We start from the raw sequence: 224,161 nt of genomic DNA, 5'->3' as shown, positions 1-224,161 counted from the left end.
TCGGTGCACCGGACGGATCCGCGCGCGCCGATTGGTCGCTATGGCGGTCGCATCGAATGTCGGATCCTCGATGTCGTGGCACATGGCCGTCACGTACTCGTCGCCCATCGGCTCCACGTCGAGAAGCGCGCCGCAGTGATCGAGCACGAACGAGCCGTGGTACCGATCGACGATCCGGTAGCGGAAGTCCATGAACTGCGGCGGCGCACCGATATCGAGCTGCAGGCATTTGAACATGTCCTCGACCCCGTCGCCCTCGATCCCGAGCGCGGTCCGCATCCGCCCCGTGTACACCGGGCTGGCCGCCATCCACTCCTCGATGGCGACCTGGGTCATGCCCTCGCGGCCGAACGCCGCGATCAGGTGTGCCATCCCGGACCGATCGATCAGCTGGCCCGACAGCAGCGACTCCGGGACCAGAGCCACCAACTGCGCGCGGGTCAGTCCGGCCAGGCTCACGGCAGGTCCCACAGGCCGACGGGCGACTGCCCGAGCGGATACCAACCGGGCAGGTTCCCCGGCGCGGACTTCTCGATGCGCTTGAGCATGCCGTCACTGCAGGCTTGATCGGTCAGCATCTCCAGGAACAGTGCCGAGACGTTCCCGAAGTCGAAGAAGTCGCGCTGCCAGCCGAACTGGAAGTTCCCCGCGTAACGGAACCAGCTCCCGCCGATGCCGTGCACCGCGTAGTGGGAACCGTCGGCTCGAGTGCTGACGTCAATCGGCCCGCTCACTGGGTTCCCGGCGCCGGAGTACACCTGGCGCCACAGCCCGATCATGTCGCCGGTCCGCTCGTCGATCACCCACGCCTGGTACGGATACTCCCAGCCCTCCAGGCCCTCCATCTCCTGGCCGAGCGCGATCTCTCGGATCTCGTCGCGGCCCACGGCCATGAAGTCCTTCTCCGGACCGTAGTTCCAGCCGTAGGTGGCGTCCTCGGTGTAGAAATCCGCGAGCGGGCGCCAGTCGCCCGCCTTCTCGGCTTCGACGTTGGCATCCAGCCAACGCTGCTTCATCTCGTCCAGTTCGGCACGGGGAAAAGCCATGTCATTCCTCCACGATCTTCAGTGCTTGGGTCGGGCAGAACCGAACAGCGGCCTCCACTTCGGCGCGCTGCGATTCGTCAGGGTTCTCGTTCAGGATCGTCACCGCGTCACGGCCCGCCTCGAAGATGTCGGGGGCTTCCAACTCGCACATCCCGTGTCCCTGACACAGATCCAGATCGACGACGACGCGCATCACCGCTCCCGCCGCCGGTAGGCCACCCGGCACGGCTGCTGCAACTGCACGACCATCTTGGAATGGTCGTTGCGGTAGCTGTCCGGCTCCTGAACCAGGGAGAACTCATAGTTGCGCAGCAGCACCGAGAAGATCGCCTTCAACTGCATCATCGCGAACTGCGCGCCGACGCAGCGATGCCGTCCGGCACCGAACGGGATCCACGTCCAGCGATTGACCAGATCCTCCTGCCGCGGCTGCTCGTACCGAGCGGGATCGAAGGAGTCCGGGTCCGGAAAGTCCTCCGGCAGCCGGTTCGAGACCGCAGGCGAGACCGCGATCGACTGTCCGGCGCGAACCGTGACCCCGCCGACCTCGAAGTCCTCCTGAACCAGGCGCATCAGGATGATCAGCGGCGGATGCAGTCGCAGCGCCTCCTTGATCGCGCCTTCCAGCTTCGGGATCTGACGCATCGCAGCGAAGCTGTACTCGACGCCGTCCGAGTAGATCCCGTCGAGTTCGCCGACGACCTCGGCGAGATGGTCCGGATGTTTGAGCAGTTCGATCAGCGTCCACGCCGCCGTCCCCGAAGTGGTGTGGTGGCCCGCGAACATCATCGAGATGAAGATGCCGGTCACGGTGTCCGGACTGAACATCTGCGAACCGTCGTCGTTCTTCAGCGACACCAGCACGTCGAGCAGATCCCGGTCGGCGGAGTCGGCCGGCGGGTTCGCGATACGGCGGTCCATCACGCCGCCGATGAACTCCACCAACTCGGCGCGCGCGGCGTCGCGTCGGCGGAAACTCTCGATGTCGGCGTGCATGTCGACGTAGGCGATCGGGTCGGTGCCCTTCTCCAGCTCGTGATAGAGGTGCGCGATGTGGCCCGACAGCTCTTCGCGGAACTTGCGTCCGATCAGGCACGACGACGAGGTGTACAGCGTCAGTTCGGCGAAGAAGTCGAGCAGATCGATTTCGCCGGCGTCGCCCCAGCCGGCGATCATCCGTTCCACCTCGTCGGGGATGGTGACCGCGTGCTGCTTCATGTGCGCCCCCTTGAGCGCCTGATTGTGCAGCATCTCGCTGCGCCGCTCGGGACTGGTGTCGAAGACGACGCCCTCACCGAAGATCGGAGTCATGAAGGGGTACGCGGCGCCCTGATCGAGCACCTCGTCGGGCGCGCGGAAGAACTCTTCGTTCGCGGCCGCACCGCTCACCAGGACCACCTCCCGGTCGGCGAGCTGGAACATCCCGACGTCGCCGTGCTCGGCCCGGACACGCCGGAACAGGCCGATCGGATCGGTGGCGAGCTCGTCGAGGTGTCCGTGCTCGCCCTCTCCGCCGGATACGCGGATCGATGCTGCAGGGTCGGAGGATGCTGCGTGGTCAGAGGGTTCAGTGTGAGATGCGCTCGTGGTCATGCCGGTGCTCCTTCCGAATGCGCGACCGGTTCGGGCTGGGCGGGGGTGGACGATTCCGGCGGTACGAGCTCGCCCTCGGCTTCGACGTCGACCGATCGCATGTGCGCGCCGGGCGGCATCGAGATCATCGCCATGACAGCCGAAGCCAGATTCTCGGGTGTGAGGAAGTTGCCGTGCCGGGCCAGGCCGAACGCGATCCAGTCGTTGAGCATCGCCTCGGTCTGCTTCTGATCGAGATTCATGCCCATGCCCGTGATCGTCTGGCCGGGCCGCACCAGACCGGCGCGCACCCCGGTGCCCTCCAACTCCATGTCGATGGTGGCGACCATGCCCTCGACACCGCATTTGGCGGCGACGTACGCCGACGACCACGGACGCGGGTGGGCGACGACGTCGGAACTGATGAACACGATGTCGCCACGGCGGCGCGCGATCATCGCGGGCGCCACCGCGCGGTAGAGCCGGTACGCGCCGACCAGGTGCACATCGATCTGCGCCGCCCACTCGTCCACCGGCATCTCGTGGGCTCGGCCGATCTGGAGATCGCCGGCACCGGCGACCACCACTTCGAGGGGACCCAGCGCCTCCTGCGCCGCGTCGACCGCGGTCCGGACGGCGTCGTCGTCGGTCACGTCGAGCGCGACGGCGACCGCTTCGCCTCCGTCGGCGACGATCCGTGCGGCAGTCGCGGCACACTTCTCCACACGGCGTGCGCCGAGGGCGACCGGATGGCCGACCGCGGCGAGGGCCAGGGCGGTGGCCTCGCCGATGCCGGACGAGGCACCGGCGACCAGCACGGGCCGACGTCCGGGATGGGGCTGAAATCTCATCGGGGGACCACTTTCATCGGGAGGGACGCGAAACCGCGGACGTTCACCGAGTGCACGCGTTCGGCGGCGTCGACGTCGACGTCGAAACTCTTGACGGTTCGGGCGATCTCGGCGAGGCCGAGGTCGGCCTCGAGTCGGGCCAGGTGCGCTCCCAGGCAGAAGTGCGTGCCGAGTCCGAACGAGAGGATGGTGCGGCTGCTGTCACGGCCGATGCGGTACTGGTCCGCGTCCGGCCCGAAGACCTCTTCGTCTCGATTCGCCGAACCGATCAGCAGCAGCACCCGATCGCCCGCGGGAATGGTGTAGCCGCCGTATTCGACGTCGTCGACCACGCGCCGCAGCAGCATCTGCGTGGAGGTGTCGAACCGGAGCGTCTCCTGGACCCAGTCCCCGACGACGGCCGCCGGATCGGCGCCCGCGCCGACCTCATCGAGGATCCCCGCCACCTGCCCCCCGCTGCGATGACCCCAGTAGACGGAATTCGCCAGCAGCTTGGTGGTGGTCTCGTTGCCCGCGACCACCATGAGCATCATGAAGCCGATGATCTCCTGGTCGGTCATCGTGGTGCGCTCGCCCTTCGCCGCGGCCACCCCGTCTCCGACGAGTTCGGCGCCGATCAGCGCGGAGACGAGGTCGTCGCCCGGGCGTCTGCGACGGTCGGCGAGCAACTCCGCGTAATAGCCGTGCAACTCCAGGTAGGCGCGCACAGCGGCTTCGGGGACATCGGTGACGCCCTCCTCCCGGTGGATCAGCAGATCCGACTGCCGTCGCAGGTATGCGCGGTCGGACGGCCCGACCCCGAGCAGCTCCGAGACCACGTCCATCGGCAACAGTCCGGCGAAGTCGTGGACGAAGTCGAACTCCCCCATCTCCACGCAGCGCGCCCAGTGCCGATTCGTCAGCTCGTGGATCCGAGGTGCGAGCTCGCTGACCCGGCGCGGCGTGAATCCCTTCGAGACGAGCTTGCGCAGGCGCAGGTGGCGCGGGTCGTCCATCGCCAGGAAGCTCATCGCGTACTCGGCGTTCTCGTTGTACGACGTCGGATCCATCGAGACGCCCCAGCTGTTCGACAGCCGCACGTTGTCGCGGAAGGCCTCGGAGACGTCGTCGTGCCGGGCCAGCGCCCAGAAGTCGCCGTCGGTGTTGCGGTACACCGGCGCGTCGCGGCGCAGCCGCGCGTAGGTCGGATACGGGTCCTCGTGAAAGTCGTAGTCGTACGGGTCGAACGGAATCGACTCCTGCATTCCGGTGTCGGTGACGGTCAACGTCTCATTCCCATCAATCGTTGAAGAGCAGTGCGGCGGCCGCGACCAGCCGCTCGGATGTCGCTTCGTAGGTCAGGTGTCCCATGCCGGCGGTGACGAGTCCGCCTGCGTAGAGCATCTGCAGGGCGTCCACCACCCGAGGGGCATCGGGGTGGTCGTCACCGACCGCGGCGGCGAGGCGGTCGTGAATGAACCCGCCGATCCGCCACCGCAGGTGCTCGGAGTCCGGGTCGCTGCCCAGCAGCGCGACGGTGACGGCTCCGCCGAGCTGTCCCTCTCCGGCGACCACGGTCGAGACTCCGCGCAGCACCTGCGCCACGCGCTCGGCCCGGGGCAGGGAGGCGTCCACCTCGGGCACTCCGGCGGCCAGACGCCGCCAGAACACCTCCGCCACCAGGTGACTCTTCGAGCTGAAATACGTGTAGGCGGTGGCCGGCGCCACCCCCGCGCGCTTCGCGACGTCACGCACCGAGAGCGCATCGAAGCCGTCCGCGGCGAGGATCTCGACGGCCGCCTCGGTCATCTTGGTGATCTTCTCGGCCTGCTGCGGACTCAGGCGCCGCCGGGTGGACTCGGCCGCGACACCGGCGGACTCGACTGGGGTGGACATGTGACGCACGCTACTCTACGGTTGAACCGAAGTCCAGACACCTGTCCAGATGGAGTTCTGACAATGACCCGAGCGAGCCTCCCACTCAGGCCCGACACCGCCACCGACCTGCTCGTCGACGGCGCCCTGATCCCCGGTTCCGGCGGCGTCTTCGACGTCGTCAACCCCGCTACGGAGGAGGTGATCGGCCAGGCGGCCGAAGCCACCGCGTCCGACATGGATCGGGCGATCGAGGCCGCCCGCCGAGCCTTCGATCGGACCGACTGGTCGCGCGACCACGCCTTCCGCGCCCACTGCCTGCGGCAACTGCGCGACGCACTGCTCGCGCACGCGGACGAACTGCGGGAGCTGACGGTCGCCGAAGTGGGCTGTCCCACGTTCCTGACGCACGGCCCGCAGCTGGTGGGGCCGATCACCGATCTCGGGTACTTCGCCGACCTCGCCGAGAGCTATTCGTGGATCACCGATCTCGGCGAGGCGAGCCCGATGGGCATCAAGAACCGGCGAGAGCTGCGCGCCGAGGCGATCGGTGTGGTCGGCGCGATCACACCGTGGAACTTTCCGCACCAGATCAACTTCGCCAAGATCGGTCCGGCGCTCGCCGCCGGCTGCACCGTGGTCCTGAAGCCGGCCCCGGACACCCCGTGGTGTGCCGCGCTGGTCGGGAAGGTGATCGCCGAGGAGACCGACTGCCCTCCGGGCGTGGTCAACATCGTCACCTCCACCGACCACGCACTCGGTGAGCAACTGTGCACCGACCCCCGCGTCGATCTCGTCTCGTTCACCGGTTCCACCGACACCGGCCGCAGGGTGATGGCCGCCGCCGCGCCCACGCTCAAGAAGGTCTTTCTGGAACTCGGCGGCAAGTCGGCCTTCATCGTGCTCGACGACGCCGACCTTGCAGCCGCCTGTTCGATGGCGGCGTTCTCCGTCGTGACTCACGCCGGGCAGGGCTGCGCCATCACCACCCGTCTGCTGGTGCCGCGCGAGAAGCTCGCGGCCGCCGTCGAACTCACCAAGAACGCGATGGCGGGCCTGTCCGCGGCGGACCCGACGGACCCGGGAACGGTCTGCGGACCGCTCATCTCCGCCCGGCAGCGGGAGCGCGTCGAGAACTACCTGCGTCTGGCACGCGAGGAGGGCGGCGTGATCGAGATCGGCGGTGGCCGGCCCGCCGGACTGGACCGCGGTTTCTTCGTCGAACCGACGCTCATCTCCGGCGTCGGCAACTCCGCTCGCGTCGCACAGGAGGAGATCTTCGGCCCGGTGCTGGTGATCATCCCGCACGATGGCGACGACGACGCGATCGATCTCGCCAACGACTCCCCCTACGGACTGTCGGGCGCCGTGTGGGGCACATCGCCGGAACGGGTGAACGCCGTGGTCGACGGCGTCCGCACCGGGACGATGAGCGTCAACGGCGGCATCTGGTACTCCGCCGACGTCCCGTTCGGCGGCTACAAGCAGAGCGGAATCGGGCGAGAGATGGGCCGCGCCGGTTTCGAGGAGTACCTCGAGATCAAGGCGGTCGCCACACCCGTATAGGGAGGTCGGCCCCTCCCGCTCCCACCTCTCCCGCCGGCCTGCCCCGCCCGCTGGTTGAGCGAGCGAAGCGAGTCGAAACCTCCACCCCCGCCCACACCCCACAACACCCCGAAGGAACACCAATGACCAGATTCGCCGACAAGACCGCCATCGTCACCGGCGCCGCCGGAGGCATCGGAGAGGCCTACGCCCGGGCACTCGCCGACGAGGGCGCGTACGTGGTGATCGCCGATGTCAACGACGACGCCGGACGGTCGGTGGCCGACGCGATCGGAGGCATGTACGTGCACACCGACGTCTCCGACCCCGACTCCGCGGCATCGCTCGCGACGGCCGTCGTTGACGAACGCGGGAAGATCGACGCGCTCGTCAACAACGCCGCGATCTACGGCGGCATGAAGCTCGACTTCCTGACCACCGTGCCGTGGGACTACTACAAGAAGTTCATGAGCGTGAACCTCGACGGTGCGCTCAACGTGACCCGCGCCTGCTACCCGCATATGCGGCACGGCGGGGCGATCGTGAACCAGTCGTCGACGGCGGCCTGGCTGTACAGCGGCTTCTACGGTCTGGCCAAGGTGGGCGTCAACGGCCTCACCCAGCAGCTCGCCGTCGAACTCGGCGGTCAGCGCATCCGCATCAACGCGATCGCCCCCGGCCCCATCGACACCGAGGCCACCCGCTCCACCACTCCCGCCGCGATGGTCGACGACATGGTCGCCAAGCTCCCGCTGGGGCGGATGGGCACGCCGCAGGATCTGGTCGGCATGTGTCTGTTCCTGCTGTCCGACGAGGCGTCCTGGATCACCGGACAGATCTTCAACGTCGACGGCGGACAGGTCATCCGCTCATGAGCGAGGCACTGCGGCTGGGCTGTGTCGGGCTCGGCAACATCGGCGGTCCGATGGCTGCGCGCCTGGCCGGATCCGCTCCGACCACCGTCTTCGACCTCTCTCCGGATGCCGTCGCCACCCTGGTCGATGCGGGCGCGGTCGCCGTGGACGGTCTGCCCGAACTCGCGTCCGCCAGCGATCTGGTCAGCATCTGCGTTCGCGACGACGCCCAGGTCCGCGAGGTGATCGGGGAACTGCGCCCGCACCTGGCGCCGGGCTCGCTCATCGCGATCCACTCCACCATCGCCCCCGAGACGGCGGCCGAGCAGGCCGCCGCGTGCGCGGCGGACGGGATCGTCGTGCTCGACGCTCCGATCTCCGGCGGCGCCCCCGGGGCTGCGGAGGGCCGGCTGGCGATCATGATCGGCGGCGATCGCGCCGGCTACGAGCGGGCCAGAGCCGCACTCGCGCCGGCGGGCGATCTCATCGTCCATGCCGGCCCGGCGGCCGGCGACGGAACGCGGATGAAGCTGGCCCGCAACCTGCTGCACTTCGTCTCCTTCGCCGCCACGGCCGAGGCGTCCCGACTCGCCGAGGCCGCCGGAATCGACATCGCACAACTCGGGCGAGTGGTCCGGCACACCGATGCGATCACCGGCGGTGCGGGCGCGATCATGCTTCGTGACACCACCGGGCCGATCGCTCCCGACGACTTCTGGTTCGGTGTCTTCACGCACGTCCGCGATCTCGGCGAGAAGGACCTGACCCTGGCACTGACACTGGCCGACCGGCTCGGCGTCGACCTCCCGCTGGGCCGCCGCGCCCTCACCGATCTGGCCGCCGGACTCGGTGTGCCCCATTCCGCCCACGACACACGCCGCGACGGCTGATCCGGCGCGCAGCGAAATGAACCGAACCGAAGGAGCATTGTGAACCCGACCCCGCAAGACGATCTGCCCCCGATGACCGAGCAACGCCGCAAGGGCCTGGCGACGATGTCGGAGGTGTACGGCTGGGAGATGTCCGACGGTCCGGGCGACTTCTTCGCGCACACCGCCGATCAGGTCTTCGGCGAGGTGTGGAGCCGCGAGGGCCTCACCCACCGCGACCGCAGGCTGGTACTCCTCGGCGCGCTGGCCGCCAACGGTCAGGTGGACGTCGCCGAGATCCAGGCGGCGGCGGCGCTCGGCAACGGCGAACTCACGCCGGAGGAGCTGAACGAGATCGGACTGTTCCTCTGCTACTACGTCGGCTGGCCGCTGGGCACCAAGATGACGATGATGTTCGGCGAGGTCGCCGGCAAGCACCGGAAGTCCGAGCACTGAGCCCGAACCCGCGCCCGTCGAGACCGCGCACGACCATAGGCTGACCGGCATGGACTTTCGATTGGTAGACCTCAGCGCCGACGAGATCGCTGCGCAGCTCGCCGTGGTGGAACCGCTGACCGAGTCGGTCCGCGCGCTGATCGACGCGGTGATCCGCACCGAGGTGCCCGACGACGATCTGGACGACGCGCGCCGGCGGATCGACGCGGTCACCGCCTCACTGCGCGCAGCGCAGAAGCCGGGCAGCTACGGAGTGCCGTTCACCCGCGACTTCACCGGCATGCCGTGGGGCAACGCGGCCGTGGGTGTGCGCAACGCCATCGCTCCCCCGCTGCGGGTCGACCACCACGACGACGGGACGGCCACCGCTCGGGTACGGCTCGGCGCCGCGTACGAGGGCCCGGCCGGCCTGGTCCACGGCGGGATCTCGGCCATGCTGCTCGATCAGATGCTCGGCGAAGCGGCCAGCGTCGGCAACGGAACCCCCTGCTTCACCGGCACGCTCACCGTGAAGTACCTGCGCCCGACACCTCTCGGCGACGTCGATCTGCGCGCCCGCACCACCGGATCGGAGGGACGGAAGGTCTTCGTGCGGGCCGAACTCTGCGACGCGGACGGTCCGACGGTGACGGCGGAGGGAATCATGGTCTCACCGAGGAATCTCCCGTCCCGGGATCAGATCGCGAAGTTGCGTGCAGCGACCGCCGCAGATCACGACGCCTGACGACGAGGTCAGGACGTACCTGCGTCCGGACCGTTCCCGTCGGTCTCCACGAGCCAGCGCTGGGCATCGGCGTAGGCGGTGTCGAGACCACCGAAGACATGCCGGGACGCGGGCACGACATTCTCCTCGCCCAGCGCTCGGACCAGGCCCGCTCGCGTCACCGCGTCGATCATCGCGGGACTGACGCCCGCGAGCATGAGACGCCCGCCCGACTTCCGCAATGCCTCGGCCTTCGCGCGCAGCAGCTTCTGCAGTGTCGCCGACGGCACGTCGGGCAGGACGCGTACGTTCAGAATCACCACGAACCGGCCCGGTGCGGAGGGCGGCGCCGGCCACGTCTCGGAGATGCGGGGCACTTCTGCGAACAGCGCGACGCCGGCGTAGTACAGCACGGTGATCCCGTTGGCGGGCAGCGTCTTCGGCGGTTCTTCCAGACGCCAGCCCTCGTCGTCTCGGACCAGCGCCAGCAGCCGGGCGCTGCGCGCCGCCTGAACGCAGTACAGCACCAGCGAGATTCCGGCACCGACGAGGATCGCGTACTGCAGGGGGATCTGGGTCGTCGCGAGGAAGGTCGCCACCATCGCGACGGCGCTCAGCGGCGCCGTGCGCAGAACCAGAGTGACGTCGGCCCATCGACCCTGAATCAACTCGAACCCGATGACGAACAGCAGTCCCCCGATGACAGGCATCGGGATGATCTGCGCGGCGGCGCCGGCGATCAGCACGAGAACCACCAGCCACGCACCGGCGAAGACGCCCGCCCAGCGGCTCGTCGCGCCCGCGGAGACCGCGACACCTGTGCGGGACAGGGATCCGCCTGTCGGCAACGATCCGAAGAAGCCGCCGACGATGTTGGCCGCACCCTGCGCCGAGAAGTCCCCGGACGCACTCGCCTTCGATCCGTCCGGGTTCGGCACCGCCGCCGAGATGCCCGCTGCCTGAGCGAGACCGACCAGGGCGATGGCGAACGCTCCGAGAACGAGGTTCGGGAATGCACTCAGATCCGGAAACGTGAACGGCGGCAGACTGTTCGGCACCTTCGCGATATCACCGACGGTCTCCGTGTCGGCACCGGTCACCGCGGCCACCGCGGTGACCGCGACGAGTGCGATCAGCGTGGCGTACGACTTGACCGGTCTGACGAACTGCAGAACTCCCCACACCGCGACGGTGCCGAGCGCCACCGCCACCGACGCCCCCGACCATTGGGGCACGTGTCCGAGCACCTCGACGAACTTCACGACGGTGTTGTGCCGTTCCGGGTCGTAGCCGGTGACGTCGCCGAGCACCCCCGCCACGATCTGTACGGCGATGCCGACCGTGAATCCGGTCATCACGGCGCTCGAGACGAAGTCCATGATCGCGCCGACGCGCAGCAGACCCATCACCAGCATCACGGCACCGACCGCCACCGTCAGCATCGCGATGTTCCCGACGTCGTGCGGGTCGAGGCCGGCCGAGGACAGCACACTCTGCGACGACAGTGCGATAGCGCTGGTCAGGGTGGTGACCATCAACGCGGTCCGGGCGAACATCGACCCCACGAGTGTCGAGAGCATCCCCGAATACAGACCGCTGACCGGATTGAATCCACCGATCGACGCGTACGCCATCCCCTCCGGGATGGAGAACAACGCGGTCACCAGACCGGATACGGCATCCGCTGGTCTCGGCCGCGAGATGTTTCGGATCCGGCGCATGATCGCTGACACGGCCACCTCAGACGTTCCTCTCCGCATTCTGCGAACCTCGTCGGATCTCGACCGGCCGAGCACTCAATTCCGGTGCGTTAGCCACCACCAGCCACGCCGCGAGCGTGGAGAAGAGCAGTGGAACCATGAGATCCATCTGCGGCACGATCGCCAACCCGAGGAACAGACTCAGCCAGCCGTTGCGCGCAGCGGCCACCGAGATCCCGACTACCGACGCGCTCACGCACAGGGTCAGCGGTATCGAGGTCCAGAGTGTGTGAACGCCGAATCCGAAGGCCGCTCCGATGAACACCGCGGGGAAGATCCGGCCGCCCCGGAAACCTGACGCCCCGGCGACCAGCAGCGCGCACAGCTTCACCGCCGCGAACACGAAGAATCCCATGGCGGTGGTGGTCGCCACCTCGCCCGGCAGCTCGTTCATCTGCTCGAGGCCTTTGAACAGGGTGATGGTGCCGCCGAGCGCACCGAGGCCGCCGAGGACCGCCCCGGCCACGGTCAGCCGCACCACGGGACCGGGCAACCGGGTGTTCAGCAGTCGGTGCAGGGGGTCGAAGAGCGCGGCACCGACCACGCCGACGGTTGCCGCGGCCGCCGCGACACCGATGGCGAGGAGCACGTGGACCACACCGCCGATCGTCTCGTCCGGCAGACCCATCGACAGCCCGAGATCGGTGAAGTGCAGCATCACGAACGAACCGGTCGCCGCGGCGACGAGCGGCACGTACAGCCGGTGCCACAGCGGGACGCGGGGATCGCCGCTGTTGAGTTCGGACAGCATCAGCGCCGCGGCGACCGGTGTCCCGAACATCGCGCCGATCGTGGCCGAGGTCGACAGCCCCATCCACTCCTTCTGCCCCAGCTTCGGCACGATCCGGACACCCAGCCCGACGATGATCGCGGCGTTGATCGCCATGATCGGGTTCTCCGGCCCCAGGCTCACCCCGCCGGACAGGGTCAGAACGGTGGCGAGCACGAGGCCGGGGAGCACGCGTATTTCGAGAGGAGTGGAGACGAGTCCCTCCGTCGCCGGATCGGGGCCGGCATGGCCCGGCAGGTACCGGATCACGAGTCCGGCGAGCAGACCGACAGCGGTGAGCGTCCCGAAGATGAACCAGCCGTTGTCGCCGGACACGCCGAGCGCGGCACTGAGATCGTCCCAGACCAGTTTCTGAACCAGTTCCGCTAGCGCCGAGACGCCCCACAGCCCGAGCGCGCACAGCGCGCCGACCGCGATCCCGACAGGGGTCAGCGCGATCATCTGCGCGACCGGCGACCGGACCGTCGGCGTTGCAGCGGCGCAGGACCCGGTTTCGTCCATCGCAGTCCTTTCGTCGCCCGTCGCGCGACCCACGCGTCCGGCATGGTCGGTAACCCAATGGTCGGTCACTGCAATGGTCGGTCACTGTGGGCCGGCGGATCCGGAGGCGTCACCCGCGGCGAATGACCCACCCGGCTCGATCGTTCCCACCGGTCCGCCGGCCACCGATCGGCCGTTCGGTAGCGTCGAGGCCATGTGTGACGATCATCGCATGGAGCCCTTCTCCGCCGAGGAGTCCGAAGCCGTTCAGCGCATCTGGCGAGAGCTGGGCATTCCGGGGCTCATCGACGTGCACACCCACTTCATGCCGCGCCGGGTGATGGACAAGGTCTGGGCGTACTTCGACTCCGCCGGCCCGATGCTCGGCAGGCAGTGGCCGATCGCCTACCGGGCCGACGAGGACCGCCGCGTCGAGACGCTGCGCGCGTTCGGTGTGCGCGCGTACTCGTCGATGATCTATCCCCACAAACCCGATATGGCCCGATGGCTCAACAGTTGGGCGGCGGAGTTCGCGTCGGCGCACCCGGACTGCCTTCAGACGGCGACCTTCTACCCGGAGGAGGGGGCCGCGGCGTACGTCTCCGAGGCGATCGACGCCGGAGCGAGGATCTTCAAGTCGCACATCCAGGTCGGCGCGTACTCGCCGATCGATCCGCTGCTCGACGGCGTGTGGGGACGGATCGACGACGCCCAGATCCCCGTGGTGATCCACTGCGGTTCGGGTCCGGCACCGGGCGAGTTCACCGGCCCGGAACCGATCGACGAACTGCTGCGGCGGTTCCCGAGCCTGCCGCTCATCGTCGCGCACATGGGCACCCCCGAGTACGAGCCCTTCCTCGCACTCGCCGAACGGTACGAGAACGTCCGGCTCGACACGACGATGTCGTTCACCGCGTTCTCGGAGGAGTCGGCGCCGTACCCCCGCGAGCTCTTCGGCCGGCTTCGGGACGTCGGCGAGAAGATCCTCTTCGGCAGCGATTTCCCCAACATTCCGTACAGCTACACCGAGGCGCTCGCCGCCTGCGCCCGGCTCGACCTCGGCGACCGCTGGCTGCGCGGCGTGTTCCACGACAACGCCGCCGCGCTCTTCGGAATCGGCTGACACCGTGTACGTCGACACGACGATCGTCTGTCGATTGGAGCAGATGGGCGCGGCATCGGCCGCCGCCGAATCGGCCGGATACGACGGAGTGTGGACCTTCGAAGGCGCCCACGATCCGTTCCTGCCGCTGCTGCTCGCCGCGGAACGCACCGAGCGGGTACGGCTCGGGACCTCGGTGGCGATCGCGTTCGCCCGAAACCCGATGCTGCTGGCGACCACCGCATGGGACCTGCAGGCCTATTCACGCGGGCGGTTCGTGCTCGGCCTCGGCACTCAGATCAAGCCGCACATCACCCGCCGATACGGGATGCCGTGGAGCCGCCCCGCCGACCGGATCCGCGACATGGTCACTGCGATCCGCGCGATCTGGGACAGCTGGGAGACGGGCGGCCGCCTCGACCACCGCGGCGAGTTCTACCAGCACACGCTGATGCCGCCGCTGTTCCGGCCCGACGCGCGAGAGGTGGAGGGCTTCGGTCCGCCGCCGATCTGGCTTGCGGGCGTGGGGCCGAGGATGACGGCGGTCGCGGGCGAGACGGCCGACGGATTCCTCTCGCATCCGCTGTGCCCGCCCGCGTTCCTGCGTGAGACCACCCTGCCCGCGTTGGCCGCAGGCGCGGCGTCGGCGCGGCGCCGGGTCCCGGAGGTCCACCACTCGGCGATGGTGATCACCGGGCGCGACGCAGCCGACCGCGCGGCGGCGCGCGAAGCCGTGCGGACGCAGGTCGCGTTCTACGGCTCCACGCCCGCCTACCATCCGGTCCTCGAAGCCGTCGGCCACGCCGAGCTCGGCCCCAGGCTGCACGAGCTCTCACGCGCAGGCGACTGGACGGCGATGGCTCAGATGGTCGACGACGCGCTGGTCGACGCCGTCGCGGTCACCGTCGACGACATCGGCACGGGCGCTGCCGAGTTGGTGGATCGGTACGGACCGTGGGTGGACCGGCTGGGCTTCAACACGCCCTACCGCGCCGATCCGGCCCTGCTCGCGGACCTCGCCGCCGCGGTCCGGGAGGCCTCGGTCACGAGATCCGCACCACCGCCTTGCCCCGCACGCGACCCTCGGCCAGATCGGTGAGCGCCCGCGGCAGTTCGGCGAGTTCGTAGACGTGGTTCACCGGCGGTCGCATCCCCTCCCCGACCCACCGGACGATGTCCTCGTGCAGCAGCCCGGGCACCTCGGGGTGCGTCCGGATGTATTCGCCCCATGCCGCGCCGACGACGGAGATGTTCCGGAAGAGCACGCGGTTGAGCTTCACCGTCGGGATGCCGCCGGCGGCGAAGCCGATCACCACGAAACGGCCGTCGGGCGCGACGGTGCGGAGCGCCTCGTCGAAGACCTCACCGCCGACGGGATCGATCAGCACGTCCACGCCTCCCCCGGTGCGCTCGAGGACCCGGTCCTTCCACCCCTCGGTCAGTGCGATGACCTCGTCGGCGCCCAGCGCCCGGAGCATCTCCTCGTTGCCGGTCCGGTGCACCACCGCGACGACCCGGGCGCCGAGTGCCTTGGCGACGATGATCGAGGCCACACCGATGCCGCCCGCGGAACCGAGCACCCCGACGGTCTCACCGGTCCGCAGATTCGCCCGCATCTTCAAGGCGAACAGCGCGGTCTGGAAGTTGATGCCGAGCGCGGCGCCCTCGTCGAAGCTCAGTTCGTCGGGCAAGGGGAACAACTGCTGTTCGGCCACGGCGATCTGCTCACCGAATCCGCCGAGCATCGATGCGACGACCACGCGGTCGCCGACCGCGAACCGACCGCCCTCCGGAGCCGCGGCGACGACGCCGGCAACCTCGGTGCCGGGAACGAAGGGCAGCGGCGGCCGCAGCTGATACTCGCCGCGGCTCATCAGCAGGTCGGGGAAGCACACTCCGCACGACCGCACATCCACCAGGTACTGACCCGCTTGCGGCTCGGGAGCCGGAATCTCTTGCAGTTCCAGGCCTTCCGGGCCCACTTCATTGACGATCACCTGTGCTTTCATGACTTCCACGGTAACCGTCGGACACCTGTCTATACGATTGAACGATGGCATTGACCTCCCCCACCAACGGACTGTCCGACGAGCGTCTGCGCGTAGCCGACGAAGCGCCCGGCTTCATGCCGCTCGATGAGGCCCTCGCACTGCACGAGGCTGCGACGTCGTATCTCTCGCAGCCCGACTCGGTCGGCATCGGCGTCGAGATCGGCACCTACTGCGGAAAATCGACGGTGTTCCTCGGCGCCGCCGCCGAAGCACACGGCGCCCTGGTGGTCACCGTCGACCACCACCGCGGTTCGGAGGAGCATCAGCCGGGCTGGGAGTACCACGACACCGAACTCGTCGACAGTCACAGCGGACTGCTCGACACGGCCGCCCGCTTCCGGCGGACGATGTACGACGCCGGGCTGGAATCGACTGTGCTCGGGTTGCTCGCGCCCTCGACCGCCGCCGCGCGGGTCTGGGGACGCGAGGTGGATTTCGTGTTCATCGACGGCGGCCATTCGATGGAAGCCGCGCAGAACGACTACGACGGGTGGTCCGGGTGGGTCCGCGCCGGCGGCGCACTCCTCATCCACGACGTCTTCCCCGACCCGAACGACGGCGGGCGGCCGCCGTACGAGATCTACCGTCAGGCCCTCGACTCCGGCCGGTTCACCGAGCAGTCCGCGCACGGTTCACTGCGCGTCCTGCGGCGGATCCGCTGAGCCTACGCGGCGACTCCGAGTCCGAGCTTGCCCGCCAGCTTCTCCAGATACGAGCGCGCGGTGTCGGCGTTCTCGTCCGGCAGCCCGTAGAGGACGCGGGTGACTCCGATCCGGTCCCACCGCGCCAGACGCTCGGCGTCCGGCCGCATGTCGAGCGCGACGATCTGCGGTGCGCCGTCGCGTCCCGCGTCGGCCCAGATCGTCTTGAGCAGGGCCACCGACTCGTCGATGTCGGTCTCGCCCGGTGTCGTGATCCAACCGTCCGCATTGCGCGCGATCCACGTGAAGTTCTTCTCGGTGCCCGCCGCGCCCACCGACACCCCGATGGTCCGGGACGGTTTCGGCCACGCCCAACTGGGACCGAAATCGACGAACTCGCCGTGGTACTCGGCCTCGTCCTGCGTCCACAGGGCGCGCATCGCCTCGAGGTATTCGCGCAGCATCGTGCGCCGGCGGCCCGCCGGGACGTGGTGGTCCGACAACTCGTCCAGGTTCCAGCCGAAGCCCACGCCGAGGCGCACGCGTCCGCCCGACAGGTGATCGAGGGTCGCGATCGTCTTCGCGAGGGTCAGCGGGTCCGACTGCACGGGCAGCGCCACCGCCGTCGACAGTTCGATGCGCGAGGTGACCGCCGCCGCGGCCGCCAACGACGTCCATGGGTCCAGCGTCCGGGTGTACCTCTCGTCGGGGAGACTCGCGTCGCCGGTCCGCGGGTGGGCCGCCTCGCGCCTGGTCGGGATGTGACTGTGCTCGGGCACGTAGTACGCGGCGAAGCCCGCCTGCTCGATCAGCGGCGCCAACTCGTGCGGTCGCAGACCGCGGTCGCTGGTGAACTGCACGATTCCGTAATCCACTTGGCCCTCCGAACTCAGACGCCCTCACTGGACGCTAGACTGGACACTAGTCCAATCATCGCCCTTGCGCTACCGGTTCATCGGCTGCGAGACGGTCGTCGTCGAGTTCGGCGAAGATGCCGCCGGCGGGTGTCGCACGGCTGATCGCGTCCGCCGCGAGGATCACCGCGGCCGACGTCCAGCAACTGCGCTCCACCGGCCAGCGCTTACCGTCCGCGAAGACCAGCCCGGTCCAGTACGAACCGTCGGGATCACGCAGGTGCTGAATCGACTCCACCATCGCCGCCGCGCGATCCACGTCGCCGAGCGCCTCCAGCGCCAGCGCGAGCTCGCTGGTCTCGGCGCCGGTGACCCACGGGCGATGGTCCACGCACCGCGCTCCCAGTCCGGGAACCACGAACCTCTCCCACTCCGCATCGATCTGCGCGCGGCCGGCATCGCCGCGCAGGGGCCCGCCGAGAACCGGGTAATACCAGTCCATCGAATGCTCGCCGGCCGGGACGAAGACCTCGTCGGGCCGGGTGAACGCCACCGCGAGGTCACCGCGCGCACGCTCCCACGTGCCGGCGTCGGCTCCCACCTCGCCCGCGATGCGGATACCGCAGCACAGCGCCGAGTAGATGCTCGAATTGCCGGTCCGGAGGGCGTCGTCGAACATGGCTCCGGTCCGGTAGTCGGCCGCCCATCGGAACGCCCCGTCGCCGCGCTGGAACATCAACACCCGGTCCAGAGCGGCACGCACCGTGGGCCACATGCTCCACAGGAAGGCCTCGTCACCGGTGATCAGATAATGATGCCACACTCCGACCGCGATGTAGGCGCAGAAGTTGCTGTCGACGCCGGGGTCGACGACCCGCCCGGCCCGCAGCTCCATCGGCCAGGAACCGTCGTCGCGCTGGGTGTGCGCCGACCATTCGTACGCCGCACGAGCAGCGTCGAGGTAGCCGCTCGCCGACAAGGCCATCGCCGACTCGACGTGATCCCACGGGTCGGTCTTGCCGCCCGGGAACCACGGAAGCGCACCGTCGGGCTCCTGCATTCCGACGATCGCGGCTCCGGTCGCGCGCACTTGCGCGGGCGTCAGGACGCCGGACACGGAGGGGACGGCCATCGTTACGCGGATTCGGCGAGTCCGGCCGGCTTGCGCAAGTAGATCGCCACCGACTTCCCGACGAGCGGATTCAAGAGTTGCTCGCCCGCACGGGTGACCCACGGCTTACTCATCATGTCCCACACCAGCATCTTGTGATAGCCGCGGACCAGCGGGTTGCGGTCGTTGTCGACGCCGACCGCGCACTTGAGCCACCAATACGGCGCGTGCAGGGCATGCGCGTGTCCCGATCCGGTGATCTCCAGGCCCGCGGCCGCGAGCTTGTCGGCCAGCTCCGACTCGCGGTAGATACGGACGTGGCCGCCCTCCACCTCGTGGTACTCGTCCGAGAGCGCCCAGCACACCTTCTCCGGCCAGTAGCGGGGAACGGTGACCGCGGCCGACCCGCCGGGTTTGAGGATGCGGACCATTTCGGCGATGGCCGCCTCGTCGTCGGGGATGTGCTCCAGGATCTCCGACATCAGCACGACGTCGAAGGACTCGTCGTCGTAGGGCAGCGCGAGCGCGTCGCCGACCTCGGTGCGCGCGACACCCGATTCGGGAACCTCCCCCGCCGCGGCCAGCGCGCCGAACATCTCCGCGACGTCGGCCATGTCCTTCTCGTTCTGGTCGAAGGCGATGACCTCCGCACCGCGGCGCAGCATCTCATACGAGTGACGGCCCTGACCGGCGCCGATGTCGATGGCCTTGACTCCCGGTCCGACGGCGAGACGGTCGAAATCCACAGTGAGCACGCGTCAGTTCCCTTCGCCCGCGGCGGCGTCGACGGCCGCCCGATATCGATCCGCTGTCGCTTTGGCGACTGCCGACCAGCTGTACCTCGAGGTGGCACGGGCGCGACCGCCCGCGCCCGTGCGCGCCGCCAGTTCCGGATCCTCGAGCAGCCGGAGCAGCGCCTGCGCGAGAGCGCCGGCATCGCCGGGAGGAACCAGAAGGGCGGCCGACTCGTCCTCGCCGACCACCTCCGGGATCGCGCCCGCACGAGTCGCCACCAGCGGTGTGCCACAACTCATGGCCTCCACCGCGGGCAACGAGAAGCCCTCGTACAGCGAGGGCACACAGGCGATCTCCGCGCTCGCCAACAGGTCGGCCAGCTCGGCGTCGTCGAGTCCGGAGACCACCGACACCCGCTCGCCGATGGACAGTTCGTCGATCAGCCGCGCCGAGGGGCCATCCGGATCCAGCTTCGACACCAGCGTGAGGTGCACGTCCCGTTCGACGGCCACCTTGGCGACCGCCTCCAGCAGGTACGAGACCCCCTTGAGCGGTGCGTCGGCGCTCGCGACGCACACGATCCGCCCGGGGACCCGCTCGCCGCGGGGCGCGTACAGATCGACGTCGACGCCCAGCGGGATGGTCGCCAGTGCGCCCGGCTCCACGTGAAACGCATCGCGGATGTCCTGTTCGCTGCTGTTCGAGACGGTCAGCAGCGACGGAATCCGCCGCGCCACGCGGCCCTGCATCGCCAGGAACGAATGCCACCGCCACGCGCTGATCTTCTTCAGTCCCACGGCGGCCTTCACCGCCAGCGAACGGTCGCGGGTGATCGGGTGATGGATCGTCGCCACCAGCGGGAAACCCTGACGCTTGATGTCGAGCAGCCCGTAGCCCAGGCATTGGTTGTCGTGCACCACGTCGAAGTCGTCTCGCCGGCCGCGCAGCAGCCGGGCCATCCGCAGACTGAACGTCAGCGGTTCACCGAACGCCGCGGTCCACATGGCCGCCACCTCGAGCACGTCGATCCAGTCGCGATACTCGCCGAGCCGCGGAGTCCGGAACGGTTCGGGTTCGCCGTACAGGTCCAGGCTCGGCACCTTGGTGAGCCGGACTCCGGCGTCGAGCTCGGGATACGGCTGTCCGGAGAAGACCTCCACGTCGTGGCCGAGTGCGACCAGTTCCCGCGAGAGGTGGCGGACGTACACGCCTTGGCCCCCGCAGTGCGGTTTGCTGCGGTACGACAGCAGCGCGATCCGCACTAGAGGGCCTGTCCGACGGGATCGGCCTGACCGGCCACGCCGGTCATCTCCTCCACGGAGACGAACTTGACCCGTCGGCGGCCGGACTCCGACCCGGCCTCGCGTTCGGCCGCGTCGATGCGTTTCCAGCCGGCCAGATCCACGCGATGTGCGCCGCGAGAGGCCACCAGGTCGGCGACGTCGGAGTTGTCGACCGCGGGATCCGTCAGCGCGCCGGCGGCGAAGTCGGCCAGGATCGCCGCCGCGGCCTCCTCGCCGCACAGCCGGTTCCGGCCGATGCCCCCGGTGGGTCCGCGCTTGACCCAGCCGGCGACGAAGACGCCCGGAATCGGATCCCCGGCCGACCCGTCGAGGACGCGGCTGTCGGCGTTCGGGACCACCGACCGGCCCTCGTCGAAGGGCAGGCCCTTGATCGGCCGGCTCCGGTATCCGATCGACCGGACGATCAGCCCGGCGTCGAGCTCGGAGATCTCGTCGGTGCGCTCGATCCCGCCGTCGCCGATGTAGCGGTTGCGCACCAGCTTCACCGAGGCGGCCGCACCGTCACCGGTGATCTCCACCGGAGAGGTCAGGAAGCGGAATACGATCCGTCGATTCCCCTCGGTCCGCGGCATCGCGGCGAACTCCCGGGCCAGGCGGATCTTGGTCGCGATCACCGAGTCCAGCGAGTCGTCGGCCAGCGCGGCCGCCGTCTCTTCGGACAGCGTCAACTCCGATTCGTCGATCACCACGTCGACGCCTTCGAGGTCGGCCAGCGACACGAACTCCCCGTTGGTGAAGGCGCCGTGCTCGATACCGCGCCGTCCCACGACCACCACTTCGCGCACCTTGGACGCGCGGAGGACGTCGAGTGCGTGGTCGGCGATGTCCGTCCGTGCGAGCTCGTCGGGATCGGTGACCAGGATGCGCGCCACGTCGAGCGCCACGTTTCCGTTGCCGATCACCACCGCGCGCTCGGCACTGAGGTCGAACTCCCGCTGTGCGTGGTCGGGGTGGCCGTTGTACCAGGCCACGAAGTCGGTCGCGGCGATCGAGCCCGCCAGATCCTCACCGGGGATGTCGAGGCGGCGGTCGTGTGCGGCGCCGACGGCGTAGAGGACGGCACCGTAGCGTTCGCGCAGTTCGTCGTGGGTGATGTGCTCGCCCACCTCCACGCCCAGGTGGTAGGTGAAGTTCCGCTTCCGCTCCACCGCGGCGAAGGTCTCCTCGACCCCCTTCGTCTGCGCGTGGTCGGGGGCGACTCCGGCCCGGACCAGCCCGTACGGGGTGGGCAGACGGTCGAACATGTCGACGCGCACCTGGGCCTTCTTGACCAGCTCCTGGGCAGCGTAGAAGGCGGCGGGCCCGGCTCCGACGATGGCGACACGGAGTTCGGTGTCGGGCAGCTGCGGCGGCTTGGGATGCCGCACGAGTCCGCCTTCGACGTCGTGGTCCTTGTAGTAGTCGGCGTTGATCTGGAGGAAGGGCTCTTCCCTCTCGGGCAGCTGATCGTCCGGATAGATCGCGCTCACCGGACACTCGTCGATGCAGGCGCCGCAGTCGATGCACGTCTCCGGGTCGATGTAGAGCATCTCGGCGGTGAGGAAGTCCGGTTCGTCCGGTGTCGGATGAATGCAATTGACCGGGCAGACGGCAACGCAAGATCCGTCGTTACAGCAGGATCGCGTGATTACGTGCGTCATCTGGGACATCCCTTCGAGCTCAAGGGTGAACGTGTTCTAGTTTCTCCGAGAGTACCGTATTCGAGGTCACACCCCCGCCATGCCCGAAGCGTATCCCCGTCTCCGGACGAAGCAGAGGAGTCCCCACCCGAATGACCGCACCGCAGGCCTACCGGCCCCTGGAGGACCGCAAGCCGGGAGCCGACTTCTACTCGGCCGGATACCGCGTCCGGACCGGCGACATCGACCAGGACATGAGAGTTCGGCTCGACGGGATCGCTCGATATCTGCAGGACGTCGCGAACGACAACATCGCCGTCCTTCCGTTCGCCGACACCGATCCCTTCTGGATCATCCGCCGGACCGTGATCGACGTCCTCGAACCGATCACCTGGCCGTCGGAGCTGAGGATGGAACGGTGGTGCGGCGCACTGTCGACGCGGTGGACCAACATGCGCGTCCGGATCACCGCCGAGGGCGGAACCAACCGGTTCAATCCCGAGCCGCGGCCCGACGGCCTCGTGGAGACCGAGGCCTTCTGGATCAACATGACCGAGTCGGGAACGCCCGCACGCATCAGCGATCTCGCGATGGAGACGCTCACCGCGATGACGGACGAGCACCGGTTGCGCTGGAAGGCGATGAATCCCGCCACCCCGCCGGCGGCCGAAGCACTGGAACTGCCCGACCGGGAACACGTCCTGCGGATCACCGACTTCGACCCGTTCAAACACCTCAACAACGCCGCCTATTTCGAAGCGGTCGAGGACGAGCTGGTCCATCACGCCGACCTGATCGACGGACCGCACCGGGCGATCATCGAGTACCTGCGTCCGATCACCCCCGGCACGCGCGTCACCATCCGCAGGCAGCGGCTCGACGGCACCCTGCTGATCTGGTTCGTCATCCCGGACGACGCCGGCGAACCGCAGGTGGCGGCGTCGGTCTCGGTGGCGTCGATTCCCGCGCCGTGAATCAATCCGCGCCGTGAATCCCGCGCGGACTAGTTGGCGCCGGTCAGGATCAACTCCATCAGTTTGACCGGCGCGGCACAGGCGTCACCGGCCTGCTGCCCCTCTGGTTCCACCCACCACGTGAAGATCCCGCCTGCGGGCGACTTCGCGGTCACTCCGCAGACAGCCGGCCTCGCGGGGTCGCGCTGGGTGAAGGCCGCTTGACTCTGCACCGAGATGTTCTCGGTGGTGAAGCCGAGATGCTGCGCGGTCTCCTTCTCCAGGTTGTAATCGCCCCACTCGAACCAGTTGAAGGTCACGTCGATCTGCTGCGGCAGCACCGACCAACGGCAGTTCGCTCCGAAGAAGTTCGATTCGGCGGTGGTTCCGCCCACCGCCTTCGCGATCGTCGCCGCGGGCAGTACCTCGCACTCGGCGAGCAGTTTGTCGAAACGGCTGGTGTCGACGTGGCCGGTGTCGGAACCGACCGCTCCTCCCTCGCGGACGGGTTGTCCGTCCACCGTGCACGCTGCCGACGCCGCGACCGCTGCCAGGCCCAGCACCGCCGCGGTCGCCCGCCTCCGGATCGACGTCATGCCGCCCCCTTCACGACCTTCTCGGTGATGCTCTTCGCGGCGCCGCACAGCTGGTCCTCGGCGATGGTGGGACCGGCGCCCGGACTGATCGGCGACGCCAGCGAGATCTCGATGAAGTCGGCGTCCCACGCGACGCCGATCTCGCAGATGCCCGCGGTATGGGCGAGGAAGCCGGGATTGCCGTCGATCTCGTAGTCCTGCGTCGTGTCGCGGCTGAGCTGTTCGGTCCCTCGCTCGCGTCCGATCGGCGAGCCGCGGTACCAGTTGAACGAGACCGAACCGTTGCGCTGCGCGTCGGCGCGCCATTCACACGTCGAGGGATTGTCGATCGCCAGCCGCAGACCCGCCATGCCCGACATCCGGACCACGTCGTCGGTCGTGAGCCCACCGCATCGCGCGAACTGCGGACCCGTTCCCGCCTTCGGCGTCTCGGAGACATCTGCCGAGTCGGAACCGCCGCCCGAGCACCCGGCGAGCAGCAGTGCCGCGAGCGCGGCGAGCGTCACCAGCATGATCTCCGAGCGGAAACGGTCGAGTTGCCTGCGTTCGCGCTTCGTCGGCCGTCCCGAACCCCGATCGCGCCGCGGGAGGCTGGCAAGAACCTCCCGCGGCGGCGGAGGCGGACTGTGGTCGATGTAGCACTCGGCCGCGGCCGGTGCGGAGACCCGTTTGCTGATCAGCCGCGTCACCTCGACGATCCGCTCGCGACCGTTCAGCCGCACGGTGACCCGGTCGCCGATCGAGACCGGCGCCGCGGGTTTGGCGGTCGCACCGTTGAGCTGGACGTGTCCGGCGCGGCACGCGGCACCCGCGGCCGACCGCGTCTTGGTGAGCCGGATCGCCCAGATCCAGCTGTCGATGCGCGTCGCCATCACGCCCCTTCCCGTGGCAGTCCGATCGTCCCCCACAGTAATCGGACCCGCGGACTCCGCCCGGAAGACGCAGTGCCCGAGAGACGCGGGCAGTGCCCCGAGAGACGCAGATGCCCGGAACCTGACGAGCAGGTCCCGGGCATCGGGTCGAATGCGATCAGCTCAGGACGCGAGGGCCTTGGCCTTGAGGGCCTCGTACTCGGCCTCGGTGATGGTGCCCGCATCGAGCAGCGACTTCGCGGTCGCGATGTCGGCGGCCGGCGAGCTCTTGCCCGCCGCGTGCCGGATGTACTCCTGGTTCGCCTTCTCCGCGGCCAGCGCCGCTGCCTGACTGCGTTCGGTCATGCCGCGCCCGCGCGCGATCAGGTAGACGAACGCTGTGAGATACGGAAGAACGATGAGGAAGATGATCCAGACGACCTTCCATCCGGCGGCCAGCTTGTGGTCGCGGAACAGGTCGGTCAGGACCATGAAGAGCACCATCAGGTATGCGATGAAGGCGAAGACCAGCACCGTGTACCAGATCACGTTCCAGAACGAACTCCAGTCCATGGGGACCTACTTTCTTAGACGGGCGTCAATCGTATCCACGCTCGGCACCTCATGGGCAACAGCATCACCCGTAAAGGACTATGGTCCCGGCAGCCACTCGAGCCTCATCGCAGCGTCGATCACGGGCCCCTCGGTCGTCACGACAGTGGGGCAAAGGGTCCGCCCCGGCCTCATGAGGGAACAAAGTCCCTGGTAGGGGATTCGACTGAGCGATTAGGTTACGCTACCGTAATCGTCGTCGCAGACCGCAATACCCAGGAGTAAGCAACTATGTCAGCTGTCATCCTCTACGGCACCGAGACCGGCACCGGCGAGCTCGTGGCCGACGCCATCGCAGACGTATTGGCAGCAGACCACGATCCGTCGGTGTACGACATGGCGGAGTTCGCGGTCGAGGATCTCGACGCGAACGACTTCCTGGTGGTCGTCTGTTCCACCTACGGCGAGGGCGAACTGCCCTCCAGCGCGCTCCCGTTCGCGGACGAACTGGACGAGGAGAAGCCGGACCTCGCCGGGCTGCGTTTCGCGGTGTTCGGCATGGGCGACACCGTCTACGGCGACACCTACAACAAGGGCGGCGAGATCATGGCTGCCAAGCTCACCGAGCTGGGCGCGGTCCAGGTCGGCGAGCATTTCCGCCACGACGCGTCCTCGGCGGTGAAGCCGGCCAAGGCCGCCGAGGAATGGGCGCAGTCGCTCCCGGCGCTCATCGAGTAGGACTGAGCCGGCACACACCCCGACTCAGTGCGTGGACGTCACGGTCCGACGTTCACCCGCTCTTCACGCGTCTCACTCCGCTGTCCGCCTCGGACCGCCGCGTCCTGGGCGAGCTTGACCACCGCCGTCGCCGCGACCAGCGCCACGACGCAGAGGAACACGGCCGTCGGCGCGCTGACGTAGATGTTCTCGCCGAGCAGTGCGACGCCGAGGATCATGGCGACGGTCGGTTCCATCACGTTCATCGCGGGGAACGAGGTCTGCAGATCGCCGGCACCGAAACCCCGCTGCTGCGCGACGATCGCCAGCACGATGACCGCGATGAGCAGGTACAGCTCGGCATGCGGGAGCACGGACAGCGGGTCGTCCACGATGCGCAGGGCGACAGCCTTGATGAGCAGTGCGGACACGCCGAACAACGCTCCGGACGCCAGACCGTAGCTCAGCGCTCGGAAATGCGCGCTCCGGCACCGTTCGGCATTGACCACGATTCCGATGATCCCCAGCACCAATGCCCCGACCGTGATGCCCATGACCACCACGTTCGGTCGCCGATCGGTCGATACCGGGCGCGCGAGCACCAGGAACAGGACCACGCACACCACGAGCGTCAGACCCCACAGCCATTCGGCGCGCTCGAACCGGCGTCTGTCTATCCAGGCCTCCATGGGCAGCGCGAACAGGACCGCCAGCACCACGAGCGGCTGGACCACGAGTATCGATCCGAGGCCGAGCGCGGCGGCCTGGAGACCGAAGCCGGCCAGTGCGATCACGGCTCCGAGCCACCAGCCGGCGGTGATGGCGCCACTGGCGGCCGACGCCCGCTGCCGAAGCACGGTTCCGCCGGCGATCAGCACTGCTGCGGTGATCGCGAGCAGTATCGGTGCCCAGGTATGCATCACTGACAGATTAGTGCCCGCGACACCGCCCGAGTCGGCTACCGGCCGGTGGGACTCAGCGTGCGATGCGGAGTTCGGTGGTGACCGGCGTGGCGTTCACCGTCAGGTCCTGCACCGGGCAGTGGCGTTCGACGGTCTCCTGGAGCCGCTGGTAGTCCCCGTCCGACGCAGGTCCGGAGATGTCGGCGATCACGCGCACCGCGGTGAATCCCGGTCGCACGTCGGCGTCGAGTCCGAAGAACCCGCGGACGTCCAGATCACCTTCGGCAGACAGAGTGAGATCGTCGAACTCCACCCCGAGCCGTTCGGCCCAGAAGCGGTAGGTCACCACCTGGCACGACAGCAGTGCGGCCAGGTAGTACTCGACCGGGTTGGGCGCGCTGTCGGTTCCGCCGAGGGTCGGCGGCTCGTCGACCCGGACGCTGAACGAGCGCAGGGAGACCTCGCTCGACACTCCGGCCGTCGCCACCGCGGATGCGCCGAAGACCACCTGGGCATTGCTCGCCCTGGCGGCGACGGCATCGGCCGTGGCGGCGGCGATGGAGTTGAGCGGGGTCCGCGAATCCGGGATGTCGATGAGCTGTGTTGTCGTCATGGATGGAACCGTACGAAGATCCCGAGGCGCCGCACAGGGTTGCGGCCACAGCGGGTTTAAGCCTCGTCCGGCCCCGCCGCGGCCGCGCCTGCCCGGTTCTGTCACCCCCTGGATCTACCGTGTGGGCATGAGCTATCGCAGAGAACTCGAGCGGATGACGACACTGTCGTCGCAGGACATCGACGATGCCTGCGGGGGCTCGCGCATCCCGGCGTTGATCAACCACTGCGTCGACGAACTGCTGGAACTGACCGAGCTCGCCGACGAGGCGCTCACCGAGGAACGCATCGAGGAGCACGTCCTCTACGTGCAGGAGGTCTCGGCGTGGCGAGAGACCGCTCAACTGCTTCGGCTCATGGCGGCCGACCGCACCGTGCGCAGTACCGGTGCCGCATGACCGACCGCACCCTCATTCTGATGCGGCACGGCAAGTCCGCCTATCCGGACGGCGTCTACGATCACGATCGCCCGCTGAATGAGCGCGGGATGCGGCAGGCGCAGCTCGCCGGACGATGGATGACCGAGGACCGCCTCGCCGTCGATCAGGTGCTCTGTTCCACCTCGCTCAGGACGAGGATGACCCTCGAACAGACCGGCGTCGCCGCGCCGGTGGAGTTCATCGACGATCTGTACGGCGGGACGCCGTCGGAGGTGTTCGAGGCGGTTCGGATCCACACCCCGCCCGAAGCGTCCACCGTGCTAGTGGTGGGGCACTTCCCCGGCATGCCGGAGACCGCTCTGAGCCTCGATCCGGCCGGCGAGATCGACCGGTTTCCGACGTCCGCCTACGCGGTGCTGCGCATCGGTGTGCCCTGGGATCGCCTCGGGCTCGACGTGGACGCCGACGCCCGGCTCCTCGCGTTCCGGGTACCCCGCTGACCGCGGGGTTCTCCACGGTAACGTCGGCCGCATGACCCACACGATCACCGCACCGACCGACGTGGACCTGGTGCACCTGCGTCGATGCATCACTCTCGCCCGCGAAGCGCTCGACTCGGGCGACGAACCGTTCGGCTCGCTGATCGTCGATGCCGAGGGCATGGTCCGGTTCGCCGACCGCAACCGGGTCGGTGCCGGCGACCACACGCGGCATCCGGAGTTCGCGATCGCCCGGTGGGCGGCGAAGAATCTGACCGAGGAACAACGAGCCGCGGCCACCGTCTATACCTCCGGCGAACACTGTCCGATGTGTTCGGCGGGGCACGCGTGGGTCGGGCTGGGGCGGATCGTCTACGCGGTCGGCGCCCGCCGGCTCAGCACCTGGCGCACCGAGTGGGGCCTGCCCGAGGGCCCGGTCGCGCCCCTGCCGATCAACGAGGTCGCACCGGACGTCCCCGTCTCCGGTCCGGCCCCCGAACTGGCCGATGAGATCCGCGAGTTGCACGCTCGTTCGGCCGGAGTGAACCTCACCTGACCCGCGCCGGAATCCGGCGGCCGCACTGCCGCCGGATTCACTCCGGGTCGAGCAGTTCCAGCCGCACCGCGAGCAGTCTGATCGGCCGGTCGATCTCGAAGGCGTCGAGCAGATCGTCCGCGACAGCCGCGATCGCCTCGAGAGACGTCGTCGGAGCCGGCAGCTTACGCATCTTGGTTCTGGTGAAGAATGTGGCCGTCCGTACGGTGAGGCCGACACGGAACGGGGTGCGCCCCTCCGCGACCACCTGTTCGAGCACCTCCTCGGTGAGGGCCCGCACCGCCTCGTGCAGTCGGCCGGGATCGGTGAGGTCGGTGTCGTAGGTCCGCGCCTTCGAATGCGACTTGGCGATCCGCGGCTCGTCGGAGATCGCGTCATCGCCTCCGCCCCGGCACAGCACGTACAGCCAGTCGCCCTGGTGCGGGCCGAACATCGCCGTCAAGTCGTCTCGATCGGCGGCGGCGAGCTGCGCCACCGTGTCGATTCCTGCGGCCGACAGCTTGGCCGCGGTCCGCGATCCCACACTCCACAGTTCGCGGCAGGGACGGTGGTTCATCAGCGAGGCCCAGTTGCCGTCGTCGAGCACGAAGACCCGCTGTTCCTCGCCGGCCTCCGGACTCCGGACGGCCTGCTTCGCGAATCCGGTCGCCGCCTTGGCACGCTGTTTGTTGTCGGAGACGCCCACGCAGCAGTCCAACCCGGTCGCCGCCACCACCGCTCGCCTGATGCTCCGCGCCGTCTCGATGACGTCAGCGGCACTCAGCAGACGCGGGCCCGCGCGGTCTTCGATTCCCAGATAGGCCTCATCCCAGCCCCACACCTCGAGTGCATCGCCGAATCCCCGGAGGACGTCCATCACGCGCTCGGATGCGGCTTCGTACTCCCCCATGTCGAGCGGGAGGAATACCGCGTCGGGCGCCTTCTTGCTCGCGGCGCGCATCGGCATACCTGCCCGTACTCCGTCCGCGCGCGCCTCGTACGAGGCGCAGGTCACCACCTGCCGGGCACGCGTCGGATCGCCGTCCCCGCCGACGATCACCGCCTGTCCGACCAACTCCGGTCGCCGCTGCCGCTCCACGGAGACCTGGAACTGGTCGAGGTCGACGTGGAGCAGCCATCGGTAGCGGGTCGGGACACCCATGCGTCAACTGTATGGGAACACCGGCGGGCGGATCAGCCCGCGAGGGCGGGCTCGGGCTCGGTGGCGGAAGTCTCCGGCGCGGGCTGGTCGCTCGCAGGGGTCTCGCTCGCAGGCGTCTCGGTGTCGGGCTCCTCAGACGGCGAATCCTGGGTCGGCGTCTCCTGGGACGGCGCGGGCTCGACGATCTCGATCGGAGCCGGCTCCGGAGCCGGGTTGACGATCATCGGCGGCAGATTCGTCGACGGGTCGCCGACGACCGCGTCGTCGAGCGCACGCTCGGGAGCGGAGGCGGTGACCGCGGCGAGGGTCGCCGTGTCGTCATCCTGCGTCGGCTCGACAGGACTCCCCGGCTCTGTCGGCCCTGTCGGCTTCGCAGTGAGCCCGTCGATCAGGTTCTTGGCGAACTTCACGTCGTCGCCGATCGTGACAGTGTTCAGGTAGTTGCGCAGTGTCCCGATGGGATCGAAGGGGTTGTCGAAGCTCAGGGTGCCGAGTCCGAACGGATTGTTCACCTGCACCAGGCTGATCTTCGGCAGCAGGCCGGCGTGCGCACCCTGAGTGATCCTCGTGATCTGCGGCAGTCCGATCAGGTTCGGGCGAGTGCTGCCGTTCACCTCCACCGGCGGGAAGAACACGATCTGGTGTCCGAGCCATTCCACGGTGATCGGGTTGCGCAGTCCATAATCACTGGTCAGCCAGTGCGCGGTGACGGTCCGCTCCACCACCGGATCGAGGATCGGCGCACCGGACTCATCGGTGGCCTGCTCCATCAGCTGCTTGCCGTCGGGACCGAGCTTGGGCTTCTTCACCGACCTGGTCTTGGTCTCGGTCTTCTGCTCGCCGGTCTCCTCGTCGATGACGGGAGCGCCGTTCTCGTCGACGACCGGCGCCTGGTACTCCTCATTGACCCACTCGTACACGCCGACCATCCGCGGGGCGGTCTTGACCCGCATCACCTGCTTGCCGTCGGCATCGAGCTTCGGGGTCACCCCGTCGGCCTCGAACACCGGTTCCTTGGCGTACACCGTCTGCACGTCCTTGGTGAACCGCACGAAGTCCTTGGCGAACTTGATCCGGTCCTCGCCGGACATCAGCGCCTTGAGCACGTCGGCCACGAACGGAGTGTCCATCATCGAGCCGAGGTCGCCGTCGCCCGACAGCAGCGGTGCCATCTGCTTCAGCAGCGCATCGTTGCCGAAGAGCAACGACGTGACGTCGGTCAGTCCCCACTGCTCCTGGCGGTGACCGCCGTCGGTGACCGGACGCAGATCCTTGTAGTAGTCGAACGTGCCGAGGGCGTTGGTACACGAACCGAGGCCCTCCGCCGTCGCCCGCGTCTGGAAGCCGAAGCAGGCCACCTCCTTCAGACCCGGCAGGTTGCCGTTGATGCCGTCGACCAGATCGAGCATTCCGGCGGCGTCGGCCCCGGCCTCACCCGCGAGGCTGGAGTCGAGAAGACCCGCATTGCGCAGCTGGGTGAAGTCGAGTTCCTGTCCGAACCAGGTGAACTTGATGTCGCTGGTGTCCATGTTCACCGCGGACGCGAGACCCAGCTGCGACTGCGCGGTCGACGTCCGCCCGTGATCGGCGCCCGCGAGCGCTACCGCCAGCGCGTTGGCGGTCTGCGCAAGCGCGGTTCCCCCGCGCATCGACAGCGCGACGTTGATGCCGTCGCCGACGATGGTGGAACTGCCGATCGGCTTCACCGGAGCAGGCAGATCCTGCGGCTGGGTGTAGTCGTACTTGTGGTTGGTCAGGTATTCGGCGAGCTTGAGCGCCTCGGTGCGCTTCTCGAGATTGAGATCCTCGCCCTTGGTGACCTTCGTACCGCCGACGAAGAAGCAGCCGCCCAGCACCGTGTTCTTGATCGATCCGTCGTTCTGGAGGCATCCGTCCTTCGCCGCCCTGTTCACCGGCAGGGCCGCGTCGCGCTGGATCTCGGCGTAGGTCTTGTACTTGTCGAACGCGCCCGGATCGACCCTCGGCATGCCCAGCGCGGATGCAGCGCCCTTCACCAGGTCGCTGCCGAGGGTGACGCCGCCGAGGATCTCGAGCAGGTTCCGCTCCCCCATCCGGTACTTGACGACGAGCAGGTTGATGTCGTCACCGAGGTCGAGCACCATGTTCTCGGCCGCCTGGCCGACCTCGAGAGTCTCGGGCAGCACCAACGCGACGCCCGTTCCGTTGGAACCCTTGCAGTCCGCGATCGCCTGCGGCGGGGCCGCCGGATCGAACTCCGTGCTCTTCGACGAGTCCGGACCGGTCGCGAGCGCACCCGTCCGGCACATCTCGACGAACTGGGAGACCATCGGATCGTCGAGCATCCCGAGGATCGCGTTCGGGTCCAGATCGCCCAGCCCGGCGATCGCGCTGGTCGAGGTCTCCGCGAAGGCGTGACCCGCGGGAGCCATGGCCGCACCTGCACCCAGAGCCGCGACGGCTCCCACCGCAGCGATCCCCTTCTTCAGCCGGCGGCGGCGCGCGCCTTCGGCGCGATCGAGTGCGCGGCGCTGCGCACGGTTCATGGGCTCAGTCACAGTTCTTCTCCAGAAGGGGGCGGATCTCTTCGCAAATCGGTCGAATCATAATTCGTGCCAGATTCCGGGTTCGTTTCGGCCGAACGGACGACGTGGCACAAATCTGACTTCACCCAGGTGGAGGTGGCACAAATCCATTCCTCGCGAACGCACGCCGGCGACGGGGGCCGAGTCTCGCGACGCTATCGATTCAGAAACGACCGGCTTTGCCGGTTTCCCATCCGTCACACCCGTCTCGTACGGTGACCTGTATGGCAGGAACTCGCACCACTCGACGCATGCCCTGGATCGCACGCCTCGCGATCATCGCCCTCGCCGGCACGATGGCGCTCCTGGTGCCGCCCGCCGCTCCGGCCGATGCGGCGCCCCGCGTGACCGCGGAACAGCGGATCAGTGCCACCGTCAGCCTGATCTCGGTGTACTCGCCGTCGATGCACCGCACGATCCGCGCGCACGTGTTGCATCCCGCCGGACGGCCGAGCGGACTTCCGACTTTCTACATGCTCCCGGGCGCCGGCGGCGCCGAGGACGGGATCTCCTGGTACAACAACACACCGGTTCGCCGGTTCTTCGCCGATAAGCGCACCAATGTGGTCCTGCCGATCGGCGGACGGTTCTCGATGATGACCGACTGGATCTCCGACGACCCGATCCTCGGCCGCAACAAGTGGCAGACCTTCGTCAACCGGGAGCTCCCCGCAGCGGTGAACCGAGCCTTCCGCACCAACGGAGTCAGCGCACTCTCGGGTGTCTCCATGTCCGCCGGTCCGGCACTCGACCTCGCGACGCAGGCACCCGGAAAGTACCGCGCCGTGGCCGCGTACAGCGGCTGTCCCGGTGCCGCCGATCCGCTCGGCACCATCGCGGCCACGGCGATCGTCGCCCGCGGCGGCGGCAACGTGCTCAATATGTGGGGACCTCCCGGCGGCCCGGCCTGGCGTGCCCACGATCCAGTGCTCAATGCCGCCAAGCTGCGCGGCACCGCCGTCTACCTGTCGGCGGGTTCGGGCCTGCCCGGTCCCGTCGACGGTGATCCGCTGCGCACCGGCGGCGGGCTCGTCGGTGGCAACATCATGGAGGCCATCGCACTGCGGTGCACCACGAATATGGCCGACCGGCTGAGCGCCCTGGGTATCCCGCACACCTTCGTGCACCGGCCCGACGGCGTCCACACCTGGGGCCTGTTCTACGCCGACCTTCGCAATTCATGGCCGATGATCGCGCGCGCGATCGGCGCCTGAGCGCACGCCGCGCTCATTCCCGGGCGAGTTCCTCCGCACGTGGCGCCAGAGCCCGCGTCACGGCAGCGAACTTCGCGACGAGCTCCTTGCCGAACAGCAGCTTGACGATGCCCGACGCCGGGCCGGTGATCTCGAAGTGCGACTCGTAACGGCTGCGTCCGTCGCCGAGGTCCACCACGGTGTGCCTGCGCAGGCTGCGCACCGCGCCGAACGGCGCGGGCTTCATCCGATAGGAGAACGACCGGCCCTCGTCGACGGCGTCGATGTACTCACGCGTCCGTTTCAGCCCGCCCGGACCGAGCCGGAAGCGCATGTCGATCGGATCGCCCGGCCGCAGGGTGGATCGGCACTCCACCTGGAAGGGATTCCATTCGCCGTACGCATCGAAGTCGGTCAGCACCTGCCACACCACGACGGCGGGAGCGTCGATGTCGATCGAACTGTCGGTGATCAGAGCCATGCGGCCATCGTAGAACACGTTCTAAATCGGCGGCGTTCGCCGGGTCGAGGCACGAAACGACGAGGGTCCCGCCTCCGGATGGAGACGGGACCCTGCGTTCGGTCGGATCAGCGGAAGTCGCTGCCGAAGCCGTAGTCGTCCAGCGGAACGGCGGCACCGCTCGGGGCACCGAAGGTGCCGTCCGGGCTGTAGTAGGTGTCGTCGTAGGTCGGCAGGGCGTACGCCGCTGCGCGGGCCTCCTCGGTCGGCTGGACCTCGATGTTGCGGTAGCGGTTGATACCGGTACCGGCCGGGATCAGCTTACCGATGATCACGTTCTCCTTGAGGCCGACGAGCTTGTCGCTGCGGTTGTTGATCGCCGCATCGGTCAGCACGCGGGTGGTCTCCTGGAACGACGCCGCCGACAGCCACGAATCGGTGGCCAGCGAGGCCTTCGTGATGCCCATGAGGACCGGTCGGCCGGCAGCCGGCTCCCCGCCCTCGGCGACGACGGCCCGGTTGGCCGCCTCGAACTCGGCGCGCTCGGTGAGCGAACCGGGCAGGAACTCGGTGGCGCCGGAGTCGATGATCGTCACACGGCGCAGCATCTGGCGGACGATCGTCTCCACGTGCTTGTCGTGGATCGACACACCCTGGCTCCGGTACACCTCCTGGACCTCGTTGACCAGGTGGATCTGCACCTGACGCGGGCCCATCACGCGGAGCACCTCGTGCGGATCGGCAGCGCCCTCGAGGAGCTGCTGACCGACCTCGACGTGATCGCCGTCGGCCAGCAGACGCTCGCTGCCGTCCTCGTGGCGGAACACGCGCAGACGCTGACGCTTCGACAGCTTGTCGTACACGACCTCGTCGCTCCCGTCGTCCGGGATGATCGTGATCTTGTAGAACCGGTCGTCGTCCTCCATGCGGACCCGGCCCGAGACCTCGGCGATCGGGGCCTTGCCCTTGGGGACACGGGCTTCGAACAGCTCGGTGACTCGCGGCAGACCACCGGTGATGTCGTCACCGACGCCACCCTGGTGGAAGGTACGCATCGTCAGCTGCGTGCCGGGCTCACCGATCGACTGCGCCGCGATGATGCCGACGGCCTCGCCGATGTCGACGAGCTTGCCGGTGGCCATCGAACGGCCGTAGCAGTGCGCGCACACGCCGGTGCCGGTGGCACAGGTCAGGACCGAACGGACCTTGACCTCGGAGATGCCTGCCGCGAGGAGAGCCTCGATGGCCGGATCGCCCAGGTCGTGCCCGCGCTCCACCACGACGTTTCCGTCCGCGTCGACCGCATCGGCCGCGAGCGTACGGGCGTACGCCGAGGTCTCGACGTGGGCGTCGCGGATGATGCTGCCGTCCGGCTGCTTCTCGCCGAGCGGCACCACGATGCCGCGCTCGGTGCCGCAGTCGGTCTCGCGGACGATGACGTCCTGCGACACGTCCACCAGACGACGGGTCAGGTAGCCCGAGTCGGCCGTACGCAGTGCCGTGTCCGCCAGACCCTTACGAGCGCCGTGCGTGTTGATGAAGTACTCGGCAACGGTCAGGCCCTCGCGGAACGAGGACTTGATCGGGCGCGGGATGAACTCACCCTTCGGGTTCGTCACCAGGCCCTTCATACCCGACAGGTTGCGGACCTGGGTCATGTTGCCCGTGGCACCCGACTTCGGGATCATCGTGATCGGGTTGTCGTCGGGGTAGTAGTCCTCGAGCGCCTTACCGACCTCTTCGGTGGCCTGCTTCCAGATCTCGACCAGGGCGTCGCGACGCTCGTCGGGGGTAAGACCACCGCGCTGGAACTTGCGCTCCAGACCGTCGGCCCGCTCCTCGTAGCGCTCCAGGATCTCTGCCTTGGCCGGCGGCACCAGAACGTCCGACATCGAGACGGTGACGCCCGAGCGGGTGGCCCAGTAGAAGCCCACGTCCTTCAGCTTGTCGACGGTCTGCGCGACGACGATCATCGGGTAGCGCTCGGCGAGATCGTTGATGATCACGGCCTGACGCTTCTTCGGCATCTGCTCGTCGATGAACGGGTAGTCGCGCGGCAGCAGCTCGTTGAACAGCACACGTCCCAGGGTGGTGACGGTCTCCCACGGCTGACCACGGGTCCAGCCCTCCGGGAACAGCTCCGCCTCCACGTCGGCGGGCGGACGCTGGTCGGTCAGCCGCACCTTGATGCGCGACTGGATGGTCAGCGCACCGCGGTCGACGGCCATGATGGCCTCGGCCGGGCTCGAGTAGACGCCGCGCTCCACGTCGCCGTCCGTGGCACCGGTGTACTCGCCGGTCAGACCGTCCTTCTGGGTGGTCAGGTAGTACAGGCCGGTCACCATGTCCAGACGCGGCATGGCCAGCGGGCGGCCCGATGCCGGCGACAGGATGTTGTTCGAGGACAGCATCAGGATGCGGGCCTCGGCCTGCGCCTCCGCGGACAGCGGCAGGTGCACGGCCATCTGGTCACCGTCGAAGTCGGCGTTGAACGCCTCACAGACCAGCGGGTGCAGCTGGATGGCCTTGCCCTCCACCAGCTGCGGCTCGAAGGCCTGGATGCCGAGTCGGTGCAGCGTCGGCGCACGGTTCAGCAGAACCGGGTGCTCGGCGATGACCTCTTCGAGGACATCCCAGACGGCGGGGCGCTGACGCTCCACCATGCGCTTGGCCGACTTGATGTTCTGGGCCTGGTTGAGATCCACCAGACGCTTCATCACGAAGGGCTTGAACAGTTCCAGAGCCATCAGCTTCGGCAGGCCGCACTGATGCAGCTTGAGCTGCGGGCCGACGACGATGACGCTTCGGCCCGAGTAGTCGACGCGCTTGCCGAGCAGGTTCTGACGGAATCGGCCCTGCTTGCCCTTGAGCAGGTCGCTCAGGGACTTCAGCGGGCGGTTGCCCGGCCCGGTGACCGGACGGCCGCGACGGCCGTTGTCGAACAGCGCGTCCACCGACTCCTGCAGCATCCGCTTCTCGTTGTTGACGATGATCTCGGGAGCACCGAGGTCGATCAGTCGCTTGAGACGGTTGTTGCGGTTGATGACACGGCGGTACAGATCGTTCAGATCGGAGGTCGCGAAGCGGCCACCGTCGAGCTGAACCATCGGGCGCAGTTCCGGCGGGATCACCGGCACGGCGTCGAGCACCATCGCCTGGGGCGAGTTGCCGGACTGCTGGAACGCCGCCACGACCTTCAGCCGCTTCAACGCGCGCAGCTTCTTCTGGCCCTTGCCGCTGCGGATCGTCTCGCGCAGCGACTCGGCCTCGGCCTCGATGTCGAAGTTCTCGAGCAGCTTCTTGATGGCCTCGGCGCCCATCGAGCCGGTGAAGTACTCGCCGAAACGGTCCTCGAGCTCGCGGTACAGACGCTCGTCGACGATCAGGTCGCCCGGGGTGAGCTTGGTGAACTTGTCCCAGATCTCGTCGAGAGCCTCGACCTCGCGGTTCGCGTGGTCGCGCATGCGCTTGAGCTCACGCTCGGCGGCGTCGCGGACCTTGCGCTTGGCGTCGGCCTTGGCGCCCTCGGCCTCGAGCTCGGCCAGATCGGCCTCGAGCTTCTGCTGACGCTCGGCGAGAGCGGCCTCGAGATCGTCGAGGATCGCCTTGCGCTCCACACCGATCTCGGCCTCGCGGGTCGAGAGCTCGGCGTGACGCAGTTCGTCGTCGACGGCGGTGATCACGTAGGCGGCGAAGTAGATGATCTTCTCGAGATCCTTCGGCGCCAGGTCGAGCAGGTAGCCCAGCCGGCTCGGCACACCCTTGAAGTACCAGATGTGCGTGACCGGGGCGGCCAGCTCGATGTGGCCCATGCGCTCACGGCGCACCTTGGCCTTGGTCACCTCGACGCCGCAGCGCTCACAGATGATGCCCTTGAAGCGCACGCGCTTGTACTTGCCGCAGTAGCACTCCCAGTCGCGAGTCGGTCCGAAGATCTTCTCGCAGAACAGGCCGTCCTTCTCGGGCTTGAGCGTGCGGTAGTTGATGGTCTCCGGCTTCTTGACCTCACCGTACGACCAGTTGTGGATGTCGTCGGCCGTCGCAAGGCCGATCTTCAGTTCGTCGAAAAAGTTGACGTCGAGCACTAGTTGCCTTTCAGTGTCTCTTCTAGTCAGGTGAGGATCAGTTGGCGAGATCGTCGACCGTGGCGGACTCGTTGCGCGACAGGTTGATGCCAAGGTTGGCAGCAGCGCGCTCGAGGTCCTCGTCGTCGGTGTCGCTCATCTCGATGGCGGTGCCCTCGCTGGAGAGGACCTCCACGTTGAGGCACAGCGACTGGAGCTCCTTCAGGAGCACCTTGAACGACTCCGGGATGCCCGGCTCGGGGATGTTCTCGCCCTTGACGATGGCCTCGTACACCTTCACGCGGCCGACGACGTCGTCCGACTTGATGGTCAGCAGCTCCTGCAGGGTGTAGGCGGCGCCGTAGGCCTGCATCGCCCAGCACTCCATCTCACCGAAGCGCTGGCCGCCGAACTGGGCCTTACCGCCGAGCGGCTGCTGGGTGATCATCGAGTACGGACCGGTGGAACGCGCGTGGATCTTGTCGTCCACCAGGTGGTGCAGCTTGATGATGTACATGTAGCCGACCGAGACCGGGTACGGGAAGGGCTCGCCGGAACGACCGTCGAACAGCGTCGCCTTGCCGTCCGGACCCACCATGACCTCACCGTCGCGGTTCGGCAGGGTGGAACCGAGCAGACCCGCGAGCTCGTCGTCCTTCGCACCGTCGAACACCGGGGTCGCGGTGTTCGTGTTCGGCGGAGCCGAGTGCATCGCCTCGGGCAGGCGCTTGGCCCACTCCTCCTCGAGCTTCTCCGTGTCGATGTTCCAGCCGGCCTTCGACACCCAGCCGAGGTGGGTCTCGAGGATCTGGCCGATGTTCATACGACGCGGAACACCGTGGGTGTTCAGGATGATGTCGACCGGGGTGCCGTCGGGCAGGAACGGCATGTCCTCCTGCGGGAGGATCTTACCGATGACGCCCTTGTTGCCGTGGCGGCCGGCCAGCTTGTCGCCGTCCTGGATCTTGCGCTTCTGCGCCACGTAGACGCGGACCAACTCGTTGACGCCGGGCGCCAGGTCGTCGTCCTCGTCGCGGCTGAACGTGCGGACACCGATGACCTTGCCGGTCTCGCCGTGCGGCACCTTCAGCGAGGTGTCGCGGACCTCGCGAGCCTTCTCACCGAAGATCGCGCGCAGCAGGCGCTCCTCCGGGGTGAGCTCGGTCTCGCCCTTCGGCGTGACCTTGCCGACCAGGATGTCGCCGTCGCGGACCTCGGCACCGATGCGGACGATGCCGCGCTCGTCGAGATCGGCCAGCACCTCGTCGGAGACGTTCGGGATGTCCCGGGTGATCTCCTCGGCACCGAGCTTGGTGTCGCGGGCGTCGATCTCGTGCTCCTCGATGTGAATCGAGGTGAGCACGTCCTCTTCCACGAGGCGCTGCGACAGAATGATCGCGTCCTCGTAGTTGTGACCCTCCCACGGCATGATCGCCACGAGCAGGTTCTTGCCCAGCGCCATCTCGCCCTGGTCGGTGCAGGGGCCGTCGGCCAGGACCTGACCGGCCTCCACCCGCTGCCCCTCGTCGACGATCGGCACCTGGTTGGCGCATGTGCCGTGGTTGCTGCGCTCGAACTTGCGCAGCCGGTAGCTGTCGCGCGTTCCGTCGTCGGCCATCACCGTGATGAAGTCGGCAGAGACCTCCTCCACGACACCGGTCTTGCCGGTGACGATCACGTCGCCGGCGTCGACCGCCGCACGCAGCTCCATGCCGGTGCCGACCAGCGGCGCCTCGCTGCGGACCAGCGGCACCGCCTGGCGCTGCATGTTGGCGCCCATCAGCGCACGGTTGGCGTCGTCGTGCTCGAGGAACGGGATCATCGCGGTGGCGACCGACACCATCTGGCGCGGCGACACGTCGAGGTACTCGACCGACTTGGCCGGAACGAACTCCACCTCGGCGCCCTTGATGCGGACCAGGACGCGCTCGTCGGTGATGGTGCCGTCGGCGTCGTAGTTGGTGTTGGCCTGACCGATCAGGTAGCGATCCTCCTCATCGGCGGTCATGTACTCGATCTCGTCGGTCAGCACACCGTCGACCACCTTGCGGTACGGGGTCTCGATGAAGCCGAACGGATTCACCCGCGCGTACACCGAGAGCGAACCGATCAGACCGATGTTCGGACCCTCGGGGGTCTCGATCGGGCACATGCGGCCGTAGTGCGAGGGGTGCACGTCGCGGACCTCGAGGCCGGCGCGCTCACGCGACAGACCGCCCGGACCCAGCGCCGAGAGACGACGCTTGTGCGTCAGCCCCGACAGCGGGTTGTTCTGGTCCATGAACTGCGACAGCTGGCTGGTTCCGAAGAACTCCTTGATGGCCGCGACCACGGGGCGGATGTTGATCAGCGTCTGCGGGGTGATCGCCTCGGCGTCCTGGGTGGTCATGCGCTCACGCACCACCCGCTCCATACGCGACAGGCCCACGCGGATCTGGTTCTGGATCAGCTCACCCACGGTGCGGAGCCGGCGGTTGCCGAAGTGGTCGATGTCGTCGACCTCGACCGGCACCTCGACGCCGCCCGGGACGGTCATCATGGTGGTGATGTTGGGGTCGGCCTCGTGCAGGCGCACCAGGTACTCGACCGTGGCGATGATGTCCTCGGTGGTCAGCGTGGACTCGCCGACCATCGGGTTCGCCGTGAGGCCGAGCTTCTTGTTGATCTTGTAGCGGCCGACGCGAGCGAGGTCGTAGCGCTTCTCCTTGAAGAACAGGTTTTCCAGCAGGCTCTCCGCGGACTCCTTGGTCGGGGGCTCACCCGGACGCAGCTTGCGGTAGACCTCGAGCAGGGCCTCGTCCTGATTGGTGGTCGCGTCCTTCTCCAGGGTCGACATCATGATCTCGGAGAAGCCGAAGCGTTCGGCGATGTCCTCGTTGGTCATGCCGAGTGCCTTGAGCAGGATGGTGACCGGCTGACGACGCTTGCGGTCGATGCGGACACCCACGGTGTCGCGCTTGTCGACGTCGAACTCCAACCAGGCGCCGCGGCCCGGGATCACCTTCACCGAGTGCAGCGTCTTCTCGGTGGTCTTGTCGATCGTGGAGTCGAAGTAGACGCCGGGGCTGCGGACCAGCTGGCTCACCACGACACGCTCGGTGCCGTTGATGATGAAGCTGCCCTTGTCGGTCATGATCGGGAAGTCGCCCATGAAGACGGTCTGCGACTTGATCTCACCGGTGTTGTTGTTGATGAACTCCGCGGTGACGAACAACGGCGCCGCGTAGGTCATGTCCTTGTCCTTGCACTCATCGATCGAGGCCTTGACCTCGTCGAAGTGCGGATCAGAGAACGACAGCGACATCGAGGACGAGAAGTCTTCGATCGGCGAGAGTTCGCGGAGGACTTCCTCGAGTCCGCCGACCGGGTTCTCCTCACCCCGTGCAATCGCCTTTGCGCGCCACTCGGGCGTACCCACAAGCCATTCGAACGAGTCGAGCTGCAGATCCAGCAGACCCGGAACCTCGAGCGGCTCGTCGATCTTGGCGAAGGAAGCGCGGTGCGGCGCGCCCGGGATGATTCCCGCTGTGGTTGAGGTGGACTGGCGGTCGAGTGCCAAGATGCGTCCTTCCAACACGAAGTTTCTCGGTGCGTGGCCATGGTGGCCTGCGGTGGTCGTGCGACCTGCACAAACATCACACCCGAGAACCGTCCCCGGAGGGAGGGCTGGAAGGATGATCGATCAGCGGACAGGAGGCAGCCAGCGCAACGTCCAACTGTATCAGATATCTATGGCAATGGGTATACCCCTGCCGGAGAATGATTGTCGACGGCTGCCTACCTGGAGACAATCAACTTGTGACAGCGTGACGTGCCGAGGCTGTCACGTCAAGCGAAACGCGCCGAATCGGTCAGAAAAGCCTGTTCAGCGCCCTCGATCAGAACTGTCCGACTTCGCTGATCTTCCAATTCCCGCCATCGTCCTTGGTCAAGGTGTACTGGACATGCGGCACCTGGGAGTCGGCGATCACGCCGTCCCGCGAGGTGCTCACGATCAGTGTGCCGACCACCACCGCGCGATCATCGGTGAGGTCCGACAGGCCGAGAGCGTCGATCTGGCACTCCGACGCCGTCTTGGACTGTTCGATGACACTGCGGTTCGTCTTCAAGAAGGTCTCGAACTGGTCGAGCGCTCCACCGGTGAAGGTGTCGCGGGTGGACGCGGCCCACTGGTCGAGCTTCTTGTAGTCGAATTGGAAGGGCGCGCACGCGCCGGCCCGCGCCTGGCTGAGCACCTTGTCGGTCTCGCGCTGGTCGACGAACGCACGGTTGTCGCTCACGGTGACACCGGGATGGAATGCGAGGACGGTGGCGATGACGCCGAGTACGACGGCGACGGCCCCGGTGATCGCCGCGAGCCGGAGTGTCGACGAGGTGTCGCGCGGGGGGCGCCCCTGGTTCAGGGCAGCGGCGGCCTCTTCCCGGGCCGCCTTCTGCGCGGCCACCTGGCGCTTGCGCTCCACACCGGACACGGTGGGTCCGGCGGTATCGACGGGCTCGGTAGGGACCGTCGAGTGCTGCATCTGCTCGTCTGTGTCGGCCTGAACCGGCCTCGATACCGTGACGCGCGGCGCCGCTCGGCCCGCGACCTTCGGTGTCCGCTTTCCGGAACCGGGCTTGTTCGGACGTCCGCCGGCCATCAGTTTCCACCCTCCTGCGGCTGCGAGTCCTGCGACTGGTCCGCGGTGCCCTGGCCGGGCGCGGTCGACACCCCGGAGCCGGTGTCGGTGTAGTCGATCGGGTTCAGCGCGACCACCTTGGTCGCCTTACGCACACCGTCGACGTCGACCATCGTCAGGAGAAAGCCCATCTGTTGCTGCGCGACGGGCTGATTGGGGATCGTCGATGCGACGTTCGCGAACACCAGAACGGTGGCGGTGTCGTCGTCGGTGCTCAGCTCCGTGGTGGCGCTGCGCGTGATACGCGACTCGAGTTTGCCGACCTGTCCCCCGGAGGCCGCGACACGCTGCTCGACGTCGGCCACGACGCCGGTGTTCACCTGCTTGAGGGCATCTCCGGTGAGCGACGACTCCAGACGCTTCTTCCAGCCCGCGGTGTCCTTGGGGTCCACCGCGGTGATGTTGAGGACGGCCTGCTCGGCCGCATCGACCGACTCGTTGCGGAGCTGATCGGCCTCCGAGTCGACCGTGTATGCGCGGATCCCCGTGTAGCCGAAGTATCCGAGACACACCACCGCAGCGATGAGAGCCGCGACGGCGGCAGCCAGTGCCAAGGAGGCGAAAGGCGACCGCGCGGACGCGTCGTCGGTGTCGGCCTCCTCGGTGCCGCTGGACCACCGGGACCAGAACCGCAGGGAACGCTTCGGCGCGGCTGCGTCGTCCTCGGCAGCGTCGTCCTCTACGTCTGCCTCAGCGGTCTCCACCTCAGCGGTCTCTGCCTCAGCGGACTTCACCTCGACGGTGTCCGCCTCAGCGGATTCGGACGCGACGGGAGGCTCGGCGGACGTCGCGGCGTCCACCGGTTCGTCCTGCGGCTGGCTGGTGTCTTCGTGTGTCATCGAGCGCAACTGTAGTCATCGCGAGGCACGCCGTGCCAATCCGTCGCCGCCGCGGAGACGGCGACGGATCGGCCGGGCGTCACTTCGGATGCACACCCATCAGAGCGGCCAGCTGGGTCGCGAGCGGATTCAGGTTCAACTTGTCCGGATCCTTCTTCGGCGTGTTGTCCCACGGCTGTGCGATGTACGGATTCGCCAGCGCGGCGCGGTTGGCACCGCGGACCGACGTGGGGTTCCCCTCGGGCACGTTGCAGTTGGCCTTCGTGTTGAACGGGAAATCGTCGTAATTGACGTCGAAGTTCGGGTTGCGCTTCTTCATCTCGGCGATCATCGCCCACGTGCTCTCGTAGCCCTTGGTGCAGCTCACCGGGTTGCCGGTCTCCAGAACGATGCCGAAGTGGATCTGGCCGTCGCCGGGAGCGGCGCTGTGGCTGCCCGCCGACAATGCCGACAGCATCGCGAAGGTGGCACCGGTGGCGAACGACGCCGGCGCCGCCGCGTGAACGGTTCCGCCGAGCTGATGGATCAGCTTGGTGGTATCCGCACCGTTGTCCTGCAGGAAGGTCGAGAGCGCGGTGCCCGCCGGCGGGCCGTTCGTCAGAATGCGGCGGATCGCCGGATCCGAACTCACCAGCTGGGCGGAGACCCGGTCGAGATTCTTCGACCATGCGAGGATCTCGTCGGACTGGTCGGCCTGCGTCGACAGCACCACATTGGAGTTCTGCAGCAGCTGCGTGATCGGTTCGATGTTCCGGACGCCGTCCTTCGACAGCTTGTCCAGGGACGAGATCAAGTGCGTGAGGTCCTCGCCCTTGCCGTTGAACGCCGTGCCGAGTTCACGGATCACACTGCTCAGCTGATCGACCGGAATGGTCTTGGTGAGGCTGATCGTGTCGGCGATGACGTCCTGCAGCTTCGGGGGCGTCTCGGCGCCCTGGATGCGCGATCCGTTCTCCAGGTAGGGCCCCGCGCTCGTCTTGGGCTGCAGGTCGATGAACTGCTCACCGATCGCCGATCGGTTCGCCAGCACCGCCTGAGCCGAGGCGGGGACCTTGGGTGCGCCGGAGTTCATGTCCAGCGTCACGTCCACGCCGTTCGGCACCATCTTCATGTCACCGACCAGACCCACCGGCACTCCCCGATAGGTCACCTCCGCGTTGGTGAAGATGCCGCTCGCGTCGGGCATGTGCAGGGTCACCTTGTAGGTGGAGACGCCGACCAGCTTGTCGAGCCGGGCGTACTTGGCACCGACGTAGACGATCGCCAGCACACCGATCACCACGAAGACGATCAGCTGAATCTTGACGAGACGACTGGTCACTGGTCACCACCTCCGAGCATCCGCAGCGGCCCGTCCAGGAAGTTCTCGTCTCCCGACGGCATCGGCGAGTACTGAGCCTTCTTGTCCGACGACTTCTTCTGCACCGAGTTCTTCTGGCCCGACTTGCTCTGGGCGGTCCCCGACGACGGATTCATCGGGTACGTGCCACCCGACGGAGGAGTGTTCGGACCCTTCCGCGAGTTGGCCGCCGGCGGAAGCAGCGAGATCGTCGGCCAGCCCCAGCGGGGTCCGTTGCCGTTGATGTACGGGTTGTTCGGGTCGATCTTCGGCGGGCTGACGGTCGGCGCCTGGTACACCGGCTTGCCCTGTCCCACGCCGAGCGCTTCGAGCTGATTCAGCAGCCGGAGGTCGAGGGTCGCGAACAGGTTGGTCGAGTCGCCGTGCACACCGGGCAGCAGATCGTCCGGGAAGGGATGCGTCAGCATCAGCGGCAACGCGGTGACCGCGTCCTGTGCCGACTTCGCGAGCTCCGACAGGATCGGGCGCAGCGCCTTCAGGTCGGTGATGATCTGATCGTGCGCCTTGCCGAGGATGTCGGTGCCGACCTGGCCCAGATCGTCGAGCTTGGTGAGCAGGTCAACGAACTGCGGGCGCTGCTCCTCGAGCACCTTCACACCCGCAGGCAGTTGGTTCAGGATCCGCTCGATCTGAGCCGTCTGTTGATTGGCACGCGCCGACAGCTTGCTGACGCCGTCGATCGCGCTGATGATGTCGTCGCGCTGCTTGTTGAGGCTGTCGATCAACTTCTCCGACTGCTTCAGCAGCGAGCGCACCGTGTTCGGCCGGTCGCCGAGCGCCTCGTTCAGTGAGGTGATGATCGGCTCGAGCTGGTTGATGCCGCCGCCGTTGAGCAGCATCGACAGTGCGCCGAGCAACTGCTCGATATCGGTGACGGTGCGGGTGCGGTCCGATTGGATGGGTTCCGACTCGGGCTGACGCGGCGTCTGCGCCGTCACGCCCTGCGGCTCGGACAGCGCCACGAACTTCTCGCCGAGCAGGTTGGTCTGCTGAACCGAGGCCGAGGCCTCGTCGGAGAGATCGACGCTGTTCTTGACCTTGATCGTCACCAGCGCATCCCAGGCACCGGTGGGCACCTCCACCTTGGTGACCTGGCCGACCGGAATGCCGTCCATCTTCACGACCGACTGCGGGACCAGGTCCAGGATGTTGTTGAACACCACCTTGTAGGTCCGCGGGTTCGACCCCACGTCCACACCGCCCGGCAGAGGTACCGACTGGATACCGGAGCAACCGGTGGTCACCGCGAGAACGGTCGCGAGTGCGGCACCCATACCGGCGACGCGGGCTCGCGTCGACAGTTTCACCTTCATCGCTGTCCTCCAGGAAGACTCGGGTCCGGATTGCCCGGGACGGTACCCGGTGCCGGGTTCTTCTGCTCCTTGTCACCGCTCATGATTCCGAAGGGCAGCACCGGCAGCACCGGTTCCAGAACGCCCTTCGTGATCTGCGTGGCGACGTTCTTGCAGTTGTTGACCAGCGGCGCGAGCTTGCGGCTGAAGTCGACGGCCATCGGATTGCCGGGCAGCAGCTTGCCCAAGTCGAGCAACCGGCAGCCGGCGGCCAGCGGGTCCTGCAACTCCGGGATGTTGACGCGCATCGCGACGGTGCCCGACTCCGCGTCGTAGGCGTTGATCAGGTTACTGATCGTGACCGGCAGGACGGTGAGGATCTCGAGCAGGTGATCCTTGTTGTCCAGCAGCGCCTGACCCGTCGGCTGCAGGTCGCGGACGGCCTGACCGATCTTGTCGTTGTTGTCGGAGATGAACGTCGCGACATCGCCCAGCGCGTACGACAGGCTGTCGAGCGCCTTGCCCAGCTGGTCGCGCTCGCCGGCCAGGAAGGTGTTGAACGAGGCCATCTGGCTGTTGAACTGCCGGACCTGCGCGTCGTTCTCCTTCAGCGCACCCACGAAGACGTTCAGGTTGCGGATCGTGCTCATCAGGTCGGTGCTGCCGTCGGACAGCGTTCCCGCGGCCTTGGACAGGTTCGTGATCGCCTCGCCCAGCTTCGCGCCGTTGCCGTCCAGATTCTTCGAGAAGACGTCCACGAAGTCCGTGACGGCACCGTTCTGATTCGCGCCCTCGGGTCCGAGCGACTTCGACAGCTTCTGAAGGTTGGCGTAGATCGCGTCGATCTCCACCGGCACCTTGGTCTGCTTGGTCGACAGCGTCACGTCGCTTCCCGCCTGCGCCCCGCCGGAGTAGGCGGGGGTGAGCTGCACGTAGCGGTCGGCGACGATCGACGGGATGATCTGCACGGCCTTGACATCGGCCGGGAGCTTCACACCGCGGTTCACCCGCATGTCGACCTCGACCACGTCGCCGCGCGGGGTCACGTCGGTGACCTTGCCGACGTCGACGCCGAGCACCCGGACGTCGCTGCCCTTGTAGATGCCCACCGCGCTGGTGAACGTGGCGTGCACCTTGGTGGTGCCGATCAGGGTCGACGCCCACCAGCCGCCTGCGGCGATGATGAGGACGAGCACCAGACCGAGTGCGCCGTAGACGATGTTGCGCTTGTTGAACAGACCGGAGGTCTGACCTGACTCCGTCATCCGCCGGCCCCCGTTCCACCGTTGTTCAGATTCTTAGTCATGTTCGGCAGCCTGGTCGTGTTCTGCTGCGGCAGTGCGGGCGGCAGCAGGTTGGTGACCGTCGCCTCGAACCAGCGACCGTTGCCGAGCACGTTCGCGTAGACGCGGTAGAACGGCGCCATGTACGTGATCGTGTCGCGCAGATTCTTGTTCTGCCTGGTCAGCATGTCGGTCACGCCCTTGAGGGAATCGAGTGCGGGACCGATCTGCGCCTCGTTGTCCTTCACGATGCCGCTGAGCGACTTGCTCAGCGTGGTGGTGCTCGCGAGCAGAGCCGAGATGCTCTTCTGCCGGTTGTTCAGTTCCTTGAGCAGGACGCCGGCGCCGGCGATCAGCCGGGTGAACTCCTCGTTCCGGTCCGCGAGGATCTTGGAGGCGTCCTTGGTCGCCTTCAGCAGCCGCTGCACCTCCTGGTCGCGGCTCGCGATCGTGTTCGACAGCCGCGAGATGCCGGTCAACGACGAGTTGATGTCGTCGGCGTTGGTGCCGGAGAAGGCGGCCGACAGCGTTCGCAGCGACTTCGCGACCTCGTCGGTGTCGACGTTCTCGATCTGATCGGCCGCGTCACCGAAGGCCTCGATGACGTCGTACGGCGCGACCGTGTCGGTGAGCTTGACCCGGGGGTCGGCCAGTTCGCTGCCGCGCGGGTTCAGCGCCAGGTACTTCTGGCCGAGCACCGTCTTGATCTGGATAGACGCCTGCGTCTGGTTGCCGATCCAGGTGTTGTTCGCGGTGAAGGTGACGTCGACCTTGTCGTTGTCGAGCGCGACCTCGGTCACCTCGCCCACCTTGACGCCGGCGACACGGACCTCGTTGCCCGCCTTGAGCCCGGCGGCCTCGGAGAACTGCGCGGTGTAGCGCGCTCCCGCGCCCAGCAGCGGCAGGTCCTTCAGATAGAAGGACGACACCGCGGCCATGATCAGGATCAGCAGACCGAGTGCGCCGATGCTCGTCGCACTCCGTCGGCCGGCGAACCGTCGGCTCTTCTTAGGCGTCGTCGGAACTTCCGGCTGCCCGTCGGGTGTGTTCTGTCGGTCGGTCATGCTCACCCCCCGGGCTTCATGTCGCGCCAGCATCGCGTGGCGGCGCTGGTGTAGAGGACGTGGTTGATGTTCGGCAGCGGCACCACCGGCTGCGTCAGCAGGGTGGACTTACCGTTGCCCGCGACGACGTCGATGCCGCACAGATAGAACTGGAACCAGGAGCCGAAGGTCGCGGCCCGGCCGATCTTCTGCAGCTTGACCGGAAGGTTGGTCAGCGCCTTCTCGATGTCGTCATCGCGCGAGTTCAGCTGGTCCGACAGCGACTTGATCCCCGCGATGTCGCCCTGGATGGCCGGTCGCGTCTTGCTCAGGATCGAACCGGTCACCGTGGTCAGGTTCGACACCGACGTGATCGCCGATCCCACCGACCCGCGCTGAGCCGCGAGCCCGGTGATGAGCTTCTCGGTGTTCACCAGGAGGCTGGTGAACTGGTCGTCGTTCCGGTTCACCGTGTTGAGCACCTTGGTCAGGTTGGTGATCATCTCTCCGATCACCTTGTCCTTGTCGGCCAGGGCGTTGGTGAGTCCAGCGGTGTCGCTGATCAGGTCGCCGATGGTGGTGTCCATGTCGCCCTGGAAGACCTTGATCATGGTCTCGGCGAGCTTGTTGATGTCCTCCGGGGTGATCTGCTTGAACAGCGGACGGAAGCCGTTGAACAGCTCGGTCAGGTTCACCGCGTCGTGCGTGCTCTGATGCGTGGGCGAGTTGGTGAAGGTGTATCCGGCGCCGACGGTGTCGTTCGCCGACCCGGGCCCCTTCTCCAGCGCCATGTAACGCAGTCCCGTCAGGTTGCGGTACCGGATGAACAGCTGGGTGCCCTTGGGCAGCCGATCACGGTCGGCGCTGAATCCGACGAGCGCCTTGTTGCGGTCGGTGATCTCCACGCTCTCGACCTGGCCGACGCGGACGCCCGCGATGCGCACATCGTCGCCGGGGTTCAGCATGGCCGCGTCGTCGAACACGGCTTTGAAGCTCGCCTTGCCGCCGGAGCCGGCGTTGGCGATGGTCAGACCGAGCATCGCGGTGGCGAAGATCGTGATGAGGGCGAAGATGATCAGCTTCACCAGGGGTGCGACGACGCCTCTCATTTGACGGTCACCTGCGCTCCCTGCAGCGATCCGGCACCGATGGAGGTGACCCACAGCGGCACCTGCTCCGGGCTCACACCCGACGACGCCCCGTAGAGCACCTGCATCTGGCGCTGGTAGTCGGTCTCCGACACGGTGCCGCTCGGCGTGCCGCTGAACTGCGGCTGAGGCAGATCCGGCCAGGTCTTGGGACCCGGGTTACGCGACGGCGGCTGGTACGAGCCGTCGGGAACACCGCCGCCGGGGTACTGCGGGAACGGGCGGCCGTTGGTTGCGGGCTCGTAGCAGCGGGCGGGCGGATCCACCCACAGCAGCCGGGGCTCGTCCTGGTTGGGCAGGTACCGGCCGCGCGGGTTCACGAACTGCAGGTTCACGTGGACGCCGGGGTTGGCGGTGCCCTTGCCGACGATCGGGCCCACCTTCGGGACGATCGTGGCGAAGTTGTGGAACATGCAGCCGAAGGTCGGCGACTGGCGCGCCGCAGCCTTCAGGAAGGGCTCGGAGTCGATGAACAGGTTCAGCATGTCCTTCTTGTTGGCCTTGAGGAACTTGGTCGTGTCCACCGCGGCCACGCTCAGCGTCTGGATGGTCGACCGAAGATCGCCCTGCCGCTCCACCACGGTGTTACCGGTGATGCGCAGGTTGTCGAGCGCGTCGATGATGTCCGGCACCGCTTCGGAGTAGGTCTGCGAGAACGACGCCAGTCCGCGGATGGTGCCCTGCAGATCGGTCATGTTCGCGTTGACCCGCGTGAAGATCGTGTTGAGCCGATCGACGATCTCGCCGATCTGGTGGCCCTTGCCGCCGATCGCCTGCGAGATCGCGCTCAGCGTCACGTTGAGGTCCTCCGGCGGGATCGCCTTGATGACCGGGAGCAGCGCGTCGAAGAGATCCTCGACCTCCTGCGAGTTGCCCTTCGGGTCGGTCAGGATCACCGATCCGTCCTTCAGCGTGCCGCCGTCCGAGCTCTCCGGGATTTGCAGAGCGATGTACCGCTCACCGAACAGTGTCTTCGGGAGCACCCGGGCCGTGGTGCCGTCGGGGAGATTGTGCATCTGGTCGGGATTGATGCCGAGTTCGACGTTGACCTTGCCGCCGGGCTCCACGTCCACATTGCGCACCGAGCCGACGACCACCCCGTTGGCCTTCACGTCGGCGTTCTTGACCAGCGAGTTGCCCGCGTTGTCCGTACGCAGCGTCACCGTCGAATAGTCGTCGAACGTCCCCCGGAACTTGAGCACCGAGACCGCCAGCAGACCGATGACGACGACGAAGAACAACAGGCCCAGGAGCCTGCGTTTGAGCGTCCCCACGTTTCCTAACCTCCCACTCGGATCGACGTGGTCGTACCCCAGATCGCCAGGCCCAGGAAGAAGTCCATCACCGCGATCAGCACCAGCGCCGTTCGCACGGCGTGACCGACGGCCACACCCACGCCGGCGGGCCCGCCGCTGGCGAAGTAGCCGTAGTAGCAGTGGATCATGATGATGACGAACGCGAATATCAGCACCTTGCCGAACGACCACAGGACGTCGACGGGTGGCAGGAACAGATTGAAGTAGTGGTCGTACGAACCGGTCGACTGACCGTTGAAGACCGTGTTCACCACGCGCGAGGCGAGGTAGGCGGCCATCAGGCCGAGCACGTACAGCGGGATCACGGCGATGAAGCCGGCGATGACCCGGGAGCTGACGAGGAATGGAATCGACGGCACCGCCATCACCTCGAGCGCGTCGATCTCCTCGGAGATCCGCATGGCGCCGAGCTGAGCGGTGAAGCCGCAGCCGACCGTCGCCGACAATGCGAGACCGGCCACCAGGGGTGCCACCTCACGGGTGTTCACGTACGCCGACAAGAAGCCGGTCAGTGCCTGCGAACCGATCTGGTCGAGGGCCGCGTAGCCCTGCATACCGACCACGACGCCGGTGAATCCCGACATCAGGACCATCACGCCGACCGTGCCGCCGATGACGGCCAGACCTCCCGAACCGAAGGCGACCTCGGCCAGCAGGCGCATCACCTCTCGGGTGTAGTGCACCAGGGTCCGCGGGATCCAAGCGAGCGTGCGCGCATAGAACGACATCTGCTCGCCGGCGCCGTCGAGGAGCTTGAGCGGACGCCCGAGCTGCTTGCGGGTCTCGTAGAGCAGGTACTCCGGCCGGCTCTTGGCGATCGTCACACCACGAGTCATCACTAACCTACCTTCGGCGGAACGATCTGCAGGAAGACCGCAGTAATGATCAGGTTGGCGAAGAACAGCAGCAGGAAGGTCACGACGACGGACTGGTTCACCGCGTCACCGACGCCCTTCGGGCCGCCCTTCGGATTGAGGCCCTTGTAGGCCGCGACCACACCCGCGATCACACCGAAGATCACTGCCTTCAGCGTCGAGATGTAGAGGTCGGGCAACTGAGCGAGCGCGCCGAACGAGGCGAGGTACGCACCCGGCGTACCGCCCTGCACGACCACGTTGAAGAAGTAGCCACCGCCGATGCCGACCACGGCGACGAGGCCGTTGAGCAGGACTGCGACGAGCACCATCGCCAGCACGCGCGGCACCACCAGCCGCTGGACCGGGTTGATGCCGAGCACCTCCATGGCGTCGATCTCCTCACGGATGGTCCGTGAGCCGAGATCGGCCGCGACCGCCGAGCCAGCGGCTCCCGCGACGAGCAGCGAGGTCACCAGCGGCGATCCCTGCTGCACGACGACGAGCACCGACGCCGCACCCGTGTACGACTCGGCGCCGAGCTGCTTGATCAGCGAGCCGGTCTGCAGCGAGACGATGGCGCCGAACGGAATCGCGATGAGCGCGGTCGGCAGAATCGTGACGCTGGCGATGAACCAGGCCTGCTGAATGAATTCGCGCAACTGGAAAGGCCGCACGAAAAGCTGGCGGGCGACGTCGACGAACAACTGGACGATATTGCCGGTTTGGGCAAGCGCGCCCTCACCGGCCTTCGCCAGTTTGTCGACGCCACGCGAGGTGGCACTCGTCATGCCTGGGTACTCCCCTGTCCATCAGACTGGTTGACGGCGGTCTCGATCGCAGCGGTATCGATCGGTTGCGTCTGAGCATCGTCAGCCGCGGTGGCGAGAACGTCGGTCGGACGTTCGATCACCTGGGTGTCAGCCTGGTCCTGCGCGGCCTGTACTGCCGCGGGGTCGCTGAAGTCGGTGTTGGCGAGGGCCACGAGCGTGGCAACGGACTCGGGGGACTGCGCGGCGCGCTCGTCCTCCTCGGCGATCGACGCGCGGATCGCGGCCTGAGCGTTCTCCGGCAGCGAGGGCAGCATGGCCAGCACGTTCGCGCGGTGGCGGATGGCCGCCTTGCGCACCGGCATGCCGGGGTTCGGCTGCACCTGCGCGATGATCTCAGAGAAGTCGTCCTTGGTGCCGCCGCCGGAGATACCCGCGGCCTGCATTGCCGCCTCCGCCGCCGCGACCGCCTCGTCCTTCTCCTCGGACATGCCGATGGGACCGAACCGGTCGCCGGAGAGGAACTGCTTGACCACCGGCTGCTCCGAGGTGAGCAGCTGCTCGCGCGGGCCGAACATGACGAGTTCCTTGCGGAACAGCATGCCGATGTTGTCCGGAATGGTGCGGGCGATGTTGATGTTGTGCGTGACGATGAGGATCGTGGCGTCGATCTCGGCGTTGATGTCGATCAGCAGCTGCGAGATGTATGCGGTTCGCACCGGGTCGAGACCCGAGTCCGGCTCGTCGCAGAGGATGATCTCCGGGTCCAGGACCAGTGCGCGGGCCAGGCCGGCGCGCTTGCGCATACCGCCCGAGATCTCACCGGGAAGCTTGCCCTCGGCGCCCGCGAGACCGACCAGCTCCACCTTCTCCATGACGATGCGGCGGATCTCGTCTTCCTTCTTCTTCGTGTGTTCACGAAGCGGGAAGGCGATGTTGTCGTAGAGCGTCATCGAGCCGAACAGGGCGCCGTCCTGGAACAGGACACCGAACAGCTTGCGGATCTCGTAGAGTTCCTTGGCGGAGCACTCGGTGATGTCGGTGCCGTCGATGATGACCGAGCCCTGCTCGGGATGCAGCAGGCCGATCAGCGTCTTGAGGAAGACCGATTTACCGGTACCGGACGGACCGAGCAGGGCGTTGACCTCTCCGGCGGGCAGCGTCAGCGAGACATCTCGCCAGATGTTCTGTGAGCCGAACGACTTCGTCAGTCCCTCGACCTTGACCTCAACACCCACAGTGTTCCTCCAGACCTTTCTAGGTACCACGTAGGTGAGGCGAGGCGCCTCGCTCCCCCTACAGAGTCTTCGCAGCCACCGACCTGGGACGGCTGTGGCTGCGGTCACTCTAACGCACCAGAGGTTCAAGTCACACTTCGGAGTCGGGAGCCGAACTCTGCTCCGAAGTTGCTGTACCCGCTAGTAACATCTTGGTGGCCTGAGAATACCCAAAGAAGCGGCGTGGTCCAAAGCGAACGCCGATCTGAAGCGAGATACCCGTCACACCAGCGGAAAGTGTGCCCAGCGGCCCCTCAGTGGCCCGCGATGCCGGCCCGGCCCCCGGCCCGCCTCGGGCGAAGACCGCCCGCCCTGGGGTCGTTCAGCGGCCGCTCCGGCGGCCACTTCGGCCGTCTCGACAACCGCCTGAGAGAACGACGAAAGCGGGGCCCGCAGGTATCCCTGCGAGCCCCGCCTCGGCGATCGCCTATGCGGCGATCTCGTGATCGTCGATCAGATCACTTGAGCGAGATCGAAGCGCCGGCCTCTTCGAGCTTGGCCTTGGCAGCCTCGGCGTCTTCCTTGCTGACCTTCTCCAGGAGAGCCTTCGGGGCACCCTCGACGAGATCCTTGGCCTCCTTCAGGCCCAGGCCCGAGACGACCTCGCGGACGACCTTGATGACCTGGATCTTCTTGTCGCCGGCCGACTCGAGAACGACGTCGAACTCGTCCTGCTCGGCAGCGGCCTCGGCAGCGGCGGCCGGAGCACCGGCGGCGGCGACGGCGACCGGAGCGGCAGCGGTGACCTCGAAGACCTCTTCGAACTTCTTCACGAAATCGCTGAGCTCCAGCAGGGTCAGTTCCTTGAACTGCTCGATGAGCTCGTCAGCGGTGAGCTTCGCCATGATGGCGTCCTTCCGTTAGATCCCCGCCGGAACGGGGGCGCCTGCGTCGCAGGCTGGTTCATGGGTGATCGGCCGGAGCCGAAGTGGAGAGGGCAGTGAGCTACGCGGCTTCGCCGCCGGCTTCCTGCTTCTCCTGCAGGGCCGCGGCGAGCCGCGCGACCTGCGATGCGGGCTGGGTGAACAGCCCTGCGGCCTTTGCCAAGTTGCCCTTCATGGCGCCCGCCAGCTTTGCCAGCAGGACCTCACGGGTCTCCAGGTCGGCGATCTGCTCGATCTCCGCCACGGACAGCGCACGGCCGTCCATGAAGCCGCCCTTGATGACCAGGTTCTTGTTGTCCTTGGCGAACGTCTTGATCGCCTTGGCGGCCACAACCGGCTCACCTTCGATGAAGGCGATCGCGGTCGGACCGGAGAACAGGTCGTCGAGACCCTCGAGGCCCGCCTCAGCAGCGGCGCGCTTGACGAGGGTGTTCTTGGCGACGGAGTAGGTAGCGCCTTCGCCGAGCGAGCGACGCAGCTCCTGGAGCTGCGGCACCGTCAGTCCGCGGTACTCCGTGATCACAGCAGCGGTGGAACCGTTGAACTGCTCGGTGATCTCTGCAACTGCAGAGACCTTGTCAGCCTTAGCCATACTTCGCCTCCTCTCGTGTCACATTCGTCGTGCCCCGGCGTACCGGGGCACCTCTGTCCAGAGAATGCGGTGGGAGGCGGGGGCGCTCGACGAGGGGTCCGCGAGAAATGAAAAACGCCCCGGGCAGGAGGCACGGGGCGCGCACAGCACGGCACGAAGGCCGTGAGATGGTCTCACCACGTTCATCCTGCGTGGGCCGCCGACTCGCATCGGGCCTTCGATCGGAAACACTTCCGACAACCAACGGTCTCTGGTTGAACTGACGCAAAGTGTCCGACCTCGTCGGACTCATTGCACCGGCTAATAGGCTAACCGGCATGAGCCCCGATTCCAAATCGGCCGAGGTGCAGGCACAGGACCGAGCCGCCGCCGCACAATCCGCGATCGCCGCTCGCCACCTGCGCCGGGTCGGCGGCTGGCTGCCGTTCACCCGCATCGGCCGGGTCGCCTGGCCGATGCCCGGACGACCGCTCTCGCGCGAGCGCCTGACAGCGTCATGGAACTACTGGTGGCAGGCCCATCTGGTGGACCTGCTCGTCGACGGCGCCGTCCACCGGGAGGACCGGCGCTGCGCCGACGACGCCGCGGCGCTGCTGCGCGGGATCTGGGTGCGGAACGTCGCGCACTGGACCAATGCCTACTACGACGACATGGCGTGGCTGGGCCTGGCTCTCGAACGCGCCGGTCGCCATCTGCACGACACCGCGGGCACATCGCACCGCCGGGCGCTGCACACGCTGCGGGACCGGATGCACGACGCGTGGTCACCCGAACTCGGCGGCGGAATCCCCTGGCGGACCACCGACTCGTTCTTCAACACCCCCGCCAACGGTCCGGCCGCGATTCTGCTGGCCCGCACCGGCCGACCCGACCGTGCCGTGGAGATGGCCGATTGGATCGAACGCGAACTGCGCCTGCCGTCGGGATTGATCGCCGACGGCGTGTGGTCCCGACCGGACGGCACGCGTGAGCTCGACTCAACGGTCTTCACCTACTGCCAGGGCGTCGCCCTCGGTGCCGAGACCGAGGCCTTTCGCCTCACCGGTTCACCCGTGCACCTGGACCGCATCGACCGGATCCTGCGAGCAGTCGGCGACCGCATGACCGTCGACGGTGTGATTCGCGGCGCCGGCGGCGGGGACGGCGGCCTCTTCGCCGGCATCCTCGCCCGCTATCTCGCACTGGTCGCGACAGACCTTCCCCGTGAGGCGGCGGGCGCCGGCGAACTGCGTTCAGCGGCGGCGGGACTGGTCCTCACCGCGGCACAGGCCGCGTGGGACAACCGCGCCACCGACCCGCAGGGACTGCCGGTCTTCGGACCGGACTGGCACAGGCCGGCGCGTCTGCCGGACGCGACCGGCGCCGCGGCGCAGAGGATCGGCGGCGCAGTCAAGTCGTCGAGCGTCCCCGAACGGGATCTCTCCGTTCAGATCTCGGCCGGAATCCTGCTCGAGGCGGCTGTCTCGGTCACGATCGGGTCAAGCGAGCACACCGGTTCGGCAACCCCGGATTAACGATCTGGCTGTGCATCGTTTTAGATTAGGGAGGACGCCCGCGTGACTCACGCCACACCGATGCGCTCGGGCCGACTCCAGCCCGCACTGTGACGAATGCAAAGGGGGACGTGAGAATGACGCTTCAGTACGACCTGGGCGGCCTGGCCGACGGGCAGAGCGGATTCGCAGTCCCGCAGGAACGTCCGGCTCTGATCCCGGCACCCGACTACCGCGATGCCGCCGGCGGAGTCGCCGGCCTCGAATGGCGTCGAGCCGTCGACGGGCCGAAGCCCTATCCGCGCGTTCACATCGACCGCAGCATTCGTCTCACCATGAGCGACGGGGTCACCCTGCGCGCCACGCTCGTCCGGCCGGCGAATCGGTTCGGTCAGCCGATCCGCACTCCCCTGCCGGCGATCCTCAACATGAATCCCTATAACCGGGCAGTGCTGGACGGGCTCGACCACGCACTGCACGCTCCCGTGATCGGCAAGACCGTCCAGACCGCCAGCGCGATGATGGTCGCCGACGAGGGGCCGCTCGCCGGCGCCACGCGCATCACGCGCACCTTCTCCAAAGGGCTGTGGGACGTCTTCGGCATCAACCGGAATCTGGTGCGCGCCGGGTACGTACAGGTCCTGGTGGACGTCCGGGGCACCGGAACCTCGCACGGCAAATGGCAGATCCTCGGCTCCCGCGAACAGCAGGACAGCCTCGAGGTGATCGACTGGATCAGCGCTCAGGACTGGTACGCCGACGGCGTCGGGATGACCGGATGGTCGTATTCGGCCATCAACTCCCTGCAGACGGCGGGACACCGCCCCGAGGAACTCAAAGCCGTCTTCGCCGTCGAGGGCAGCGAGGACGTGGTCCGCGACATCTACATCACCGGCGGTATGCCGTCGGCCTTCATCCCGCTGTGGCTGGCACTGGTCAACGGGCTCAAGTGGCTGCCGAACCCGGCCACCGCCGTCGCCGACGTGCTGCGCGGCGACGCGTACCGGTGGCTGTCGGCGCGCGTGAAGTCTCCGGCCACGGAGATGCCGTCGCTGATGTGGGGCTTCCTGACCGCTCGAGACGACCGGATCTTCGACGATCCGTACTTCGCCGAGCGCGATCCCGCGATCGAGAACATCGTGTGTCCCACGTTCACGGTCGGCGGCTGGCACGATCTCTTCGGCCGCAGTGCCACGCGCGTCTACTCCAAGCTGCAGATGGAGCCCGGACGCAAGCAGGCGCTCATCGCCGACGGCTACCACCTCGACCCGGGGTTCGGTCACGAGCGCCCGTTCGCACCGCCCCGCCTCGACGTCCTCCAGCGGGCGTGGTTCGACCGCTGGCTCAAGGGCGTCGAGAACGGAGTCGACGCCTACGGACCGGTGACCCTGGAACAGCAGGGCGGCGCGTGGTCGTGCGGACCGTCGTTCCCCCGGCAGGAGGTGGCACCGCGGCGCCTGTTCCTGACCGAGGGGCCCACCGGAACCGCACTGCACGCGCAACACGACGGCACGCTGCGCAGTTCACCGGCCTCCCGGCGCCGCTCCCTGCGGATCCGGCCGAGCCTGCGCGGATTCGTCTCCCGCGATCTCGCGCAGGTGACCGCGGGCGCCGCCATCGTGCTCGGCGACAGCTTCGCGACCGATGCCCGCTTCCAGGAGGAGGCGGCCCTGTCGTTCACCAGCGAGCCGGTCGACCGGCCGACGCAGGTCTCCGGCGAGATGAATCTGCGTCTGAACGTCTCCACGACGGCGCACGAGGGGATCTGGGCCGTGACGGTCAACGACGTCGCACCCGACGGGACGTCGACCGTGCTGACCAACGGCGCACTCACGGCCTCCAACCGCGCGCTCGACCCGTCGCGGTCCACCTACACCGACGACGGCGTGCTGCTCGACGCGTACCACTACCTGACGCGGTCACGCCGGCTGCCCGTTCCCGCGGACGAGCCGGTCCGCATCGACGTCGACCTCGTGCCCACGGACGCGGTCCTGGCCCCGGGCCACCGGCTGCGGGTGGACGTGTACGCGGCGAGCCTGCCGCGCTATCTGACGATCGTCCCCGACCTGATCAAGGCCCGCGGGCGCCGTCAGCAGCTGGTCCTGGACCCGGCGAAGCCCAGCTACCTGACCTTCCAGACCGACGGCGAGCTCGGTGCCGCCCCGGTGCCGATCGTCGCCGCGACCGCGCAGCGGGGTTAGCGCGCCGACAGTCCGCTGTCGCCGAAGACGACGCGGTAGACCAACGCTGCCTCGGGCCCGAGGACCCGCTCGACGAGCCCGATCAGAGCTCCGACGAACGCCGGACCATGGGCCGGAGCGCCCACCTCGTCCAAGTGATGCGCCAACTCGTGCAGGACGACGAGTTCCCGCAGTGCCCAGCGACCGCCGGCCGAGTCCGGGACGGCGATGGTCGCGGTCGCCCGCTCGTAGTGCGCGGCACGTTCGCCTCGTCTCGTCCGAACCCGGACCGGGACGATCGCCCGAGTGAACTCCGCCCGAACCGACGGCAGGGCCAGAACGCGCCGGGCGTACGCGGAGACGTCGTCCACCGAACCGAACCTCGCCTCCGCGGGCAACGTCAGTTCGGTGCCGGCGAGCTGCACCGTATGCGCGCCGCCCGCCCGCTCGAACATCCGCAACACCAGGCGCTCAGCGTCGTACAGCCGTCGGCGCGTCTGGTCGCGGCTCACGATTCGAGCGCGCCGCGCGGCGCACCGAACTCCCGGTCGGCGCCGATGCGCGCGCGCCGGCCGGCACGGTCGCCGGCCTGGCGCGCGGCCGAAGAGTACCCGGCCGTGGCACTGCTCGCACGCCACGTTCCGCGGGCCTTCGATTCGGAGCGGTAGAAGTCCTTGATCTCCAATTGTTTGTCCCGCAGCGCGACCGCCGAGGAGACCGAGCGCGCCGGGCCGCTCTCGGTCTCGATGCGCACCGTCTCCCGCTGCTGTTCGTCGCGCGCCGCGCGGAGCCGGGTGCCGATCCGTGCCGCGAACGCCGATTGGAAGTTGAGCCGGGCGGTGATCGGCGAGAGCGCCTTCTCCTCGACCACACGTCGACGGCGGTAGCCCGCGGTCTTGGTGACCATCTGCCTGGCAGTCTCCCCCTTGTACGCCCCCGACTTCAGGTACGCATCGCTCGCGGCCACCATCTGAATCACCAGCGACGTGTACAGCGCCTCGCAGGCGTCGATGTCGGTCTCGAAGCCGTAAGCGATCACGAAGGTGGAATTGGACGCCACGTCGCATGTCACATCATTGGCCTGTGCGATCTGCACGAACAACTGCACGTATGTCCGCAGTCCCCGCTTGCCCGCCTTGCCGATCTCGATCTGCCGGGTGATCGGCGCGGCGGCCTTCCTGGCTGCGGGATCGTGCGCCCGGGCCATCGCGAGATCGATCGAGGCCGCCGTCGCGAGCCGCTGAGCGGCCGCCATGAACGCCTCCGCCTCGTGCTCGTTGTCCGTGCCCTCCGCCTGCCGCAGGAGACCGCCGATCCGGGTGAGCAGTTTGTCGTCGCGCATGAGTCACAGGCTATCGGGGCACCGTGACGTCTCCCAGGCCGCTGTCCACAGGCCCACGCGTTAGACGCCGGCGCTGTACGGGCCCTGCGCACAATGCGCGAAAGGCGACTAACGCACACAACCTCGACTGTGATTCACGTTACGACCAGAGTGCTCAAGTGGCGGGTCACACGACCTTCCGGAACTTCACGGCACGAAGGAGCACGCAATGTTGGTAGCGCTCGGGTTGGCGATGGTCGCCACCTTCATGTTCCTGATCATCACCAAACGCGCGACACCGGTGGTCGCGCTCATTCTCGTCCCGGTCGCGTTCGCCCTGTTCGCCGGTGCCGGACTCGGGGTCAGCGACATGATCAAGGACGGCATCGCCGACCTCGCCCCCACCGCCGCGATGCTGTTCTTCGCGATCATCTTCTTCGGACTCATGATCGACGTCGGGCTCTTCGACCCCATCGTGCGCTTCATCGTCCGACTGGTACGCAACGATCCCGCTCGCCTGGTGGTCGGCACGGCGGCTCTCGCAGCCGTCGTCTCCCTCGACGGTGACGGATCGACGACGTTCATCATCACCACCGCCGCGCTGCTCCCGCTGTACTTGAAGCTCGGCGTCTCCCCGGTCGTGCTCACCGTGGTCGCCGGTCTCGCGAACGGCACGATGAACATCCTGCCTTGGGGCGGCCCCACCGCCCGCGCCGCGACCGCCCTCAAGATCGATACGAACGCGGTGTTCCTGCCGATGCTTCCGGCGCTGGCGGCGGGCATGCTGGTGGTCTTCGCGTTCGCATTCCACCTCGGTGTGCTGGAGCGCCGCCGCATCGGGCGGATCGAGATCCGGGAATCGGTGCTCGCCTCATCGCGCGGGGCCGGACGCGACGACATGCCTACCGGCGGCTCTGCCTCGATCACCGCCGCCGAAGCTGTCGGAACGCCGGCAGCCGATTCCTCGTGGGGTTCGGACGACGCGAACGACGGAGACTCGGCGCTCACCGGCGTCCTCGATCCCACCCGGACCACTCTTCGTCCCAAGCTGTTCTGGGTCAACGCGGCGCTGACGGTGGCGCTGCTGGCCGTGCTCGGCGCCGACATCATCGCGATCCCGGTTCTCTTCATGATCGCGGCCGCGATCGCCCTCGCAGTGAACTTCCCGCATCTGAAGGATCAGCAGGAGGCGATCACCCGGCACAGTTCGAGCATCGTCTCGGTAGTCGCCATGGTGCTGACGGCCGCCGTGCTCACCGGCGTGTTCAGCGGCACCGGAATGGTCGACGCGATCGCTCGGTGGCTCGCGGACGGCATCCCCTCCTGGATGGGACCGCATATGGCCGTGGTGATCGGCGTCCTGTCGATCCCGCTCACCTTCCTGATGAGCAACGATGCGTTCTACTTCGGCGTGCTGCCGGTTCTGTCGAAGACCGCGGCCGAATACGGCATCGATCCGACCGAGATGGCTCGGGCGTCGATCACCGGCCAGCCCTTCCACATGCAGAGCCCGCTGGTCCCGGCGATCCTGCTGCTGGTCGCTCTCGCCGGAGTGAGCCTCGCCGACCATCACAAGCAGGTCCTCTGGCGCGCCGCACTGGTCTCGCTCGCGATGCTCGTCGTCGGCGGATTGATCGGCGCGATCCCGCTGTGACCCGGTGGCACGCGGTATCGCGACACTAGGCTGTCGCCATGCGGTTGCGAACTCAGGTGCTGCTGCTGCAGTTGGTCGTCATCGCGGTCAGCCTCGGCGTCGGCTTCGGCGCGGTGATCTCCGGGGCCGACGACCGGGTTCGCGAAGAGTACGGGCAGCGGGCGCTCGCGATCGCCGAGACCGTCGCCGTCGACCCCGACGTGGTCGCCGGCGTCGGCAGCCACCAGGGCACGTCGCTGCCGGCGACAGACTTGGTCGACGGACCGGTCCAGCGCCAGGCAGAAGCGGTCCGTCGCGCGACCTCCGCACTGTTCATCGTGATCGCGAACGCCGACGGCGTGCGATTGGCCCATCCTGACCCTGTGGAGCTGGGCAAGCACGTCTCCACCGACGCCGACCGCGTTCTGAGCGGCAAGACTGACCTGACGACCGACCGCGGCACGCTCGGCGAATCCGTCCGCGGCAAGGTGCCCATCCGTGGCGCCGGCGGACAGGTGATCGGATTGGTGAGCGTGGGCGTCTCCACCGGTCAACTCGCCGGCGAGTCCCGCCGCGACATCCTGACCACCGTCTGGATCGCGCTCGGCGCCATGGCGATCGGCACAATCGGATCGATCCTTCTCGCTCGGCGCTGGCAGCGCCTCACCCTCGGATTGCAGCCCGACCAACTCGCCGAACTCGTCCGGAACCAGGGTGCCGTACTCCACTCCTTGTCGGACGGCGTGCTGGCCGTCGACGCGACCGGCGTGGTGCGTGTGGCCAACGAGACCGCATGCGAACTCCTGTCCCTCCACCACCCGGTGGGGCGCCCGGTCGACGGCATCGGCCTCACGCCGCGGGTTCGCCGAGTCGTGTCCACTCCGACGCCAGATCCCATCGCCGCCACTGTCGGCGACCGGATCGTCCTGGTCTCGTCGCACCGCATCATCACCGAAGGGCAGGACCTCGGCACGGTGGTGTCGGTGATCGACCGCACCGACTTCGAAGCACTGGCGCGCGAGAACGACTCCATCCAGGTGATGAGCACTGCTCTCCGCGCCCAGCGACACGAGACCGCGAATCGGATGCACGTGCTCGCCGGACTCCTGCGGCACGGGCATGTCGACGACGCCCTCGACTATCTCGACGAACTGACCGGAACCGGCGCGAGCGGCGGACTCGACGGCATCGAGAACGTCACCGAACCCCACCTCCACGCGTTCCTCGAGGCGAAGGCGGCGCACGCCCGCGAACACGGCGTCTCCCTCCGTCTCGGCGACCAGACCTGGGTCACCGGAAGCCTGACCGATCCGGTCACCGTCACCGCCGTGGTCGGAAACCTGCTCGACAACGCCATCGAGGCGGCCGCGGGCTCAACCGACGCTGAGGTGGAGGTCGAGATACTCACCGACTCGTACGACGGCCCCGGCGAGGTGCTGTGGGTGACCGTCGCCGACTCCGGCGCGGGCATCCCCTTCTCCGATCCCGAGCAGATCTTCGCCGAAGGGATCACCACCAAGACAGGCGCGGTCCCTGGCGGCCGCGGGATGGGGATGTCGATCGTGCGACAGTTGGCGCGACGGATCGGCGGCGAAGTGCGCGTCGCGGACCCTGGAGGCCGCGAATCAGGTCACGGCGCGGTGCTGGTGGCCGGCCTTCCCGGCGTGATCGCGACCGAGCAGACCACAGAGCAGACAGCGGAGGATGAATCTGATGACTGAGACCGACTACGGGGTGCTCGTGGTCGACGACGACTTCCGGGTCGCCGCCCTGCACTCCGCGATCGTCGCCGCGGTGCAGGGCTTCCGCGTGGTCGCTCGCGCGGGCTCCATCGCGGCGGCGCGTACGGCACTGGCCGACCACCCCGAGATCGAACTGGTGCTGCTCGACGTGTACCTGCCGGACGGCTCGGGGATCGACCTGATCGGCGAACTCGATCGCGACTGCTTCGTCGTCGGCGCGGAGACCGATTCAGCCGCTGTCCGGTCGGCGATGCGCGCCGGCGCGCTGAGCTACCTGATCAAGCCCTTCGCCGACGCCGACCTCGCGCGCCGCCTCGCCGGATACATCCAGTACCGCCGTGTACTGGACTCCGCGGACGTCGATCAGTCTGCCGTCGACTCAGCGCTCGGAGCGCTGCGCTTCGGGAAGCCTGCCACCGCCAAGCGCAACGACAACCCCTCACCGACCGAGCAGCGCATACTCGACCTGTTCGGCCCGGACTCGGTGCTCTTCGCCGACGACGTGTCGGCCCGAGTGGGAGTCTCCGCGGCGACCGCTCGGCGCCATCTCGCAGCCCTGGTCGACTGCGGCGCGCTCCGGATGTCACTGCAATACGGCGGAACCGGCCGTCCGCGTCAGGAGTATCGCCGCGCCCGATGACGAGAAAAGGGGGCACCGCCGATCGGCGGTGCCCCCTTTTCTCAGGCTCTGCTGAGGATCAGGCCTCTTCGGTGAAGTTGCGCGAGACCGCGGGATCGACCTGGATGCCCGGGCCGGTGTTGGTCGAGACGGTGACCTTCTTCAGGTAGCGGCCCTTGGCGGCCGACGGCTTGGCGCGCATGATCTCGTCGTACGCGGCGCCGTAGTTCTCGGCCAGCTTGGCGGCGTCGAACGACGCCTTGCCGATGACGAAGTGCAGGTTCGCGGCCTTGTCGACGCGGAAGCTGATCTTGCCGCCCTTGATGTCGTTGACGGCCTTGGTGACATCGGTGGTCACGGTGCCGGTCTTCGGGTTCGGCATCAGGCCGCGCGGTCCGAGGACTCGCGCGATACGGCCGACCTTGGCCATCTGGTCCGGCGTCGCGATCGCGGCGTCGAAGTCGAGCCACCCGCCCTGGATCTTCTCGATCAGGTCCTCGGCGCCGACCTCGTCCGCACCGGCCGCAGCCGCCTCGGTGGCCTTGTCACCGGCGGCGAAGACGATGACGCGGGCGGTCTTACCGGTGCCGTTCGGCAGGTTGACGGTGCCGCGGACCATCTGGTCGGCCTTGCGGGGGTCGACGCCCAGTCGCATGGCGACCTCGACGGTGGCGTCGGTGTTCTTCGAAGACGTGTCCTTCGCAAGCGTCACAGCCTCCAGCGGGCTGTACAGCTTGTCGCGGTCGATCTTCTCGGCGGCGGCCTGGTAGGCCTTGCTCTTCTTGCTCATGTGCTCTGTTCCTTCTCCCCGCCGTATCGGCGGGAGTTAGTGGTTAGTGGGCCGAGCGCGGCCCTCCCACGGGGTGTTTCAGGTATCGGTCTCTCGGATGAGGGATTCAGCCCTCGACCGTGATGCCCATCGAACGCGCGGTGCCGGCGATGATCTTGGCGGCCGCCTCGATGTCGTTGGCGTTGAGGTCCTCGGTCTTGGTCTTGGCGATCTCGCGGACCTGGTCCATGGTCACCTTGCCGACCTTGTTGACGTGCGGCTCACCCGAACCCTTCTGCAGACCTGCGGCCTTGAGCAGCAGCTTGGCGGCCGGCGGGGTCTTGAGCTTGAAGTCGAACGAGCGGTCTTCGTACACGAAGATCTCGACCGGCACCACGTTGCCGCGCTGCGATTCGGTCGCGGCGTTGTACGCCTTGCAGAACTCCATGATGTTCACGCCGTGCTGACCAAGCGCCGGCCCCACGGGCGGCGCCGGGTTGGCCTGGCCCGCCTGGATCTGGAGCTTGATGATTCCGGCGATCTTCTTCTTCTTGGGAGGCATGTCCTCTTGTCCTTTTTCCTACAGATCCGCGCACGCTGGATACGCGGAAGTCTCAATTCTGGTCACAGCGCTCGACGGCTGCGGCGCGAGGTCAGAGCTTTTCGACCTGGTTGAAGCCGAGCTCGACCGGGGTCTCACGACCGAAGATCGAGACGAGCACCTTCACCTTGCGCTGTTCGGTGTTGACCTCGCTGATGGAGGCCGGCAGGGTCGCGAACGGTCCGTCCATGACGGTGACCGACTCGCCGACCTCGAAGTCGACCTCGACGAGGTTCGACGCGGCGGCGGCAGCGGCCTCGACGCTCTCGCCCGCAGCCGCGGCGGCCTTGGCGGCCTCCGCCTTGCGGACCTCGGCGCGCGGCATCAGGAACTGCACCACTTCCTTGATCGAGAGCGGCGACGGACGCGAGGTCATGCCCACGAATCCGGTCACTCCCGGGGTGTTGCGGACGGCGCTCCACGATTCGTCGTTGAGTTCCATCCGCACCAGGATGTAGCCGGGAAGCACCTTGCGGTTGACCTTCTTCGGCTGGCCGTTCTTGATCTCGGTGACCTCTTCGGTCGGCACCTCGACCTGGAAGATGTAGTCGCCGACGTCCAGGTTCTGGACGCGCGTCTCCAGGTTGGTCTTCACCTTGTTCTCGTAGCCCGCGTACGAGTGGATGACGTACCACTCCCCGGGCAGGCGGCGCAGCTGCGCCTTCAACTCGGCGACCGGATCGACGGCTTCGGTGACCTCGGCGTTCTGGTCCACGTCGTCAGCGGACACATCCACCGGCGTGGCCTCGGCGGTCTCGTCGCCGATCTCCGGCGATTCGATCTCGTTCTCCGGGGTGCTCACTGCCCCACGCTCCTTCGTTGGTCACTCGGGCTGGCCGCCCTGTAATAGTTGCCTGTCAGCCGAACACCAGCAGGGTCAGCTTGGCGAATCCGATGTCCAGGCCGGCGATGAACGCCGTGACCACCACGACGAACGCGAAGACGGCGATCACGTAGTTGACCATCTCGTTGCGAGTCGGCCACACCACCTTCCGCATCTCCGACACGACCTGCTTGAGGAAGGTCCAGATGCGGACGAACGGATTGCGGCTGACGCCGGTATCGGTCGCGGCGGACTCGGCGGTACGCTCTGCGACCGCGGTCGCAGAGCCGGCACCCCGACGGCCGCGCGCGGAGCGCTTGCCGCTGGGACGCAGTTCGGCGGAGTCGGACTGGGCGACGTCGTCGACCACCAGATCGTCGTTGACGTCTGAAGAAGCCTTGCGATCTCGCTTGGCCACCTTCTCACCGATCCCTTCGTCTGCTAGTGCCCCGGTGGGCAGGGGCGACAGGACTTGAACCTGCAACCTGCGGTTTTGGAGACCGCTGCTCTGCCAATTGAGCTACGCCCCTTTGCGCGGGCCCGTCGACCCACACTTTGATCCAAGGCTAACAAAACCAACGCGCCACCCTCAGGCAGCGCGTGATTCTGAAGCATCAGACTCAGATGAGTGTAGAGCAAAGCTGCCGCTCGCCCCAACTCGCCCCGACTGGGCGGCGTCAGTTGAACTGCACCAGCGCCTGCGCGCGGCCGAAGATCTTCCGCCCGGACTGCTTGGCGACCAGCGCGATCACTCCCCGCCGGGTCTGCGGGTCGAGAGACTTGACCTTGCCGCCGAAGTCCACCTGCGCCGCGCCGACCGCCGGCACGTAGACCGGACTGGTGAACCGCACGTTGTACTCGTGGATGGCCGCGGGGTCTCCGACGAACGAGCCGATGACGCTGGCACCGAGGCCCATCGTCTGCATTCCATGCGCCACCACGCTCTCGAGGCCGACCGCCTCCGCGACCTCCGGCGAGAAGTGGATGGGGTTCGGGTCGCCCGAGACGCCCGCGTAGTTCACCAGGTTTCCGAGCGTGAGGGTCTTGGTGACCTGCGGGAGTTCCTGCCCCACTTCGAGGGTGTCGAAGTCGATAGCCCCGTAGGCCTTGGGCTCCACCACCGGGTCGGGCTCGTCGTACCTGCTGAACGGTCCGTGCACGGTCTTCCCGACCGCGGGATCGACGTCCACCTGCATCATCACTTCGTTGAGCTTCGCGACGAGTCCCGGATCCACATCCACCGAGGGTCGGGCGGCCACCGAGGTGAAGGTCGTCATCACCGGCTCCTCGTGCTGATTCCAGATGATGTTCTTGCTGACGAGCAGGTCGGCGCCCATCGACTGCCGGAACGACTCGAGCGAGACGTCGCAGACCAGCCGGTCGCCCAAGCGCATCGGCTGGTGCATGATCAGCCGCTGATCGGTCTGCATGATCTGCCACATGTCGTATCCGGTGATCACGTCGTCGAACAGCCTGCGTTGCGCGATGAGTCCGAGCACCGAGACGAAGGTCGGGTGCGCGAAGAGCGTGTCGTGGCCGAGCTTCGCGGCCTCTGCCTCGTCCCAGAACGCCGGATGGGAGTCCTGGACCGCCCGCGCATGCCTGCGGATGTCCTGACGACCGACTTCGTAGTAGTCGTCGACGGTGTACTTGAAACCGACCATCGACTTGGTGTGTTCAGCGACCTCCGCCGCGGTCGGATCGCCCATCGGCGCAGCCTCCAGTGGGTTGTCGACCCGAATGTCCTCCAGCTGACCGGTCACGGTGTCTCCTCACTCGGCGCGGTCAGGCCGCACGGCCCCGGCGATCGGTGTGGAACAAGGCCTCCGGGGAAACGATTCGCAACTGATTCGTTACGAAGATTGTCCACTCCGATCGGCTCCGGACAAAATCAAACGAGCCGTCTCACCAAGTGAGACGGCTCGTTGAAATGCTCGGGAGGGGTCGCGGAAGCGACGACGCCTCAGCGCGACTCCTTGTGAGTCTCGTGCTTACCGCAGTTCGGGCAGAACTTCTTCAGCTCGAGACGGTCGGGGTCGTTGCGACGATTCTTCTTGGTGATGTAGTTGCGGTGCTTGCACACCTCGCACGCCAAGGTGATCTTCGGCCGCACATCGGTTGAGGAAGCCACTTTGTTGCCTACTTTCGCGTCTTGCAGTTCTTCGGTCCCACGCTTGGGGGCCGAGGTCCCACCGTGCGCAGGCGGTATGTGTAGCGGTGGGGGGACTCGATCCCCCGACCTCACGATTATGAGTCGTGCGCTCTAACCAGCTGAGCTACACCGCCCTGTTCGGCCGCGACCGAGTCGGTCACAACCAAGCGAGCCCCCTGACGGAATCGAACCGTCGACCTTTTCCTTACCATGGAAACGCTCTGCCGACTGAGCTAAGGGGGCGTGCCGTCCGGATCCAGCCTGCGAACAGTCCGTAACCGAAGAGCCTCAACGAGGTTACACACACGCTCTCAGTTTAACCAAAACCGCTGGTCACGCCGATTATGCGCGGTGCAAGTCCTCAGTGGCAGATATAGGATTCGAACCTATGTAGCTTGCGCGACGGATTTACAATCCGCTCCCTTTGGCCGCTCGGGCAATCTGCCGTGCCGCCGTCCACGAAACCGCTCCGCTCGCGCGGAGAAGTCCGGTGAAGGCAACGGGTAGAAGAATACAACGTACCCCGTATGTCCGCGCAAATCTGCTGTTCAGACCGCTGATAGGCTGGTTCTCATGGCTGATTCTTCGTTTGACGTCGTGAGCAAGGTCGACCGCCAGGAGGTCGACAACGCCCTCAACCAGGCGGGCAAGGAACTCTCGCAGCGCTACGACTTCCGCGGCACCAACACCACCATCGACTGGTCCGGTGAAGAGAAGATCGTGATCACCTCCGACGCCGAGGAGCGCGCCCTGGCCGGCCTCGAGGTGTTCAAGGAGAAACTGATCCGTCGGGACATCTCCCTCAAGGCGTTCGACGCCGGCGAGCCCGTCTCCTCTGGCAAGACTTTTAAGATCACCGGAGAGCTGGTCCAGGGCATCGACTCCGAGCACGCCAAGAAGATCTCGAAGAAGATCCGTGACGAAGGCCCCAAGGGAGTCAAGGCTCAGATCCAGGGCGACGAGCTGCGCGTCTCGTCGAAGAAGCGCGACGATCTGCAGGCCGTCATCGCATTGCTCAAAGGCGAGGACTTCGGCATCGCGCTGCAGTTCGTGAACTACCGCTAGCCCTCGCAGCTCCTCAGCGACAGACCCCGAGTCAAGCCGACTTGACACACTGATGACAAGTCGGCTTGACTTCTTGCATGTCCGAAACTCCGTCACCGGTGAAGGCGGCACGCACTCGAGCCGGTCTGCGGCAGGCAGATCTCGCCACGGCGGTGGGTGTCAGCCGGCAGACGGTGGTCTCGCTGGAGCGAGGCGACTACGCACCGTCGGTGTATCTGGCGATTCGGATAGCTCGGACCTTGAACAGTTCGGTCGAAGAGCTTTTTCCGCTACCCGAGGAGCACTGACATGTCACCTCAGACGAAGACCCTTCCCGCGCTCCTGCTGCGCAACACCGACGACTCGTGGGGCGACGAGCGCGAACGGGCCGTGATGCTCGAGGCCTACGCCTACGTGTTCATACTGGCGACGATCCTGCTGTGGACGCTGGCCGCGGTGTCCGCGTGGTTCGTTCCCGCCTGGGTCACCGTGGCCTTCTTCCTCGGACTGCTGATCCCGTCGGTCGAGTGGCAGCGGTACTGCCGGGCTCGCGGCGTCGACGCCCACGCCCTCGCCTACGGCGGCGAGTCGTGGGTGCGCACCGCTCTGATCGGCTGCTACTTCGGGGGCTGCGCGGTCTCGATGGCCACGGCCGTCATCGCCGAAATCGATCCCGGCGACGGCGTCGGCGGGGCCGTCGCCGGAGGAGTCGTCGGGGCCCTCGCCGCGGTGCTCGTCGGGCGCTGGGCGGCGAAGCGGAAGCAGGATCAGAACCGCTGACCGCCGTTGCGCGCCATCGCGTGGAGCCGCGCGATCCGGTCGGCGGTCGGCGGGTGCGTGGAGAACAGGCGCGACAGCTTCTCGCCGGGGCGGAACGGGCTCTCGATCATCAGGTGCGACTGGTTCGCCAGATCCGGCGTCGGAGGCAGCGGTGCGGCGGCGATGCCGCCCGAGATCTTCGAGAGCGCGGATGCGAGCGCCAGCGGATCACCGGTGAGCTCCGCGCCCGACGCGTCGGCCTGGTACTCCCGCGACCGGGACACCGACATCTGGATCACCATCGCGGCCACCGGACCGAGGATCGCGATCAGGATCATCGCCAGCGGGTTGGGCCCGTTGTCGCGGTTGCCGCCGAACGCTCCCATCCACATGGCCATGTTGGCCAGGCCGCTGATCACCGCGGCCATCGCGCCGGCGACGGAACTGATCAGGATGTCGCGGTTGTAGACGTGGGAGAGCTCGTGGCCCAGCACCGCCCGCAGCTCGCGCTCGTCGAGCAACTGCATGATCCCGGACGTGCAGCACACCGCGGCGTTCTTGGGATTGCGCCCCGTCGCGAACGCGTTCGGCGACTCGGTGGGACTGATGTAGAGCGCGGGCATCGGCTGGTGCGCCTGGGTGGCGAGGTCGCGCACGATCCGGTAGAGCTCAGGCGCCTGCACCTCGGTCACCGGCTGCGCGTGCATCGCCCGCAGCGACAGCTTCGCGCTGTTGAAGTAGGCGTAGGCGTTGGTGCCCACGGCGAGCAGAACCGAGAACACCAGGATGTTCGGGTTGTGGAACAACGCACCGATACCGACGATGATCGCGGACATCAAGCCCATCAACGCCGCCGTCTTGAGGCCGTTGAAATGCATGGCACCTCACTGTCAGAAGAACACTGTCCTTAGAACTTCATTCACAGTGGCAAACGTGCAGGACCACCCCGATAGTTCCAGCCGTTACCGCAGTCACTACGCGCGAAGAATACGCGAGTCGCGACGGTCAGCCGACGCGGTCGACCGTATAGCGCACGAGTGAGCTGAAAGCGTCGTTCGCCGGTCCCGCGGGCAGACCGGCGAGGAGCCCGTCGGCCTCGTCGGCCATCGCCTCCAGGCGAGCGCGGGCCTGCTTCATGCCCGCCGAGTCGACGAGCAGGTTCAGGGCCTCGTTCACCTCGCCGTCGTCGACGAGTGGTCGTGCCGCTCCGCTCTGCGGGTCGACGAGGAGCTGCGACAACCGCTCGCTGCCCGGCCCGTCGCCCGCGAGCGCCAGCAGCACCGGCAGCGTGTGGACTCCCTCGCGGAGGTCGGTGCCGGGCGTCTTGCCCGAGTCGCCGCTCACGGAGGCGATGTCGATGATGTCGTCGGAGACCTGGAATGCGGTGCCCACCACGTCGCCGAGCCGGGCGAGCGTGTCGACGGTGGTCGCGTCGGCGCCGGCGGTGTACGCGCCGAAGCGCCCGGCGGTCGCGATCAGCGACCCCGTCTTCTCCCACACCACCTTGAGATAGTGATCGATGGGGTCGCCGCCGGCGCTGACGCCGACGGTCTCACGCATCTGCCCGGTCACCAGTTCGGCGAAGGTGTCGGCGATGATCCGGACCGCCTCCGGACCCAGTGTCGACACCAGGTGCGAGGCCCTCGCGAACAGGAAGTCGCCCGCGAGGATCGCGATCGAGTTGGACCAGCGCGCGTTGGCGCTCGGCGCTCCCCTGCGCAGGGAGGCCTCGTCCATGACGTCATCGTGGTACAGGGTGGCCAGGTGGGTCATCTCGATGACGGTGGCCGAGGTGATGACGTCGTCGCTCCCCGGAGTCGTACCGAAGTGCGAGGCGAGGATCGCGAACATCGGACGGAACCGCTTGCCACCGGCTTTGGCCAGATGGGTGGCGGCTTCGACCAGGATGTCGTCCCCTGACGACAGCTCGCTGATCAACAGATCCTCGACGCGCTGAAGCGACTCCTGCACCTGCCCGGCGAACTCGCCGGTCCCGAGGTCCAGTCCGGCAAAAGTGGACTTCACGTGTTTGGCCCAATCCCATCGGTGATCCGAACGCCGCGGATTCGTCGTTCGGCGACACCAGAAGCGTAACTGCTCACGGCGACAGACATACTGGTCGGGTGACAAGCGCGACGCCCGGCGAAGCCGTTCCCGATTCCGCCGACCTTCTGGTGGTGGGCGCCGGACCCGCCGGTGCGGCGGCCGCAGCCCATGCCGCGGCCCGCGGATCGGATGTGGTGCTGCTCGACGCGGCGGTCTTCCCCAGGGACAAGACGTGCGGCGACGGGCTGACGCCGAGGGCGGTGACCGGCCTGCACCGACTCGGCATGAGCGGTCTGCTCGACGGCCGTCCCCGCATCCGGGGCCTGGAGCTCAACGGCTGGGGCGCACGGCAGCGGGTCGACTGGCCGGCCGCCGACCGTTTCGGCGCGTACGGCAGCGCGATCGCCCGCACCGAACTCGACGACGCGATCCGCCGTTTCGCGCTCTCGCGCGGCGCCCGGATGGTGTCCGGGGCCAAGGCCGTCGGCGCGCAGCTGGTCGGCGGCCGGATCGAGTCGGTGACCGTGGGACGGGACGGTGAACGGCGTCAGATCCGCGTGCGGGACGTGATCGTGGCGGACGGTGTGCGATCGGCGCTCGGAAAGTCGCTCGGGCGCCGGTGGCACCGCGACACCGCGTATGGCGTGGCCGCGCGGTCGTACGTCGACTCGGGGAGGTCCGGCGACGCATGGATGGGCTCGCATCTCGAGCTCCGCGATCCGGACGGTGCGCTTCTGCCCGGTTACGGCTGGGTCTTTCCGCTCGGCGACGGAACGGTGAACGTCGGGGTCGGGGCTCTGGCCACGGCGGGCCGGCCGGCGTCGATGGCTCTGCGCCCGGTGGTGGAGCACTATGCGCGGATGGTGGCAGGTGACTGGCAGCTGACGTCGGCGCCGCAACGGATCGCTTCGGCGCTCCTGCCGATGGGCGGAGCGGTGAGCGGAGTGGCCGGAGCGAATTGGATGCTGATCGGTGACGCCGCCGCGTGCGTCAATCCGCTCAACGGCGAGGGGATCGACTACGCGATCGAGACGGCCGCCCTGGCGGTCGACATGCTGGAGTCGGAGCACGACTACTCGGTCGCGTGGCCGGGGCTGCTGCGGTCGGAGTACGGTGTCGCATTCGCCGCGGCGCGCCGGGCCGCGGGTCTGCTGACCGTCCCGCAGACGGTGCCGCTGCTCGGCCGGCCCGGGATCCGTTCGGCTCGGCTGATGTCGGCGGTGGTGCGCGTGATGGGCAATCTACTGACCCCGGACGACGCCGATCTCATCGCCCGAGCCTGGCGCGGCGCCGGCCGCATCGCTTCGACTCTGGAGGACCGGCCGCCGTTCAGCTGACCGGTCCGGGACTCACGCGGCGGGTTGCGCGCTCTTCACGCCCCGGTGGATCGCTACGATTCCGCCGGTCTGGTTCTGCCAGGTGACCTCGCCGAATCCGGCGTCGCCGATCATCGACGCGAGAGCGGCCTGGTCCGGCCACGCGCGAATCGACTCGGCGAGGTAGACGTACGCGGCGGGATTGCTCGACACCTTCGTGGCGACGGCGGGCAGCGCCTTCATCAGGTACTCCATGTAGACCGTGCGGAAGGGCTTGAGCGTCGGAGTGGAGAACTCGCAGATCACGAGCCGGCCGCCGGGCTTGAGCACCCGATTGAGTTCTGACAGGGCCAGGGGCACGTCGTTGACGTTACGGAGACCGAATGAGATGGTCGCGGCGTCGAAGGAGGCGTCCGCGAAGGGCAGGTGCAGCGCGTCTGCGGCCACCTTCGGCACCTTGCGGTTCGCTCCTGCTCGGAGCATGCCGAGTGAGAAGTCGGCGGCGATGCACGTGGCACCCGAGGCCGCGAGTTCGACGGTGGACACGGCGGTGCCCGCGGCGAGGTCCAGGACCACGTCGCGCGGCTTCAGGTCGAGCGCGCGGCGGGTGTTGCGCCGCCAGAGCCGGTCCTGACCGAATGAGAGCACCGTGTTCGTCAGGTCGTAGCGGCGTGCGACGCCGTCGAACATCTCGGCGACCTCGGACGGCTCCTTCTCGAGGCTCGCGCGCGTTCCGGCGCCGTGGTCGGTGCTGTCTGTCATGGAGTCCAGCCTAATCGCGGCGTGTGCGGCGCCCGGTCTCGGCTACCCCGACCATGAGGACGATCACCACCGCCCAGCCCGCGGCGATCACCGACAGTGCGGGGACGATCGACAACTGGGCATCGCGGCCGACCGGCCGGGCGAGGTTGTCGGGATCGGTGGTGTCGTAGTCGACGAGGATGCGCTGCCCGGTGGACAGATGCGTGGGGTACAGCAGGCCTAGTTTGGGGTTGCGCAGTACCCCGTCCGGGGTCACGAAGTTGACGGCGGCGTGCAGGCGGTCGGCGGAGATCACCTCGGCGACGGCGGTGGCCTTGTTGGCGTCGATCTTCGAGTCGTTGCGGTAGGCGCCGGCGATGATGACCGCGCCGATGAGACTCACCACGACGCCGACGGCCACCAGCGCGATCTGAATGCGCCGCTGCACTGTCCGGGTCATGACTGCTCAGGATAGTCGGGTGCCGCGTCGAGCCCGGCGGCGATCCGGGCGTGGAGTTCGCGCAGACCGTCACGGTTGGTGCGCACCTCGAGAACTTCGATGCCGCCCTCGGGCGCGGGGCCGGTGAGAGCGTCGGACAGCTCGTCGAGTCGCACGCGGCGGTGGCCGATGTTGAATCCCGCGCACATCGCGGCGAGGTCGGTGCGGTGCGGGGTGCCGAAGATCCGGTCGTAGACGCCGAGGTAGGCGTCGCGCGCGAAACGCGGATCGCCCTGTTCCAGGAGGCCGAAGATGCCGCCGCCGTCGTCGTTCGCGACCACGATGCGCAGATCGGCGGGGCGCGGCTCATCCGGGCCGATGACGAGACCGGTGGCGTCGTGGATGAACGTGAGGTCGCCCATCAGCGCGACGGTCCGTCCGCGGGCCAGGGCCGCGCCTATCGCGGTGGCGTTGGTTCCGTCGATGCCGGCGACCCCGCGATTGGACATCACCTTGACTCCGTCGGCGACGGTGCCCGCGAGCGCGATGTCCCGGATCGGGTTCGACGCACCGACCACGAGCGTGTCGCCGGGGGTCATCGCGGCGGCGACGGCCCGTGCCACGTGTAGACCCGTGCTCTGGTGTGAGGCGTCGAGCTCGGTCGTCACCGCCTGCTCCACCAGGTTGTTGACTCGCGCGGCCTCGTCGAGCCATGTCTGCCGGGGATCACCGGTGGCCGCCGCCCGGGTGCCGGTTGCGACCACGTTGCCGGACACGTCGGGCCACCGCGGGCCGGTGGTCAGCGCGAACACCTCCACCGACGGATCGGCGAGCAGCCTCGACACGGAGCGGTGCAGAGTCGGGCGCCCGCAGATGATCGCCTGTTTCGGTCTCAGCTTGCCGAGTGCGAGCGGGTGCAGGGGGTTCGCCGCGCTCGGCGCGGTCGGCTCGGCGACGGTCGGCAGCGCTGCCAGTTCGGGATGAACTCCGGCGCCGTGCCCGGACACCACGACGGTGTCGCGCGAGAGGTCGATCTCCAGGGGGATGTCGAGCCTGCCGACCGGCGCGTGGGTCCACGGAGCGTCGCCGGGGCGCCCGGCGAAACGTCCGTCGTCCAGGACCGAGAGGTCGGTGTCCGGAAGGTCCCCCGCGTCGGGCACCAGCGGCTCGCGCAGCGGGATGTCGAACTGCACCGGCCCGGCGTTGCCGGTGCGCGCGCCGCGCGCAGATGCGAGGACCCGGCCCACCGCCGACCGCCACTGGGAGTTGGTGTCGAGATCTTCCTCCGCGAGCCCGAGGCTGATGGCTGCGCGCACCTGGGTGCCGAACATGCCGAACTGCTCGATGGTCTGATTGGCGCCCGAGCCCAGAAGCTCGTACGGCCGGTTGGCGCTGATCACGACCAACGGCACCCGCGCGTAGTTCGCTTCGAAGACGGCGGGCCCGGTGTTCGCGACGGCGGTGCCGGAAGTCATCACAATCGGCACCGGGCGGCCGGAGGCCACGGCCAATCCGAGCGCGAGGTATCCGGCCGACCGCTCGTCGATGCGGACATGGAGCCGAAGGCGGCCCTGCGTGTCAGCCGCATGCAGCGCGAAGGCCAGCGGCGCGTTCCGCGATCCCGGGCACAGCACGGCCTCGGTGACACCGCCGCGGATCAGTTCGTCGACGATCACACGCGCCTGCAGGGTGGACGGGTTCATGGATATAGACCCTATGCGCCGGGACGAGGCAGCCGATCCGAAGGTCGGCTCCGACTCCGCGCCCTCCGGAAGCGGCCATGAAATATCGTCGGCACATGGGCTTCTACTCCGAGCACGTGCTGCCGCGGATCATCGTCAAGACCTGCGGGATGCCCGCGATGGACGATCTGCGGCGCCGGGCCTGCGAGCCGCTGTCCCGCGATGTGGTGGAGATCGGTTTCGGGTCCGGCTTCAACGTCGGCCGGTATCCGGCGGATGTGAGGCGTGTCGCCGCGGTGGAGCCGAGTGATACCGGTTGGCGGCTCGGGGCCGCGCGGGTCGCGGCGTCGTCCGTGCCGATCGAGCGGGGTGGTCTGGACGGGCAGCGGCTGCCCTTCGACGACGATTCGTTCGACTCGGCGTTGTCGACGTTCACCATGTGCACCATTCCGGAACTCCCCGTGGCGCTCGCGGAGCTGCGACGGGTCGTCAAACCCGGCGGGATTCTCGCCTTCCTCGAGCACGGCAGGGCTCCGGACCCCGGCGTACGCCGATGGCAGCGCCGGCTGGAGCCGATCCAGAAGCGTCTCGGCGGAGGATGCCACCTGACCCGCGACATCCCCGCAATGTTGGCCGAGGCGGGCTGGGAGATCGTGGCGCTCGACTCCTTTTACGCCGACGCGGCGCCGAAGCCCTTCGCGGCGTTCTCGCTCGGCTGGGCCCGGAATCGGTAGCTCGCGGGTCCGCCGGGTTCCGAAGGCCTTTCCGGTGGTGGGCCCGATTCTCGTCGGTACCGTTCTGACGGATGCAGGCACCGCGCTTGTCCGGCGTGGTGGATGGGGTTCAGGCGCCAGGGTTGTTCGGTGGTGGCTGGTCGCCAGGCCATGCGTCCGGCGTCGGGTCCGTCGGTGAGGATGGTGGTCTCCCATTGGCCGCGGTTGGTGCCGACGGCGCGGTTGTGGCGCCCGCACGCGGCGCCGAGAGCATCGATGTCGGTGCGCCCTCCCGGGGTGATCCAGTCCGGTGCGTGATGGGCCTGGGTTTGGGCGAAGGGTCGGTCGCAGCCGGGGGCGGTGCAGCCGCGGTCGCGGGCGAACAACGCCAACCGCTGCGCCTTGCTCGCGAAGCGTGCCCCGCGGCCCTGGTAGAGGACTTCGCTGGTGTGATTGCGGAAGACCGCCAGGTGCGGGACGGCGTCGGCGGCGAGCCGGACGAGTTCGCCGATCGGGATGCGGGTGCCGGTGGCGGTCAGGGAGATGCCGGCGTGGGCGGCGAGTTCTTGGTCGGTGACGGTGATGACGAGTTCGGCTGGTATCCGGTTCGGTGCTCCGAGGCCGCCGTGGGCGAGAACGTAGTCGCACAGGGCCAGCAGCGCGTCGTGCGTGCGTTGGGCGGCACTGCGCAGATCCCGGCCCCGCGCCGCGGCGAGAGCCTCGGCGTCGATGCCGTCGGCGTTGATGGTGCCGGTGGGTGAGTCGGGGTCGGTGGGATTGTTCATGCCGGGCGCGGCCCAGGCGGTGAGGATGACTTCGAACTTGGCGCGTAGTTCCGGGGTCATGGCGCCACGGACTTTGCACATGAGTTGTCGGTCTTGCGGGAGGATGGTGATTCCGCGTTGGCGTTGCCGGTCGACGTGATCGCTCTCCTGCCCGTCCGGATCCAGATGGGCGAGCAGGCGGTCACCGACCTTGCCCAGATCATCGGGGTTCAACCCAGCCGCCGCTTCGGCCAACTCCGCCTCGGCACTGGCTTTGACTTCCGGCGAGATGCAGCCCGGTACTTTCGCCAGCACGGCCGAGATGACGAGAGCGTGTTCGGCGCCGACAGTCCCGGCCGCCACCGACGCGGCGGTGGCGGGCTTGCGGGGAGGCAGGGTTTCACCTTGAAAGTTGGAGAACTCGCCGATCGCCTCAGCCATCCGCAACCGCCGACCCGCCTCCCGGGTTCCCAGCCGCAGCCCTTGCGACAGGTATTGATGCGGATTCAGGTAGCCGGCGGTGCGGTGAGCATTGCGATCGGAGACCTCCACCAGCAGCGCAGCGGAGACGCCGACCCAGCGGCGCCGAATCCGTTCGGCGGTCTGCGTGTGCGCCAACAGGTCCGGTTCGGTCTCCGGCGACAGCGAGGTCTCAGCGAGCTTCACCGCCGCGGCATCGATCAACGCCAACAACTCCGCGGGCCGGTCCGGCAGCGCACCAATGGCGACGACAGTCGCGACCGAATCAGTGAACGGATCGGTCATCGCTGTCACCTCCCCCGAGTGTTTCAGCTGCTCACACCATATTTTCTTGACCTACCAGAACACTACCAATCGGGTATGACACAACGGATCGATGAATCGAACAGGCAAGCGGATGGTTCGTGCCGGCGGTGTAGATACCGTGTCGGCGGTCGGGATGCCAGTAGGGTCGACCCCATGAGTCGCGAATTCGACGTCGTCGTGTTTGGAGCCACCGGTTTCGTCGGTGAGCTCACCGCCCAGTACCTCGCCGACCATGCACCGGCGAGCACTCGCATCGCTCTCGCCGGGAGGTCGGAGACCAAACTCGCCGCGGTGCGACGACGCCTCGGCGAGCGCGCGCGCGACTGGCCGCTGATCGTGGCCGACTCGGACTCGCCGTCGTCGCTAGATGCGATGTGCGCACGTACGCAGGTGGTCTGCACCACGGTGGGTCCGTACCTGCGCTACGGCGAGAATCTCGTGATCGCTGCTGCGACCGCAGGCACCGACTACGTCGACCTCACCGGCGAGGTCCCGTTCGTCCGGCACTCCATCGACAAGGCCGACGAACTGGCCACCGCGTCCGGCGCGCGGATCGTGCATTCCTGCGGATTCGATTCGGTCCCGTCCGACCTCGGCGCGTATCTGCTGCACCGAACGATCGCCGAAGACGGCGCGGGCGAGATGACCGACACCACCATGGTGGTGACGTCGCTGCGCGGCGGCGTCTCCGGCGGAACGGTCGACTCGGTCCGGGTGATCGCAGAGATGGCGAAAGACGCGGAGACCAGAAGCCTGATCATGAACCCGCAGGCACTCTCCGGCGGGTCGGGTGAGACTCCGCGCGCGGGCCTCAACTCCGAGCCCAGCGATATGACGCCGGTCGACGCGAAGAAGGTCGACCCGAGCCTGCGGGGCACGCTCGCACCGTTCTTCATGTCGTCTTACAACACCCGCGTGGTGCGTCGTTCGAACTACCTTCTCGACGGTGCGTACGGTGACGCGTTCCGCTACCAGGAGACGATGTCGGTCGGCGGCGTGCCCGGCCTGTCGGCCGCACTGGCCGGGATCGTCACCGTCGGAACCGGAGCATTCCTCGGCGCGATGAGCTTCGCGCCCACCCGCAAGGTCCTCGACATGGTGCTCCCCAAGCCCGGCAGCGGCCCCGGAGAGAAGTCCCGCGAGACGGGCAACTTCGTCACCCAGACCTTCACCACCACGACCACCGGACGCCGGTATCGCTCACAGATGCGCGCGCACGGCGACCCCGGATACAAGGCGACCGCCGTGATGCTCGGCGAGGCATCGCTGGCTCTCGCTCTGGATCGTGATCGGCTCCCCGACCGCGCCGGCGTCCTGACCCCCGCGGTGGCGATGGGCGATGTGTTGATCGATCGCTTGCAGGCGGCGGGTTTCGTCGTCGAGGCGCACGAACTGAAGGCGTGAGCCCGACCCGTCGCGGCTACGCCTGACCGGGCCTCAGCTCGATGAAGAGTGCGTCCATCTCCGCGCACAGGCGGTCGCCGTCATGCAGCGTGCCGCGGACGAAGTTCTTGCGACCGTCGTGTTCGTGCACCCAGGTGCGCAGCACGAGGGGCGTCTCCAACGGAGTCAGTGACCGGTAGTTCACCGTCAGATAGGCGGTCCGCGCCGGCCGGCCGGCTCGCAGAGCCGCAGCCATGCCACCGAGGTCGTCGAAGGCGACCGCGACGTGCCCTCCGTGCGCCACACCGTTGCCTCCGAGATGGAACCGCCGGAAGATCACCTCCGCGTCCACCCCCTCCGGCCCACCGTTGCGCACCTCGTACGGCGGCAGGGTGATGTTGCCCCGCGACGGCAGGTCGATCCGGGTCCCCGACGGTGACGTCCACTCGTCGACGAGGGTCGTGTCGAGCTTGGCGTTGAGCTTCTTGAGGTCCTCGATCACCTCGTCGGCCAACTCGGGGGTCGGCGACGCGTACCGCACCTTGTCCATGAACGTGCGGACCTGCTCGACCATCTCGCCGTAGCTCGGTCCCCCGCGTTCGGTCGTGACCTCGAAGTCGGCGCGGAACCCGCCCTGGTGCGGTGACGTCTCCGACGCCTCTGTGCTCGACTGCTGTTCGGTTGCGCCCGTCATCGTTTCACCGTATCTTCCGCGCGACCGCCTCCTGTGGTCGGCTCAGACTTCTCCCTGCGACAGCAGCCTGTCGATCTTGGTCTCGATACGAGCGAGCCTCTCGTCGTCGGACGACCGCCGGGCGTCGGCGTGGCCGGCGCCGATCAGCAGATCGACGATCTGCCGTCCCACATCTGCCGTGTGCACCGGACGCCCGGCGTATCGCTGGCCGCGCGCGCTGTGCTCCAGCGTCCCGAAGATCATGTCGCGCGCCAGCGCCGACGGAAGCGAGGCGTCCACTTCTCCGCACCGCTTCATGTCGTCGATGACCGCGGTGTACAGCCTCGTGTAGCGGCGGTTGGAATCGATGACGACCGACGCCAGCTCCGTGCCGGGAAACGCCTGGGCGGTGTGGATGTACACCTGCACCAGGTCCCACTGCGTCGCCATCACCGCACACCAATCGTGGACCAGTCGGCGCAGCAGTTCCGACGGCGTCGCGCCGTCCTGCGCCAGAACCGCCTCGGCCTGGCCCTGCAGCCCCTCGTAGAACTCCCGGGTGACGGCGGTGAGCAGGCCGAGTTTGCTGGAGTAGTGCAGGAAGACGGTGCCCTCCGACACTCCCGCACGCCGGGCGATCTCGGCGGTGGTAGCCGCCTGAAAGCCCGACTCCGCGAAGCACTCCGCGGCGGCCGCACGCACGGCGCTGCGCGTGCGGTCGCTCTTCGATCCGGCCTGCCCCCGCGCCGCCGTCACGACGCCGGTCCCGTCTCGCGCATCAGCGGTGCTTGAATTCCGGTTCCCGCTTCTCCACGAAGGCCGCCATGCCCTCGGTCTGATCGGCGGTGGCGAACAGCGAGTAGAACAGGCTCCGCTCGGCGCGGACGCCTTCGGTGAGGCTCGACTCGAACGCGCGGTTCACCGCTTCCTTGCCGTACGACGCCGCGATGAACGACTTGCTCGCGATGGTCGCCGCGACCTCGCGAGCGGTGCTGACCACCTCGTCGGTCGGAACCACGCGCGACACCAGACCCGCCCGCTCCGCCTCGTCAACCTTCATCTGCCGCCCGGTGAGGACCAGGTCCATCGCCTTGGCCTTGCCGACTGCTCGGGTGAGTCGCTGCGATCCGCCGATCCCGGGGATCACGCCGAGGTTGATCTCGGGCTGACCGAACCTGGCGTTCTCGCCGGCGATGATGATGTCGCAGAGCATGGCCAACTCGCAGCCGCCGCCGAGCGCGTAGCCCGCAACCGCCGCGATGATCGGAGTGCGGGTGCGCGACAGTTCGTCCCACGCGCCGAAGAACTGCTGGCCGACCACCTCGCTGAAGCTCTTCGACTGCATCTCCTTGATGTCGGCGCCTGCGGCGAAGGCCTTCTCCGAGCCGGTGATGACGATGGCGCCGATCTCCGGGTCCGCGTCGAAGCCGCGCACGGCCGCAACCACTTCGCCCATCAGTTCGGTGTTCAGCGCGTTGAGGGCCTTGGGACGGTTCAGGGTGATGACGGCGACGCGGCCGTCGGTCTCGGTGAGGATGGTCTGGTACTCGGTCATCTGCGGTTCTCCAATGGCTGTCGGGTGCGGTCGGGCATGAGGTTCACGGGTTCACAATGGTGAGTTCGAGCCCCTCGGGCAGCGGCGCGAAGAAGGCGTCCACGTCGGCCTCGGTGACGTCGCCGATCTCCGCGGGACTCCACGACGGATTGCGGTCCTTGTCGATCACCTGCGCCCGGATCCCCTCGGCCATGTCGTGGCTGCGGACGCATCGCACCGACACCCGGTATTCGCGGGCGAGCGCCTCGTCGAGAGTCGGCAGCGGGTTGCGGAGCGCCCGCAGCGTCACCGCGAGGGTCGTCGGGCTCTTGGCCCGGAGCGTCGCGGCCGCCTTCTCCGCCGCTTCGGTGCCGACGGCCTCGCAGCGGCGGACGATCTCGGCGACGCTGTCGGCGGCGAAGGCCTCGTTGATCCAGTCGCGCTGGGCGTACAGATCGGACGCGGGCGGCTTCTGGGCGTAGGTGGCCAGCGCCTCGTCGACGGTGGTCGCGGAGACGGCCTTGACGAAGGCGTCGAGATCTGCGGCGGGGACGTAATGGTCCGCGATGCCGAGGGCGATGGCATCGGCGCCGTTGATCGAGGCCGCCGTGAGGCCCAGGTACACGCCGAGTCGGTCCGGAATCTGCGAGAGAAGGTGCGTGCCTCCGACGTCGGGGACGAAGCCGATACCGGTCTCCGGCATCGCGAGCCGGGTACGGTCGGTGACCACGCGGGTGTTGGCGTGTGCGGAGACGCCGACACCGCCGCCCATGACGATCCCGTCCATCAGCGCGACGTACGGCTTGGGGAACTTCGCGATCTCGGAATTGAGCTGGTACTCCTCGCGCCAGAACACCGCCGACGGGCAGGCCGTAGCCTCTGCGTCGCCGGCGCCGGCATCGACGAGTGCCTTGGCGTCGCGGTGAATCGACACGATGTCGCCACCGGCGCACAGTCCGCGCTCGCCGGCGCCGGAGAGCACCACCGCCTTCACCGCCTCGTCCTCGCGCCACTTACGCAGCGCGGCCGACATCAGATCCACCATCTCGTCGTTCAGGGCGTTGATGGCCTTCGGGCGGTTGAGGATCAACCGGCCGACGCCGCCTTCCTGCGACACCACGACGGGCTGGTTCATCGAGCCTCCTGCTTCTTGATCGACACGTCCTCCGCGAGAAATCGGAGTGACACTCAGTTTGGAACCTAGCATCTGAACATCGGTAATAGAAGATGGAGGTCGCACTCCCAACGACGGACTTGAGCGCCACTGCATCGGTGCCGGCAGACCACCCCGTCACCGTCGCCGCCCACGCCGACTCGCGCCGACCGGGCTCCAACTAGGCTCGGAAGACATGACGACCGACTCCAGCCCCTTCGACCCGTCCGCATGGCGCACCGTCCCCGGCTTCGAGGACCTCACCGACATCACCTACCACCGGCACACCGGTGAAGGCCGCGCCAACGGCATCGTCCGCATCGCGTTCGACCGGCCCGAGGTCCGCAACGCCTTCCGACCGCACACGGTCGACGAGCTCTATCGAGCCTTCGACCACGCGCGTCGGACCCCGGACGTGGGCACAGTGCTTCTGACCGGCAACGGCCCGTCGCCCAAGGACGGCGGCTGGGCCTTCTGCAGCGGCGGCGACCAGCGCATCCGCGGCCGCAGCGGTTACCAGTACGCCACCAGCCACGATTCCGATGTCACCGCGGCGACCGTCGACGGAGTGGACGAGGCGCGGGTCAAGGCCGAGGGCGGACGACTGCACATCCTCGAAGTCCAGCGGTTGATCCGCACCATGCCGAAGGTCGTCATCGCGGTCGTCAACGGCTGGGCCGCGGGCGGCGGCCATTCGCTGCACGCGGTCGCCGATCTGACCCTCGCGTCCCGGGAACACGCCCGGTTCAAGCAGACCGACGCCGACGTGGGCAGCTTCGACGCCGGTTACGGCAGCGCCTACCTCGCCAAGCAGGTCGGCCAGAAGTTCGCCCGCGAGATCTTCTTCCTGGGCGAGGCCTACGACGCCGAGACCATGCATCAGATGGGCGCCGTGAACCGCGTCGTCGATCATGCAGAACTCGAGAACACGGCCGTCGAATGGGCACGGAAGATCAACTCCAAGTCGCCCACCGCGCAGCGGATGCTGAAGTTCGCGTTCAACCTGACCGACGACGGGCTGATGGGTCAACAGGTCTTCGCCGGCGAGGCCACGCGTCTGGCCTACATGACCGACGAGGCGGTCGAGGGCCGGGACGCCTTCCTGGAGAAGCGTGATCCGAACTGGGACTCGTTCCCGTACTACTACTAGACCCGCCAGTATTGAGACCGCCCGCGCATCCACCTTCTGATTGATCTTGGCCTAACACCAAGACACGGTCCGCGCAGCCGGTCGATCTGGTGAGATCGACGCATGACAGGTGCTCCCCCCGGTTCCACCCTGCCCGCAAACACCTCAGCGCCCACCCGCCGGGACTGGATCGGCCTCGCCGTCCTGTCGGTCGGGCTGGGCCTGATCGTGCTCGACGGAACGATCGTCGGCGTCGCGCTGCCGGCGATCATCAGCGACCTGAGTCTCGACCTCACCGACGCCCAATGGGTCAACAGTCTGTACGCGGTGGTGTTGGCGGCACTGCTGCTCTCGACGGGCCGACTCGCCGACCGCTGGGGTCGCAAACGGATGTTCCTGTTCGGACTCACCGTCTTCGTCGCCGGCAGTCTGCTCGCCGCCGCCTCCGGGTCGGCGGGCACGCTGATTGCGGCCCGTGCGGTCCAGGCGGTCGGCGCGGCGTTCATCATGCCCTCGACCCTCTCCACGGTGAACGCCGTCTTCCGCGGTCGCTACCGGGCCGCAGCCTTCGGTGTCTGGGGCGCGGTGATCTCCGGCGCGGCGGCGGTGGGACCGCTCGCGGGCGGCGCCCTGACCCAATGGGCGTCGTGGCACTGGATCTTCCTCGTCAATCTGCCGCTCGGTCTCGTCGTGGCGATCGCCGCGATCTTCACGGTGTCCGAATCGAAGGGCGGCGACGATCGGCCCGGCGCCGATGTCGACGGCGCGATGCTCAGCATGATCGGTTTCGGCGCACTGGTGTTCGCCGTGATCGAAGGGCCCGACCTGGGATGGTGGACGCCGAAGGGCGAGCTGAAGGTGTTCGGATGGAGGTGGCCCGAGCAGGCGCCGATCTCGATCGTCCCGGTGGCCTTCGCGGTGGCGGCGTCGGCTCTGGTCCTGTTCGTCGTCTGGGAGCGTCATCGCCGGAACAACGGGCGGTCGGCGATCCTCGACCTCCGGCTGTTCGGCCTGCCCACGTTCTCGTGGGGCAACGTCACCGCCGCCGCGGTGGCGGTCGGAGAGTTCGGCATCATCTTCGCGCTGCCGCTGTACCTCGTGAACGCGCTCGGCCTCGACGTGATGCAGGCCGGCCTGGTCCTGGCCGCCATGGCGATCGGAGCCTTCGTCTCCGGCGCCATGGCACGACACCTCGCGGCCAGGCTCGGTGCCCCCGCCGTGGTGCTGCTCGGCCTCGGTCTCGAAGTCGCGGGGGTCCTGATCCTCGTCGTGGTGATCGGGAGCTCCACCTCCGGCTGGATCATCGCGCTGCCGTTGATCCTCTACGGCCTCGGTCTGGGGCTGGCTTCGGCTCAACTCACCGGGACCGTCCTCCGCGACGTTCCGGTGGACGACTCCGGTCAGGCGTCGGCCACCCAGAGCACGGTCCGGCAGGTCGGATCGGCACTGGGCACGGCCTTCGCCGGCGCGGCGCTGTCGGTGGCACTCGCGACGACCCTGCCGACCGCACTCGACCACGCCGGCTTCAGCGGCCCCGCCGCGGACCAGGTGGCCGCCGCCACCCGCGAGTCAGCGGGCACCACCATCACGATGCTGCGCGCCGAGGGGGTCCACAGCCCGCTCGGCGACCGGACCGACGCCGCGGTCGGCGCACTCTCGGAGGGATTCGCCGACGCCACCCGATGGTCGATGGTGGTCGCCGTCGCATTTCTCGCGCTGGGCTTCCTCGGCGCGGCACGACTGCGCCGCGCCGCCGCCGCACCCGCGCGGACCTGACGGGCCGGGCTCAGCCGATGAGTTCCTTCAACACCCGCATGTCCTCCACCCGGCGGTTGTGGGACGCGGCGGCCGGCGAGGCCAGCAGCACGCCGACACCGCTGGCGCGGAACCGCTCGACCTGCTCGGCGACCTTCGACCGCGGACCGATGAGGCTGATCGCGTCGATCAGACCCTGGGGAATCGCCGCGGCGGCCTCGTCCTTGCGGCCGTCCAGATACAGATCCTGGATCAGCGCGGCCTCGTCGACGTAGCCGTACCGCTGGACCAGCGAGTTGTAGAAGTTCTTGCCGCGGGCTCCCATGCCGCCGATGTACAGCGCCGAGTGGTGCCGCACCGCGTTCTCCGCCGCCGCGATCTCGTCGGCGTCCTCGGTGATCAGCGCACTGGCCTGAATGACGATGCGCAGTTCCGGCAGATCCGGGTCGCGCTTGGCCCTGCCTGCCGCCAGCGATTCACCGAAGGCGGCCTCGACGTAGTCGGGGTGGTACAGGAAGGGCTGCAGTTCTTCGAACATCTCGGCGGCCAGTTCGACGTTCTTGGGCCCGATCGCCGCGAGCAGCATCGGGATGCGGTCACGGACGGGGTGGTTGATGATCTTCAGCGCCTTGCCGAGCCCGCTGCCGCCGTCCTCCTTCGTCAGCGGCAGCTGGTAGTGCTTACCGCGGTACTCGACGCGCTCGCGGCGCCACACCTTCCGGCAGATCTCGGCGTTCTCGCGCGCCCGGCCGAGCGGGAAGTCGTACTTGACGCCGTGGAAGCCCTCGATCACCTGCGGACCGGAGGCACCGATGCCGAGAACCGCACGACCGCCGCTGATGTAGTCGAGGCCGGCCGCCGTCATGGCGAGATTGGTTGGCGTGCGCGAGTACATCGGCAGGATGCCGGTCTGCAGTTCCATCGTCTCGGTGCGCGCGGCGATGTACCCGAGCTGACTGACCGCGTCGAAACTGTAGGCCTCGGGTACGGTGACCCGGCTGACGCCGACCCCCTCGAAGTCCCGGAGATTATCGATGGTCTCGCGGAAGTCGCCCGCGTAATTGATGGGCATGCCCAGCGTCATCGGCGTCATGGGCTGATTCTGGCACACGTTTTTCACCGGCGATCGGCGAGACCGCCCGCGTCCGGCCGCCACCTGATCGGAGGCCGCGTTCACCTGCCGGTCACCTCTGTTCCACCGGGACGTCGGAAACAACCGGCAACTCCCGGTGGCGCGAAGCCCACCGACAGATGAACTTTCCGTTAACGCACCTCCGGAGAACAGAAATTAGCAGGTCAGAGCACAAAAGTCGGACCTTGGGCGAGTTGACTCGACCCACGGTTCCCCGGTCATAGTGGTCGCATGACCGCAGAGATGCTCATCCTCGTGCTGTTGATCGTCACAGCCCTCGGCTTCGACTTCACGAACGGGTTCCACGACACCGGCAACGCGATGGCGACGTCCATCGCGACCGGCGCTCTGAAGCCGAAGGTCGCGGTCGGTCTCTCCGCGATCCTCAACCTGGTCGGCGCGTTCCTCTCGGTCGAGGTCGCCGCCACCATCACCAAGGACGTGCTGAACATTCAGCAGACGTCCGGTGACGCCAAGGGTGAACTCGTCGCCGGTCTCGACGCGAACAAGGCGCTGATCATCATCTTCGCCGGTCTGATCGGCGCGATTCTCTGGAATCTGTTCACGTGGCTCTTCGGTCTGCCGTCCAGTTCGTCGCACGCGCTGTTCGGCGGCCTGATCGGCTCGGGTCTGGCGGCGATCGGAACCTCGGGCATCAACTGGCACGGGATCCTCGCGAAGGTGATCGTCCCCGCGCTCTTCGCTCCGGTGATCGCATGCATCGTGGCCTCGGTCGGCACACTCATCATCTACGCCATCTCCAACGGCATCTCGGAGAGCAAGCGCGAACGCGGTTTCCGCAACGGTCAGATCGCCTCGGCCTCGCTGGTCTCCCTCGCACACGGCACCGGCGACGCGCAGAAGACGATGGGCGTCATCGCCCTCGCCCTGATCGCCACCGGTCATTTGGATTCGGGAAGCGTGGCTCACGGTCTGCCGTTCTGGGTGGTCCTCTCGTGTGCCGGGGCGATCGCACTGGGCACCTGGATCGGCGGTTGGCGCATCATCCGCACGCTCGGCAAGGGACTGGTCGAGATCCAGGCTCCGCAGGGCATGGCCGCGGAGGCCTCGTCGGCCGCGATCATCCTCACCTCCTCCGCTGCCGGCATGGCGCTCTCGACCACTCAGGTGGCCACCGGATCGATCCTGGGCAGCGGACTGGGCAAGAAGGGCGCGGAGGTCCGCTGGGGCGTCGCCGGCCGCATGGCCGTCGCCTGGATCACCACACTTCCGGCCGCCGCCGCGGTCGGCGCCCTCTGCTACTGGCTCGCCAGCCTGATCGGCGGCGCACCGGGCGCGATCGTCATCTTCCTGATCCTCGCCGGGCTCTCCGGCTACATGTACTACCGGGCTCAGCAGCAGAAGGTCGACGCCGACAACGTCAACGCCGACTGGGACGAGACGACGAACTCGCCGGTTCCCGCAGCCACCGAACAGTCCTGAACCCAGCTTCCGCGAAAGGCACCTCCATGGACATCGTCTCCGCCATCACCAAGGTTCTCGCCGTCGGGCTGTTGTTCGGCGCCGGTCTGCCCGCACTGTTCGCCGTCGGTATGCGCCTGGAGGCAGCCGGGCACGGCGATCTCGGCAAGCCCGCGAACCCCGTCCTCCGCATCATCGGATACCTGATGTTCGCCCTCACCGCGGCCGTCATCGTCGTCGGCATCCTCTGGATCTGCCGGCAGACCCTGAACTACTACTTCGATCTCAGGATCTTCCCGGACTTCGCCTACAAGAGCTGACCGCTGCGCGACCGCTAAGACACGAGGAGACACCATGCCCCCATCGCTGTTTGAGAACGTCATCAAGTGGATCCGCGCCGGGTACCCCGAAGGCGTCCCCGCCACCGAGTTTCCGCCGCTGCTCGCACTGCTCCGACCGGTTCTGTCGGAGAGCGAGATCACCGATGTGATCCTGAGCCTCGCGCTGGAGCACGGCACCGAGACTCCCGCGACTCCCGAGCGGATCCGCGACGCGATCCACGCCGTCACCGAGCAGGCGCCGTCCGAGGAGGAGACGCGGCAGGTCGCCGCACGACTCGCGGCCGCCGGCTGGCCGCTCACCGATCGCGTCCCGGTATCGGACTGAACGGAGGAGTATGGATCGCCCCTCCTTCCTGAGCGGCGTGGTCCGCTGGCTGCGCGCCGGCTATCCCGAGGGGGTGCCGAGCCGCGACTATCAGCCGCTCTTGGCGCTGTTGCGCCGACAGCTCACCGAGGACGAGATCAGGCAGGTCGCTCTCGAGCTCGTCGACACGCGTGCTCCGGAGCCGATCAACCGGATCGATGTGGGCGTCGAGATCTCCAAGGTCACTCAGGAACTGCCCCGCCAGGAGGACGTCGACCGGGTACGGCAGACTCTGAAGGCAGCGGAGTGGCCCTTCGACGACGAGCCGCTCGCGCCGCCCGATCGGCCCGAGAACCCGGAGGAACCGTCCTGAGAGTCCTGCAACCGCTCGAACTGCCGGCGGGACCGGCCGTCCTCGAGGCCCGCCGCGACCTGCTGGCACTCCTGGACGGCGACGCCGCCTATCTCCCGCTTCCCGTCGGCGACGACGCCGAGACGCAGAGGCTCTCGCACGCCCTGGCGCTCGGCGAGCCCATCGACGACGACGCCGCGCTCGTCGTGTCCACCTCGGGGACCACCGGCACTCCGAAGGGCGCGGTGCACACGGCCGCCTCCCTGCGCGCCTCCGCAACGGCGACGGCCGACGTGCTCGGCGGCCCGGGCAGCTGGCTGCTCGCGCTTCCGCCGCACCACATCGCGGGACTGCAGGTGATGCTGCGGTCCCTCGCCGCCGGTCACGATCCCGTCGTACTCGATCTCGCGGCCGGATTCGACCCGTCCGCACTGCCCGGACTCGTCGCCGCCATGCCCGGTGACCGCCGATACACCTCGCTGGTCCCGACTCAACTGCGCAAGGCTCTCGACGTGCCTGCCGCGGTCGCGGCGCTGGGCCGGTTGGACGCCGTTCTCGTCGGCGGCGCGGCCACCCCGCCGGCACTCCTGGCCCGCGCACTCGACGCCGGCCTGCCGATCGTCCGCACCTACGGGATGAGCGAGACCGCCGGCGGTTGCGTGTACGACGGCGTGCCCCTGCCGGGCGCGACGGTCCGGATCGACGGATCCGGCGGCGCCGAACCCGGCCGGGTGGTCCTCGGCGGCGCGACGCTGGCCCGCGGCTACCGCAACATGCCCGACCACCCGGCGTTCGCCGAACCCGGATGGTTCCGCACCGACGACCTCGGCGTCCTCGACGACGGTGTTCTGCGCATCGTCGGCCGGGCGGACGAGGCGATCACCACCGGCGGCCTCACCGTGGTCCCGCAGGTGGTCGAGACGGTCCTGGGCGAGATGCCCGGCGTCGCCGACTGCGCGATCCTGGGCGTCCCCGACGAGCGGCTCGGCGAGAAGGTGGTCGCGGTGATCGTCCCCGTCCCCGGAGCCCGGCGCCCCGGACTCGACGACGTCCGCGAGTTCGTCTCCGACCGCCTCGACCGCTACGCGGCCCCCCGCGCAGTGTTCACCGTCGGAGAACTGCCGCTGCGCGGGCCCGGCAAGGTGAATCGTCGGGCGTTGCGCGAACGGTTCGCCTGACGCGTCACGCCGCCGCGGGAACGTCGGTCGGTTCCTCGGCGGGGTCCGCCGCGTTCGCGGAGTCCGCCTCCGCGGCACCGGTTTCGGCCGCGTCGTCGGACTGCGACGACGGGAGGACGACACCGGTCTCGGGCGCAGTCGTCGCGGGCGCACTGCTCTCAGGTGCAATCGCCTCGGGGGCGGTCTCCACCGTGCTCGTCTCGGGTGCGCTGGCCGTCTCGGGAGCCGCATGGCGCGGCCCGTCCGACGTCGCACCGTCCCGCTGCTGCGGCTCGGCCCATTCGCCGTTCGCGTCGAGCAGCCGGTGCGCTCCGCCGGAGGAGAGCGGGACGTCGACCACCGGAGCCTTCGGATCCGCATCGCCGGCGGTGATCTCATGAGTCGGATAGAAGGACTCCGCTGCCCGGTCCCACTTCTCCAGCCGCTCCTGGGACACCTGGATCCCGACCGCCCGATAGACCATCGCGGTCAGCAGCGCGAGCGGGTGGTACGTGTCGTAGATCTCGTAGGTGGTGTTCCCCTCGACACTCTGCAAGGTCTTGACGTGCTCGAGGTTCTCGATGTGCGCATAGGTGTACTCGCCCGGATCGGAGTGGATCGCGAGGAAGCCCGCCGCGTTGACCAGGACCGAAGCCACGGGGCGGTACCAGATCCACTGTGTGTGGGCGACGGGATCGCCCTGCACGATGACCTGAACGACCTTCACCTCGGCGGAGTCGGCGGGGTTGCGGGCACCGTCGTTGTCGACTCCGAACAAGCCCATCAGCGGCGTCGCGAACGGGGTTCGGCTCAGCCGCGATTTCAGTCCCCAGGGCCCGCGCGGATCGGAGACGAGCAGGATGGTGCTGTCGGATCCGAGCAGCCCCTCCTCTGCCGCCTGCTCCACGGCGTTGCCCAGTGCGTCGGAACCCTGCGAGTAACCGGTGTAGACCACCACCCGATCGGCGTCCTGGAACGCCCGCATCACGCTGAGGGTGTTCGCGGTGCCGACGTCGCGCGACTGGTCGTAGGTCGGCGCGAAGAAGGGCAGCAGCCGACCCGACTTCCCGGAGATGATCGGGCCGAACGATTCGGGGTAGGTCACGATCGTCGACTCACGGCCCCCGACGATTCCGTTGATCCGCGGATAGCGGACGTCATCCGTCCCGGGAACGACGACGACGTGCGCGTCGTCGTCCGCCCCCTGGACCCAGTCACCGAGCACATCGGTGTACTCGGTGACCGCCGGACCGGCAGTGGCGACCGACGGCAGGAAGACCGGAGTGGGTGTCGCGGCGACCGCGGCGGGCGCGGCCAGTCCGAGACAGATTCCGCAGATCGCCGTCGACGTGGCAAGTGTGCGCTTCATGATTCTCTCCCCCGACGCAGAACTGTGCGTCCGCGGCACCGAGCCTCGGACGCACCTGACAGCATTCTATGAGAACATGCCGTGACCTGCGCGGACAGTCCCTGGAAGAGTGACGGTCGAGTGACCGACACCAGACCTGGGGACACCGGGATGAGATGATGTGGCCTGTGGCAACAGTGACTCAGTGGATCGAAGGCGCACGACCGCGCACCCTGCCGAACGCGATCGCCCCGGTGGTCGCCGGGACCGGCGCGGCCGTCCACCTCGGTGACGTCACCTGGTGGAAGGCCGGTCTCGCACTGGTCGTCGCACTGGCGCTGATCGTAGGCGTCAACTTCGCCAATGACTACTCCGACGGAATTCGTGGCACAGATGACGACCGCGTCGGTCCGCTGCGCCTGGTGGGTTCCCGCCTGGCGAGCCCGCGAGCGGTCAAGACCGCGGCGCTCATCTCACTCGGCATCGGCGCGGTCTGCGGACTCGTCCTCGCCGTGGCGACGGCCTGGTGGCTGGTGCTCGTCGGAGCGGTCTGCATCGCCGGCGCGTGGTTCTACACCGGAGGCAAGCGACCCTACGGCTACCTCGGCTTCGGTGAGATAGCCGTGTTCGTGTTCTTCGGTCTCGTCGCGGTGCTCGGTACGCAGTTCGTCGCCGCGGGCTCCGTGGACTGGATCGGCGCCGGCTGCGCTGTGGCCGTCGGCAGCCTCTCGAGCGGAGTCCTCGTCGCGAACAACTTGCGCGACATCCCGAGCGACACCGAATCGGGCAAGATCACTCTCGCTGTCCGGCTCGGCGACCGCCGGACCCGGACGTTCTACCTGCTCCTCTGCGTGATCCCGGTGATCGTCAGCGTCGCCGTCGCAGTCGTCGCCCCCGCCGCCGCTGCCGGCCTGCTGGTGATCGTCCCCCTCGTCAAACCGGTGCGACTGGTCCTGGGCGGCGCCCAGGGACGCGACCTGATCCCGGTGCTCGCGCTGACCGGCATCGCGATGCTCGTGTGGTCCGTGGCGACGGCGATCGGGCTCGCCCTGACATAGGACGAGCCCGATGGGCTGGCGTCAGCCGGCGGTGGTGCCCTCGGGCAGCAGCGCCGTCACCGCGGCACGCAGGTCGTCGACGGTCGTGGCCGACTCCACCACGGCGGTCGCCGCCGGGTCGGCGCCGTCGAGGATCGCCAAGAGGACTCGTTCCACGGTGAGTTCCCGCTCGTTCTCGGCCCGGGCCGTCATCGCGGCCCTGCGGAGCGCCTCGCGGGCCGCCTCCGACATTCGGCCGCCGCGACCGCGGCCACGCGGACCCCGGCGTCCACGGCCGCCCTCCCAGGCGCCGAACCAGATTCCGTCCGGACCGAACTGGGCCTGGAAACCGGGGCCGTCGAACGATGCCGGTCCCCCATGCGGACGTCCGTGATGGGGCCGCCCGCCGCGGCCGCGGCCGCGCTCGGGGCGCTGCCCCCAGCCCTCCGACAGGTCCTCTCCGAAGCGGTCGCCGACCGCCTCGCGCACCTTGTCGAGGTCGATGCCGATGCTGCGCAGGGCCTCCCGGTCCTCTTCGTAGCGGTCGCGAACGTCCTCGACGGGACCGTCGTCGTCGTTTCGCACCACCTTCCGTGCCTCCGCCAGAGTCAGACCCTGGTCGGTGAGCACGGTGAACAGCGGACTGCGAGCATTGCACAGCATTCCGAGGATCAGGTGGTCGGTGCCGATCTGCCGGCTTCCGAGGTCTTTGGCCTCCTGCACCGCGAACATGAAGCTCGCGCGTGCGTCTGAGTTGAAACGGTCAAACATCGTTGCCGTCCTTTCCGGCCGCTTCCGCGGCCTCTCGATACGAGTGCTTCTGATGCACCGCTTGACGACTGATCTGCAGGACATCGGCGATCGCCTGCCAACTCCATCCCTGCGACCTCGCCGAAGCCACATGGACGTCTTCGAGCCGGTCGGCGAGAGTCCGCAACGCCCGAACCACACTCAATCCCGTCGCCGGGTCGGCGCTGGCCGCCGACCGAACCATCGGATCGGGGTTGTTCACGCTTTCGTCTGTGTGCATGATGTCAATTTATCTTGACGGAATTGCCCTGTCAAGAAAAATTGACAATTCTTCAGTCGTCCACAAGCGAAGTCGAGATGTTCATCCGCGAGGCCCGCATCGCGGGCACCCCGGCGCCGAGCAGACAGAGCAGCACCGGGATCGCCACGTAACCGAAGGCGCTCCACTGCGGCGCGTACCGGATGTCGATCGACGTGGTCTGTGTGAGGATCACGTCGGCCAGCACATGCAGTCCGCTGCCGAGTATCAGCCCGGTCACCGCGCCGACCAGCGCGATCGACGCGGCCTCGCTGAGCACCATCCGCGACACGAAGCGACGCGAGGCACCCATCGCCCGCAGCACAGCGAGTTCCCGGCGTCGTTCCAGAACCGAGAGCAGCAGCGTGTTCAGGAGCGCGACGGCCGCGGCCCCGGCGACGATCCACTGGATCGCGACGGTGAAGGCACCGGCCTGCTGGGCGCTCCGCTCGGTAGCGACGAGCGCCTCCTGCCCGGTGTACACATGGACCGGCCAGTCTCCGCGGCCCGGATGCCGCGCCGCGATCGCGGTCAGCCGCTCGCGCACCTGCTCGTGATCGGCGCCCGGCGCCACCGTGACCTGCAGGTAGGTATCGCCGTCGCGCCGGAACCACTCGTTCAGGAGCCGGTTCGCCACCGCGCCCACCCCCGAGTCGATGGCCACGTAGTCGACGATGTCGCGTACCACCAGTTCGCGGTAACCGGACGGGGTCGCGAGTCGAACGGTATCGCCCACCCGCACCCCGAGTGATCGTGCGAGGACCTCGGAGAGCAGGATGCCCCGCCCGGCGAGGGTCTCGCGGACCGCATCCTGCGAGGACTTGCGGACGAACGGCGCCGCGGCACCCGGTTCGAGGCCCTGGAGCAGGACGCGCGCGTCGGCGATGTTGACCGTCGCCCACTGTCCGCCCACCACATCGGTGACGCCGGGAACGGCACGGACCTCCTGTGCGATGGCCGGGTCGAGCGCGGGCCCGAGCGGCATCGAGTCCGCGTCGCGCGAGGAGACGTAGAAGTCGGGGTCCGACAGCCCGGTGAGCGAACTGGAGATCGACCCGATCAGGTTGTTCAGCGAACCGGAGATACCCACGCCGACGGCGATCGCCACCGCCACCGTCATCACGGTGGCCCACACGCGGCGCGGTGCGCGTTCGCTGTTGACCGCGGCGAGCCGGCCGGGTCCGCGCAGGCGGTTCGACGCACCGACCACCGCCCGGACCAGCAACGGCATCAGCGCGAAGCACAGAAGGAGCCCGCCGGCCGAGTAGACGGCGCCGGCGACGATCGCGGCACGTCCCGGCACCGTCTCGGCGACGACCCAGGCCACCGCGATCGTCGCCGCCCCCGCGACTCCGCTCGCGATCAGCAGTCCCGCGGCCGGCGGCCGGGCGTCTGCCGCCTCACCCGGAACCATCGCCTCCACCGGTGCCACCGCGAACACCGATCTGGCCGCCAGGACGGTCGCGCCGACGCATGCGACCACACAGGCGGCCACCGCGACCACCGGTGCGTACGCCGGCAGGTGATACCCGACGGCCACCCCGACGGTCTCGGACGTGTCCGGCAACCGCCCGACGATCCACCGTCCCGCGAGCACCCCGACCGGGACCCCCGCCGCACCGCCGACGAGGCCCAGGACCGCCGACTCGGCCAGGAGATCGCCGACGAGGTGCCTGCGCCGCGCCCCGAGCGCCCGCACCATCGCCAGCGACTGCCTGCGAGAGGCGACCGCCATGTTCATCATGTTGAACACCAGGAAGGCCGCGATGATCAGGGAGACCAGCGAGACGAGCAGGGTGGAATCGTGCGTCACCGAGTTGGCCGTCTCGACCTGCGCGACCCGGAAATCCGGATCCACCACGCTCGCGCGGCCGTCGACCACCCGCGCGACCTGCGCGCGCAACCGGGCCTCCGGGACGCCGGGGCCGGGGACGACGAGGATCGAGTCGACCGCACCGTTCAGTCCGGCGAGACGCTCCGCGAGACCGAGATAGGCGAATACGAACCGTCCGCCGTTCAACGCGGTCGCGGCCTGGTCGTCGACCACTCGGACCACGGCCACCGGGATCCCCGACACGGTCAGTCGCTGCCCCTGGCGCAGACCGGTCGCCGCGCCGACGACGATCCCGTCGTCGAGGCGGTCGGCGTCGATTCCGCCGCCGGAGGCGCCGACGGCCGCGCGCAGCCCGCTCGACAGCGATAGCGCGTTCAGATCCGACCCCAGCAGCACCGTCGGGCGCCCGTCGAGCAGCACGGTGTCGCGCACCAGGGGTACCACGGCTCGGGCGTCCGGCACGTCGCGGCGCAGTTCGCCCGCGATCGCGGCGTCCACCCCGCTGTCGGCGATCGCGGCCACCTCCACGGTCGCGTCGCCGGCCACCGCGGCGCTGAACTCCCGCACCGACTCCGACATCGATCCGTACGTGCCGAGGACGGCCACCAACAGCGCCGAGGAGATCAGCACCACGGCCAGGGACGTCGCCACCCGCAGCTTGTGCCCGGCCAGTTCCCGGAGATTGAGGATCCGGACACGCGTCAGTCCCGCGGCGAGCCCGCCCATGTCAGGCGGGCCGCCCGTCTATCCTGCCGTCGCGGACGGTGACGATCCGATCGGAGACCGCGGCGGCGTTCTCGTCGTGGGTCACCATCAACACCAGGCGGTCGGGTTCGTCGTGCGCCACGGACGCGAGCAGATCGAGCACCTCGGCGCCGGTGCGCGAATCGAGGTTGCCGGTCGGTTCGTCGGCCAGCAGGATCTTGGGACCCATCATGAGCGACCGTGCGATCGCCACCCGTTGCATCTGGCCGCCCGAGAGCTCCGACGGACGGTGGTTCACTCGCCCGCCCAGACCCACTCGGCCGAGCAGTTCCTCGGCACGCGGACGCGCCTTCCGCAACGACTTCGAGTCGAGGAGCATCGGGAGTGCCACGTTCTCCCACGCGGTCAGCGTGGGGACGAGGTTGAAGAACTGGAAGATGAACCCGACCCGCCGTCGCCGGAACTCGGAGGCCTCGTCGTCGCCGAGCGCCGCCAGATCGGTACCGTCCACGCGGATGGTGCCGGAGGTCGGGGTGTCGAGCGCGCCGATGATGTGCAGGAGCGTGGACTTGCCCGCTCCCGAGGGGCCGACCACCGAGACGAACTGCCCGCCGTCCAGGGTCAGCGACGCCCCGTCGAGGGCGCGGACCACCTCCGTGCCCATCCGGTACTCGCGAACCAGTCCCGACGCCTCGACGACGGCCACGATCGCCTCCCTCCGCAGGACTCCGCGACGTCAGCCGGCCGACCACACTCCGGTCTCGAAGAACCGCTCGAGAGCCGCCGTCGGCGGGCCGAGGTCGAGCCGCTGCTCGGCCACCCAGTCGTCGTTGAAGTAGGTGTGATCGTAGCGGTCGCCGCTGTCGCACAGCAGCGACACGACGCTGCCGGAGCGGCCCTTTCCGGTCATCTCACCGATGAGCGAGCAGACACCCCAGAAGTTGGTGCCGGTAGATCCGCCGACCCGGCGGCCGAGACGGTCGCTGAGGAAGCGCATCGCCGCGATCGAGGCCGCGTCGGGAACGGCGATCATCCGGTCGATCACCTGCGAGACGAACGACGGCTCGACTCGCGGGCGGCCGATGCCCTCGATCCGCGAGGCCCCCGGTGAGGTGAGGGTTCCGTCGCCGGTCTCGTATGCGGGCAGGAAGACGGAGTTCTCCACGTCCACCACGCACAGCCGCGTGGGGTGCTGCCGGTAGCGCAGGTACCGGCCGAAGGTCGCCGACGTGCCGCCCGTGCCCGCGCCGACGACGATCCACTCCGGAATCCGATGGCGTTCGGCCTCCATCTGTGCGAACACCGATTCGGCGATGTTGTTGTTGCCCCGCCAGTCGGTGGCCCGCTCGGCCATCGTGAACTGGTCGATGAAGTGGCCGCCGAGTTCGCGCTCGAGTCGCTGGGCGACGCTGTAGATCTCCGAGGGCGAGTCGACGAAGTGACAGATCCCGCCCTCGGCCTCGATGAGCCGCGTCTTCGCGGGCGAGGTGCCGCTCACCATCACCGCGATGAACGGGACGCCGATCAGCTTCGCGAAGTACGCCTCCGACACCGCGGTGGAACCCGAGGATGCCTCGATGACGGTGGTGCCCTCGTGAATCCAGCCGTTGCAGAGGGCGTAGAGGAACAGTGACCGCGCCAGCCGGTGCTTGAGCGATCCGGTCGGATGCGTGGACTCGTCCTTCAGATAGAGGTCGATGCCGTCGCCGCGCGCCGCCCAGTCCGGCAGGTCCACCTTCAGCAGATGTGTGTCCGCGCTGCGCCGCGCATCCGCTTCGATGGTCCGTACCGCCCGGCTGGTCCAACTGCGGTCGTACGTCCGCTCCACAACCCGAGTCGCCACGTCGTACCGTCAGTCCTCGCCGCGCAGCCGAGCCTGCAGGTCGGTGCGCTGCGCCGCCCGCTGCTCATCGACTCGAGCGATCTGATCGTTCACCCGGAGGCGAAGCGACTTGAAGACGACCATGCCCAGGGGCAGCGCGATCAGCACCGCGAAGACCGCCGCGACGAGTACCGGCACCTCGACTCCGACGATCTTGGCGCCGAAGATGATCACCAGCGCGATGACGACGACGAGTGCGAGCCGGGCGATCGTGTACAGCGCCACCGCTCCGGCCAACGTCGTCATGGTCGCAGGGGGCTTCGACCCGGCGGTGCCGGAGTCTTCTCGTTCATCTGTCATACAGCCAGGGTACTGGCGTCGCGCGCCTACCTGCGAATACACCGTTCGTACGACACGATCGGGCAGCGTGGGCAAGGCGAAGAATCGAGGCCCATCAGACATTACGGACTCTTTACCAACGCCTGACTGTTCGAGCAACCAGCACAAATGCGTGTACTTGTGGTGTCTAGCGGCGTACGCGCCCGTGTTACCGAAACGCAGTGACCGAAGCCCAGCTAGGACAAGGAGAACCTGATGACTGCACTCGCCGACAACTCCGCCGACACCGGGATGATCACCCCCGCTCTCGCGACGCAGCACAACCTGACGCCCGGTCAGGTCGCCGCGATGTTCAACGTGAACCCGAAGACGGTGGCCCGCTGGGCCTCGTCCGGCGTGCTCAAGTCGATTCGCACCCCGGGCGGTCACCGTCGTTTCCGCGAGGCCGACGTCGTGGAGCTCCTGAACCGCTCCTGACCTCGCGAGGCCGGAACGTCCTTCGGGATGCCCGGTTCGGGCCGATGCCCGGACCGGGCATCGCTCTTTCTCCGGTAGCCTGGCTGACAGCGATTCCACGCGCGTGCGCGCAGTGGTCGTGCGTCAGGAGGTAGTGCGGTCGTGCCGTATTTGTTCGTAGTCCTGGTCGTGATCGTCGCCGCCTACCTGTCGTGGCGGCTGGTCGAGTCCCGGATGCAGGACCAGACCGGTCGTTCCGACCGGTCCAGCGTCCCCCGCGGACCGGACGACGACCCGGACTTCCTGCGCAGGCTCGACGAACGCTGATCCTGACGGGCGCTGTTCCTACAGTCCGGAGTATTCCTACAGTCCGGCGTAGGAGTGCAGTCCGGACACGACCAGGTTGATCGCGAACAAGTTGAACAGCAGGGCCACGAAGCCGGCGACGTTGATCCACGCGGAGGCGTTGCGCCATCCGGCCGTCGCGCGAGCGTGCAGGTAGGCCGCGTAGATCACCCACGCGATGAACGACACCGTCTCCTTCGGGTCCCAGCCCCAGAAGCGGCCCCACGAGGCCTCGGCCCAGATGGCACCGAAGATGATGCCGAGACCGAAGAGCGGGAATCCGATCACGGTGCACTTGTACGCGGTGCGGTCGAGCGCGTCGGCGCTCGGCAGATGATCGAGCAGCCGGCGCAGCGACGCGCCGACACCGGTGGCGAGCTCGTCCGCCTCGCTCCCGACTGCGGGCCATCGGTTCTTCACCAGGTACAGGATGCTGGCCACACCGGCCACCAGCAGCACGCCCGAGGAGATCGAGATGATCGAGACGTGGATCGCCAGCCAGTACGACTTGAGCGCGGGCACCACGGGCGCGGCCTGCGTGTACAGATAGCGGCCCGCGATGAACATCAGCAGGACCACCGGGATGAGGACGAAGCTCAGCAGCGGCCGCGACTCCTTCCGGCGGAGCACCACCAGACCGGCACCGACACAGGCGACGCAGGTCAACGAGATGAACTCGTACATGTTGCCCCAGGGCGCACGATCGGTCGCCATGCCGCGCAGCACGATCGATCCGAGGTGCGCCAGGAACCCGACCCACACCACGGGGTAGGCCATGGCGGCGAGCCGATCGCCGAGCGACCGCCGCGGCGCGGGTCCGGCGACACGTCCGGGCATCCGGTCGTCGGACGAGGATCCCCCGACGCTCGCACCGACGAGTTCCTCACGGCGTTCGTCCAGTTTCGCGTACCGTGCCGCCGCCAGCGCTCCGAGGAACATCAGCATGGCGATCACGTACACGGTGATGCTGGTGGCGTAGAGCCAGTCCGAGTAACGGGCCAGTGTCTCGTTGACGTAGCCGGCGTCGTCGTTCATGAACGCTTCCTCATCTCATCCCACACCGGAGCCATCAGAGCTTGGCCCGGTTCTTCGGCGCATCCGTCTTGAGCAGTCCGCGAGCCTGCTCTTCGAATCCGTCGCCCCAACCCGCCTGGTCGGTCCTGGCCAGGCCGGCCACTTCTACTACAGTACGTCGTTCATCGCCGTCGGCACCAGGCACGATCCGAGCCCAGATACGCCTGCGCCGGATCATGAGCGAGACCACCAGGCCCGCGACCATCACGATCGCGGAGATCAGCACGCCGGTCTGCGCCGGATTGTGCGAGACCTGAACCGACACCCAGCGCTGGTAGCCGTCGAACCGCACCCGAGTGCCGTCGGGGAGAACGGTGTCCGCCCCCTGCGACAGGTTCACCGACGCCTTCTGCTTGAGCCGGCCCTGATCGATCAGGGTCTGGTCCAGCGAGTAAACGTTCTGCGGACGGCCGGTGTCCAGTCCGGTGTCACCCTGGTACACGCGAATGGCGACCGCGGGCTTGTTCGGAACCGGCGAGACCGAGTCGAGCAGGTTCGCGTGCGGGAACACCGCGTCGGGGGCGAACAGCCCCTCGATCGCGACCTGGTGCTTGCGGCGCTCGTCCTCGTCGGGATACAGGCCCGCCGGGGTGTCGAACCGCACCGCGCCCTCCGACAGCATGGTCTGCGTCGACTGCGGGATGAACGGCGTGGTCTCGGTCCTGGTCTGGCCGTTCGGGAAGGTGACGGTGAACGTCGGAGCGAATCCGTTGCCGAGCACGTACACGCGGTCGCCTGCGATCCTCAGCGGCTTGTTGACCTGGACGGACGTCGTCGGCCAAGTGTTCGGCGGAGCCGTCACATCGGTCGTGTACGCCATCGTGGCGTCGTACATGTCGGGCTGCCCGCTGGGCAGGAACTTGGCCTCGAAGTGGTCGATGCGGATGCAGAAGGGCTTGAGCCCGGTCCCGTCGACCATCGATCCGGACCGGAACGAGTCGTATACGGCGGTCGAGGTGTTGCAGAGCACCTGGTCGCCGTCGGCGACCAGCGTTCGGCTGCCCTCGTACCCGAAGAGCTTGCCGACGGCGATCGTGACCAGCAGCGCCAACAGCGCGAAATGGAACACCAGGTTGCCGAACTCGCGCAGGTAGCCCTTCTCCGCGGAGACCTCCACCGCACCCTTCGGGTACCGCGCCGACGGCTCGATGGTGCGGACCTCGGTCCGCCAGCCGCGCAGATTCGAGGTGATCCGATCGGCCACCTCGGCGGGCTCGCCGTCGACGGTCTCGGTGATGTGCCGGGGCATCCGGGCGAGGTTCCGCGGGGCCTTGACCGGCCGGGTCCGCAGCGCCTTGTAGTGCTCCCAGGTGCGCGGCGTGAGGCAGCCGACCAGCGAGATGAACAGCAGCAGGTAGATCGCCGTGAACCAGGCCGAGGAGAACACCTCGAACAGCTGCAGGCGGTCCATCCAGGTGCCGAGCGTGCCGTGATCGGCGATGTACTTGAGCGTCTTCTGCTCGTTGAGGTCGCGCTGCGGGAGCAGCGCCCCCGGGATCGCGGCCAGCGCCAGCAGGAACAGCAGCGCGAGCGCGGTACGCATCGAGGTCAGTCCGCGCCAGGTCTTGCGCAGCGGGGCGACGACGAACCGCGAGAGGACGGACGGTCGGACGGGCTGGGTCATACGGGCAGCTCCACGTCAGTGATCAGGGACATCCGGATCCAGTCCACGAACTCGTTCCACCAGCCGCCCACCAGCATCACGCCGACGACGATCAGCAGTACTCCGCCGATGATCTGGATGGTCCGCGCGTGCCTGCGGACGAAGCCGAGGCTGCGGACCGCCCAGGCCGAGGAGAAGGCCAGAACGATGAACGGGATGCCGAGTCCGAAGCAGTACGCGGCCACCATCAGCGCACCGCGGACCGGGGTGTTGCCGTCGGTGCTCATCGCGACGCCGATCACGGCGCCGAGCGTCGCACTGCTGCACGGGATCCAGCCGACCGCGAACACCGCGCCGAGGATCGGGGCGCCGATGACGCCGGAGTAGCGGCGCGGCGTCATCCGCTTGTCACGCTGCAGGAACGGGATCATGCCGATGAACACCAGGCCCATGACGATGGTGAACACGCCGCCGATGCGCTGCATCAGCTGCAGCCGGTCGGTGTCCAGGAACACCGAGGTGACGCCGAAGAGCGCGGCGGTGGCCAGCACGTACACGATGGTGAAGCCGAGGACGAAGAGCCCGGCCGCCCCCACCACGCGCCAGCGTCCGGCCTTGCGGTCCTCGTCGGCCCTCACCGCCGGTGCCTCGGCGCCGACCAGCCCGGCGAGGTACGAGAGGTATCCGGGGACCAGCGGCACCACGCACGGAGAGGCGAACGAGATCAGGCCGACCAGAATGCACACCCCGAGCGCGAGCAGCAGCGGGCCGCTGGTGACCGTTCCGGCGAAGGAGGCGCCCAGATCGGCCAGGTGAGTCTCGGTCATTGCGGCGCCGGACCTTCCTCGGCCACCTTGACGACCGCATCACGCAGTTCGTCCTCGGTGATCGCACGCAAGTAGACCTTGGCCGGGCGGTGCTGCCGGTCCAGGATCACCGTCGTCGGCACCACTCCCACCGGGACGCCGAGCGCGGCCAGGCTGGCGCCGCCGTAGTCGTAGATCGAGGGGTACGGGACCTTGCGATCGGTCACGAAGTCCTGCGCGCTCGACCGTGAGTCCCGGAAGTTGATGCCGACGAACTGAACACCGCGGTCCTTGGTCTCGTCGTACACCTTCTCCAAGTCGCGGAACTCGGTACGGCACGGCGGGCACCAGGACGCCCAGACGTTGACGACCATCACCTTGTCCTTGAAGTCCGAGAACTTCACGGTGCCGTCGCCCGTCAGATCCTCGCCGCTGACATCGCCGATGTCACGGCGCGAACCCTGGTCGTATTCGATGACGGTCTTACCGCCCGGAGAGACGAACTGATTGCCGTTCTCCGTCGCGACCGCGTCGTCGCCGGTGCTGCATCCCGCGAGAAGGCCCGCCGCGGCGATGACCGCGCACAGTGCGGCGGCGGTCCGCCGGCCCGGCCTCGCCCGACCGCCGGTCATGCTCCCGTGACCCGGGGGTCCGATTCGCCGGCCGGCTCCGAGTAGACGATGTCGACCAGGGCGTCGTCGTCGTAGATGAGCGTGGTCAGCGAGGCCAGGGAGCACTGCCGCACCCGCGGGTCGTGCCAGAGGCGCTGGCCTTCGAGGAAGCGGCGCAGCGTGTACACGGGCAGCTGGTGGCTCACACAGATCGCCTCGTGTCCGCGCGCCGCGTCACGCGCCGTGCTGGCCGCGGCCAGCATGCGGTGTGCGATCTGGATGTACGGCTCACCCCACGACGGGGTGAACGGGTCCCGCAGCTTGAGCCAGTGCCGTGGCTTGCTGAGCGCGCCGTCGCCGACCGAGACCTTCAGACCCTCGAACTGATTGTCTGCCTCGATCAGATCGGTGACCGTCGTGATCTCGAGGCCGTGAGCCTTCGCGATCGGCGTCGCCGTCTCCTGCGCCCGCTGCAGAGGCGACGCGAAGACATGGGTGATGTCATGGTCGGCCAGCGTATCGGCCACCAGCTGAGCCTGGGCCCGGCCCGTGTCCGACAGCCGGTAGCCGGGGAGACGGCCGTAGAGGATGCCCTCGGGATTGTGCACCTCGCCGTGGCGCATCAGGTGGACGATCGTCTTCATCGGACTCCCTCCCCGGGATTGCTCGCGGCGGCCGCGGCAGCCGCGGCGGCCGGCAGTGCGTCGGCGATGATCGAGAAGGCCTCGTCGTCGAGCGCTGCGGATACGAACCACGCTTCGAAGGCACTCGGCGGCGGGTAGACGCCGCGCGCGAGCAATGCGTGGAAGAACGGTGCGAAGCGCCAGGTCTGGGTGGCCTTGACGCCGTCGTAATCGACGATCGGCGTATCGGCCGGGTCGTCGGGATCGGTGAAGAAGACGCTGAACAGGTTCCCGGCCTTCTGGACCCGGTGCGCCACGCCCGCCTCGGTGAGGGCGTCGCCGATCATCGTCGCGAGACGGTCGGCGTTGGCGTCGAGTGCGGCGTACACATCGGCGGTCGCATTGCGCAGGGTGGCGAGACCGGCGGCGACCGCCACCGGGTTGCCGGACAACGTCCCAGCCTGGTACACGGGGCCGATGGGAGCCAGGTGGTCCATCACCTCCGACCGACCGCCGAACGCGGCAGCGGGCAGCCCTCCGCTCATCACCTTGCCGAAGGTGTAGAGGTCGGCGGCCACACCGTCGAGACCGTAGTGACCGGCCGGGCTCACGCGGAAGCCGGTCATCACCTCGTCCATGATGAGCAGCGCGCCGTTGTCGGCGGTCACGCGCCGCAGCCCTTCGTTGAACCCGGCGACCGGCGCGACGGCGCCCATGTTGCCAGCGGCGGCCTCGGTGATGACGGCGGCGATGTCGGGACCGTGCTCGGCGAACGCCCGTTCCACGGCGGCGAGATCGTTGTACGGCAGGACGAGCGTGTCGTGCGCGGCGGCTCCGGTGACGCCCGGCGAGGTCGGCAGGCCGAGCGTGGCGACACCCGAGCCGGCGTCGGCCAGCAGGGCGTCGACATGCCCGTGGTAGCAGCCGGCGAATTTGACGATCTTGGCGCGGCCGGTGAACCCGCGCGCCAGCCGGACCGCGGACATCGTCGCCTCGGTGCCGGAGTTGACCAGCCGGACGCGCGCGACCGGATCGACTCGGTCGATGATCTCCTCCGCCAACTCGATCTCACCGACGGTCGGCGCGCCGAACGACAGACCCGTCCGGGCGGCCTCTCGCACCGCCTCGACGACCGCCGGATGCGCGTGACCCAGGATCATCGGTCCCCACGAGCAGATGAGGTCGACGTAGTCGTTCCCGTCGGCGTCGGTGAGCTTCCAGCCCTGCGCTCGCGTGATGAAACGCGGATCGCCGCCGACCGACGAAAAGGCGCGGACCGGCGAGTTCACTCCTCCGGGAACCGCCTGCGACGCCCGTTTGAACAGTTGTGCGCTGACGGCGGTGTTCTGCACGGGATCGTCGAGAGGTGCGGCCATGGCCTCCAGTGTTCCAAATCAGAGCCGCTCGGCCCAATCGCTGCCTACTCCGTCACACCGCAGTGCCGGTTCTGAGCATATTCCCAGGTTGGTGCGCTAAAGGGGCCTCAGGCACGCCGCGCTAGCGGATGTGCTGCGCGACGGCATCCGCGATCGCGCGCTGACCGGCTTCATTGGGATGCATGACGATCGGCGAATCGGCGCCGATCTGCGGCTCGATCCATCGCATGCCCCGCGGGCTGCACGCCTCGTGACCGATCGAACGGGCGGCCATGTCGATGTACGTCGCACCGGTCTCCCGCGCGGCCGTGGCGATCGCGCCGTTCAGCGCGGCCTCGACCCGGTGGACGTACTCGGCGTCGCCGTCGGCGATACCGACGGCCGGCCGGCAGGTGGTCTTCTCCGGCATCAACCACGGATAGCCGACGATGAAGACCTCCGCCCGGGGCGCCCTGCTGCGGATCTCCCGCAGACCTGCCGCGACGGCCGGTCCGGTCCCGGCCGAGATCTCTCGGAACGGTCGCCTGCCGAGCGCGCTCCGGCACGGTGCTCCGGTGGGATCGTCCTGGGCCAGCCGGGTGCATTCGCCCACCAGCGTGGTGAACAGGGCGGAGTCGTTGCCTCCGATCATCACCGTCACGTATGCGGTGTCCGGTCCCAGTGCGTCGAGTTGCGGAGCCACCCCGTCGTACTGCGAGGCGCTCAGATCGTCGGTGGTCGCGCCCGCGCACGAGACGTCGGTGACCTTCAGGCCGCGCATCCGCCCGACCGTCTCGCCGAAGTTGACCGCCGACCGCTGGCACATCAGCGGGGAATCCTCCACCAGCGGCGACGTGCCCGCACCGGAGGCGTAGCTGTCGCCCAGATGCACGAGTGCGGGGCGCATCGCAGGCGCTGCCGGCTCGGGATGGTCATGGGGCGTCGCATCGATCATCCACACGGCACCGGCGACGATGGCGACGAGCGCCACCACGGCCACCGATGCCGATACCAGCGCTCCCCGCAGCGTCGGTGTCACAGCCAAGAGTTACCGGTTCCCCTTCGGTGGCAGACCCATCTTGACGGCCAGATGAGCCTCGGTCAGTTCGGTTCGCAGACGGTCGACGTCGCGGGCCCAGGCCTGGACCAGCCGGCCGTCTGCCAGCCGCAGGCCGATCCCCTTCCGGCGGCGCGGCACGGCGTGCAGTTCGCCGAGCGCCGGCGCGCTCTCCCAGTCCTGCGGCTCTACGCCGTTGTTCTCCGGGAAGATCTTGACGATGTCGGCGATGTCGATGGTCTCCGTGCCCTCGCGAAGGGTGGTCTCGGTCAGGTGCATCGACACGTGCTGTCGCGCCGCGACCACCTGGAGCAGGGAGAAACCGACGAGGACCACACCGAAGATGGTGAGCACCTCCCAGTGGATGCGTCCCTTGCCCAGGATCTCCATGACGAGGGTCGCGACGATCAGCACCGGCCCGATCGCGACCACCCACCAACTGCCGCCGGGCTCGCGGAGCAGCGTGGCGCCCGGCTCCCGGTGGTCCTCGCTCCGGTCCGGTGCGGCGTCCTCACTCACCGGGACGACCGTCTCCGGGCGAATCGGGCGCGGAGGGAGCGGACTCGGGTGAATCGGGCTCGGGGCAGTCACCGAGTCGACATTTGAACCAACGGTCGGCCTGCGGACGGTACGCGAGCACCGAGCCGAACAGACCCACCACCGCCGATGCCAGCACCAGGGCCAGACCACCGCTCTGGAAGCCGATGGTCAACGGCAGGAGCATCGCGACCACCACGCACGTCAGAGCCGACAGCGACGACCGCCACTGCACCGCTCCCCGATAGGTCTTGGCGCCCAGCAGGAAGTAGGCGAGGCCGAGCAGCATCACCAGCACGTCGATCGCCAGGACCCCGAAATCGAAACCGAGCTTGATCGCGTCGGCGATCACTCCCAGCACGCCCAGCGCGATCAGCAGGGCACCCGAGATCATCCACAGGCGCAGGGCCCACACCACCAGCGCCGGCCGATCCTTGGGATCGGGCCGCTCCGGCCTCCGTCGAGAAGGAATGTCAATCATCGGGCGCCATTCTGCCGGTTGCGGGAACGGTATGCAGCGACCTCACGGCAGAACGCCGCACTGTCGCGGTGCATCAGCGCAGCGAGGGCGCCCACGGCGCAGACACCGCCGAGAATGGTCGGAACCATTCCCCACGCGGGTGCCTCCGGCAGATCCGAACCGCCCTGGGTGTCGACGAACAGACCGATCACCGCGAAGACCAGTTCGACGGTCAGGAACGCGCTCACCCAGCCGAGGAGCAGTCGGGCCCAGGTCCGGCCGGAGTAGGTGAACCACATCAACAGCGCGGCGACGGCGGTCAGCAGTACCACGATGACCACGATCCCGACGAGCACGGTCACGCCCATGTTCTCGGTCAGCGACGGCTCGTTCATCCGGTCGCTGAGTTCTCGGGCCTGCTTCTCGTAGCTTGCCTTGAGGACGTTGAATCGCGACGCGACGGCGACGATCTGGAAGACGATCACAGCCACCCACAGCTGCACCGCCAGCCGGATCGTCTCCGGTCGTCGCGGTGGCGCGGTCGGGTCCGCAGTCGGCAGTCCAGGAGCGGTCATGACTCCAGCCTAATCACCGGCGGGCGAGTCGACGCGCCACCTCGGGCGCGGCGTACGTCAGCACGATCGACGCACCGGCGCGGGCGATCGACAGCACCGATTCGTCGATGGCCGCGTCGAAGTCGATCCAGCCGCGCTCGGCGGCCGCGGCGATCATCGCGTACTCACCGCTGACCTGGTACGCGGCGACGGGCGCGTCGGTCCGGTCGGCGACGTCCCGGACGATGTCGAGGTAGCTCATGGCGGGTTTGACCATCACCATGTCGGCGCCCTCTTCGAGGTCGGCGAGCAGTTCGCGCGCGGACTCCAGCCGGTTCGCCGGATCCTGCTGATATGTGCGGCGGTCGCCGACGAGTGATGAATCGACGGCCTCCCGGAACGGCCCGTAGAACGCCGAAGCGTACTTGGCTGTGTACGCGAGAATGGTCGTGTCGATGAAGCCCTCGGCGTCGAGAGCGTCGCGGATCGCGGCCACCTGGCCGTCCATCATCCCGCTCGGCCCCACCACGTGCGCACCGGCCCGCGCCTGCGCGACGGCGAGCGACTCGTATCGGCGCAGGGTGGCGTCGTTGTCGACGTCACCGCTCTCGGTCAGCACCCCGCAGTGTCCGTGATCGGTGAACTCGTCCAGACAGGTGTCGGCCATCAGGACGGTCTCGTCGCCGAAGTCCGCCCGCAGGGCCTCGAGCCCGCGGTTCAGCACTCCGTCGGGGCGGTCGCCGGCCGAACCGGTCGCATCCTTGTCCTCGGCTCGCGGTACCCCGAACAGCATGAGTCCACCGACTCCCGCGTCGACCGCGTCGTGCGCCGCGGCGCGCAGCGAGTCGACGGTGTGTTGCACCACGCCGGGCATCGAGGAGATGGGCCGGGGCTCGTCGATGCCGTCGGCGACGAACATCGGGAGCACCAGCTGGGACGGATGCAGCCGGGTCTCGGCGACCAGCCGCCGCATGGCGGGGGTCTGCCGCAGCCGGCGCGGGCGGATGAACGGCCCGGTCATCTCGCTAGCTCACCTCACGACCGCGAACGTCGGGACTTCTTGCGCGGCGGAGGCAGCGCCCCCTCGGCACGCAGCTGTGCGGCGTGTGCGGCCAGCGCGTCGACCAGATCGACGATCGACGCCGTCTCGGGCTGCACGTCCACGCGCAGACCGAACTCGACCGCCGTCTCGGCCGTCTTGGGACCGATGCACGCGACGATGGTCCGTGCGTGCGGCTTGCCCGCGATGCCGACCAGGTTCCGGACGGTGGAGCTCGAGGTGAAGCAGACCGCGTCGAAGCCGCCGGTCTTGATCATCTCGCGCGTCTCGGCGGGCGGCGGTGCGGCGCGCACGGTGCGGTACGCGGTCACGTCGTCGATCTCCCAACCGCGATCGCGCAGGCCCTCCGAGAGCGTCTCGGTGGCGATGTCGGCACGCGGAAGCAGGATGCGGTCCACCGGGTCGAAGACCTCGTCGTAAGGCGGGAACACCTCGAGCAGGCCGAGCGAACTCTGCTCGCCGGTCGGCAGCAGTTCCGGCTCCACACCGAACGAGCGGACCTTCGCCGCGGTCCCCTCTCCGACGCAGGCGATCTTCACACCGGAGAAGGCGCGCGCGTCCAGACCGAACTCGGCGAACTTCTCCCAGACGGCGCGAACAGCGTTGGTGGAGGTGAACACGACCCACTGGTACCGGCCGTCCACCAGGCCCTTCACCGCGCGCTCCATCTGCGCCGGGCTGCGCGGCGGCTCCACCGCGATGGTCGGCACCTCCTTGGGGATGGCTCCGTGCGAGACGAGTCGATCGCTCATGTCGACCGCCTGGTCCTTGGTGCGCGGCACCAGGACCGTCCAGCCGTACAGCGCCCGCGACTCCCACCACGAGAACTTGCCCCGCTGGGTCACGATCTTTCCGACGGTGACCACCAGGGGGCCGTTGAGAGCGTTGCCGTTCTCGTTGAGGGTCGCCAGCGTCGCCTCGATGGTCCGCTGCGCGCAGGTGGTGCCGTTCACGGTGATCGCGACCGGTGTCTGCGGCGCGAGACCGTGCTCGGTCAGCGCGCTGGCGAGTTCGGCGAGGTGGCCAGAGGTGGCGTGCAGGATCAGCGGGCCGGGTGCCGCGGCCAGAGCCGCCCAGTCGACGTCGCCGCGCACGTCGGCGACGGTGTGACCCGATCCCAGCGGCATGCCGGCGAAGCTCGGGACGGCGGAGGCCGCCGGAATGCCCGGCAGCACCTCGAAGGGCACGCTGGTCCGGGCCACGGCGGTGACCTCGGCGAGAACGGCGTCGGAGCTCATCGGGTCGCCCGCGACCACGCGAACGACGTTGACTCCGGTCTTGGCCTCGGCGACGAGCGTCTTGGCGACCTGCGCGGGATCACCGAGCGCGGGCTTGGTCACCTCGGGCGCCTCGGACGCCTGCTCGGCGGCGGCCTTGCGGCCGGCCCTGGTCGGCGCGGGCTCGGCCACGGCGTGCGCCGAACCGATCACCGCGAGCACACCGGCGGGCACGTCGGGATCGACGTACGCGGAGGTCGCGTTCACCAGGACGTTTTGCGCTCGCACGGTAAGCAGATCCGGATTTCCGGGACCCGACCCCACGAACAGGATCCGGCCGGGATTAGCATTCTTCGTACGGCTCATGCGTTCGCACTCTCCTGCCCCGCCCCCGGGGCTGCAGTTCGTTCCTACCCCGCCACGGCGGGATAAAGGTTCTCCTACTGCGCGGGTTCGGCGTGGCCGCGGGCTAGTCCCCCTTGGGGACCAGTGCGGCGGCACCGAGCTCGAGCAGTTCGGCGGCGAGGTCCTTGCCGAGTTGTGCGGCCCGATCGACCGGGCCCACCACCGAAGCCCGGATCACTTCGGATCCGTCTTCGGCCGCCACCACCGCACGGAGCGACAGTTCGGCGAAGATGCGCCCATCGTCGTCGATCGATTCGACCACCTCGGCAAGCGCACCGACCGGCGCGGTGCACCCGGCCTCCAGGGCCGCGAGTACCGCACGCTCGGCGTCGACCGCTGCGCGGGTGGACGGATCGTCCAACTCGGCGAGAATTCTCACCAGTTCGGCATCGTCGGAACGACATTCCACAGCCAGGGCGCCCTGTGCCGGTGCCGGCAGCATGACCAAGGGGTCAAGTGCCTCGGTGACGACATCGGCCTTGCCGATCCGCACCAGCCCGGCTCGGGCTACCACAATCGCGTCCAGCTCACCGCTCGCGACTCTGCCCAACCGAGAATCAAGGTTGCCTCTTAGGGGGCGAATTTCCAAACCGAGACCCAGTGCTCTAAGCTGCGCGGCACGTCGGGGCGACGAGGTGCCGATCACCGAGCCGCTCGGCAGCTCACCGAGCACCATGCCACCACGGCTGACCAGCGCGTCTCGGGGATCCACCCGAGTCGGCACCGCACCCATGGCGAGATCGTCCTCGGGCGCGGTGGGCAGATCCTTGTACGAGTGGATCGCGACGTCGCATTCGCCGGCGCGCAACGCCAGCCGGATCGCGGTGGTGAAGACGCCGACGCCGATCTGCGCCACCGGCGCGGTCGACGTATCGCCCGCGGTGCTGATGATCTTCAGCTCCGCGGGGTGCCCGGCCGCCGTGAGCCGGTCGGCGATGTCCTGCGCCTGCGTGGTCGCCAACAGCGACCCGCGGGTCCCGATGCGAATGGTCCGGCTGGCGGAATCCTGCACGATTGACTCGTCCTGTTCTGCTGGATGTGGTGATGCCTGCGCCGACCGGAGCGGTCAGCGCAGTTCGTCGATGCCCGACTCGGAAGCCGCGACGGACTCGGCCGCCCCGGGCTTGAGTTCGAACAGTTCGCGGAGTGCCTCCGCGTAGTGGTCACCGCGACCGGACGACGCGAGTTGCTTGACCCGAACGGTCGGGGCGTGCAGCAGTTTGTCCGCCACGCGGCGCACCGCTTTGGCCACCTCGTCGCGCTGGCCACTGTCGAGGTCCGGCAACCGGCTCTGGAGTCGCAGGATCTCCGCCTCCACCACGTCCGCGGCCCGCTGACGGAGTGCGGCGACGGTGGGGGTGACCTCCGCCTGACGCTGCACCGCGAGGTACTCGGCCAGCTCGCCCGCGACGATGGAGCGGGCCGCGAGCGCATCGGCTTCGGCCGCGCGGGTCTGGTCGTCGCCGCGCAGACCCTCGATGTCGACGATGTGCACGCCGGGCAGCCGGCCCGCGGCTGGATCCACGTCGCGCGGGAGACCGAGGTCGCAGATCATCAGCGGTGCCACGTTGGTCCGTCGAGTCAGCGCGGAGTGCACGTCGCCCACCTGGACCACCGCGGCCACCGAACCGGTACAGGTGACGACGATGTCGGCGTCGGCCATCACCGTCGCGATGTCGTCGAAAGTGGCTCCGCGCGCGGTGATCCCGTACTTCTCCGCCACCGTCGCGGCGACCTCGTCCGCGCGCGCCGCGGTGCGGTTGACGACGGTGATGTCGGTGACGCCGTCGCCGGCCAGCCGGCTCGTCGCCAGCGACCCCATGGCGCCGGCACCGAGAACGACGGCTCGGCGGATCGGCGCCTGATCGCCCCGGATGGCTTTGGCGCGATGGATGGCCACCGAGACCACCGAGGCGCCTGCGCGGTCGATGCCGGTCTCCGTGTGGACGCGTTTGCCGACCCGGAGCGCCTTCTGCGCCAGCTCGTGCAGCGTGCTGCCCGCCGACTGGTTGTCATCGGCGTCGGAGTACGCGGACCGGATCTGCCCGAGGATCTGCTGTTCGCCGACCACCATCGAGTCAAGACCCGCGGCCACGGTGAACAGATGCTCCACCGCCGCCTCCGAGTACCGCACATAGGCGTGGTCGGTGAGTTCGGCGACCGAGAGCCCGCTGTGGTCTCCGATCACCCTGCCGACGGCTTCGAGGGCGGGGTGAAAAGCGTCCACGACGGCGTAGATCTCGACTCGGTTGCAGGTGGAGACCAGCATGGCCTCCGAGACGGTGCGTGAGGACAACAGCGCGTCGACCAGCTTCGGGCGGTCGAAGTCGGAGACGGCGAGTCGTTCGAGGACCGATACCGGAGCACTCCGATGGGACACGCCGAACAACAAGACACTCACAGTGACACGCCTCCCACCCGCCGTCGCCGGAGACACCTCGATGCCCGCCGACCACCCGCCGGTGCTCGCTCCTCTTTCCAGCCCCGGCCCGGTCGGCCGAGTGGACATACAGTTTTCAGGCTAGATCAAGCGCACAGGCAAATGCACGCTCGCACGCACACCGCGGCCGCTACCGCAGGGCCTCCAGGTCGGCACGCAGACGGCCCTCGTCGACTTCCCAGTAACTGTGCTCGACGCCGTTCAGGACGACCACCGGGAGCCGGTCGCCGTACTCGGCGCGCGGCAGCGGGTCGCCCTCCCGTGCACGTCGATCGACGTCGATCACCTGCATCGCCAGCCCGTAGTCGGCCAGGATCCCCCGCAGTTCCTCTTCGGCGCGGGCACACGCCGAACATCCGGTGCGCGACATCAATTCGACGACTGCTTCCACACCGCGAGTGTACGAAAGATCACCGCCGTCCACCCCGCACGGGCCCGGCGCGACCGGCCCCGTCCCGCGATAGGCTGGACTCCGACCGATTCCGCCCAGGAGAAGGAGGGTGGCCCGTGAGCCGCGACTCGATGGACCGTCCCGATTCGGAGGACCTCACCGCCGAGGAGGCGGCCGAGCTCGAGGCGGACCGGCACGAGGCCGCCGAGTTGGAGGCGGAGCAGTACGACGTGGCGCACGACGACGAACCGCGCGAGGACCGGGACGGCGGCCTGCTCGACGGTCCGGACGGGAGCGAAGCCGGCCGTGCGGAGGAGCGTTCGGAGGATGAGGACGCTCGACGGGTCGGCGAATGGATCTCCCAGCGCGCCGGCCGGTTCCGTCAGACGGCCGGCGAACTCCGCCAGGTGCTCGCCGGCGAGGCCGCCGCGAAGGCCGCGATCGAATCACTGCGCGCGCGGACCCCCGACACGGACGGCGGCCAGGTCACCGACCTGACCGGAGCCGCCTTCTTCGACGTCGACAACACGCTGGTGCACGGTGCGTCGATCGTGCTGTTCGCCCGCGGCCTCGCCGCACGGAACTACTTCTCCTACACCGACATCATGGAATTCGCGTGGCAGCAGGCCAAGTTCCGGATCACCGGCAAGGAGAACGCCGGCGACGTCGCCGAGGGCCGAGACAAGGCGCTGTCGTTCATCGCCGGGCGTGAGACCGCCGAACTCGTCCGACTCGGCGAGGAGATCTACGACGAGTACATCGCCGACAAGATCTGGCCGGGCACCGCGGCGCTCGCCCAACGGCATCTGGATGCGGGACAGCAGGTCTGGCTCGTCACCGCCACTCCGGTCGAACTCGCACAGACCATCGCCAAGCGGCTCGGGCTCACCGGCGCGCTCGGAACCGTGGCCGAGAGCGTCGACGGCGTCTTCACCGGCAGGCTCGTCGGCGACATCCTGCACGGTCCGGGCAAGGCTCACGCGGTCCGCACGATCGCCGTCCGCGAGGGCCTCAACCTCAAACGCTGCACCGCGTACTCCGACTCGCACAACGACGTTCCGATGCTCTCGTTGGTCGGCACCGCCGTCGCGATCAACCCGGACCCCGACCTGCGTGAGATCGCCCGCGTGCGGGGCTGGGAGCAGTACGACTTCCGCACCGCACGCAAAGCGGCGAAGTACGGCGTGCAGACCGCCATGGTGGTCGGTGCCGCGGGCGGCGCGGCCGCGGTCGCATCGAAGGTGCTGCGCCGCAGGTGACCCGGCGGTGAATCCGCGTCCCGTCATCGCGGCCGGGCGCCGCCACTCCGTCGGAGTCCGGCGGGACGGCCGCGTGGTCGCCGCAGGCAGGCCGAATGCTCCCGAGTGCGCCGTGAGCCACTGGCGTGAGGTGGTCGCCGTGGCGGCGGGCAACGTCCACGCCGCTGCCAACACCGGCCGCTCGCACACCGTCGGCTTGCGCGCCGACGGGACGGTGACGGCGACCGGGTGGAACGGCGACCGCCAGTGCGAGGTCTCCGACTGGACCGGGGTCGTCGCCATCGCCGCCGGCTGGCGCCGGACCCTCGGGGTCCTGGCCGACGGGACGGTGGCGGCCGCCGGACGCACCGCGGAAGGTGCGTGCGAGGTGGGCTGCTGGAGAGACGTGGTGGCTGTTGCGGCCGGAGACTGGCACTCAGTGGGCCTCCGCCATGACGGCACCGTGGTCGCGACGGGCAACGATCGTCGCGGCCAGTGCGAGGTCGCGGACTGGCGACGGGTCCGCGCTGTCGCCGCAGGCTCTCTGCACACGGTGGCGGTCACCCGCGACGGCCGGGTGCTGACCACCGGCGACGGCCTGGCCGAGACGGGCCGATGGCGAGGGATCGTCGACATCGCCGCGGGCAGCCACCACGTGCTGGGAGTCGACGAGCGCGGACGTGTGCTGGCCGCGGGGGACGACAGTCGCGGACAGTGCGCCGTGTCGTCGTGGCGGGATGTGGTCGCCGTCGCGGCGGGCGCGGAGCACAGCCTGGGCCTGCGAGCCGACGGAACGGTCCTGGCGGCGGGCAGCGACGCCGATCACCAGTGCGCGGTGGCCGGCTGGCGGTGCCGCTAGCCGAGGTAGACCGAGCCCCTGCGGCTCAGCATCCGGAAGAGGGTCTGCTGAATCTCCTCGCGGACGTGATCGGTGAGGTCGAAGACGGTCATCGGGTCGTCGGCGGCCGATTCGTCGTAACCGTCGGTCCGGATGGGCTTGCCGAAGTGGATGTGCCACTTGGACGGGAGGGGGATCACCCCGAGCGGCCCCAGCCACGGGAACAGCGGCGTGATCGGGAAGTACGGCAGACCGAGTGCCCGCGCCAGCGGTTTCAGGTCGGCGATCATCGGGTAGATCTCCTCCGATCCGACGATCGAGACCGGGATGATCGGCGCACCGGTGCGCAATGCGGTGGTCACGAATCCGCCGCGGCCGAAGCGCTGCAGCTTGTAGCGGTCCTTGTAGAGCTTGCCGATGCCCTTGTACCCCTCGGGCCACACCGCCGTGAGCTCCCCGCGACGCAGCAGCGCGTCGGCGTCGTCGTTGCACGCCAGGGTCGCGCCCACCCGCCGGGCCAGGTCTCCGACCACCGGCGTCTCGAACGCCATGTCGGCGGCCAGCAGTCGGAGGTACCTGCCCTCGGGATGGTTGTCGCGCACGGCGAGCGAGGTGATCACCGCGTCGATCGGGATCGATCCCGCATGGTTCGCCACCAGCAGGCCGGCTCCGGCGGTCGGCAGGTTCTCGACTCCGGTCACCTCTACACGGAACCACTTCTCGTACACCTGGCGCACTGCCGGGAAGAAGACCGATTCGGTGAAGTGTGGATCGAAACCGAACTCGTCCACCTCGTAGTCGCCGGTGAGCCGTTCCCTGATGAACCCGCTGGTGGCGATCAGCGAGTCCGCAATCGCCCCGCGCAGCCCACCGAGACTGAACAGCGGCGAATGCCGCACCGGTTCGACCGGGGCGGATGGTTCGTCGTGGAGTTCGATGCCCTCGTGGATCGGCGTCACGCCGGCGGCGGGGCGGCCGAAACCGTCGGTGTTCGGATGCCCGGTTCCCGCTGAACGTCGTTGCGCGTTCGGATCCGTGTAGAGCGCGATGACCTTCGCCGTACGCGAATCACCGGGCCGTTCGGCCGCTGCCATCTTCGATACCCCCGCTCTGGAAAACCCTGCTCATATCGTATGCGCGCGACACCGGTCTACTGAAGCCGCGTCGCCGCCGCGACGGCCTGATGCTCCAACGCCCGCCACGTGTCCGACGAGATCACCGGCTCGCTTCCGCCCCGCTCGATGAAATCGTCGAGCGTCTCCAGCGACGAATACCGCGGAACGAAGCCGAGCTCGGTCCGCATCCGGGTGGTGTCGAGAACCCGCCCGTAGGACAGGTACGAGGTGTTCTCCGACCGTATGCCCGGCAGGCCGCCGCCCTGCAGCACGCCCGTCAGCGGCGAGATCAACCCTGCCGGCACCGGAAGTTTCAGATGTCCTGCGCGGTACACCGACTGCGACAGCGTCACCACACCGTCGCCTGCGATGTTGAAGGTGCCCGGACGCCGGTTCAGGGTGGCGTGCTCGAGGGCGGCGAGCGCGTCCTCCTCGTGAAGGAACTGGAACCGGGGCTGACGCCCGAAGGCCGTCGGCACCACCGGCAGCGACAGATACGCGCTCATGCGGGTCCGGATCCGCGGGCCGAGGATCGACTGGAACCGCAGGATCGAGACGTCGATGTCCTGTCGGCGCCGCGCGAGTCCGCGCGCATAGCCCTCCATGTCGATCAGGTCGCGACCGTAGCCCCGCCGCGGCTCCTTGCGCGCCGGCGTGCCCTCCGAGAAGAAGCCCGGGTCGCTGGGCCCCGCACCGTAGACCATCGCACTCGAACGCAGCACCAGCCGCCGCACCGACGGGCTCCGCTGACACGCCGCGCAGACCTGCATGGTGCCGACCACGTTGAGTTCCTTGATCGCGGCGGTGTGCTCCACGCTGTCGAGGATCGACGGCGCCGCGTGCACCAAGGTGTCCACGTCGTAGCTCGCGATGGCCTTCGCGATCGCCGGACGCCGGATGTCCAGACGCAGGAAGTCGGCGCGTCCCATCCGGCGCATCAGCACCTTGGTCGGCACTCGGGAGTCGACGGCGACGACCCGTTCGATGTCGGGGTTCGCCGCCAATCGGGTGACCAGGTACCCGCCCAGGAAGGTGGACGCCCCGGTCACCAGCACTGAGCGCGGCGGCTGCTCGCCACTCCGGTCCTCGGTCATGGGCCCACTTTATCGCCGACCCCGCAAAGCACAGAACCCGCCACGAGGGCGGGTTCTGAGTGGCTCACTTGCCGAGCTTGCGGCGCTGGACTCGCGTGCGGCGCAGAAGCTTGCGGTGCTTCTTCTTCGACATGCGCTTGCGGCGCTTCTTGATTACGGAACCCATGGGGTCTCCCTCACGATCGGTACTGATGAACTCATGTGGCCTGGCCCGAGGACTCATGCCGGGCCGTCGCCGACAGGGGTTGCAACCAGGCGACAGCGACCTGACGGATAATCTTACCGATCGGACGAACGTGAGGCTAATCAGCCCCACGCCACCGTTCGGGCGGATCCGCCGGAGAGACGCCGAAACCCCCTCGGCGCGGGGCGCGAGGGGGATCGCAGGCGATCTCGACCGGTCAGCCGGCGTCGAAGTACGAGGTCTCCAAGTATTCGTGCACGGCCTTGGCGTGAACGCGGAACGACCGGCCGACGCGCACAGCCGGCAGTTCACCGTTGTGGACGAGTCGGTACACGGTCATCTTCGACACTCGCATCAGCGATGCGACTTCGGCGACGGTGAGGAACTGCGTGGCGGAGGAGTTGCCGACTCCGCGATCAGTGAATTCATTCCGTTCGCCGGGCTTTTCTGCAGCAGCCATGAAAATACCAACCTTCAGTGCACGCATCGCGGCCACCGGCTTCCCCTCCGGCGGACATCAGACACGTACGTGCTGCTAGCAGCCTAGCGTGACCAATGTGAAAAGTGCGACGTGAGTGGCGGAATCCCAGGGGTGCAACTCGCCGCGCCGACGGCAGATCCCGGATAAGCGCAGGCTGAGGCGCTACTGTTGCTCGCTTGCGGTCTCGGCGCCCAGCTGGACGCCTCCGCCCGAACCCTCAACTTCCACTCGACGTGCAGTTTTGGCGCTCGTCTCCGCGCAAGCCAGCGTGGCCTCGTTCACCGCATGCCGCAGGCCCTCGCGCTCGAACGCGCGCAACGCCGCCGCGGTGGTACCGGCGGGCGAGGTGACGGCCGCGCGCAGTTCCACCGGCGACAGTCCCGACTCGCTCAGGAGCAACCCGGCTCCCTTGATCGTCTGCACGGCCAGTTCGCTCGCCTGCGGACGGGTCAGTCCGAGCGCCACACCGGCGTCGATCATCGCCTCCACCATCAGGAAGAAGTACGCCGGACCGGAGCCGGAGATGGCGGTGACGGCGTCCATCAGCTTCTCGGGCACCACCATCACCTTGCCGACCGATTCGAGGAGGCGCACGGTGAGCGCCACCTGGTCGTCTTCGGCGTACCGGCCGGGGCTGACCGCCGACATGGCCTCGTTCACCAGCATCGGCGTATTCGGCATCACGCGGATGACCGGCGAACCGGCAGGCAGCGCCGCCTCGTACCGCGGCGTCGGAATACCTGCGACGAGGGTGACCGTGATCCGCTCCAGTTCGCCGTTGTCCTCGGCGACGGACAGCTTCTGCAGCACCATGTCGACGGCGTCCGGCTTCACCGCGATGAAGACCACGCGCGCCCCCTCGACGGCGTCGGGGATGTCGTCGGAGACCCGGACGCCGTAGTCGGCGACCAACTCGGCCGACCGCTCCGGCGAGCGCTCGGCGACCACCAGGTCCTTGACGGGTTTCCCCGCGCTGATCAGTCCGGCGAGGAGTGCCTCGCCGATCTTGCCGCCACCGATAATCGCGACCCGCTCGGTCATGGGCGATCACTACCTTTCACAGTTTGTCGAAGTCTTGCGTATCAGCGCCGGGGAGAGTCATCGCCCGGCGGGAGTCAGTGCCAGCTGCCGCGAGCGAGCCACCGTCGCACCGGTCGAGTCCACCACGATGTGGTCCTCGGCGAACATCCGCTGCCCCACCTCCTGGCTCTCGGCCGCGAATCGCAGCCATCCGGGAGCGGGGACTCTGGTCAGGTAGGTGGTCAGCTGCACCGTGGGAGCCCAGCCGAACATACCGAGGTTCATCACCACCGGAGGAGACAGGTCGCACACCAGGATCGGGAACCCCGCGCTCACGGCGACGGGCAGGCGGTCGGCGCATTTGGGTCGAGTCCAGCCGCGGACCACCGGGTCGCCGGTCTCGCCGCGAAGCGCCGGGAAACGGTCCATGTCCAGAACCACGTCGAGTGCCGCCCCGAGATGCACCACCTCGCCGACCGGCGTGGAGTAGAGGTCGGCCGAGCCCGCCGGCGGGGCGGCCGGCAGGTCAGCGACGCTCGAGTGGCCCCGGTAGCGCGCGTCTCCGTGATCCGGGCGCCCGAGCGTCACCGTGGACGTCACGCAGACGCGCTCGTCCTGGCGCACATCGACTCGCACCAGCGACACGGTCGCGCCGGTCTTCACCGACGACACCGTCACGTCGACCTCCGCCGGATCCGGAGCCCGGAGGAAATCACTCGAGACCGCCAGGACCGCCGCCTGCGGGTCCGGCCCGCCCAGATCGCGGTAGGCACGCTCGGCGGCGGCCGCGACCACCATCTGAACGCTCCCGCCGTGCACCTTGGGCCCGATCGTGAAGACCGGATCGATCCGGGCTCGATAGGTCGCGCGGCCGTCCGAGCTCACCCCGATCGGTTCCAGGTCGGTCAGGGAGGCCAGATCAGTCGTCATGCCGAGTGTCCTTCGGGTCGCGGTGAAGATGGGTGCGGGCGAAGTCCAGAGACCGCGCGAGCATCGCGGCGCGCTCGTTCCGGGTCCGCGCCGATCCGGTGTGCACTTCGAGGATCACGGCGCCGGAGAAATCGCTGTCGGCGAGCCTTTTGCACACTTCGATGCACGGCTGCGAGCCGTCCCCGGGGATCAGATGCTCGTCGTGGGCGGCGCCGGTGCCGTCGGTGAGGTGCAGATGCTCGAGTCCGTCCCCCATCCGCGTCTGCAGAGCGAGGGCGTCGGCGCCTGCCGTCGCGGCGTGGGAGAGGTCGAGGGTGTAGTGCTCGTATCCGTCCACCGTGGGATCGATGGACTTACCGAAGGCCGACGCGCTCGGTCCCGGAGACCCGCCCCGCTCGGCCATCCGCCTGGCCGCCTTGTGACCGGCGCCGAACAACCTGTCGGCCCGCATCGGGAACATGTTCTCCACGGCCACCGCCACATCGGAGGAGGCCTCCAGTTCTTTGACGAGATCGTCGAAGCCGCGCACGTAGTCGCGCTGCCAGCGGAAGGGCGGGTGGACGACGACCGTCGTCGCCCCCAGGTCTTCGGCCGCCTGCACCGATCGCCGCAGCTTGGCCTTCGGGTCACGTCCCCACACGCGCTGCGAGATCAGCAGGCACGGCGCGTGAACCGAGAGCACCGGCACCTGGTACCGAGCGGACAGATGGGCGACGTGGGCGATGTCTTGGCTCACACCCTCTCCCCACACCATCAACTCGACCCCGTCGTAGCCCAGATCGGCGGCGTAGCCGAACGCTGCTTCGGTGCTCTGCGGGTAGACCGACGCGGTGGACAGCCCGATCGGGATCGGGAAACGCAGTTGCGACACCGGGACCGACTCAGGCCGCCAGAAGGACCAGTGGCCCGATGGTCACCAGCATTCCGACGCCGAGAGCCAACAATGTGGTCGGCAGATCTCGTTTCCGCAGGACGTGGGCGAAGGTGACGATCGCGAAGATCACCACGACGGCCAGGATCAGCGCCAGGTAGATGTAGCGCTTCCACAGTTCGGTGAAGCCCCAGAACAGACCGGCACCGGCAGCCAGACCGATCACCACCTCGGCGATCAGACTCAGCCAGCCCATCAGTGCGGAGGGACTGTGCGACTTCCTGCGCTTCTCCGACTCCTCTTCGGCGAGGTGTTCGGCACGCTGCTGGGCTTCCATCTCGGCCTGGGCCTCTTCGGCCTCCGCGGCCTCCAGATCGGCGGCCGACGCGACACGGCGATGATCGTCGGCGACGTCGTCGCCTGCCACCGGCTCGGCCGCCGAGTCGGTGATCGGGCTCAACTGCGCGGTACCGACCAGATCGGGGTCCGGCTCCGGGCCCGGATCGGTGACGGCCGACCGGTACTCCAGCGGCGGCAGGTCGACGCCGACCAGATCGTCGCCGGGCACCGGCGCCAGCGGCGACTCGTCATCGTCGTCGACGATGGGGATGATTCCGGTCACCACATTCGGATCGGCGTCGTCTACGGGGTCGGGGAGCTTCGGTGCGGCGGGAACGTGCGACGGCATTCCGGATGCCCCGATGACCGGTCGCGTCGGGCGGTCGTCCTCGTCGGACTTGGGAAACGCGGAACCGCTCGACTCGGATCGAGCGATCAGTTCCGAGACCGTGATCGGCTTCGCGCGTGGTTCGGAATCCTTCGCCATACCTGGGGTACCCCCGTAAAAAGTCGATCGACTAGCCGGTGCTCACCATCGCCCCGGCCGGCTCCGCATCCAGACGACGGAGAATGACGCCCTCCCGCAGAGCCCACGGACAGATCTCAAGTGTATCCACACCGGTGGCCCTCATCGCCGCCTCCGCCACCAGTGCGCCGCCCACGATCTGCGCCGCGCGATCGGCGCTGACCCCCTCCAGATCGGCGCGATCGGCGGCCGTCATGCGCGAGATGAACGCGATCAGTTGACGCAGGCCGCTCACGGTGAGCGTCCGTCGCACCCGCGGCCCGGCACCGGAGGGCGCGGCACCGGTCAGACGCGCCAGCGACCGGAAGGTCTTCGACGAACCCACCGACAGATCCGGCTTCCCCGCGGCACGGAGTTCCTTGGCGGGCTGCTTCAGCTCGGCGTCGAGCCAGTCCCGCAGCACCGAGACGTGACGTTTGCTCGGCGGGTCGCCGGGCAGCCATTCGCGCGTCAGCCGCCCGGCGCCGAGCGGCAGCGACAGCGCGACATCCGGCTCCTCGTCGACCCCGTTGGTCATCTCCAGGCTGCCGCCGCCGATGTCGAAGGTGAGGATCCGGCCCGCGCTCCAGCCGTACCAGCGGCGTACCGCGAGGGAGGTCAGCCGCGCCTCGTCGACGCCTTCCAGTACGTCGACGGTGAGCCCGGAGGCCTTCTTGACCTGGTCGAGAACCTCTCCGGTGTTGGTGGCGTCGCGTACCGCGGAGGTCGCGAAGGCCATCACCTGCTCGCAGCCCGAGGCCTTGGCGATCCGGGTGAAGTCCTTGACTGTCGCGGTCAGCGAATCCGCACCGGCCTTGGTCATCTTTCCGGTGCCGTCGATCTCCTCCGCCAGCCGCAGCACCGCCTTCGTCGAACTCATCGGCGTCGGATGACCGCCCCGATGCGCGTCGACCACCAGCAGATGAACGGTGTTGCTGCCCACGTCGAGCACTCCTAATCGCACCTGACCAAAATTACTGCGCGGCGGACGGCGATGCGAGCCGAAGGTCTACCGTGGAGCGTTGTACCGATGGAGGAACCCCGTGTCTGGCTCTAGTAAGAAGCCCGGGAAGAAGCGGCGGAATGACCGCGTCCCCGAAGTGCCCCTCGACTTCCCGCGCGAGTGGTACGAGTTCGTCGACCCCGACGACGACGAGCACCTGATCAGCGCCGACCTGACGTGGCTGCTGTCGCGGTGGAACTGCGTCTTCGGCACCCCGGCGTGTCACGGAATCGTCGCCGGCCGGCAGTCGGACGGCTGCTGCACACACGGCGCCTACCTGACCGACGACGACGATCGAGAGAAGCTCGCCGCAGGAGTGGCGCTCCTGACGCGCGACGACTGGGAGCTCTTCGACCGCGGTTCGGGGCCCGACCCGCTCGGCGACGACGGCTACCTCGAGGAGGCCGAGGATCTGGAGGGCGAACCGTCGCTCAAGACCCGTCTGCACGACGGAGCGTGCATCTTCCTCAACCGCCCGGGATTCCCCGCCGGTCAGGGCTGTGCGCTGCATTCGATGGCGCTGCGCCGCGGCATCGAGCCGCTGACGGTGAAACCCGAGGTCTGCTGGCAGTTGCCGATGCGCCGCGAGCAGGACTGGGTGACCAGGCCGGACGGCAGTGAGATCCTCAAGACCACGCTCACGGAGTTCGACCGCCGGGGCTGGGGCGAGGGCGGGCACGACCTCGACTGGTACTGCTCCGGCTCACCCGAGGCGCACACGGGCGCCAAGCAGGTCTTCGAGTCGTACCGGCCCGAATTGATCGAGCTCATCGGCGAGGCGGCCTACGAGGTTCTCGCGGCGGCCTGCCGCCGGCGCAACGACCTCGGACTCGTCGCGGTGCATCCGGCGACCGCCGCAGCCACCTCCCGCCGCAGCACCGACATCAAGTACGAACAGCTGTGACCGCACCTGCCCGCTGCGCTGTCGGGGCCCGCTGCTCTGTCAGGGCTCGAACTTGTATCCGAGGCCGCGGACGGTGATGAGATGGCGCGGCTGCGACGGATCGGGCTCGACCTTCGAACGCAGACGCTTCACGTGCACGTCGAGCGTCTTGGTGTCGCCGACGTAATCGGCGCCCCACACCCGGTCGATCAGCTGGCTGCGGGTGAGCACCCGGCCGGAGTTCCGTAGCAGATACTCCAGGAGGTCGAACTCCTTGAGCGGCAGCGTGACCTCCTCGCCCGAGACCGTCACCGTGTGCCGCTGGACGTCCATCCGCACCGGTCCCACCTCGACGACGCCGATGGCGGCGTCCTCGTCGTCGGCCACCACTCCCCCGCGCCGCAGGACCGCGCGGATGCGGGCGATGAGCTCGCGTGCCGAGTACGGCTTGGTGACGTAGTCGTCGGCCCCCAGCTCCAGTCCGACGACCTTGTCGATCTCACTGTCACGCGCGGTCACCATGATGACCGGCACCGCCGACTTGGCCCGGATCGACTTGCAGATCTCGGTGCCGGAGACACCCGGCAGCATCAGGTCGAGCAGGACGATGTCGGGATTGACTCGCTCGAAGGTCGAGACCGCCTCCGAACCGTCGTTGACGATGCTGGCCTCGAACCCCTCCTTACGGAGCAGGAAGGCCAGCGGATCGGCCAGCGATTCCTCGTCTTCGACAATCAGTACGTGCGTCAACTCGTGAGTTCCTCTGCGTTCGTCGACCCGTCGTCGCTCGGTGAAGCCGGGTCGATGGGGATGTACAGGCTGAAGGTCGATCCGGTTCCGGGCCGACTCCACAGTCCGATGTGACCGCCATGACTGGCCGCCACGTGCTTGACGATCGCCAGCCCGAGCCCGGTGCCGCCGGTCGCGCGCGACCGCGCCTTGTCGACGCGGAAGAACCTCTCGAAGACCCGCTGCTGGTCGGCGGGTGCGATCCCGATACCGCGGTCGGTGACCGCGATCACGACCATCTCCTCGTCGTCGAGGTTCACCACCTTGCGGCTCACCGAGACCACCTCGCCCGCGGGCGAGTGATTGATGGCGTTCACCAGGAGATTCGACAGTGCGGTCAGCAGCAGGGTGCGGTCGCCCTGGATCTGCAGTCCGCTGGCCGCATCAGCGACGAGTTCGATCTCGGCGACCTCCGCGGAGACGCCAGCGGCGGCCACCGCATCCTCCACCAGCGAGTCGACGTCGACCGCCTGGAACTCGGGGATCCGGCCTTCCTGCAGGCGCGACAGCCCGATCAGCTCGTTGACCAGCGTGCCCATCCGGGTCGCTTCCTTAAGCACCCGGCGGCCGAAGTGCTCCACCGCCTGGGGGTCGTCGCGCGACTCGAGCATCGCCTCGGCCATCAGGCTGATGGCGCCGAGCGGCGTCTTCAACTCGTGTGAGACGTTGGCGGCGAAGTCGCGTCGCGTGGCCTCCACCCGTTGATTGGTGGAGTCGTCGTCGCCGAACACCAGGGCGTACCGCTCGCCGTCTCGGGACGCGAGCCGTGCGATGCAGCGGACGTTCTCCACCTGCCGCGGCATGGTGCGGCCCGTCGACAGGAAGCCCAGCGACGAATGCGGCGGAACGAAATCGAAATGCCGATCGATGCCGGTGACGAAGACCTCGGTGACGGCCTCGGCCACTCCGTCCGCGATCGTGTCGCGAACCATGCCGAGTTCGACGGCGCGCTTGTTGTAGAGGACCACGTTGTGGAACTCGTCGACGGCGACCATCCCGGTGGTGGTGTGCGCGACGATCAGTCCGAGGAGGTCGGGCCTCGACCGGCCGTCGTCGACGATCACCAGATCTTCCAGTGGTGTGTCCTCCGAACCGGATTCGTCAGATCGGGTACTCACCGTGATCGCGTCTTCCGCCGCACGACTCCCTGCTTCGCCTCAACGACATTCGAACAGAATGTGTCCGATCGCCGGACACATCCCGAAGCTTACGTCGGATCGACGGGTGTTCGCAGCCTGGGCGAACAGTTTTCGGCGCTCGTTCACGCCGGGTTCTCCTGGGTTGCGGGGAGATTAACGATCAGGAGACGACGATGTCCGAGTACTCGGGGTGCTTCTCGACGTACTTCTGAACATACGAACAGACGGGCACGACCCGCTGCCCGTTGGCGCGAACGTCCTCGAGAACGTGTTTGACCAACTGGGCCGCGAAGCCGCGCCCGCCGAAGCGCTCGTAGACGACGGTGTGGGTCAGCGCGAGCCGATCACCGTCCTGCGTGTAGTCGATGTACCCGACCTCGACCGGTTCACCGTCTCCGTCGGTCAGATGGGCGCGGTAGCGCTCCTGCACCGAGAGATGGGTGACCTCTAGAGTACCGTCAGTCATACGTACCAATGTAGCGCAGGCCACACCGGCGGCGCCATGCGGATTCGGGCTACTTATTGCCCTGCGCCGCAACGGCTGCCGCACCCGCGGCCGCGGCCTCGGGATCCAGGTACACCCCGCCCGCGGTGGTCGGGCGGAGGTCGTCGCCGAGGTCGTAGCGCAGCGGGTTGCCGGTCGGGATGTTCAGCCCGGCGATGTCGGCGTCCGAGATGCCGTCCAGGTGCTTCACCAGTGCCCGCAGAGAGTTGCCGTGGGCGGCGACCAGAACGTTCTTACCGGCGCGCAGGTCCGCCTCGATGGCCTCGGTGTAGTACGGGATCAGCCGCTCGACCACGTCCTGAAGGCACTCGGTGAGGGGCACCTCGATGCCGGCGTAGCGCGGATCGCCGACCTGGCTGTACTCGCTGTCGGGCGCGATCGCGGGCGGCGGGGTGTCGTAGCTGCGGCGCCACAGCATGAACTGCTCGTCGCCGTACTTCGCCTTCGTCTCCGCTTTGTTGAGCCCCTGCAGCGCACCGTAGTGACGCTCGTTGAGCCGCCAGTCGCGGACCACCGGGATCCAGTGACGGTCGGCGGTGTCGAGCGCGATCTGCGCGGTGGTGATGGCACGGCGCAGCAGCGACGTGTACAGGACGTCGGGCAGCAGATCGTGTTCCACCAGCAGTTCTCCCGCACGGACGGCTTCCGCCCGTCCCTTGTCGGTCAGGGCGACGTCGACCCAGCCGGTGAACTGGTTGGACGCGTTCCATTCGCTCTCGCCGTGTCGCATCAGGATCAGGGTGCCGTTGCTCATGCCGCATAGTTTCCCATACGGCCGCGGCGGTCGAGCGACCGAGTGACGCGCCCCGACCGCCTACTTCCGCAGATCCTTGCGGAGGATCTTGCCGGAGGCCGACTTGGGGACGGCCGAGATGAACTCGACGGCCCGGACCTTCTTGTACGGCGCGACGCGTTCGGCGGTGAACGCCATGACCTCGTCCGCGGTCAGCTCCGCGCCCTCGGCGACCACGACGAAGGCCTTCGGGATCTCCTCGCCGTCGGCGTCGAGCGCGCCGACCACCGCGACGTCGGCGATCTTCGGATGCGTCAGCAGCAGCGCCTCCAGCTCGGCCGGCGGGACCTGATAACCCTTGTACTTGATGAGTTCCTTGAGCCGGTCGACGATCGTGACGCAGCCGGTCGAGTCGACCGTCGCCATGTCGCCGGTGCGCAGCCAGCCGCCCTCGACGATGGTCTCGGCGGTCGCCGCCTCGTTGTTGAGGTAGCCGACCATCACGTTGGGTCCGCGGACCCACAGCTCACCGGGCTCGGACACGCCGTCGGCGGGGATGTCGATGTCCTCCCCGGTGGCCGGATCGACGATCCGGTTCTCCGAGTTCGGTACGGCCCAGCCGACCGACGACAGCGGTGCCTCGACACCGCGCGTGCCCGTACCGCCGTCGAACGGGATCAGGTGGCTCACCGGCGAGAGCTCGCTCATGCCGAAGCCCTGCAGCATGTGCAGGCCGAGACGCTTGGCCACAGCTTGGCCCAGTTCCTCGTCCAGCGGCGCCGCGCCGGAGAGCATGGTGTGCAGCGACGACAGATCGTACTGATCGACGATCGGATGCTTGGCGAGCGCGACGGCCACGGGCGGCGCGATGAAGGCATAGGTGACCTTGTGCTTCTGGATGCCCTCGAGGAACTCGACGAGGTCGAAGCGCGGCATCACGAACAGGCTCGCCCGGGCCTTGAGTGCGGCGTTCAGGAGCACCGTCATGCCGTAGATGTGGAAGAACGGGAGGACGGCGAGGATCACGTCGTCGGACTTCATCCCCTGCAGCGGCTCGATCTGCGCGACGTTGGCGACCAGGTTGCGGTGACTGAGCATCACGCCCTTGGGGTTGCCGGTGGTGCCCGAGCTGTACGGCAGCACCGCGATGTGGGTGGCCGGGTCGAAGCTCACCTCCGGTGCGCGATGCCCTCCCCCCAGGAGTTCGGCGGCGTTCGGATGCCCGGTGGCCGCCTGGCCCTCGCCGTCGAGCACGATCACGGCGTCGTCCGCCAGTCCCACCTCGCGGGCCGCCTCGATCGCGGCCGGTGCGAGCAGCGAGATGGTGATGAGCAGTTTCGCCTCGGAGTCGAGGAGTTGCTTCTTGATCTCGGGTGCGGTGAACAGTGCGTTGAGCGTGGTGGCGGTCGCGCCGGAGCGGAGCACGCCGTGGAACACCGTGGCGAACGCCGGGATGTTGGGCGACAGGATCGCGACCACGTCGCCGACGCCGAGCCCGCGCGCCGCGATCGCACCCGCCGCGGCGTCGATCTGTCCGACCAACTGCCGGTACGTGGTCTGCGCACCCGACTTCGAGTCGATGAGCGCGACCCGGTCGAGGTCGTTCTCCTCGAGTCCACCGAACAGGTAGTCGTAGACGCTGACGTTCGGGATCTCGACGTCGGGATACGGCGATGCGAAGCTCATGGTGACCCTTCTGGAGATGACGGGATATTCGACAATGGGCATTGTCGTGTTGGTCAGGTCCCCACGCTACCCGACATTCGAGACACTACGACGGGGCTGTTCCGGCGTCGCCGACCGACCACACCGGTTCCGCGTCGGGATCGTCGAGGGGCGCGATCTGCGGCAGATCGTCCTCGTCGATCAGATGCTCGAAGGCCGCGAGGTTCCGCATCGACTCGCCCCGGGCCTTGCGCCAGGCCCATTCGCGACGGATCGAGGTGAGGAAACCGATCTCGAGGATCTGATTGAAGTCGCCGTCGGCGGCCTCGAGGACCTGGCCGAGCACCCGGTCCACCTCGGTGCGCGAGAGCGCCTCCGCGGAGATCCGCCCCACCAGGTAGATGTCGCCGACGTTGTCGAGGGTGTACGCCACCCCGTAGAGCCGGCGATTGCGTTTGAGGAGATACCGGTACACGGCCTCGAGGTTCTCGTCCGCGCGGCGGCAGACGAAGGCCTCCACTCGGACCCCGTGCGCGCCGGCGGTGAGCAGCACCGTGGTCTTGAGCTTCCGTTCTCCGGGAAGCTCAAGAACGAAGTGCTCGGACTTCGCACCGCCCGACGACTTCCGGACGTACTCGATGCCGGTCTCGTCCAGAGCGGCGCTCAGGGCCGCGGCCGTCTCGTCTGCGTTCACACCATCACCCTCGATCGGTTCCTCCAGCGTCGGATGCCGAATCGCCCGGCATCGCGTCGAACGTCGCCGCCGAACGCCGCGATCGCTCGGTCGTAACTCTCCAGCAGCGCGTCGGTGGTGTGCTCCCACGAGAACTGCCGCGCATGCAGAGCGGCCGCCCGCCCCATTCCCGCGCGGCGATCCGGGTCGGCGACGAGTTCGGCGAGGCGGTCGGTCCAGACGCCGATGTCGTGACCGTCCACCAGCACACCGGTGCGGCCGTCGTCCACCGCCACGCCGAGTCCGCCCACGCGCGCGGCGATCACCGGCACTCCGCACGCCTGCGCCTCGATCGCGACCAGCCCGAAGCTCTCCGAGTAACTCGGCACCGCCACCAGATCGGACGCCCGGTAGACGTGCACCAGCCGCTCCGGCGGCTGCGGCGGCAGGAAGTCGACGCGGTCGGCGATTCCCAGTTGCCGAGTGAGGTCCATGAGTGCCGACGGCTGGGCCAGTCCGCTGCCCGACGGTCCGCCCACCACCAGCACGCGCAGACGCCCGGAGGAGTCGCCCGCGATCAGCGGCGCCATCGCCGAGACCAGGACGTCCGGCGCCTTCAAGGGCTGGATCCGGCCGACAAAGGTGACGAGCACATCGTTCTGATCCAGCCCGAGCGCGGCGCGGGAGGCCGCTCGGTCGCCCGGGGAGTAGCGGTCCAGATCGGCGCCGGGAACCACCACGTCGATGCGGGAGGGATCGGCGCCGTACATCTGGACCAGTTCGCCGACCTCGGTGGCGGTGTTCGCGACGAGACGGTCCGCTTCGTCGACCACCTGCTGCTCACCGACCACACGCAGCATCGGCTCGGCGGCGTCCCCCGCCGCCAGCGAGGCGTTCTTGACCGCGGCGAGCGTGTGCGCGGTGTGCACGAGCGGCACTCCCCAGCGGTCGCGCGCGAGCCAGCCGACCTGGCCCGAGAGCCAGTAGTGGGAGTGGATCAGGTCGTAGTAGCCGGGCTCCTGGGCGGCCTCCGCCCGCAGTACGTTCGCCGAGAACGCGCACAACTGGCTCGGCAGGTCACGCTTGTCGAGGCCGTCGAAGGGACCCGCGACCACATTGCGCACGGTGACCCCGGGGGCGGCCGCGACCACCGGCGCGTCCGCCGACGACGTGGCACGCGTGAAGATCTCGACCTCCACACCGCGGCGCGCCAGCCTGGTGGCCGTCTGCCAGACGTAGACGTTCATTCCTCCGGCGTCACCGGTGCCCGGCTGCGCCAACGGGGAGGTGTGCACCGAGATCAGAGCGATGCGTCTCGGGGCGGAGCCAGCGGTCATGACCCCAGCCTAATGCGGCCGGCCGCGCTCGACACATGCGCAGGCGGCGACTCATGCGCACTTGAGCATCGCTTCGACATCAACGGCACCCCGGTAATACACTTTCCCGGTAACGATTTTCATTATCTTCCAAAGGAACCTCCCGATGACGAAGACCGGGTCCGCGCGCCGCGCCCTCCTGGCGCCCCTCGCCCTCCTCATCGCCGTCGCCACCGCCGCATGCGGCGGCAACGACGGTCCCGCGCCCACCGACAAACCCGTCGTCGTCGCGTCCACCGACGTGTGGGCCTCCGTCGCGAGCGCGGTGGGCGGCGAACACGCCGACGTCAGCGCCCTGTACACCTCGCCCGACGGCGATCCCCACGAGTTCGAGCCGTCGAGTGCGGATACCGCTCGCGTCCAGGACGCCAACCTCATCGTCATGAACGGCGACCACTACGACCACTTCATGGAGGAGGCGGCCGCCGACGCGAAGGGTGCCGAGGTGGTGGCCGCGGACGTGCGGTCGGACAAGACGCGCGGCAACGAGCACGTCTTCTACGACCTCGCCGCCGTCGCCGACACCGCGAACGCGATCGCGAACGAGCTCGCCGAGATCGCCCCGGCCAACGCCGCCTACTACCGCGACCGCGCCGGCGTCTTCAACAGCCAGATCAACGGACTGCGGGCCGCTCTGGCCGACATCAAGGCGCACCACGACGGCGCCGAGGTGGCGTCCACCGAACCGCTCGCCGCGGCCGTCCTCACCGACGCCGGACTGGTCGACATCGCTCCCCCGGGCTTCGTCGACGCCGTCGAGCAGGGACAGTCGCCGTCGGCCGCCGACCGCGCGAAGTTCGATGATCTGCTGACCCAGCACCGCGCCAAGGTCCTGATCTACAACCGCCAGGCCGTCAACCCGAGCACTCAGGCCGTGCTCGACACCGCCCGCAAGGCGGGAATCCCGGTGGTCGAGTTCACCGAGAGCCTGCCCGAGGGCGTGACCGACTACATCGCGTGGCAGCGCGGCCAGATCGACGCGCTGGCGAAGGCGTTGAACGGATGACCGACGCGGTACTCAGCTTTCGCGACGTCGGACTGCAGTTCGGCGACCGCGTCCTCTGGCGCGGCCTCGATCTCGACATCGCGCCCGGCGAGTTCATCGCCGTCCTCGGCCCCAACGGTTCGGGCAAGACCTCACTGCTGCGCGCGATCCTCGGCCAGACCGTACCCACCACCGGGACCATCTCCGCACACGGCAGTCTCGGATACGTGCCGCAGCAACACGCCGAGGATTCCGACACGATGATGCTGCGCGGCCGCGACCTGGTGGGTTTCGGCGTCGACGGCTCCGCTTGGGGCATCGGGCTGCGCGGTATGTCCCGTCGGCGCACCGCCGTCGACTCGGCGCTCCGACAGGTCGGCGCCACCGGCTTCGCGAACCGGCCGCTGGGGCTGCTGTCGGGCGGCGAGCAGCAACGGCTCCGGATAGCGCAGGCGCTCACCCGCGACCCGGCCATCCTCCTGTGCGACGAGCCGCTCGCCAGTCTCGATCTCGCGAGCCAGCGGGTGGTGGTCGATCTGCTCGACGCCCGGAGGCGGCGTGATGACACCGCGGTCCTGTTCGTCACTCACGAACTCAATCCGGTGCTGCCGTTCGTCGACCGCGTGCTCTACCTGGCCGGCGGATCGTTCCGCATCGGCGCGGTCGAAGAGGTGATGAACACGCGCACCCTGACCGAGCTGTACGGCAGCCCGGTGGAGGTGCTCCGGATCGGCGGGCGGCTCGTGGTGATCGGAGGCGAGGACGATCACCACTGCGTCGCTCATCAGTATCCGGGCGACGTACTCGGGACCGACGCCGGATTCGCGGTCGCCGGGGAGGATCTGTGATCGCGCCGACGACGACCGTGCTCGCCGCCGACATCGGCAACTTCTGGAACTTCTCGCAGACGGCAGACCTGCTCTCCCGCGACTTCGTTCAGCAGTCGGTGCTCGCCATCGCGTTGCTCGCGCTGCTCGGCGGCCTGCTGGGTCCGATGATCGTCGCACGGCAGATGAGTTTCGCCGTCCACGGTGCCGCAGAGCTCTCGTTCACCGGTGCGGCCGCGGCGCTGCTCGCCGGCGTGGGCGTGAACATCGGCGGCGTGATCGGCGCGGTGTTCGCGGCCGCGGTGTCCGGGCTCCTGGGTCGCCGCGCGAGGGAACGGGACTCGGTGATCGGTGCCGTCATGGCCTTCGGCCTCGGTCTCGGCGTGCTGTTCTTGAGCCTCTACGGCCGGGTCGGCACCGGCTTCGCACTGCTGGCCGGGCAGGTGGCGAGTGTCGGACGCACCGGGCTGATCGCCGTCGCGGTGACCGCGGCGGTCGTGGTGGTGGTGTACGCGATCATCTACCGTCCGCTGATGTTCGCCAGCCTGGATCCGCGGGTCGCCGCGGCGTCCGGCGTCCCGGTGCGGCTGCTGTCGGTGGTGTTCGCGATCCTGGTCGGTCTCGCGGCCGCGCAGGGCGTGCAGATCATCGGCGCCCTGCTGGTGATGAGCCTGCTGATCACTCCGGCCGCAGCGGCGGTCCGGCTGTCGGCCAATCCGACGGTCGTGGTGGTGCTGTCGGTCGTCTTCGCCGGAGTCTCCGCCATCGGCGGGCTCATCCTGTCGCTCGCGCCCGAACTCCCCGTGTCGGTGATGGTCACCACCATCTCGTTCGCCATCTACCTCGTCTGCCGCGTGGTGGGGATGCGGTCGCGCGACTGAGGCGGCGGCCGAGCGACGCTCCTCGACTCGCTCGACCGGCCTGGGACCCTCGGTCCCCTACTCCTCCGGACCGCCCGGATTGCAGCGGCTCGAGATCATCTCCTCGGGCGACACCACGGGACGGTTCGGTTCGATGTTCCAGGTCGGCTTGTCCGGCTGGACGATGCGGGCGAACGTCCAGTGACAGTCGAACTGCGCCTTCATCCCCGGGGTGTCCGCGCCCGGATCGAGTCGAAGGACCTCGCGCCACGCCTCGTCGCCCGCCGTCGGCGACTGCACCCTCCGGCCGTTGGGAGTGGGGGCGATCTGCAGGCTCGGTCCCACTTCGGTCTGCACCCAATCGGCCGACGCGATGTACGGCGGCGGAAGCACCGGCGTCGGGGCGCTGCTCGTGACCGAGGACGAGGCCGTGACCCGAGTCGGGATCGAGTCCGAAGGCGACACCGCCGACTCGTTCCCGCCGGAACATCCCGCGAGCGCGATCGCGGCGGTGCACGTCACCGCCGCGATCATCGCGGGACGTCTCACGAAGGCTCCCCCAGATGAATTCGGTCCCACGCCTCGCGGCGGTCCCGGTCGGGATCGATCTCCACGCGCGTCGGATCGTCCAGCACCATCACCCTGCGATCCTCGCGCGTATAGCGCGGCCAGTCCGGTGCGGGCACGCCGGTGCGCGCGAACCAACTCCACATCGACTGCATCGTCGCGGTGATCCGCTTCGTCGACCCCCAACTGCCCGCGGCGGCGAGACCGACGCCGATCGGATCCCGGTACGTGCCGAACACCGCCAGCAGTTCGGTCGCGTGGGTCGCACCGATTCCGGTGGCCTTCAGCAGCAGCGGCGCGTAGTCGAAGCGGTACACGTACGTGGGCGCGTGGTCACTGTGATACCCGGCGAACCGGATCGTCGGGGTCCAGAACGTCGCATCGGCAGCGATCATCACATCGCGGCGCTTGACCGGATAGAGGTTCTGCAGCAGATCGGCGTCGCCGGTGTCGCCGAGCCCCACGAGTGCCTGGTCGCTGTCGGGAAGGATGTTCCAGAACCGGGCGAACAGTTCGCCCTCGTCTTTGTTGTTGCCGATGATGGTCGGGACCGAGATGGTGTTGCCGTCGCGCGCCGCGTCGAGCGGATGCTGCGGGAGATAGTCGCCGTCGACCACCGGGGCGAAGGGAATCGGGTCGGTGAGCCGGGCTCCGCGGGTGAAGCCGATCAGCTTGTTGCCCGCGCGCAGCAGTTCGGTCGCGGTGGCTCCCCCGAGTACGCGTGCCACCAGCGCCGGATCGTGAGGCGGCTCGTCGCGCTCGGGCCCCTTGCGCCGGGTGGGATCGATCAGTATCCGGACGAACTCGTCGGCGAACAGGCGCGCATTGTCCTTGCTGACGATCAGGTCCGGGGCAGGGCTCTGCGAGATGGCTCCGGAGAACAGTCCCTTCGCGGACGGCGTGGACAGCAGCGTGAGCACCGCCGACCCGCCCGCGCTCTCACCGAACACCGTCACCCGCGACGGATCCCCGCCGAACGCGGAGATGTTGCGCTGCACCCACTCCAGACCGGCGACCATGTCGCGCAGCCCCACGTTGGCGTCAAACGGCCGCTCGTCGGTCGAGTACTCGCTGAAGTCGAGGAATCCGAGCGGACCGTAGCGGTAGTTCACCGTCACCACGATCACGTCGCGCGCCCGAGCGAGGTACGCGCCGTCGTAGATCGGCGTCGACGTGCCGCCGAGGATGTAGGCACCGCCGTAGTTGAACACCATCACAGGGCGCGGCGTAGCCGAGACGGTCGACGGCGCGAAGACGTTCAGGGTCAGACAATCCTCACTGCGCGGCTGGAACTTACCGGCCCCGCGCGCCGTGAAGAGCTTGTCCTGGATCGGTGCGGCCCCGTAGTCGTAGCACTCGAGTACCCCCGGCCAGGGTGTCACCGGGCGCGGTGCCCGCCACCGGTGCTGCCGCACGGGCGGCTCCGCGAAGGGGATGCCCCGCCATGAGATGGTGCCGCGACGCGCTCCGCGACCGCGCTTGCCGTCGACCGCACCGTCGAGGGTCTGAACCACAGTGTCCATTACTGCCATGGCGTCGACCCTAACCCGAGCGTCGTCATTACCATTGACACCGTGGGCCTCTCTTCTCGCGTCATCGATCTGAACGCCGACCTCGGCGAGGGGGTCGGCGACGACTCGGCGATGATCACCCTGGTGACGAGCGCGAACGTCGCGTGCGGCTTCCATGCAGGCACTCCGCGCGAACTGTTGGCCACCTGCCGCGAGGCGGCCGCCGCCGGCGTGCGGATCGGCGCGCAGGTCTCCTACCCGGACCTGTCCGGGTTCGGCCGCCGTTTCATGGATCTCGCCCCCGACGACCTGTTCGCCGACATCGTCTATCAGATCGGCGCTCTGCGGGCGCTCACCGAATCCGTCGGCGCCACCGTGGAATACTTGAAGCCGCACGGCGCGCTCTACAACGCGGTGGTGCATCACACGACGCAGGCCGGCGTCGTCGTCGAGGCGGCGGCCGCGTCCGGCCTCCCCCTCATGTGCCTGCCCGGATCGGAGGTGGAACGGATCGCCGGCTCAGCGGACGTGCCGGTCATCCGCGAGGCCTTCGCCGATCGCGGCTACACCCCCGAGGGCACGCTGGTGCCCCGGTCCGAGCCCGGTGCCCTGCTCACCGATCCGGCCGAGGTGGCCGCGCGAGTGCTCGAGCTGGCGGAGACCGGACGGATCACGGCGATCGACGGCACGGTGGTGGAAGTGATCGCCGACTCGGTGTGCCTGCACGGCGACACCCCCGGCGCGGTGGAGCACGCCCGTCGCGTCCGCGCCGCGCTCGCACGCGCCGGCGTTGACGTGCGCGCTCGGTGAGAACCCCCGTACCCGCCGACAGCGCCCGCGGGGTGGCCGCGGGATTCGGCGCCTACGCGCTGTGGGGCCTGTTCCCGATCCTGTTCGACGCGATGCTCCCGGCCGGTCCGTGGGAGATCCTCGCCAACCGCATCCTGTGGACGCTCGTGCTGTGCGCCGCGATTCTCGCCGTGCTGCGCGACTGGTCGTGGATCGCGCCGCTGCGCCGACGACCCCGGCTGATCGCCGGCGTCACCGCCGCCGCCCTGCTCATCGCCACTAACTGGGTCGTGTACGTCGCAGCTGTCACCTCCGGCCACACCAGCGACGCCGCCCTCGGCTACTTCCTGAATCCGATCGTCACCGTGGCCCTGGGCGTGGTGCTGCTGCGGGAACGCCTGCGGCCACTGCAATGGGCGGCGGTGGCGGTCGGCGTGGTCGCGGGCGGCTACCTCACCTTCGCCGCGGGTGTGTTTCCGACCACGGCGCTGGCCCTGGCCGCGTCGTTCGCCCTGTACGGGCTGGTCAAGAAGAAGGTCGGCGACACTCTGCCCGCGCTTCACGGACTCACCTTGGAGACGGCGATACTGGCGCCGGCCGCGGCCGTCATCCTGGTGGTCGTCGCATTCACTCCGGCCGGTCTCACGTTCGGTGACGGCGTCGGGCACACCGGCCTGCTGGCGTTCTCCGGCGTCGCGACCGCGGTGCCGCTGCTGCTGTTCGCCGCTGCCGCCCGTCGCATCCCGCTGGTGACCGTCGGGCTGATCCAGTTCGTCACACCGATCATGCAGCTGCTGTGCGCGGTGCTGATCCTCGACGAACACCTGCCGCCCGAACGCTGGATCGGATTCGCGATCGTGTGGGTGGCGCTGGCACTGCTGGCGACCGACAGCGTCCTCAGAGCTTGGTGGAACCGGCCTTCTTCGCCTCGCGCGTGATCGAGGACCAGGCCTCGCTTCCCCAGGTCCGCGCCGCGGCGGCCCATTCGCGTCCCCTCCGCACCATCGGGCCGGCCTCGGCGGGGATCTCGCCGGCCGGGATCCGATCGCGACCGGGGTGCATCTCCACGGTGAGGAAGGCCGCCGCCACCGCGAGCACGGTGGCGATCAGCGCGAGCCCGCCGAGCACGCCGCTGTCGGACATCTCGACGGCCAGGTACCGCGTGGCCAGAAGCAGCCCGGAGAAGGCCGCAGTGCCGAAGACGACCACCGCGAGCCGGTGACGCGACCAGCCCAGTTCGGGGCGGGTGAGCGCCGCCTCGAGCGTGAGGGTGAAGATCGCTCCGGCGAGGACGTCGATCGCGTAGTGGAAGCCGAAGCCGAGGGTCGCGCCGGTGGTGCAGATCAACCAGAACGTGCCGAACACCTTCGACAGCACCGGACCCCGCCATCCGTGCAGGAAGATGCACATCGCCCATGCGGTGTGCAGGCTCGGCATGCAGTTCCGTGCCACGCTCTGGTTGTAGTAGTGCGCCGCGGGATCGCCGATCACCGGCAACTGCTGCGGCCACACGTCCTGCCAGTCCGCGCCCAGCAGCTCATGACCGAAGGCGTAGGTGGGGCCTACGACGGGGAACAGGAAGTAGATCACCGGACCGATCAGCCCGATCAGCAGGAAGGTCCGCACGATGTGATGCCGCGGGAAGCCGTCGCGGGCGCTGTTGCGGAGTTGGAAGAAGGCGATCACCGCCGCGGCCACCGGTAGGTACACGTAGACCTTGCTGAGGACCTCGGTGAGCCACGGGGTGCCGGAGACCACCGAGCCGATCGCCCACGACGGGCTGCCGAGGGCCCGGTCGGCGAGTTCGACGTATTCGTCGAGCACGTTCGGGTTGGCCCGGCTCGACAGCACCAGCCACACGTCGCCGACGCGGCCCATCACGATCAACAGCAGCCCGAGGCCCACCGCCTTGAGAGTTCCGGCCCGCTCGCGCCCGTGCAGTCGCCATCCCGCGAAGGCGGCCGTGCCGATCAACGCGAACAGGATGCCGTTCCCGACGGTCGGGGCGTTGCCGACGATCAGACGCTGCGTGTTCCAGGCGAGTTCGAGTGCGACGGCCGCGCCCACCACGGGCAGTCGCATCCGCGACGGCATGCACACGAGCGCGAGCAGCATGCCCGCGATCTTGATCTCACCGATCTGCGGCCGTCCCACCAGATCGGTGGCGAGGAGATCCAGCGGTCCGCGCAGGTGGTTCACCCGAGCGACGACCTCGATCAGGATGACGAACCCGACCAGGATTCCGACGATGAGCGCCCAGACACGGCCCGAGAACTCGAGACGGCGCCCCGAACGCAGCTGCGCCCACATCGACCGCAAGGAATCCTCAGCAAACATTCCTTACACGTTAGTAAACGAATACTTAACAGTAGGAATCAGAGTGACGCAATCGTCATTCAACCGAACGAACGACGTGACCCGCAGCACTCAGCCGACGCGGCGTTGCCTGGCGAACTCCGCCAGGACCACACCTGCCGCGACCGAGGCGTTGAGGCTCTCCACCTCGCCCGCGATCGGGATCGACAGGATCGAGTCGCAGTTCTCGCGAACCAGACGCGACAGCCCCTTGCCCTCCGACCCGACGACGATCACCGTGGGGCCCGTGCCGTCGTAGTCGTCGAGCGAGACGTCGCCGCCCGCGTCGAGTCCGACGATCTGGGCGCCCTTCTTGGCCCAGTCGAGCAGGGTGCGGTTCAGATTCGGCGTGGCCGCCACCGGCATCCGGGCCGCAGCGCCCGCGCTGGTTCGCCACGCGACGGCGGTCATCCCCGCGCTGCGCCGCTGCGGGATCACCACACCGTGTCCGCCGAACGCGGCCACACTGCGGATCACCGCACCGAGGTTGCGCGGGTCGGTGATGTTGTCGAGCGCCACCAGCAACGGCGCCTGCGGCGCGGCGAGGGCATCCGCCATGAGATCGTCCGGGTGCGCGTACTGGTACTCCGGCACCTGCAGTGCGAGCCCCTGATGCAGCCCGTTCGGCGACATCCGGTCCAGTTCCGGCTTCGCGACCTCGAGGATCGAGATCCCGCGGTCTCCCGCGGTGTGCACCGCCTCCTTGACGCGCTCGTCGGCGTCCACTGTCGTCATCACATACAGCGCGGTGGCGGGCACCCCGGCACGCAGACATTCGACGACCGGGTTGCGGCCCACGACGTACTCGGGACCGCCGTCCTCGGACTTGCGGTGATTGCGACGCCCCGCGGCCTTGGCCGCGGCCTTCGCCTTCTTGTGAGCGGGGTGGTAGGTGCGGTCGACGGCCTTCGGAGTGGCTCCGCGGCCTTCGAGACCGCGCCGGCGCTGCCCGCCGGACCCGACGACCTGGCCCTTCTTGCTTCCGGCCTTCCTGGTCGCCCCGCGACGCTGTGAGTTTCCGGCCATCAGTGTTCCTTCGATTTGAGCGCCCACTGGGCGCCGTCGGGGGTGTCGGTGACTTCGACGCCGGCTGCGGCGAGCCGGTCGCGGACCTCGTCCGCGGTGGTCCAGTCCTTGGCGGCGCGGGCCTGCGCCCGCCGCTCCAATTCTGCCTTGACGAGCACGTCGAGCGCAGCGTGAGCGTCGTCATCGACGCCCTCGGCGGCCCAGTGCGGGTCGAGCGGATCGGTCCCGAGGACCGCGGTCATGGCCCTCACCTGCGCCGCGATCTGCCTCGCGCGGCCACCGTCGCCCGACTCCAGGGCGGTGTTGCCCTCGCGGACGGCGTTGTGCACGGCCGCGAGCGCGGCCGGAACTCCGAGGTCGTCGTCCAGGGCGGCGGCGAAGTCGTCGTTCACCTCGCCGACCTCGACGTCGCCGACGCGTTCGGCGACGCGACGCACGAACGACTCGATACGCCGATAGCCGGCCGCGGCCTCGGCCAGCGCGCCGTCGGAGTACTCGAGCATTGACCGGTAGTGCGCGCTCCCGAGGTAGTAGCGCAGTTCCACGGCCCGGGCCCGCTCCAGCATCGCCGGGATGGCGACCACGTTGCCGAGCGATTTGCTCATCTTCTCGCCGCTCATCGTGACCCAGCCGTTGTGCAGCCAGTACCGAGCGAAGCCGTCGCCGGCACCGTGGCTCTGAGCGATCTCGTTCTCGTGATGCGGAAAGATCAAATCCATTCCGCCGCAATGAATGTCGAACTCGGCACCGAGCAGCGAGGTCGCCATCGCCGAGCACTCGAGGTGCCAGCCGGGACGCCCGTCGCCCCACGGCGTCGGCCACGACGGCTCCCCGGGCTTGGTGGCCTTCCACAGCGTGAAGTCACGGGGATCGCGCTTGCCTGTGCCCGCGCTCTCACCCTGGTGTACGTCCTCGAGCCGGTGGCCGGAGAGGCTTCCGTAGTCGGGCAGACTGCGCACGTCGAAGTAGACGTTGCCGTCGGCGGCGTACGCGTGACCGCGCTCGACGAGACGCTCCATGTACTGCACCATCTGGGTGATGAAGCCCGTGGCACGCGGCTCCGCCGAGGGCGGCAGCACACCGAGGGCGTCGTAGGCCCGGGTGAACTCCCTCTCGTGCGTGGCCGCCCATTCCCACCACGGACGGCCCGCTTCGGCGGCCTTGTTCAAGATCTTGTCGTCGATGTCGGTGACGTTGCGGACGAAGAGCACATCCAACCCGCGGTAGGCGAGCCACCGCCGCAGCACGTCGAACGCGATGCCGCTCCGGACGTGACCGATGTGGGGAACGCCCTGAACCGTCGCACCGCACAGGTACACCGATGCCGTTCCGGGACGAAGGGGAACGAAGTCGCGAACCTCGCGGGCAGCCGAGTCGTAGAGGCGTAGAGTCACGGCCTGCGATTCTACTTGAGGGCCAGCAGTGCGGTGGCCACCGCCGCGATGCCCTCGCCGCGTCCTGTCAGACCCAGTCCGTCGCTGGTGGTGCCGGAGACCGAGACCGGTGCCCCCAGCAGATCGGACAGCACCCGCTGGGCCTCCGCACGACGCGGCCCGACCTTCGGCCGCTCCCCGATGATCTGCACCGAGGCGTTCACCGGAGCGAAGCCCGCCTCGTCGAGAAGGCCGCGGACGTGGCCGAGCATCGCCGCGCCGGTGACCCCGGACCACTCCGGTCGCCCCACGCCGAAGACCGCGCCGACATCGCCCAGCCCGGCGGCCGAGAGCAGTGCGTCGCAGAGTGCGTGAACGCCGACGTCGCCGTCGGAGTGCCCCGAGCAGCCGTCGGCGTCGTCGAAGAGCAGCGCCAGCATCCAGCAGGGTCGGCCGGCCTCGATCGGGTGGACGTCGGTCCCGACGCCGACGCGCATGTCCATCGCAGACACTCAGTGCTCCTGTGCGGTGATGAGCCTGGCCAGTGCCAGGTCGAACTGGGTGGTCACCTTGAACGCCATCGCGTCGCCCGGGATCACTCGAACCGGGATGCCCAGGGCTTCGACCAGTCCGGCGTCGTCGGTGGCGTCTGCCTGTGCGTCGTGCGCCCGGCGCAGTACCTGTGCGGTGAAACCCTGCGGGGTCTGCACGGCACGCAACTCCGACCGGTCGGGAGTGTCCCGCACCAAGCCGTCGGCGTCGACCCGTTTGAGGGTGTCGGCGACCGCGATTCCCGGGACCACCGCGTCGGCGCCGCCCCGGAGCGCGGTGACCACCGAGGCGAAGAGTGCCGGCGGGGTTAGAGCCCGGGCCGCATCGTGCACCAGGATCAGTTCCGCGTCGGGCACGGCCGCCAGACCGGCCCGGACCGAATCGCTCCGCTCGGCTCCGCCCGGCACCACGACGGCGTCCGGGACGAGCGCCGCGGCGCGGTCGAGCAGTTCCGGAGGTGCGGCCACGACGATGACGTCGACGACGCCGGACCTGCGTGCCGCCGAGGCGCTCAGCTCGAGCAGCGTGACGCCGTCGAGCTCGACGAACGCCTTCGGCACGGTCTCACCGAGACGCGTACCTCTTCCCGCTGCCGGGATCAGTGCGGCTACCGGGCCACTGCCTGCTGTCAGGACGCCGCAGCCAGGATCTCGTCGAGCATGCTGTCGGCCTTGGCGTCGTTGGTGTGCTGTGCGAGCGAGAGCTCGTCGACCAGCACGCGCCGGGCCCGGGTCAGCATGCGCTTCTCGCCTGCCGACAGACCGCGGTCCTGCTCGCGGCGCCACAGATCGCGGACGATCTCGGCCACCTTGATGATGTCGCCGGAGATCAGCTTCTCCTGATTGGCCTTGAATCGGCGGGCCCAGTTGGTGGGCTCCTCCGTGTGCGGTGCGCGCAGCACCTGAAAGACCTGATCCAGACCCTCCTGGCCGACCACGTCGCGCACACCGACGTAATCGAGCTTGCTGGACGGGATCTGAACTGTCATGTCACCGTCGGCAACCTTCAGGACCAGGTACTCGATCTCTTCACCCTTGATGGTCCGAATGACGATGTCTTCGACTCGAGCAGCACCGTGATGGGGGTATACAACGGTGTCGCCAACTTTGAAATTCAATGTCCACTGCCCCTTTCGAATGTAACCAGTCTAACACGCGAGGGCCGACAGCCTTCTCCAACGGTGCAGGTCAACCGAGGTGCAAGCAGGTGAACGACGGTATTTGCGCCCCGCCTGCCACCTTCGGGAAGCACAGTTGCACGCCTGAACCGAACGGCCCGGCGCTAATATCATCGGGACAATCTGGCGACCCGGGCGAACTTTTCCCGGCCTCGCCAACTACGCTGCGTAGTGAGAGTTCGCATCACCGGCGGACAACGCGACGACCACCCCGGAGGAAATGGTGTCAGTGCTCAATCGGTCCACCCGCCGTCTGGCCTCGGCCGCCGCAGTCGGCGCGCTCGGCATCGCGATCGCCCTCGGCACCACGGCCTGCGGTGCGGGAAAGATCTCGCAGACCGCGAATCAGGAGCCGGCCGTCAACGGCGCGAGCGGATCCATCACTCTGACCCCGTCCGAGTACGACGGCCAGGAGATGTCGAACGGATCGATCGCGATCCGCAATGCGCATGTGCTGTACCCGGTCTCGAAGGCCGACCAGATCTTCGGCGACGGCGGACCGTTCGCCCTCGCGTTCAACATCGCCAACGACAGCCCCACTCGCGTGGTCAAGCTGCAGAGCGTCTCGGCGAAGACCGGCAACATCAAGCTGACGCCGCCGACATCGACCTCCGGCGGCGACCCCGCCTCCATCGCCCCCGGAAAGGCCCTGCTGGCCGGACAGCCGTCCGGCTCGGATCCGGATCTGGCCGCCGGAGCGGACAGCCGCTGGACGGTGGAGCTCACCAACGCCGGCGACACCGTCGCCGCCGGTCTGACCGTCCCGATCACCTTCAACTTCGCCGTCTACGACCTGGGCGGCAAGCAGGTCGAGACCGTGTCGACCACCGTCGACACCCCGGTCGACGGCGGCACGCTCAACGAGCGCCAGGACGTCGTCCGCGACGTGCAGGGCGAGAGCGAGCACTGAGCCGCACCGAACTCCTCACAGCGGCGCCCCGGTCACTCGACCCGGGGCGCCGCTCTTGTCGTACCGGTCGCCTACAGTGTCTGCGTGGCCGGACGGACCGGGTGACGAGCGCGTCGGCGGACAGGGGAAGACATGGCTAAGACCCGATCGGTGTTCCGCTGCTCCGCATGCGGTCACCAGGTGGCGAAGTGGTTCGGCAGATGCCCCGAGTGCGGCGAATGGGGAACCATCGCCGAATCGGCGCCGGCGGCCGCCGCCTCACGCACCGGCACCACGTCGGTGGCACCGTCCAGTCCGGCCGTCCGCATCACCGAGGTGGTCTCCGGAGCGGTGGGCTCATGCCCCACCGGCATCGCCGAGTTCGACCGCGTGCTCGGCCGCGGAGTGGTCCCCGGTTCGGTGATCCTGCTCGCGGGCGAGCCCGGGGTCGGCAAATCGACACTCCTGCTCGAAACCGTGAAACACTGGGCGGCGCAAGGCAAGACGGCACTGTACGTCACCGGGGAGGAGTCGGCCGGCCAGGTCCGGCTTCGCGCCGAACGCACCGACGCGGTGCACGAGAACATCTACCTGGCGTCGGAGACCGACCTCGCGACGGTGCTCGGACACGTCGAGGCGGTGGCGCCCACCCTGCTGATCGTCGACTCCGTGCAGACGATGGTCGCGACGGGCACCGACGGCGTCACCGGCGGTGTCACGCAGATCCGGGCGGTCACCACCGCACTGGTCTCGCTCGCCAAGACGAGCGGAATCGCCGTGATCCTGGTCGGTCACGTCACCAAGGACGGCACCGTGGCCGGTCCCCGCTCACTGGAGCATCTGGTGGACGTGGTGCTGGCCTTCGAAGGCGACCGCCACTCGTCGCTGCGGATGATCCGGGGCATCAAGAACCGATTCGGCCCCTCCGACGAAGTCGGCTGCTTCGAGCAGCGGTCCGACGGCATCCATCAGGTCAGCGACCCGTCGGGCATCTTCGTACACCACCACGAGTCCGATGTCGCGGGCAGTGCCGCCCTGGTCGCGATGGACGGCCGCCGCGCCCTCGTCGGCCAGATCCAGGCGCTGCTCAACGACACCCAGATGACCTCGCCCAGGCGCGCGGTCTCCGGTCTGGACTCGGCGCGTGTGGCGATGATGCTCGCCGTCGCCGAGAAGCACGCGGGCATCAAGGCCAGCACCAAGGAGGTCTACGCCTCCACCGTCGGCGGGATGAAAGTCACCGAGCCGGCCGCCGACCTGGCGATCTTCCTGGCGCTCTACTCGTCGCACCACAACGTCGCGGTACCGTCGTCGACCGTCGCGATCGGCGAGGTCGGCCTCGCCGGCGAGGTCCGCCGTGTGTCGTCGGTGGGCCGCCGCGTCGCCGAGGCCAAACGGCTCGGGTTCGGGCACGCGATCATTCCCGCCGGAACGCAGGACGAGGATCTGCCGCGCGGAATCCGCATCAGCCGGGTCAACAACCTCCTGGAGGCACAGTCGGCGGCGACGGCGCGGTCGGACTACGCTCAGGCCCCGTTCTGATGCCCTGAGGGATGCACCGCGCGATCGCGGTATCCGGCGAAGTGCTTCTCGAGATCGATGGCGATGAACAGCCCGTGCGCCGCGGCTACGGGCTCCTGGGGATCGCCGAGATGGGCGACCGCGCGCGTGTAGACCTTTCGGCGCACGCCCCCGAGGATCTCACCGGTGAACTGCACGGTGGAGCCCAGCGGAATCGGCTTGGCGTAGTCGATCTCCAGGTGCCCGGTCACCACCGGCATGCGGAGCAGCAGCGGCGAGGTTCCCATCACCTCGTCGAAGGCGGTGGAGAGGAGTCCGCCGTGGATCACGCCGGGACCGCCCTGCATCCAGTCCTCCACCTTCATCGATGCGGACACCGTGAGCCCCTCGCCCGCGATCACGTCGATTCGCAGGCCCACCGGCGCGTCGGCGCCGCATCCGAAACACATGCTGTGATGCAGGTTGATTCGACGGCCGGGCGACGTCGCCTTCGGGTCGCGGGACAGTGGCTCGATGTCTGCGGGCAGCACGAATGAGGTCTTCACGTACCGCTACCCTAGTTCAGGTGACCGACACCGTTATCCCCGAGTCCAGCCGCGCCGAGCAGATCCGTTCCGCGCTCCGCCGCGTGGCCCCGGGGACCGGGCTTCGCGACGGACTCGAACGCATCCTCCGCGGCGGCACCGGCGCGCTGATCGTCCTCGGATACGACGACGACACCGAGCGGCTCTGCGACGGCGGTTTCCACCTCGACATCGAGTTCGCCCCCACCCGTCTGCGCGAACTGTCGAAGATGGACGGCGCCGTGGTGCTCTCCGACGACGGCAAACGGATCGTGCGCGCCAACGTCCAGCTGATGCCAGATCCCACCATCCCCACTGAAGAGTCGGGCACACGGCACCGCGCCGCCGAGCGGACCGCCATCCAGACCGGGGTCCCGGTGATCTCGGTGAGTGCGTCGATGTCGATCGTGAGCGTGTACGTGGGCGGACAGCGTCGCGTCGTCGAGAACCCGGACGCCATCCTCTCGCGCGCCAACGTCGCGCTCACCACGCTCGAACGATACAAGTCTCGCCTCGACGAGGTCAGCAGCCAGCTCTCGCGCGCGGAGATCGAGGACTACGTGCTGCTGCGCGATGCGATGAGTGCCGCCCAGCGGATGGAGATGGTCCGACGCGTCTCGGTCGAGATCGACGAGTACGTCCTCGAACTCGGAGTCAACGGCAGGCAGGTATCGCTGCAGTTGGAGGAGTTGATCAACGACAACGACACGATGCGCGAACTGCTGGTGCGCGACTACCACGCGAGCCCGGAGCCGGCCAGCACCGAACAGGTGCGCCAGATACTCGAAGCGGTGGAGTCGCTCTCGGACGCCGATCTGCTCGATCTGACGATGGTGGCCGGGGCCTTCGGCTACCCGACCTCGCTCGAGGCCCAGGACACCGCGATGAGCCCCCGCGGCTACCGTCTACTGGCCCGCATCTCCCGCCTGCAGTTCGGCCACATCGACCGGCTCGTCCGTCATTTCGGCACCCTGCAGTCGCTGCTCGCGAGCAGCGCCGCCGATCTTCAGTCGGTCGAGGGCATCGGGAGCATCTGGGCCCGGCACATCCGGGAGGGACTCTCGCGGCTCGCCGAGAGCAGCCTCGAACGGTTCGACTGACGTCGGATCGCTACTGCTGTGCGGGTGCCTGCGCCGGAGCGACGAAGTTGAACGTGATCGGCGCCGACTCACGCTCGGCCAGCTTCGCGGTGGCCTGGTAGCCGCCCGCCGCCACCTGGACGCGCTTCTTGGTGCATCCGGGATTGCTGGTAGTGCCCGACCAGGTGATGGTGTCGGTGACCTGCTGGCCCGGCGCAAGAACCTGGATGTTCACGCCCTTGTCCGGCGCGCAGTCCTGCGCCGACCACAGCGTCCGGCTTCCGTCCAGCGTGCGGACGATGACGTTCTGGGCGGCCTTGCCCACGTCGCGCGAACAGGCGGCGAGTCCGCCGTTGGTGGTGACGATCGTGAAGACCGGCTGGTCGCCGACGGTGTATGTGGGCTTGTCCGTGTAGAGCACCACCGACAGGCTCTGGTCGGAGCATCCGGGAGCACCCGCGTCCGCGGCGGGTGCGTCGGACTGCTGCGCGGGCGCGGGGGCGGGAGCCGAGGGCGTGGCACTCGGATCGCCGCCCTGGCCGTGCTCGCCTCCGCCGCTGGGCGCCTCACTGCTCGGCGGGGCGCTCTGCACTGCGGTCGAAGGCGCCGCGAGCTCGGTCGAGGACTTCGCCGCGGCGTTCTTCGAGTCGGGGGTGCTGTCGGAACCGCCGCTGAGCCAGACGATCAGGAGGATGACCACAACGATCGCGACGACCGCCCCGACGCCGGCGACGAGGCGCCGGCGCCAATACACCTCGGGCGGCAGTGGTCCTTGCGGTTCAATCACGCCCTCAACGGTATCGCCGCTCCCCTGTCAAGAGCAGCGAGGCCGTCCGGCGTGTCGTCGATTCCGCCGACCGAGGGCTCACTCGCCGATGTCGCCGATCACCTCGACCATCTCGACCTGACCGTCTTCGAGACGGTACGTGAGGCCGACGACGGCGAGCGTCCCCTTCTCGACCCGGTCGGCGATGATCTGGCTGCGGTCCATCAGCAGATGCACCGTCTCCTTCACGTGCCTGCCGATGAACCCGTAGTAGTCGTCGATGCCCTCGGCGCGTCCGGCCAGAATGCTCGGCATCACCTTCTCGACGATCGTCCGCACGTAGCCGTTCGGGAGGGTGTTGTTGTCGAGGGACTCGAGCGTCGAGCCGACGGCACCGCAGCTGCTGTGGCCGAGCACCACGATCAGCGGAACATTCAGAACGTCGGGGCCGAACTCGATGGTTCCGAGAACCGCTTCGTCGAGCACATGGCCGGCGGTGCGGACCACGAACATGTCCCCGAGCCCCTGGTCGAAGATGATCTCCGCGGCCAGCCGCGAGTCGCCGCAGCCGAACAGAACCACGTGCGGCTTCTGGCCGGAGACCAGAGCGGCCCGCTGGTCGCTACTCTGGTTCGGATGAATCGACCCCCCACCGACGAAACGCTCGTTGCCTTCTTTGATGACCTGCCATGCTTGCGCGGGGGTTAAGTTCTCCATGAGCGCAAGTATGCCACCGCGCGATGTACTCGATTGGTTCACCCGTGCCCGTCGACCGCTGCCGTGGCGCGAACCGGGCATACCCGGCTGGCACATCCTGATCAGCGAGATCATGCTCCAGCAGACTCCAGTCGCGCGCGTCCTCGAGCCCTGGCAGGAATGGGTGCGGCGGTGGCCGGTTCCGTCCGCGATGGCCGCCGAGACCACCGGAGAAGTGGTCCGCGCGTGGGGCCGGCTGGGGTATCCCCGGCGCGCGATGCGGCTCCACGAATGCGCGGGCGTCCTGGCCGCCGAGCACGGCGACGTGGTCCCCGACGACGTCGACACCCTGCTCGCGCTGCCGGGGATCGGCGACTACACGGCCCGCGCCGTCGCGTGCTTCGCCTACGGCCGATCGGTCCCGGTGGTCGACACCAACGTGCGCAGGGTGATAGCCCGCGCGGTGCACGGCCGGGCGCAGGCCGGAAATCCCGCCAAGCGCGATCTGGCGGAGGCCGCGGCACTGTTGCCCGACGACGGCACCGCGCCGACGTTCTCGGCCGCGGTGATGGAGCTCGGGGCGCTCGTGTGCACTGCGCGCAACCCGCGGTGCGAGGAATGCCCCCTGCTCGGCAGCTGCCGCTGGGTGGCGCGCGGACGACCCGCCCACGACGGTCCCCCGCGTCGCACCCAGAAGTTCGAGGGCACCGACCGCCAGGCCCGCGGACGGCTCCTCGATGTGCTGCGCAGCGGTCGCGGCCCCGTCGAACGAGCCCACCTCGACCTCGCGTGGACCGCCGACCCCGCCCAGCGCGACCGCGCGCTCGACTCACTGCTCGTCGACGGGCTCATCGAGGTCAACGACGACGGATTGTTCTGCCTAGCCGGCGAGGCCTGACAGGAAGGCCTCCACCGCGCCCCGGTACACGCCGGGGCGGTCGTCGTGAACCAGGTGCCCGGCGCCGGGAACTCGCAGATAGGCCGACTGCGGGTACCGCGCCTGACCGCCGCGGACGGCCATGTCTGCCATCTGCCCGGGCGGCGTCACGGAGTGCTCCGCCTCCACCAGCAGCGCGGGCACGTCGACCGCCTCCCACTGCGCCCAGAAGTCTCTGGTGCCCCACTCCTCGGCTATCGCCGCCCAGACGGGGATGCTGCCGTGGAGGCGACCGTCGTCGAAGGCCTCGTAGAAGTACCGGCCGGCGACGTCTCCGAACATCGCGACCGCCTCGTCGAGCCCGGCGAATCGTTCGGGCCAGCTGTCGAACCACGGGGCCCAGTCGCCGGTGGTGCGGCCGCGGAAATCCGGCGCCATGTCCTCGACCACGATCGCGCTCACCAGTTCGGGGAACTCGACTGCCGCGCACCACGCGTGCAGCCCGCCCATCGAGTGACCCACGAGTACCGCGGGTCCGCGGTCGATCCAGGTGATCACCTCTCCGACGTCCGCGACGAACCGCTCGGTGGCGATGTCCTCGGGCGCGGGCGGGCGCGAATCGTCGAACCGGCCCTGATGGTAGGCGGCGTCGAAGGTGAACACTCGTCCGTAGCGGCGCAGCCAGGGAATCTGACGGCTCCAGGTGCGTCCGCGGCCCATCAGTCCGTGCAGCAGAACGATCGCCCCGAGCCCGCCCTCGTCCCTGTCGAGGCCACCGTAGTCAAGGAGTCCATTCACGACTCTCGACCCTAATCCGGCGGGCGGTTCGTCAGTAGGCTGGACGGCATGGCAATAGTGAAGATCAACGCGATCAAGATCCCCGAAGGCGCCGGCCCCGAACTGGAGAAGCGCTTCGCCGCCCGTGCGGGTGTGGTGGACGAGGCCGAGGGATTCCTCGGTTTCCAGCTGCTGCGTCCGGTCAAGGGCGAGGACCGGTACTTCGTCGTCACTCATTGGAAGGACGACGCGAGCTACCAGGCGTGGGCCGGTGGCGATGCCCGCGCCGCGCACAAGAGCGACCGCAAACCCGTCGCCACCGGTGCCGACCTCCTCGAGTTCGAGGTCGTGATCGACGTCGAGCCGAAGTCCTGACGGATCATCACGCACACGGCTTTCGCGCCAAGACGCTGGCAGTGATTTAGAACGTGTTCTAGTATCGAGGAAATAAGGTTTCCCGATACTAGGAGCACGTATGACCGAGCCCATCGAGACCACCCAGCTCTACATCGGCGGGAAGTGGGTCGCACCGCATTCCTCGCAGATTCTCGAGGTGTTCTCGCCCGCCACCGGCGAGAAGGTGGGCTCGGTCCCGCTGGCCGACGAGGTCGACGTTGACAACGCCGTCCGCGCCGCCCGCGAAGCGTTCGACTCCGGCGTGTGGCGCAACACGCCGCCGGCCCAGCGAGCTGCGGTGATCCGTCGGGCAGCGGAGCTGATCAATGAGCGCGGCGGCGAGATCTGCGCCCTCGTCTCGGCCGAGATGGGCGCCACTCCCGGCGACGTCGCGACCCTGCAGCAGCTGGCCGGGACCGGGGTCCTGAACGCCTATGCGGACGCCGCCGACGCATACGAATGGGAGGAGAAGCGGACCGGCCTGTTCGGCGAGAGCCTCGTGGTCCGCGAGCCCGTCGGGGTGGTCGGTGCGATCATCGCGTGGAACGTCCCGCTGTTCCTTTTCTGCAACAAGTTCGGCCCCGCTCTGGCGGCCGGCTGCTCCATCGTGCTCAAGCCCGCCCCCGAGACGCCGCTGAACGCGAATCTCCTGGCTGAGATCTTCACCGAGGCGGGCATTCCGGAGGGCGTGATCTCCGTGGTACCCGGCGGCGTCGAGACCGGCCAGGCGCTCGTCGATCACCCCGACGTCGACAAGATCACGTTCACCGGCTCCACCGCGGCGGGCCGCGCCATCGCCGCACGCTGCGGTGACCAGCTCAAGCGCTGCTCGCTGGAACTTGGAGGCAAGTCCGCGGCCATCGTCCTCGAAGACGCCGACATCGCCGCCAGCGCGCCGATGCTCGTCTTCTCGGGCATCCTGAACTCCGGTCAGGCCTGCGTCGCACAGACGCGCGTGCTGGTCCCCCGCAGCAAGCACGACGAGGTGGTCGACGCGATGGTCGCGGTTGCCTCCACCTTCACCCCGGGACTGCCCGACGACCCGGAGACGAAGGTCGGCCCGATCATCAACGACAAGCAGCACGCCAAGGTCACCGGCTACATCGCCAAGGGCAAGTCGGAGGGGGCCACCGCCGTTCTCGAGGTGCCCGCACCGGAGATCGGCACCGGCAACTTCGTCGGTCCCACCATCTTCACCGGCGTCACCAACGACATGACAATCGCCCGCGAAGAGATCTTCGGTCCGGTGATCAGCGTGATCGCCTACGACGATCTCGACGAGGCCATCGCCATCGCCAACGACTCCGACTACGGTCTCGCGGGCTCGGTCTGGACCACCGACATCGACAAGGGTGTCGAGGTCGCCAAGCAGATCCGCACCGGAACGATGGGCATCAACTGGTACGCGATCGACCCGTCGTCGCCCTTCGGCGGCTACAAGAAGTCCGGCATCGGCCGAGAGAACGGCCGCGAAGGACTCGAGAGCTACCTCGAGCACAAGGCCATCCTCATGCCGATGGGTTACACCTCGTAGCGCTCCCTCCCAAGAGCCGGCGCCCGCCTCCGAATCACCCCGGAGGCGGGCGCCATTTCATTCAGCGCCTGCGGCTCACACCCCAGCGAACGCCCGGACAGTCCGCTCCGCCACAGCCGCGACGTACGCGGCATCGGCGACGTCGTCAGTCATCAGGATCCGGAAGTAGAGCGGACTCGCGGCGGTCTCCAGAAACTCCCGCACATCGGTAGTCGACGGGAGTTCCCCTCGAGCGACAGCGCGCTCGACGATGACACCGCTGCGCAGGAACCGCTCATCCCAGAAGGCGGCGCGAGCGCGGCGTACGTCGTCCTCTGCCACGTCCACCGTCACCGCTGCCTGCACGACCGCGCGAATCGCGCGGTCCCCCAGCGCCTCGACGATGCCCGACAGGAGCAGTTCGAGGTCGCCTCGCAACGAGCCGGTGTCGGGCGTCGCGACGTTCGTGCGAGCGAACCGAGTCAGGATGTCGCCGATGAGTGCCGCTTTCGTCGACCATCGGCGGTAGACGGTCGTCTTGTTGACACCAGCGCGATCCGCGACGTCGGTGAGTTGCAGTCCCGCGTACCCGACTTCCGCGAGGATCTCGAGCGTCGCCTGGTGAACCGCTGCGACCACCCGGGCGGAACGACCGCCCGGACGTCGACGTTCGGATACCGCATCGCCGGTCATCTCCGCTCAGCCCCTTTCATCGCCGCACTCGTCGCACCTCCGGACAAACGCAACTATAGTTGCTTTAAATTCCATTGGCGACCGACGGACGGAGCTTTCGAGTGAACGAGAACGATGTGACGATCACAGCCGTGATCGATGGCCGCAGAGTCGGCCGCGACGAAGTGCTCGCCTGGGAGGCGCGCCGGATCCCGCGAGCCTCAAGGAAACTCGGCATGAAGGCTCCCTCGGGTCCGGTCGAAGATATGCGGCGCGCGTTCTGCGATGGCAAGTTCGAGCTGGGGGTCGATGAGATCCGGCGCCGCCTGGCCCGCGACATCCGACTGTCGGATGCGGTCGCACGCGTCACCGGCGGGCTGTCGGGAGGTCGCAGAGCCACCAGCGTCTGTGATCTGTATGTAGAGGGCGGGGACGCTCAGGGGTTCGTGGACTGGTTCTCGGATGCGGGCCGCGACGATTATGCGTGGAGCATGGTCGTCGCGAGTCCGGACCACTTCATCATCGACAGCACGGCGGACGGCAGGCAGGAGGTGATCGAGACGACCGGTGGCAGTCCCTTCGCAACCCGGTTCTTCGTCGACTACGACGACACCTCCCGGCTGACCACCGCGCGGGATCCGGCGTTCGCACTCGAACTCGCCGGAGTCGCTCGGACCGGCGCGGATACGGCAGTCGGCGGCGTACGTCATCAGCTTCGCGACGACAGGTACGGCTTTCACCTCCGCGCGTGCGTGGAGTTCCCGAAACTCATGGCACCGCAGATGGTTAAAGAACACCGCTGGCATCTCGCGTGCGAGTTCAGCAATTGGATCGAAGGAGCCTTCTCCGCCTGACCGGTTGGACGGGCTCGAGTGAGTGCCGCGGTGGCCGCGGCGCTCGAAGACACTGGCACTGTCCGTACGGACATCGTGTCGAGCGGGCAGGCCGTACGCGGCCCAGCGGGTGTCACGCGGTTTCGACTCGCTGCGCTCGCTCAACCAGCCTGGAAAGGGCCACTGGACCAGCCTGGAAAGGGCCACTGGACCAGCCTGGGAAGAGCCACTGGACCAGCCTGGGATGGACCCGCTCAACCAGCCTGGGACCAGCCTGCCGAGGGCTTCAACCAGACCGGAGCCGCTCGGAGAGCGGCGCGAGGCTCAGCCCGCGGGCGTCGACTGCGGTGCCGGAGAGCTCGGGGCGCTCGGAATGGGCACGGCGTTCGACGGCGGCGTCTCGCCACCGGACTGCACGTTCTTCTGCAGACTGTCGTCGGTGAGGATGTCGATCTCGTTGATCTTCCAGTCGTCGCCCTGCTTCTCCATGCCGAAGATCAGGCGGCTCTTGTCGACCTGAACGTCCTCGGCGTTGTTCCGGGTCGACGACTGGTTGATGAACAGCAGCACCTTCGCGGTGTCGCGGGTGTTCTCCATGACGCCGGAGTCCTGAACCGTCACGACGGTCGAGACCCCCTCCTGCTTGACGCCCTCGGCCACCTTCGACTCGACGATGTGCTTCTGATAGTCCTTCTGTGCCCCGCCCGTGAGCCGGCCCATCGTGGTGTTGATGTGCGCGTCGACGGTCTTGGAGTTCCACGAGAACATGTCCACGACGTACGTCTGCGCAGCCGACAGCGCGGAGTCACGCGCCCGCTCCTGCGCGGCCGCGTTCGCGTAGACGATGCCCAGCGCGATCGTCACGCCGACGACGATCACCACGATCAATCCCAGTACCGGCAGCAGCCAGCGCTGCACTCGACTCATCACGCCACCCAATCGAAGTACGTCATCTTCAGCTCACCGTTGATGCGTGTCATGTCCACGCGGGCGCGGAATGTCGTCGACTCGCTGCTCTTCGGGTCGTTCTTCGGGTGGCCCTCCCAGCCGTACACGATGAGCACCGAGCCCTCGTCCTCGTCGGCCTTCGACACCGCGTCGGCGAGGATCGTCGTCTTGGTGACCAGGTCACCCTTGCGGACCATGTCCGCGACCTGCTTCATGTTCTCCTGGAACATCTGCTTCGCGCGGCCACTGGTCTTGTCGATCGCGTTCTTGTACATCTGGTCGGCGTTCTGCGGGTCGAGCGTGGTCATCGACACCACCATCTGCTGGGCGAAGGTGGAGTATTCGGCCCGCCACTGCCGCTGCTGCTCGATCTGGTGGTACTGGTAGCCGAACACGCCCGACAGCACCGCGCCGATCACCAGGACGAGCGACGTGAGCACCACCGCGACGATCATCAGCTTCGAGCCGTCGCCGGCCTTCTGCCGCGTGGACTTGCGCACCACACCGCGGCTGCGCCGACGCTCACGGTATCCGGCGCTGCGCTCCACCTCTTCGGGGTCGGGCTCCGGTTCCGGTTCGGCGGCCGGGGCCTCGTCGACCGGCTCGGCCGGCTGCTCGGTCTCGGTCTCCACGGCCGGTTCGGCCTCGGACTTCTTCGGCTTCTTGCGTCGTCGGCTCAGCGGACTGGAGCGGCGGACAACGTCGTCTTCGGGCGAGTTCAGGACTCCACCGTCTTCGTGATCAGGTCGTACCATTTCTGCTTCTTGCCCTGCGCCTGCTGATTCTCAGCGGTCACATAGGTCTTTCCGTCGGGTCCGATGAATTGTCCCGTCTGCGGATCGTAGGTGGTGGCGTAGACCGCCGGCGACGGATCGTAGTCGCTCGGGGTTCCCGGCACCACGCGCCCGGCCGGCTGCTTCGGCAGGTCGGTGCCCGGCAGGCCGTTCGGGAAGGCGACGTTGTCGCGCTTGGAGGGAACGAAACCGGTCTTGCACTCCTCGGGTGTCGGAGCACGGCGGCCCGGATACTCGACGCACGGGAAGTTTCGTGCGCCTCGGACCGCGGCCTGAGCGTCTTGCGGAAGCCGGCAGAGCAGGCCCGGCGGCAGGTCGCGGGCATCCTGCTCTGACGGGAAACGCCATTGGTCGGTCGGCATGAACCCGACAGTACAGGTCGGCGGATCCTGGAAGCCGAGCGTGAAGTTCACGTTGGGACCGTGCCGGTTGGAGCCGGAGTTGATCGCGGTGATCAGCGCGGAGAGCACGCGCGGATACAACACGATCGTCTGCCGCAGATTCGGCAGATACACCGCCTGCGTGTGCGCGGCCACCGACAGATTCGAGATCGCCAGCGGGAACGAGTCACTCATGTCCTCGAACAGTTTCTGCGCCTGCGACGCCACACCGGGACCCTTGGCGAGGATGTCGGTGATGTCGGGGCGGCTGGCGCGGAGCTGATCGGTCACCTTCGTCAGATCCTTGGTCCACGAGCGGATCTGGTCGGCGGTGCGGTTCTGGGTCGCCAGTATCGGCCCGGCCTGGTCGACCAGATCGATGGTGGCGTCCACGTTCTTGTTCAACGCGCCGACGAAGAGCACCATCGAGTCCATCAATCGCTGAAGATCCTCACCGGTGCCGTTGAACGCGGTGAAAGCCTCGTCCATCACCGAGCGGAGCTTGGTGTCGCTGACCTGGTTGAGCAGCGCGTCGGCTTGGTCGAGCATCGAGGAGATCTCCACCGGGACATCGCTGCTCGTGACCGTCGCCCCGTTGCCCAGGTTGTCGCTCGACGGGTTCTTGGGCGGCTCGAAGTTGACGAACTGCTCGCCGACCGCGGAGACGCTGCGGACCGAGGCCGCGGAGTTCGCGGGGATGTCGGTGCCGGAGTCGATCGTCAGCGTCGCCGAGACGCCCGTCGGCGTCAGACGGACGCCGGTGACCTTGCCGACGTCCACGCCGCGGTAGCTGACGTTGGCGTTCTCGTAGAGGCCACCGGTCGACGGCAGTTCCAGCGTCATCGTGTAGGTGCCGATCCCGAACATCTGCGGGAGCCGGATGTAGAACACCGCCATCGCGACCATCGAGATGACCGTGACGATGCTGAAGATGATCAGCTGCACACGGACGAAATGCGTGATCTTCATCAGTTGCCGCCCTGGATCTTCGGAAGCAGGTCGAGCGGCGAGGGATTCGCCGGATTCTGCTGCTTACGCTCTGTCGGTCCCTTCTTCAAGGGCGCCGAGTACGGATTCGCACCCTGCTTGGCCCCACCCGCCGGCTTGCCGACGACGGTCTCCGGCCCGGCCGCGGTCACCGAGGCGACCATCGTCTTGCCCAGTCGGTTCCAGGTCAGGTCGAGCACGAGATCGGAGTTGACGTAGTCGCCCTTCACGATCGTCGGAATCAGATCCTCGACGAACGGGAAGGTCAGCAGGATCCGCAGTGAGTTGGTGAGCGCCGGACCCGTCATCGACAGCTGATCGAGCAACTCGCGCATATTCGGCACGATCGTCTTGATGTCGTCGCTGTTCTTGCGGAGCACCTCGTTGGCGGTGGCCGAGAGCTTGCCGACCCCGTCCATCGCGCTGGTCAGATTCTTGCGCTGATCCACGAGCAGTTGCAGAATCCTCGGGCCGCTCTCCAGCGCACGCTGGACGGTCGGCGTCTGGCGGTTGATCGTCTCCGCCAGCCGATCGAGGCCGGACATGGCGTCGATGATGTTGTCCGTCTGCGTGTTCAAGTCGGAGACCAGGGTGTTCAGCCGCGGGATGAGGCTCTTGAGCGTCCCCTCGTTACCTCCGACGATCTGGTCCAATTCGTGGACCACGTCGCCCATCTGCGACAGTCCGCCGCCGTTGAGGACCACCGACAGCGAACTCAACACCTGTTCGGTGGTCGGATACATGCACGGATCGACGGTCTGCGCCGAGGTGATGTCGGGGATCTTCTTGGGATCGGTCTGGGCCAGGTTCTGCTGCTCCGGGCAGTTCGGCAGCGCCAACGAGCCGCCTTCACGGAGATACTGCCCGCTCGGGTGGTCGGGCGGAACGATCGCGATGTGCGACGAGCCGAGCACGCTGGTCATCCCGATCATCGCGTGCGAACCGACCGGCACCTTGACGTCCCCGTTCAGTCGGAGCGTCACCTTCGCGGTCCAGTCGTCGATCGTGATGTCGCCGACGCTGCCGACGGTCGCGTCGTTCATCATCACCGGCGCGTTGCGCACCAGGCCCGCGGCCGACGGGATGCGAGCGGTGATCCGGTAGGCGTCCGAACCCGTTCCCGCGGCACCGACGGCCGACACCGTGGAGATGGTGCCGCTGCTGCAGCCCGCCATGACGGGGACGACGATGAGGCCCGCACACGCCACGGCGGCGACCAATTTCTTCGACCTCATCAGCCCTCACCTCCGAACGGCACCAGCAGCTTCCCCAGCGGATCGGGATTGGCGTTGCGGCTGGCCGCATCGCGCTCACGCACGCCGGCCTGGGCGCGCTGCTTCACGCTCTCGTTCTGGTAGGTGATCTGGTCCGGATTCGCCGTACGTCCGATCACCGGGTTCGCCATGAAGGGCGGGTAGTTGACCACGACGTCCTTCATCACCGGACCGATGATGTCGACGCACTGCTCGATGTCCTTCTCGGTGTCGCCGGGGCGAGCGGTGGACGCCATCGATCCGCACAGCAGCGTGATCAGGTTGTTGCCCATGCCGAGACCGAAGACGCCGTCGAGCGACCCGGTCAGCGGGTTGTAGATGTTGAAGAAGTTGGCGAGCTGGTTGGGTGCGGAGTGCAGCAGGCCGCGCAGTTGCTCGTCCTTGCGCTTGAGCGTGCCGGTCAGCTGCGCCAACTTGCTCATTGTGGAGGTGACGACGCCGCTGTTGGTCCCGAGGAAGCCCTCGAGCTCACCGACCGCCTCGTTCAGATTCGTCATCGCATCGCCGAGATCGTCGCTGCTGCCTTCGAGCACGCTGCTGACGCTGGCCATCCGCCCGTTGAACTGCACCAACTGCTCGTGGCTCGTCGAGAGTGCGTCGGTCAGCTTCTGCAGGCTCTTGATGGTGGCGAAGACATCGTCGCGGTTGTCCGACAGCGTGCCCATGACCGTCGACATCTGCTTGATCGAGTCGGCGATCGCCTGGCCGTTGCCCGACAGGTTCTTATCCATCACGTTGATGGCGTCGGCGGCGGTGCCCGGCTCGGCGCCGTGCGGGCCGACGGCCTTGGTGAGCTCGTCGAGTTGCTTCTTGACGTCGTCCCACTCCATCGGCACGGCCGTCCGCTCCATCGGGATGGAGTCGCCGTCCTGCAGCTTCGCGCCCTTGTCGTACACCGGAGTCAGCTGGATGAACCGGCCGGACACGAGTGACTGCGCGACGATCACGGCACGCGCATCGGCCGGGATCGGGGTGTCGTCGTCGATGCGCATCGTGACCTTGACATCGCCGCGACGGGTCTCGATGGACGAGACCTTGCCGATATTGACGCCGATCACGCGCACCGGGTCGCCGCTGTAGAGGCCGCTCACCGACGGGAAATAGGCGGTGATGGTCCGCGTGGTCGCCTTCTGGACGCCGAGAAACACCCCGACGGCCAGCAGCACCAGTACGACGACTCCGGCGATGATCGCCCACACTCGTTTCGAGATGCCCACGTCAGCCTCCCGTTCCGTGACGCTGGCTGGGGTTCAGGTCATTGTTGTTCTGCGGTTGCTGCGGGATGGGCGTCGGGTACTGACGCTTGGGCGAGGGACGTCCCACGTCCGGGGCGCCCGCATCCGGCCCCTGGTTCCAGTTCTTCGGGAACAGCGGGTTACCCGAGTACTGGTAGAAGTACTTCGCCGCCTCGGGGTACTTGCGCTGCAGGACCTTCAGGAACGTGCCGAAGTAGTCGCCCCACGTCGGCAGTCCGACGAGCGAGGAGAAGTACGGTCCCGAGCTGACCGCCTCACCGAGGATGTTGGCGTACGGACCGAGGTTGTCGATCGCCTTGCCGAAGTTCTCCTCGTTGTCGTTGAGGATGTCGAGCACGCCGTTGAACTTGTCGAGCACCGGCTTCAGCTGAGCGTTGTTGTCTTCGACGAACCCGGTGATCTCGGCGGTGACGTCCTTGGTCCCCTTGATCACCTGACGCAGCGCTTCGCGGCGGATGTTGAGCTCGCCGAGCAGTGCATTGGCGTCGATCAACATGTCGCGGATCTGGTTGCTGCGCTGACCGACGATCTGGGTCACCCCGCGGGCCTGCCGCAGCAGGTCGCTGAGCGCGTTGTCGCGATCGGCGATCGCCTTCGACAGCCGGCTCACCCCCTCGACGGCCCCGCTGACATTGGCCGGTGTCTTCGAGAACGTCTCGGTGAGGGTTTCGAGCGCCTTGTTGAGCTGATCGGTGTCGGTGGTCGCCAGGGTGGAGGTCGCATCCTCCAGAGCGTCCGACAGCGAGTACGGCGACACGGTCGAATCCACCGGGATCGACCCGCCGGGCTTGATCCGGCCGGTGCCGATCGGTGTGATCGTCAGATTGCGCCGTCCCAGGACGGTCTCGGTCTTGATCGCCGCGCGGGTGCGATCGCCCATGACGACCGTGTCGTTGAGCCGGAACCTGATCTTGGCCTTGAGTCCCTGATCGGTCTCGGCCAGGCTGATGCCCTCGACGGTGCCGACGTTGACGCCGGCCACCAGCACCACGTCCCCGGTGACCAGACCACCCGCGTCGTCGAAGTAGACGTCGTAGGTGCTGATCTGCGAGAGGTACGGCAGCCGGTCCATCTGCATGGCCATGATCACGACCATCGCGGTGATGAGTGCGCCGATGATTCCGACCTGATACTTGGGCCGCCCCGCACGGTGGAAGGGCTTGGTCTCGGCCTGAGTGACGTCGACGTCCGGATCCTGCGACTCGGCGGGCTCGGGATTCACGTTCTCACTCAACTCGCGCACCTCCCGCCCGCTCTGGTCTGATCGCCCATCGCGTCGATCGCCGTGAAGTAGTACTGGGTGTTGCCCGGACCGGGCAGCAGCAGCCGGATACGGCAGAAGTAGATCTGCAGCCAGGCCCCGTAACTGCCGAGGTTGGAGAGCATCTTGAAGTCGCCGGGCAGGCGACCGAGCAGATTGCGGATGAAGGGCTCGGCCTTGAGCGCCTGCTCGCTGGTCCGCCCGAGCGCCGACACCGTCTCCTTGAGATCCGGGCGGGTGGCGTTCATCAGGCTCGCCAATCCGGTGGTGGCCTGGCTCGCCTGGCTGATCGCCTCGCCGTACACACCGCGGTCCTGGGCGAGTCCGGAGATCAGCTTCTGCATCCGGTCCACGCTCTGGTCCAGGCCCTTGTGGTCGGCCTCGAGCGTGGAGAGCGTCTTGTTGAGGTTGTCGATGACGCTGCCGATCAGCTGGTCGCGGTCGGCGATCTTGTTCGTGAACTCCGAGGTGCTGGCGAGCAGCGTGTTCAGTCCCGCGCCCTGCCCCTGGAAGATCGCGATCAGCGAGGAGGTCAGCTGATTGACCTCATCGGGGTCCAGCGTCCGGAACAGCGGCTTGAATCCGCCGAGCAGGTTGTCGAGGTCCAGAGCGGGCTCGGTCTGCTTCAGCGGGATCTGATCGCCCGCCGACAGCGTCTGGCTCATGTCGCCGGTGCCCGGCTGCAGCTCCAGATAGCGGTCGCCGGTGAGATTCTGGTACCGGATCCGGGCCTGCACCGACTTCGGCAGCCGGTAGTTGTCGTTGACCGTGAACGTGACCTCGGCCTGGTTGTCGCGATTGAGTTCCACCGAACTCACGGCACCGACGTCGACGCCCGCGATCTTGACGACGCTGCCGGACTTCATGGCGGAGGCGCTGGCGAAGACGGCGCTGTACTTGTCACTGCTTCCGCCCTGGTAACGGCTGAACACCAGCACCAGGCCGACGAGCACCAGGATCATGGCGAGGGCGAAGGCGCCGAGCTTGATGACGGTCGCGCGGAATGCGCGTGCGCGACTATCCACGGGGGGTACCTCCGAACAGCAACTGGAAGAGCTTGCGCGACTCCACCTTCGGGGTGGTGCGCGGCTGATACGGCTGCGGCGCGTTGTCGATGACGTAGAACGGGATGTGTTCCTTGGACTGCACATCGGTCAGTCCGGCCTGGCAGGTCGGCGGGCCGTCGCCGTGGACCTCGGGCAGGTCCTGCGGGTAGCGGTACGGGTCCTGACCGGGGATCAGTCCGGCGTCGAGCAGCAGCATGCCGTTGCGCCCGCCGAGCAGCGGCGTGGCGATGTCGGTGGCGTCCGACGCCGCGGTGATGAAGCACCGCAGTCCCGGCGCCTGCCTGCCGAGCAGCCGGCTGACCGGGTTGAGATCGGTCAGAGTAGAGATGAGGTTCTTCTTCGACGCCGTCAGCACGCCGTTGACGGTGTTGGTCATGCCGGTGACGTTGATGAGCAGCGCGTCGAGATTCGCCGCGTTGTCGACCAGGGTGTTCCCGACGACGGTCGCGTTGTCGAGCACGCGCATCAGATCGGGCATCGCGTCGGCGTAGACGTTGGTGGCGTCTGCACCCTCGCGGAGCAGCCGGTTGAGCTCGGGCAGGTGCGGGTTGGTCTTGCCGAGCACGTCCGTGAGCTGGACCAGCGCGTCGCCGATCTGCTTGCCGCGTCCCGAGAGTGCCTCGTCGACGGCCCCGATGGTGACGTTGAGCTTGTCCGGCTGCAGCTCGGCGAGCACGTTGACCAGCTGCTGGTACACCGTGTTCAACTCCACGACCACGTGGTCGGCGGTGATGACCGAGCCCGCCCGCAGCTGTCCCTCCGGTCCGGACTCCGGCACCACCAGGTTCACGGCCTTGGCCCCGAAGATCGTGTTCGACTTGATGTCGGCCTTGACGTTGGCCGGAACCATGCCGATCTGGTCGGAGGCCATGTAGAGCTTGAGTTCGGCCCGGTCACCGAGGGTGGTCACCGATGCGACGCGCCCGACCTCCACTCCGCGGAGCTTGACCTTCGCGTCGGGATTCATCACCAGTCCCGCGCGCGGCGCGAAGAGGGTGACCGTCTCGGTGCTGGCGAACCATCCGAGGAACTGCCCGGACGCCAGCGCGACGATGCCGGCGAGCACGCCGACCATGATGACGGCTGCGAGCTTCCGGGTGCGGTCGCTGTAGCCTCTGCTGTTCTTCTTCGCCATCCGTTCAGCCCGCCAGATTGAACTTGCCGTCGGCGCCGTAGATCGCGAGCGACGTCAGAAGGGTGATGACCACGACCACGACCAGCGAGGCGCGGACCGCGTTGCCGACCGCCACACCGACGCCGACCGGACCGCCGGACGCGTTGAATCCGTAGTAGGTGTGGATGAGCATGACCGCGACGGCCATGCAGATCGCCTGTACGAACGACCACAGGATGTCCGACGGGATCAGGAACGTGGAGAAGTAGTGGTCGTACACGCCGGAGGACTGACCGTAGAGCACCACGGTCGCGAACCGGCTGGCCAGGAACGACGCCAGCGCCGCGAGGGAGTACAGCGGAATGATCGCGACCAGTCCCGCGACGATGCGCGTGCTCACCAGGTAGGGCACGGACGCGATCGCCATCACTTCCAGGGCGTCGATCTCCTCGGACACTCGCATCGCGCCGAGCTGAGCGGTGGCCCCCGCGCCGATCGTCGCCGCCAGGGCGATGCCGGCGATCACCGGGACGGCGATTCGCACGTTGATGAACGCGGAGAAGAAGCCGGTGAGGGCCTCGACGCCGATGTTCGCGAGCGAGTTGTATCCCTGGACGGCGATCGTGCCGCCGGTGAACAGGGTCAGGAAGCCGACCACGACCACCGTGCCGCCGATCATCGCGAGCGCACCGGTACCCATGGAGATCTCCGCGATGAGGCGGAGCGTCTCCTTCTTGTAGAGCCGGACGGCACGCGGAATCGAGGCGATCGCGTCCCAGTAGAAGAGGGCCTGATCACCGATCTTGTTCCAGTCCTCGCCGGCGCGCTTGAGCGCGACACGGGCAGTGAGCAGACGGGTAGTACCTGGCAGAACCATCAATTATCCCATCGTCGCCTTGAGACCGACCGCGGTGACGACCACGTTCACGACGAACAGCGCCATGAACGAGTAGACGACGGTCTCATTGACGGCGTCACCGACGCCCTTCGCTCCGCCCTTGACGTTGAGGCCGCGGTAGCAGCCCACCAGTCCGGCGAACAGGCCGAAGAGCGCGGCCTTGATCATGGAGATCACCAGTTCCCCGAGACCGGTGAGCAGCGTGAGGTTGGCGATGAAGGCGCCGGGATTCACGTCCTGCAGATATACGGAGAAGATGAAGCCGCCCGCGATGCCGATGGTGCACACCAGGCTGTTGAGCAGCAGCGCCACCCCGGTCGAGGCGATGATGCGCGGCACCACCAGCCGGTGGACGGGGTTGATGCCGAGCACCTCGAGCGCGTCGATCTCCTCACGGATGGTGCGCGCACCGAGGTCGGCGCAGATCGCGGTGGCGCCGGCACCGGCGACGATGAGCACCGTGACGATCGGGCCGATCTGGGTGATCGTTCCGAGCGCGGCACCGGCGCCGGAGAGGTCCTGCGCACCGATCTCCCGGAGCAGGATGTTGAGCGTGAAGCTCACCAGCACCGTGAACGGGATCGCGACCAGCAGGGTGGGCACGAGTGAGACGCGGGCGATGGCCCACGACTGCTCGACGGTCTCACGCCACTGAAAAGGACGTCGAAAAAGCTCACGGGCGGATTCCACACCCAGGGAGACGAACTCTCCCACGCCGTTCATCGGGGCAGCGAGTCTGCTCGTCAAGGCCCCTCCTCCCGCTCCGATGCTGGCAACCTATCACGTACGAAAATTGTGCTCTGCGTTACAAGCCGAGCCGACACACTCTAAAGAGAGGTGTGCTAGTCCATCAAATCCGAGGCCGAGAATGTGCCGACCTTCTCCGGCTCGGCGAAGTACGCCGAGACGACGTCGCCGAGCGCCTCGGGCGACCACTGGTCGCCGTCCGCGGCGAAGACCTCTTGCACTTTGGGAGCGGCCATCAGACTGACCTTGGGGCCGTAGACCACGAAGACCTGTCCGGAGACATTCTGCGCCGAGGGACCGGCGAGGTAGCGGACCAGGGTCACCACATGCTCGGGCGACAGCGGGTCGACGGCGTCCTCGGGGGCTGCACCGAAGACGTCCGCGGTCATCGCCGTGCGCGCACGGGGACAGATCGCATTGGCGGTGGCGCCGTAGCGGGCCAGTGCGCGGCTCGCGGAGACCGTCAGCATCGAGATGCCGGCCTTCGCCGCGGAGTAGTTCGCCTGGCCGGCGCCACCGAGTAGCGCCGCTTCCGACGATGTGTTGATCAGGCGGCCGTACACGGGCGCACCGGAGGCCTTGGACTCGGCGCGCCAGTGTGCGGCGGCGTTCCGGTTGAGCAGGAAGTGACCCCGCAGGTGGACGCGCTGCACCAGATCCCACTGCTCATCGGTCATGTTGAAGAGCATGGCGTCGCGGGTGATGCCCGCGTTGTTCATGACGACGTGCAGACCGCCGAGGTCCTGCGTCGCGACACGCATGATCTCGGCCGCGGTGGCCGAGTCGGCGATGTCGCCTGCCACCGGAACCGCCTTGCCGCCCACACCGGCGATCTCGTCGAAGACGTCGCTGGAGTCGAGCGCCGACTGAAGGTCGTTCACGATGACGGTGGCCCCGTCGCGCGCGAGACCGATCGCCTCCGCACGCCCCAGACCCGCACCCGCACCGGTGACGACTGCTACCCGACCGTCCAACGACTGACTCACTTCTATCCCTTCGACGCGAAAACTAGAACTTGTTCTAACACAGATCCCTTCGAGCATCCACTCGCTCGGGAAATGAGTGTTGTCAGTCGTCGACGATGGACAGTGCCGAGCGGGGGCAGCTGGCGACCACCTGACGCATCTCCTCGCGCCGGGTCTCGGCCACGTCGTCCTGCAGAATCACCAGGTAGTCGTTGTCGTCGAGCTCGAAGACGTCGGGTGCCATACCGACGCAGACAGCGTTCGACTCGCACAGATCGAAGTCGCATTTGATGTGCATCTATTCCTCCTCCGCTTGCAGCCCGAACAGTTGACGGGCTCGCGTCCTACACGTTAGAACGTGTTTCAATACTAGGGAAGCAGTATTGCGCCCCGATTGGGAAACAGCAACGGCGGGAGAGCCATGCGGATCGCCTACACGCAGGAACAAGAGCAGCTCAGGAGCGAACTTCGCGCCTACTTCGACGCCTTGATGACGCCGGAGCGCCGAGCCGCACTCACCGGCGGTGACGGAGAACTCGGAGAAGGCGATGCCTACCGGGACGTCGTCCGCCAGATGGGGCGGGACGGCTGGCTCGCGCTGGGCTGGCCCACCGAGTACGGCGGAGCCGACCGCTCGATGATGGATCAGCTGATCTTCACCGACGAGGCGGCAATCGCGGGCGCCCCCGTCCCGTTCTTGACGATCAATTCGGTGGCGCCGACGATCATGCACTTCGGCACCGACGAACAGAAGAAGTTCTTTCTGCCGAAGATCGCGGCCGGCGACCTGCACTTCTCGATCGGCTACTCCGAGCCCGGTGCGGGCACCGACCTGGCAGCGCTGCGCACCACCGCGGTCCGGGACGGCGACGAGTACGTCATCAACGGGCAGAAGATGTGGACCTCGCTGATCCCCTACGCCGATTACGTCTGGCTGGCCTGCCGCACCGATCCGGAGGCGAGCAAGCACAAGGGGATCTCGATGGTGATCGTGCCGACCACCGCCGAGGGCTTCTCGTACACCCCGGTCCACACGATGGCGGGCGTCGACACCAGCGCCACCTATTACCAGGACGTACGCGTTCCGGTCACGAATCGCGTCGGCGAAGAGGGCGGCGGATGGAGCCTGGTGACCAACCAGCTCAACCATGAGCGGGTGGCGCTGTGCAGTGCCGCCCCCATCCAGACCGCACTGCGGGAGACGCTGGCGTTCGCCACCGCGGAGACCGACGGTCGGCGGCCGGCCGATCAAGCCTGGGTCCGGGCCAACCTCGCACGTGTCCACGCCAAGGTCGAGTTCCTCAAGCTCGTGAACTGGAAGATCGCGTCGATCGCCGCCTCGGGCGGCTCGCCGTCGCCCGCCGACGCCTCGGCGACGAAGGTGTTCGGCACCGAGTTCGCCACCGAGGCCTACCGGTTGCTGATGGAGGTGGTCGGACCCGCCGCCACACTGCGGCAGGGCAGTCCGGGAGCACATCTGCTCGGCCGGCTGGAGCGCTTCGCGCGCACCTCCCTGATCCTCACCTTCGGCGGCGGCACCAACGAGATCCAGCGCGACATCATCGGCATGCTCGCATTGAAGCTCCCGCCGGCCCGCCGCTGAACCGCCGCCGTACTCAAAAGGACGAACCCATGGACTTCAACCCCACCGAAGCTGCGACCGACCTCGCCAAGCTGACGTCCGACATCGTCGACCGGCTCAGCCCCGCCGAGCGGGTCGCCGAACTCGAGAGCGATCGCGCGCCGATCGACCGGCGGCTCTGGACCGAGATCGCCGCGGCCGGCCTCCTCGGCCTGGCCGCACCCGAGGCCGTCGACGGCGCCGGTCTCACCACGTTGGAGACCACCGCGGTGGCCACCGAACTGGGCCGCGCCCTGGCCCGAGTGCCGTTCGGTCCGCACGCGGTGGCCGGCGTTCCGCTGCTCTGCGCGCACGCGAGCGACCGGCTCCGATCCGAATTGCTGCCGCGGGCCGTCTCCGGCGAGCAGGTGCTGACCGCCGCGGTCGAGGAGGACGGCGCCTACGGACCCGTCGACGGGCTCACCGCATTCGACGGCTCGGCCCTCACCGGTTCCAAAGTCAACGTCCCCTACGCGGCGGCCGCGGACACCCTCCTCGTCACCGCCGCGAGCGCGGGCGGGCCGCTGATCGCCGTCGTACCCGCGGACCGGTCCGGCGTGCGCATCACCGAGACCGTCGCGACCGGCCTCACCCCGACCTATCTCGTCGAATTCGACGCGGTGGAGGTGGCGGCCGACGAGATCCTCGACGGCGGCGCCGGCACCGTCGATCGAGCACTCGACCTGCTGCGACTGGCCGTCAGCGCGGACCAGGCCGGCGTGATCGCCGGAGCCCTCGACGCCACCGCCCGTTACGCACGCGAACGAGAGCAGTTCGGAAGGCCGATCGGTTCGTTCCAGGCCGTGGCCGCGCGGCTCGCCGACGGTTACATCGATGTCCAGGCACTCACGCTGAGCGTGCTGCAGGCCGCGTGGCTGCTGTCGGGACTCGCCGACACCGACGCCGACGGGGCCACCGCCGCGGTCGACACCGCCAAGTTCTGGGCGGCCGAAGCCGGACACCGCGTCGCCCACACCACGGTTCACGTGCACGGTGGCGTCGGTCTGGACACCAGCCACCCGGTGCACCGGTACTTCCTGCGCGCCAAGCAGAACGAATTCACGCTGGGCAGCGCCCCGGTGGTGCTCGCCGAACTCGGCGACCTGCTGACGGCGACGCGGTGATTCGATGACCGCGCCGCCCGCTGCCGTCACCGACGCCCGCTGCCTGTCGGACCTCTACGCCTCGCTGTCGGAGGTCACCGACCGCGGGATGCATTTCGAGGGCGGGTTCACCCCGTGGCGCGATCACTTCACTGCGAGCAGGAAACGTGCTGCGGCGCTGCGCGAACGACTCGATCCCGTCCGTCCTCCGCACGTCGGCGTGCTGCTGCCGAACGTCCCCGAGTTCAGCTTCCTGTTCGGAGCGGCCGCACTGGGCGCGTTCGTCCTCGTCGGGCTCAACAGCACGCGCCGGGGTGCGGCGCTGGCCGCGGACGTGGCCCGGGCGGACTGCCAGATCGTGATCGTCTCGGACGAGACGGCCGAGCTGATTCCGGCGGATCTCCCGGTCCCGGTGCTCAACGTCGACGGCGCCGAGTGGGCCGAGACGGTCTCCGCGGCGTCGTCCGACGGGTTCGCACCGGCGCCCGTGCGACCCGACGATCTGGTGATGCTCATCTTCACCTCCGGCACTACGGGCGACCCCAAGGCCGTGCGCTGCAGTCAGCGCAAGTTCGGTGCGCCGGGAGTGATGCTGGCGCAGCGTTTCGGACTCGGACCCGACGACGTCGCCTACCTGTCGATGCCGATGTTCCACTCCAATTCGCTGATCGCCGGATGGTCGGTGGCGGTGGCCGCCGGCGCGTCGATCGTCCTTCGCAGGAAGTTCTCGGCGACCGGGTTCTGCGAGGACGTGCGTCGGTACGGCGTCACCTACGCGAACTACGTCGGCAAGCCGCTGCGCTATGTCCTGGCCACGCCCGAGCGCGACGACGACGCCCGCAGCACCCTCCGCCTGGTGTACGGAAACGAGGCCGGGGCCGCCGATCGCACCGAGTTCGCGCGCCGGTTCGGCGCGCGCGTGGTCGACGGTTTCGGGTCCACCGAGGGCGGTGTCTCGATCACCCGCACCGCGGACACCCCGGACGATGCGCTCGGGCCGCTCACCGCCCCGAACGCCGTCGTCGACCCGGACACACTCGAACCCGTCGCCGCCGGACGGATCGGCGAGATCGTCAACACCGCCGGTGCCGGACTCTTCGACGGCTATTACGGCGATGAGGAGGCGACGGCGCAGCGCCTGCGCGGCGGCGTGTACCGCACCGGAGATCTGGGATGGGTGGATGACGACGGGTACGTGCACTTCGCCGGCCGTCTCGGCGACTGGCTGCGGGTGGACGGCGAGAATCTCGGTACCCGTCCCATCGAGCAGATCCTGCTGCGCCATCGGTTGATAGCCGACGCCACCGTGCTGGGCGTCCCCGACGACATCGGCGACGCCGTCGGTGCCGTGCTGGTGGCACCGGGACTGACGCGGGAGTCGCTGGTGGAGTTCTTGAAGGCGCAGACCGATCTCGGGCCGAAGCAGTGGCCGACCCTGGTCTGGCTCACCGATTCGCAGCCCGAGACCGCGACCTTCAAGACCGCCCGCGCCGCCCTCGCCGCATCGCTCGGCGAGCCGACCTGGCGCCTGGCCGGCTGAGCGTCAGGGCAGCAGCGCCATCTCCCGCGCATTCCGCACCGCGACCGCGAGGCGGCGTTGCTGCTGCACGGACAAGCCGGTGACCGATCGCTTCCGGATGCGGCCGCGGTCGGTCAGGAAGCGCCTGAGCGTCTGCGTGTCCTTGTAGTCGAAGGTCAGGTTCGGATCGGCGGTACGCCGTTTCACCTCACGCATCACCAGCTCGCCTTCTGAATCCCGGGCAGCTCGCCGCGGTGCGCCATCTCACGGAATCTGATGCGCGACACTCCCGCTTTGCGGAGGTAACCGCGCGGCCGGCCGTCGACCGCGTCACGATTGCGCAGCCGGGTGGCGCTGGCGTCGCGCGGCTGCTTCGACAACTCCGCCTGAGCCGCCCGGCGGGCCGCGGGCTCGGCGCTCGCATCGACGACGATCCGCTTCAGCTCGGCCCGCCGCTCGGCGTACCGCTCGACCAGCGCGCGCCGCTGCCCGTCACGGACGATCTTCGACTTCTTCGCCATCAGCGGTCCTCCTTGAAATCCACGTGCCGCCGCACGATCGGGTCGTATTTGCGCAGGACGAGACGATCGGGGTCGTTCCTGCGGTTCTTGCGCGTCACGTACGTGTATCCGGTACCGGCCGTCGACCGGAGCTTGATCACCGGCCGCAGATCAGTGCTGCTCGCCATCAGACCCGCTCCCCTCGCCGCCGGATGCGACCGACGACCGCATCGATCCCGTCCCGATCGATCTCCTTGATCCCCTTGGCGCTGACCCGCAACGTCACCCGGCGACCCAGACTGGGCACCCAGTACGTCTTCCGGAACAGATTGGGCCGCCATTGACGCGACGTCCGACGGTGCGAGTGCGACACCGACTTCCCGAATCCGGGTACTGCCCCCGTCACCTGGCATCTCGCTGACATGAAGCCTCCTTACTGACAACGATTCGCATTAACTTCGCCGATGACGGTACAGTGAAATCCGAAATTAATGAAAACCATTACAAGTAAGGAATGAGTCGAGATGCCGCAGGAACGTTCGCACAGAACACCGTTGACCCTGGTCACCGGCCTCGATCGCACTATCTCCGCCAGAATCGCCCACACCCTGGCCACTCCCGGGACCGCGGTGGTGAGCCACGATCTGCGTGACGTCGAGCGCGGCCGCGTCACGCGAACCGTGCATCGGATCGACACCGACGGCCACGACGAGTTCAGTCTCGACGACATCGACCTGGAACACGGATGCGTGTCGTGCACACTCCGCCTCGATCTCCTCCCGCTCCTGCGCACCCTGCACCGCGAGACGCAGGTGTCCCGGATCGTGGTGGTTCTCGATCCGGTGGTGGAACCGGAGAACGTCGCGCTCGAGGTCAACCAGACGGTCGTGCACGTGCCGGGGCTGCCACCCGCCCCTGCGGGCGACGACGTGTGCCTGAGCCACACCGTCTGCGGCGTCGACGCGGCACGGTGGCTCGCCGACGCCACCGGCGATCTCACGCTCGCTGAGGCGGGACTCTCGGCCGCCGAGGACGAGCGCACCCTCGCACAGGTGGCGGTCGGGCAGGTGCGATTCGCCGACACCGTGATCGTGGAGCGCGCCGACTCGGCCGCGGGTGCATGGGAGCTCGCACGGCTGCACGCCGTGCTCGTCCGGTTGGCGCCGGCCGCGGGAATGCGCACGCTCAACAGCAGGCAGCCGCTCGACGCCGCACTGATGGCGCGGGCGCTCGCCTCCGGCACGGCGGAGTCACCTCACGGACGCCCGCGCCGCCCGTTCGATCCCCTGCTGTCGGGACGACCGGACCTCACCGCCGACTGCGGCGTGGAGCTGATGACGATCGAAGCGACGCGCCCGTTCCACCCGGAGCGGCTGCACGTGGCGCTCGACGCCTTGCTCGACGGCGTCGTGACCGCGCAGGGTCGGCTGTGGATCGCGGCGAATCCGAACGACGTGCTGTGGCTCGACTCGGCCGGCGGCGCCCTGGGCATCCGCCGCGTCGGCACCTGGCTGGCCACCGATCCCGCGGCCGCCGCGGATCCGCAGCAGTCCGCGACCGCGGCGTTCTACTGGGACGACGTGCACGGTGATCGCCACACCAGCATCGTCGTCCTGTGCCATCGGGCCGCGCCCGACGAGATCCGCGCCGCCTTCGACGCGGCGCTCGTCACCGATGACGAACTGGCCGCTGGGCCGCGGGCCCTGGCGAACCTGCCGTCCCCGTTCGGCACCGACCATCGCGACCCGTGCGACGACCTCGAGACCACCGACCGGTCCGCCACCGTGGACCAGACCGAAGGAGAGAACCGATGAAGCCCGGAATCCACCCCGAGTACCGCCACGTCGTATTCCGCGACGCGACCACCGGCACGAGTTTCCTCACCCGATCGACAGCCGCCTCGGACGCGACCGTCGAGTGGGAGGACGGCGAGGTCTACCCGCTGATCACCGTCGATGTGACGAGCGATTCCCATCCGTTCTGGACCGGCACCCGGCGTCTGGTGGACGCCGAGGGCCGCGTCGAACGGTTCAAGCGGCGGTACGGGCTGTAAAGCCGACCCGGACGCTCAGTCCAGGGTGGCGTTCATCCTCGCGACCGCTTCGCGGTACTCCGAGACCAGTCCGTCGATCAGTTTCTCCACCGGAGTGATCTCGTTGCAGCGCCCGACGATCTGTCCGGCCGGCATCGCCACCACCTTCGGGTCGTCGGATGCCGAGATCCGCGCGTGCGCCTCGCCCACCAGGAGGTTCTGCAGCGGCATCGGCAGCGGTTCCGGGGCGCCGGGAGCGTCCCACGCGTCGGTCCACGCCGTCTTGAGCAGGCGCGCCGGCTTGCCCGAGTAGATCCGACGCCGGACGGTGTCGCGCGAGGTCGCGGCCAGCAGTGCCTGCTGAACCGTCGACGGTTCGCCCGGCTTGTGCGCGCCGAGGTTGTACTCGGCGGCGGTGAGCCAATAGGTGCCCATCCACACGCCCTGCGCACCGAGCGCGATGGCGGCGGCGATCTGCCTGCCGCTTCCCACACCGCCCGCGGCGAGCACCGGAGCCTCACCGGCGGCGTCGACCAACTCCGGCCAGAGGACCATCGACGTGACCTCGCCGGTGTGCCCGCCGCCCTCATAGCCCTGCGCGATGACGATGTCGACGCCGGCGTCGAGATGGTGCAGCGCATGCTCCCGCGCTCCCGCGAGCGCCGCGACCGCCACACCGTTGTCGTGCGCGATGCCGATGACGTCCTCGGGAGGCGAGCCGAGCGCATTGGCGATCAGCTTGATCTGCCCGTACTTGCGCGTGTGCTCCATCGCGATGTCGACATGCGAGCGTGCGACCGAGTGCAGCCAGCCGAGCACGCCGGTGTTCACCCGATCGCCGCCGTCCGGCAGCTGCGGCACTCCGAGATCGTCGAGCGTCCGCTCGACGAACGCCCGGTGCTCGGGCGGGATCATCGCGTCGAGGTCCATCTTGGATCCCTCGGTGGGGATCTTGGCGGGCATCACGACGTCGACGCCGAAGGGCTTCCCGTCGGTGTTCTCGTGCATCCATTCCAGGACCGCGTCGAGTTCATCCGGCTCGTTGAACCGCACGCATCCCAGGACGCCGAGGCCGCCCGCGCGGCTGATCGCAGCGGCCACCTCCTCGCTGGGGGTGAAGCCGAAGATCGGGTATTCGATCCCGAACCGCTCGCACAATGGGGTTTTCATCGATGTCCTTGTCGTAGAAGAGATTGTGTAAAGGAGATGGTCGTAGAGGCGATGGTCGTAGAAGGGATGGGAGTCACGGGTTCAAAGAGCGTGGTCGGCTTCGCGGGAGCCGGTCACCTCGCGCGCCCACCGATAGTCGGGTTTGCCCGCGGGTGAGCGCTTCACCTCGTCGACGAACCACACGCTCCGCGGGCACTTGTACCCCGCGAGTTCGGCGCGGACGGCCTCGTTGAGGGTCACCAGGTCCGGCCGGACCCCGTCGCGGGTCTGCAGCACGGCCGCGACCCGCTGCCCGAAGCGATCGTCCGCCACGCCCACCACGACTGCGTCGAAGACGTCCGGATGACCCTTGAGTGCGGCCTCGACCTCCTCGGGGAAGACCTTCTCGCCGCCGGTGTTGATCGACATCGACCCGCGGCCGAGCATCGTGATCGTGCCGTCGGCCTCGATGGTCGCGAAGTCGCCCGGCATGGAGTAGCGGACACCGTCGTAGACGACGAAGGTCTCGGCCGACTTGACCGGATCGTTGTGGTAGCGCAGCGGAATGTGGCCCGACCGCGCCAGGCGCCCCACCTCCCCGCTGCCCGGCTCCAGACGGCGACCGTCCTCGGCGAGGACGTGAGCGCTCGGGTCGGCCTTCACCGTCGGCGCACCGACCCGGCTCTGACCCTTCACCGCCACTCCCATGCCGCCGAAGCCGGTCTCCGACGATCCGATCGCGTCGACGATGACCGCGTTCGGCAGACGCTCCAGGTAGCGGTCCTTGATCGACGCCGAGAACAGGGCCGCGGACGAGGCCACCGACACCACTGTCGAGGTGTCGTAGCCACCCTTCTCGAGTTCTTCGATCATCGGCCGGCCCATCGCGTCGCCGGTGATGAACACGACGTTCACACCGTGCCGTTGCACCGCCTTCCACACCTCGGCGGCGTCGAAATCCGGGTAGACCACCGCCTTCCCGCCGGCGAACAGGGACTGGAACACCGCCCACTGGCTGCCGCCGTGGATGAACGGCGGAATCGGGAAGCGCACCAGCTGGCCGCCCTGCGATCCGGTCCGTGCGTGCTCCCATTCGTCCTCGACAGGCCGTCCGGTGTACCAGTCGATCCCGCCCCCGAGCACCCGCCACACGTCCTCCTGACGCCAGACGACGCCCTTCGGCTTTCCCGTCGTGCCGCCCGTGTAGAGCAGGTAGAGATCGTCGTCCGACCGCTCCTCGAAGTCCCGTTCCGACGACGACTCGGCGATCGCCGCCTCGTATCCGACGACCGCGACGCCGGCCGCGTCCGAACACTCGGCAGGCGCGTCGGATCCGTCTTCGACGACGATGCGCGCGGTGATGTCGGTGGTCGCATTCGATAACACGTTGCAGACCTTCGTGGCGTACTGGCGTTCATGGATCAGCACCGTCATCTGCGAATCGGTGAAGATGTGCTCCAGCTCGTTCTCCACGTAGCGGTAGTTGACGTTCACCATCACTGCCCGCGCCTTGAAGATCGCGATCATCGACTCGACTGCTTCGATGGTGTTTCTGCTGTACAGGCCCACCGCGTCGCCGGGTGCCACGCCGAGCGACCGCAGCCGGTGCGCCAGCGCGTTGGCCCGGCGATCGAGCTCGGCGTAGGTCAGCGAGCGGTCGCCTGATTCCAGCGCCACGCGGTCGGGCATGAGGTCCACGGCGTGCTCGAAGAGGTCCGCGACAGTGAAGGCCATGCGTCAAAACTAGAACGTGTTACTGTTCGCGGCAAGGAAAACGTCGGGCCAGGAGGAAACATGTCCCCAGAAAGCGCTGCCGCCACCACCGCCGCCGCACCGGAGTGCCTCGTCGAGAAGCGCGGCCACGTGCTGATCGTGACGATGAACCGACCCGAGGCGCGCAACGCACTGTCGGGTCCGATGATGCGGATCATGGAGCAGGCGTGGGACCAGGTGGACGACGATCCGGATATCCGGGTCGCGATCCTGACCGGAGCGGGCGGCTACTTCTGCGCGGGCGCCGACCTCAAGGCCATGAACCAGTCGGCACCGGGCGACTCCTTCGCGAAAGGCGGATGGGACCTCACGCGGCTCCCCGCACTGCTCAAGGGACGTCGGCTGTCGAAGCCGTTGATCGCCGCGGTCGAGGGCCCGGCGATCGCCGGCGGAACCGAGATCCTCCAGGGCACCGACATCCGCGTCGCCGCCGAGAGCGCGAAGTTCGGTGTCTCCGAAGCCAAGTGGGGCCTGTTCCCGCTCGGCGGCAGCGCCGTCCGGCTGGTCCGCCAGATCCCCTACACCGTGGCGGCCGACATCCTCCTGACCGGCCGTCACATCACCGCCGCCGAGGCCAAGGAGTACGGACTCGTGGGCCACGTGGTTCCGGACGGCACGGCGCTGGACAAGGCTCTCGAGATCGCCGACCAGATCGCGGCCAACGGCCCGCTCGCAGTCCAGGCCATCCTCAAGACCATTCGGGACAGCGAGGGCCTGCACGAGGAGGAGGCCTTCAAGATAGACGCCGAACTCGGCGCCAAGGTCTTCGCGTCCAAGGACGCCAAGATCGGCCCGCGCGCCTTCGCCAACCGCGAGAAGCCGGTGTTCACCGGCGAGTAGGAGAGGCTGCGTTGCCCATCGGTCCGTCCCGGCCTACGGTCGTTGCCATGCCGAAAGCGAGCCGCACCGCCGTCCTGGTCTGCCAGGCGCGCGCCGTCGCGGACGGGCGCATCGCGATCGGACGGTTCAGCGATCCCATCGCCATCGACCTGCTCGACGACGACGAGCGCAGAGAGGTCGAGACGGCACGCGGGCCGTCCCCGAGACACTGGCGCGACCGTCCGGCCTATGAACTGCTGACGGCGACGGTGGAGATCCTGGCGGCGCGCACCGTCGCGATCGACGACGCCGTGCGCGAGCGGCGGCACAGCCAACTCGTCGTCCTCGGAGCGGGTCTGGACGCCCGGGCCTGGCGGATGCGAAAGCTGCCGCAGACCACCGTCTTCGAGGTGGACCGCCCCGCATCGCAGGCCGACAAGCGCAGGCGCGTCCGGAATCTGGAGCCGGTCACCGAGGAACTCACCTTCGTCCCGGTCGAGTTCGGCACCGACAGTCTCACCGGCGCCCTGGAATCAGCCGGTCATCGCTCCGAACTCCCCACCACGTGGATCTGGGAGGGCGTGCTGCCGTATCTCACGACGGACCAGGTCCGTGCCACCCTCGCGGACGTCGCCGAACGCTCGGCCCCGGGATCTCAGCTGATAGCGACCTATCCGCAACGCCACACGGTGAGCCGTCCGGCGCACTATGCGCTCAAGACGGTCTTCGCGATCGCCGGGCGGCCCGATCCGATGGGCGAGGAACGCCATGTCTCGGCCTGGAGACCGGCGGCGATGCGCGACCTGCTGGAGGATTTCGGATTCACCGTCGTCTCCGATCGCGATCTGAAATCGATCGCCGACGACGTCGGCGTCCGGACTCGGCACCCGCGCAGACTGGCGAACGGCCACGTCGTGGTCGCCGAGGTCTCGTTCCCGTCCGACCGCGAGACCTGACGCCCGGGGCTCACCGATTCTGTGATCCGGCTAACAGATCGCCCCCTCGGCGTCGACATACCGAGTACGAAGCCACGCGACGAGCCCGCCGAGGAGAAGCTCATGCCCACCCTGCCGACACATCGTCGTTCACTCCGGACCCGTGTCCTCGCCGCGGCGGTCGCCGCCGCTGCCGTCGTCTCGTCGCTTCTCGCCGGGGCGGGAAGCGCCGGCGCCGTGACACGCGAGTACCCGCTCCACGGCTGCCTCAACGTCAGCCCGAACATCGTCGACATGCCCTACCGGCCCTTCCGCGCGATCGTCTCCGAGTACGCCGGGACCACGTACATCCAGATCGACTACGGCAGCCTCTGGATCGGGGTCGGATACGACTCGGTGGCCCGCCTGGACTGGCACAACCTGCAGACCGGGCGGAAGGGCACGATGATCGACCACAGCCAGGTGCGGCCGCCGAACACCGGGGTGCACAATTTCAGCCTCCCCCGCAGCACCTTCGGGCCCGGCAGAGTGCAGTTGCGGCTGAGCACGGTGAACCGCAACGCACTCTGGGCGATACCCGCGCGCAGCTGCGGCGGCGTGGTGGTCGCGCCCTGAACCGCTCGCCGCTGCGTCGCTAGACCAGTTCGCCGAGTGCTCGCACGGTCTGCACATCGCGCGCGGTCACCATCAGCGTGGTGACCCCTGCGGCCTCCCACAACCCGATCTGTTCGCGCACCTCGTCGGCGGTGCCGACCAGCATCGTCTCGCGGACCATTTCGTCGGGCACCGCGGCAAGCGCCTCCTCCTTGCGGCCGGACCGGAACAGCCGGCCGATGTCGTCGACCGCCTGGCCGTACCCCATGCGCCGATAGAGGTCGGCGTGAAAGTTCTTCTCCGCCGCCCCCATCCCGCCGACGTAGAGCGCGGTCGACGGCCGATAGCGGTCGATCGCCGCGGCGACGTCGTCGGTGATCACACACTGAACGGTCGCCGAGATCTCGAAGTCGGCACGCGATCGGCGCGCGCCGGGACGGGCGAAGCCCTCGTCGAGCCACTCGTCGTACATGCCCGCGAGCCGCGGCGTGTAGAAGATCGCGAGCCAGCCGTCGGCGATCTCGGCGGTCTGCGCGACGTTCTTGGGACCTTCGGCTCCCAGCCAGATCGGGATGTCCGCGCGCAGCGGATGGGTGATCGGCTTGAGCGGCTTCCCCAGACCGGTGACCCCCTCGCCCTCCCGCCGCGGCAGCGGGTAGTGGGGTCCGTCGCTGACCACGGCGCCCTCGCGCGCCAGCACGTCGCGGACGATCCGCACGTATTCGCGGGTGCGCGCCAACGGCTTGCCGAACGACTGCCCGTACCAGCCCTCCACCACCTGCGGCCCGGAGACGCCGAGACCGATGATGTGCCTGCCGCCCGAGAGATGGTCGAGGGTCAAGGCCGCCATGGCCAGGGTGGTGGGCGGCCGCGCCGACAGCTGGGCCACCGCCGTGCCGAGCCGCAGGGTCTCGGTGGTCGCTCCCCACCAGGCCAGCGGGGTGTATGCATCCGATCCCCAGGACTCCGCGGTGAACACCGAGTCGAATCCCGACTCCTCCGCGGCCACCAACATCTCCGGTACGCCCAGCGGCGGTTGCGCACTCCAATACCCCAGTTGTAGGCCAAGTTTCACGCGAGAACCCTTCCGTCGAACCCTTGCGACACATACTAGAACGTGTTCTACTTTGGTGGTGTCCAATAGTGCAACCCACCCGACTCCCGAGGTGCAGGTCCCCGCACCCGAGTCACGAATCCTGTCCGCGAAGCTGACCAACACCTTCGCCTACACACGCTCGCTCGGACCGGTCCTGTCGCAGTTCGCCCTCGCCCTGCGCGACGGCCGCATCGTCGGAAGCCGCGGCTCCGACGGCCGCGTCACGGTTCCTCCCGCCGAGTTCGACCCCTCCTCCGGGGAGCCGACGACCTCGCTTGTGGAGGTCGCGCCGGTCGGCACGGTCGAGAGCTGGTCCTGGCAGCCGGAGCCGCTCGACGGCCAGATCCTCGACCGGCCGTTCGCCTTCGCCCTCATCAGGCTCGACGGCGCCGACACCGCGCTGCTGCACGTGGTGGACGCCGACGAGCCGTCGCAGATGAGCGTCGGCGCACGCGTCCACGCCGTGTGGCATGCGGCGCGCAGCGGAGCGATCACCGACATCGCCCACTTCAGCCTGGGTGAGACACCGGAGACCGCACCGGAGGCGACCGGCGAGATGATCGTCGACGACGCGGGCGACGTCATCATCACCACGCCGATCACCACCGACATCATGCATTCGGCCGCGGAGTCCGAGAGCTGGTACCTCGAGGGCCTCAAGGCAGGCCGTCTCATCGGCGGTCGGGTGCGTACCGGCGAGGTGTACTTCCCACCCCGGTACGTGAGCCCGGCCGACGGCAGCCCGACCGTCGAGCGGGTGGAGCTGCCCGACACCGGCACCGTCACCACTTTCTGCATCGTGAACGTGCCCTTCCTGGGGCAGCAGATCAAGCCGCCCTACGTCGCCGCCTACGTTCTGCTCGACGGCGCCGACATCCCGTTCCTGCACCTGATCCTCGACTGCCCCGCGGAAGAGGTACGCATGGGCATGCGGGTCAAGGCCGTATGGCGTCCCGAGGCCGAATGGGACTACACCATGCGCAATATCAGCCACTTCGCCCCGAGCGGCGAACCGGACGCCGACTTCGACGCGTACCGGAATCACCTCTGAGCGGGAAGGAGCTATTCACATGAGCAACAGCACACTCCCGCGCATCGCAGTCGTGGGATTCGCGCACAGCACCAACGACCCCGCATCGACCGGCACCACCAACGGCGTCGAGATGCTGATCCCCTGTTTCCAGAAGCTGTACGCCGATCTGGGCATCAGCCGCACCGACATCGACTTCTGGTGCAGTGGATCGTCGGACTACCTGGCCGGCCGCGCGTTCTCCTTCATCTCCGCGATCGACGCCATCGGCGCCGTTCCGCCGATCAACGAGTCGCACGTCGAGATGGACGGAGCCTGGGCTCTGTACGAGGCGTGGGTCAAGATCGCGACCGGCGAGGTCGACGTCGCACTGGCCTACGGATTCGGCAAGGCCTCGGCAGGCGACTCCGACCGTACGCTCGCGATGCAGACAGACCCCTACACGGTGGCTCCGCTGTGGCCGGACGCCCGGTCGCTCGCGGGCCTGCAGGCTCGCGCAGGCCTGGATTCAGGCGCCTGGACCGAGGCCGACATGGCGGCGGTCGCCGCGCGCACCACCGGAGCCTCGGTCGAGGAACTGCTGGCCGCCGACTACGTCGCCGATCCGCTCCGCGCTCACGACATCGCGCCGTACGCCGACGCCGGTGCCGCCGTGGTGTTGGCCTCCGAGGCCCGCGCCCGTGAGCTGGTCGCGAACCCGGCGTGGGTGACCGGCTGGGATCACCGCATCGACACACCCAATTTCGGTGCACGCGACCTGACGCGGTCGCCGTCCACCGAACTCGCCGCGAACACCGCGTTCGGCGACCGCTCGCGCGATGTGGACGTCGCCGAGATCCACGCCGCCTACACGCATCAGGAACTGATCGTCGCGCGCGAACTCGGGCTCGGCGCTCGCACCAGAATCAACCCGTCGGGCGGCGCCCTGACCGGAAACGCCCTGTTCTCCGTGGGTCTTCAGCGCATCGGCTACGCCGCGCACGAGATCCTCGCGGGCAACGCGCGCACCGCGGTCGCTCACGCGACCAGCGGACCGCTGTTGCAGCAGAACATGGTCGTCACACTCGCAGGAGGAGAGAACTGATGGGCCGCAATCGCGTCGCCGTCCTCGGAACCGGCCAGACCAAGTACGTCGCCAAGCGCACCGACGTGACGATGGCGGGCATGGTCCGCGAGGCGATCGACCGTGCACTCGCCGACGCCCACGTCTCGATCGACGACATCGACGCCATCGTGATCGGCAAGGCGCCCGATCTCTTCGAGGGCTCGATGATGCCGGAGCTGGCGATGGCCGAGGCCATCGGCGCGGTCGGCAAACGACTGATCCGCGTGCACACCGCGGGCTCGGTGGGAGCGTCCACCGCGATCGTGGGCTCCTCCCTGGTCAGCAGCGGCGTCCACGGACGCGTGCTGGCCGTCTCCTGGGAGAAGCAGTCGGAGTCGAACGCCATGTGGGCGCTCTCGATCCCGGTGCCGTTCACGATGCCGGTCGGCGCCGGTGCGGGCGGGTTCTTCGCCCCGCACGTGCGCGCCTACATCAACAATTCGAAGGCGCCGGCGCACATCGGCGCGATGGTCGCCGCCAAGGACCGCCGCAACGGCGCGAAGAACCCGCTCGCGCATCTGCACCAGCCCGATATCACCGTCGAGAAGGTGATGGCCTCGCAGATGCTGTGGGATCCGATCCGTTTCGACGAGACGTGCCCGTCGTCCGACGGAGCGTGCGCGGTGGTGCTCGGCGACGAGCGATCCGCGGACGATGCGATCGCCGAAGGACGCCCCGTGGCGTGGGTGCACGCGACCGCCATGCGCACCGAGCCGCTCTCGTACTCGCACCGCAATGTGGTCAGCCCGCAGGCCGGACGCGACGCCTCGGCCGCATTGTGGAAGGCCGCCGGGATCACCAATCCGCTCGAAGAGGTGGACACGGCCGAGATCTACGTGCCCTTCTCTTGGTTCGAGCCGATGTGGCTGGAGAACCTCGGCTTCATGCCGGAGTACGAGGGCTGGAAGCTCACCGAGGCGGGAGAGACCGAGATCGGCGGGAAGCTCCCCGTCAACGCGTCCGGCGGCGTGCTGTCGTCGAACCCGATCGGCGCCTCGGGCATGATCCGGTGCGCTGAGGCGGCGATCCAGGTGATGGGCAAGGGCGGCGATCACCAGGTGCCCGATGTCCGCAAGGCCTTCGGCCACGCCTATGGCGGCGGCTCACAGTACTTCTCGATGTGGCTGCTCGGCGCGGACAAGCCCTAGCCGCGCCGCGCGGGGGTCAGACGTACGCCTGCGCGGGCATGTTGTTCTGAACAGCCTCCACCAGGGCGCGCACCGCGCGCGCCACCTCCACCCCGGAGTCGGTCAGCGAGTACTCCGGGTGCGACGGCCTCTCGTCGGACATCGTCCGCACGACGAGGCCGTCGTTCGTCAGTGTCTTCAACGTCTGCGTCAGCATCCGGTCGCTGATGCCCTCCACCTGCTCACGCAATTCACAGAAACGCTGCGGAACGGTCTTCAGCTTGCCCAGCACGAGAGCTCCCCAGCGGCCGGTGACGTGCGAGAACACCTCCCGGGACGGGCACTGCTTCGCGAAGACGTCGAACGGGATCATGCCTAGATACTAGCTCTGACCTTTTGCGCTTACGAAAAGTAAGTGATCGAATTCCGGGGACCCCACACATCTCGGTGGGCGAGAACAGAACGATCCCACAAGGAGTCACCTCGACCATGACCTACTTCAAGCAGGGCCAGGGCCTGGCCGTCAGCATCGCCCGGATCATCCTCGGCGTCATCTTCTTCGCCCACGGCTGGCAGAAGTTCTTCACGTTCGGCATGGACGGAGTCAAGGCCAACTTCGAGATGATGGGCGCGCCGGTCCCCGGTGTGAGCGCCTGGCTCGCCGCGCTGGCCGAATTGATCGGAGGCGGCCTGCTGATCGTGGGCCTCGCGGTTCCGGTGGTGTCGGTGATCCTGATCGTCGACATGATCGGCGCGATCTTCATCGCCCACATCGACGCGGGCTTCTGGGCCTCGGACGGCGGTTACGAACTGGTCCTGGGCCTGATCGCCGGCCTGCTGGCCGTCGGTTTCGCCAAGCAGGGAGTGCTGGCCGTCGACACCCACCTCCTCAAGGCGGTCTCCGCGGACAAGGCTCCCGGGGAAGGTCGGCGCCGACAGCTGAACGGCCGTTGATTCCAGCAGCGAGGCGGCCTCGATACGTCCTCGGCTAGCGCCTCGTCCTACTCGGCTGCCCTGGGGCACCCGCTCAGGGTCGTCGAGCAAGCGGGCCGTTCCGCCGGGGCAGTCGAGTAAGCGGGCCGTTCCGTCAAGCCAGCCGAGTAAGCGGACCGTTCCGTCAAGCCAGCCGAGTAAGCGGGCCGTTCCGCCAGGGCAGTCGAGTAAGCGCAGGAGCGGAGCGACGGAGCGCATCGAGACGGGCGTCAGCCTCGATACGGCCTCGGCTAGCGCCTCGTCCTACTCGACTGCCCTGGGGCACCGCTCAGGGCCAGTCGAGTAAGCGCAGGAGCGAAGCGACGGAGCGCATCGAGGCGAACGCGGGTCCGTCGGGCGCAGCCGCGAGGCTCGACATGAAGAAGTCCCGGCGACCATCTCGGTCGCCGGGACTTCTTCGCCCGTTACTGCATCCGCAGACCTACTGGGGCCGGAACGACTTCATCGTCGCTTCGACCTCCCAGAACGCGCGGAGCGCCTCCAGGTCTCCGTTCTCGTCCGCCTTGTAAGTGAACACGCCTTCGGCCTCGGAGATGTGGCCGCCGATCCGGGTGACGATGGTGCCGATGTAGGCCACCTCGCGACCACAGATGATCTCCTTCTCGAACTGGAAGTCGATGCTCTCGGTCGGTGCGATCGCCTTGTCCCAGAACGCCGACAGCCCGTCGGCGCCACGATGACCCCGCCCTTCCTCGTCGAACATCGACGGGCCGACCGGATCCTCGACGGATCCGTTCGCGGCGAAGTTCGCCAGCCATGCCGCCTTGTCACGAGCTTCGACGGCCTCCCGCGAGCGCCGCCCGGCGAGTACCGCCGGATGGTTCGCGCGGTCGATGTTCAGATACGCGGGAGAGTTCTGGGTGTCGGTCAAGACTTCGTCCCATAATCGACCTGCAGTTCCTTGATGCCGTTGATCCAGCCGTGACGCAGCCGGCGCGGCTGCTCGAGCTTGGTGATGTCGGGCACCAGGTCGGCGAGCGCGTTGAACATCAGGTTGATCTCCATGCGAGCCAGGTTGGCGCCGATGCAGAAGTGCGTGCCGTTGCCGCCGAAGCCGACGTGCGGGTTCGGATCGCGCAGGATGTTGAACGTGAACGGATCCTCGAAGACGTCCTCGTCGTAGTTCGCCGAACCGTAGAACATGCCCACGCGCTGACCGGCCTTGATGTCGACGCCGCCGACCTGGGTGTCGTGCTTGGCCGTGCGCTGGAAGACGTTGACCGGAGTCGCCCACCGGACGATCTCGTCCACCGCCGTGGCCGGACGCTCCTTCTTGAACAGCTCCCACTGATCCGGGTTGTCCAGGAAGGCGTTCATACCGTGCGTGATGGCGTTGCGGGTGGTCTCGTTGCCCGCGACCGTCAGCAGGATGAAGAAGAAGCCGAACTCCGCCTCGGTGAGACCGTGACCGTCGATATCGGCCTCGATCAGCTGCGTGACGATGTCGTCGGCCGGGCACTTCTTGCGCTCCTCGGCCATGTTGTAGCCGTAGCCGAGGATCTCCATGTTCGCGGTGAGCGGGTCCGTGGTGAACTCCGGGTCATCGGCGTTCATCATCGAGTTCGACCAGTCGAAGAGCTTCATCCGGTCCACTTCGGGCACGCCGAGCAGATCGGCGATCGCCAGCAGCGGCAGGTCGACGGCGACCTGGTGGACGAAGTCGCCCTTACCCTCGTCCGCGGCCTTCTGAACGATCTCTCGCGCGGCGGCGTCGAGCTTCTCCTCCAGCGCGTGGACCGCCTTCGGCGTGAACGCACGGGAGACCACCTTGCGCAGGCGCGTGTGCTCGGGCGGATCGTGGTTGATCAGCAGGGTCTTCGTGACCTCGAGCTGCTCCGGGTCCATGTCGTCCTCGAAGCGGATGATCACGCCGTTCTCGTTCGCCGACCAGTCGTCGGCGTTCTTCGAGATCTCACGGATGTGCTCGTGCTTGGTGACGGCCCAGTAGCCGCCGTCATGGAAGCCGCCGCCCTTGCCGGGCAGCTGAGCGTTCCACCACACCGGCGCGGTCTTGCGGAGCTCGGCGAACTCCTTGACGGGAATACCCTCGACCAGGAGGTCCGGGTTCGTGAAATCCCACCCCTCCTGATGCATGAACGGACACGTGCCGGACGCTTCAACGCTCTGCGCCTGAGTCACGTCATCACCTCAATTCTCTGGCCATGTTCTCCGGTCTCGATCGGAACGAGAACCCGTTACAATTTGCGTAACTCACACTCTGCCACACTGGATAGACGCGAACAAGAACTTGTTCTAGTTTTGACGGAGAAACGTTTCTCGAACAAGGAGTTGGCATGGGTGTACCGGTGATCGTCGAAGCGGTCCGTACTCCGATCGGCAAGCGCAACGGCTGGCTGTCGGGCCTGCATGCGGCGGAGATCCTCGGTGCGGCACAGCGCGGCGTCGTCGAACGCGCGGGAATCGATCCGGGCCTGGTGGAGCAAGTGGTCGGCGGCTGCGTCATGCAGGTCGGCGAGCAGGGCAACAATGTCACACGCACCGCATGGCTGCACTCGGGCCTACCGTGGCAGACCGGCGCCACCACCATCGACTGCCAGTGCGGATCCGCACAACAGGCCAATCACATGGTCGCCGGCCTGATCGCGACCGGCACCATCGACATCGGCATCGCTTGCGGCGTCGAATGCATGTCACATGTGCCGCTCGGCGCCAACGTCGGCACGGATGCGGGCCCCCGCCGCCCCGATTCGTGGGACATCGACATGCCCAACCAGTTCGACGCCGCCGAGCGGATCGCCAAGCGCCGGGGCATCACCCGCGCCGACGTCGACGCACTCGGGCTCGCCTCGCAGACCAAGGCCAAGCGTGCGTGGGACGAGGGCCGCTTCGACCGCGAGGTCCTCACGGTCAAGGCGCCCGAGCGCACCAAGGAGGGCGAGCTGACCGGTCAGATCCTCGAGGTGAACCGCGATCAGGGTCTGCGCGACACCACGGCCGAGTCGCTGAACGGACTCAAGGCGGTGATCGAGGGCGGCATCCACACCGCCGGCAACTCGTCGCAGATCTCCGACGGCGCGGCGGCCGTGCTGCTGATGGACGAGGACAAGGCCAAGGCCCTCGGCCTGCGTCCGCGGGCCCGGCTGGTGAGCCAGGCGCTCGTCGGAGCCGAACCGTACTACCACCTCGACGGACCCGTTCAGGCCACCGAACGAGTCCTCTCCCGCTCGGGGATGAATCTCAACGACATCGATCTGGTCGAGATCAACGAGGCCTTCGCCTCCGTCGTCCTCAGCTGGGCCCAGGTGCACGGTGCCGACATGGACAAGGTGAACGTCAACGGCGGCGCCATCGCCCTCGGGCACCCCGTGGGCAGCACCGGCTCCCGGCTGCTCACCACCGCGTTGCACGAACTCGAGCGCAGCGACCAGCAGACCGCGCTCGTCACGATGTGCGCCGGCGGCGCGCTGGCGACCGCGACCATCATCGAACGGATCTGATTTGGAGGCGAGCTCCCGACCGGCCCAACTCGATTCGCCGGTGGTCGCGCGGATCATCAGGATCGGTTCACGGCTCAACACCCGGCTGTACCGGCTCACGCGCGGACGGCTGGGCGGGACCTGGCGAGTCGGTGCCGCGCTGCGCCGCCCCACACCCGTCTGCCTGCTCACCACGACGGGGCGCAAGTCGGGACAGGAGCGCACCGTTCCGCTCCTGTTCCTGCGCGACGGCGAGTCGATCGTGCTCGTCGCCTCGCAGGGCGGACTGCCGAACAATCCGGCCTGGTACTACAACGTGCGCGATGAGCCGAACGTCCGGATCCAGATCGGCCGGGAAGAGCGCAACTATCTGGCGCGAATCGCGGGCCACGCCGAACGCGCCGAACTCTGGCCGCGGCTAGTCGAGATGTACGCGGACTTCGACACGTACGCCGCGTGGACCGACCGCGAGATCCCGGTCGTGATCTGCGAACCGGTGTGATCGCTCACGGCGTCATCGCGGCGATCGGGCCGTCGGACATGACCACGCCGGTGTCCACCTCCGGTCGGGACGTCCGGGAGAGCGACCCGTCGGCCCCGATCCGATAGGTGGTCACCCTCGAGGTCAGCCGTGCGGTCAGCACGTCGATGTCGTACAGGTAGCGCCCGTTCGGGTGCAGGAGCACCTGCCCGGGGAGGGTTCCGGCCGGCCCCGGGTAGGGCGAGCCCGCGATCGGCGTCAGCCGCCCGTCGGCGTGGGCGTTGTATGCGGCGATCGATGTGCCGACTGCGTTCGGGACGTACAGGCGCTTGCCGTCCGGCGTCATGACGATGCCGTGCGGGACGCCTCCGGTGGGGTACGGAGACCCCGGGGTCGGTGTCACGGAGCCGTCGTCGCCGATGCGGAATCCCGACAGTCCCAAGGAGAACTCGTCGCTGACGTACAGGAACCGCCCGTCGGGCGAGTAACCGGGCGCCACCGGCCCGAGACCCACCCGCGTCACACCGAGACGGCGGATGCCGCCGCCCGGGCCGAGGGCGTAATTCGTCATCGTGTTGCCGATGTAGCTGACCACGCGCATCCGGGTGCCGCTCGGGTCGATGCCGCCCATACCGACCATGCTGAACCCGTCGACCGGCGCGGTCGGCTTCCCCGTCGCGATCAGCGCGCCGCTGCCGGTGACGCGATACGACGTCACCCGGCCGGGGACGCCGCCGAGAACCACGTACAGATACTTGCCGTCGGGCGTGAGCCGGGCGGCCGTCGGCGCGCCGCCCACCTTCACATCGGCACCGGGGATCGGAGTGAGCCGGCCGCTGGCGGAGATCCGGTAACCGCTGACTCCGCCGTCGAGTGCGTGCGGAACGTAGACCTTCTCTCCATCCGGACTCACCACGAGCGACAGCACCCCGAGACCGGTGGCGAAGGGACTGCCCGGGACCGGGGTGAGCGCACCGTCGTCGTGGACGCGCAGGACGCTGATCCCCTGGGACGCGGTACCCGCGGTCAGCAGGAAGCGCGGATGCGGGGTGCCGGCGTGTGCCGTGCCCGGCACCCCGGCGGTCAGCAGGACGAGGCCGGTGAGAAGAGCCGTCAGCCGGACGCGGACACCGTTCGGGAGAATAGCCATGTCAGGACTTTCGCTGTCGGTGGCCCCGAGAGGCGAGGCCGGTTCGGGCTCATCGTCTCCCGGCCTGCGACGCCGGAACTGTCACGATTCCTGCACACTCGTCCGGCTCCTCTCCCGCCGAACTATCCGACGGCGCGGCCGGCACCCTCCCAGAACTGCGCGCGCAGGGCCTTCTTGTCCGGCTTGCCGAGCGCCGTCAACGGCAGCGATTCGGCGAACACGACCTGTTTGGGCGCCTGCACCGCACCCTTGCGTTCCTTGACCGCGGCCTGGATGTCCGCGGCGATCTGCGTCTGCGCCGCGTCCCCGGCATCGGCGTCGGGGCGCAGGACCACCACCGCGGTCACCGCCTCTCCCCATTTCTCATCCGGCACGCCGATCACCCCGACCTGTGCGACCGCGGGATGCTCGGCGACCACGTCCTCCACCTCGCGGGGGAACACGTTGAATCCGCCGGAGACGATCATGTCCTTGGTGCGGTCGACGATGAACCAGAAGCCGTCCTCGTCCTCGCGGGCGACGTCGCCGGTGTGCAGCCAGCCGTCGACGAAGGTCTCGGCGGTCTGCTCGGGCAGCCCGAGATAACCGCCGGCCAGCAGCGGACCGGACACGCAGATCTCACCCGGCTCACCCCGCGCCACGCGGTTGCCCTCCGAATCGAGCAGGGCGGTGCGCAGGAACGCCGACGGGCGTCCGCAACTGCCTAGGCGGGCCTTGTCGTGTTCGTCTTTGCGCAGGTAGCTGATGACCATCGGCGCCTCGGACTGGCCGTAGTACTGCGCGAAGATCGGCCCGAACCGCTCGATCGCCTCCGCCAGCCGGACCGGATTCATCGGCGACGCGCCGTAATAGACGGTTTCAAGGGACGAGAGATCGCGGGTGCGGGAGTCCGGGTGGTCCATCAGGGCGTACAGCATCGACGGCACGAGCATGGTGGCGGTGATCCGCTCCCGCTCGATGGTCTCGAGGACCAGCGCCGGATCGAACTTGCTCAGGACCAGCATCGTGCCGCCCTTGATGAGGGTGGGCACGAAGAAGGCCGCGCCCGCATGCGAGAGCGGAGTGCACATCAGGAACTTCGGCCGCTCGGGCCATTCCCACTCGGCCAGCTGGATCTGCGTCATCGTCGACATCGCGCGGGCGGTCCCGATGACGCCCTTGGGCTTTCCGGTGGTGCCGCCGGTGTAGGTGATCGAGACGACGTGGTCGGGGTCGAGCACCGCGGCGGTCAACTCTCGGACGGGGTACTCCTGAGCGGCGGCGACGATGTCCACGCCGATGTCGGTGAGCTCAGCGGGCACCGGGCCGAGGGTGAGGACCCGGGTGAGCCCGTCGACCCGCTTCACCAGTTCCACCGCTCGCTCGACGAACATCGGATTCGGATCGATGACCAGCGTCGACACGCCCGCGTCCGCGAGGACGTAGGCGTGATCGTCGAGCGACCCGAGCGGGTGCAGCGCCGTTCGGCGCCAGCCCTGCGTCTGGCCCGCTCCGATCACGAACAGCACCTCGGGGCGGTTCAGTGCGAGCAGCCCGACGGCTGTTCCCGTGCCTGCACCGGCCGCCTCGAAGGCCTGGATGTAGCGACTGATCTGGTCGGCCATCTCACCGCCGGTGAGTTCGGCGTCGCCGAGCTTCAGAACCGGCTTGTCCCGGTGACGGCGCAGGGCCGCGACCATCAGGTCGCCGAGGTGGACGGGGTTGCGCAGCGCGTCGGCCGCAGTCATTTCGGATCCCATGTGCGCAAATACTAGAACGTGTTCTAGCTGACTGGAAGCGCTCGATCGAAAACTGTTGCCGCACAGACTCTCTCGAGACGTCTCCGATTCGGGATCCCGTCACGAAAAGAGCGCCGAGATCGCGACCGGCGAAAAGAAGTCCAACCGTTCGGCCGGGATCGGACCTAGTATCGAGATATGACGGATCTGGACCAGGCAGCAACCCGACGAGACATCACCGACGCGCTGTTGACCGCGATGGAGCGGCGGCACGAGGTACTCGACGCGATCGTCGACGCAGAGGATCGCGATGCCGCGGCGACTGCGATCGCCGACCTTCTCGGCAAGTCGAAACTGGGCGCGGAAGCGGTCCTGAACATGTCCTTCTACCAGCTCACCAAGACCGAGCGGCGCCACAACCAGGCCGAACTCGACAATCTCAACGAGGAGATCACCTTCACGCTCGCCGAGCGGCCGGCGAGTTCGGGCGACAGCCTCGACCTCCGTCCCTTCTCCGCCGACGACGACGCCGATCTGTTCGCCGAACGCACCGCCGAACAGGGTGTCGCAGGCGACGGGTCGGGCGCGCCGGCCGGGGACGTCGCAGACGAGATCACCAAGGGCGTCGACCGCGTCGACGCCGAAGACGCCGTCTGGCTGGTGGCCGTGGAAGGCGACCAGAAGGTGGGCATCGTCTTCGGCGAGCTGAACGACGGAGAGGTCGACGTCCGCATCTGGATTCGCCCGGAATCACGCAAGCGCGGTTACGGCACTGCGGCGCTGCGCAAGTCGCGCTCGGAGATGGCAGCGCTGTTCCCCGGCGTCCCGATGGTGGTGCGGGCCCCCAGCGCCTGACGCGGCACCCTGCAGACCCTCAGGCGGGCCCGGTCCACGACGGACCGGGCCCGTCGCCCATTGCGCCGGCCAGCATGGACTCGAAACCGAACCGCAGCGCGTCCAGCGAATCGACCGTCCCCATCTGGTAGCCGATGAGCAGGTACATGGCCACCTGCGCGAACTTCTCCGCCCTGTCGGCGTCACCGATGACCTCGGCCGACGTCTCGCGAATCACCTCCGCGCGCTCCCGGTCGACCTCCACCAAGTGCGCCCGCACCCCGGAATCGTGGGTCGACCAGACCCGGATCGCCGCTTCGGAGGCACGGTCGAGCCCGAGGCCGACGCCGATCAGGAAGTCGATCCGCTCCCTGGGGTCGTCGACGGCGATCGCGTCTCCGATCGGTCTGCGGCTGTGTTCCTCTCGCCAGTAGTCGATCAGCGCCGACTTGTACTCGGCCCAGTCCGCGAAGGCGTGATAGAAGCTGCCCGTCGTCGTGCCGGCGACCCGGCAGACCTGCGCCAGTTTGAGACCCGCGTGCCCGTGTTCCCCCAGCACCTCCAGGCCCGCGTCCAGAAACCGCCTGCGCGCATGCTCGGACGGCACCGATTGCTTCTTCACCATGCGAACCCGCCTCCCACACCTGCGACGTGACCCCTTGCACAAAACTATAACTCAACTTACAGTGAGCTCACCGACAGGCAGGAGCCGACCGATGACACTCAAGACGCTGGTCCAGACACCGTCCCGGACCGCGGGCATGGATCCGGAGACCGAGTTCCACGAGATCTACCGTGCCCTGGCCACGTACGAGTTCCCCTGGGACATCAATCAAGCGCTGAGCTTCGCCCTGTTCCGGACGTACGCGGTCCCGAGCATCGGCGACCTCCTCGACCGGACCGGCGAGTTCCGCGACCGACCGCAGAAGCGGTACGACGACACCGCCGTCCTGCTCGAGGTGCCGCTCCTGAAAGGCTTCGACAGCACCGACGGCAGGGCCGCGATTCACCGGATCAACCAGATGCACAAGATGTTCGAGATCAGCAACGACGACATGCGGTACGTACTGGCCACCTTCGTCGTCGTGCCGGTCCGCTGGATCGCCGATTACGGCAGACGCCCGCTCACCGACGACGAGATCCGCGCGACCGTGCTGTACTACCGGCAACTCGGCAGACACATGGCGATCAAGGACGTACCGGAGACCTACGAGGAGTTCGCAGCTCTGATGGACTCGTACGAAGCCGCCCACTACCGGTCCGGCGGCACCGCGGGCGTCCGCCGCACCGGCGACGCGACGATCGACCTGTTCAAGACCTTCTACCCGGCGCCGCTGCGACCGTTGATCGGCGCCTTCAGTCTGTCGGTGATGGACGACGCACTGCTCGACGCCTTCGGCTACCGGCGTCCGCCCGCCGCGCTGCGGTTCGCGTCGAGGGCAGGCCTCCGAATCCGGGGCCGGCTGGTCTCACTGCTGCCCCGGCGTCGGCGGCCGCGACATGTTCACGATCTGCCCCGGATCAAGAGCTATCCGAACGGCTTCGACATCGAGCGGATGGGCACCTTCGCACCGCCCGGATGCCCGGTCAGGCACTGATCGGACCGCCGATACCCGAGACCTACTCTCCGCGCCAGACCGGTTCGCGCTTCTCGGCGAACGCGCGCGGTCCCTCCCTCGCGTCAGCGGAGGCGAGGACCGTGAGCCCGGCCTCCTGATTGACGGCCCAGGGCTCTTCGGCGCCCCATTCGGGGTCCCACTCCGACCGGCCCTGATGTGTCCGGTAGACGGCGCGTTTGCTGAGCTGTACCGCCAGCGGTGCGTTGGCCGCTATCCGGTGCGCCAATGCGAGCGCGGTGTCCAGGACCTCGGCGGCCGGGACGACGCGGTTGACCAGTCCCCACTCGCAGGCGGTCGCGGCGTCGACCCCGTCGCCGGTGAGGATCATCTCCAGGGCCCGCTTGAGCGGAAGCTGCCGCGCCAACCGGATCACACCGCCGCCACCGGCGATCAGTCCGCGTTTCACCTCGGGCAGTCCGAAGACCGCGGAGTCGGCGGCGACCACGAGATCGCAGGCGAGAGCGAGTTCGGTCCCGCCGCCGAGCGCCGTTCCGTTGACCGCCGCGATGAGCGGCTTGTCGGTCCAGTGCCGCACCAGCCCCGCCAGCCCCCACTCCGGATGGGTGTCGTCGATGATCGGCTCACCGCGTGCGACGGCCTTGAGGTCGGCCCCCGCGCAGAAGGCTCGGCCCGCTCCGGTGAGCACCACCGCCCGCACCGCGCGATCGGCGGAGGCCCTCTCCAGCGCCTCCCCCAGCCCGGTCGCGACTGCCCCGTCGATCGCGTTCAGCGCCTCGGGCCGGTTCAGCGTCACCACGGCGACGCCGTCGCACGCTTCGTAGCGGACCGATCCCTCCGCGGTCTCAGACATCTGCGAGCCCTCTCAGCGGGCGCCGTATGCCTTGACTTGGACCGGTGAAGCGTCGATCAGCTCGGCGACCACCGGAGTCAGCTCCGCGACCTCCCAGCGCGCGCCCTTGTCGCGCGAGGCCGCACGCTGCCAGCCGTCGAGCACCGTGACGCGGCCGCCCTCGACCTCGAAGAGCCGCCCGGTGACGGAGGCCGACGCCGGCGAGCCCAGCCACACCACCAGCGGCGAGATGTTCGCGGGATCCATCGCGTCGAAGGAGCCGTCCTCCGGCGCCGCCATCTGCGCGGCCATCGCCTCGCCCGCACCCATCGTCATCTGAGTGCGTGCGGCCGGGGCGATGCCGTTGACGGTGACCCCGTATCCGCCGAGTTCGGCGGCCGCTTGAATCGTCAGTTCGGCGATGGCGGCCTTGGCGGCGGCGTAGTTGCCCTGCCCCACCGAGCCGAAGATGCCGGCTCCCGAGCTGGTGTTGATGATCCGGGCCTGCACGCGTTCACCGGCTTTGGCCTGGGCGCGCCAGTGCGCTCCGGCATGACGCAGCATCACGAAGTGCCCCTTGAGGTGCACGCGGACCACCGAATCCCACTCGTCCTCACTCAGCGAGAGCAGCATCCGGTCCCGCAGGAATCCCGCGTTGTTGACCAGCGCGTCGAGACGGCCGAAGGCATCGATCGCAGTCGCGACGATCGCGGCGCCGGTGTCCCAGTCGGCGACGTCGCCCACCGCCGCGACGGCCTCGCCGCCGGCCGCCCTGATCTCGTCGACGACGGCCGCGGCCGATTCCGCCGCGTAGTCGTTGACCACCACCTTGGCGCCGTCGGCGGCGAAAGCGTGCGCGTGTGCGCGCCCGATCCCTTGGCCGGCACCGGTGACGATGACGACGCGGCCCTCATTGGTCTTGTTGCTCAATGCTCTTCACTCTCTCTCGGAAGTCTGCGGCGGTTACCCGACCGTCGCGGTTCTCAGGCGTCGTTGCCGGCGTTCGCGGCGGACAGGAAGGCCGGCTTCTCGCCGCCGCCGTGGACGGTGACGGTGGAACCGGTGATGTACTGCGACAGCGGCGACAGCAGAAAAGCCACCGCGTTGCCGATGTCGGCGGGCCGGGCCATGCGGCCCATCGGGATGGTGGCGCCGACGGCGGCCACCCCCGCCTCGTCGCCGAAGTGCAGATGCGCCAGCTCGGTCTGCACCGGGCCGCAGACCACCGAGTTGACCCGCACCGACGGCGCCCATTCGACGGCGAGCGTCTCGGTGAGATTGTCCAGACCGGCCTTCGCCGCACCGTAGGCGGCGGTGCCCGGGGACGGCCGGTGCCCGCTGACGCTCGACACGTTGACGATGGCGCCGCCGCCGTCCTGGGTCGACATCACTCGGTGCGCGGCGCGCGCGACGATCAGCGGCGCGACGAGATTGAGTTCGACGATCTTCCGGGAGAAGTTGTCGGAGGCATCCGCGGCCGGCGCGAACGGCGAGCCGCCCGCGTTGTTCACCACGCCGTCGAGCCTGCCGTGCGCGGCGACGATCTGCTCGATCATCGAGGCCACCGCATCACCGTCGCGGACGTCGCAGGGATAGAACTCGCGGTCGTCGTCGCCCGGGCGTCTAGCGCAGACGACGGGCGTGGCGCCGAGGTCGTCGAGCACTTGCGCGATTCCCGCGCCCACCCCGCGGACACCGCCGGTGATCAGGACGATTCTCCCTGCCAGCCCCAGATTCACCGGGCCGTGCACTGCTTCGGTCATGGTGCTACTGTAACAAACAACCAAGCATTTGCTTGGGTGGCTCGTCAGAGCCCCACCCAGCCCAGACAAAGGAGTCGGTGTGCCGATCACCACCGCCCGCGCCGAATCCGGCATCGTCACCGTGACGGTCGACTTTCCGCCGGTCAACGCGCTGCCCAGCGCCGCATGGTTCGAACTCGCCGACGCGATCAGTGCCGCAGGCGCCGATCCGGAGACCTCCGTGGTCATCCTGCGAGCAGAGGGACGCGGCTTCAATGCGGGCGTCGACATCAAGGAGATGCAGCAGACCACCGGTTTCGGTGCCCTGATCGACGCCAACCGCGGGTGCGCCGCAGCCTTCTCCGCCGTGTACGACTGCGAGGTCCCGGTGATCGTCGCGGTCAACGGTTTCTGCGTGGGCGGCGGCATCGGCCTGGTCGGCAACGCCGACGTGATCGTCGCCTCCGACGACGCCGTCTTCGGCCTGCCGGAGGTCGATCGCGGTGCGCTCGGCGCGGCCACGCATCTGGCACGCCTGGTGCCGCAGCACCTGATGCGGACGCTGTACTACACCGCGCAGAACGTGACCGCGCAGCAGCTGGTGCAGTTCGGCTCCTGCTACAAGGCCGTCCCGCGAGAGGAACTGCTGGAGACCGCGCTCGAGGTCGCCCGTCTGATCGACGCCAAGGACACGCGTGTCATCCGGGCGGCCAAGGCGGCGATCAACGGTATCGATCCGGTGGACGTCAAGACCAGCTATCTGCTCGAGCAGCGTTACACGTACGAACTGAATCTGGCCGGAGTGGCCGACGAGCACCGCGACGCGTTCGTCGAGACCGGTAAGACACTGAAGGGGAACTGACACCGAATGGCCACCAAGACTGACAAGACGTCGAGCCTCGACGACGTGGTCGCCGAACTGCGCGACGGCATGACGATCGGCATCGGCGGCTGGGGCTCCCGGCGCAAGCCGATGGCGCTGGTCCGCGCCATCGCCCGCTCGGATGTGAAGGATCTGACCGTGGTGACCTACGGCGGCGCCGACCTCGGGCTGCTGTGCGCGGCGGGCAAGGTGAAGCGCGCGTACTACGGCTTCGTCTCCCTCGACGCCGCACCGTTCTACGATCCCTGGTTCGCCAAGGCGCGTCTGTCCGGCGCCATCGAGGCCCGCGAGATGGACGAGGGCATGGTCAAGTGCGGCCTGGAGGCCGCCGCCGCACGCCTGCCCTTCCTGCCCATCCGCGCCGGACTCGGCTCCGCCGTCCCCGATTTCTGGGAAGGCGAGCTCAAAACCGTCGAATCCCCGTATCCGGATGCCGACGGACGCACCCAGACTCTCATCGCGATGCCCGCGCTCGAGCTCGACGCGGCATTCGTCCACCTCGACATCGCCGATCCTCACGGGAACGCCGCCTACACCGGAGTCGATCCGTACTTCGACGATCTGTACCTGGCCGCGGCGCGGCGCCGCTATCTGGAAGCCGACCAGGTGGTCCCCACCGAGGAACTGGTGGACTCCGTCGCCCGCGAACGTCTTCTGATCAACCGGATGAACGTCGACCGCGTGGTCCACACCCCGAACGGCGCACACTTCACCTTCGCGGGCGGATACGGCCGCGACAACGCGTTCCTGAAGCACTACGCGACCTCTGCGGCAGACGACGAGAGCTGGTCGGCGTTCAAGACCCGCTTCCTCGACGTCGACGAGGCCGGATACCAGACCGAGGTCGCCAAGTGGCAGGCCGAGCAGGAGGAAGCCAAGTGAGCAGTCCCGAGACCACCGCTGTCATCACCCGCGCCGAGTACTGCGTCGCGGCGTGTGCCGACATCTTCACCGGCGCGGGCGAGATCATGGCGTCGCCGATGGCCACCACTCCGCTGATCGGCGCCCGGCTGGCGCGACTGACCACCGAACCCGATCTGCTCATCACCGACGGCGAAGCGCTCATCCTGGCCGACACACCCGCGGTGGGCCAGTCGGGTCCGGTGGAAGGGTGGATGCCCTTCCGCAAGGTGTTCGACGTGGTCGCCTCCGGCCGGCGGCACGTGGTGATGGGCGCCAACCAGATCGACCGCTACGGAAACCAGAACCTCTCGGCGTTCGGTCCGCTGCAGCAGCCGACTCGCCAGATGTTCGGCGTGCGCGGCGCTCCCGGCAACACCATCAACCACCCGACCAGCTACTGGGTCGGGAACCATACGGCTCGGGTGTTCCCGGAGCGGGTCGACATCGTCTCCGGCGTCGGCTTCGACAAGGTGGACGAGCGCAATCCCGCCTTCGACGATCTGAACATCCACCGAGTGGTCACCAACCTCGGCGTTTTCGACTTCCGCGGACCCGGCCACACCATGCGGGCCCTGTCGCTGCATCCGGGCGTGACGCCGGAGGCGGTCGCCGACGCCACCGGCTTCCCGGTGGCCGACCTCGAATCGGCCCCGGCCACCGCGGACCCGACCGACGAACAGTTGCGGATCATCCGCGAGGTCCTCGACCCCAGGAATCTCCGCGACCGCGAGGTCCGGTCGTGACCGCGCCTCACAACGGACCGGCGCCCGCGGCTCCGCTGTCGACTCGCTTCACCGAACTGGTCGGCATCGACTATCCGATCGTGCAGACCGGCATGGGCTGGGTCTCCGGACCGTCACTGACGGCCGCCACCGCCGAAGCCGGCGGACTGGGCATCCTCGCATCGGCGACGATGACCTACGACGAACTCGAGTTCGCGATCAAGAAGACCAAGTCGCTGACCGACAAGCCCTTCGGGGTCAACCTGCGCGCGGACGCGACCGATGCGGCCGAGCGCGTGGATCTGATGATCCGCGAAGGCGTGAAGGTCGCCTCGTTCGCGCTGGCTCCGAAGAAGGAGCTGATCGCGAAGCTGAAGGACAACGGCCTGGTGGTGGTGCCGTCGATCGGCGCCGCCAAGCACGCGGTGAAGGTCGCGTCATGGGGCGCCGACGCCGTCATCGTGCAGGGCGGCGAGGGCGGCGGCCACACCGGCGGCGTGGCGACCACGCTGCTGCTGCCGTCGGTGATCGACGCCCTCGGCGGCGGCGACGGGCCGACGTCGATCCCGGTGATCGCCGCCGGCGGCTTCTTCGACGGTCGCGGTCTGGTGGCCGCACTCGCCTACGGCGCCGAAGGCATAGCGATGGGCACCCGGTTCCTCCTGACCAGTGACTCCGCCGTCCCGGACAGCGTCAAGCGCGAATACCTCAAACGCGGACTGAACGACACGGTGGTGTCGCTCAAGGTGGACGGCATGCCGCACCGCGTGCTGCGGACCGAGCTCGTCAACGCCCTCGAAAGCGGTTCCCGCGCGAAGGCGCTGCTGGCCGCGGCGCGCAACGCCAACGAGTTCAAGCAGCTCACCGGTATGAAGTGGACCACCATGCTGCGCGACGGTGCGTCGATGAAGAAGTCGGGCGAGCGGACCTGGCAGCAGATCATCATGGCAGGCAACACCCCGATGCTGCTCAAGGCCGGATTGGTCGACGGCAACACCGACGCCGGCGTGCTCGCGTCCGGCCAGGTGGTCGGCATGATCGACGATCTGCCGTCCTGCGCGGAACTGATCACCTCGATCATGACGCAAGCGCACGCGCGCCTGGCCGCGCTTCCCCGCTGAGCGTCTCCCACGCTCCGCAGACAACGAATCGGCCCCGGCACTCTCTCGAGTGTCGGGGCCGTTTCGGCGGACCGGAACTACTTCTCGGTCGGCGCAGCCTTCTTGGCGGGCGCGGCCTTCTTGGCCGGGGTGGCCTTCTTGGCCGGAGCCGGCTTGCGCGCGGCAGCGGTGCTCACCTTCTTGGCGGCGGCATCGGCGTCGGCCTTGGCCTTGGTGCCGGCCTTCTCGATGTCCGCCGCGGTCTCCTGCAGCTTCTCGGAGACCTCGTCGGCGGCGACAGCCGCATCCTCGACGCGGTCGGCGGCGCGGCCGGCGAGTGCGGCAGCGCGCTCGCCCACGGCACGGGTCTGGGTCGAGACGGCGCCCAGGGCGTCCTCGGTCAGGTCGACGGCGTCGTTGTAGACCTTCTCGACGCGAGCCAGGTTCTCCTCGACGTACGGGGTCTGGCGAAGACGCTCCACGGCGCTCTCGCCGCGCTCGGCGAGCGAGTTGTACAGGCCGGTGGTGGCCTCGATGTAGGGCTCGGCGACCTTGCGCAGTTCGTCAGCGGTCAGCTTGGCGCGCAGTTCCTCGATCGACGGGAACTCGGTCGGCAGATCGGTGATCCGGCTACGGGTCTCGTCCAGGCGGCTCTGGGTGCGCTCGCGCGAGGCCTGGGCGCGGTTCTTCAGCTCGGCGAGGGCGTCCTTGACTTCCTGGACGGCGACGTCGCCGGCGCCGACGACGGCGTAGACCGGGGTGGGCAGAGTACGTTCGGCGGTGCTCATGGCAACTCCTTGCTTGCTTTAACTTGCACCACCAGTGTGCGTCAATGTGCTAGCAAATGCTAGCGCTAGGAGCGTGTGAGTGGTCGATGTCACTGCTACTGAAAGTACTTCCGCCTGCAATAAACGTCGTGTTCACCGTGGTTTCTTGCGCAACTACCACCCGTCCGCCCCAGCGCAACCCTTTAGCTCACTGCTAGCAGAATCTACGCCTTAGGCGCTTTGTCAGCGTCCATCCGACGCCGCAACCTGCGTGCTGCAGCAACCATGTTGCGGAGTGCCGGTTCCAGTTGCCAGTAGTGCCGCGTCTTCAATCCGCCGTCCGGGTTGGCCCAGAGCCGATCGATCGGAATCGCCGACGCGGCCCGGGTGAGACGGTCGTCGATCGTGTCGATGTCCGGGATCACCGCGCTGCGGCTCTCGTAAACCCCCGGCCCCACCCCGCGCTCGATGGCGGTGCCGTGCTCGGTCAGTTCGCTCAGCACCCAGTCGATGGACCGCGTCGCCACGATCGACGTGACGTCGGCGTCCATCGCGTTGAACGCCTCGACAACTTCGGCGATCGAGGAGTAGCCGAGGTGCGTGTGGATCTGCGTCTCGGGTTTCGCGCCGCCGACCGCCAGTTTGAACGCCGCGACCGCCCAGTCGAGATAGCCTTCGCGGCCCCGTTCGCGCAGAGGCAGCAACTCCCGGATCGACGGCTCGTCGACCTGGATGATCTTGATTCCCGCCCGCTCCAGATCCGCCACCTCGTCGCGGACGGCCAGCGCCAGTTGCTCGGCGGTCTCGTACAGCGGCTGGTCCTGCCGGACGAACGACCGTGCGAGCATCGTGACCGGGCCGGTGAGAATGCCCTTGACGGGCTTGTCGGTCAGCGACTGCGCGTAGGTGATCCATTCGATCGTCATCGGACCCCGCCGCTTCACATCGCCGTAGAGGATCGGCGGCCGGACGTATCGCGAGCCGTATACCTGGACCCAGCCCATGTGGGTGAAGGCGTAGCCCTCCATCAGTTCGGCGAAGTACTGGATCATGTCGTTGCGCTCGGGTTCACCGTGGACGAGGACGTCGAGCCCGATGTCCTCCTGCAACTCGATGACCCGCCGGATCTCCTCGCGGAGCCGCTCGGCGTACTCGTCCCAGGTGAGCCGACCCTGCCCGTAGTAGTACCGGGCGCGTCGGATGTCCGCGGTCTGCGGAAACGACCCCAGCGTGCACGTCGGCACCGGCGGCAGCCCGAGGACTGCGGCCTGGGCCCTCCGGCGTTCGGCGTACGGAGCTCGTTCGCGCTGGTCCGGTCGGATATTGGCGACTCGTTGACGGACCTCGTGCTTGAGCTTGAAGTGGACGGTCGCCGGACGCGTGTACCAGTGTTCGGGCGCCCCCTCGGAGATCGCCTTCGCCAGCGCGATCACCTCGGCGACCTTCTGCTTGGCGAACGAGAGCCGGTCGGCCACATCGCCGGGAAGGTCGGGTTCGATGAGCTTGTCGACCGGGACGTGCATCAGGGTGCACGACGTCGACACGACGAGATCGGGGATCACCTTCTTGATCTGGAGCAGGTAGTCGAGCTTCCCGCCCTTGGCCGCCTTCCAGACGTTGCGGCCGTCGATCACCCCCGCGTACAGCCGCTTGCGGCGGAGCCCGGCGATCTCCATCAGCATGCTCGGCGTCATGGGCGCGGACACGAGATCGAGACCGATCGCCTCGATCTTGGACGCCGCGAGAATCGGGAGCGCCGGGCCCAGATCGCCGTACTCGCCGGTGACGAGGATCCGCGGACGCAGCCCCGCGCCGCCGAGTCGGTCGTAGGCGCGGGCGAGCGCCGCGAGATCGGCGTCGGTGCGGTCGGAGGTGAAAGCGGGCTCGTCGAGCTGAACACACTTGGTGTTCTGCTTGGCCAGCTTCTCGAACAACTCGATGTACACCTCGAGCAGGTCGTCGAGCCGGTCGAGCGGACGGAACCCTTCCGGTGCGTCGGCCGCCGGCTTGCTCATCAGCAGCAGGCTGACCGGCCCCAGCATGATCGGTCGCAGTTCGATGCCCGCTTCCGCGGCGCGCGCATGCTCGTCGAGCAGGTTCTCGCTGAGCCAACCCGCTCGGCCGAGCGAGAACTCGGTGTCCGGGCCGACCTCCGGCTGCCGGTAGTAGTAGTTGGTGTCGAAGTACTTGATCAGCTCCAACGGCGGGAAGTCGGGCTTGCCGCGAGCCATCGCGAAGTAGAAGTCGATCGGATCGAGCTCGGCGTGCAGCGGCTCGAAGCGACGCGGCACCATCCCGAACATCAGCGCGTTGTCGAGAACGTGGTCGTAGAACGAGAAGGTGTTGCCCGGAACCTGCTCGAGACCGGTGGCGGCGAGCTCACGCCACGTCGACTCGGCGAGCTCACGGCCGGCGGCGAGGAGCTTCCCGCGATCGCCGGAGCCGTGCCAGTAGTCCTCGAGCGCGAATTTCAGTTCGCGGCGCGCACCGATTCTCGGGTACCCGAGAATCGATGACCCGTACTCGATGCCGTCAGCGCGTGTCATGGCGCACGCCTACTTGGCCGCGCCGTCGCCGTACTGATAGAAACCGCGACCGGACTTCTTACCCAGACGCCCTGCCTCGACCATGCGCAGCAGCAGCGGCGGCGGCGAGTACAGCGGTTCCTTGAACTCCTCGTACATGCTGTCGGCGATCGCCTTGACGGTGTCGAGCCCGACGAGGTCCGTGAGCTTGAGCGGACCCATCGGATGTGCGCAGCCGAGCACCATCGCCTTGTCGATGTCCTCCACCGTGGCGAATCCGCTCTCCACCATGCGCACCGCCGACAGCAGGTACGGCACCAGCAGCGCGTTGACCACGAAGCCGGAACGGTCGGACGAGCGGACCACCTGCTTGCCGAGCACGTCGTGCGCGAAGGCCTCGGCGCGCTCGCTGACCTCGGTGGAGGTCATCAGCGTGGTCACCAATTCGACGAGGGGCAGCACCGGGACCGGATTGAAGAAGTGCATGCCGATGACCCGGCTCGCGTTCTCGGTCGCCATGCCGAGCTTCATGATCGGGATCGACGAGGTATTGGAGGCCAGTACCGCGTTGGGGTCGGTCACCACCTTGTCGAGTTCCCGGAAGATCTGTGTCTTGACCTCCTCGTCCTCGATGATCGCCTCGACCACCAGCTGGCGGTCGGCGAAGTCTCCGAGGTCGGAGGTGAACCGCAGGCGCCACGAGGCCTGCTCGCGCTCGCGCTCGGTGAGTTTGCCGCTGCTGACGCCGCGGTCGAGGGAGCGGAGGATACGGGAGCGGCCGGCCGCGGCGAGTTCGCGCGTCGACTCGTAGACGAGGACGTCGGCGTTCGCGCGGGCACACACTTCGGCGATACCTGCACCCATCTGACCTGCGCCGATGATACCGACGCGTGAAATCTTCTCACCTGCCATTGTGAAGGCTCCTGAAGTGTTGTCTGACGTGTCGCGCCGCGCGAACGGCGGAGTACTACCTGTTTAGCAATGATCCCGGGGCAGTTGGGGTTCAATACCCCACTGCCCCGGGATCATCACGAGATCGTCAACCTTTCAAGCGAAGGTCGCGTCGGTTCCTAGTGGAACTGTCCCTCTTCGGTCGAGCCCTTCAGAGCCGCGGTCGAGGTGTTCGGGTCGACGGTGGTGGCGATCTTGTCGAAGTAGCCGGCACCGACCTCACGCTGGTGCTTGGTAGCGGTGTAACCGCGCTCCTCGGCAGCGAACTCGCGCTCCTGCAGGTCGACGTACGCCTTCATCTGCTCGCGAGCGTAGCCGTAGGCCAGATCGAACATCGAGTAGTTGAGGGCGTGGAAGCCGGCCAGCGTGATGAACTGGAACTTGAAGCCCATCGCGCCCAGCTCGTTCTGGAACTTGGCGATGGTGTCGTCGTCCAGGTGCTGCTTCCAGTTGAAGGAAGGCGAGCAGTTGTAGGCCAGGAGCTGGTCCGGGTACTCGGCCTTGACGGCCTCGGCGAACTGCTTCGCGAGGGCCAGGTCGGGCTTGCCGGTCTCCATCCAGATCAGGTCGGCGTACGGAGCGTAGGCCTTGGCGCGAGCGATGCAGGGCTCGATGCCGTTCTTGACGTTGTAGAAGCCCTCGGAGGTGCGCTCACCGGTGATGAACGGACGGTCGCGCTCGTCGACGTCCGAGGTGATCAGGGTGGCGGCCTCGGCGTCGGTGCGGGCGACGACGACGGTCGGGGTGTTGGCGACGTCGGCGGCCAGACGCGCCGAGGTCAGGGTGCGGATGTGCTGCTGGGTCGGGATCAGCACCTTGCCGCCGAGGTGGCCGCACTTCTTCTCCGAAGCCAGCTGATCCTCCCAGTGGGTGCCTGCGGCACCCGCGGCGATCATGGCCTTCTGCAGCTCGTAGACGTTGAGAGCGCCACCGAAGCCGGCCTCACCGTCGGCCACGATCGGCACGACCCAGTTGTCGACCGAGTCGTCGCCCTCGACGCGAGCGATCTCGTCGGCGCGCAGCATCGCATTGTTGATGCGGCGGACCACCGACGGCACCGAGTTGGCCGGGTACAGCGACTGGTCCGGGTAGGTGTGGCCCGAGAGGTTCGCGTCACCGGCGACCTGCCAGCCCGACAGGTAGATGGCCTTGAGGCCCGCGCGGACCTGCTGCACGGCCATGTTGCCGGTCAGTGCGCCGAGCGCGTTGATGTAGCTGTCGTCACCCTTGGTGACGCCTTCCCACAGGATCTCCGCGCCGCGGCGGGCGAGCGTGTGCTCCTCGACGACGTTGCCCTGGAGCTCAGCGACCTGCTCCGCGGTGTAATCGCGCTTGATGCCCTTCCAGCGGGGGTTGGTGTCCCAGTCCTGCTGGATCTCGGCGGCGGTACGCGGCTTTCCGACGTTGCTCATAGCCTTCGCTTTCGTTAGAACTGCTCGATCGCAGTGCTTTGAGGGTTTACGGCCCCATCCGATTCTTGCGAACCGGTTGACACCTTGAGGCGATGCCTGACATCAGGTTGCCATAGGGAAAACCTGCAGTTCAATCCCTACATGGATGCAAATAACGGGCATGTTACCGACGGGTTTTGCAAAGCTTGTAAATATTGATGTGTGAACCTCACGGGCCGAATCTCAAAAAAGTACGCGCGTACTGGGAAAACTTGTCGCGGGACGCTCGGCCGCGCGACACCGACCGCGGCACTCGGCGGCGACGGGCACCGCGGCCGAAAGTGCGGCACTTCACAGACGGCCGCGGCGCGAAAGGACGGAAGATCAGCGTGCGGCACGCGTGACGGCGTCTCGAACGAGCCGCACGAACTCGTCGTCGGTCACTGGCGCCGCGACGAGCGCCGAACCCGGAACCACCGCCGTGCGCTCCTGCTCGCTGACGGCGCGTTCGTCGGTCGACAGACCCAGCTGCAGCGTGACGGTCTCGCCGCTGGGCCGCCGGACCAGGATATTGCCCATCAGACCCGCGCGGGCGCGGACGGCGCCGCCGGGCAGCGTGGTCACCGAATCGCTGCGCACCAGGAACGACTGCTCCACGGCCGAGTCGCGGAGCGCGGGCAGTTCCACCGTCGTGGTCACGATGTGCGCCCCGGCCAGCGTGCCCTTGCTGGGAACCGCCGTCACGACCGCGCACGGGCCCGTCGTCGCACGACGGTCCGCATCGATGTCGCGGCGGACGCTAGAGAGCAGTTCACTGAAGACTCCGGTGTCCGATCGCGCCACCAGCAGAGCCGAGTTGTCCTCGGTCAGTTGCGGATTGAACTCGGCATCAGCGGTGGGCGCGCACTCCGGCGGGGTGAAGGCCACCGTCTTCGACTGTTCCAGCGTGCTGCGATTCGACACGATCAGATCGTTGACCATCATCGGAACCGCGGTGAAGTCCGGCGGCAGCTGATCGCTGGTGAGCAGCAGGCTGGGCAACGTCGGCTCCTGCGCACTGCCGTCCCCGCATCCGGCGACGCCGATCAGACCCGCGCAGGCGGCCGCGAGTGCGGTGGTACGGGCGAGTGCGGAACGGGACAGAATGGAGCGAAGCACACCGGCACCGTACCCGGCGGAGAGCCGCGGGGAGGGAGGCACATCGCGTGAGCACTGAACACCCGGCCGGCCAGAAGATGTTCGTCGGCGGGCGGATCCGCGGGCTCCGCGCCGACCGCGGACTCTCGCAGCAGGCCCTGGCGGGCATGCTGGGCATCTCCGCGTCGTACCTGAACCAGATCGAGCACGACAACCGGCCGCTGACCGGCCCGGTCCTGGCGAAGATCACCGACCTGTTCGGACTCGACATCGACTTCTTCGACCCGCAGGACGACGTCCGGCTCGTCGCCGAACTGCGGGAGGCACTGCTGGACGAGGACCTCGACTTCGATCCCGCCGCCAGCGAGGCGGGTGAGGTGGCGTCGCTGGTCGGCAGCCACCGGGCGATCGCCGAAGCACTGGTCGGGATCTACCAGCGGTACCGCGTGGTCTCCGAGCAACTCGCGGCGGCGACGGCCGGTCGCGGCGACTCCGGCACGCGCGGAACCATCAGCGCCCCGCACGAGGAGGTCCGCAACTTCTTCTACCAACGTCGCAACTACGTGCACGAACTGGACGAGGCCGCCGAGGACCTGACCTCGCGGATGCGCATGCACTCGGCCGACATCCGCGCCGGCCTGGCCTCGCGCCTCGAGGACCGGCACGGCGTGCGGATCATCCGGCGCGTGGACCTGGGCGACGACGTGCTGCACCGGTTCGACCCCGAGCGGCGCCAGCTGGAATTCTCCGCGGCGCTCTCCGCCGGCCAGCGCACCTTCAAGATCGCCGCGGAACTGGCCTACCTCGAGCTCGGCGATCTGATCGACGAACTCGTGGCCGACGGCGGGTTCACCACAGACGACGCCTTGGCCCTCGGCCGACAGGGGCTGGCCAACTACTTCGCCGCCGCCGCGATGCTGCCCTACGGGCAGTTCCACGGTGCGGCCGAGGACTTCCGCTACGACATCGAACGGCTCTCGGCCTTCTACGCCGTCTCGTACGAGACCATCTGCCATCGGCTCTCGACGCTCCAGCGGCCGAGTCTGCGCGGAGTCCCGTGGACCTTCGTCCGCGTCGACCGCGCCGGGAACATGTCCAAGAGGCAGTCGGCCACCGGCTTCAACTTCTCCTCCAGCGGCGGCACCTGCCCGCTCTGGAACGTGTACGAGGCATTCGTCTCGCCGGGCAAGATCCTGACCCAGATCACCGAGATGCCGGACGGCCGCGAGTACTTCTGGGTGTCGCGCACCGTGGAGCGGCGCGCTGCGCGGTACGGGCAGCCCGGCAAGTCGTTCGCGATCGGCATGGGCTGCGAACTGCGCCACGCCGGACGCATCGTCTACTCCGACGGCACCGAGATCGGCACCGATGCGCGAACGACGCCGATCGGCGCCGGGTGCCGGGTCTGCGACCGTCTCAACTGCCCCCAGCGCGCCTTTCCACAACTCGGCGCCAATCTGGCGATCGACGAACACCGCAGCACGGTTTCTCCGTACATGCCGGGGTGAGCCGCGGCTGGACTACCTTGGGTCGACATGAACACACCTCGCGTCGCCCCCGGCACTCTGCTCGAACTCGGCCCGGTGAACTGGCTGGTGGTCCGCGCGATGGGCCTGGCCACCGGCACCGACGACCCGCACATCTTCGCCACGCTCGGCCGCAGCCGGGGCCTGTTCCGCGGTTGGTTGCACTACTCGTCGCGCATGATGCCGTTCGGCGAACTGTCGCGCAAAGAGACCGAGATGATCATCATCCGCGTCGCCCACCTGCGCTCCTGCGACTACGAGCTCGACCACCATCGACGTCTGGGGGCACGCGCGGGGATCACCGCTGAGGCGTTCGAGCAGATCCTCGAGGGACCCGACGCCGGCTGGGGAGACCGCGAGCGAACCCTGCTGTCGGCCGTGGACGAACTCGTCGCCGAGCGCGACCTGGGCGATCAGACCTGGCAGGCGCTGCGCCGGCACCTCGACGAGCGCCGCGCCGTCGCCTTCGTCCTGCTGGTGGAGCAGTACGACGGGCTCGCGACCACCATCACCGCGCTCCGCGTCCAGCGTGACGAGTTCCGGGGAAGCGGTCGCCGATGACCTCCGTGGCGCAACGACTCATGGGCAACCCGGCGTTCTCGCAGATCTACGAGCGCCTCTGGCGGCCGGTGTTCACCAGGGGCTTCAGCCTCGGCGGATCGCAGACTCTGGACTACGACCGCGCGCTGCGCGCCTACCTGGCCAGGCCCGGCGAACGGCTCGTCCTCGACGTCGCCTGCGGCCCCGGCAACTACAGCCGGGACGCCGCCTCGGGGCTCACGGGCGACGGCCGGTACGTCGGCCTCGACTTCTCCGCGAGCATGCTCGAACAGGCGCAGCGCGATCACCGCGACGACCGCATCGCCTACGTCCGCGGCGACGCCCACCGACTGCCGGTGCCGGACGCGTCGTTCGACACCGTGATGTGCCTCGCCGCGCTCTACCTGATCCCCGACCCGCTCCCTGTGCTCGACGAGATGGCCCGCGTGGTGAAGCCGGGCGGCGAACTGATCGTCTTCACCTCCGTGCGATCGTCGATCGCCGCAGTCCCCGGCGCCGATCTCGTCGCCGGGCTGTCGGGACTGCGGATCTTCGGGCGCCGGGAGTTGCTGGACCGGTTCGACGATCTCGGGATGACACACGTGGAGCAGACCATCACCGGCGTCGGCCAATACGTTCACGCGCGGCGACCTCGCGTCTGACCCCTAGGCAAGCGAACTAGCTTAGGCTAGCCTATTTAAAGGAAGTTATTCCGCTGAATAGGCAGGAGTGGTCATGTCCGATCCGCATACAGGAGAGCTCCCTCTGTCCGACCGCCGCGACGAGGATCTGCCCGGCCACTGGCTGCTCGCCAAGGTCGGCAAGCGCGTGCTGCGGCCCGGCGGCCGCGAGCTCACCGCCGCCTTGCTCGACGATGCCGCGCTCGCCGGCGCCGACGTGGTGGAACTGGCACCGGGCCTCGGCAAGACCGCGGTCGAGATCCTCGGCCGCCGGCCGCGGAGCTACCTCGGCGTGGAAGCCGATGAGCAGGCCGTCGCACTGACCGCGGCCGCGATCGGCGACCGCGGCCGAGTGGTTCACGCCGACGCCGACGACACCGGGCTCGATGCGGCGAGCGCCGACGTCGTGGTCGGCGAGGCGATGCTGACCATGCAGTCCGATCGAGGCAAATCCGCCATCATCGACGAGGCGTTCCGAGTGCTGCGTCCCGGAGGCCGATACGCCGTGCACGAGTTGTCGCTGCATCCCGACACCCTGCCGGACGACGCGAAGACCGAGATCCGCAAAGCGCTGGCACGCTCGATCAAGGTGAACGCCCGCCCGCTCACCGAGGCCGAGTGGCGCGAGGCTCTGGAGCGATCGGGGTTCGTCGTCGAGCGTGTGCGGTTCGCGCCGATGGCGCTCCTGGAACCCGCACGGATGATCGCCGACGAGGGTGTGGCCGGGACACTGAGGATCGCCTTCAACGTGGCCCGCAACCCGTCGGCGCGCAAGCGGATCCTGGGGATGCGCAAGGTGTTCGCGAAGTACCGTGACCAGATGGCCGCCATCGAAGTGATCGTGAGGAAACCCGATGTCGAGCAGTGAGACAGCGGGCAGAGAGACGGCGGCGGCGCCGTTCACCTATCTGACCGGACTGAACGCACCCAACACCGGGGACACCGGGTCGAAGCCGGCGGTGAAGCGGATCCACCGGAGCGATACCGAGACCGTCGTTCGGCTCTCCTTCCGCGCGGGACAGGAGATGCCCGACCACCTCGCCGCCCACCCGATCGTGGTGCTCGGCCAGTCGGGCGCCGTGGACTTCACGGTCGCGGGCGCCACCGTCCGGCTCGAACCCGGCACCGCGATCCGGGTCGACGCCCGGGTGACCCACTCGCTGCACGCGGTCACCGACGGTGCGGTAACACTGGTGATGATCCACGGAAGCTGACATCAGGAGGGGGTCGCCATGCCCGTGCGCCCTCGAGACCGAGCCCGCGCGCTCCTCGCCGACGCCCCGGACGGAATGGACGCGCATGAGGTGGCCGATTCGCTGGGCGTTCACGTCACGACCGCCCGGTTCCACCTGAACAACCTGGTCGACGAGGGTTCGGCCGTCACCGAGACCACCGAACCCCGCGGCGTCGGGCGGCCGCGCGTGGTCTACCGCATCGTGCCCGCCCCGTCCGCCGACGAACTCGTGCACCTGCTGCTGCGCCGCATCGGCGAGACCGAGGCCGAACGCGAACGGGTCGCCGCGGAGACCGGCCGACTCTGGGCACGCGGCCGACGTGGTGCCGACGTCGATGCGGTCGCTGTCCCCGACCCGGTGACGGTGGTCGAGGCGATGCTGACGCGGCTCGGCTTCCGGGTGACCGATGCGCTCAGCGCATTCGGCGAGCACCAGTTGTCGGTCTGCGGCTGCCCGCTGCAGAGCATCGCGTCACGTAATCCCGAGATCGCCCACGGCATCGTCCGCGGCGCGGTGGAGTTCGCACTCGAGCAGGCGTCGCCGGCACTGGGAGGCGCCTATGCCGTCGACGTCTCGCCCGATTCGGCCGGCGACTGCGAACTCGTGCTGCGGTTGTCCGGAGTTCACACCCCTGCAGTTCGCACCACCTGAAGTTCGCACCCCTGCACGCTGACTCGGATGTCAGAACGAGCGGTAGTCGCGCACCGGCATCCGCGGTCCGCGACGGGCCGGCATCCCCGCACCCAGCTCGCACAACCGGATCACCCGATAGCGTTGGCCCGCATACGGTTCCAGCAACTCCAGCATCCCGTCGTCGTCGACCCGCTCGCCGATCAATGCGAGTCCGACGACCGACGGAGTGTGATAGTCGCCCACCGGGACCGCGTCCGGGTCACCGACCGCGCGTATCCGGGTGTGCGCGGCGGTCCACGGGCCGATGCCGCGAAGGGCGGTGAGGCGGTCCGCCTTCCGCTCCACGTCGACCGTCGCGGCGGCTCTGACGGTCCGAGCGCGCACCGGTTCGAGCCCGCTCCGGTGCCAGTCCGACTCGGTGATCTCCCGCCACCTCGGGCGCGGCGGCGGCACCCTCATGTCGGCCGGGACCGGCCCGGGCGCGCGGTCGCCGTATCGGGTCAGCAGATAGCGCCAGGCCCGGTAGGCCTCGTCGCCCACCACCTTCTGTTCGAAGACCGCCGCCACCAGGGCCTCCCAGACGCGGTCGGTGCGCCCGATGCGGAGGTCGGGAACCCGTTCCGCCAGACGTGCGACCGCCCGATCGAGGGGGGTCAGCGCCGCGGGGTCGTCGTGCGCACCCAGCATCGCCGGCACGTTCTCGACGAGCCAGCCCGCGCCGGGCCCCCACGCCCGGGCGAGCACCGAACCGTCGGCGCGGCCCGCGACCGCGAGCGTGCCGGGACCGTCGGGCGTGTGGACCGCGCGCCACACGGATCCGTCGGTCGCCACCCGGTACGCCGGATCGGCCCGCCCCCGGCGGTGCAGTGAGAGCATCGCGCGCACCGGAACACGCCATCCGGGCGTCCACTCGCGCTGCAGCATGCCACCCATTGTGCGCGCGGACCGCAGACGCGAGGGCGCCGCACCGGGTGTCGGTGCGGCGCCCTCGCCGAGCGGATCTGAGCGGGTGTCGCTACAGGTTGATCATGTGACCGATCGCGCCGTGGAAGGTCTCCTGGAGAGCCTCGCTCATCGTCGGATGGGTGTGGACGTTGCGGGCCAGTTCACGAGCGGTGAGGTCCCACTTCTGCGCCAGCGTCAGTTCGGGCAGCATCTCGGAGACGTTGTCGCCGACCAGGTGGCCGCCGAGCAGTTCCTCGGTCTCGGCATCGGTGATGAGCTTCACGAAGCCGGCCGGGGCGGCCAGGCCCTGAGCCTTGCCGTTGGCGCTGAACGGGAACTTGGAGACGGTGATCCGGTAGCCCTCGGCCTCGGCCTGCTCCTCGGTGAGACCGAACGACGCGACCTGCGGCTGGCAGAACGTGGCGCGCGGCATCATCCGGTAGTCGCCCAGCGTCATCGTCTCGGCGCCGGCCATGGTCTCGGCGGCCACGACGCCCTGCGCCTCGGCCACGTGGGCCAGCTGCAGTTTGGCGGTCACGTCGCCGATCGCGTAGATGCCGGGAACGTTGGTGCGCATGTGGTCGTCGATCGCGATGGCGCCGCGGTCGGTGAGTGCGACACCGGTGTTCTCCAGGCCGTAGCCCTCCACCCGGGGAGCGAAGCCGACCGACATCAGGACCTTGTCGACGGTGATGCTTCCGTCGGCGCCCTTGGCGTCCTTGTACGTCACCGTGACGTTGTCGCCGTTGTCGTCGACGCTCTGCACACCGGTGCCGGTGAGAATCTTGACGCCGAGCTTCTTGTAGGCCTTCGCGATCTCCTTCGAGACGTCGGCGTCCTCGTTCGGCAGCACGCGCGGCATGAACTCGATGATGGTGACGTCGACGCCGTAGTTGGCGAGTACGTACCCGAACTCCATGCCGATGGCGCCGGCACCCACGATGACGATCGAGCCGGGCAGATCGCGGGTGAGGATCTGCGTCTCGTAGGTCACCACGTTGTCGCTCAGCGCGACGCCCGGGAGCAGCTTGACGGTGGAACCGGTGTCGATGATGACGTTGTCGAAGGTGATCTCCCGATCTCCGACGACGATCGTCTCAGCGTCGCGGAAGACGCCGTATCCGTCGATCTCGGTGATGCCGTTCTTCTTCATCAAGAAGTGAACGCCCTTCACGATGCCGTCGGACACCTTGCGGCTGCGGTCGAAGGCGGCTCCGAAGTCGAAGCTCACCTCACCGCTGATACCGAAGGTCTTGGCCTCGTGATTGAAGACGTGTGCGAGTTCGGCGTTGCGCAGCAACGCCTTCGAGGGGATGCACCCGACGTTGAGACAGACACCTCCCCACCACTTCTCTTCGATGACGGCGGTCTTCATGCCCAGCTGGGCGGACCGGATCGCGGCCACGTACCCACCGGGACCGGCTCCCAGGACAACTGTTTGAAAATGTTCAGCCACGCAGTTCAGCGTACTTCTCCCCTGTGTGCCACGCAGGTGTCCGGTCACGCTCAGTCACGCATCACAATTCAATCAGTGATTGAAACGCTGATTGAAATGTGATCTGCTCAACAGATGCCCGTCGACCCGACTGCCGCCACCACACGCTCGCGCCTGTTGGACGCGGCCGAACGACTCCTCACCGCCGTGCCCTACGACGACCTGTCGGTGCGGGCGGTGTGCGGCGAGGCCGGCGCCAACCCCGCGGCCGTGCACTACCACTTCGGATCGAAGGAGGCCCTGGTCGCCGCGCTGCTCCAAGACCGCCTCGAACCGGAATGGTCCGACCAGCTCGACACACTCCAAGCGGGTCCGCGCACCGTCACCGACATCGTCGAGGCGATTCTCGACCCGCTCATCGCGTTGCAGGCCGCCCCCGAGACCGCACCCCTGGTCCGCACCCTCGCCCAATTCGTGCTCACTCATCCGCGAGCGCCGTGGGACAGCCGGTGGTTCCAGCTCGACGTGTGGACCGAACTGCTCACCGCCACCGTGCCCGGCCTGGACCCCGACGTCGCACGACGCCGCTGGCGCTTCGCGTTCGGCCTGATGATGACCGAGTTCGCCGCACCCCGGGAGATCTCCCCCGACAACGTCGCAGCCCTGTCCGACTTCCTCATCGCCGGCCTCGCCGGCCTACCGAAAGGCATTCGATGACCACCAGCCCGAATCCGAAAGATCCCGCACCGAGAGCCGGGAACGACCCGCTGAGCCCAGCTGTGCTCGGACCGCTCACGCTCCGGAACCGGATCATCAAGTGCGCGACCTTCGAGGCCATGACGCCCGACGCACTGGTGACCGACGAGCTCATCGAGTTCCACCGCGAGGTGGCCGCGGGCGGCGCGGCGATGTCGACGGTCGCCTACTGCGCGATCGCGCCCGAAGGCCGCACCGACCGCCATCAGATCTGGATGCGGCCCGAGGCGGTCCCGGGCCTGCAGCGGCTCACCTCGGCGATCCACGCCGAAGGCGCTCTGGCCGCAGCTCAACTCGGGCACGCCGGGCCGGTCGCGAACGCCGTGTCCAACAGGCTTCCGGCGCTCGGTCCGGGCCGGATCCCCGCGCCGATGGGCATGTCGCTGACCGCGAAGGTCGCGCGCGACGACATCCCCGGACTGGTGCGCAAGTTCGCCACCGCCGCGCGGCTGGCCGTCGACAGCGGGTTCGACGGCTTGGAGATCCACTGCGGCCACAACTACCTGCTCAGCGCATTCATGTCACCGCTGCTGAACCACCGGCGCGACGAATACGGCGGCTCGGCCGTGAATCGCGCCCGGTTCGCCCGCGAAGTCCTCGAAGCGGTGCGCAACGAGGTCGGCGACGAGGCCGCTGTCTGGGCCAAGCTCAACATGTTCGACGGCCTCGGCAAACCCGCCCGCGGACGCGGTGGCAGACCTTGGAGCTGCACCAATCTCGACGATGCGATCAAATACGCCGAACTGTTCGAGAGCGACGGGTTCATCGACGCCATCGAGCCCACCGCGGGGAGTTCGCTGCTGAATCCGATGTACCTGTTCCACGGCGAGCCGCCGCTGGAATCGTTCGCCGAGGCGATGGCCGGACCGGTCAAGACCGGTATGAAGCTCGGCGGCCGTCTGTTCCTGAAGCACTATCCGTACACCGACACCTACCTGCTTCCGCTCGCCCGCGAACTCCGCAGGGCGGTGTCCCTGCCGCTGATCCTGCTCGGCGGCGTGACCGATCACGCATCGATGCGGACGGCGATGGACGAGGGCTTCGACTTCGTCGCGATGGGCCGCGCGCTGCTGCGCGAGCCGGATCTGCCGCACCTCATCGAGGCGGACCCGTCCACCCGCAGCAAGTGCGTGCATTGCAACCTCTGCATGCCGACCATCTACTCCCACACCCGCTGCCCGATCCGGACCGGAGAGGTCCCCGATCCGCTGACCGCCGCAGGCTGATTCCGGCCGTCGCGCGGACCGCGGGACCACCCGCCCCGCGGTCCGCGCGGTTTCCACTGGTCCGCGAAACGTGATAGGCAGGATTAGTCCGTTCGGGTCACTGACCCGAGAGTCGATGGGCCCTACCGGCCGGGGGAAGTGGTAGTCAGATCCGCGGCGCTCCACGTCGCCGCCGTCGAATGAATCCAGTTCGCCCGACCCGAGAAACGACTATCGACAATTCGGAGGTCAGATGACTGACTCGACCGTCTCCACCGACGCCACCTCCACGGCGACGCTCCGGAAGGCGATCGCGGCGTCCGCGATCGGCAACGCCACCGAGTGGTACGACTACGGCGTCTACGCCGCGACCACCACCTACCTCACCCAGGCGTTCTTCCCCGGCCACCTCGGCACCATCGGCACCATGCTCGGCTTCGCCGTCTCCTTCGTGCTCCGGCCGCTCGGCGGCTTCGTCTGGGGACCGATCGGCGACCGCCTCGGCCGCAAACACGTCCTGGCGCTGACGATCCTGCTGATCTCGCTGGCCACCGCGCTGATCGGCGTACTGCCGACCCACGCGTCGATCGGTATCTGGGCTCCGATCCTGCTGATCGCACTGCGAGTGGTGCAGGGCTTCTCGACCGGCGGCGAGTACGGCGGCGCGGCCACGTTCATGGCCGAGTACGCGCCGGCCGACAAGCGCGGACGGTACGGCAGCTTCCTCGAGTTCGGCACCATGGCCGGCTTCGCCTCGGGAACCGCCATCGTCCTGCTGATGAACCTCGGCCTGAGCGAGTCGCAGATGCAGGAATGGGGCTGGCGCATCCCGTTCCTGATCGCTCTCCCCCTGGGTCTGGCCGGCCTCTACCTGCGGTCGCAGCTCGACGATCCGCCGCTGTACACCGATGTGGAGAAGAAGGTCGCCGATCCGGGCGGAATCACCGGTCAGCTGCGTCAGACGCTGGTGCACTACTGGAAGCCGATCCTCATCATGTTCGGCATGGTGGTCGCGCTCAACATCGCGAACTACACCCTGCTGGCCTACCAGCCGCAGTACCTCAAGGGCACCATCGGCCTGAGCGAGGACACCGCCTCGGTGGTGGTCCTGATCGGCCAGGTGGTGATGATGCTGCTCATCCCGGTGTTCGGCATGTGGTCCGACAGCACCGGCCGCAAACCGATGTGGCGGGTCTCCCTCGTGGGTCTGTTCGTCTTCGCGCTGCCGATGTACTGGCTGATGGGCCAGGGTTTCGGATGGGCGATCGTCGGATTCGTCGTGCTCGGCGTCCTCTACATCCCGCAGCTGGCGACCATTTCGGCGACCTTCCCCGCGATGTTCCCCACTCACGTGCGCTATGCGGGCTTCGCGATCTCGTACAACCTGTCCACCGCCGCCTTCGGCGGTACGGCACCCCTGGTCAACGACGCCGTCGTCGACCAGACCGGCTGGAACCTTTTCCCGGCCGTGTACATGATGGCCGCGTGCGTGGTGGGCGGTATCGCCCTCAGCTTCCTGCGCGAGACCGCCGGTTGCTCGATCGCCGGAACCAAGACTCCGGGTGCCGAGCCGGTCGAGGACGCTGTCGAGACCTCGCGGGTGGGCGCGTAGCCCGCCACCGGAAGGCCGCCGCGCCGGCGCCGGTACGTTGGACACCGTGACCGACGACGATCCGTACCTGTGGCTCGAAGACGTGACCGGCGACGACGCCCTGCGGTGGGTGCGTGAGCACAACGCTCCCACCGTCGCCGAGCTGACCGGCTCGGAGCGCTTCGCCGAACTCGAAGCCGGCGCCCTCGAAGTGCTCGACAACGACGAACGCATTCCGTACGTGCGCCGGCGCGGCGGCTTCCTCTACAACTTCTGGCGCGATTCGGCGCACCCGAAAGGTCTCTGGCGGCGTACCACTCTCGACAGCTACCGCTCCGCCGAACCCGAATGGGACGTCCTGATCGACGTCGACGCCCTCGCCGCGGCGGAGGGTGAGAACTGGGTGTGGTCGGGCGCCACCATGAACCGGCCCGAGTACGACCGCGCGCTGATCTCGCTGTCTCGAGGCGGCGCCGACGCGGCAGTGGTGCGGGAGTTCGACGTACTCGCGCGGGACTGGGTGGACGACGGCTTCGTCCTGCCGGAGGCCAAGTCGTCCGTCAGCTGGATCGACCGCGACACGGTGTACGTCGGCACCGACTTCGTCGAGACGCCGGACGGGCTGCCCGCGCTGACCTCCTCCGGTTATCCGAGGACCGTCCGGCGCTGGTCGCGTGGCACCGACGTGGCGGACGCCCCGACGGTCTTCGCGGGCGAGGTGTCCGACGTCGCCGTCGGCGCAGCCTGCGACCGGACGCCCGGCCATGTGCGGCACTTCGTCTCCCGGTCGGTGGACTTCTTCAACGAGATCGCCTACGAACTGCGCGGCGACGAACTCCTCCGCATCGACGTGCCGACCGACTCGCACTTCGACGTCCGGCACGACTGGCTGACCGTCCTGACGCGGTCGCCGTGGACGGTCGACGGCCAGGAGCATCCGGCCGGAGCGCTGCTGCTCTTCGATTACCCCTCGTACCTGTCGGGCGACCGCACCCACCGCGTGCTGTTCACTCCCGACGCGCACACCAGCCTGCAGGACCTCGCGTACACCCGCTCGCACCTGGTGATGGTGACGCTGCACGACGTGGCCACCCGCGTCGAGCTTCTCCGCTTGGGCACCTGGGAGTCCGAGCCGCTGAACGGGCTGCCCGAACTCGCGACGATCGGCGTGCTCGACACCGACCCCGATCACAGTGACGAGATCTGGTTGTCGGCCAGCACCTTCGTCCAGGCCCCGAGCCTGCTCCAGGGTTCCACGTCCGAGGGGGTGTCGGTCATCAAATCGTCCCCCGAGTTCTACGACGCGTCCGCCGTGTCGGCGCAACAGTTCTTCGCCACGTCCGACGACGGCACGGCCATCCCCTATTTCGTCGTCAAACGCGACGACGTGGCGTCCGGTCCCACCCTGCTCTACGGATACGGCGGCTTCGAGAACTCGATGACGCCCAGCTATCTCGGTATCGCCGGGCGGAGCTGGATCAGCCGGGGCGGCATCTACGTGATCGCGAACATCCGCGGGGGCGGCGAGTACGGCCCGGCCTGGCACACGCAGGCGCAGAAGGCCGGCCGACACCTGGTGTACGAGGACTTCGCGGCGGTGGCCCGCGACCTCGTGGGGCGCGGACTGACCACCCCGGCCCGGTTGGCCGCGCAGGGTGGCTCCAACGGCGGTCTGCTGATGGGGGTCATGGCCACCACCTATCCGGACCTGTTCGGCGCGCTGGTGTGCCAGGTCCCCCTGCTCGACATGCGCCGGTACCACCTGTTGCTCGCCGGAGCGTCGTGGATGGCCGAGTACGGCGATCCGGACGATCCGGACGAGTGGGAGTTCATCTCGAGGTACTCGCCGTATCAGCGGCTGAGTGCCGACGCCGCCATGCCCGAGATGCTCGTGACCACCTCGACTCGGGACGACCGCGTGCACCCCGGCCACGCCCGGAAGTTCGCGGCGCGGATGGAGGAACAGGGTCACCCGGTCCGGTACTACGAGAACATCGAGGGAGGGCACGGCGGCGCGGCCGACAACCGCCAGGCGGCGTTCAAATCGGCGCTGGCCTACGAGTTCCTGTGGCGCACAGTCGGAGCCGCGGCTCCGGAGCGCTGACGGAGCCGGCGCACCGTCGCCTCGACGTCCAGCATCGGCCGTCCCCGGGCCATCGGATACCACGCGAAACCGATGAGCAGCGCGCTCGCGTGACCGATCGCCGTGAAGGTCACGGGAGCCACCGCCAGCGGTGCGCAGAAGGCGACCGTCGCCCCGGCGACGTACACCCACCGCCGCGGCCGCGGAAACCGGTAGGCCAGGATGCCGATCACCGATGCCATGAAGTAGCTGACCCCGACGTCGATGGCGTAAGTGAGCGACGGATTGGCGTCGCCGCGCGCGATCTCGGCGCCGACGAGCCCCTGGCTGACCAGGGTCGCGAGAATGTGTCCGCTCAGGCCGACGACGACGAACCGCCGACTGCCGAGCCAGCGTTCCGCGGGCACCAGGAAGACGGTGAATCCGACGACGTACGGAATCCAGTACGCGCCGTCGAGCCAGAACAGGCTGCCGAAGATCGCACGGACCGGATCGTGCAGCAGGTTGTCGATGTTCGTCGACCGTTTGCCCAGGATCCGGTCCAGCCGCTGCGGCGACACCCGGTGCGCCACGATGGTGGTGGCCAGCAGGATCACCAGCCACGCGTAGGTGACCGGCGCGCTCCGAATCCATCGCGCGACGGCGCCGAGGCCGCGGCGCCACCTGCTCCGAACGCTGGTCACCGTCTCACGGTAGGCCCGCCGACCACCGCGCGCCAGATCTGCCCGCGAACCGCGCGTGTTAGATTTGCGCCGTCCAGCACGCGATGCCAGACGAGGAAATCCGGTGCGATTCCGGTGCGGTCCCGCCACTGTGGTCTGCCCGGCAGGAGACGATCCCCGCGGGCGGCAGCCAGACCCTCCTGCGTCGCGCCACCGAGATCCCGGGGGCGGAGCCTCCCCGAGGGAGGTCTGCACGTGCGATCACCACGCATCGGCGCCCTGCTCGCGAGCATCGCCGTCCTCATTCCGCTCGGTGCGAGCGCTTGCTCGTCGCCGGCGCCCCGCTCCGCGGGAGCCGCACGCGACTGCATCACCGACTTCGACCCGTCGAAGGACTACTTCCCGGAGAAGTCGACGATCGAGGACGCCACCGGCCTGACCATCGAGTATCACCGCTCGTACCAGGTCGTTACCGTGGCGCATCCGGCGCAGGGAGCGCCGCCCGCGTCGTACGTTCTGGTGCGATGCGGCGCCCCCGCCCCGGAGCTGACCGGAGAACTCGCGGACGCGCCTCAGGTCGAGGTTCCCGTGCGGACCGTCTACGCGGGCTCGACGACGCATCTGCCGGGACTCGCCGCTCTCGGCGCGGCCGATGCGGTGACCGGGGTCGCGACCACCGGCTTCGTCTCCACTCCCGAGATCGTCGAGCGGATCGACGCAGGGAAGGTGCAGCAGTTCACCGACGCCGGCGCCGTCAACGCTGAGAAGGTGATCGCCGGACGCCCGGACGTGCTCGTGACCGACGGCAGCGACAGTCCGGCCTTCGGCAAGATCCGCGACGCGGGCATTCCCGTCCTCGCCGACGCCGACTGGCTGGAGGAGAGCCCACTCGGCCGCGCCGAATGGCTCAAGTTCTTCGCCGCCCTCACCGGCACCGAGAAGCAGGCCTCGAGCGTCTACCAGAACATCAAGTCCCAGTACCGCAGCGTGGCCGACCGGCTGTCGGGAGTGCCGAAGACGCCGGTCCTGCTCGGCTCGATCGCCAACGGCTCGTGGACCATGCCCTCCGGGGGCAGCTACTTCGGCAAGCTCGTCGCCGACGCCGGCGCCACCTATCCGTGGATCGACGATCGCGCCGCGGGCAGCCTGCAGTTGTCGATCGAATCGGTCATCGCCCGCGCCCGTGATTCCGCCGTGTGGCTGCTGAGCGACCCGACGGTGAACTCTGTGGCCGATCTCGACAAGCAGGATCCGCGGTACCGCGCCTTCGCCGGTCCGGCGAAACAAGCGTGGAACAGCACCAAGGCCGTCAATTCCGGTGGCGGCAACGACTACTGGGAGACTGGTGTGCTGCGCCCGGACCTCGTGTTGGCGGACATCGCCGCAATTGCGCACCCGGATCTCTTCCCGGGTCATGCCTTCGAGTTCTACCTCCATCTGCCGCAGCGATGACACCGGTCCGGACCTCGGCGGCAGCCCGGCGACCACGCGCCCGATCCGGGGTCTGGGTCGGACTCGCCGTCGCACTCCTCGCGTCGCTGCTGGTGGCCGCCGCGGTCGGATCGGTCGCGATCCCGCCCGCGGAGACGCTCCGGGTACTGACCGGCGGTCACGCGCTGGACGCGGGGAGCGACTTCATTCTGCGCGAGGTGCGGCTGCCGCGGATCGCGACTGCCGCGCTGGTCGGCGCCGCGCTCGGAGTGGCCGGTCTGCAGATGCAGACCCTGTTCCGGAACCCCCTCGCCGATCCCTATGTGCTCGGCGCCAACTCCGGCGCCAGCCTGGGCGTGGCGCTGGTCGCACTGGGCGGCGGAGTCACCGGCGCCGCGACCTTCGCCGGCGGCCTCGCGGGCTGGGGACGAGCGGGAAGCGTGGTGGCCGCCGCCTTCGGTGCCGCGGCGGTGCTGGGACTGATCCTGCTGTTCGCGGTCTGGGTCCGCAGCGCGGTGACCCTGCTGCTGATCGGCGTGATGATCGGTGCCGTCACCGGCTCGCTCGTCGCAGTCCTCATCGTCTACGCCGATCCCGACTCGGTCCAGAAGTACATGATCTGGGGCCTGGGGACCTTCTCCGCGACGTCGTGGTCCGACCTGCGCGTCGCCGCACCGGTGATCCTCGGTGCCGTCCTGCTGTCGTCGACCTCGATGCGAGCGCTCAACGCCCTGCTGCTCGGCGAGGAGTACGCGCGGTCGATGGGCGTCGACCTGCGTCTCACCCGCACCGTCACGCTGCTGTCGGCCGCGGTTCTCACCGGTGTGGTCACCGCGTACTGCGGACCCGTCGGATTCCTCGGTCTCGTGATTCCGCATCTCGCGCGCGGAGTGTTCCGCACCTCGAATCATCGGGTGATTCTGCCCGGATGCGTCCTCGTGGGAGCGCTGCTCGCGATCTGGTGCGGCATCGTCGCAGATCTGCCGGGTAAGGACAGTTCGCTGCCCCTCAACGCGGTCACCGCTCTGATCGGCGCGCCGGTGGTCATCACCGTTCTGCTGCGCGGTCGTGGGAACGGCGGTGCGGTATGACGGCCGGTCTCACCCTCGCCGGGCTGACCATCGGCTACCGGGGCCGACGGCCGGTCACCATCGCCTCCGATCTGACCGCCGAGGCGCAGGTGGGCCGGTTGACGACACTGATTGGTCCGAACGGCGCCGGAAAGTCGACACTGCTGCGGACCGTCTGCGGTCTGGAGCGACCACTGTCGGGATCGGCTCTCCTCGCCGACGGCACCGACGTCACACGCATGAGGCCGGCCCGGCTGGCTCGCCGGATCGCGACCGTCGGGACCCAGATCGTCGACCCGGGCCGGCTCACCGCGCGAGAAGTGGTGGAGCTGGGCCGGACTCCCTATCTGGGCGCCACCGGCCGGCTCGGCGCCCATGATCGCCTGCGCGTCGACTGGGCGCTGGAGGCCGTTCGCGCTGCGGCGCTGGCCGACCGCCCCTTCCACGACCTGTCCGACGGCGAGGCGCAGCGCGTCCTCGCCGCCCGCGCCCTCGCGCAGGATCCGGAACTCCTCGTGCTCGACGAGCCGACCTCACACCTGGACGCACCGTCGCGCGTCGAGTTCTTGGATCTGCTGAGTACGCTGGCCCGCGAGCAGCGTCTCACGGTCCTGGTGTCGTCCCACGAACTGGAACTGGCGATGCGCCTCTCGGACGCGATCTGGCTCCTCGCCCCCGGCGGCGTGATGCACACCGGCACCCCGCTCGACGTGGCCTCCTCCGGCGCCGTCTCCGCCGCCTTCGATCGAGGCCGGCTCCGCTTCGACCCGGAGAGGTTCGTCTTCGAGGTGAAGGACGGTTCGTCGCAGCGTCCGGCGGTCGAGCCTCCGCCCGCCGGCTGACCGAGCCTCCCGCCCGCCGGCCGAGCGAGCCTCCCACCCGCTGGTTGAGCGAGCCTCCCGCCCGCCGGCCGAGCGAGCCTCCCGCCCGCCGGCTGAGCGAGCTTCCCGCCCGCTGGTTGAGCGAGCGCAGCGAGTCGAAACCATCCGCACCCGCACGCCCACCCACCGTGACACACCCCGCCCCCTGCCCTCTCCTCCCGCCGCCTCACTCCGAATCACCACTGTTAGCCGCCCCACTCCCGACATACCGGGCTTGCCTCGCTTCCGACCCCTGCGTTTAACATCAGCAAGCACCGACGGTCACGATGTCATCGCAGATCGTCGGCATTCTTCTGCCGTTAATTCCTACGCTCCTGGATGAATCACGGGCGTTCGAACTCGTCCGACCGGAAAGGGATTGCATGCCGCCGCTCAGTCGTCTCGTGCGCACCCAGTTGATCGTCGTGCTGCTGATCGGATTGGTGGCGTCGGTCTACGGCGGCATCCGATACGCGCGCCTCGATCAGGCGGCAGGCGTCGGGGTGTACCACGTGACCGTGCGGATGCCCGACTCCGGCGGACTGTTCGAGCAAGCGCAGGTCACCTACCGCGGCGTCGAGATCGGCCGGGTGCAGAAGATGTCGATCGTCCCGGGCGGGATCGACGTCACTCTGGCCCTCGACTCGAGCGAGGCGAAGGTTCCGGCCTCGGCGGTCGCCGTCGTCGCCGACCGATCGGCGATCGGAGAACAGTTCCTGGATCTGCAGCCGCCCTCCGACGCGGGACCGTACCTGCGCGACGGCTCGGTGATCGACGAGAACCGGCTGCCGCCTCGGCTCGACGAAGTGGTGCGGTCGGCCATCGACCTGACCGACACGATCCCCGTCGATGCGCTGCGCAGAACCGTCACCGAACTGGGCGCGGCGTTCAACGGCCGCGGAGACGACATGAGCCGGCTCGTCGACTCCCTCGACCGTCTGTCGAAGGAGGGCGTCGAAAGCCTCGACGAGACGATCGGGCTCATCACCTCCGCCGACTCGGTTCTGGCGACCCAGAACGAGCAGTCCGACGAGATTCTGCGCTGGTCGAAGAATCTCGACGCGGTCACCGCGACGCTGGCGTCATCGGATCCGGCGGTCCGCCGGATCCTCACCGACGGTCCGCGCGCTGCGTCGGCGCTCTCCCGTCTCCTCGACGAGACCGGCGACGAGGCCACCGAACTGATCGGCCGGCTCGGCGGGACGGTCCACGCGATCGCTCCGGCGTCCTATGCCGCCGAGCCGACGTTCTGGATGCTCTCGGCACTGTCGGCGGGCAGCCATACGGCGGCCTCGCCCGACGGTTCGATCCGATTCGGAATCGTGCTCGAAACGGGGAACCCGCCGTCGTGCACGCGCGGCTACGAGAGCACCGCGAAGATGATCGCTGAGATCAAGCGCAAGAACCCGGATTTCGACCAGCGCTACGACGACTTCCCGTTCAACACCGATGTGCACTGCACGGTGCCGACCGGCAGCCCGACGGCGGTCCGCGGCGCGAACAACGCTGCACTCGCCGATCCCGCCTACGCGCAACCGTGGGATCACACGGCCAAGAAGGACCCGGACAAGTTGAACCTCAACCCCCTCGCCACTCAGCTCGCGCAACTCATGGGCGTGCGACCGCGATCGTGATGGGGGGTCGGGGG

General features: G+C 68.1%; 228 protein-coding genes, 4 tRNA genes and 1 riboswitch (1 of these 233 cut by a window edge). Of the genes, 84 read left to right on the top strand and 148 right to left on the bottom strand.

The genetic code is table 11. The annotated features are described in order from the left end of the window. The 7 genes in view from GSI01S_RS01150 to GSI01S_RS01120 are tightly spaced (at most 34 nt apart) and all read right to left on the bottom strand, a layout consistent with a single transcriptional unit that may run on beyond the window. Nucleotides 1–459, bottom strand: the 5' end (the start) of a protein-coding gene (locus tag GSI01S_RS01150; RefSeq protein ID WP_006894449.1) for a hypothetical protein. Its footprint begins 792 nt before the window's first position; the window shows 459 of its 1,251 coding nt (coding positions 1–459); its start codon is at nt 457–459; its stop codon lies off the left edge, out of view. Beyond that, a complete protein-coding gene (locus GSI01S_RS01145) occupies nt 456–1,046 on the bottom strand; it encodes a nuclear transport factor 2 family protein (protein ID WP_006894448.1) in 591 nt (196 codons plus the stop codon). Before GSI01S_RS01145 ends, GSI01S_RS01150 begins: the two co-directional genes overlap by 4 nt. Before the next feature lies 1 nt (nt 1,047). Then, entirely contained in the window at nt 1,048–1,239 is a 192-nt protein-coding gene (locus tag GSI01S_RS01140) for a ferredoxin (protein WP_006894447.1), read from the bottom strand. Continuing rightward, on the bottom strand, nt 1,239–2,639 hold the full coding sequence (locus GSI01S_RS01135; protein WP_006894446.1) for a cytochrome P450: 1,401 nt from the start codon (nt 2,637–2,639) through the stop codon (nt 1,239–1,241). The genes GSI01S_RS01140 and GSI01S_RS01135 overlap by 1 nt, the downstream gene beginning before the upstream one ends. Beyond that, complete coding sequence (locus tag GSI01S_RS01130; protein ID WP_006894445.1) at nt 2,636–3,469, bottom strand: SDR family oxidoreductase; 834 nt, start codon at nt 3,467–3,469, stop codon at nt 2,636–2,638. The genes GSI01S_RS01135 and GSI01S_RS01130 overlap by 4 nt, the downstream gene beginning before the upstream one ends. After that, complete coding sequence (locus GSI01S_RS01125; protein WP_039866656.1) at nt 3,466–4,713, bottom strand: cytochrome P450; 1,248 nt, start codon at nt 4,711–4,713, stop codon at nt 3,466–3,468. Before GSI01S_RS01125 ends, GSI01S_RS01130 begins: the two co-directional genes overlap by 4 nt. Before the next feature lie 34 nt (nt 4,714–4,747). After that, on the bottom strand, nt 4,748–5,344 hold the full coding sequence (locus GSI01S_RS01120) for a TetR/AcrR family transcriptional regulator (RefSeq protein WP_006894443.1): 597 nt from the start codon (nt 5,342–5,344) through the stop codon (nt 4,748–4,750). A gap of 63 nt (nt 5,345–5,407) precedes the next feature. On the opposite strand from GSI01S_RS01120, the gene GSI01S_RS01115 reads away from it, so the two are divergent. The 5 genes from GSI01S_RS01115 to GSI01S_RS01095 all read left to right on the top strand — a co-directional run bounded on the left by GSI01S_RS01115 (nt 5,408) and on the right by GSI01S_RS01095 (nt 9,771). Then, the gene (locus GSI01S_RS01115; RefSeq protein WP_006894442.1) at nt 5,408–6,889 is read left to right on the top strand and encodes an aldehyde dehydrogenase; all 1,482 of its coding nucleotides are present in this window, start codon (nt 5,408–5,410) and stop codon (nt 6,887–6,889) included. Between the two features lie 122 nt (nt 6,890–7,011). Beyond that, entirely contained in the window at nt 7,012–7,743 is a 732-nt protein-coding gene (locus GSI01S_RS01110) for an SDR family oxidoreductase (protein WP_006894441.1), read from the top strand. Next, nucleotides 7,740–8,612, top strand: a complete 873-nt coding sequence (locus tag GSI01S_RS01105) for an NAD(P)-dependent oxidoreductase (RefSeq protein WP_006894440.1) — start codon at nt 7,740–7,742, stop codon at nt 8,610–8,612. The genes GSI01S_RS01110 and GSI01S_RS01105 overlap by 4 nt, the downstream gene beginning before the upstream one ends. Before the next feature lie 72 nt (nt 8,613–8,684). Next, nucleotides 8,685–9,047 carry a carboxymuconolactone decarboxylase family protein gene (locus tag GSI01S_RS01100; RefSeq protein WP_039866654.1) on the top strand — a complete coding sequence of 121 codons (363 nt, stop codon included), beginning with the start codon at nt 8,685–8,687 and terminating at the stop codon, nt 9,045–9,047. Between the two features lie 49 nt (nt 9,048–9,096). Continuing rightward, nucleotides 9,097–9,771, top strand: coding sequence for a PaaI family thioesterase (locus tag GSI01S_RS01095; RefSeq protein ID WP_006894438.1), 675 nt, complete (start codon nt 9,097–9,099; stop codon nt 9,769–9,771). An 8-nt stretch (nt 9,772–9,779) separates the two neighbouring features. Here GSI01S_RS01095 and GSI01S_RS01090 read toward each other — a convergent pair whose 3' ends face one another. Both GSI01S_RS01090 and GSI01S_RS01085 read right to left on the bottom strand, forming a co-directional pair. Next, complete coding sequence (locus GSI01S_RS01090; RefSeq protein ID WP_233500108.1) at nt 9,780–11,483, bottom strand: SulP family inorganic anion transporter; 1,704 nt, start codon at nt 11,481–11,483, stop codon at nt 9,780–9,782. A gap of 7 nt (nt 11,484–11,490) precedes the next feature. After that, entirely contained in the window at nt 11,491–12,801 is a 1,311-nt protein-coding gene (locus GSI01S_RS01085) for an ion channel protein (protein WP_006894436.1), read from the bottom strand. Nucleotides 12,802–12,994: 193 nt separating this feature from the next. Between GSI01S_RS01085 and GSI01S_RS01080 the strand changes: the two genes are divergently transcribed. Together GSI01S_RS01080 and GSI01S_RS01075 are read left to right on the top strand one after the other, a co-directional pair. Next, on the top strand, nt 12,995–13,903 hold the full coding sequence (locus GSI01S_RS01080; protein WP_039866649.1) for an amidohydrolase family protein: 909 nt from the start codon (nt 12,995–12,997) through the stop codon (nt 13,901–13,903). Between the two features lie 43 nt (nt 13,904–13,946). Further along, nucleotides 13,947–14,981, top strand: coding sequence for a TIGR03617 family F420-dependent LLM class oxidoreductase (locus GSI01S_RS01075; RefSeq protein ID WP_081598046.1), 1,035 nt, complete (start codon nt 13,947–13,949; stop codon nt 14,979–14,981). Here the strand turns inward: GSI01S_RS01075 and GSI01S_RS01070 are convergent. Then, entirely contained in the window at nt 14,926–15,891 is a 966-nt protein-coding gene (locus GSI01S_RS01070; protein WP_174302270.1) for an NADPH:quinone oxidoreductase family protein, read from the bottom strand. The genes GSI01S_RS01075 and GSI01S_RS01070 overlap by 56 nt on opposite strands. Before the next feature lie 44 nt (nt 15,892–15,935). On the opposite strand from GSI01S_RS01070, the gene GSI01S_RS01065 reads away from it, so the two are divergent. Continuing rightward, nucleotides 15,936–16,595, top strand: a complete 660-nt coding sequence (locus GSI01S_RS01065; RefSeq protein ID WP_006894432.1) for a class I SAM-dependent methyltransferase — start codon at nt 15,936–15,938, stop codon at nt 16,593–16,595. Nucleotides 16,596–16,597: 2 nt separating this feature from the next. Here GSI01S_RS01065 and GSI01S_RS01060 read toward each other — a convergent pair whose 3' ends face one another. From GSI01S_RS01060 to GSI01S_RS01040, 5 genes are read right to left on the bottom strand one after another with little or no spacing between them, the layout of a single operon-like run. Further along, entirely contained in the window at nt 16,598–17,449 is an 852-nt protein-coding gene (locus tag GSI01S_RS01060) for an LLM class F420-dependent oxidoreductase (RefSeq protein WP_006894431.1), read from the bottom strand. Nucleotides 17,450–17,504: 55 nt separating this feature from the next. Further along, the gene (locus GSI01S_RS01055; protein ID WP_006894430.1) at nt 17,505–18,560 is read right to left on the bottom strand and encodes a hypothetical protein; all 1,056 of its coding nucleotides are present in this window, start codon (nt 18,558–18,560) and stop codon (nt 17,505–17,507) included. Between the two features lie 2 nt (nt 18,561–18,562). After that, nucleotides 18,563–19,294 (bottom strand): class I SAM-dependent methyltransferase, encoded by a 732-nt coding sequence (locus GSI01S_RS01050; protein ID WP_006894429.1) that lies wholly within the window; start codon nt 19,292–19,294, stop codon nt 18,563–18,565. 3 nt (nt 19,295–19,297) lie between these two features. Further along, nucleotides 19,298–20,536, bottom strand: a complete 1,239-nt coding sequence (locus GSI01S_RS01045; RefSeq protein ID WP_006894428.1) for a glycosyltransferase family 4 protein — start codon at nt 20,534–20,536, stop codon at nt 19,298–19,300. Then, the gene (locus tag GSI01S_RS01040) at nt 20,536–22,218 is read right to left on the bottom strand and encodes an FAD-dependent oxidoreductase (protein ID WP_006894427.1); all 1,683 of its coding nucleotides are present in this window, start codon (nt 22,216–22,218) and stop codon (nt 20,536–20,538) included. The genes GSI01S_RS01045 and GSI01S_RS01040 overlap by 1 nt, the downstream gene beginning before the upstream one ends. 131 nt (nt 22,219–22,349) lie before the next feature. Between GSI01S_RS01040 and GSI01S_RS01035 the strand changes: the two genes are divergently transcribed. Then, entirely contained in the window at nt 22,350–23,171 is an 822-nt protein-coding gene (locus tag GSI01S_RS01035; protein WP_006894426.1) for an acyl-[acyl-carrier-protein] thioesterase, read from the top strand. A 29-nt stretch (nt 23,172–23,200) separates the two neighbouring features. On the opposite strand, the gene GSI01S_RS01030 is transcribed toward GSI01S_RS01035, so the two are convergent. The 3 genes from GSI01S_RS01030 to GSI01S_RS01020 form a co-directional block, all read right to left on the bottom strand. Further along, complete coding sequence (locus tag GSI01S_RS01030) at nt 23,201–23,746, bottom strand: DUF3558 domain-containing protein (RefSeq protein ID WP_006894425.1); 546 nt, start codon at nt 23,744–23,746, stop codon at nt 23,201–23,203. Then, the gene (locus GSI01S_RS01025) at nt 23,743–24,618 is read right to left on the bottom strand and encodes a DUF3558 family protein (protein ID WP_006894424.1); all 876 of its coding nucleotides are present in this window, start codon (nt 24,616–24,618) and stop codon (nt 23,743–23,745) included. The genes GSI01S_RS01030 and GSI01S_RS01025 overlap by 4 nt, the downstream gene beginning before the upstream one ends. Nucleotides 24,619–24,780: 162 nt before the next feature. After that, nucleotides 24,781–25,170, bottom strand: coding sequence for an SHOCT domain-containing protein (locus GSI01S_RS01020; RefSeq protein WP_006894423.1), 390 nt, complete (start codon nt 25,168–25,170; stop codon nt 24,781–24,783). A gap of 270 nt (nt 25,171–25,440) precedes the next feature. Here GSI01S_RS01020 and GSI01S_RS01015 point away from each other — a divergent pair, with 270 nt between their 5' ends. Next, nucleotides 25,441–25,887 (top strand): flavodoxin domain-containing protein, encoded by a 447-nt coding sequence (locus GSI01S_RS01015; protein WP_006894422.1) that lies wholly within the window; start codon nt 25,441–25,443, stop codon nt 25,885–25,887. A gap of 38 nt (nt 25,888–25,925) precedes the next feature. Here GSI01S_RS01015 and GSI01S_RS01010 read toward each other — a convergent pair whose 3' ends face one another. Further along, a complete protein-coding gene (locus GSI01S_RS01010) occupies nt 25,926–26,786 on the bottom strand; it encodes a DMT family transporter (protein WP_039866598.1) in 861 nt (286 codons plus the stop codon). Between the two features lie 55 nt (nt 26,787–26,841). Beyond that, nucleotides 26,842–27,381 (bottom strand): OsmC family protein, encoded by a 540-nt coding sequence (locus tag GSI01S_RS01005; protein WP_006894419.1) that lies wholly within the window; start codon nt 27,379–27,381, stop codon nt 26,842–26,844. Nucleotides 27,382–27,508: 127 nt separating this feature from the next. Here GSI01S_RS01005 and GSI01S_RS01000 point away from each other — a divergent pair, with 127 nt between their 5' ends. The 3 genes from GSI01S_RS01000 to GSI01S_RS00990 are packed head-to-tail and all read left to right on the top strand — an operon-like array spanning nt 27,509 to nt 28,795. Continuing rightward, the gene (locus GSI01S_RS01000) at nt 27,509–27,778 is read left to right on the top strand and encodes a hypothetical protein (protein WP_039866595.1); all 270 of its coding nucleotides are present in this window, start codon (nt 27,509–27,511) and stop codon (nt 27,776–27,778) included. Continuing rightward, the gene (locus tag GSI01S_RS00995; protein WP_006894417.1) at nt 27,775–28,260 is read left to right on the top strand and encodes a SixA phosphatase family protein; all 486 of its coding nucleotides are present in this window, start codon (nt 27,775–27,777) and stop codon (nt 28,258–28,260) included. Before GSI01S_RS01000 ends, GSI01S_RS00995 begins: the two co-directional genes overlap by 4 nt. Nucleotides 28,261–28,291: 31 nt before the next feature. Next, nucleotides 28,292–28,795, top strand: a complete 504-nt coding sequence (locus tag GSI01S_RS00990) for a nucleoside deaminase (protein WP_006894416.1) — start codon at nt 28,292–28,294, stop codon at nt 28,793–28,795. Between the two features lie 37 nt (nt 28,796–28,832). Here GSI01S_RS00990 and GSI01S_RS00985 read toward each other — a convergent pair whose 3' ends face one another. Both GSI01S_RS00985 and GSI01S_RS00980 read right to left on the bottom strand, forming a co-directional pair. Continuing rightward, nucleotides 28,833–29,936: a DNA polymerase IV gene (locus tag GSI01S_RS00985; protein ID WP_006894415.1), complete on the bottom strand. Its 1,104-nt coding sequence runs from the start codon at nt 29,934–29,936 to the stop codon at nt 28,833–28,835. A gap of 32 nt (nt 29,937–29,968) precedes the next feature. Then, the gene (locus tag GSI01S_RS00980; protein ID WP_157225291.1) at nt 29,969–32,473 is read right to left on the bottom strand and encodes a hypothetical protein; all 2,505 of its coding nucleotides are present in this window, start codon (nt 32,471–32,473) and stop codon (nt 29,969–29,971) included. 251 nt (nt 32,474–32,724) lie between these two features. Here GSI01S_RS00980 and GSI01S_RS00975 point away from each other — a divergent pair, with 251 nt between their 5' ends. After that, the gene (locus tag GSI01S_RS00975) at nt 32,725–33,714 is read left to right on the top strand and encodes an alpha/beta hydrolase (RefSeq protein WP_101841618.1); all 990 of its coding nucleotides are present in this window, start codon (nt 32,725–32,727) and stop codon (nt 33,712–33,714) included. A gap of 13 nt (nt 33,715–33,727) precedes the next feature. Here GSI01S_RS00975 and GSI01S_RS00970 read toward each other — a convergent pair whose 3' ends face one another. From GSI01S_RS00970 to rplJ, 16 genes are all read right to left on the bottom strand, one after another. Next, on the bottom strand, nt 33,728–34,174 hold the full coding sequence (locus tag GSI01S_RS00970) for an SRPBCC domain-containing protein (protein ID WP_039866644.1): 447 nt from the start codon (nt 34,172–34,174) through the stop codon (nt 33,728–33,730). Nucleotides 34,175–34,281: 107 nt separating this feature from the next. Beyond that, nucleotides 34,282–38,238: a DNA-directed RNA polymerase subunit beta' gene (locus GSI01S_RS00965; protein WP_006894411.1), complete on the bottom strand. Its 3,957-nt coding sequence runs from the start codon at nt 38,236–38,238 to the stop codon at nt 34,282–34,284. A gap of 37 nt (nt 38,239–38,275) precedes the next feature. After that, the gene (rpoB, locus tag GSI01S_RS00960; protein WP_006894410.1) at nt 38,276–41,776 is read right to left on the bottom strand and encodes a DNA-directed RNA polymerase subunit beta; all 3,501 of its coding nucleotides are present in this window, start codon (nt 41,774–41,776) and stop codon (nt 38,276–38,278) included. Between the two features lie 319 nt (nt 41,777–42,095). After that, complete coding sequence (locus GSI01S_RS00955; RefSeq protein ID WP_006894409.1) at nt 42,096–42,857, bottom strand: Rv1363c family protein; 762 nt, start codon at nt 42,855–42,857, stop codon at nt 42,096–42,098. After that, complete coding sequence (locus GSI01S_RS19415) at nt 42,857–43,735, bottom strand: hypothetical protein (protein ID WP_006894408.1); 879 nt, start codon at nt 43,733–43,735, stop codon at nt 42,857–42,859. The genes GSI01S_RS00955 and GSI01S_RS19415 overlap by 1 nt, the downstream gene beginning before the upstream one ends. A 79-nt stretch (nt 43,736–43,814) precedes the next feature. Next, entirely contained in the window at nt 43,815–45,056 is a 1,242-nt protein-coding gene (locus GSI01S_RS00945; protein WP_006894407.1) for an MCE family protein, read from the bottom strand. Beyond that, nucleotides 45,053–46,408, bottom strand: a complete 1,356-nt coding sequence (locus GSI01S_RS00940; RefSeq protein ID WP_006894406.1) for an MCE family protein — start codon at nt 46,406–46,408, stop codon at nt 45,053–45,055. The genes GSI01S_RS00945 and GSI01S_RS00940 overlap by 4 nt, the downstream gene beginning before the upstream one ends. Beyond that, entirely contained in the window at nt 46,405–47,652 is a 1,248-nt protein-coding gene (locus GSI01S_RS00935) for an MCE family protein (RefSeq protein ID WP_006894405.1), read from the bottom strand. The genes GSI01S_RS00940 and GSI01S_RS00935 overlap by 4 nt, the downstream gene beginning before the upstream one ends. Beyond that, nucleotides 47,649–48,734 carry an MlaD family protein gene (locus GSI01S_RS00930; protein WP_006894404.1) on the bottom strand — a complete coding sequence of 362 codons (1,086 nt, stop codon included), beginning with the start codon at nt 48,732–48,734 and terminating at the stop codon, nt 47,649–47,651. The genes GSI01S_RS00935 and GSI01S_RS00930 overlap by 4 nt, the downstream gene beginning before the upstream one ends. Before the next feature lie 2 nt (nt 48,735–48,736). After that, nucleotides 48,737–49,822, bottom strand: a complete 1,086-nt coding sequence (locus GSI01S_RS00925) for an MCE family protein (RefSeq protein WP_006894403.1) — start codon at nt 49,820–49,822, stop codon at nt 48,737–48,739. Beyond that, nucleotides 49,819–51,135 (bottom strand): MCE family protein, encoded by a 1,317-nt coding sequence (locus tag GSI01S_RS00920; protein ID WP_006894402.1) that lies wholly within the window; start codon nt 51,133–51,135, stop codon nt 49,819–49,821. The genes GSI01S_RS00925 and GSI01S_RS00920 overlap by 4 nt, the downstream gene beginning before the upstream one ends. Nucleotides 51,136–51,140: 5 nt before the next feature. Further along, the gene (locus GSI01S_RS00915; protein ID WP_039866591.1) at nt 51,141–52,013 is read right to left on the bottom strand and encodes an MlaE family ABC transporter permease; all 873 of its coding nucleotides are present in this window, start codon (nt 52,011–52,013) and stop codon (nt 51,141–51,143) included. A 2-nt stretch (nt 52,014–52,015) separates the two neighbouring features. Then, nucleotides 52,016–52,822: an MlaE family ABC transporter permease gene (locus GSI01S_RS00910; RefSeq protein WP_006894400.1), complete on the bottom strand. Its 807-nt coding sequence runs from the start codon at nt 52,820–52,822 to the stop codon at nt 52,016–52,018. Beyond that, nucleotides 52,819–54,039: an ABC transporter ATP-binding protein gene (locus tag GSI01S_RS00905; protein ID WP_006894399.1), complete on the bottom strand. Its 1,221-nt coding sequence runs from the start codon at nt 54,037–54,039 to the stop codon at nt 52,819–52,821. The genes GSI01S_RS00910 and GSI01S_RS00905 overlap by 4 nt, the downstream gene beginning before the upstream one ends. Before the next feature lie 497 nt (nt 54,040–54,536). Beyond that, entirely contained in the window at nt 54,537–54,923 is a 387-nt protein-coding gene (gene rplL / locus GSI01S_RS00900; RefSeq protein ID WP_006894398.1) for a 50S ribosomal protein L7/L12, read from the bottom strand. A 100-nt stretch (nt 54,924–55,023) separates the two neighbouring features. Then, nucleotides 55,024–55,554, bottom strand: a complete 531-nt coding sequence (gene rplJ, locus GSI01S_RS00895) for a 50S ribosomal protein L10 (protein WP_006894397.1) — start codon at nt 55,552–55,554, stop codon at nt 55,024–55,026. A 317-nt stretch (nt 55,555–55,871) separates the two neighbouring features. Here rplJ and GSI01S_RS00890 point away from each other — a divergent pair, with 317 nt between their 5' ends. Both GSI01S_RS00890 and GSI01S_RS00885 read left to right on the top strand, forming a co-directional pair. Further along, on the top strand, nt 55,872–57,068 hold the full coding sequence (locus GSI01S_RS00890; RefSeq protein ID WP_039866588.1) for a glycoside hydrolase family 76 protein: 1,197 nt from the start codon (nt 55,872–55,874) through the stop codon (nt 57,066–57,068). A 116-nt stretch (nt 57,069–57,184) separates the two neighbouring features. After that, on the top strand, nt 57,185–59,248 hold the full coding sequence (locus GSI01S_RS00885) for a CocE/NonD family hydrolase (RefSeq protein WP_006894395.1): 2,064 nt from the start codon (nt 57,185–57,187) through the stop codon (nt 59,246–59,248). Here the strand turns inward: GSI01S_RS00885 and GSI01S_RS00880 are convergent. After that, nucleotides 59,245–59,742 carry a TIGR04338 family metallohydrolase gene (locus GSI01S_RS00880; RefSeq protein ID WP_039866641.1) on the bottom strand — a complete coding sequence of 166 codons (498 nt, stop codon included), beginning with the start codon at nt 59,740–59,742 and terminating at the stop codon, nt 59,245–59,247. The two genes, GSI01S_RS00885 and GSI01S_RS00880, sit on opposite strands and share 4 nt — an antisense overlap. Then, nucleotides 59,736–60,569 (bottom strand): DUF2786 domain-containing protein, encoded by an 834-nt coding sequence (locus GSI01S_RS00875; protein WP_006894391.1) that lies wholly within the window; start codon nt 60,567–60,569, stop codon nt 59,736–59,738. Before GSI01S_RS00875 ends, GSI01S_RS00880 begins: the two co-directional genes overlap by 7 nt. Before the next feature lie 208 nt (nt 60,570–60,777). On the opposite strand from GSI01S_RS00875, the gene GSI01S_RS00870 reads away from it, so the two are divergent. Genes GSI01S_RS00870 through GSI01S_RS00860 form a run of 3 tightly spaced genes read left to right on the top strand, consistent with a single transcriptional unit; the run spans nt 60,778 to nt 64,563 of the window. After that, complete coding sequence (locus tag GSI01S_RS00870) at nt 60,778–62,202, top strand: CitMHS family transporter (RefSeq protein ID WP_006894390.1); 1,425 nt, start codon at nt 60,778–60,780, stop codon at nt 62,200–62,202. 38 nt (nt 62,203–62,240) lie between these two features. Beyond that, nucleotides 62,241–63,902 carry a sensor histidine kinase gene (locus tag GSI01S_RS00865; RefSeq protein WP_006894388.1) on the top strand — a complete coding sequence of 554 codons (1,662 nt, stop codon included), beginning with the start codon at nt 62,241–62,243 and terminating at the stop codon, nt 63,900–63,902. After that, nucleotides 63,895–64,563 (top strand): response regulator, encoded by a 669-nt coding sequence (locus tag GSI01S_RS00860; protein WP_039866639.1) that lies wholly within the window; start codon nt 63,895–63,897, stop codon nt 64,561–64,563. The genes GSI01S_RS00865 and GSI01S_RS00860 overlap by 8 nt, the downstream gene beginning before the upstream one ends. A 58-nt stretch (nt 64,564–64,621) precedes the next feature. Here the strand turns inward: GSI01S_RS00860 and rplA are convergent, their stop codons facing one another. The 10 genes from rplA to GSI01S_RS00810 form a co-directional block, all read right to left on the bottom strand. Then, nucleotides 64,622–65,332, bottom strand: coding sequence for a 50S ribosomal protein L1 (gene rplA / locus GSI01S_RS00855; RefSeq protein ID WP_006894385.1), 711 nt, complete (start codon nt 65,330–65,332; stop codon nt 64,622–64,624). A 106-nt stretch (nt 65,333–65,438) separates the two neighbouring features. Next, nucleotides 65,439–65,873 (bottom strand): 50S ribosomal protein L11, encoded by a 435-nt coding sequence (gene rplK / locus GSI01S_RS00850; protein ID WP_006894383.1) that lies wholly within the window; start codon nt 65,871–65,873, stop codon nt 65,439–65,441. Nucleotides 65,874–65,964: 91 nt separating this feature from the next. Continuing rightward, on the bottom strand, nt 65,965–66,714 hold the full coding sequence (nusG, locus tag GSI01S_RS00845; RefSeq protein ID WP_006894381.1) for a transcription termination/antitermination protein NusG: 750 nt from the start codon (nt 66,712–66,714) through the stop codon (nt 65,965–65,967). A gap of 55 nt (nt 66,715–66,769) precedes the next feature. Next, nucleotides 66,770–67,153 (bottom strand): preprotein translocase subunit SecE, encoded by a 384-nt coding sequence (secE, locus tag GSI01S_RS00840; protein ID WP_006894379.1) that lies wholly within the window; start codon nt 67,151–67,153, stop codon nt 66,770–66,772. Between the two features lie 39 nt (nt 67,154–67,192). Beyond that, a tRNA-Trp gene (locus GSI01S_RS00835) sits at nt 67,193–67,265 on the bottom strand. Nucleotides 67,266–67,412: 147 nt separating this feature from the next. After that, entirely contained in the window at nt 67,413–68,498 is a 1,086-nt protein-coding gene (locus tag GSI01S_RS00830) for a fused (3R)-hydroxyacyl-ACP dehydratase subunits HadA/HadB (protein WP_006894377.1), read from the bottom strand. Between the two features lie 200 nt (nt 68,499–68,698). Beyond that, nucleotides 68,699–68,866 carry a 50S ribosomal protein L33 gene (gene rpmG / locus GSI01S_RS00825; RefSeq protein WP_006894375.1) on the bottom strand — a complete coding sequence of 56 codons (168 nt, stop codon included), beginning with the start codon at nt 68,864–68,866 and terminating at the stop codon, nt 68,699–68,701. 81 nt (nt 68,867–68,947) lie between these two features. Beyond that, nucleotides 68,948–69,021: transfer RNA gene (locus GSI01S_RS00820), tRNA-Met, on the bottom strand. 36 nt (nt 69,022–69,057) lie between these two features. Next, a tRNA-Thr gene (locus GSI01S_RS00815) sits at nt 69,058–69,130 on the bottom strand. Between the two features lie 122 nt (nt 69,131–69,252). After that, nucleotides 69,253–69,333, bottom strand: a tRNA-Tyr gene (locus tag GSI01S_RS00810). Between the two features lie 127 nt (nt 69,334–69,460). Here GSI01S_RS00810 and GSI01S_RS00805 point away from each other — a divergent pair. From GSI01S_RS00805 to GSI01S_RS00795, 3 genes are all read left to right on the top strand, one after another. Beyond that, complete coding sequence (locus tag GSI01S_RS00805; RefSeq protein ID WP_006894373.1) at nt 69,461–69,952, top strand: YajQ family cyclic di-GMP-binding protein; 492 nt, start codon at nt 69,461–69,463, stop codon at nt 69,950–69,952. A gap of 77 nt (nt 69,953–70,029) precedes the next feature. Beyond that, on the top strand, nt 70,030–70,239 hold the full coding sequence (locus tag GSI01S_RS00800; RefSeq protein ID WP_039866583.1) for a helix-turn-helix transcriptional regulator: 210 nt from the start codon (nt 70,030–70,032) through the stop codon (nt 70,237–70,239). Between the two features lies 1 nt (nt 70,240). Beyond that, nucleotides 70,241–70,711: a hypothetical protein gene (locus GSI01S_RS00795; protein ID WP_006894372.1), complete on the top strand. Its 471-nt coding sequence runs from the start codon at nt 70,241–70,243 to the stop codon at nt 70,709–70,711. On the opposite strand, the gene htpX is transcribed toward GSI01S_RS00795, so the two are convergent. Next, a complete protein-coding gene (gene htpX / locus GSI01S_RS00790; protein WP_006894370.1) occupies nt 70,699–71,568 on the bottom strand; it encodes a zinc metalloprotease HtpX in 870 nt (289 codons plus the stop codon). The two genes, GSI01S_RS00795 and htpX, sit on opposite strands and share 13 nt — an antisense overlap. A 127-nt stretch (nt 71,569–71,695) precedes the next feature. After that, nucleotides 71,696–72,715 (bottom strand): polyprenyl synthetase family protein, encoded by a 1,020-nt coding sequence (locus tag GSI01S_RS00785; protein ID WP_006894368.1) that lies wholly within the window; start codon nt 72,713–72,715, stop codon nt 71,696–71,698. A 98-nt stretch (nt 72,716–72,813) separates the two neighbouring features. On the opposite strand from GSI01S_RS00785, the gene GSI01S_RS00780 reads away from it, so the two are divergent. Next, entirely contained in the window at nt 72,814–74,073 is a 1,260-nt protein-coding gene (locus GSI01S_RS00780) for a geranylgeranyl reductase family protein (RefSeq protein ID WP_006894366.1), read from the top strand. Nucleotides 74,074–74,085: 12 nt separating this feature from the next. On the opposite strand, the gene GSI01S_RS00775 is transcribed toward GSI01S_RS00780, so the two are convergent. From GSI01S_RS00775 to menD, 3 genes are read right to left on the bottom strand one after another with little or no spacing between them, the layout of a single operon-like run. Then, the gene (locus GSI01S_RS00775) at nt 74,086–74,814 is read right to left on the bottom strand and encodes a demethylmenaquinone methyltransferase (RefSeq protein ID WP_006894365.1); all 729 of its coding nucleotides are present in this window, start codon (nt 74,812–74,814) and stop codon (nt 74,086–74,088) included. A 10-nt stretch (nt 74,815–74,824) separates the two neighbouring features. Then, nucleotides 74,825–75,253: a hypothetical protein gene (locus tag GSI01S_RS00770; RefSeq protein WP_006894363.1), complete on the bottom strand. Its 429-nt coding sequence runs from the start codon at nt 75,251–75,253 to the stop codon at nt 74,825–74,827. Then, nucleotides 75,250–76,935 (bottom strand): 2-succinyl-5-enolpyruvyl-6-hydroxy-3-cyclohexene-1-carboxylic-acid synthase, encoded by a 1,686-nt coding sequence (gene menD / locus GSI01S_RS00765; protein WP_006894362.1) that lies wholly within the window; start codon nt 76,933–76,935, stop codon nt 75,250–75,252. The genes GSI01S_RS00770 and menD overlap by 4 nt, the downstream gene beginning before the upstream one ends. Before the next feature lie 95 nt (nt 76,936–77,030). Here menD and GSI01S_RS00760 point away from each other — a divergent pair, with 95 nt between their 5' ends. After that, the gene (locus tag GSI01S_RS00760; RefSeq protein ID WP_006894361.1) at nt 77,031–77,648 is read left to right on the top strand and encodes a class I SAM-dependent methyltransferase; all 618 of its coding nucleotides are present in this window, start codon (nt 77,031–77,033) and stop codon (nt 77,646–77,648) included. Here the strand turns inward: GSI01S_RS00760 and GSI01S_RS00755 are convergent. Beyond that, entirely contained in the window at nt 77,585–79,156 is a 1,572-nt protein-coding gene (locus GSI01S_RS00755; RefSeq protein WP_006894359.1) for an HNH endonuclease signature motif containing protein, read from the bottom strand. The genes GSI01S_RS00760 and GSI01S_RS00755 overlap by 64 nt on opposite strands. A gap of 174 nt (nt 79,157–79,330) precedes the next feature. Here GSI01S_RS00755 and GSI01S_RS00750 point away from each other — a divergent pair, with 174 nt between their 5' ends. After that, the gene (locus GSI01S_RS00750; protein WP_006894357.1) at nt 79,331–80,581 is read left to right on the top strand and encodes a saccharopine dehydrogenase family protein; all 1,251 of its coding nucleotides are present in this window, start codon (nt 79,331–79,333) and stop codon (nt 80,579–80,581) included. A gap of 16 nt (nt 80,582–80,597) precedes the next feature. Here the strand turns inward: GSI01S_RS00750 and GSI01S_RS00745 are convergent, their stop codons facing one another. Genes GSI01S_RS00745 through GSI01S_RS00730 form a run of 4 tightly spaced genes read right to left on the bottom strand, consistent with a single transcriptional unit; the run spans nt 80,598 to nt 83,902 of the window. Beyond that, nucleotides 80,598–81,254, bottom strand: a complete 657-nt coding sequence (locus GSI01S_RS00745; protein ID WP_006894355.1) for a PaaI family thioesterase — start codon at nt 81,252–81,254, stop codon at nt 80,598–80,600. A gap of 42 nt (nt 81,255–81,296) precedes the next feature. Continuing rightward, nucleotides 81,297–81,989: a TetR/AcrR family transcriptional regulator gene (locus tag GSI01S_RS00740; protein ID WP_006894354.1), complete on the bottom strand. Its 693-nt coding sequence runs from the start codon at nt 81,987–81,989 to the stop codon at nt 81,297–81,299. 22 nt (nt 81,990–82,011) lie between these two features. Next, nucleotides 82,012–82,788, bottom strand: coding sequence for an enoyl-CoA hydratase (locus tag GSI01S_RS00735; protein ID WP_006894353.1), 777 nt, complete (start codon nt 82,786–82,788; stop codon nt 82,012–82,014). Nucleotides 82,789–82,831: 43 nt separating this feature from the next. Continuing rightward, nucleotides 82,832–83,902, bottom strand: coding sequence for an enoyl-CoA hydratase/isomerase family protein (locus GSI01S_RS00730; RefSeq protein ID WP_006894351.1), 1,071 nt, complete (start codon nt 83,900–83,902; stop codon nt 82,832–82,834). 214 nt (nt 83,903–84,116) lie between these two features. Between GSI01S_RS00730 and GSI01S_RS00725 the strand changes: the two genes are divergently transcribed. Both GSI01S_RS00725 and GSI01S_RS00720 read left to right on the top strand, forming a co-directional pair. Then, a complete protein-coding gene (locus GSI01S_RS00725; RefSeq protein WP_006894349.1) occupies nt 84,117–85,070 on the top strand; it encodes a 1,4-dihydroxy-2-naphthoyl-CoA synthase in 954 nt (317 codons plus the stop codon). Between the two features lie 102 nt (nt 85,071–85,172). Next, complete coding sequence (locus GSI01S_RS00720; protein WP_006894348.1) at nt 85,173–86,825, top strand: MFS transporter; 1,653 nt, start codon at nt 85,173–85,175, stop codon at nt 86,823–86,825. A 10-nt stretch (nt 86,826–86,835) separates the two neighbouring features. Here the strand turns inward: GSI01S_RS00720 and GSI01S_RS00715 are convergent, their stop codons facing one another. After that, nucleotides 86,836–87,897 carry an LLM class F420-dependent oxidoreductase gene (locus GSI01S_RS00715; protein ID WP_039866581.1) on the bottom strand — a complete coding sequence of 354 codons (1,062 nt, stop codon included), beginning with the start codon at nt 87,895–87,897 and terminating at the stop codon, nt 86,836–86,838. Between the two features lie 270 nt (nt 87,898–88,167). Between GSI01S_RS00715 and GSI01S_RS00710 the strand changes: the two genes are divergently transcribed. From GSI01S_RS00710 to menE, 5 genes are read left to right on the top strand one after another with little or no spacing between them, the layout of a single operon-like run. Beyond that, complete coding sequence (locus GSI01S_RS00710; RefSeq protein WP_006894345.1) at nt 88,168–89,379, top strand: inorganic phosphate transporter; 1,212 nt, start codon at nt 88,168–88,170, stop codon at nt 89,377–89,379. Nucleotides 89,380–89,405: 26 nt separating this feature from the next. Next, complete coding sequence (locus GSI01S_RS00705; RefSeq protein WP_006894343.1) at nt 89,406–89,678, top strand: hypothetical protein; 273 nt, start codon at nt 89,406–89,408, stop codon at nt 89,676–89,678. A 34-nt stretch (nt 89,679–89,712) separates the two neighbouring features. Next, the gene (locus GSI01S_RS00700; RefSeq protein ID WP_006894341.1) at nt 89,713–90,024 is read left to right on the top strand and encodes a DUF3349 domain-containing protein; all 312 of its coding nucleotides are present in this window, start codon (nt 89,713–89,715) and stop codon (nt 90,022–90,024) included. A 10-nt stretch (nt 90,025–90,034) separates the two neighbouring features. Beyond that, nucleotides 90,035–90,376: a DUF3349 domain-containing protein gene (locus GSI01S_RS00695; protein ID WP_006894337.1), complete on the top strand. Its 342-nt coding sequence runs from the start codon at nt 90,035–90,037 to the stop codon at nt 90,374–90,376. Next, complete coding sequence (gene menE, locus GSI01S_RS00690) at nt 90,373–91,533, top strand: o-succinylbenzoate--CoA ligase (protein WP_039866636.1); 1,161 nt, start codon at nt 90,373–90,375, stop codon at nt 91,531–91,533. The genes GSI01S_RS00695 and menE overlap by 4 nt, the downstream gene beginning before the upstream one ends. 4 nt (nt 91,534–91,537) lie before the next feature. On the opposite strand, the gene GSI01S_RS00685 is transcribed toward menE, so the two are convergent. Continuing rightward, nucleotides 91,538–92,881, bottom strand: coding sequence for a PE-PPE domain-containing protein (locus tag GSI01S_RS00685; RefSeq protein ID WP_081598039.1), 1,344 nt, complete (start codon nt 92,879–92,881; stop codon nt 91,538–91,540). A 167-nt stretch (nt 92,882–93,048) separates the two neighbouring features. Here GSI01S_RS00685 and GSI01S_RS00680 point away from each other — a divergent pair, with 167 nt between their 5' ends. Next, nucleotides 93,049–93,918, top strand: coding sequence for a 1,4-dihydroxy-2-naphthoate polyprenyltransferase (locus GSI01S_RS00680; protein ID WP_006894328.1), 870 nt, complete (start codon nt 93,049–93,051; stop codon nt 93,916–93,918). Nucleotides 93,919–93,939: 21 nt separating this feature from the next. Here GSI01S_RS00680 and GSI01S_RS00675 read toward each other — a convergent pair whose 3' ends face one another. From GSI01S_RS00675 to GSI01S_RS00650, 6 genes are read right to left on the bottom strand one after another with little or no spacing between them, the layout of a single operon-like run. After that, nucleotides 93,940–94,668 carry a Clp protease N-terminal domain-containing protein gene (locus GSI01S_RS00675; RefSeq protein WP_006894327.1) on the bottom strand — a complete coding sequence of 243 codons (729 nt, stop codon included), beginning with the start codon at nt 94,666–94,668 and terminating at the stop codon, nt 93,940–93,942. Beyond that, entirely contained in the window at nt 94,661–94,927 is a 267-nt protein-coding gene (locus GSI01S_RS00670; protein WP_006894326.1) for a hypothetical protein, read from the bottom strand. Before GSI01S_RS00670 ends, GSI01S_RS00675 begins: the two co-directional genes overlap by 8 nt. Before the next feature lie 52 nt (nt 94,928–94,979). Next, nucleotides 94,980–97,505, bottom strand: coding sequence for an FtsX-like permease family protein (locus GSI01S_RS00665; protein ID WP_006894325.1), 2,526 nt, complete (start codon nt 97,503–97,505; stop codon nt 94,980–94,982). Between the two features lies 1 nt (nt 97,506). Further along, the gene (locus GSI01S_RS00660; protein ID WP_006894322.1) at nt 97,507–98,190 is read right to left on the bottom strand and encodes an ABC transporter ATP-binding protein; all 684 of its coding nucleotides are present in this window, start codon (nt 98,188–98,190) and stop codon (nt 97,507–97,509) included. A gap of 30 nt (nt 98,191–98,220) precedes the next feature. Next, a complete protein-coding gene (gene cds1, locus GSI01S_RS00655; protein WP_006894320.1) occupies nt 98,221–99,327 on the bottom strand; it encodes an L-cysteine desulfhydrase Cds1 in 1,107 nt (368 codons plus the stop codon). Nucleotides 99,328–99,336: 9 nt separating this feature from the next. Continuing rightward, on the bottom strand, nt 99,337–99,666 hold the full coding sequence (locus GSI01S_RS00650) for a DUF4229 domain-containing protein (RefSeq protein WP_039866578.1): 330 nt from the start codon (nt 99,664–99,666) through the stop codon (nt 99,337–99,339). Nucleotides 99,667–99,900: 234 nt separating this feature from the next. Between GSI01S_RS00650 and GSI01S_RS00645 the strand changes: the two genes are divergently transcribed. Then, a complete protein-coding gene (locus tag GSI01S_RS00645; protein WP_006894318.1) occupies nt 99,901–100,122 on the top strand; it encodes a BldC family transcriptional regulator in 222 nt (73 codons plus the stop codon). A 141-nt stretch (nt 100,123–100,263) separates the two neighbouring features. Further along, nucleotides 100,264–100,428 carry a hypothetical protein gene (locus GSI01S_RS20280; protein ID WP_006894317.1) on the top strand — a complete coding sequence of 55 codons (165 nt, stop codon included), beginning with the start codon at nt 100,264–100,266 and terminating at the stop codon, nt 100,426–100,428. Nucleotides 100,429–100,464: 36 nt separating this feature from the next. Here GSI01S_RS20280 and ccsB read toward each other — a convergent pair whose 3' ends face one another. The 15 genes from ccsB to GSI01S_RS00570 all read right to left on the bottom strand — a co-directional run bounded on the left by ccsB (nt 100,465) and on the right by GSI01S_RS00570 (nt 114,618). Then, nucleotides 100,465–101,481, bottom strand: coding sequence for a c-type cytochrome biogenesis protein CcsB (gene ccsB, locus GSI01S_RS00640; RefSeq protein WP_006894316.1), 1,017 nt, complete (start codon nt 101,479–101,481; stop codon nt 100,465–100,467). A gap of 34 nt (nt 101,482–101,515) precedes the next feature. Continuing rightward, a complete protein-coding gene (resB, locus tag GSI01S_RS00635; protein ID WP_006894315.1) occupies nt 101,516–103,144 on the bottom strand; it encodes a cytochrome c biogenesis protein ResB in 1,629 nt (542 codons plus the stop codon). After that, nucleotides 103,141–103,950: a cytochrome c biogenesis CcdA family protein gene (locus tag GSI01S_RS00630; RefSeq protein ID WP_006894314.1), complete on the bottom strand. Its 810-nt coding sequence runs from the start codon at nt 103,948–103,950 to the stop codon at nt 103,141–103,143. The genes resB and GSI01S_RS00630 overlap by 4 nt, the downstream gene beginning before the upstream one ends. Continuing rightward, nucleotides 103,947–104,561, bottom strand: coding sequence for a TlpA family protein disulfide reductase (locus GSI01S_RS00625; protein ID WP_006894313.1), 615 nt, complete (start codon nt 104,559–104,561; stop codon nt 103,947–103,949). Before GSI01S_RS00625 ends, GSI01S_RS00630 begins: the two co-directional genes overlap by 4 nt. Then, nucleotides 104,558–105,184 (bottom strand): histidine phosphatase family protein, encoded by a 627-nt coding sequence (locus GSI01S_RS00620; protein WP_006894312.1) that lies wholly within the window; start codon nt 105,182–105,184, stop codon nt 104,558–104,560. Before GSI01S_RS00620 ends, GSI01S_RS00625 begins: the two co-directional genes overlap by 4 nt. Continuing rightward, nucleotides 105,181–106,539 carry a glutamate-1-semialdehyde 2,1-aminomutase gene (hemL, locus tag GSI01S_RS00615; protein ID WP_006894311.1) on the bottom strand — a complete coding sequence of 453 codons (1,359 nt, stop codon included), beginning with the start codon at nt 106,537–106,539 and terminating at the stop codon, nt 105,181–105,183. The genes GSI01S_RS00620 and hemL overlap by 4 nt, the downstream gene beginning before the upstream one ends. A gap of 121 nt (nt 106,540–106,660) precedes the next feature. Then, the gene (locus tag GSI01S_RS00610; protein WP_233500205.1) at nt 106,661–107,557 is read right to left on the bottom strand and encodes an SGNH/GDSL hydrolase family protein; all 897 of its coding nucleotides are present in this window, start codon (nt 107,555–107,557) and stop codon (nt 106,661–106,663) included. A 9-nt stretch (nt 107,558–107,566) separates the two neighbouring features. Beyond that, entirely contained in the window at nt 107,567–108,094 is a 528-nt protein-coding gene (gene mce1N / locus GSI01S_RS00605; protein WP_006894309.1) for a transport-regulating membrane protein Mce1N, read from the bottom strand. Continuing rightward, nucleotides 108,087–108,593 carry a hypothetical protein gene (locus GSI01S_RS00600; protein ID WP_006894308.1) on the bottom strand — a complete coding sequence of 169 codons (507 nt, stop codon included), beginning with the start codon at nt 108,591–108,593 and terminating at the stop codon, nt 108,087–108,089. Before GSI01S_RS00600 ends, mce1N begins: the two co-directional genes overlap by 8 nt. Further along, on the bottom strand, nt 108,590–109,147 hold the full coding sequence (locus tag GSI01S_RS00595; RefSeq protein WP_006894307.1) for a hypothetical protein: 558 nt from the start codon (nt 109,145–109,147) through the stop codon (nt 108,590–108,592). The genes GSI01S_RS00600 and GSI01S_RS00595 overlap by 4 nt, the downstream gene beginning before the upstream one ends. A 13-nt stretch (nt 109,148–109,160) precedes the next feature. Further along, complete coding sequence (hemB, locus tag GSI01S_RS00590) at nt 109,161–110,147, bottom strand: porphobilinogen synthase (protein WP_006894306.1); 987 nt, start codon at nt 110,145–110,147, stop codon at nt 109,161–109,163. Between the two features lie 14 nt (nt 110,148–110,161). Continuing rightward, on the bottom strand, nt 110,162–111,769 hold the full coding sequence (locus GSI01S_RS00585) for a bifunctional uroporphyrinogen-III C-methyltransferase/uroporphyrinogen-III synthase (RefSeq protein WP_006894305.1): 1,608 nt from the start codon (nt 111,767–111,769) through the stop codon (nt 110,162–110,164). Between the two features lie 103 nt (nt 111,770–111,872). Then, nucleotides 111,873–112,820, bottom strand: a complete 948-nt coding sequence (hemC, locus tag GSI01S_RS00580) for a hydroxymethylbilane synthase (RefSeq protein WP_006894304.1) — start codon at nt 112,818–112,820, stop codon at nt 111,873–111,875. Between the two features lie 54 nt (nt 112,821–112,874). Then, nucleotides 112,875–114,209 (bottom strand): glutamyl-tRNA reductase, encoded by a 1,335-nt coding sequence (locus GSI01S_RS00575; RefSeq protein ID WP_006894303.1) that lies wholly within the window; start codon nt 114,207–114,209, stop codon nt 112,875–112,877. A gap of 169 nt (nt 114,210–114,378) precedes the next feature. Further along, entirely contained in the window at nt 114,379–114,618 is a 240-nt protein-coding gene (locus GSI01S_RS00570) for a glutaredoxin family protein (RefSeq protein ID WP_006894302.1), read from the bottom strand. Between the two features lie 137 nt (nt 114,619–114,755). Here GSI01S_RS00570 and GSI01S_RS00565 point away from each other — a divergent pair, with 137 nt between their 5' ends. Both GSI01S_RS00565 and GSI01S_RS00560 read left to right on the top strand, forming a co-directional pair. Then, nucleotides 114,756–115,898 carry an HAD family hydrolase gene (locus tag GSI01S_RS00565; protein WP_006894301.1) on the top strand — a complete coding sequence of 381 codons (1,143 nt, stop codon included), beginning with the start codon at nt 114,756–114,758 and terminating at the stop codon, nt 115,896–115,898. A 7-nt stretch (nt 115,899–115,905) separates the two neighbouring features. Then, entirely contained in the window at nt 115,906–116,736 is an 831-nt protein-coding gene (locus GSI01S_RS00560) for an RCC1 domain-containing protein (RefSeq protein WP_006894300.1), read from the top strand. On the opposite strand, the gene GSI01S_RS00555 is transcribed toward GSI01S_RS00560, so the two are convergent. The 9 genes from GSI01S_RS00555 to GSI01S_RS00520 form a co-directional block, all read right to left on the bottom strand. Then, nucleotides 116,733–117,809, bottom strand: coding sequence for a lysophospholipid acyltransferase family protein (locus GSI01S_RS00555; RefSeq protein WP_006894299.1), 1,077 nt, complete (start codon nt 117,807–117,809; stop codon nt 116,733–116,735). The two genes, GSI01S_RS00560 and GSI01S_RS00555, sit on opposite strands and share 4 nt — an antisense overlap. 56 nt (nt 117,810–117,865) lie before the next feature. After that, entirely contained in the window at nt 117,866–118,924 is a 1,059-nt protein-coding gene (locus GSI01S_RS00550) for an NAD-dependent epimerase/dehydratase family protein (protein WP_006894298.1), read from the bottom strand. A 64-nt stretch (nt 118,925–118,988) separates the two neighbouring features. After that, on the bottom strand, nt 118,989–119,090 hold the full coding sequence (locus GSI01S_RS19670; protein WP_003402602.1) for a 30S ribosomal protein bS22: 102 nt from the start codon (nt 119,088–119,090) through the stop codon (nt 118,989–118,991). A gap of 235 nt (nt 119,091–119,325) precedes the next feature. After that, the gene (locus GSI01S_RS00545; RefSeq protein WP_039866574.1) at nt 119,326–119,568 is read right to left on the bottom strand and encodes a helix-turn-helix domain-containing protein; all 243 of its coding nucleotides are present in this window, start codon (nt 119,566–119,568) and stop codon (nt 119,326–119,328) included. 183 nt (nt 119,569–119,751) lie between these two features. Then, a complete protein-coding gene (proC, locus tag GSI01S_RS00540) occupies nt 119,752–120,630 on the bottom strand; it encodes a pyrroline-5-carboxylate reductase (protein ID WP_006894296.1) in 879 nt (292 codons plus the stop codon). A gap of 57 nt (nt 120,631–120,687) precedes the next feature. After that, nucleotides 120,688–121,539 carry a thioesterase family protein gene (locus GSI01S_RS00535; protein ID WP_006894295.1) on the bottom strand — a complete coding sequence of 284 codons (852 nt, stop codon included), beginning with the start codon at nt 121,537–121,539 and terminating at the stop codon, nt 120,688–120,690. Then, entirely contained in the window at nt 121,529–122,410 is an 882-nt protein-coding gene (locus GSI01S_RS00530) for a sugar phosphate isomerase/epimerase family protein (RefSeq protein ID WP_006894294.1), read from the bottom strand. The genes GSI01S_RS00535 and GSI01S_RS00530 overlap by 11 nt, the downstream gene beginning before the upstream one ends. A gap of 10 nt (nt 122,411–122,420) precedes the next feature. Beyond that, nucleotides 122,421–123,236: an Rv0497 family membrane protein gene (locus GSI01S_RS00525; protein ID WP_006894293.1), complete on the bottom strand. Its 816-nt coding sequence runs from the start codon at nt 123,234–123,236 to the stop codon at nt 122,421–122,423. 31 nt (nt 123,237–123,267) lie between these two features. Then, nucleotides 123,268–124,218, bottom strand: a complete 951-nt coding sequence (locus GSI01S_RS00520; protein WP_006894292.1) for a Ppx/GppA family phosphatase — start codon at nt 124,216–124,218, stop codon at nt 123,268–123,270. A gap of 79 nt (nt 124,219–124,297) precedes the next feature. Here GSI01S_RS00520 and GSI01S_RS00515 point away from each other — a divergent pair, with 79 nt between their 5' ends. Further along, the gene (locus GSI01S_RS00515; protein ID WP_006894291.1) at nt 124,298–125,161 is read left to right on the top strand and encodes a DUF3109 family protein; all 864 of its coding nucleotides are present in this window, start codon (nt 124,298–124,300) and stop codon (nt 125,159–125,161) included. A gap of 39 nt (nt 125,162–125,200) precedes the next feature. On the opposite strand, the gene GSI01S_RS00510 is transcribed toward GSI01S_RS00515, so the two are convergent. The 7 genes from GSI01S_RS00510 to mshA form a co-directional block, all read right to left on the bottom strand. Continuing rightward, the gene (locus GSI01S_RS00510) at nt 125,201–125,890 is read right to left on the bottom strand and encodes a winged helix-turn-helix domain-containing protein (RefSeq protein WP_006894290.1); all 690 of its coding nucleotides are present in this window, start codon (nt 125,888–125,890) and stop codon (nt 125,201–125,203) included. Next, entirely contained in the window at nt 125,887–127,047 is a 1,161-nt protein-coding gene (locus GSI01S_RS00505; RefSeq protein ID WP_006894289.1) for a sensor histidine kinase, read from the bottom strand. The genes GSI01S_RS00510 and GSI01S_RS00505 overlap by 4 nt, the downstream gene beginning before the upstream one ends. Before the next feature lie 181 nt (nt 127,048–127,228). Beyond that, on the bottom strand, nt 127,229–127,534 hold the full coding sequence (locus tag GSI01S_RS00500) for a GNAT family N-acetyltransferase (protein WP_006894288.1): 306 nt from the start codon (nt 127,532–127,534) through the stop codon (nt 127,229–127,231). A gap of 49 nt (nt 127,535–127,583) precedes the next feature. Then, nucleotides 127,584–128,327 (bottom strand): phosphoglyceromutase, encoded by a 744-nt coding sequence (locus GSI01S_RS00495; protein WP_006894287.1) that lies wholly within the window; start codon nt 128,325–128,327, stop codon nt 127,584–127,586. A 60-nt stretch (nt 128,328–128,387) separates the two neighbouring features. Further along, the gene (locus tag GSI01S_RS00490; RefSeq protein ID WP_006894285.1) at nt 128,388–129,992 is read right to left on the bottom strand and encodes an AMP-binding protein; all 1,605 of its coding nucleotides are present in this window, start codon (nt 129,990–129,992) and stop codon (nt 128,388–128,390) included. A gap of 85 nt (nt 129,993–130,077) precedes the next feature. Continuing rightward, nucleotides 130,078–130,665 (bottom strand): type III secretion system chaperone family protein, encoded by a 588-nt coding sequence (locus tag GSI01S_RS00485; RefSeq protein ID WP_006894284.1) that lies wholly within the window; start codon nt 130,663–130,665, stop codon nt 130,078–130,080. Continuing rightward, nucleotides 130,662–131,981 (bottom strand): D-inositol-3-phosphate glycosyltransferase, encoded by a 1,320-nt coding sequence (gene mshA, locus GSI01S_RS00480; RefSeq protein WP_006894283.1) that lies wholly within the window; start codon nt 131,979–131,981, stop codon nt 130,662–130,664. Before mshA ends, GSI01S_RS00485 begins: the two co-directional genes overlap by 4 nt. A gap of 145 nt (nt 131,982–132,126) precedes the next feature. Between mshA and GSI01S_RS00475 the strand changes: the two genes are divergently transcribed. The 3 genes from GSI01S_RS00475 to GSI01S_RS00465 are packed head-to-tail and all read left to right on the top strand — an operon-like array spanning nt 132,127 to nt 134,713. Then, nucleotides 132,127–133,026 (top strand): metal ABC transporter solute-binding protein, Zn/Mn family, encoded by a 900-nt coding sequence (locus tag GSI01S_RS00475; protein WP_006894281.1) that lies wholly within the window; start codon nt 132,127–132,129, stop codon nt 133,024–133,026. Continuing rightward, nucleotides 133,023–133,853, top strand: coding sequence for a metal ABC transporter ATP-binding protein (locus tag GSI01S_RS00470; protein WP_006894280.1), 831 nt, complete (start codon nt 133,023–133,025; stop codon nt 133,851–133,853). The genes GSI01S_RS00475 and GSI01S_RS00470 overlap by 4 nt, the downstream gene beginning before the upstream one ends. Continuing rightward, nucleotides 133,850–134,713, top strand: coding sequence for a metal ABC transporter permease (locus GSI01S_RS00465; RefSeq protein WP_006894279.1), 864 nt, complete (start codon nt 133,850–133,852; stop codon nt 134,711–134,713). The genes GSI01S_RS00470 and GSI01S_RS00465 overlap by 4 nt, the downstream gene beginning before the upstream one ends. A 57-nt stretch (nt 134,714–134,770) precedes the next feature. Here the strand turns inward: GSI01S_RS00465 and GSI01S_RS00460 are convergent, their stop codons facing one another. After that, on the bottom strand, nt 134,771–135,226 hold the full coding sequence (locus tag GSI01S_RS00460; protein ID WP_006894278.1) for a DUF2599 domain-containing protein: 456 nt from the start codon (nt 135,224–135,226) through the stop codon (nt 134,771–134,773). An 11-nt stretch (nt 135,227–135,237) separates the two neighbouring features. After that, entirely contained in the window at nt 135,238–136,791 is a 1,554-nt protein-coding gene (locus GSI01S_RS00455; RefSeq protein WP_006894277.1) for a carboxylesterase/lipase family protein, read from the bottom strand. Nucleotides 136,792–136,833: 42 nt separating this feature from the next. Between GSI01S_RS00455 and GSI01S_RS00450 the strand changes: the two genes are divergently transcribed. Both GSI01S_RS00450 and rarD read left to right on the top strand, forming a co-directional pair. Further along, entirely contained in the window at nt 136,834–137,580 is a 747-nt protein-coding gene (locus GSI01S_RS00450; protein ID WP_006894276.1) for a 5-oxoprolinase subunit PxpA, read from the top strand. Continuing rightward, a complete protein-coding gene (gene rarD, locus GSI01S_RS00445; RefSeq protein ID WP_006894275.1) occupies nt 137,577–138,497 on the top strand; it encodes an EamA family transporter RarD in 921 nt (306 codons plus the stop codon). The genes GSI01S_RS00450 and rarD overlap by 4 nt, the downstream gene beginning before the upstream one ends. Here the strand turns inward: rarD and GSI01S_RS00440 are convergent. The 6 genes from GSI01S_RS00440 to GSI01S_RS00415 form a co-directional block, all read right to left on the bottom strand. Beyond that, nucleotides 138,457–139,896 (bottom strand): phosphatase PAP2 family protein, encoded by a 1,440-nt coding sequence (locus tag GSI01S_RS00440; protein ID WP_233500115.1) that lies wholly within the window; start codon nt 139,894–139,896, stop codon nt 138,457–138,459. The two genes, rarD and GSI01S_RS00440, sit on opposite strands and share 41 nt — an antisense overlap. A gap of 90 nt (nt 139,897–139,986) precedes the next feature. Further along, the gene (rlmB, locus tag GSI01S_RS00435; protein ID WP_006894272.1) at nt 139,987–140,940 is read right to left on the bottom strand and encodes a 23S rRNA (guanosine(2251)-2'-O)-methyltransferase RlmB; all 954 of its coding nucleotides are present in this window, start codon (nt 140,938–140,940) and stop codon (nt 139,987–139,989) included. Continuing rightward, nucleotides 140,940–142,334 (bottom strand): cysteine--tRNA ligase, encoded by a 1,395-nt coding sequence (gene cysS / locus GSI01S_RS00430; protein ID WP_006894271.1) that lies wholly within the window; start codon nt 142,332–142,334, stop codon nt 140,940–140,942. The genes rlmB and cysS overlap by 1 nt, the downstream gene beginning before the upstream one ends. A gap of 11 nt (nt 142,335–142,345) precedes the next feature. Further along, nucleotides 142,346–142,810, bottom strand: a complete 465-nt coding sequence (gene ispF / locus GSI01S_RS00425; RefSeq protein WP_039866633.1) for a 2-C-methyl-D-erythritol 2,4-cyclodiphosphate synthase — start codon at nt 142,808–142,810, stop codon at nt 142,346–142,348. Nucleotides 142,811–142,825: 15 nt separating this feature from the next. Continuing rightward, complete coding sequence (gene ispD / locus GSI01S_RS00420; protein WP_039866632.1) at nt 142,826–143,497, bottom strand: 2-C-methyl-D-erythritol 4-phosphate cytidylyltransferase; 672 nt, start codon at nt 143,495–143,497, stop codon at nt 142,826–142,828. Then, the gene (locus GSI01S_RS00415) at nt 143,494–143,982 is read right to left on the bottom strand and encodes a CarD family transcriptional regulator (RefSeq protein WP_006894267.1); all 489 of its coding nucleotides are present in this window, start codon (nt 143,980–143,982) and stop codon (nt 143,494–143,496) included. Before GSI01S_RS00415 ends, ispD begins: the two co-directional genes overlap by 4 nt. Before the next feature lie 280 nt (nt 143,983–144,262). On the opposite strand from GSI01S_RS00415, the gene GSI01S_RS00410 reads away from it, so the two are divergent. Next, complete coding sequence (locus GSI01S_RS00410; RefSeq protein WP_051999574.1) at nt 144,263–144,952, top strand: copper chaperone PCu(A)C domain-containing protein; 690 nt, start codon at nt 144,263–144,265, stop codon at nt 144,950–144,952. A gap of 132 nt (nt 144,953–145,084) precedes the next feature. Continuing rightward, complete coding sequence (gene radA / locus GSI01S_RS00405; protein WP_006894264.1) at nt 145,085–146,473, top strand: DNA repair protein RadA; 1,389 nt, start codon at nt 145,085–145,087, stop codon at nt 146,471–146,473. Here the strand turns inward: radA and GSI01S_RS00400 are convergent. Further along, nucleotides 146,458–146,997, bottom strand: coding sequence for a PaaI family thioesterase (locus GSI01S_RS00400; protein WP_006894262.1), 540 nt, complete (start codon nt 146,995–146,997; stop codon nt 146,458–146,460). The genes radA and GSI01S_RS00400 overlap by 16 nt on opposite strands. A gap of 20 nt (nt 146,998–147,017) precedes the next feature. Here GSI01S_RS00400 and disA point away from each other — a divergent pair, with 20 nt between their 5' ends. Beyond that, nucleotides 147,018–148,115 carry a DNA integrity scanning diadenylate cyclase DisA gene (gene disA, locus GSI01S_RS00395; RefSeq protein WP_006894261.1) on the top strand — a complete coding sequence of 366 codons (1,098 nt, stop codon included), beginning with the start codon at nt 147,018–147,020 and terminating at the stop codon, nt 148,113–148,115. A gap of 10 nt (nt 148,116–148,125) precedes the next feature. Here disA and GSI01S_RS00390 read toward each other — a convergent pair whose 3' ends face one another. Beyond that, entirely contained in the window at nt 148,126–148,881 is a 756-nt protein-coding gene (locus GSI01S_RS00390) for a hypothetical protein (RefSeq protein WP_006894260.1), read from the bottom strand. A 78-nt stretch (nt 148,882–148,959) separates the two neighbouring features. Beyond that, nucleotides 148,960–149,577, bottom strand: coding sequence for a carbonic anhydrase (locus tag GSI01S_RS00385; protein ID WP_006894259.1), 618 nt, complete (start codon nt 149,575–149,577; stop codon nt 148,960–148,962). On the opposite strand from GSI01S_RS00385, the gene GSI01S_RS00380 reads away from it, so the two are divergent. Next, complete coding sequence (locus tag GSI01S_RS00380) at nt 149,576–150,454, top strand: iron-sulfur binding domain-containing protein (RefSeq protein WP_039866569.1); 879 nt, start codon at nt 149,576–149,578, stop codon at nt 150,452–150,454. The two genes, GSI01S_RS00385 and GSI01S_RS00380, sit on opposite strands and share 2 nt — an antisense overlap. On the opposite strand, the gene GSI01S_RS00375 is transcribed toward GSI01S_RS00380, so the two are convergent. Further along, nucleotides 150,437–151,231, bottom strand: a complete 795-nt coding sequence (locus tag GSI01S_RS00375; RefSeq protein WP_006894256.1) for an alpha/beta fold hydrolase — start codon at nt 151,229–151,231, stop codon at nt 150,437–150,439. The two genes, GSI01S_RS00380 and GSI01S_RS00375, sit on opposite strands and share 18 nt — an antisense overlap. Nucleotides 151,232–151,279: 48 nt before the next feature. On the opposite strand from GSI01S_RS00375, the gene GSI01S_RS00370 reads away from it, so the two are divergent. Continuing rightward, complete coding sequence (locus GSI01S_RS00370) at nt 151,280–151,585, top strand: antibiotic biosynthesis monooxygenase family protein (RefSeq protein WP_006894255.1); 306 nt, start codon at nt 151,280–151,282, stop codon at nt 151,583–151,585. A gap of 100 nt (nt 151,586–151,685) precedes the next feature. Further along, nucleotides 151,686–153,140, top strand: a complete 1,455-nt coding sequence (locus GSI01S_RS00365; RefSeq protein WP_006894254.1) for an aldehyde dehydrogenase — start codon at nt 151,686–151,688, stop codon at nt 153,138–153,140. A gap of 75 nt (nt 153,141–153,215) precedes the next feature. Here the strand turns inward: GSI01S_RS00365 and GSI01S_RS00360 are convergent, their stop codons facing one another. Continuing rightward, a complete protein-coding gene (locus GSI01S_RS00360) occupies nt 153,216–153,812 on the bottom strand; it encodes a TetR/AcrR family transcriptional regulator (protein ID WP_006894253.1) in 597 nt (198 codons plus the stop codon). A 101-nt stretch (nt 153,813–153,913) separates the two neighbouring features. On the opposite strand from GSI01S_RS00360, the gene GSI01S_RS00355 reads away from it, so the two are divergent. Further along, nucleotides 153,914–154,645: a hypothetical protein gene (locus GSI01S_RS00355; RefSeq protein ID WP_006894252.1), complete on the top strand. Its 732-nt coding sequence runs from the start codon at nt 153,914–153,916 to the stop codon at nt 154,643–154,645. Between the two features lie 303 nt (nt 154,646–154,948). Here GSI01S_RS00355 and GSI01S_RS00350 read toward each other — a convergent pair whose 3' ends face one another. The 12 genes from GSI01S_RS00350 to GSI01S_RS00295 all read right to left on the bottom strand — a co-directional run bounded on the left by GSI01S_RS00350 (nt 154,949) and on the right by GSI01S_RS00295 (nt 166,613). After that, entirely contained in the window at nt 154,949–155,551 is a 603-nt protein-coding gene (locus tag GSI01S_RS00350; protein ID WP_006894251.1) for a hypothetical protein, read from the bottom strand. After that, nucleotides 155,551–156,327, bottom strand: coding sequence for an Rv1363c family protein (locus GSI01S_RS00345; RefSeq protein WP_006894249.1), 777 nt, complete (start codon nt 156,325–156,327; stop codon nt 155,551–155,553). The genes GSI01S_RS00350 and GSI01S_RS00345 overlap by 1 nt, the downstream gene beginning before the upstream one ends. Continuing rightward, nucleotides 156,291–157,715, bottom strand: a complete 1,425-nt coding sequence (locus GSI01S_RS00340; RefSeq protein ID WP_006894248.1) for an MCE family protein — start codon at nt 157,713–157,715, stop codon at nt 156,291–156,293. The genes GSI01S_RS00345 and GSI01S_RS00340 overlap by 37 nt, the downstream gene beginning before the upstream one ends. Further along, on the bottom strand, nt 157,715–158,968 hold the full coding sequence (locus GSI01S_RS00335) for an MCE family protein (protein ID WP_006894247.1): 1,254 nt from the start codon (nt 158,966–158,968) through the stop codon (nt 157,715–157,717). Before GSI01S_RS00335 ends, GSI01S_RS00340 begins: the two co-directional genes overlap by 1 nt. Further along, nucleotides 158,968–160,224, bottom strand: coding sequence for an MCE family protein (locus GSI01S_RS00330; RefSeq protein WP_006894246.1), 1,257 nt, complete (start codon nt 160,222–160,224; stop codon nt 158,968–158,970). The genes GSI01S_RS00335 and GSI01S_RS00330 overlap by 1 nt, the downstream gene beginning before the upstream one ends. Nucleotide 160,225: 1 nt before the next feature. After that, nucleotides 160,226–161,497 carry an MCE family protein gene (locus tag GSI01S_RS00325; RefSeq protein ID WP_006894245.1) on the bottom strand — a complete coding sequence of 424 codons (1,272 nt, stop codon included), beginning with the start codon at nt 161,495–161,497 and terminating at the stop codon, nt 160,226–160,228. Next, on the bottom strand, nt 161,494–162,549 hold the full coding sequence (locus GSI01S_RS00320; RefSeq protein WP_006894244.1) for an MCE family protein: 1,056 nt from the start codon (nt 162,547–162,549) through the stop codon (nt 161,494–161,496). The genes GSI01S_RS00325 and GSI01S_RS00320 overlap by 4 nt, the downstream gene beginning before the upstream one ends. Further along, nucleotides 162,542–163,726 (bottom strand): MCE family protein, encoded by a 1,185-nt coding sequence (locus GSI01S_RS00315; RefSeq protein WP_006894243.1) that lies wholly within the window; start codon nt 163,724–163,726, stop codon nt 162,542–162,544. The genes GSI01S_RS00320 and GSI01S_RS00315 overlap by 8 nt, the downstream gene beginning before the upstream one ends. Before the next feature lie 4 nt (nt 163,727–163,730). Further along, complete coding sequence (locus GSI01S_RS00310; RefSeq protein WP_006894242.1) at nt 163,731–164,582, bottom strand: MlaE family ABC transporter permease; 852 nt, start codon at nt 164,580–164,582, stop codon at nt 163,731–163,733. A gap of 3 nt (nt 164,583–164,585) precedes the next feature. Continuing rightward, a complete protein-coding gene (locus GSI01S_RS00305) occupies nt 164,586–165,350 on the bottom strand; it encodes an MlaE family ABC transporter permease (RefSeq protein WP_006894241.1) in 765 nt (254 codons plus the stop codon). Nucleotides 165,351–165,445: 95 nt separating this feature from the next. Further along, nucleotides 165,446–166,336, bottom strand: coding sequence for a 3-oxoacyl-ACP reductase (locus GSI01S_RS00300; RefSeq protein ID WP_006894240.1), 891 nt, complete (start codon nt 166,334–166,336; stop codon nt 165,446–165,448). A gap of 82 nt (nt 166,337–166,418) precedes the next feature. After that, on the bottom strand, nt 166,419–166,613 hold the full coding sequence (locus GSI01S_RS00295; protein ID WP_006894238.1) for a ferredoxin: 195 nt from the start codon (nt 166,611–166,613) through the stop codon (nt 166,419–166,421). 123 nt (nt 166,614–166,736) lie between these two features. On the opposite strand from GSI01S_RS00295, the gene GSI01S_RS00290 reads away from it, so the two are divergent. The 3 genes from GSI01S_RS00290 to GSI01S_RS00280 are packed head-to-tail and all read left to right on the top strand — an operon-like array spanning nt 166,737 to nt 170,579. Further along, on the top strand, nt 166,737–167,918 hold the full coding sequence (locus GSI01S_RS00290; protein ID WP_006894237.1) for an acyl-CoA dehydrogenase family protein: 1,182 nt from the start codon (nt 166,737–166,739) through the stop codon (nt 167,916–167,918). Between the two features lie 29 nt (nt 167,919–167,947). Next, nucleotides 167,948–169,060 (top strand): acyl-CoA dehydrogenase family protein, encoded by a 1,113-nt coding sequence (locus tag GSI01S_RS00285; RefSeq protein ID WP_006894236.1) that lies wholly within the window; start codon nt 167,948–167,950, stop codon nt 169,058–169,060. Between the two features lie 4 nt (nt 169,061–169,064). After that, nucleotides 169,065–170,579 carry an AMP-binding protein gene (locus tag GSI01S_RS00280; protein WP_006894235.1) on the top strand — a complete coding sequence of 505 codons (1,515 nt, stop codon included), beginning with the start codon at nt 169,065–169,067 and terminating at the stop codon, nt 170,577–170,579. A gap of 3 nt (nt 170,580–170,582) precedes the next feature. On the opposite strand, the gene rpsR is transcribed toward GSI01S_RS00280, so the two are convergent. The 4 genes from rpsR to rpmB are packed head-to-tail and all read right to left on the bottom strand — an operon-like array spanning nt 170,583 to nt 171,482. After that, nucleotides 170,583–170,774 carry a 30S ribosomal protein S18 gene (rpsR, locus tag GSI01S_RS00275; RefSeq protein WP_006894234.1) on the bottom strand — a complete coding sequence of 64 codons (192 nt, stop codon included), beginning with the start codon at nt 170,772–170,774 and terminating at the stop codon, nt 170,583–170,585. Then, on the bottom strand, nt 170,774–171,079 hold the full coding sequence (rpsN, locus tag GSI01S_RS00270) for a 30S ribosomal protein S14 (protein WP_006894232.1): 306 nt from the start codon (nt 171,077–171,079) through the stop codon (nt 170,774–170,776). Before rpsN ends, rpsR begins: the two co-directional genes overlap by 1 nt. Next, entirely contained in the window at nt 171,079–171,246 is a 168-nt protein-coding gene (rpmG, locus tag GSI01S_RS00265) for a 50S ribosomal protein L33 (protein WP_006894231.1), read from the bottom strand. Before rpmG (GSI01S_RS00265) ends, rpsN begins: the two co-directional genes overlap by 1 nt. Next, the gene (gene rpmB / locus GSI01S_RS00260) at nt 171,246–171,482 is read right to left on the bottom strand and encodes a 50S ribosomal protein L28 (protein ID WP_006894229.1); all 237 of its coding nucleotides are present in this window, start codon (nt 171,480–171,482) and stop codon (nt 171,246–171,248) included. The genes rpmG (GSI01S_RS00265) and rpmB overlap by 1 nt, the downstream gene beginning before the upstream one ends. 100 nt (nt 171,483–171,582) lie before the next feature. Between rpmB and mrf the strand changes: the two genes are divergently transcribed. After that, the gene (gene mrf / locus GSI01S_RS00255) at nt 171,583–172,872 is read left to right on the top strand and encodes a ribosome hibernation factor-recruiting GTPase MRF (RefSeq protein ID WP_006894228.1); all 1,290 of its coding nucleotides are present in this window, start codon (nt 171,583–171,585) and stop codon (nt 172,870–172,872) included. After that, on the top strand, nt 172,869–173,111 hold the full coding sequence (locus tag GSI01S_RS00250; RefSeq protein ID WP_006894227.1) for a type B 50S ribosomal protein L31: 243 nt from the start codon (nt 172,869–172,871) through the stop codon (nt 173,109–173,111). Before mrf ends, GSI01S_RS00250 begins: the two co-directional genes overlap by 4 nt. A 15-nt stretch (nt 173,112–173,126) precedes the next feature. On the opposite strand, the gene GSI01S_RS00245 is transcribed toward GSI01S_RS00250, so the two are convergent. After that, nucleotides 173,127–174,260, bottom strand: coding sequence for an NAD(P)H-dependent flavin oxidoreductase (locus tag GSI01S_RS00245; RefSeq protein WP_006894226.1), 1,134 nt, complete (start codon nt 174,258–174,260; stop codon nt 173,127–173,129). 81 nt (nt 174,261–174,341) lie between these two features. Beyond that, entirely contained in the window at nt 174,342–175,973 is a 1,632-nt protein-coding gene (locus GSI01S_RS00240; RefSeq protein WP_006894225.1) for an acyl-CoA synthetase, read from the bottom strand. Nucleotides 175,974–176,033: 60 nt separating this feature from the next. Here GSI01S_RS00240 and GSI01S_RS00235 point away from each other — a divergent pair, with 60 nt between their 5' ends. The 3 genes from GSI01S_RS00235 to GSI01S_RS00225 all read left to right on the top strand — a co-directional run bounded on the left by GSI01S_RS00235 (nt 176,034) and on the right by GSI01S_RS00225 (nt 178,381). Continuing rightward, nucleotides 176,034–176,852: a crotonase/enoyl-CoA hydratase family protein gene (locus GSI01S_RS00235; RefSeq protein WP_006894224.1), complete on the top strand. Its 819-nt coding sequence runs from the start codon at nt 176,034–176,036 to the stop codon at nt 176,850–176,852. 47 nt (nt 176,853–176,899) lie between these two features. Next, nucleotides 176,900–177,787 (top strand): class I SAM-dependent methyltransferase, encoded by an 888-nt coding sequence (locus tag GSI01S_RS00230; protein WP_006894223.1) that lies wholly within the window; start codon nt 176,900–176,902, stop codon nt 177,785–177,787. Nucleotides 177,788–177,889: 102 nt separating this feature from the next. Next, nucleotides 177,890–178,381, top strand: coding sequence for a hypothetical protein (locus GSI01S_RS00225; RefSeq protein WP_006894222.1), 492 nt, complete (start codon nt 177,890–177,892; stop codon nt 178,379–178,381). 19 nt (nt 178,382–178,400) lie between these two features. On the opposite strand, the gene GSI01S_RS00220 is transcribed toward GSI01S_RS00225, so the two are convergent. Further along, a complete protein-coding gene (locus GSI01S_RS00220; RefSeq protein ID WP_006894221.1) occupies nt 178,401–179,435 on the bottom strand; it encodes an LLM class F420-dependent oxidoreductase in 1,035 nt (344 codons plus the stop codon). A gap of 55 nt (nt 179,436–179,490) precedes the next feature. On the opposite strand from GSI01S_RS00220, the gene GSI01S_RS00215 reads away from it, so the two are divergent. The 3 genes from GSI01S_RS00215 to GSI01S_RS00205 are packed head-to-tail and all read left to right on the top strand — an operon-like array spanning nt 179,491 to nt 182,739. Next, nucleotides 179,491–180,507 carry a Zn-ribbon domain-containing OB-fold protein gene (locus GSI01S_RS00215; protein ID WP_006894220.1) on the top strand — a complete coding sequence of 339 codons (1,017 nt, stop codon included), beginning with the start codon at nt 179,491–179,493 and terminating at the stop codon, nt 180,505–180,507. A gap of 19 nt (nt 180,508–180,526) precedes the next feature. Further along, nucleotides 180,527–181,570: a thiolase family protein gene (locus GSI01S_RS00210; RefSeq protein WP_006894219.1), complete on the top strand. Its 1,044-nt coding sequence runs from the start codon at nt 180,527–180,529 to the stop codon at nt 181,568–181,570. Next, complete coding sequence (locus GSI01S_RS00205) at nt 181,570–182,739, top strand: thiolase family protein (protein WP_006894216.1); 1,170 nt, start codon at nt 181,570–181,572, stop codon at nt 182,737–182,739. Before GSI01S_RS00210 ends, GSI01S_RS00205 begins: the two co-directional genes overlap by 1 nt. 16 nt (nt 182,740–182,755) lie before the next feature. Here GSI01S_RS00205 and GSI01S_RS00200 read toward each other — a convergent pair whose 3' ends face one another. Further along, a complete protein-coding gene (locus GSI01S_RS00200) occupies nt 182,756–183,091 on the bottom strand; it encodes a winged helix-turn-helix transcriptional regulator (RefSeq protein WP_006894215.1) in 336 nt (111 codons plus the stop codon). 116 nt (nt 183,092–183,207) lie between these two features. Here GSI01S_RS00200 and GSI01S_RS00195 point away from each other — a divergent pair, with 116 nt between their 5' ends. Next, nucleotides 183,208–183,672 carry a DoxX family protein gene (locus GSI01S_RS00195; RefSeq protein WP_006894213.1) on the top strand — a complete coding sequence of 155 codons (465 nt, stop codon included), beginning with the start codon at nt 183,208–183,210 and terminating at the stop codon, nt 183,670–183,672. A gap of 460 nt (nt 183,673–184,132) precedes the next feature. Here GSI01S_RS00195 and GSI01S_RS00190 read toward each other — a convergent pair whose 3' ends face one another. Next, nucleotides 184,133–184,582 (bottom strand): nuclear transport factor 2 family protein, encoded by a 450-nt coding sequence (locus GSI01S_RS00190; RefSeq protein WP_006894212.1) that lies wholly within the window; start codon nt 184,580–184,582, stop codon nt 184,133–184,135. Then, nucleotides 184,579–185,805, bottom strand: coding sequence for a cytochrome P450 (locus tag GSI01S_RS00185; RefSeq protein WP_081598037.1), 1,227 nt, complete (start codon nt 185,803–185,805; stop codon nt 184,579–184,581). The genes GSI01S_RS00190 and GSI01S_RS00185 overlap by 4 nt, the downstream gene beginning before the upstream one ends. A 200-nt stretch (nt 185,806–186,005) precedes the next feature. On the opposite strand from GSI01S_RS00185, the gene GSI01S_RS00180 reads away from it, so the two are divergent. Continuing rightward, nucleotides 186,006–187,169 carry a steroid 3-ketoacyl-CoA thiolase gene (locus GSI01S_RS00180; RefSeq protein ID WP_006894210.1) on the top strand — a complete coding sequence of 388 codons (1,164 nt, stop codon included), beginning with the start codon at nt 186,006–186,008 and terminating at the stop codon, nt 187,167–187,169. A gap of 1 nt (nt 187,170) precedes the next feature. Further along, nucleotides 187,171–187,650, top strand: a complete 480-nt coding sequence (locus GSI01S_RS00175; protein ID WP_006894209.1) for a nitroreductase family deazaflavin-dependent oxidoreductase — start codon at nt 187,171–187,173, stop codon at nt 187,648–187,650. A 4-nt stretch (nt 187,651–187,654) separates the two neighbouring features. Here the strand turns inward: GSI01S_RS00175 and GSI01S_RS00170 are convergent, their stop codons facing one another. Then, nucleotides 187,655–188,779 (bottom strand): lactonase family protein, encoded by a 1,125-nt coding sequence (locus tag GSI01S_RS00170; protein ID WP_006894208.1) that lies wholly within the window; start codon nt 188,777–188,779, stop codon nt 187,655–187,657. A gap of 122 nt (nt 188,780–188,901) precedes the next feature. Then, nucleotides 188,902–190,506 (bottom strand): fatty-acid--CoA ligase FadD8, encoded by a 1,605-nt coding sequence (gene fadD8, locus GSI01S_RS00165; RefSeq protein WP_006894207.1) that lies wholly within the window; start codon nt 190,504–190,506, stop codon nt 188,902–188,904. 189 nt (nt 190,507–190,695) lie between these two features. Between fadD8 and GSI01S_RS00160 the strand changes: the two genes are divergently transcribed. Then, nucleotides 190,696–191,352, top strand: coding sequence for a GNAT family N-acetyltransferase (locus tag GSI01S_RS00160; protein ID WP_006894206.1), 657 nt, complete (start codon nt 190,696–190,698; stop codon nt 191,350–191,352). A gap of 19 nt (nt 191,353–191,371) precedes the next feature. On the opposite strand, the gene GSI01S_RS00155 is transcribed toward GSI01S_RS00160, so the two are convergent. Next, complete coding sequence (locus GSI01S_RS00155; protein WP_006894204.1) at nt 191,372–191,956, bottom strand: TetR/AcrR family transcriptional regulator; 585 nt, start codon at nt 191,954–191,956, stop codon at nt 191,372–191,374. 91 nt (nt 191,957–192,047) lie between these two features. Here GSI01S_RS00155 and GSI01S_RS00150 point away from each other — a divergent pair, with 91 nt between their 5' ends. After that, on the top strand, nt 192,048–192,929 hold the full coding sequence (locus GSI01S_RS00150; protein ID WP_006894203.1) for an oxygenase MpaB family protein: 882 nt from the start codon (nt 192,048–192,050) through the stop codon (nt 192,927–192,929). A 22-nt stretch (nt 192,930–192,951) separates the two neighbouring features. On the opposite strand, the gene GSI01S_RS00145 is transcribed toward GSI01S_RS00150, so the two are convergent. From GSI01S_RS00145 to GSI01S_RS00135, 3 genes are read right to left on the bottom strand one after another with little or no spacing between them, the layout of a single operon-like run. Next, entirely contained in the window at nt 192,952–193,761 is an 810-nt protein-coding gene (locus GSI01S_RS00145) for a crotonase/enoyl-CoA hydratase family protein (protein ID WP_006894202.1), read from the bottom strand. Between the two features lie 12 nt (nt 193,762–193,773). Continuing rightward, complete coding sequence (locus GSI01S_RS00140) at nt 193,774–194,670, bottom strand: SDR family oxidoreductase (RefSeq protein ID WP_006894201.1); 897 nt, start codon at nt 194,668–194,670, stop codon at nt 193,774–193,776. A 53-nt stretch (nt 194,671–194,723) separates the two neighbouring features. After that, nucleotides 194,724–195,503, bottom strand: coding sequence for an SDR family oxidoreductase (locus GSI01S_RS00135; RefSeq protein ID WP_006894200.1), 780 nt, complete (start codon nt 195,501–195,503; stop codon nt 194,724–194,726). Nucleotides 195,504–195,582: 79 nt separating this feature from the next. Between GSI01S_RS00135 and echA20 the strand changes: the two genes are divergently transcribed. The 4 genes from echA20 to GSI01S_RS00115 are packed head-to-tail and all read left to right on the top strand — an operon-like array spanning nt 195,583 to nt 199,111. Next, nucleotides 195,583–196,344 carry a (7aS)-7a-methyl-1,5-dioxo-2,3,5,6,7,7a-hexahydro-1H-indene-carboxyl-CoA hydrolase gene (gene echA20 / locus GSI01S_RS00130; protein WP_006894199.1) on the top strand — a complete coding sequence of 254 codons (762 nt, stop codon included), beginning with the start codon at nt 195,583–195,585 and terminating at the stop codon, nt 196,342–196,344. A gap of 6 nt (nt 196,345–196,350) precedes the next feature. After that, entirely contained in the window at nt 196,351–197,247 is an 897-nt protein-coding gene (locus GSI01S_RS00125) for a CoA transferase subunit A (RefSeq protein WP_006894198.1), read from the top strand. Further along, complete coding sequence (locus GSI01S_RS00120; protein WP_006894197.1) at nt 197,244–198,011, top strand: CoA-transferase subunit beta; 768 nt, start codon at nt 197,244–197,246, stop codon at nt 198,009–198,011. Before GSI01S_RS00125 ends, GSI01S_RS00120 begins: the two co-directional genes overlap by 4 nt. Continuing rightward, nucleotides 198,008–199,111, top strand: a complete 1,104-nt coding sequence (locus tag GSI01S_RS00115; protein ID WP_006894196.1) for an NAD(P)H-dependent flavin oxidoreductase — start codon at nt 198,008–198,010, stop codon at nt 199,109–199,111. Before GSI01S_RS00120 ends, GSI01S_RS00115 begins: the two co-directional genes overlap by 4 nt. Nucleotides 199,112–199,188: 77 nt before the next feature. Here GSI01S_RS00115 and GSI01S_RS00110 read toward each other — a convergent pair whose 3' ends face one another. The 5 genes from GSI01S_RS00110 to GSI01S_RS00090 form a co-directional block, all read right to left on the bottom strand. After that, entirely contained in the window at nt 199,189–199,878 is a 690-nt protein-coding gene (locus tag GSI01S_RS00110; RefSeq protein ID WP_006894195.1) for a hypothetical protein, read from the bottom strand. Nucleotides 199,879–200,081: 203 nt separating this feature from the next. Further along, entirely contained in the window at nt 200,082–202,403 is a 2,322-nt protein-coding gene (gene metE, locus GSI01S_RS00105) for a 5-methyltetrahydropteroyltriglutamate--homocysteine S-methyltransferase (RefSeq protein WP_006894194.1), read from the bottom strand. A 9-nt stretch (nt 202,404–202,412) separates the two neighbouring features. Continuing rightward, the gene (locus GSI01S_RS00100; protein ID WP_006894193.1) at nt 202,413–203,294 is read right to left on the bottom strand and encodes a 3-hydroxybutyryl-CoA dehydrogenase; all 882 of its coding nucleotides are present in this window, start codon (nt 203,292–203,294) and stop codon (nt 202,413–202,415) included. Nucleotides 203,295–203,452: 158 nt separating this feature from the next. Then, the gene (gene aceA, locus GSI01S_RS00095; protein WP_006894192.1) at nt 203,453–204,745 is read right to left on the bottom strand and encodes an isocitrate lyase; all 1,293 of its coding nucleotides are present in this window, start codon (nt 204,743–204,745) and stop codon (nt 203,453–203,455) included. Between the two features lie 363 nt (nt 204,746–205,108). Further along, the gene (locus GSI01S_RS00090; protein WP_006894191.1) at nt 205,109–205,882 is read right to left on the bottom strand and encodes a hypothetical protein; all 774 of its coding nucleotides are present in this window, start codon (nt 205,880–205,882) and stop codon (nt 205,109–205,111) included. 77 nt (nt 205,883–205,959) lie between these two features. Between GSI01S_RS00090 and ramB the strand changes: the two genes are divergently transcribed. The 6 genes from ramB (at nt 205,960) to GSI01S_RS00060 (ending at nt 210,493) form a co-directional block, all read left to right on the top strand. After that, nucleotides 205,960–207,369, top strand: coding sequence for an acetate metabolism transcriptional regulator RamB (gene ramB / locus GSI01S_RS00085; RefSeq protein WP_039866563.1), 1,410 nt, complete (start codon nt 205,960–205,962; stop codon nt 207,367–207,369). A gap of 27 nt (nt 207,370–207,396) precedes the next feature. Further along, nucleotides 207,397–207,948 carry a carboxymuconolactone decarboxylase family protein gene (locus GSI01S_RS00080; RefSeq protein WP_006894189.1) on the top strand — a complete coding sequence of 184 codons (552 nt, stop codon included), beginning with the start codon at nt 207,397–207,399 and terminating at the stop codon, nt 207,946–207,948. Next, nucleotides 207,945–208,589 carry a class I SAM-dependent methyltransferase gene (locus GSI01S_RS00075; RefSeq protein WP_006894188.1) on the top strand — a complete coding sequence of 215 codons (645 nt, stop codon included), beginning with the start codon at nt 207,945–207,947 and terminating at the stop codon, nt 208,587–208,589. Before GSI01S_RS00080 ends, GSI01S_RS00075 begins: the two co-directional genes overlap by 4 nt. A 73-nt stretch (nt 208,590–208,662) precedes the next feature. Next, the gene (locus GSI01S_RS00070) at nt 208,663–209,475 is read left to right on the top strand and encodes a class I SAM-dependent methyltransferase (RefSeq protein ID WP_006894187.1); all 813 of its coding nucleotides are present in this window, start codon (nt 208,663–208,665) and stop codon (nt 209,473–209,475) included. Continuing rightward, nucleotides 209,462–209,821 carry a cupin domain-containing protein gene (locus tag GSI01S_RS00065; protein WP_006894186.1) on the top strand — a complete coding sequence of 120 codons (360 nt, stop codon included), beginning with the start codon at nt 209,462–209,464 and terminating at the stop codon, nt 209,819–209,821. Before GSI01S_RS00070 ends, GSI01S_RS00065 begins: the two co-directional genes overlap by 14 nt. 18 nt (nt 209,822–209,839) lie before the next feature. After that, on the top strand, nt 209,840–210,493 hold the full coding sequence (locus GSI01S_RS00060; protein WP_006894185.1) for a helix-turn-helix domain-containing protein: 654 nt from the start codon (nt 209,840–209,842) through the stop codon (nt 210,491–210,493). A gap of 30 nt (nt 210,494–210,523) precedes the next feature. Here the strand turns inward: GSI01S_RS00060 and GSI01S_RS00055 are convergent, their stop codons facing one another. After that, nucleotides 210,524–211,399 carry a DNA-3-methyladenine glycosylase family protein gene (locus tag GSI01S_RS00055; RefSeq protein WP_006894184.1) on the bottom strand — a complete coding sequence of 292 codons (876 nt, stop codon included), beginning with the start codon at nt 211,397–211,399 and terminating at the stop codon, nt 210,524–210,526. A 91-nt stretch (nt 211,400–211,490) separates the two neighbouring features. Further along, complete coding sequence (lpdA, locus tag GSI01S_RS00050) at nt 211,491–212,876, bottom strand: dihydrolipoyl dehydrogenase (RefSeq protein WP_006894183.1); 1,386 nt, start codon at nt 212,874–212,876, stop codon at nt 211,491–211,493. Between the two features lie 114 nt (nt 212,877–212,990). Here lpdA and GSI01S_RS00045 point away from each other — a divergent pair, with 114 nt between their 5' ends. The 4 genes from GSI01S_RS00045 (at nt 212,991) to GSI01S_RS00030 (ending at nt 218,511) form a co-directional block, all read left to right on the top strand. Then, nucleotides 212,991–213,572 carry a TetR/AcrR family transcriptional regulator gene (locus GSI01S_RS00045; protein ID WP_006894181.1) on the top strand — a complete coding sequence of 194 codons (582 nt, stop codon included), beginning with the start codon at nt 212,991–212,993 and terminating at the stop codon, nt 213,570–213,572. Next, the gene (locus GSI01S_RS00040) at nt 213,569–214,837 is read left to right on the top strand and encodes an NADH:flavin oxidoreductase (RefSeq protein WP_006894179.1); all 1,269 of its coding nucleotides are present in this window, start codon (nt 213,569–213,571) and stop codon (nt 214,835–214,837) included. Before GSI01S_RS00045 ends, GSI01S_RS00040 begins: the two co-directional genes overlap by 4 nt. Nucleotides 214,838–215,069: 232 nt before the next feature. Next, nucleotides 215,070–216,428: an MFS transporter gene (locus tag GSI01S_RS00035; protein WP_006894178.1), complete on the top strand. Its 1,359-nt coding sequence runs from the start codon at nt 215,070–215,072 to the stop codon at nt 216,426–216,428. A gap of 37 nt (nt 216,429–216,465) precedes the next feature. Then, nucleotides 216,466–218,511, top strand: coding sequence for a prolyl oligopeptidase family serine peptidase (locus GSI01S_RS00030; protein ID WP_006894177.1), 2,046 nt, complete (start codon nt 216,466–216,468; stop codon nt 218,509–218,511). On the opposite strand, the gene GSI01S_RS00025 is transcribed toward GSI01S_RS00030, so the two are convergent. Next, nucleotides 218,463–219,173: a rhomboid-like protein gene (locus tag GSI01S_RS00025; protein WP_006894176.1), complete on the bottom strand. Its 711-nt coding sequence runs from the start codon at nt 219,171–219,173 to the stop codon at nt 218,463–218,465. The two genes, GSI01S_RS00030 and GSI01S_RS00025, sit on opposite strands and share 49 nt — an antisense overlap. A 94-nt stretch (nt 219,174–219,267) precedes the next feature. After that, nucleotides 219,268–219,324, top strand: a riboswitch (cobalamin riboswitch). A gap of 83 nt (nt 219,325–219,407) precedes the next feature. Here GSI01S_RS00025 and GSI01S_RS00020 point away from each other — a divergent pair. The 4 genes from GSI01S_RS00020 (at nt 219,408) to GSI01S_RS00005 (ending at nt 224,147) form a co-directional block, all read left to right on the top strand. After that, entirely contained in the window at nt 219,408–220,604 is a 1,197-nt protein-coding gene (locus GSI01S_RS00020) for an ABC transporter substrate-binding protein (protein WP_006894175.1), read from the top strand. Next, on the top strand, nt 220,601–221,674 hold the full coding sequence (locus GSI01S_RS00015; RefSeq protein ID WP_006894174.1) for a FecCD family ABC transporter permease: 1,074 nt from the start codon (nt 220,601–220,603) through the stop codon (nt 221,672–221,674). Before GSI01S_RS00020 ends, GSI01S_RS00015 begins: the two co-directional genes overlap by 4 nt. After that, nucleotides 221,671–222,495, top strand: coding sequence for an ABC transporter ATP-binding protein (locus GSI01S_RS00010; protein ID WP_006894173.1), 825 nt, complete (start codon nt 221,671–221,673; stop codon nt 222,493–222,495). The genes GSI01S_RS00015 and GSI01S_RS00010 overlap by 4 nt, the downstream gene beginning before the upstream one ends. A gap of 401 nt (nt 222,496–222,896) precedes the next feature. After that, a complete protein-coding gene (locus GSI01S_RS00005) occupies nt 222,897–224,147 on the top strand; it encodes an MCE family protein (RefSeq protein ID WP_006894172.1) in 1,251 nt (416 codons plus the stop codon). Nucleotides 224,148–224,161: the final 14 nt, after the last annotated feature.

This window comes from Gordonia sihwensis NBRC 108236, from assembly GCF_000333035.1.
Taxonomy (GTDB): domain Bacteria; phylum Actinomycetota; class Actinomycetes; order Mycobacteriales; family Mycobacteriaceae; genus Gordonia; species Gordonia sihwensis.
The sequence above is the reverse complement of the archived record's forward strand: the minus strand, read 5'-3'. Positions and strand labels throughout refer to the sequence as shown.

What these genes read in the sequence shown, in the direction of transcription:
- GSI01S_RS01145 (WP_006894448.1), bottom strand. Translation starts at nt 1,046, where the DNA reads ATGGCTTTTCCCCGTGCCGAACTGGACGAGATGAAGCAGCGTTGGCTG.
- GSI01S_RS01140 (WP_006894447.1), bottom strand. Translation starts at nt 1,239, where the DNA reads ATGCGCGTCGTCGTCGATCTGGATCTGTGTCAGGGACACGGGATGTGC.
- GSI01S_RS01135 (WP_006894446.1), bottom strand. Translation starts at nt 2,639, where the DNA reads ATGACCACGAGCGCATCTCACACTGAACCCTCTGACCACGCAGCATCC.
- GSI01S_RS01130 (WP_006894445.1), bottom strand. Translation starts at nt 3,469, where the DNA reads ATGAGATTTCAGCCCCATCCCGGACGTCGGCCCGTGCTGGTCGCCGGT.
- GSI01S_RS01125 (WP_039866656.1), bottom strand. Translation starts at nt 4,713, where the DNA reads ATGCAGGAGTCGATTCCGTTCGACCCGTACGACTACGACTTTCACGAG.
- GSI01S_RS01120 (WP_006894443.1), bottom strand. Translation starts at nt 5,344, where the DNA reads ATGTCCACCCCAGTCGAGTCCGCCGGTGTCGCGGCCGAGTCCACCCGG.
- GSI01S_RS01115 (WP_006894442.1), top strand. Translation starts at nt 5,408, where the DNA reads ATGACCCGAGCGAGCCTCCCACTCAGGCCCGACACCGCCACCGACCTG.
- GSI01S_RS01110 (WP_006894441.1), top strand. Translation starts at nt 7,012, where the DNA reads ATGACCAGATTCGCCGACAAGACCGCCATCGTCACCGGCGCCGCCGGA.
- GSI01S_RS01105 (WP_006894440.1), top strand. Translation starts at nt 7,740, where the DNA reads ATGAGCGAGGCACTGCGGCTGGGCTGTGTCGGGCTCGGCAACATCGGC.
- GSI01S_RS01100 (WP_039866654.1), top strand. Translation starts at nt 8,685, where the DNA reads ATGACCGAGCAACGCCGCAAGGGCCTGGCGACGATGTCGGAGGTGTAC.
- GSI01S_RS01095 (WP_006894438.1), top strand. Translation starts at nt 9,097, where the DNA reads ATGGACTTTCGATTGGTAGACCTCAGCGCCGACGAGATCGCTGCGCAG.
- GSI01S_RS01085 (WP_006894436.1), bottom strand. Translation starts at nt 12,801, where the DNA reads ATGGACGAAACCGGGTCCTGCGCCGCTGCAACGCCGACGGTCCGGTCG.
- GSI01S_RS01080 (WP_039866649.1), top strand. Translation starts at nt 12,995, where the DNA reads ATGTGTGACGATCATCGCATGGAGCCCTTCTCCGCCGAGGAGTCCGAA.
- GSI01S_RS01075 (WP_081598046.1), top strand. Translation starts at nt 13,947, where the DNA reads ATGGGCGCGGCATCGGCCGCCGCCGAATCGGCCGGATACGACGGAGTG.
- GSI01S_RS01070 (WP_174302270.1), bottom strand. Translation starts at nt 15,891, where the DNA reads ATGAAAGCACAGGTGATCGTCAATGAAGTGGGCCCGGAAGGCCTGGAA.
- GSI01S_RS01065 (WP_006894432.1), top strand. Translation starts at nt 15,936, where the DNA reads ATGGCATTGACCTCCCCCACCAACGGACTGTCCGACGAGCGTCTGCGC.
- GSI01S_RS01055 (WP_006894430.1), bottom strand. Translation starts at nt 18,560, where the DNA reads ATGGCCGTCCCCTCCGTGTCCGGCGTCCTGACGCCCGCGCAAGTGCGC.
- GSI01S_RS01040 (WP_006894427.1), bottom strand. Translation starts at nt 22,218, where the DNA reads ATGACGCACGTAATCACGCGATCCTGCTGTAACGACGGATCTTGCGTT.
- GSI01S_RS01035 (WP_006894426.1), top strand. Translation starts at nt 22,350, where the DNA reads ATGACCGCACCGCAGGCCTACCGGCCCCTGGAGGACCGCAAGCCGGGA.
- GSI01S_RS01030 (WP_006894425.1), bottom strand. Translation starts at nt 23,746, where the DNA reads ATGACGTCGATCCGGAGGCGGGCGACCGCGGCGGTGCTGGGCCTGGCA.
- GSI01S_RS01025 (WP_006894424.1), bottom strand. Translation starts at nt 24,618, where the DNA reads ATGGCGACGCGCATCGACAGCTGGATCTGGGCGATCCGGCTCACCAAG.
- GSI01S_RS01020 (WP_006894423.1), bottom strand. Translation starts at nt 25,170, where the DNA reads ATGGACTGGAGTTCGTTCTGGAACGTGATCTGGTACACGGTGCTGGTC.
- GSI01S_RS01015 (WP_006894422.1), top strand. Translation starts at nt 25,441, where the DNA reads ATGTCAGCTGTCATCCTCTACGGCACCGAGACCGGCACCGGCGAGCTC.
- GSI01S_RS01010 (WP_039866598.1), bottom strand. Translation starts at nt 26,786, where the DNA reads ATGCATACCTGGGCACCGATACTGCTCGCGATCACCGCAGCAGTGCTG.
- GSI01S_RS01005 (WP_006894419.1), bottom strand. Translation starts at nt 27,381, where the DNA reads ATGACGACAACACAGCTCATCGACATCCCGGATTCGCGGACCCCGCTC.
- GSI01S_RS01000 (WP_039866595.1), top strand. Translation starts at nt 27,509, where the DNA reads ATGAGCTATCGCAGAGAACTCGAGCGGATGACGACACTGTCGTCGCAG.
- GSI01S_RS00995 (WP_006894417.1), top strand. Translation starts at nt 27,775, where the DNA reads ATGACCGACCGCACCCTCATTCTGATGCGGCACGGCAAGTCCGCCTAT.
- GSI01S_RS00990 (WP_006894416.1), top strand. Translation starts at nt 28,292, where the DNA reads ATGACCCACACGATCACCGCACCGACCGACGTGGACCTGGTGCACCTG.
- GSI01S_RS00985 (WP_006894415.1), bottom strand. Translation starts at nt 29,936, where the DNA reads ATGGGTGTCCCGACCCGCTACCGATGGCTGCTCCACGTCGACCTCGAC.
- GSI01S_RS00975 (WP_101841618.1), top strand. Translation starts at nt 32,725, where the DNA reads ATGGCAGGAACTCGCACCACTCGACGCATGCCCTGGATCGCACGCCTC.
- GSI01S_RS00970 (WP_039866644.1), bottom strand. Translation starts at nt 34,174, where the DNA reads ATGGCTCTGATCACCGACAGTTCGATCGACATCGACGCTCCCGCCGTC.
- GSI01S_RS00955 (WP_006894409.1), bottom strand. Translation starts at nt 42,857, where the DNA reads ATGGCCGGCGGACGTCCGAACAAGCCCGGTTCCGGAAAGCGGACACCG.
- GSI01S_RS19415 (WP_006894408.1), bottom strand. Translation starts at nt 43,735, where the DNA reads ATGACACACGAAGACACCAGCCAGCCGCAGGACGAACCGGTGGACGCC.
- GSI01S_RS00940 (WP_006894406.1), bottom strand. Translation starts at nt 46,408, where the DNA reads ATGAAGGTGAAACTGTCGACGCGAGCCCGCGTCGCCGGTATGGGTGCC.
- GSI01S_RS00935 (WP_006894405.1), bottom strand. Translation starts at nt 47,652, where the DNA reads ATGACGGAGTCAGGTCAGACCTCCGGTCTGTTCAACAAGCGCAACATC.
- GSI01S_RS00930 (WP_006894404.1), bottom strand. Translation starts at nt 48,734, where the DNA reads ATGACCGACCGACAGAACACACCCGACGGGCAGCCGGAAGTTCCGACG.
- GSI01S_RS00925 (WP_006894403.1), bottom strand. Translation starts at nt 49,822, where the DNA reads ATGAGAGGCGTCGTCGCACCCCTGGTGAAGCTGATCATCTTCGCCCTC.
- GSI01S_RS00915 (WP_039866591.1), bottom strand. Translation starts at nt 52,013, where the DNA reads ATGACTCGTGGTGTGACGATCGCCAAGAGCCGGCCGGAGTACCTGCTC.
- GSI01S_RS00910 (WP_006894400.1), bottom strand. Translation starts at nt 52,822, where the DNA reads ATGACGAGTGCCACCTCGCGTGGCGTCGACAAACTGGCGAAGGCCGGT.
- rplL (WP_006894398.1), bottom strand. Translation starts at nt 54,923, where the DNA reads ATGGCGAAGCTCACCGCTGACGAGCTCATCGAGCAGTTCAAGGAACTG.
- rplJ (WP_006894397.1), bottom strand. Translation starts at nt 55,554, where the DNA reads ATGGCTAAGGCTGACAAGGTCTCTGCAGTTGCAGAGATCACCGAGCAG.
- GSI01S_RS00890 (WP_039866588.1), top strand. Translation starts at nt 55,872, where the DNA reads ATGAGCCCCGATTCCAAATCGGCCGAGGTGCAGGCACAGGACCGAGCC.
- GSI01S_RS00885 (WP_006894395.1), top strand. Translation starts at nt 57,185, where the DNA reads ATGACGCTTCAGTACGACCTGGGCGGCCTGGCCGACGGGCAGAGCGGA.
- GSI01S_RS00875 (WP_006894391.1), bottom strand. Translation starts at nt 60,569, where the DNA reads ATGCGCGACGACAAACTGCTCACCCGGATCGGCGGTCTCCTGCGGCAG.
- GSI01S_RS00870 (WP_006894390.1), top strand. Translation starts at nt 60,778, where the DNA reads ATGTTGGTAGCGCTCGGGTTGGCGATGGTCGCCACCTTCATGTTCCTG.
- GSI01S_RS00865 (WP_006894388.1), top strand. Translation starts at nt 62,241, where the DNA reads ATGCGGTTGCGAACTCAGGTGCTGCTGCTGCAGTTGGTCGTCATCGCG.
- GSI01S_RS00860 (WP_039866639.1), top strand. Translation starts at nt 63,895, where the DNA reads ATGACTGAGACCGACTACGGGGTGCTCGTGGTCGACGACGACTTCCGG.
- rplA (WP_006894385.1), bottom strand. Translation starts at nt 65,332, where the DNA reads ATGAGCAAGAAGAGCAAGGCCTACCAGGCCGCCGCCGAGAAGATCGAC.
- rplK (WP_006894383.1), bottom strand. Translation starts at nt 65,873, where the DNA reads ATGCCTCCCAAGAAGAAGAAGATCGCCGGAATCATCAAGCTCCAGATC.
- GSI01S_RS00805 (WP_006894373.1), top strand. Translation starts at nt 69,461, where the DNA reads ATGGCTGATTCTTCGTTTGACGTCGTGAGCAAGGTCGACCGCCAGGAG.
- GSI01S_RS00800 (WP_039866583.1), top strand. Translation starts at nt 70,030, where the DNA reads ATGTCCGAAACTCCGTCACCGGTGAAGGCGGCACGCACTCGAGCCGGT.
- GSI01S_RS00795 (WP_006894372.1), top strand. Translation starts at nt 70,241, where the DNA reads ATGTCACCTCAGACGAAGACCCTTCCCGCGCTCCTGCTGCGCAACACC.
- htpX (WP_006894370.1), bottom strand. Translation starts at nt 71,568, where the DNA reads ATGCATTTCAACGGCCTCAAGACGGCGGCGTTGATGGGCTTGATGTCC.
- GSI01S_RS00775 (WP_006894365.1), bottom strand. Translation starts at nt 74,814, where the DNA reads ATGACAGACAGCACCGACCACGGCGCCGGAACGCGCGCGAGCCTCGAG.
- GSI01S_RS00770 (WP_006894363.1), bottom strand. Translation starts at nt 75,253, where the DNA reads ATGACCCGGACAGTGCAGCGGCGCATTCAGATCGCGCTGGTGGCCGTC.
- menD (WP_006894362.1), bottom strand. Translation starts at nt 76,935, where the DNA reads ATGAACCCGTCCACCCTGCAGGCGCGTGTGATCGTCGACGAACTGATC.
- GSI01S_RS00760 (WP_006894361.1), top strand. Translation starts at nt 77,031, where the DNA reads ATGGGCTTCTACTCCGAGCACGTGCTGCCGCGGATCATCGTCAAGACC.
- GSI01S_RS00755 (WP_006894359.1), bottom strand. Translation starts at nt 79,156, where the DNA reads ATGACCGATCCGTTCACTGATTCGGTCGCGACTGTCGTCGCCATTGGT.
- GSI01S_RS00750 (WP_006894357.1), top strand. Translation starts at nt 79,331, where the DNA reads ATGAGTCGCGAATTCGACGTCGTCGTGTTTGGAGCCACCGGTTTCGTC.
- GSI01S_RS00745 (WP_006894355.1), bottom strand. Translation starts at nt 81,254, where the DNA reads ATGACGGGCGCAACCGAACAGCAGTCGAGCACAGAGGCGTCGGAGACG.
- GSI01S_RS00735 (WP_006894353.1), bottom strand. Translation starts at nt 82,788, where the DNA reads ATGACCGAGTACCAGACCATCCTCACCGAGACCGACGGCCGCGTCGCC.
- GSI01S_RS00730 (WP_006894351.1), bottom strand. Translation starts at nt 83,902, where the DNA reads ATGAACCAGCCCGTCGTGGTGTCGCAGGAAGGCGGCGTCGGCCGGTTG.
- GSI01S_RS00725 (WP_006894349.1), top strand. Translation starts at nt 84,117, where the DNA reads ATGACGACCGACTCCAGCCCCTTCGACCCGTCCGCATGGCGCACCGTC.
- GSI01S_RS00720 (WP_006894348.1), top strand. Translation starts at nt 85,173, where the DNA reads ATGACAGGTGCTCCCCCCGGTTCCACCCTGCCCGCAAACACCTCAGCG.
- GSI01S_RS00715 (WP_039866581.1), bottom strand. Translation starts at nt 87,897, where the DNA reads ATGACGCCGATGACGCTGGGCATGCCCATCAATTACGCGGGCGACTTC.
- GSI01S_RS00710 (WP_006894345.1), top strand. Translation starts at nt 88,168, where the DNA reads ATGACCGCAGAGATGCTCATCCTCGTGCTGTTGATCGTCACAGCCCTC.
- GSI01S_RS00705 (WP_006894343.1), top strand. Translation starts at nt 89,406, where the DNA reads ATGGACATCGTCTCCGCCATCACCAAGGTTCTCGCCGTCGGGCTGTTG.
- GSI01S_RS00700 (WP_006894341.1), top strand. Translation starts at nt 89,713, where the DNA reads ATGCCCCCATCGCTGTTTGAGAACGTCATCAAGTGGATCCGCGCCGGG.
- GSI01S_RS00695 (WP_006894337.1), top strand. Translation starts at nt 90,035, where the DNA reads ATGGATCGCCCCTCCTTCCTGAGCGGCGTGGTCCGCTGGCTGCGCGCC.
- GSI01S_RS00685 (WP_081598039.1), bottom strand. Translation starts at nt 92,881, where the DNA reads ATGAAGCGCACACTTGCCACGTCGACGGCGATCTGCGGAATCTGTCTC.
- GSI01S_RS00675 (WP_006894327.1), bottom strand. Translation starts at nt 94,668, where the DNA reads ATGTTTGACCGTTTCAACTCAGACGCACGCGCGAGCTTCATGTTCGCG.
- GSI01S_RS00670 (WP_006894326.1), bottom strand. Translation starts at nt 94,927, where the DNA reads ATGCACACAGACGAAAGCGTGAACAACCCCGATCCGATGGTTCGGTCG.
- GSI01S_RS00665 (WP_006894325.1), bottom strand. Translation starts at nt 97,505, where the DNA reads ATGGGCGGGCTCGCCGCGGGACTGACGCGTGTCCGGATCCTCAATCTC.
- GSI01S_RS00650 (WP_039866578.1), bottom strand. Translation starts at nt 99,666, where the DNA reads ATGACAGATGAACGAGAAGACTCCGGCACCGCCGGGTCGAAGCCCCCT.
- GSI01S_RS00645 (WP_006894318.1), top strand. Translation starts at nt 99,901, where the DNA reads ATGACTGCACTCGCCGACAACTCCGCCGACACCGGGATGATCACCCCC.
- ccsB (WP_006894316.1), bottom strand. Translation starts at nt 101,481, where the DNA reads ATGAACGACGACGCCGGCTACGTCAACGAGACACTGGCCCGTTACTCG.
- resB (WP_006894315.1), bottom strand. Translation starts at nt 103,144, where the DNA reads ATGACCCAGCCCGTCCGACCGTCCGTCCTCTCGCGGTTCGTCGTCGCC.
- GSI01S_RS00630 (WP_006894314.1), bottom strand. Translation starts at nt 103,950, where the DNA reads ATGACCGAGACTCACCTGGCCGATCTGGGCGCCTCCTTCGCCGGAACG.
- GSI01S_RS00625 (WP_006894313.1), bottom strand. Translation starts at nt 104,561, where the DNA reads ATGACCGGCGGTCGGGCGAGGCCGGGCCGGCGGACCGCCGCCGCACTG.
- GSI01S_RS00620 (WP_006894312.1), bottom strand. Translation starts at nt 105,184, where the DNA reads ATGAAGACGATCGTCCACCTGATGCGCCACGGCGAGGTGCACAATCCC.
- hemL (WP_006894311.1), bottom strand. Translation starts at nt 106,539, where the DNA reads ATGGCCGCACCTCTCGACGATCCCGTGCAGAACACCGCCGTCAGCGCA.
- GSI01S_RS00600 (WP_006894308.1), bottom strand. Translation starts at nt 108,593, where the DNA reads ATGATTGACATTCCTTCTCGACGGAGGCCGGAGCGGCCCGATCCCAAG.
- GSI01S_RS00595 (WP_006894307.1), bottom strand. Translation starts at nt 109,147, where the DNA reads ATGACCGCTCCTGGACTGCCGACTGCGGACCCGACCGCGCCACCGCGA.
- hemB (WP_006894306.1), bottom strand. Translation starts at nt 110,147, where the DNA reads ATGACCGGGCCGTTCATCCGCCCGCGCCGGCTGCGGCAGACCCCCGCC.
- GSI01S_RS00585 (WP_006894305.1), bottom strand. Translation starts at nt 111,769, where the DNA reads ATGAGCCGTACGAAGAATGCTAATCCCGGCCGGATCCTGTTCGTGGGG.
- GSI01S_RS00570 (WP_006894302.1), bottom strand. Translation starts at nt 114,618, where the DNA reads ATGTCGCGCACCGGATGTTCGGCGTGTGCCCGCGCCGAAGAGGAACTG.
- GSI01S_RS00555 (WP_006894299.1), bottom strand. Translation starts at nt 117,809, where the DNA reads ATGGCAGCGGCCGAACGGCCCGGTGATTCGCGTACGGCGAAGGTCATC.
- GSI01S_RS00550 (WP_006894298.1), bottom strand. Translation starts at nt 118,924, where the DNA reads ATGACCGAGGACCGGAGTGGCGAGCAGCCGCCGCGCTCAGTGCTGGTG.
- GSI01S_RS19670 (WP_003402602.1), bottom strand. Translation starts at nt 119,090, where the DNA reads ATGGGTTCCGTAATCAAGAAGCGCCGCAAGCGCATGTCGAAGAAGAAG.
- GSI01S_RS00545 (WP_039866574.1), bottom strand. Translation starts at nt 119,568, where the DNA reads ATGGCTGCTGCAGAAAAGCCCGGCGAACGGAATGAATTCACTGATCGC.
- proC (WP_006894296.1), bottom strand. Translation starts at nt 120,630, where the DNA reads ATGACCGAGCGGGTCGCGATTATCGGTGGCGGCAAGATCGGCGAGGCA.
- GSI01S_RS00535 (WP_006894295.1), bottom strand. Translation starts at nt 121,539, where the DNA reads ATGACGACTGATCTGGCCTCCCTGACCGACCTGGAACCGATCGGGGTG.
- GSI01S_RS00525 (WP_006894293.1), bottom strand. Translation starts at nt 123,236, where the DNA reads ATGGCGAAGGATTCCGAACCACGCGCGAAGCCGATCACGGTCTCGGAA.
- GSI01S_RS00500 (WP_006894288.1), bottom strand. Translation starts at nt 127,534, where the DNA reads ATGACTGACGGTACTCTAGAGGTCACCCATCTCTCGGTGCAGGAGCGC.
- GSI01S_RS00495 (WP_006894287.1), bottom strand. Translation starts at nt 128,327, where the DNA reads ATGAGCAACGGCACCCTGATCCTGATGCGACACGGCGAGAGCGAATGG.
- GSI01S_RS00490 (WP_006894285.1), bottom strand. Translation starts at nt 129,992, where the DNA reads ATGAGCTTCGCATCGCCGTATCCCGACGTCGAGATCCCGAACGTCAGC.
- mshA (WP_006894283.1), bottom strand. Translation starts at nt 131,981, where the DNA reads ATGACCGCTGGCTCCGCCCCGAGACGCATCGCTCTGATCTCGGTGCAC.
- GSI01S_RS00475 (WP_006894281.1), top strand. Translation starts at nt 132,127, where the DNA reads ATGACGAAGACCGGGTCCGCGCGCCGCGCCCTCCTGGCGCCCCTCGCC.
- GSI01S_RS00470 (WP_006894280.1), top strand. Translation starts at nt 133,023, where the DNA reads ATGACCGACGCGGTACTCAGCTTTCGCGACGTCGGACTGCAGTTCGGC.
- GSI01S_RS00460 (WP_006894278.1), bottom strand. Translation starts at nt 135,226, where the DNA reads ATGATCGCGGCGGTGACGTGCACCGCCGCGATCGCGCTCGCGGGATGT.
- GSI01S_RS00455 (WP_006894277.1), bottom strand. Translation starts at nt 136,791, where the DNA reads ATGGCAGTAATGGACACTGTGGTTCAGACCCTCGACGGTGCGGTCGAC.
- GSI01S_RS00440 (WP_233500115.1), bottom strand. Translation starts at nt 139,896, where the DNA reads ATGTTTGCTGAGGATTCCTTGCGGTCGATGTGGGCGCAGCTGCGTTCG.
- rlmB (WP_006894272.1), bottom strand. Translation starts at nt 140,940, where the DNA reads ATGGCCGGAAACTCACAGCGTCGCGGGGCGACCAGGAAGGCCGGAAGC.
- ispF (WP_039866633.1), bottom strand. Translation starts at nt 142,810, where the DNA reads ATGCGCGTCGGCGTCGGGACCGACGTCCACCCGATCGAGGCCGGCCGA.
- GSI01S_RS00410 (WP_051999574.1), top strand. Translation starts at nt 144,263, where the DNA reads ATGGTGTCAGTGCTCAATCGGTCCACCCGCCGTCTGGCCTCGGCCGCC.
- radA (WP_006894264.1), top strand. Translation starts at nt 145,085, where the DNA reads ATGGCTAAGACCCGATCGGTGTTCCGCTGCTCCGCATGCGGTCACCAG.
- GSI01S_RS00380 (WP_039866569.1), top strand. Translation starts at nt 149,576, where the DNA reads ATGAGCGCAAGTATGCCACCGCGCGATGTACTCGATTGGTTCACCCGT.
- GSI01S_RS00385 (WP_006894259.1), bottom strand. Translation starts at nt 149,577, where the DNA reads ATGGAGAACTTAACCCCCGCGCAAGCATGGCAGGTCATCAAAGAAGGC.
- GSI01S_RS00370 (WP_006894255.1), top strand. Translation starts at nt 151,280, where the DNA reads ATGGCAATAGTGAAGATCAACGCGATCAAGATCCCCGAAGGCGCCGGC.
- GSI01S_RS00365 (WP_006894254.1), top strand. Translation starts at nt 151,686, where the DNA reads ATGACCGAGCCCATCGAGACCACCCAGCTCTACATCGGCGGGAAGTGG.
- GSI01S_RS00360 (WP_006894253.1), bottom strand. Translation starts at nt 153,812, where the DNA reads ATGACCGGCGATGCGGTATCCGAACGTCGACGTCCGGGCGGTCGTTCC.
- GSI01S_RS00350 (WP_006894251.1), bottom strand. Translation starts at nt 155,551, where the DNA reads ATGAGTCGAGTGCAGCGCTGGCTGCTGCCGGTACTGGGATTGATCGTG.
- GSI01S_RS00345 (WP_006894249.1), bottom strand. Translation starts at nt 156,327, where the DNA reads ATGGTACGACCTGATCACGAAGACGGTGGAGTCCTGAACTCGCCCGAA.
- GSI01S_RS00340 (WP_006894248.1), bottom strand. Translation starts at nt 157,715, where the DNA reads ATGAAGATCACGCATTTCGTCCGTGTGCAGCTGATCATCTTCAGCATC.
- GSI01S_RS00335 (WP_006894247.1), bottom strand. Translation starts at nt 158,968, where the DNA reads ATGAGGTCGAAGAAATTGGTCGCCGCCGTGGCGTGTGCGGGCCTCATC.
- GSI01S_RS00315 (WP_006894243.1), bottom strand. Translation starts at nt 163,726, where the DNA reads ATGGCGAAGAAGAACAGCAGAGGCTACAGCGACCGCACCCGGAAGCTC.
- GSI01S_RS00310 (WP_006894242.1), bottom strand. Translation starts at nt 164,582, where the DNA reads ATGGTTCTGCCAGGTACTACCCGTCTGCTCACTGCCCGTGTCGCGCTC.
- GSI01S_RS00295 (WP_006894238.1), bottom strand. Translation starts at nt 166,613, where the DNA reads ATGCACATCAAATGCGACTTCGATCTGTGCGAGTCGAACGCTGTCTGC.
- GSI01S_RS00290 (WP_006894237.1), top strand. Translation starts at nt 166,737, where the DNA reads ATGCGGATCGCCTACACGCAGGAACAAGAGCAGCTCAGGAGCGAACTT.
- GSI01S_RS00285 (WP_006894236.1), top strand. Translation starts at nt 167,948, where the DNA reads ATGGACTTCAACCCCACCGAAGCTGCGACCGACCTCGCCAAGCTGACG.
- GSI01S_RS00280 (WP_006894235.1), top strand. Translation starts at nt 169,065, where the DNA reads ATGACCGCGCCGCCCGCTGCCGTCACCGACGCCCGCTGCCTGTCGGAC.
- rpsR (WP_006894234.1), bottom strand. Translation starts at nt 170,774, where the DNA reads ATGCGTGAGGTGAAACGGCGTACCGCCGATCCGAACCTGACCTTCGAC.
- rpsN (WP_006894232.1), bottom strand. Translation starts at nt 171,079, where the DNA reads ATGGCGAAGAAGTCGAAGATCGTCCGTGACGGGCAGCGGCGCGCGCTG.
- rpmG (WP_006894231.1), bottom strand. Translation starts at nt 171,246, where the DNA reads ATGGCGAGCAGCACTGATCTGCGGCCGGTGATCAAGCTCCGGTCGACG.
- rpmB (WP_006894229.1), bottom strand. Translation starts at nt 171,482, where the DNA reads ATGTCAGCGAGATGCCAGGTGACGGGGGCAGTACCCGGATTCGGGAAG.
- mrf (WP_006894228.1), top strand. Translation starts at nt 171,583, where the DNA reads ATGCCGCAGGAACGTTCGCACAGAACACCGTTGACCCTGGTCACCGGC.
- GSI01S_RS00250 (WP_006894227.1), top strand. Translation starts at nt 172,869, where the DNA reads ATGAAGCCCGGAATCCACCCCGAGTACCGCCACGTCGTATTCCGCGAC.
- GSI01S_RS00245 (WP_006894226.1), bottom strand. Translation starts at nt 174,260, where the DNA reads ATGAAAACCCCATTGTGCGAGCGGTTCGGGATCGAATACCCGATCTTC.
- GSI01S_RS00240 (WP_006894225.1), bottom strand. Translation starts at nt 175,973, where the DNA reads ATGGCCTTCACTGTCGCGGACCTCTTCGAGCACGCCGTGGACCTCATG.
- GSI01S_RS00235 (WP_006894224.1), top strand. Translation starts at nt 176,034, where the DNA reads ATGTCCCCAGAAAGCGCTGCCGCCACCACCGCCGCCGCACCGGAGTGC.
- GSI01S_RS00230 (WP_006894223.1), top strand. Translation starts at nt 176,900, where the DNA reads ATGCCGAAAGCGAGCCGCACCGCCGTCCTGGTCTGCCAGGCGCGCGCC.
- GSI01S_RS00225 (WP_006894222.1), top strand. Translation starts at nt 177,890, where the DNA reads ATGCCCACCCTGCCGACACATCGTCGTTCACTCCGGACCCGTGTCCTC.
- GSI01S_RS00210 (WP_006894219.1), top strand. Translation starts at nt 180,527, where the DNA reads ATGAGCAACAGCACACTCCCGCGCATCGCAGTCGTGGGATTCGCGCAC.
- GSI01S_RS00205 (WP_006894216.1), top strand. Translation starts at nt 181,570, where the DNA reads ATGGGCCGCAATCGCGTCGCCGTCCTCGGAACCGGCCAGACCAAGTAC.
- GSI01S_RS00200 (WP_006894215.1), bottom strand. Translation starts at nt 183,091, where the DNA reads ATGATCCCGTTCGACGTCTTCGCGAAGCAGTGCCCGTCCCGGGAGGTG.
- GSI01S_RS00195 (WP_006894213.1), top strand. Translation starts at nt 183,208, where the DNA reads ATGACCTACTTCAAGCAGGGCCAGGGCCTGGCCGTCAGCATCGCCCGG.
- GSI01S_RS00185 (WP_081598037.1), bottom strand. Translation starts at nt 185,805, where the DNA reads ATGCATCAGGAGGGGTGGGATTTCACGAACCCGGACCTCCTGGTCGAG.
- GSI01S_RS00180 (WP_006894210.1), top strand. Translation starts at nt 186,006, where the DNA reads ATGGGTGTACCGGTGATCGTCGAAGCGGTCCGTACTCCGATCGGCAAG.
- GSI01S_RS00170 (WP_006894208.1), bottom strand. Translation starts at nt 188,779, where the DNA reads ATGGCTATTCTCCCGAACGGTGTCCGCGTCCGGCTGACGGCTCTTCTC.
- fadD8 (WP_006894207.1), bottom strand. Translation starts at nt 190,506, where the DNA reads ATGACTGCGGCCGACGCGCTGCGCAACCCCGTCCACCTCGGCGACCTG.
- GSI01S_RS00160 (WP_006894206.1), top strand. Translation starts at nt 190,696, where the DNA reads ATGACGGATCTGGACCAGGCAGCAACCCGACGAGACATCACCGACGCG.
- GSI01S_RS00155 (WP_006894204.1), bottom strand. Translation starts at nt 191,956, where the DNA reads ATGGTGAAGAAGCAATCGGTGCCGTCCGAGCATGCGCGCAGGCGGTTT.
- GSI01S_RS00150 (WP_006894203.1), top strand. Translation starts at nt 192,048, where the DNA reads ATGACACTCAAGACGCTGGTCCAGACACCGTCCCGGACCGCGGGCATG.
- GSI01S_RS00145 (WP_006894202.1), bottom strand. Translation starts at nt 193,761, where the DNA reads ATGTCTGAGACCGCGGAGGGATCGGTCCGCTACGAAGCGTGCGACGGC.
- GSI01S_RS00135 (WP_006894200.1), bottom strand. Translation starts at nt 195,503, where the DNA reads ATGACCGAAGCAGTGCACGGCCCGGTGAATCTGGGGCTGGCAGGGAGA.
- GSI01S_RS00125 (WP_006894198.1), top strand. Translation starts at nt 196,351, where the DNA reads ATGGCCACCAAGACTGACAAGACGTCGAGCCTCGACGACGTGGTCGCC.
- GSI01S_RS00110 (WP_006894195.1), bottom strand. Translation starts at nt 199,878, where the DNA reads ATGAGCACCGCCGAACGTACTCTGCCCACCCCGGTCTACGCCGTCGTC.
- metE (WP_006894194.1), bottom strand. Translation starts at nt 202,403, where the DNA reads ATGACACGCGCTGACGGCATCGAGTACGGGTCATCGATTCTCGGGTAC.
- GSI01S_RS00100 (WP_006894193.1), bottom strand. Translation starts at nt 203,294, where the DNA reads ATGGCAGGTGAGAAGATTTCACGCGTCGGTATCATCGGCGCAGGTCAG.
- aceA (WP_006894192.1), bottom strand. Translation starts at nt 204,745, where the DNA reads ATGAGCAACGTCGGAAAGCCGCGTACCGCCGCCGAGATCCAGCAGGAC.
- ramB (WP_039866563.1), top strand. Translation starts at nt 205,960, where the DNA reads ATGTTCGTCGGCGGGCGGATCCGCGGGCTCCGCGCCGACCGCGGACTC.
- GSI01S_RS00080 (WP_006894189.1), top strand. Translation starts at nt 207,397, where the DNA reads ATGAACACACCTCGCGTCGCCCCCGGCACTCTGCTCGAACTCGGCCCG.
- GSI01S_RS00075 (WP_006894188.1), top strand. Translation starts at nt 207,945, where the DNA reads ATGACCTCCGTGGCGCAACGACTCATGGGCAACCCGGCGTTCTCGCAG.
- GSI01S_RS00070 (WP_006894187.1), top strand. Translation starts at nt 208,663, where the DNA reads ATGTCCGATCCGCATACAGGAGAGCTCCCTCTGTCCGACCGCCGCGAC.
- GSI01S_RS00065 (WP_006894186.1), top strand. Translation starts at nt 209,462, where the DNA reads ATGTCGAGCAGTGAGACAGCGGGCAGAGAGACGGCGGCGGCGCCGTTC.
- GSI01S_RS00060 (WP_006894185.1), top strand. Translation starts at nt 209,840, where the DNA reads ATGCCCGTGCGCCCTCGAGACCGAGCCCGCGCGCTCCTCGCCGACGCC.
- GSI01S_RS00055 (WP_006894184.1), bottom strand. Translation starts at nt 211,399, where the DNA reads ATGCTGCAGCGCGAGTGGACGCCCGGATGGCGTGTTCCGGTGCGCGCG.
- GSI01S_RS00045 (WP_006894181.1), top strand. Translation starts at nt 212,991, where the DNA reads ATGCCCGTCGACCCGACTGCCGCCACCACACGCTCGCGCCTGTTGGAC.
- GSI01S_RS00040 (WP_006894179.1), top strand. Translation starts at nt 213,569, where the DNA reads ATGACCACCAGCCCGAATCCGAAAGATCCCGCACCGAGAGCCGGGAAC.
- GSI01S_RS00035 (WP_006894178.1), top strand. Translation starts at nt 215,070, where the DNA reads ATGACTGACTCGACCGTCTCCACCGACGCCACCTCCACGGCGACGCTC.
- GSI01S_RS00015 (WP_006894174.1), top strand. Translation starts at nt 220,601, where the DNA reads ATGACACCGGTCCGGACCTCGGCGGCAGCCCGGCGACCACGCGCCCGA.
- GSI01S_RS00010 (WP_006894173.1), top strand. Translation starts at nt 221,671, where the DNA reads ATGACGGCCGGTCTCACCCTCGCCGGGCTGACCATCGGCTACCGGGGC.
- GSI01S_RS00005 (WP_006894172.1), top strand. Translation starts at nt 222,897, where the DNA reads ATGCCGCCGCTCAGTCGTCTCGTGCGCACCCAGTTGATCGTCGTGCTG.